Below are 230,686 nucleotides of genomic sequence, written 5' to 3' on the forward strand. Positions count from 1 at the left end.
CCGATACAGCCGCTGGTGGTGGGGGATATCGATAAGCTTGCCAAGGTCAACCGTGAACTAAAGGCCGCGGGCTTCTGGGTGGGAGCGATTAGGCCACCGACCGTGCCTCAGGGAAGTGCCAGGCTCAGGATCACCTTAAATGTGAATCATACCCAGGCAGATATCGAGGCCCTGGCCGATCAGCTGCAGCAAGCCTTGCGAGATTAAGCGGCATTTTATTTTTCCAGAGGAAGTCTGATTCTGTGTGTAGTGAATTAGCCAAAGATGTGCCTACGAATATGTCGAGTAAGATGCCAAGCCCAATGCCCAGTTCATTGCCAAGCCTAATGTCCAATTCAGTGCCAAGCGAAGTGCAGAATGTGCCGGGTAAAGATTGTATGAAAGAGGCGATTAGTGAAGACAAGATAGCGCGGCAGTTCTCCCTGGCGGCTAAGCACTATCAGGAGCATGACAAGGTGCAGCGTCTCAGCGCGCAGAGGCTGAGGGCCAAAGTGGCGCCCGTCGGACGTTTGTTAGATATCGGTTGTGGTCCAGGTACAGATTTTTCCGCGGCGCCAGGTCTTAATGAGGTGCTGGGGCTGGATATCGCCCCCGGTATGCTATCGCAGATGCTCGAAAGTTTTCCTGGCTACAAGGCGCTGTGCGGCGATGCCCAGGCGTTGCCCCTTGCCGATGCCAGCATAGACACCCTTTACTCAAACCTTGCGCTGCAGTGGTGCAGCGATATTAATACGGCCATAGGTGAGCTTGCCAGGGTGCTTAAACCCGGCGGTCGATGTCATCTTGCCATCGTTGTCGATGGTAGCCTTTCTGAGCTCGATGCGCTCGGGCTCAGGGTCAACGCATTCGAGCAAGCCCAGACGGTGCTTGATGGCTTTAGTGATTCCCATTGGCAAATTGAGTACCAGTCGGTAGAACCGCTGCGGGTGCATTTCGACGATCTTAAGACGCTGCTCTATTCCATCAAGGGGGTTGGCGCCTCTGCCGCCATGGGCAGCGCTGTCTCCCAAGGCTCAGATGATACCCATGGCTCAGTAAGTAAGCCGCTACCTAGGCTTCGTGGGCGTCAGGATTGGTTGGCCCTCTGTGAGCGCGCCGAGGCAATGCGTCAGCCAGAGGGACTTCCCTTGACCTATCAAATCTTATTTATTCATGCGAGCCGCAGAGGCTAGTTAAGGAAAGGGTTCATGCGTTATTTCATCGCCGGCACAGATACCGACAGTGGCAAGACCTTGGTGGCTTCCTCACTCCTCTATCTGGCGAGCAAGCAAGGTAGCACCTTGGGGGTAAAGCCCATCGCTTCAGGTTGCGAGCAGACCTTAGAGGGGCTGAGAAACAGCGATGCCCTGGCATTGATGGCCCAGTCTAATGTGAAACTTGCCTATCACAAGGTGAACCCCTTTGCCTTTAAGCCTGCCATCGCGCCCCATATCGCCGCCGAGCAGGTAGGCGTGACCCTTAATGCGGATCTGGTCACGGCTCACCTTGAGACGCTACCATTTGATGAGGTGGATTTTGCCTTGGTTGAGGGGGCGGGTGGCTGGCGTCTGCCGCTTAACCATGCGCTTCGCGTTCAGGGTAAGCTCAATCCACAGGCCTTTCTGTCCACAGTGGCAATCGATCTGCAGCTGCCGGTGATCTTGGTGGTTGGGGTCAAGCTGGGTTGCCTCAACCACGCGCTGTTGACTCAAGAGGCGATTCAGGCCGATGGGGTAAAGATAGCTGGCTGGGTGGCAAACTGCGTCGATCCCGAGATGCAGGTAACAGATGAAAACCTCTCGGCGCTTACTGCCTTGATGGACGCGCCATGTCTCGGTGTCATCCCACATCTTACTGAATGTTCTAGCCAAAACGCCGCGCAATATTTAGAGCTTACCAAGCTGGCGCCCGGTCAAGGTTAGCCAACTCTCGTATCAATAGCGCCTGTTGAATGAGAGCCTTTGATTAACAAAACACCACTCTCTGATTACTGGAGGAATTATTAATAAAGATTAACGGCTTATCCCGCCAAAGCCGATAAATTTAAGATTGGCTTAATATAGGGCTTCTAGACTCCACGCCAAGGTCTACACTTTTTGGCGTGGCTGCGCACTCAATCGTACCCACCAAAAATATTTTTACGTTCAACCCTTGAACTCTGACTTATCGGACATATTATGTCGTTAAGAGAGGCTGATGACACATAGGGTGTCTCATACAGGGCTTATAGGAGCTTACATGAAACGTATTTTCTTATTGATCGCGACAAACATGGCAATCTTGCTGGTCGCTTCAATTGTGATGTCTATTTTAGGGGTTAACACCTCGACCATGGGCGGGCTATTGGTCTTTGCCGCCATCTTCGGTTTCGGCGGCGCCTTTATCAGCTTAGCGATTTCTAAGTGGATGGCGAAGAAGACCATGGGTTGTGAAGTGATCACCACTCCACGCGACAACATGGAGCGCTGGTTGGTTGAAACCGTTGCGCGTCAGGCTGAGCAGGCGGGTATCAAGATGCCTGAGGTGGCCATCTACCAGTCACCTGAGCTAAACGCCTTTGCCACAGGCCCGAGTAAGGACAACTCTCTGGTCGCCGTCAGTAGCGGACTGCTTTACGGCATGACCCAAGATGAGATCGAAGGCGTATTGGCCCATGAGGTGAGCCACGTGGCCAACGGCGACATGGTGACCCTGACTCTGATCCAGGGCGTGGTGAACACCTTCGTGATCTTCGCGGCCCGCGTGGTGGCGAGCATTATCGACAACTTCGTTGCCAGCAACGACGAAGAGGGCGAAGGCCTGGGCATGTTTGCCTACATGGCAGTCGTCTTCGTGTTGGATATGCTGTTTGGTATCCTGGCATCTATGATAGTGGCTTACTTCTCACGTGTTCGTGAGTTCAAGGCCGATGCCGGCGGCGCTCAGTTGGCTGGTAAGCATAAGATGATTGCGGCGCTGGACAGATTGCGTCAAGGCCCTGAAACTGGTGCCATGCCAGCACAGATGGCCGCCTTTGGTATCAATGGTAAGAAGTCGATGGCCGAACTGATGATGAGTCATCCGCCACTGGAAAAGCGTATCGAAGCACTGCGCGCACAATAATCGATTGTCGATTGATAAAACGGGAGCCTAGGCTCCCGTTTTTTATATCCTTTATTTGCAGTTGCGGTTTTGCCTTTTTGAGCGGCAACGAGAAATGCTCATTTGCATAGCCGTAGTGTGATGTGGATCATGTTTATCTGTGAGTATGAGGCTTGCGGCATAGATATTTGATTAAGTGCACATTTTTAACGAGTTGCTATTGTTAGTATGCCCGCAAGAGAAATTTGCCTATTTGCAAAACCTTAGCTATTTTAAGCTAAGTTGTGCAATCAGGAACAAGGCAGGATGGGACATAACAACTACACCCACATCGCCAAACATAAGAGAGGAAATTATCGTGAGCAATAAAATTCTAAGTGCGTTATTTGGTGCTGGTTTGGCGGCGCTAGCCTTGTCTCCAGTGGCAATGGCTGAGCCTCAAGAACTTGCAGAGATGCATGCTGAGATGGAAGGCTGTGAAGCGTGTCACGCCAATGGTGAACCATCTGCCGATGGTGCTCACGAATTTGAGCAGTGCCAAAGCTGTCACGGTACGCTAGCCGAGATGGACGCAGTGCATAAGCCACACGACGGTAATCTGATGTGCGCCGACTGTCACGCGCCACATGATTCAAACGTGGGCGATCGCCCAGCCTGTGATAGCTGCCACGACGATGGTCGCACCGCAGACTCTGTATTGAAGAAATAAGATTTTCATTACAGGATAATCGACAAACACCGGCAACTTGCCGGTGTTTTTATATCTGCCATCTGCAACTTTATCTCTGTTCTATTACTCGTGACTGGAATGTTAGCCAGATTTGCGAGTTCAACTCTCCATTTATCATTAATCAATTCCATTAGCCCATGCCAACGGTGCTCAGTTTCTGCCAAAAGGCGGGTATATGGCTGATAAGCCTTCATTAGCCTGCGGGCTTTATCGCCGCCCTCATCTCTAGATCCAATCTTTTGAGATTTTCCATTAGTAGAAAAGTATTAGGCCTGCTGCCGGAATAGATACTTTGTCTAGCGGGACTTAATACTCTTTGTGGACGTAAGTCCTTCGTCTTAGATAGATAATCTTGGCCATAAAAACAGATAGGTGCGCCACGGATGGAAACAAATTTGATGCAAGCAGTCTTTAAGGCCGGGCATTTTGCCTGGCGTCAGGCAATCAGCCGATTGTTCTTGTTAGCGATGCTTTTTGCTGGCTTGCCTGTGTGGGCAAATGATCTCAGTAGTCTTGATGAGTTGGCCCAGGGGGATAATGCTAGCATCATGCAGCTTGGGGATGCGCTGCAGGCCGATATTACCCAGAGCGGCGACGCGAACCGCGCCTTGTTTACCCAATTTGGGGTGGCCAACAGCGCTGAGTTGCAGCAGCAGGGGATCGGCAATCAGGCGTATCTGCTGCAGCAAGGGGAGGCGATAGAGGCCAGCCTGCTGCAGGTTGGGGTCAACAACAGTCTGATCGCCAGTCAACTTGGAGCGAACCTGTCTCTGGTAGCTGAGCAGCGGGGCAGCGATAACCAGGCCTATGTGCAACAGAGCGGTTATGACAATGAGGTCAGCATCTATCAAAATGGTTCGGGTCATGGGGTGATAGTAACCCAGTGGGGGAATGCACAGCGAGCAAGTGTGACTCAGGGTTATCGTTAGGGAAGGTGCGAACAACTCGTCGCAAAGCCCGACAGGGCGAGGCTTACAGCGGTATTTGCTGCGTTACAGTTCTTGCGAAGGACTAGGGCCATTCGCTGCAAACTGTGCCTTGCATCTATCCACTTTGAGCACACGCAGAGCAAGCACGGGACTTATTCGCACCTTCCTTAGCAGTAAGGCGGTGAAAGATAAGGTGAAGGGATCTCACCTCAAACAGATATTCTGATAGGGCTTGATAAAATTGGCGCAATTAAGATGTTATTTTTAATTCTATAGTTGTTATTATATGTGTCGGTTTAATGGAATACGCTTATAACTAACGACATGGAGTGAGCAGGATGTTCAAAGTGATTAATTGGGTAGTGGTATCGCGATCGCAACTGTTGATAGATCTGTTGGAGACGCGTTGGCCCCAGGAGTTTCTGGTTAAACTGGCTAAGGTCACCCCCGAGAGTGTTGAAGTGACTATGAGTGAAGGGAATTACTCTTTGGTCGTTATCGATCTCGCCACCATAGATGTGCAGCGTGCCTACCAGGTACAAAAGCAGATCGAGAAGCGCCACAGTGCCCGCGTGGTATTCTTGCACTATCCGAAACAGATAGATGCAAGATTCTTAATTTCCCCCATTACCGCCGCCGTCTTTTATGGCGATGCTTCCCTTGAGCATATAGGCAAGGCCTTAGCCAATGTGCTACGCGGCCAGACGGTGATCCCCCATGCTTTGTTGTCGGCTTCTGCGGATCAGGAGCAGCTCGACGGCGCCGATAACCTGACGATTCGTGAGCGAGAGGTGCTGCAGGCATTACTCTCGGGCAGCACCAACGTGGATATCGCTAATCAGTTGTTTGTCAGCGAGAGCACCATCAAGACGCATCTCTATCGTGTGTTTAGAAAGATTGGTGTCTCAAGCCGTGGACAGGCGATTGCCTGGGCACAGACTCATCTGCATGAGGTTCAGCAGTGAAATACCTTGGCCGCTTTCTCCTGTTAGCGGCCTTCTCGGCCCCTGTTTATTGTCAGGGGCCGATGCCGATGAAGACAGCAAGCTGGCGGCGCAAAGCACGAGTGATGTGCCGCCCAGGCTGGAGTCTGATCTCATCGACGGACTGATCCTCAACCGCGCGATGACCCGTGTCGGACACAGATTTTATCGTGAATTTGTCGCCGCCTATCGAGATATCGGCGGCATGACGGAGCACGGTGGACGCCCATTCATACCTTATGCAGGATAGTTATCCTGTTTAGCTTACATGCCTATAAAGCGTACTTTCGGGGTGTTTAAATTAATCTATGACAAAGCTGCTTGAGTCGAAACTGGGTTATACCTTGAACGTGGATGAGAGTCGCTATGGCATCGGCCATCAAAAGTGTCATATATATTGATGGGCTATGGTAACAAGGAAGGTGAGTGGAATTTAGCCGAATAGCCTAGTTAGCTTCATAGTACCTTGTTACAAAAATTTGCTTAAAAGATCATTTTGCGACCAAGAAACGTATATTATTTATACCGCGCTTAATCATTTGTCGTACTTTCGGTTTATTCTTTCGAGATCATGAGTACGACTTTTTGACTGCGATTCTTATTTGCAGTTAGAAAAATGTCAACGCATGGTTAATGTGACTAATCTTATATATTTTAATCAATTATGAGATATTTTTGCTTCTGGCTATTTAGAGATAGCCCATTTTTGTGTACAATTCGTCAAGTTTTTGACTTGCTGAATTAGTACGATGAAGAAGTTAGCATTGTTAGTTGTGTTAGCGCCGCTTTATGCACATGGAATGGCGCCTTTTGGGCTGGACTGGGGCGAGGATGTCAGCCAGTATGGCGAGGTCAAACGTCAGGGAGATGAACTCAGGGTAGAAACCCATGCGTTACCCAAACCCCTTTCTTTAGCCAATGATTACGAGCTGTATGCAGACACGCAACATGGATTGCTGAAAGTGACCATGGTTAGTTACAAGTATGGCTTGTATGATGATAATTTAAATGAAGATTTCAATTTTATTAAGCAATCGCTGATAGATTCGGGTTATCAGACGACAGAGTTTATTGCCAATAAGATGAATTCTTATCAATGTGTGCTTCAGGGGACCTGTTCGGGCAAGCGCTGGTATGGCTACATGGAAGATGGTACCAATGTGTCATTGGAACAGCTGGCCAAGACCCGTCAAGATGCCTATCTCAAGCTGACATTCAAGGCGCCCAAGCTACTGCAGATAGAAGCCGAGCGCGAGGATCTCAAGCAGCTCAAACAGCAAGATAAGATGAACAGCGATAGATTAGCGTTCGATTAAATAGTCGCTAACATCGATGCGGTGAGCGCCTGTGTTCAGGGCAGTGCTGCCAATCACGCCGCCTACTTTCATAGCGCCCACTTGGTTATTCAGGTGGGCTCTTTCTTTCTCCGAGCTAAAAAATCATCACTCGTGGACTGAGTTAACTCCTTTATTTATATGATGGATCACAAACAGCTTATTTGTGAGTATACTGACAGGATTAACGTCATATCGAGGATAGTGCAATGGCCGAAGAGACCATTTTCAGTAAAATTATTAGACGCGAAATTCCCGCCGATATCCTGTACCAAGATGAATTGGTCACCGCCTTTCGTGACATTCAGCCCAAGGCGCCAACCCATATTCTGATCATCCCAAACCATCTGATCCCGACGGTTAACGATGTCAAGGCATCGGATGAGAAGGCCCTGGGTCGTATGATGACGGTAGCGGCCAAGCTGGCCGATGAAGCCGGCATCGCAGAGGATGGGTATCGTCTCATCATGAACTGCAACAAGCATGGCGGTCAGGAAGTCTTCCATATCCATATGCACCTGTTAGGCGGTGATTTCCTGGGGCCGCTAGTGTCGCGTTAATCCCAGATTATTCTTGGACTGTGTAGAGTAATGAAGACAAACCCTGATTTTTTCCCGCTGACCGACTTGGCGACCCGATTTGTCGGTCAGCTAGTGCAGTGTCGCCGACTTGGGCTCAGTGTGCTTGAAGCCAGCGAGCAGCATGTGCTGATCGAGCTGCCCTACAGCAGTGAGCTTATCGGTTACCCAGACACAGGCGTGATACATGGCGGGGTGATCACCACCCTGATGGACACCGCCTGCGGCACTGCCGTGGTCTGCAACATCTTCGATAAGTACAAGTCGCTGGAGTTGTCGCCGACGCTGGATCTGCGGGTCGACTACATGAAACCTGCCGAGCCCAACAAGAGTGTCTATGGCTTTGCCGAGTGTTACAAGCTCTCTTCGAGCGTGGCCTTTACCCGCGCCATCGCCTATCAGGATTCTATTGACGATCCTATCGCCCATGCGGTGGGCTCTTTCATGCGTATCAGCCCCGAAATGGTGGGTGACGCCTTCAGACAGGCCTTGATGGGAGAGGGGAAATGATCATGGTCACGCCAGAAGCCAATCAGGCATTAAATGTTAAAGATATCGTCAAGAAGGCCACGGAGCTTAACGATTTTGGTCACCTGCTGGCGCATGTTCCTTATGCTAAGTTTATCGGCATGCAGGTGGCGCGCTTCGGCGACGAGCTGGTATTTCAGCTACCGAAGAAAGATGAGAATATCGGTAACCCAACCCTGCCGGCCATTCATGGCGGGGTGATCGCAGGATTCATGGAGATGTCGGCGATCGTGCAGCTGATGGTGTTTATGCAAACCACCAAGGTGCCAAAAATCGTCGATTTCTCTATCGATTACCTGAGGGCGGGCCACCATAGAGATAGCTTCGCCGAGTGTAAGATCACCCGTCAGGGACGCCGTGTGGCGAACGTAAACATCAACTGCTGGCAAACCAACCGTAAGGCTTTGATTGCCACCGCCCGTGCCCATTTTCTGATTGAATAGATGTTAAGGCGCAGCGTAAGGAGAATAGTGATGAACAAAGGATTAGTGTTAGGCTGCTTGTTGCTGGGACTGAGCGCCTGTGCGCCTCATACCGGCGGCATCATGACCAGCTCCACTGGTGAGGTTCGGGTCGATAACGGCTCTTTCCACTCAGACGTGGATGTCAGCGCGGTGACCACTCAAGCGGAGGCGGGTTTCCTGCGGGCGCGCGGCACCATTATCAGCAAGTCATCAAAGGATCTGCGCCTGCAATATAAGTTCACCTGGTATGATATCAATGGCGCGACGGTAGAGGATGAGGGGGTGAGTTGGAAGTCCCTTAAGCTTCACGGCAAACAGCAGATGCAGGTGACGGCGCTGTCCCCCAATGCCACCGCGGTGCGTTGTGAACTCTATGTGCGCGAGGCTATCTCCAATTAAAAATCGCTTTCAGGAATGAGTCGAGCGAATGATTTGATGAAAACGTCAGCAATGCTGGCGTTTTTTTATGGATCACGCGCAAATATTGCGTTAAATATGTCAACTCTTTGTATGAGTCATGTATAATCGGCCTCGCCAAGGGGTGTTAACGCCAAGCCATAGCTTAGCGATTGACTGAGATGTCCGCGGGACGAACCCTTAGAACCTGATCCGGCTAATACCGGCGTAGGAATGGGCCACATCACTAGATTTAACACAATCTGTCTGTGCATTCTTTCTCGCTTTCTTAAGTGCCGGATCTCAATATTGATTTGAGGTCCTATGTTTACATTAAAATCTTATTCACCCATCGCCCTTGCCGTTGCGGCGGCGTTAACTCATACCAGCCTGATGGCGAGCGATACGCCGCCAGCCAACGACGAGATGGAAGTGATTGTCGTCACCTCCGATTTTCGCCAGTCTAGCCTGGACAAGATGCCCTCTAGCATCAGCGTCATAGATCAACAGCAAATTGAGGACGAGGGCGCCCAGCACTTTGAAGACGTACTCAACGGCATCGCCAACTTCAACTGGTCAGGCGGCAGCTCGCGGGCGAAATATTTCCAGATCCGTGGCGTGGGCGAGCAGGAGGAGTACCAGGGCGCACCTAACTCTTCGGTTGGCTACATCATAGACGACATCGACATGTCGGGCCTTGGGATGATCTCCAGCATGTATGATCTGCAGCAGGTCGAGGTGCTCCGTGGTCCACAGGGTACACGCTATGGCGCCAACGCCTTAGCCGGTCTCATCTACCTTAAGAGTAACGATCCTACCTCGGTATTCGAGCATGGCGCCGAGGTGCAACTGGGTGACGATAACCTTCGCACTTACAGTGGCTTCAGCTCTGGCCCTCTAAGCGATTCAGGCAAGCTTTTGTATCGCGTATCGCTGCAGCAACATGAGCAGAACGGCTATCGCGACAATCTTTATCTGGGCCGCGACGACACCAACGGCAGAGATGAATTTACCGGCCGCATCAAGCTGCGCTGGTATGCCACAGACGATCTGGTGGCCGATCTCAGCCTGATGCACGCCGACTTTAACAACGGCTACGATGCCTGGACACTGGACAACAACGGCTTCGATACTCTCACAGATGAGCCGGGTGTCGACAAGCAGCGCACCACGGGTGGCTCGCTTAAATTAACCTACTCGGGCGCCGACAGTTTCGAGCTGGTCTCACTAAGCTCAATGGCCCAGAGTGATACTCACCACGGCTACGACGGTGACTGGGCCAACCCTGAGTTTTGGGCGGCCCGCAGCTGTGAGGGTGAACCTTGTCAGTACGACTACACCTGGAACAAGCTGGGTGACAGAACCACGCTGTCTCAGGAGTTTCGTCTAAGCTCCACCGAGGCGGGGCGTATCTTCGATGGCAGCACCGACTGGTTGGTGGGTGTCTATGGTCTGAGACTCACCGAAGACAACGACACGCTCGAAGTATATAACGGCTGGGAAGACAGACTGCTTGCCGAATATGAAGCGACTAATTTGGCAGTTTTCGCTCAGTTAGACAGCGACTTAGGCAATGGCTATGCACTGTCAGTGGGTGCCCGTCTGGAGCGCCGCGAGAGCGATTACAGCGACTCGGACAAAGATGCTTTCGAGCCCTCAGAGAACATGTGGGGCGGTCATGTTGCCCTGAGCAAGACACTTAGCCCAGGTCAACAGGCCTATGTCCGTATCGCCCGTGGCTACAAGGCGGGTGGCTTTAATATGTCATTGCCGACTTCCTTGAGCGATAAGAAGGAGTTCCAGGCCGAGACTCTGTACAACTATGAGCTAGGCCTCAAGTCAGAGTGGCTAGATGGCGACGCGACCACACACTTCTCGCTGTTTTACATGGACAGACGCGATCAGCAGGTCTCTGCCTCACAGCAAAACCCCGACGAGCCACAGAAGTTTATCCTCTACGTCGAAAATGCCGGTAGCTCACACAACTACGGCGCCGAGCTGGAAGCCAACTGGTATGCCACTGATAACCTTAAGTTATACGGCACGTTAGGCTGGCTAGAGACCGCCTACGGCGATTACGCCTACCAGGATAAGTACGGTGGGTTGGTTGATCTCACTGGCCGCGAACTGGCTCACTCACCTAATTTTACCTATAGTGCGGGGGCGACCTATCGCAGCGATCTGGGCTGGTTTGCCAACCTGACCACCAGTGGTAAGAGCGAGTTCTACTACTCAGACAGCAACGACTCTAAGTCAGAGCCCTATACTATCTTCAATGCCCGAGTCGGCTACGAGACAGAGACCTGGTCGGCTTATCTCTGGGGGCGCAACCTGTTTGATGAGAAGTATGGCGTGCGCGGCTTCTATTTCGGTAACGAGCCGGATAACGGCTGGGCCGATAAGCAATATATTCGCTACGGCGATCCTCGCCAGTTAGGCGTCACTGTCAACGTCAAGTTTATGTAATTGGCGCTTTGCTGTTGCCAATCGTTGTAGGGGCGGGCAGGACTCGCCCCCTTAAGGAGTTAAGATGAAATTAACCGCTGAAATCAGCATGTATCCCCTCAAGGATAGCTATATCGATCCCATCAAGTGGTTTATCGGCCGGGTTGACACATATGCCAATATCGAGCGCCGCACCAATGCCATGGCCACTCAGGTGTGCGGCGAATATGGCGAGGTGATGCAGATGTTGGCCACCGAGATGGAAGCCGCTCACGAGAAGTGGGGCAAGGCGGTCTTCGTGGTCAAGTTTATCGGTGGCGAGCTGGACCTGTCCCATCAGGAATAGGGCCTTAAGGCGCAATTAGGGAGCGACACACATCCTATGATAGATTTCTGGTCCGCATTGGTTAGCACCTTGACTCAGGCCTTCGAACAGGCCAATGCCATGACGGCGTGGGAGGCGGTTGCCGTGGTTTTGGCGCTGGCCTATCTGGCGCTGGCGATGCGCGGCAACATCTGGTGCTGGGCGGCGGCCTTTGTCAGCACCGCCATCTACACTCTGCTGTTTTGGGAGGTCTCCCTGCTGATGGAGTCGCTGCTCAACGTTTACTACATGGCGATGGCTGGCTACGGTTTCTGGCTGTGGCGCTATGGCGGCGGTGAAGATCACGGGGTCGAGGTGGTCAGCTGGTCGCTTGGGCGGCATCTCTACCTGATCGTCGCGACAACTGTGGTTTCCTTGGTGGTCGGCCACCTGATGGCGACCCACACTCAGGCATCGTACCCTTATCTCGACGCGGCAACCAGCTGCTTTGCGGTGATGACCACCTATCTGGTGGCGCGCAAGGTACTGGAGAACTGGCTCTACTGGGTGGTTATCGATTTTGTCTCCATCTACCTCTATCTCAACAAGGGACTGATGCTGACCTCTATGCTGTTCATCTTGTATGTGGGCATGGCGATAGGGGGTTATTTCCTATGGCGTACCAGTATGCAGCAGCCAAGTCAGGGCGACTACTCCTATGACTAGGCCGAGTCTTGTCCTACAGTTAGCCGAGGCTGAGATCTGATGTCGGCTTATGGTAGTGCTGGCGTGAATAGCACCTTGCTAGCGCGCCTGAGCGTTAGCCTTCCCGAGGCGGTTAAGGTACGGCTCTCAGAGCTTGGCTGTCCACTGGATGAGAGCACACAGATACAGGTGCTCTCGCGGGGACTGAGCAACCAAAATTATCATCTAAGCCGCGATAACCAGCAGCTGGTGCTGCGGGTCAACAGTCAGGCCAGCAGTCAGATCAGCGCCCGCGACCATGAGGTGGCCAACTGGCGCCTGGCAGAAGAGCAAGGTCTCGCGCCAGCGCTCTTGTATGTGGCGCAGGGCAATAGTTGCTATCTCAGCCGTTTCATCGACACAGGTGAAGATTGGAGCCGTTTGATGACCGCCAATCCCGCCCATCCGCTGCAGGAAGAGTGCGTCAGCCGGCCAGATGCCGAGGGGTTGCTGCTCGACCTACTCAAGGGGCTAGCTCAACTGCCGTTGCCCAAGAATCCCATTTCGGTGACAGAGCAGTGGCAGCGCTACTTTGGCCAGCTAGAGATGATTGCCGAAAGCCTAGATGCGGCGAGCACAGATAACGCAGGTCTTGATGCGGCAGGCAGTAGTGATCTGCCCATATCCTATCTCGAGCCTTGGAAGACGCGATGGCAAGCGCTTAAGAAACACCAGGGGCGGGTCGATGCGGTGCTCGAGCAGCTTAATGCCTGTGAGTTGGCGCCCCAGTATAGTCACAGGGATCTTAATCCCCATAACCTTCTGATGAGCCAGGGGAAGCTCTGGTGTATCGATTATGAATACGCCTGTAGCTCCCACCCCTTGGTGGATCTTGCCAGTGTGCTGGCAACCCACAGGCTCTCTAGTGAGCAGCGCCACCGGCTGCTCCTCGGCTACCTGAATGGCCATCCCAAGCTCAATGACAAGGCGCTCGCGGCCATTCCCAGCGCCCTGGCGCTTTACTGGTATTTCGCCGCCTGCTGGGCACTGCTGATGGCAAGTCAAGGCGAGGGCCTATTGAAGCAGACTGTGCAGAAGACAGTGCTACAGTCAGTGGAGAATGCACAGCCGCAGAAGCAGGGCGAGTCAGATGCCAGCCTGCCACACAGCGTGAGCGACTACCTGCAATGTTTCGATGACTTCATGGTGCTGGTGGGTTAACGCGTCTTTGGTCGTCCGACTCTGTTTCCGACTTGGTCAATCCGATTCTGTAATTCTGACTCTGTTGATCCGTCAGGGCTAACGCAAGGCTTCTTGTTGCGTTTATCTCTTCTTGTTTATTTCATTTCGCAGAGGTCATAGTTTTTCTTACCTTTGTTTATTCTTGCTGAAATTTAAATGATTAGCTAAGGGTCTATTAGGTAATGACAAAATAATGAGAGAGTGAGGTTATGCAGAAACTGTACGCTAAATTTACCCAGGGGATCGCCCAGCTCGACGGCGTCGCCGCCTTGGCACTTAGGCTCTATCTGGCGCCCGTGCTGATGCAGGCGGGTTACAACAAGCTGTCGCACTTTAGCGACACGGCGGCTTGGTTTGGTAACGCCGAGTGGGGCCTGGGTCTGCCCATGCCCGAGGTGATGGTGGCCCTGGCGGCCGGCAGCGAGTTTGTCGGAGGCTTCTTGCTGATTCTGGGCTTGGCCACCCGGTTGATCTCTATTCCCTTGATGGTCACCATGGCGGTGGCAGCCTTTAGCGTGCATTGGAAAAACGGTTGGTTGGCCATCGCCGATCCCAGCTCCTGGCTGGCCAACGAGCAGGTGATGGCCTCGGCGGAGAAGCTCGCGGCGGCCAAGTCGCTCTTGCAGGAACATGGTCACTATGAGTGGCTGACCTCCTCGGGTAACTTTGTGATCCTCAACAACGGCATCGAGTTTGCCATCACCTATCTGTTAATGCTGTTTGCCTTGCTGATCATTGGCGGCGGACGTTACACCAGCCTGGATTATTGGATCGCCCGCAAGTATCAGCCCAAGGCTTAACCCTGCGCCATCGAGTGTAAATCCCACTGTTTTGGTGGGATTTTTTTTGCCAATTTGTTACCCTCGAGGTCGGTATTAATGACAGGATAATCTTTGTGGATGCGATCGAACTTCTGTTGACTCGGCAGTCTTGCCCCAGACTAGTCGCCCCGGCGCCCGATGCGGCGCAGCTTAAACAGATCTTAAACGCCGCGGTGCGAGTGCCGGACCATGCAGGCCTCACCCCGTGGGAATTTATCGTCGCCGAGGGCGATGGCCTAACGCGCCTGGCTGACCATTTTGTAGAGGCGATGGAAAAGGAGGGTGGCGATGAGGCAGCGGTCTCTAAGGCCGCCAACATGCCGATGCGCGCCCCCATGGTGGTCACTGTAGTGGCTAAGGTAACCGAGCACCCTAAGGTGCCGGTACTCGAGCAACATATCGCTGCGGGCTGCGCCTGTATGGCGATGCAGCAGGCCGCCTTCGCTCTTGGACTGGGCGGTATTTGGCGCACCGGCCCCTTGGCCTTTAATCGTCATCTGCATCAGGCCTTGGGTCTGGGCGAGCAAGATCAGATAGTGGGCTTCCTCTACCTGGGCACGCCCGCGGTGAAGGCGCCGTTAAAGCCGCAGAAATCGGCCGACTCTGCGGTGCGTTACCTCTGATAAGGGTGATAGCAAACGAAATTGTGAAGCCAGGTACTATAGCTTCGACTTTGGTCGGGTTTACAGGGCATTAAAAACTGGCAAAGTGATCAGGAGCCTGCATCCTACCTATGCAAGGTTTTCACCCTAAGTGATTGTGTTGCCCGCTTGCTGCGGGCATTTTTTTGTCTGTCAAAAGAGGGGAGCCAGATGTTGCCGCTAACCCCCATCCTGAACGCCATTTCTATACTCTTATCTTACTTTTACCTCTATTCCTATCTATACCCCCACACCCACATTCAGGTTCTCGAACCAGTCGAGGAACTGCTTTACCTGAGGGCCGCGAAAGATCCGACCGTGCTGAGGGCAGAGGTATTGAATATCCAGCTTACGCACCCGCTTTATCCAATCATTCTTGGCACGGTTTGATGGCATCCACCTCTGATGAAAATAGGCCATCTTGGCGCAGTGTTGCTCGAAATCGTCCACATAAATATCGGCCTGGGGATCTTCCAGCGCCGCGCCGATATCGCCGCTCATCAAGACCTTAGTCACAGGGTCATAAACATGAAAGTTACCCGAGGCATGCAGGTAGTGAGCGGGAATAAACTGCAGCTCAACTTGATCTAGGCTCACGCTGCCGCCATTGTCGGCGATGGGCTCGTAGCTGATGTTATTCATGCCGAAATGGCGGATGAACCCCTCCCATAGCCAGGGAGAGTAGAGCTTGGCCTTGGGCAGGGTCTGATCCCACAGGCCGAGTGACGAGATGATGTCCGGATCCTGATGAGAGGCAAACAGATGGGTCAGCTGGCTCAGGGGGATATGCTTGACGATATTGGCCAGCATGGCCGCAAACAGCTCAATGCCACCGGGATCCATCAACAGGGCATGATGGCTACTCACCACCATGTATTGGTTGGTGTCGATGATCTTATCGGGTTTTTCGGGGTCGCGACCGAAGTAGAGCCATTTGTGGGTAGGGGTTTCGATGATCAGCTCACTCTTCATGGTGCGACTCCTTGTCGTTAGCTTTTGGTAAAAGGGGGGATCAGGGGGCTGTGTTGCCAAACAGGGTAATGGCATGGTCAACCCGACGGCGGATCAACTGGGCCACATCATCCACCCGGTTTGCCACGTCGTTGAATATGGTCTGGTTGGCGGTATCGACCCGGCAGGCCTCGATGCGGCAGATGGAGGCCAGTATGTTGGCGGTGCGCAGGTTGCGTTTCAGCTCAAACAGCTGGTTTTCCATCTTGTCGATCAGGCGATCAAACTCCTGTTGTAACTTGCTGTGGTGGGCCTGAGTCGCGGCAACGGCCGGATTGATGGTATCGCCATAGGGCGCGCCATTGGCCTTGAGTTTCGCCAGCTGAAAATGATTGAGTGCGACTGCCGCCCGGGCTGTCTCTGTGGCGAGACGACTGGCCTGGTGGGCCAGTTGATTGATGTCGGTGGCCGCTTTCATGGTGTAGGAGGCCAGATCGTCGATAAAGCCGGTTAACGCCTTGAAACCGAGCGCCGCATTGCCCACCCGCGCCGAGGCTGCCTGGGCATTGCTGGCGGTGAGATTTATCTGTTTGCAGTAGCTAAGTGTCTGATTGAGCTCGGCGGCGACCACTGCCGCAATGACATGATATTGACTGATTTTCGGCGCGTGTTGTGTCATTAGAACCACTTCCTATGTAGAACCAATCACAGTATAGTCGAGATCACCCAATGCGAAAGTGACCTAGGGGCTGTTGACCTTTCCTGTTTGTTTCTGCAGCAGCTTTTAGGTGATTTATACAAGGCGGAGTCAGTGTAGTGTAGTTGTTCTACATAAGCTGACGAGAACGAGGTAGAAATGGCCTACAAATGCTGCCCAACGGGTTCATCTAAACGCATCCTGCTCTTTGTTGTGTGCAATTCACATAGCGCAACTATGCTTCTTTGCCCCACGCCGCGAGCAAAACGCGTTTAGATTGAACAGAAATTAAACCTGAAAGATAAACAGCCCCTAGGAGAATGAATTGCTTACCCTAGAAACAGAGCGTCTCGTCTTACGTGAAATGACAGTAAAAGACGCCCCCTTTATGCTGACCCTGCTCAACAGTCAGGGCTTTCTCGATAACATAGGCGATCGCGGCGTGCGCACCCTGGTCCAGGCGGAAAACCACCTCATCGAGGGGCCGATCAACAGCTATCAGGAACATGGCTATGGCATGTACTGCATCGAGCTCAGGCAAAGTGGCGAGCCCGTCGGCGTGGCCGGGCTGGTGAATCGAGAGCAGCTGCCTGGTATCGACCTTGGCTATGCCCTGTTGCCGGAATTTTTGGGTAAGGGCTATGCGGTCGAGGCCAGCCGCGCCGTGCTTGCCCATGCTAAGGCGCTCGGGCTCAGCAGCCTGCTGGCCATAGTGAAAGAACATAATGGCCCCTCGCGGGCACTGCTTGAGAAGCTCGGCTTCGAGTGTCAGGAGCTTATTGCCTGGGGCGAGGGCGACGAGGTATTACTTTACAAGATAACACTTTAATTAAATTGGCTATTTTGTTAGCGTGTGTATTAGCAATCTCGTGATCTAGCTTGTAAACAAACTCAGAAACTATCTGGTCACAGTCTTGTAAAAGCAGTCTTGTAAAAAGCAGTCTTGTAAAAAGCTGTCTTGTAAAAAGGTCATCGCGAGTAAACAGGGCCGCAGGCTAGACAGGCAATTTCATCTATCGGTCATATGGCTTTGTTATAACAAACCCATTGGAGCATCAACATGAGTCAGGACGCATTGAGAGGCTGTTTAAGTGGTGAGCGTGTGGTGTTAGAGCCGCTGCAGGAGGAGCATATTCCCGCCTTGTCCATCGCGGTAAGCGACGGCGAGCTGTGGAACCTCTGGTACACCTCGGCGCCGCATCCCGATGAGATGAAGACCTATGTCGAGCAGGCCCTGGCCAGCGAGCAGCGCGGTGAGGCCTTGGCCTTTGCCGTCAGAGACAGGCACTCGGGGCAGATTGTTGGCTGTACCCGCCTGATGTCATGGGATCAGACCCACAGACGCATAGAGATAGGCCATACCTGGTATGCCAAGAGCGCCCAGCGCACCGGGGTCAACAGCGAGTGTAAACTCCTGCTGCTCACCTATGCCTTCGAGACCTTAGATGTGATTGCGGTAGAATTTCGTACCCACTGGCACAATCAACGCTCCCGTGAGGCGATCACCCGCCTAGGCGCCAAGCAAGATGGCGTACTGCGCAATCATCGCATTTTGAAAGACGGCACCATAAGGGACACTGTGGTCTACTCCATCATCGCCTCAGAGTGGCCAAGCGTGAAACAAAACCTTAAGTTTCGAATGCGTCAGTATCTAGAAAACCAATAAATTAACCATAATATCAGGGAGGATAAATGTCGGGAGAATTACGCAGGGCTAGTTTGGAAGATGCGGCCGTTGTCGCGGGTCTGTTTAACGAATATCGTCAGTTCTATGGTCAGGCGAGCGATATTGACCTGGCCAACAAGTTTATCAATGCCCGACTGGCTCGCAAGGATGCGGTGATCTTCTTGATGTTAGATGCCCAGGGCAATGGCCTGGGCTTTTGTCAGCTCTATCCCAGTTTCAGCTCTATCCATGCCCGCGCCAACCTTATCCTGAGCGACCTCTATGTCACCCAGCATGCCCGCTGTGTAGGGGTAGGGCGGCGATTGATGACGACCGCCATCGATTATGCCAAGGCCAAGGGGATCGCCTCGATCTTTCTCGAAACCCATAAAGATAACCATCAGGCCCAGGCCCTGTATGAGTCACTCGGCTTCCAGCTGGAGCAAGAATTTTTAGGCTATAACCTTGATATTCAGTGACATCTAAAGTAGAAATGGTTCAAACTCATTGCTCAAGGACAGTATTGATGCGCAAGACTCTTACACTTTCGCTATTCGCCCTCATGGCCAATAGCGCCGTTGCCGCCCCCTCAGAAGCCGAATTGGCATTTAACAAAGAGGTGCTGGAGTGCGCCGCCTATTACCAAATCGCCTCAGAGACCATTTCAGGCATGAATGCGCCGCAGATGAAGCCTGTGGGCGAAAGATTAAAGCAGTCTGGCGCAGATGCCGTGACGCTGGCGAAGAAATATCAGGACGCCGATAAGGTGGAACAGCAGCTAGCGGCCACCGTCGCCGAGCAGAAGGCCAGCCTGCCGAGCAATCACAACCTGGGTAGCCTGATGAACCGCTACAAGGGCCCTTGTCAGAAGCTGATGGCTAACCCACAGGAGCGTCTGGACTACTGGATCATGGCGACCATGTAAGCGCTTCTGTCACAGACCAAATTTCAACAAAAGAGTGCGCTGGCGCACTCTTTTTCGATCATGCATGAAACAGGGAATCGACTAGACTGGTCTAGGTAGGAGTGATCTTTACTCGCCCGTTTTCATGGAGACTCGATGAACATCTATTTTCTCATCGCCGGCATCATTGCCATCTTGACCTGCGTCGGCCATTTTACCCTGGGGAAAAAACGTTTCTTAACCCCTATGCTTGAGGCGGATTTCGATCCCATCGCCAAATCTGTCATGCACTGCGTGTTTCATTACATCTCGGTATTTCTGGTGCTCTCGGCGCTGGTGCTGTTGGCCTGTTCCTTCTCCATGGTCTCAAACATGCAAAGCTATGGCCTGCTGCTGTTTATCGCGCTGAACTTCGTGCTGTTTGCCATCTGGCAGATCTACATAGGATACTTTGCGGAGATAAAGGGCGCATTTCGCTCCCTGTTTCAGTGGATCTTCTTCGCCCTAGTGAGCGCCTTTACCCTGGCGGGAATTTTTCTGGATTGATCCTGACAGTGCATCTGGGAGAGAGCTAAGGTTTAAAACTTGATTTAGAACTGGTGTGCCACTGGCTAAGAACTGGGCTTTAAATCTGGATATGAATCGGGCTTTTAATTCAAAAGCAGACATCTTGGGATGACTCTGGCATGCGCCGCGGGGTGAAAGTGTCGTCCCAAGATGTAATGGCAAGGTGCAAACTTAGCGCGTGTTAGGCTGAGGTTGTTCACCTTAGGTTTGTCGCTTTAAATTCTTAACTTGAGTTTATTCACCCAGTGGCTCACTCGGCTCATAGCAAGAGTTGCTCGCCTGACAATCAGTGACCTGGTTGCTGAGATAGTTAGCATTCAGCGGCGGCTCATCATTTTTAAAGCTGGCCCACTCGCTCTTGATGGTCGACAGCCAGCCATCTTCTTCCTCCGCACCCAAATAGTTTGATACGTCGACAAAGGTCAGCCAGAAGGCATAGGCCACGATGGAATAAATTGTAAAGCGGAACATGATTTTCACCCTGGTGTCACTAAATTAGAAACGCACTATACGCCGCTTTTTTTAGGAAATAAACTGTCAATGTTTTGCCGCTTTCCTGTGTATTGCTCTGCTGTGTAACTATTTGTATTTAATGGTTTAAAATTTATTAAGTGCTTGCTTATGTATGTAAAAATGACGCTGTCATTTTATTAGCAAAGGATCTATTTTTTGACTCTGTTTGAATGGGAAGTGGGGGAGTTGGCATTGTTTTTGATAAGCGGTTTGGGGGCTGAGGTGGGGGTTGAGGTGGTGTTTGTTGGTGGTGAATTAGTGAGCGATTTCGGCGCTCATTTTGTTAATTGTCAGTCCAGCGTATGCCTGCATTCGTGTCTACATGGTGGAGTTGAAGGCCGTATCTTCATGGTAATCAATCGCCTGCCCGTCTGGTGTTGTACATGGAAGCACTAATGTCCTGATCAGAGGGATGTGAACATAGGAATGCGAAAGAGCAGAAGTGTACATATGTTGCAATTTTGTTTTCTTTGGCGGTGAATTCGTGGTATTCAGTTTGCCTGTGCACCAAGGTTACGCGGTCATCCTTGATGAAATCCAAGGAAAACTCTGTATTTCGCACATTTATTTTCAATTAAATTATTGACTTACACTGGGGCTTTTTAGTTAGTCGCACAAAAGGAACTTGGATTGACTCATTTTTTGGCAAAAAAGGCCATTTGTGGAAATGACCAAATCAATCCTTCCTTGCCGATGCTAAATCGTTACAACGCCCAGGAAAAAGGAAGCTCAAGGGGAAACCGAATGTCTTTATCACCAGCTTTTTTAAGCCGGATCCATCGTCTGTACACAGGGTTGAGGAATTTCGCCCATTCATCGAAACCGGCACTCATAGTGCTGGCCTGCTCCATGGGCGCACTGCAGGGCTGTGACGGTAGTGAAAACGGTCCGACTGCGCGACTTACGGCAATGGAATCGTCTAACGTGCCCGGCCGAATGGAACTCGATGGAAGTTTTTCCGTTGCAGGCGGTGAGAGAAAACTGGTTGCTCATACTTACACAGTAAAAAACCTGGATACGGGCGAAACCGTCTATGGGCCGGTTACCATTCAGGGCGGGCCTAACCGGGGGCCGCTCAAAGTCCACCCCTACGCCGATACCGCCTCAACCAATGGTGTCAAAGACGTTTCGGGGAACTACCAGGCGACGCTCACCGTCATGGACGATGTGGGCCAAATGCACACCGCAGTGACAAATTTCGAACTGGGTGGAGCGGTTTCGTACGCTATCGAGGACTGCGATGCAACCTGTTCTCTTGCCCCCGGCAATTCAAACCAGGTGGTTTGCAGCCTAAATACCAGCTGTAATCAAGCGGTTTTCTGGACCAACATTGCAACCCAGGCAAGTCCCCTCAACAGCGCCATAGATGAGAATACAACCTTATGGATACAGGCTATCGGTGCCGGAGGAGGTAACGGCACTAACAATTCAGTAGGTGGCGGGTCGGGAGAAGGCGGTAAAGGAGGCTTTGCACAGATGGTAACCACAGGCACCGAGTATGGAAATATTTTCGGCAACGCGATTTTCTACTACTACTTGGGGCAAGCGGGAAGTCACGATAGCAGCGGAGGGGCCGGAGGCGCTGCCACGATCGTGACAAGCTTTGAGCCGGACGGCTCCCTGCCGCACAATGAGATTGTTCTGATCGCCGGCGGTGGTGGTGGTGGCGGCGAGGGCAGCGCCTTCTACAGCGGATCCATGCAAGGTGGCGGCGGTGGCAACGGTGGCTTCGCGTATTCAAGCCAAGTTGGCAAATCGGCAACCGGCGTAGGCGCAAACGCCTTTTACGATGGCCTGCCATCTTTGGATGGGTCTTGGTTCACCAATACCAACGGCATGGGCGGGGGCGGAACCGATTGCACGGAAGGCGTGGCCTGCGGGGGCGATGGCCATAATGGCGGGTATCAGGGATTCGGCGGAGCGTCGGGAGGTTCGGGTTCTGAAGGATCAAAGGGCTGGATAAACGCTGGTCCCAATCTGGCGGTCAATGCTGGCAAAGGTGGTGAGGGCGGCAACCCGGCCACCTGCGGCGGTGGCGGTGGTGGCGGCGGCTATGGTGGCGGCGGCAGTGGTACCGTATATGGCACGGACGCTTCTGGTGGGGATGATTACCGATGCTATGGCGGAGGCGGGGGCGGTAGTTACGCGATGCCTTCAACCAGGACGGACAGCAAGGCCCCGACTTCCTATGCAGGAAACTCCGGAAACGGTGAAGTGCTTTTCATCTTCAACACCAATCCCTCATAGAAGGTGCCTGATACATGCTGGCTTGAAAAACATCAAGGCTAGCAAGTCGACTAAAGTCGTTTGAGTCATTTGTCAAAAAGCAACTAATAAATAAAGTGTCGCCTAGCCGACACTTTATTTGGCTGCTTAACAAGCCCGTTGCTTTATTAAGTCAATTGCTCGGATGCGCACAGGCAGGAGGGGCGCTCGCCTACTCAAAATCTACTGACAAACCTCCTGGAAGTACCAATGTCGTGATCACAGGGATGTGAAGGAACGACGTATTTGCACCGGGTGTTCTACGTCTCTTTGATTTGGCTTCATTTGATGTGAGTAGGAGGACTAGATGAGTGTTCGGCAGGTTGCCAAACTCTACTCGCTAGACTGCGCATCTATACGGGGATAATGGGATTTTGCAAGAAAGGGCCTCTTTCGCTTCCTACTATGTAATCTTGCGGTTCTCGCTTTGTTTTTTGAAAATTCGTAACTAATTGATTAATTTTAGTAGAAAAATGAGCATCAGCCATTTAATAGGGAGTGGTAGAGGTCTCGCCCTTTCTCTCAAATAAGCCAAGTCTCGCTTTGTTTTCGGCTGCTTATTTCTCCTTGTTATGTAATGCGGTTGTTGATATAAATTTCAGATATTTAAAAAAATTTGTCGCGATGTACATTAGTAGAAAGTGATTTACATAGGCGGCATTCTCGCTAATAAGCGTTATGTGTATTGGGAAAATTGTGAGAATGACTCGATTTTGGGATATCCAATTAGTTTTAGATAGTACGTACACCGAAGAAGAACAAAAAACTGTAATTGTGAATTCTAGATCTATGGTTCATTTCATTGAAAGGCTCTTATACCCACTTAACTTTCGTAGCAAATTTTCAAGACTAGTTATAAATTGCTCTAAGTTACCAGTAGAAACTGAGTTTAGCCTGGGAAAAGATTCTGCGATTGCCTATGCTAATATCTCACAAGATTTAGGATGTTTCATTCACTCAGATGATGAAAAGTATTTAGCTTTCGAGAAAATTCTCAAACATGGTTTTGAGGTTGCTGAAAAATATGTTGAGTTGCCTAAAGCAGAAGTGTTTGATGCCATAGAAAAGTTTAAATCCGCTGGCTTCATAAACGAATGGGTTCATATTGAAAAAACTTGGAAGCGAAAAGGAGTCACTTGCATAATTGAGTGTCATCATAAATTGAATACTTTCCAACTAGCTCAAAAAATTTATAAATGTGACATATTGGTTCAAGACTCGATTATTGCTGAATCTATGCCTAGGGAGTGGTTGTTCAATCAGTTACTGGGAAAAGTCATGCTCAAAGAGGGGGGCAAACTTATTTATTCAGTTAAATCTGAGATTTTATCAATTTTCGATCTTGATACCAATAAATTAGAAATATTTGGTTCAGTTTAAAATACACATAACAAGTGCCTAAACCAAAGGACGCAAAACAGCAGGCTTGCGCTCCTTCGTCGCTAATTATAGCCTGCTATTTTGCGCCGGTTAGGCAAGCGTTATGTGTTTCGTGAATCAGGTGCATAAAACAACCAAATTGAAATGTTGATAAACAAATATAGATAAGGAAATCAGAGTGTTTGGACAAATTTTTGTTTTTATTATTGGGGTGTTCGGTGTAGTTATGGGTTTGATTGAGGGGGATTACCTCTGGGCTTTGGCTGGTCTAGTTATGGTACTTTCTGGTATTCACCTGATATACAAAGTCAAAACAGGTAAAAACATTTGGGACAAAAAAACACATAACAAACGCATTAATGAATGGGCGTTATCTCATAAAAATTTTTATTCGAAACTGACAGGTTAGAGTTAAGGCTTTAACTCGAAAATGTCCAAGGATTTTTTAAAGCTAGGCTGTCCAGTAATGTCAAATCGAAGAGACGATAGATACTGGTGTAAACACATTTGTGACCTTCCGAGGCAAGGCCAAAAATGTTCCCGGCATTTCTTGGCTTTCCCTCCTTCCCTGGAAGTCAGATGTCGAGGTAGAGCTCACATGGAAGTGCTCGTACAACATCCTTGTCTAACGGCCAGTTCGGCATCCATGCCTCTCGTTCGTATGCACGAAGCTAGGCTTCACTCACCGTGTCACAAATGTGTTTGCACATAAGCCTGCCGCAGGCAATTCAAAATCATGGAGGTCAACGCTGCCGTCCGCGAAGGAAAACCTACGCAGGCAAATGATACAAGCCAACAAGCCAATACCTTTATTCGACGGTTTACATATTCTTGTTAAAAATGACTTTAACTATGGTTGAGTTTTATTGCTCAAAATAGTGGAGGCTGGCGGTTTACTGAGGGCGTCGAGTGACTAAGAAGCGAACCTGTCTAAAGCCAGCTAATTAATCATTGAGACTAGTTCGGATGACGCAAGATAGCGCTAGACTCTGGGGAGTCTAACGCTATCTTCACGCTTAGGGTAACGCTTGGTTTAAGAGCGTTTCTTCCACAGCATCACGCCGGCGACGATGATCACCAGGGCGATGATGGGGAGTAGGTCGTTGAGGTGGTGGAACAGACCTATGCCGTTGTGCCCTGGGTGTGCCCAGGCCGCCGCAGGAAGAAGGCTAGCGAGTAACAGTAAGGCTTTTTTCATTGTAATACTCCATTTATGTTTGGTTTTATTCATCGGTTTCCAGCTCTAGTTGCATCAGCAGCAATTCTTCCCCTTCGATGATACGGGTCTCATAGCTGTGACAACTAGGACAAATGACACTTCGTTCCTTGATGGTATGAGTGCTTTGGCAAGCCTGGCACTCGAGCACCAATTCCTGATGTAGAATCTCCAGCTTCGCCTCTCTGGCGCGTCCCTCTAGCTTGAAGGTTTCAAACGCGGTCGCCAATAGGGCGGGTTCGACGCCGCTGAGGACGCCGATCTTTATCACCACCTTAGTGATCCTGCTCGCCTGATTGGCGATGGCATGCTGTTCACACTGTTCCAGCAGGGCGGTGACAATCGAATACTCGTGCATTAACAGATCCTTGGCAGCAGTTCACCCTGGGGCAGATCGAGGTAGCGGCTGCTGCCCCATGGGGTCTTGAGGACCACTTTACCCGGATGAGTCTCTTCCACATGACCTATGATGGCCGCCTGCTGGCAGTGGCCGTAGCGTTGGATGATCTCCAGTGCACCGTCGGCGATTTCACCCGGCACCGCCAGAATAAAGGTGCCTTCGTTGGCCAGGTCGTGGGGCTCGAAGCCATAGAGCTCACATAAGCCTTTTACCTCGTCACACACGGGGATCTTGCTCTCTTCCACATTAATGCCAACGTTTGAGGCGCTGGCCCATTCATTAAGCACAGCAGCCAGGCCACCACGGGTAGCGTCGCGCATGGCGTGTACCTCTATGTTGCAGGCGATCAACTGCTCGACCACGGGCCAGAGGTTGGCGCAGTCGCTGACCAGCTCAGATTCCAGGGTGAGTCCCTCGCGGGCCATCAAGATGGCGGCGCCGTGACGGCCGATATCGCCTGAGACGATAATGGCATCACCGGCTTGCAGATTTTTCACCGAGATCTGCGGCTTCAATACGCGGCCGACCCCGGAGGTGTTGATAAACAGGCCATCGGCGCAGCCCTTAGGCACGACTTTGGTATCGCCGCAGACGATACGGGTGCCGCTCTTGTGTAGCTCCTCGGCCATGCTATCGACGATGGTTTTCAGATCCTTGATGGCAAAGCCTTCTTCTATGATGAAGCTGCAGCTCAGGTATTGGGGTTCGGCTCCCATCATGGCCAGATCGTTGACCGTGCCCGCGATGGCGAGTTTGCCTATGTTGCCACCGGCAAAAAATAGCGGCGAGACGGTGAAGGAGTCTGTGGTGAAGGCGGCTTGACCTTCGAAGTGGAGCAGGGCGGCGTCTTCTTCACTCGCCAAAATCGGGTTGTTGAAGGCCTTGAAGAAGATCGACTTGATCAGCCGGTTCATCTCCTTGCCGCCACCGCCGTGACTGAGTTGTACGGTTTTTTCGTTGTCGGCCATGATTAGACTCCGTTATACCGGTAATAGGCGTTGCAGGCGCCTTCCGAGCTGACCATGCAGCTACCGAGGGGCGTCTCTGGGGTGCAGCCGCGACCGAAGACCTTACAGTCTTTCGGCTTGGCGATGCCTCTTAAGATGTCGCCGCACTGGCAGGCCTTGTGATCGTCGATATCGGCCACGTCCAGCTTGTCGCGATAGATCACCTCGGCGTCGCGGTGGGCATATTCGGGCCTTAGCATCAGCGCCGACTCATTCAGCGGTCCCAGACCGCGCCAGCGAAAATGCGGCCTGACGGTGAGGTACTGATTGACCTTTTGCTGGGCGTGCACGTTGCCTTCCTCGCTCACGGCGCGGCTGTACTGAACGTCGAGTTCGGCGACGCCTTCGACCTTCTGTTTGACGATGCGCAGGATAGATTCCATCACATCCACAGGCTCAAACCCAGATACCACCACTGGGGTGCCGTATTGGGTCTCGGCGGGGCGGTAGAGCTTGGCGCCGGCGATCACGCTCACGTGAGCCGGGCCGATAAAGGCATTCACCTTGGCCTGGGGATCGGCCATCACAGCGTCTATGGCAGGTGGCACCAGCACATGGTTGATATGAAACAGTAGGTTATCTAGCCCTTGTTGCTCGGCCTGCTCGATAAGCACGGCGGTCATGGGGGTTGAGGTCTCAAACCCTATGGCGAAGAAGATCACCTGTTTATCCGGGTTCTCCTTGGCAATGGTCAGGGCGTCCATGGGATCGTAGAGCGGGCGGATATCGCAGCCCTTGGCCCTGAATTCGGCCAGGCTGCCTTTTGAGCCGGGTACGCGGATCATATCCCCGAGGGTCACCAGGATCACACCGGGCTGAGAGGCCAGGATGGCGGCGTGGTCGATGCGCTCTTTCGGCATGACACACACGGGGCAGCCGGGACCGTGAACAAATTCGATGTTGTCTGGCAACAGCTGGTTAAGGCCATATTTCATGATGGTATGGGTATGACCGCCGCACACCTCCATGATGTAGATGTTGCCCTCATGCTTGGCGGCGTGCAGGGCGATCTCCTTAGCCAAGTTGTGTATGGTTTCAGGATCTCTAAAGCCCTGATATAGCTGCTTGAGCGCTATCATGCCTGGGCCTCCTGCTCATTCATCTTGGCGACGATCTCCTGATACAGGGCCAGGCTCTGCTCGGCGTCTGCCTTGTCTATCTTGTTCATCACGAAGCCGATATGGATCAGCACATAGTCGTCGAGGGCCAGTGGCTCCTCCATCAGATGGCTGCTGACCTTGCGCTTCACCCCCAGGGTCTCGACCGTTACGGCCTGCTCCTCGGGGTGGAGTGCTACAATTCTTGAGGGGATGGATAGGCACATGGTTACTGGCTCCTGTGGGTGTTTAGCCAGTCGACCACGGCGCGCATGCTGTCGCCATCCTTGATGGAGGTGGTGATCACTTCGGCCTCTGGGTTAAGGCGTTTCACTTGGGCCTTGGCTTCCTCGACGCTGAAATCGAAGTGGGGCAACAGGTCGGCCTTGGTGATCAATACCAGATCTGCCTTGCGGAACATTACCGGGTATTTCTCTATCTTGTCGTCGCCTTCGGGTACAGACACCAGCACTATGTTGAAGTGGGTGCCCACATCGTAAGAGGCGGGGCAGACCAGGTTGCCGACGTTCTCCACGAAGCAGATATCCAGGGCCGCCAGATCCACATGATGTAGGGCATCGTGCACCATGAAGGCGTCCAGGTGACAGGCGGAGCCGGTTTGGATCTGGAAGGCGGGAATGCCCTTGGCGATGAGGCGGTCGGCGTCACGGGAGGTCTCAAGATCGCCTTCGACCACGCCATAGTTAAGCTCTGTGTACTCCTTGAGATGCTCTAGCAGTGTGGTCTTGCCGCTGCCAGGGCTGCTCATCAGGTTGAAGGCGGTGATATTGTGGGCCTCGAAGTGGGCACGGTTGTGGGCCGCTTCGTGATCGTTTTTATCGAGGATCTTATGGATGACAGACAGTGTCTTCTTGTCGTTGAGCTGGGGATTGCTACGCAGGGTGCCGTGGTCGTGATGATGCCCGTGGCTGTGCTCATGACCGTGCGCGTGGCTATGCTCGTGATCATGTTCATGGCTGTGGTGATGGTCGTGATCATGGTGATCATGATCTCGAGTGATAGAGCAGCCGCAGTCTTTACACATAATGAACTCCAAAAAATCTAAGGCGTTAATGCCATTTTGCGCTAGGGGCCCGGTGACTTCATTGACCCGGGTCAGTTTTAGGCAAAATCCTGTTAATCAAATTGGCTCAAGCGCTTATCGCAGGGCGATTTAGGGCGCGGCTTAAGCCGAGTTAATGTTTGTGTATGGCGTACCAGAGTTGCCCCAGGGCAATGCCGCCATCGTTAACCGGTACCTGGTGCGAATCGAGCACCTTAATCTTAGCCATCTCTAGGCGTTTACGTGTCTCGCTGAGTAGATAGCGGTTTTGAAATACGCCGCCGCAGAGCGCCACATCTAAGCCGCTATGCTTGCTGGCGCAGTCGGTGACCGCCTGGGCCAGCGCGTTCATGAAGCCGCGGGCGATAAGGCTTATGCCTTCGGGTTTGTGCTGCCATTTGAGCAGGGCATCCACCATCTGCGCCCAGAGGGCTTCTAGTTGCCATACGCCGTTTTTCTCACTCAGGCTAAAGGCCAGATCCGCCGCCGCGAGCTCGCTTTCTAACTGGGCCTCGCTGACCTCATTGGCCTTGGCCTCGATCAACATGCCGGCCTGACCCTCAAACTGGGTGGTCTGTATCAGGCCCAGTAGGCAGGCGGTGGCATCAAACAGACGGCCGATGGAGCTGGTCATCTGGGTCGCGACGCCTTTCTGCCACAGGGTATGCAGGTTGCCGATGAGGCTTGCTGGCAGTCCCTCAAGCGATGCCAGTGGCAGCGCCTTAATTTCATCTGGCGAGTAGCGCGCGAACAACAGTGCCAGCATGATGCGGCGGGGATCTTTAATCGCCTGCTCGCTGCCGATCAGCGCCATGGGACTCAGGTGGGCGACGCGCTTGAAACCTGAGATATCGGCTAGCATGGCTTCGCCGCCCCAGAGTTGGCGCTCATCCCCGAGGCCCGTGCCATCGAAGCTGAAGCCCAAAACCTTGTCGACTCTCTGATTGACGGCCATGACGCTGAGGATATGGGCGTAGTGGTGCTGCACCTGAGTGTAGGCGATGGCTTGCGCATCCTTTTGCCGCTGGGCCCAGATGGTCGAGGCGTAATCGGGGTGCTTGTCGCTCACTAGGTGTTTGGGGCTGAACTGGTACAGGCGCTTAAAGGTCGCCAGGGTGTCGATAAAATATTGCTCCGCCTCCAGGCTGAAGAGGTCACCTATGTGCGGGCTGAGCACCAAATTGTGATCGAAGCCGAAGGCGATGCTGTTCTTCTGCTGGGCGCCAACGGCCAGCGTCTCTTGGGGGACTTCCTCGGGCAGCGCCAAGGTTAGCGGCGCATAGCCCCGCGCCAGACGGATCAGCTGCAGCTTGTCATCCACCATCTGCACCACGCTGTCGTCACAGCCGTTAAGGATCTCGCGGTTATGATCCAGCACGGCATCGACCACCTCGCCCAGGCGCTCGAAGATCTGCTCGCCGTGCGTGATGATGGGCTCGCCGCTGCGGTTGGCACTGGTGGCCACGAGCGGGCGGTTTAGCCTGCTGAGCAGCAACTGATGCAGCGGCGTGTAGGGCAGAAACAGCCCGAGTCTGTCGATACCGGGGGCCACGGCCGGACTTAGGGTGTCGCTGCTTAGCGCATCGCGACTGGATTCATCTTTATTGAGCGCCTTTTGCAGCAGGGTGATGGGCCGCTCGGCGCTTTGCAGCAGTTGCCACTCGGCGTCACTGCCGCAGGCCAGTGTCTTGGCCATGTTGAGTGAGGCGCACATCACGGCGAAGGGCTTAGCCGGTCTCTGTTTGCGGGATCTTAGCTGCATTACCGCCTTATCGTTGGTGGCATCGCACACCAGATGAAATCCGCCGAGCCCCTTGATAGCCAGGGTCTTGCCCTGGGCCAGCAGCTCGACGGCCAGGTCCAGCGCGGCGTTACGCTCACCAAGCAGACGCTTATCTTGTGCCAGCAGGCTGAGCTGCGGGCCGCATTTAGGGCAGCTCACCGGCTGGGCGTGGTAGCGCCTGTCCAGCGGATTCTGATAGGCCGCCGCACAGGCATCACACATGACGAACTCGGCCATGGCGGTGTTGGGCCTGTCATAGGGCAGGGCGCGGATCAGGGTATATCTGGGGCCGCAGTTGGTGCAGTTGGTAAAGGGGTACTGGTAGTGACGGTTGCCGGGGTCCATGATCTCATCGAGACACTCCTGGCAACTGCTCTTGTCGCTGGAGACGGCCACCACCGCCTTGGCATCCGCCTGGCTGTGCACTATCTCGAAGCTGTCGCACTCTTCAAGCGGCAGTGCTGTCTGGCTCAGGCTGTCGATGCGGGCAAGTGGCGGCGGCGTCTGGGTCAGGGCCTCGACAAAGGCGTTAATCGCCGCATCGCTGCCCTGCAGCTCCACCGTCACGCCTTTACTGTGGTTGAAGGTCAGGCCCAGCAGACCAAGCTCAGTCGCCCAGCGGTAGACGAAGGGGCGAAAGCCGACCCCCTGAACGATACCCGTTACCGCCAGCCTGACACGCTTGGTCGCCTCGATGGACGCTTGAAGTTTGGCAGACATGCTACAGCCTACGTTTCTTGAGCAGCAGGGCGCCGATAGCATGATTGTTGCCATCGATCTCCAGCAGCTGGTTGTGCTTGAGCGGGAAGTTCTTGCCGACCCGCAGGGCGACCCGCTGACACAGTAGGGGGTTAACCCACTCGCTACCGGCAAGGGCCACCGACTTGACCCCAAGGTTGAGATCCAGATGCTCAATCCAGTTCGCCAGATAGTCGGCGAAGGAGTCGTGCATGCCAAAGGCCAGTTTCTGGCTGTCTCTGTCGTCGGCCAGACGGAAGCTGATCAGGCTGCCCAGCGTCTTACACCAGTTGAGGCTGCGATAGGCTTCGCCGCGGGTGAGCGGATAGTCGATGCGCGGCGAGTTGCTGCCGCGATGGGCCATGGCTGCGGCCATCAGGGCGTCGTTGAGATCGCCAACGCTCAAGGAGCGGCTCTCGAGACCGAGTATCACCGCGCCTACCGCCCACAGGGCGCTTAAACTATGGCGCTCATTGGGGAGCTTAAGGTCCAGCAGCCTGAGATAATCTTCGGGATAACGCTGCTTGAACTTCTCCAGCACCTTGCGCTGAGGGCTCTGCTCCAGCTGATGATAGATCTCATAGCCGTTTTCAGGCAGCTCGGGCAGGGCAAAGAAACGCTCGGCCTCGCACTTGCCATCTAAGGTGTAGATCTGCCCGCCATGGTCACGGCTGAGATAGATGATGGCGCTGTTCTTATCAAGGCCATGCTCGAGATTCACGCTGTGCAGGGCGCACAGGGCCAGGTCATCATCGCCCAAGATAGCAGGCGTCATGGCGCCGTGGCGGCTCTTGACGTCACAGCCTTGTTCCAGCAGGTAGTGGCCGCCCTGTTTATCGCTGTGGCTGGCGTAGTAATAGGTGTCATTGCCCGCCAGCAGCACAGTCTCATGTAGCGGCTGCTTGGGGGAGTCGATGCGCAGGCTGCTTGGCGCATTCGTGTGGATCTCGGCCCATTGACCGTCGATATAGGCAAGCGCCTCGCCTTGGGCAGGATCGGTTAAATAGACCCAATCTGTGCCGTGCTGTCGCAGATGCTCGGCCAGGATCACCAAGAGACGATTGTAGGCGAAGCAGAGATCGTAAAGCGGCTGGGCGAGTTTTGGATGATCTTTGATGGGCCGTACGCAGATGAGAGGCTTCTCTATGCTCGACAGCGCCAACACCTGAGGATCGCTGAGGTGGAACTGGGCATTGAGGGTGTTGGGATTACAGATAAGCAGGCGAGGGCGCTGACTGTTTTTATTGGAACTGCTTTCATCGGGATTGTTGTCAATCGGGCTCAGGCTTAGCCGAATGCCGCCTGCCAGGTCGAGTTCGCCCTGGGTCATCAGGCGCTGATACATGGCCTGAATGTCGCCTGCGGTCAGGCCGCGATAGTCTTGATGAATTCGGCGCTCGCCGTGGCAACAGTCGCAGGCAAGATCCAGCTGGCCAAACTCTGGCGCCTGATTATCACCAAAGTGCGGCGCGCACTGCTGACAAAACTCCTGCACCAGTGGCTGGATCGCCAAAGGGGTCTTGCTGCCGGTCGGCGCGTCGATCAGGGCGATGCGGGAATCGGTGAGCCATACGGAGATCAGAAAATCCTGGGCGATATCATCGGCCAGAGCTTCCAGCTCGCTCTGTTTGCCCTCGGCCTCGATAAAATAGGCGCCGCCCTGGTAACCGACGTGGATATTTAGTTCACCATAATTTAGGTATCGGTTACATAAATGCGCGTAAAGCGGCACCTGCCGTGAGCAGGTAAATTCAAATTTGATTGTCTTCATCTAGGGTTACACCGCGCTTATAAGAATCTGGAATGAGCGTTTCAATAGCCAAGTCGTTGATCCGTTCGATCTCGAATCCGAGGGACTTGAAATGGGTGAGTATTGTCGTTTCCATCAGGGGAACGGCGGCGGCGACACGTGGGGTGAGCCCCAGTGTCATAGGTTCGAGTACGGTTGGCGTGCAGCCAAGTACGAAAGTTTTAGGTCTGTCTCCGACCATCTCCATCATGGTCAATGTTTGTAACATCTCCACCTCGTGTGCGCTTCCTTGCCAATCGATCTCGCTGGGAGCCTTGTCGAAATCGAAAAAATAGACCTCTCCTGGTCCGACGCCGTGGGCGTTGACCGTATCTACCACCACAAGATAGTCGTATTTACAGATAATGGGAATTAGCCCTTGGGCTAAGGTGCCACCATCCATCACATCGAGTTGATGCGACGGATGGCTAAAGCGATAGTTTTCTTGGAGGTAATTGACAAAATGTACGCCGATCCCTTCATCGGCGTACAGCACATTACCAATACCGAGTAACAGTATTTTCATGGCGCCCTTATTTAGTGCTTCTTAGGATGGTAGTCATAGCCAGAGACGATGGAATCTACCGAATTATGTTTAAATCTGATGCCGGTCCAAACCGCCATATAGACGTGGATCACCACAAAGATAATAAACACCCAAGTAAAGTAATGGTGCCAGATCCTCAGCTGGGCCAGGCCGCCCATTGCGCCGGTCAACCAGGCAGCAAAGTCGCCTAACATGCCGCCAAGGCCGAGATGATAGACGTTGGCGTACAGTGCCAAGCCTGTGATGCAGATTAGCGCTGCGATCACTGACACGGCAAAGTAGGTGACAAACTGCAAGGGACCATACACACCTTTCTTGTCCAGGTGTCCCATCCAGAGATAGGACTTAAGCTGCACTATCCAGCTGTTGATGCTGGTGACGTCCTTAAAGGAACGCCGCTCAATGTCGCTCTTGCTGAAGAAGAACAGGTAGGCCCTGGCAAGCGTGATGGCACACAGCACGAAGCCGAAGATCAGGTGGGCAAATCTTATCCACCCTTGTACCAACACATCCGTGCTGCTCGGCGCCACCAAAAACGGCCAGGCAATATAGAAGCCTGTTATGACAAGAACCAGTATGGAGAGCGCTCGCAACCAGTGGAAAATCCTGATCGCGGCGCTGAAGATAAAGGCTCTCTCATAGGGTACATTTGTTGTAGCCATGAGTTGCTCCTTAGTTATTGCCGTTTGGGTCGATACGGAACTCACCCAGATCCTGGCCCTTATAGTCCATCACATGTACCGAACAGGCCATACATGGGTCGAACGAGTGGATGATACGTATCACTTCCAGTGGTTTGGTTGGGTCTTCCAGCTTGAGGCCCAATAGGGACGCCTCATAGGGACCTACCTTACCGGCGGCGTCCACAGGGCCTGCGTTCCAGGTGGTGGGCACCACAGCCTGATAGTTTTCCACCAGACCGTTTTTGATGCGGATCCAGTGGCTGAGCATGCCGCGCGGCGCCTCGATCATGGCGTGACCCACATACTCTTTGCTTGGGTCGATCTCAGGCTTCACATAGGTCGCCTCATCCACAAGCAGGTTGTCGATCAGGGCGTCGAAGGTTTTCAGGCCTTCTTCGGCCACGATAACGGTTTGCAGCATGCGCGCCGCGGTGCGGCCAAGCGTGGTAAACAGGGCTTCAACCGGTAGGCCAGTGGCTTCCAGCAGACCGTTCACCGCATCGACCACCACCTTGTTGCCGCGGGCATAGCTGACCAGCAGGCTAGAGAGTGGACCCACTTCGACTGGCTCGCCCTGATAGCGAGGTGATTTCACCCAGCTGTACTTGCCGTCGCCATCCAGTGTCGGCAGCTTACCGTAGACTGTGTCGCGCTCCACAAAGCCTGTGTAGTTAGGGATTGTGGTGCCTTCATAAGGATGCTGTGGCTCGCTTGCGTCATACCAGGCGTGGCTCACATCTTCCTTGATCAGATCTGGATTGATGTCGGTGACATTGGCCAGATCGCCATTCATGATCACGCCTTGGTCGAACATGTACTGACCGTCGGCGAGGACGAAGTCGTTGGTCGCAAGGAAGTTCTTCACGTTGACGCCGCCGAGCACACTAGGCTCGCCGCCGAAGGCTTCGGCCGCCATGACGATATCCGCCTTATAAGCGCGGTGAATAAAGTCGGTCACGATGGCGTGTTTCTGTTTCCACTCCTGCAGGCGGGCAGGGCTTAACATGTCACGCACCGAGGTGACACCACCGACGACCAGCGACTGAGGATGCGGCTGCTTACCACCGAAGATGGCCAGCATCTCGGCCGCAACGCGCTGTACTTCCAGTGCTTTGAGGTAGTGCGACAGGGCGATCAGGTTTTGCTCTGGGGTGAACTTATAGGTGCCGTTGCCCCAGTAGGCGTTGGCGAAGGGGCCAAGTTTACCGGTTTCGACGAAGCCTTTGACGCGCTCTTGTACGGCGCGCAGCTCACCCTCGCCGGCAGCGATTGGGTTGTGGGTATATTTCAGGGCCACCTGTGCGGCGGCGGCCGGATCGGCACTCAGCGCAGAGACCACATCCACCCAGTCCAGGCCGTGGAGGTGATAGAAGTGCACTATGTGGTCATGCATATAGAGCGAGGTCTGCATGAGCGAGCGCAGGTATTTAGCGTTCAGTGGGATCTTCACCCCTAAGGCGTTCTCAACCGCCTCGGTACCACATCGATAGTGTGAATAGGTACAGACACCACAGATACGTTGAACGATAAGGCCCACATCCATCGGAGTGCGTCCCTTGAGGATCACCTCGATGCCACGCCAAAGGGTGGAGGAGGACCAGGCTTTTTGAACAACATTATTTTCGTCGACTTCGACCTCGATGCGCAGATGGCCTTCGATTCGAGTGATAGGGTCGATAACTACACGTTTGCTCATTGAATTAGTCCTCCTTCGAATTGGCAAATACGCTGGCAACAGCATGAGCGCCGATACCTACAGCTGTGGCACCCAAGATCACTGCGCCGACGGTATCGGCCGTTGCGTCCAGCCCGTGAAGGAGCTGTCTGCCAAGGGGTTTTTCAAAGTCGGCCATGTCGTCCCAGAAGTTAGGCTCGGAGCAGCCCATACATCCGTGACCTGCAAGCACCGGCCAACTGGTGTGGTGATTGAATCTTTCTGTGGGGCAGTTGTTATAGGTATAAGGCCCTTTACATCCCACTTTATAGAGGCAGTAGCCCTCTTTCGCGCCTTCATCGCCAAACTGCTCGACAAATTCGCCCGCATCGAAGCGGCCGCGACGTTCACAGTTATCGTGTACCCGTGCGCCGTAGGCCCACTTAGGACGGTTAAACATGTCCAGCGCAGGCAGTTTGCCGAACATGATGAAATACATCAGGGTGCCAACAATGTTCTTCTCACTTGGTGGGCAGCCACCTAAGTTAACCACTGTCTTATTCACTACCTTATCGACGCCCTTGGCACCGGTTGGGTTAGGAGCGGCGGCCTGCACGCCACCGAAGGAGGCACAGGTACCGACAGAGACGATGGCGGCAGCGCCTTCGGCCGCATGCTTGATGATCTCAAGGCCGGTGTGACCCTTACAGCCAACGGTGAGGAAGGCACCGTTGTTTGCTGTGGGGATACCCCCCTCGACGGCCAGCAGGTAGTTACCCTTGTAGGTTTCCAGTGCGTGTTCCAGGTTTTCTTCGGCTTGCCAACCGGCGGCGGCCATCAGGGTTTCATGGTATTCCAATGAAACATGGTCGAAGATCAGCGAGTCGAGGTTAGGGGTGTCTGCACGCACCAGAGATTCGGAGCAGCCAGTACATTCGGCCATGTGCAACCAGATCAGTGGTACGCGGTCCGCCAACTCGGCGGCTTCAGCGACCAGTGTGCTAAAGGGAAGCGGCAACGCCAGCATAGCGGTGACAGCGGCGCTCCATTTCATAAAGTCTCGGCGGGTGATTCCATGCTCTTCCATCTTGTCTTGCAATGTCTGAGCATGACGAGGCGCCAAGCGACGTAACTCTTCGAGGCGTGCTTGGCCTTGTTGATATAAGGCGGCATGTGTGTCCATGGTTAACCCTTTGTTTTCATTTTGATGCGAAAATGTAGTGGCACGATTCAGTAACTAAGTTTAGGCCTCAAATTCGGCGCGAATGTTGATGTATGTCAACATTTATAAACCTTGTGATCCGCAGGGGCATTCCACCTTCTATAGCTATGAGCTGGATCAAGTTTATTTAAAAATATGGGTCAAAATGTCCCACTTTTTGACGGCACTTGATCCGCTTCAAACTTTACGTCTGTTGCATAAATGTTTGTTTTGTATGCTTATAAATAAAATTGGTTAAAACTTCGGCTTTTTAGACCAACCTTAATTACACTTAAGGTGCGGACACGATTAAGGAGTCAGAATATGGAATCGATGAAAGTCGTTGATTATATGGACCGCCAGCCGGTGTTATTACAGGCAGACATGACACTGGCGGCCGCGGTCGAGAAGCTGCTCTCACAAAAAAAACTAGGCGCAGCCGTGGTCGATGCACAGGGTCATTTAGTGGGGTTTTTGTCGCAACAAGATTGTTTAGCCGTGATGCTTAAGAGTACCTATCACTGCGATCTCACCGCCAACGTGAGTGACTGCATGCGCACCGATGTGCTCACCGTCACCAAGGATGAGCCCATCATCAGTTTGGCGGAGCAGATGCTGTTGCCTAAGCCTAAGATCTATCCTGTGATCGACCAGGGCAGGGTGGTCGGCATCATAGACAGGAATGCCGTACTAAGGGCGATCAACACCTCTATGCAGGAGTGTTATCTTAAACCAGCCTAAGTCAATGCTTATGTTCACCTTTTTATCGACAATACCCTGTGGTGTCTGTCGATAATAAAGGTGAACAAATTCGCCCGTTTGAGGCGATTTTCCATATCAAAATGGTGCGTTCCTTGGTAGGATCCCTGCTTTGTGTTTTGCTATATGGGTTTTTCCTTTGAATTCGCCACGTCACCCCCTGTCTCATGCCTTCCTCAACCAGTGTTTTCAGGCCGATGCCTCTCGCATCAAGCGCCGCCTTCATAGACTGAAAAAACAAGCCGATGGCGAGCAGAAAGATGAGGCGCTGGCCCAGTTAGAAGAGCAGGCCATTGCCGCCGCTGCTAAGGTGGAGAGCCGCAGGCAGAATCGCCCGGCGATCAACTATCCCGACGCCTTGCCCGTGTCGCAAAAGCGCGGCGAGATAGCCGAGGCGATCGCCAATAACCAGGTGGTGATCGTGGCCGGTGAGACAGGCTCGGGTAAGACGACTCAGCTGCCGAAGATCTGTCTCGAGCTTGGCCTGGGCACCCGCGGGCTGATTGGCCACACCCAGCCAAGACGACTGGCCGCCCGCAGCGTGGCGACTCGTGTGGCCGAAGAGTTAAACAGCCCACTGGGCGAAGTGGTAGGCTTTAAGGTGCGTTTCGCCGATGCCATCAAGCCGACCTCTTACATCAAGCTGATGACAGACGGTATCTTGCTGGCGGAGCTGAGTTCAGACAAATACCTGGATCAGTACGACACCATCATTATTGATGAGGCCCACGAGCGAAGCCTGAATATCGACTTCATCCTGGGTTACCTCAAGAGCGTGCTCAAGCGCCGTCCGGATCTCAAGGTGATCATCACTTCGGCCACCATAGACGTGGAGCGTTTCTCTAAGCATTTCAATAATGCGCCTGTGATAGAGGTGTCGGGCCGTACCTATCCGGTGGAGACCCGCTACCGTCCGCTGGTGGGCGAGCAGGATGAAGACTTAGATCTCACCGATGGCATCTTCGCCGCGGTAGAGGAGCTGATGGCCGAGGGGCCGGGGGATATCCTCATCTTCCTCAACGGCGAGCGCGAGATCCGTGACCTGGCAGACCAGCTCAATAAACAGCAGTACCGCGACACCGAAGTGTTACCCCTGTATGCGCGTCTCTCCTATGGTGAGCAATCCAAGGTGTTCAAGAGTCATCGCGGACGCCGTATTGTGCTGGCCACCAACGTGGCGGAAACTTCGTTGACGGTTCCCGGTATCAAGTATGTGATCGACCCGGGTACAGCGCGCATCAGCCGCTACAGCTATCGCACTAAGGTGCAACGCCTGCCGATCGAACCTATCTCCCAGGCGAGTGCCAACCAGCGTCAGGGCCGTTGTGGCCGTGTGGCGCCGGGGATCTGTATTCGTCTCTATGATGAGGCGGACTTTAACAATCGCCCCGAATTTACCGATCCCGAGATCCTAAGAACCAACCTGGCCTCTGTCATTTTGCAGATGCTCTCCATCGGCCTTGGCGACATCGAAGGTTTCCCCTTTATTCAGCCGCCTGATGCCCGCTATATCCGCGACGGTTTCCTGCTGCTGGAAGAGCTGCAGTCGGTGCGCAAACACAAGGGGCAGTTGCAACTCACGCCACTTGGACGTCAATTGGCGAGTATCCCTGTAGATCCGCGCCTGGCGCGCATGGTGGTGCAGGCCAAGGAATATGGCTGCCTGCATGAGACTCTGGTGATCACCGCAGGCTTGTCGATCCAAGATCCCCGCGAGCGCCCAATGGATAAGAAGCAGGCCGCCGATGAGGCCCACAGACGCTTCAACGATAAGGACTCTGACTTTATCGCTTGGGTGAAGCTGTGGGATCACATCAAGGAGCAGCAGAAAGCCCTGTCCGCCAGTCAGTTCCGCAAGCTGTGTAAGCAGGAGTTTCTCGCCTATCTGCGCGTGCGTGAATGGCAGGATCTCTATACTCAGCTTCGACAGGCGGTGCACGACCTCAAGTGGAAGCTCAACAGCGAGCCCGCCGATTATGAGCTGCTGCATAAATCTTTGCTGACCGGTCTGCTGAGTCATATCGGCTTCAAGGATAAGGACAACGAGTATCTGGGGGCGCGCAACCGCAAGTTCTTCGTTTTCCCCGGCTCGCCCTTGGCTAAGAAGGGGCCTAAGTGGATCATGGCCGCCGAGATGACCGAAACTTCGCGTCTGTTTGCCCGCTGCTGCGCCAAGATCCAGCCGGAATGGGTCGAGCCGCTGGCCGGCCATCTGGTGAAGAAAAGCTATGTAGAGCCCCATTTCGAAGCCAAGCAGGGCAGTGTGGTGGCGCTGGAGAACCAGCAGCTCTACGGCCTGACCATAGTTAATCGCCGCCGGGTGCAGTATGGCCCGGTAGAGCCGGTGGAGGCCCGCGAGATCTTCATTCGCAGCGCCCTGGCCGAAGGGGAGCTGCGCACCAAGGAAGCCTTCTTCGTCAACAACCGCGCCCTGATTGACGATATCGAGGCGCTGGAGCACAAGTCCCGCCGCCGCGACATCTTGGTGGACGAGCAGGCGCTGGTGGATTTCTATGAGACGCGCATCCCCGAGGGGATCTACAACGCCCCTAAGCTGCTGACTTGGTGGAAGCAGGAGAAGAAGCGTCAGCCGCATCTGCTGGACTTTGAACGTGAGCAGCTGATGAAGCGCAGCGACGAACATATCTCGGCGCTGGACTTCCCCGACAGCTGGCATCAGGGCAACTTTAACCTGCCGCTGAGTTATCACTTCGAGCCGGCGGATGCAGATGACGGCGTGTCGGTGCATCTCCCCGTCGCGCTGCTTAATCAGATAGAGGCCCAGGGCTTCGACTGGCTGGTGCCTGGCCTGCGTGAAGAGAAGATCACCGCGCTTATCAAGTCCCTGCCTAAGACATTGAGACGTAACTTCGTGCCGGCGCCGGATTATGCCAGGGCCTGCTTGCAGGCGATGGCTAATACTAACAGCAGTAGTGAGATGAGTCTGCTGGATGCCATGTGTAAGCAACTGCTGCGCATGAGCGGCGTGCGTATCTCGGTTGATGATTTCGACCTCTCGCAGCTCGCGCCCCATCTGCTGATCAACTTCAAGGTGGAGGATGACAAGGGTAAGTTGATCGCTCAGGGCAGGGAGCTTGAGCAGCTAAAAGATAAGCTTCAGGGCAGGGTAACCCAGGCGATTCGCAACGTCGCCGAGAGCGGCATAGAGCAGAGTGAACTGACCCAGTGGAGCTTTGGTGACCTGCCAAAACAGTATGAGAAGAAGCGGGGTAACTTCCAGGTGAAGGCTTTCCCTGCGCTGGTGGACAACAAAGACAGCGTGGCCATCAAGCTGTTTGATGACGAGCATGAGGCCGGCCGCTGCCACAAGGCGGGCCTGCAGCGTCTCTTGCTGCTCAACATGCCATCGCCGGTGAAACACCTGCAGAACACCCTGCCCAACAAGGCCAAGTTGGCCATGTACTTCAACCCCTTTGGCCAGGTGCAGTATCTGATCGACGATATCCTGTCGGCGGCGGTGCAGCAGCTGCTGGATGAGAAGGGCTTAGATGTGCGCAGCGCCGAGCAGTTCGAGCAGGCTAAAGATCTGGTGCGTCAGGATCTCAACCCCACGGCGGCCAAGATCGCCCTGCAGGTGGAGGAGATCTTGACCCTGTATCAGAAGGTGAAGAAACGCCTTAAGGGCAAGATCAGCCTGGATATCGCCTTCGCCATGAGCGACATTCAGACCCAGCTGGATAACCTGGTGTTTAAAGGTTTTGTCGAGCAGTGTGGTTGGCAGCGACTTTCTGATTTAATCCGTTATATCAAGGCGATAGATAATCGTTTAGATAAGCTGCCCGTGGATCCTAACCGTGACCGCCTGCACCTGCACAGCATCAATAATGTGCAACAGACCCTGGCGGCTCAGCTGGCCAAGGTGCCCCGCAGTGCGGCCGTGCCCGAGGCGCTGCAGGAGGCTCGCTGGATGATAGAGGAGTATCGTGTCTCTTGTTTCGCCCAGGTGTTAGGTACCGCCTATCCCATCTCGGAGAAGCGTATCCTCAACCGCATCGCCGAAGCCTGATTGTTGTCATAAAGACTGAAGAAGCACCCGCAACGGGTGCTTTTTTTAACCCCACAAAATTCCCCTCTACCCCCATTGATATATTTTTACGATTTAGATCACATTTTGACTTACGAAATCGCCATTTTATGACTATGTTTTAGTTGTTCATGAATAGCTAATTTATTCATTTTGTTGCTTTCTCAATCGAAATACGTGTCTAGGAGAGGTGATCTGGGTTTTATCTGTGACAAAAGGATGATCCAGATCAAACCTGCATGAAATTTACCGATTTAGGGGTATACAGAATGTTAAGAATTTATTGATACCATAAATAACAGGAAGAAAAGTATGGTTATAGCGTTTGATTGCTCTATATCAACCACTGACTAACCAACTTTATCTGCTATGAAAACCGGCATGACCCGTTGGAGGATGCATGAGTTCCACACCTAATGAAGAGAAAAGTTTAGAGCTAAAAATATTTGTGTTTCTAACCGTTTTTCTTGCTCCCCTGCTGTCAGTGTTACTCGTTTCTGGTTTGGGCTTCGCTATCTGGTTTAGTCAGATATTTACCGGCCCGCCAGGTGCAGGTTAACCCACTGTATTCGAACAATTATTAAGAGTGTAAATGTCAATGAGCAATGAACTTCACGTCACCAGTTTAGTGGTTCAGGTTAAGCCTGAGTTTATGTCCAGTGTCAGACAGACAATCATGAAGATGGAAAATGCTGAGTTGTCTGTAAACGATGAGGTCAAGCTGGTCGTTGTGCTGGAAGGCATGACCCAGAAGGGCCTGATGGCTGACATTGAGACGATCAACAAGATTGAGGGCGTGCTGTCCGCAGCCATGGTGTATCACCAGAGTGAAGTGCTTGAAGAGGTTGAAAAATGAAGATGAATCGACGCGAATTTATGAAGGCAAATGCGGCCATGGCCGCTGCCTCAGTGGCTGGTTTGGCCTTGCCTGCAACGGCAAGCAACCTAATTACCAGTTCAGAGCAGACTAAACTTGAGTGGAACAAGGCGCCATGTCGTTTCTGCGGTACAGGTTGTTCGGTCATTGTCGCGACACGCGACGGCAAGGTAGTTGCGACTCACGGCGACGCCGAGAGCGAGGTAAACCGCGGCCTGAACTGTATCAAGGGTTACTTCCTGTCTAAGATCATGTACGGCAAGGACAGACTCCAGACCCCTATGCTACGTATGACCAATGGTAAATACGACAAGCATGGCGAATTTACCCCTGTGAGCTGGGACACTGCCTTCGATACCATGGCAGAGAAGTGGAAAGCCACCATCAAGAAGAAGGGCCCAACCGCAATCGGTATGTTCGGCTCAGGCCAGTGGACAGTATGGGAAGGCTACGCCGCCTCTAAATTGATGAAGGCCGGTTTTGGCTCTAACAACATCGACCCTAACGCCCGTCACTGTATGGCGTCTGCGGTAGGTGGCTTCATGCGTACCTTCGGTATCGATGAGCCTATGGGTTGTTACGATGACATGGAAAACGCCGATGCCTTCGTGCTCTGGGGTTCTAACATGGCCGAGATGCACCCCATCCTCTGGAGCCGTGTTACCGACCGTCGTCTGAGCGCGCCACACGTTAAGGTGTCTGTGCTATCGACCTTTACCCACAGATCTTTCGACCTGGCCGATCTCGGTATCGTCTTCACGCCGCAGACCGACCTGGCCATTCTGAACTTTATCGCCAACTACATCATTCAAAACGATGCGGTAAACTGGGATTTCGTCAACAAGCACGTTAACTTCCGCAAGGGTGAAACCGACATCGGCTATGGCCTGCGTCCAAGCCATCCGCTGCAGCAGAAAGCCAAGAACGTTAAAACAGCCGGCAAGTCTACGCCAATCGAATTTGATGCCTTCAAGGCCTTCGTTGCCGATTATGACGTGGCCTCTGTCAGCAAGCTTTCTGGCGTGCCGGAAGACAAGCTGATTGAACTGGCGAAACTCTACGCCGATCCAAATACCAAGGTGACCTCATTCTGGACCATGGGCTTCAACCAACATACCCGTGGTGTATGGTGTAACAACCTGATTTATAACATTCACCTGCTAACAGGTAAGATCTCGACGCCGGGTAACAGCCCATTCTCGCTGACCGGCCAACCATCTGCCTGTGGTACCGCCCGTGAAGTGGGTACCTTCTCGCATCGTCTGCCTGCAGACCTAGTGGTGAATAATCCTGAGCACAGAAAGATTGCCGAGAAGATCTGGAAGATCCCAGATGGCATCATTCCGCCTAAGCCTGGCTACCACGCGGTAGAGCAGAATCGTCGTCTGAAAGATGGTGATATCAATGCCTACTGGGTACAGGTAAACAACAACATGCAGGCCGGTCCTAACATTAACGAGGAAGGTCTACCTGGCTATCGTAACCCAGAAAACTTCATCGTGGTGTCTGACGCCTACCCAACGGTGACCACACAGGCCGCCGACCTTATTCTGCCAACCGCCATGTGGGTGGAGAAAGAGGGCGCCTATGGTAACGCCGAGCGTCGTACCCAGTTCTGGCATCAGATGGTGAAGGCACCGGGCGAATCTCGCTCAGATCTTTGGCAGTTGATGGAGTTCTCTAAGCGCTTCACCACAGACGAAGTCTGGCCAAAAGAGGTGCTGGCGGCGAACCCTCAGTACAAGGGCAAGACGCTGTTCCAGGTACTCTACCAGAACGGTAACGTAGATAAGTTCCCACTGGAGCAGGCCGATCCTAAGTATATGAACGATGAAGCCAAGCACTTTGGTTACTATGTTCAGAAGGGTCTGTTTGAAGAGTACGCTACCTTCGGTCGCGGCCATGGCCATGACTTGGCTGACTTCGATACCTACCATGAGGTGCACGGTCTGCGCTGGCCTGTGGTTAACGGTAAAGAGACCAAGTGGCGCTTCCGCGAAGGCAGCGATCCTTATGTGAAACCAGGTACAGGCTTCCAGTTCTACGGTAAGCCAGATGGTAAGGCGGTTATCTACGCACTGCCATACGAGCCTGCCGCCGAGTCGCCAGATGAAGAGTTTAACCTCTGGTTATCGACCGGTCGTGTGCTGGAGCACTGGCACTCAGGTTCTATGACCCAGCGTGTGCCTGAGCTGTATCGCGCCTTCCCAGATGCCGTCTGCTTCATGCATCCTGAAGACGCCAAGAAACGCGGCCTGCGTCGCGGTGATGAGGTGAAGGTGGTGTCACGCCGTGGTGAGATCAAGACACGCGTCGAGACCCGTGGTCGTAACAAGCCGCCTGTCGGTCTGGTCTTTGTGCCTTGGTTCGACGCCAGCCAGCTGATTAACAAGGTGACGCTAGATGCGACGGATCCTTTGTCTAAACAGACTGACTTTAAGAAGTGCGCAGTTAAAGTAGTTAAGGCATAAGGAGAATCACCATGAAATCATTGAAACTTGTAACTTTGGCGACTCTGGTGACTCTCTCTGTCGGCGCGACCTTTAGCTGCATGGCTGCCAGCGTGCCCGATGAGAAGGTTGCCACCCTCAGGCAGGCGCCGCTCGACACTAACCCGACGCCGCCTGTGATGCAAAAGGTGCGTAACACAGACGTTAAGCAGGTGCGTAACTATCCGATGCAGCCGCCGGTGATCCCCCATAAGATCGACGGCTATCAGATAGACCTGAAGGTGAATAAGTGTATGTCGTGCCACGCCCGTAAGCGTGTTGGCGACTCACAGGCACCTATGGTGAGTGTGACCCACTACATGGACAGGGAAAACAACTTCTTAGCGGATCTTTCTCCACGTCGCTATTTCTGTACTCAGTGCCATGTGCCACAGCTGGATGCAAAAACCTTGGTAGGTAATGACTTTATCGATATCGACCACTTGATTAAAGCTGAAGCAGCTAAGCACTAGGAGCGGCCGTATGTTAGATAAGTTGAAAAAAATCTGGCAGGTGTTAAGAAAACCCAGCGTGCATTTTAGCTTAGGTTTTCTTACCTTAGGCGGCTTCGTCGCGGGGGTGATCTTCTGGGGGGGATTCAACACCGCCCTGGAAGCCACCAACCAAGAAGCCTTCTGTATCGGCTGTCACGAGATGGAAAATAACGTGTATCAGGAGCTGAAGTCGACGATACACTTTACCAACCGCAGTGGTGTGCGTGCGACCTGTCCGGATTGTCACGTGCCTCATAACTGGACAGATAAGATAGCCCGTAAGATGCAGGCCTCGAAAGAGGTGTGGGGTAAGATATTCGGCACCATCAACACGCGTGATAAGTTTGAGGCCAAGCGCCGTGAACTGGCAGAGCATGAATGGGCACGACTCAAGGCCAACGATTCGCTTGAATGTCGTAACTGCCACAATTTCGACTACATGGACTTTACTCGTCAATCGACACGTGCGGCCAATATGCACTCCACATCATTGGCCAGCGGCGAGAAGACCTGTATCGATTGTCATAAGGGTATTGCTCACCACTTACCTGATATGAAAGGGGTCGAAGGCTTCTAGTTAAGCCTGCTAGTTGGGCATTAGCGCTTTAGACGCCATCTCCAAGTAAAAACGCCAGCATTCATCTCGCTGGCGTTTTTTTATCTTTTTTCTAGCAGCTTAGGACTGCACCGAGTCGATGATCAGCTCCCTGAGCCAGCGATGGCTGGGGTCCAGATCGAAATGTTTATGCCAGAGCAGCACATAGGTGCCGGGTACCATCTGTGTGGGGATCGGCAGTGATACCAGCTTAAACTGCCCCATCATCACCTTGGCGTATTTGGCGGGCGAGCAGAGGATGAGATCGCTCTGCTCGCACAGCTGCATGGCGCTGTTAAAATCGGTGAGGTTGACCGCAATGTCCCGCTTGAGGTGCTTCATCTGCAACACATCATCCAGCAGCCAGTGGGAGATACCGCCGAAGGTGACCTGTATGTGGCGATATTTGAGGAATGTATTGAGGTTCCACTCTTCATCAAGCAGCGGGTGTCCCTCGCGTACCAGACAGAGGGAGTGATCCCGAGTCAGCTCGACGTAGCGCAGGGCGCTCGGCAGATTATTAACATGCTGCAAAGAGCGATCATCCCATTCTCGGCAGGCGATCCCCAGATCGGTATCGCAACGCAGCAACCGCTCCATGCTCTCGTTGTGCCAAGTCTGACTGTCTATGGTGATCTTTGGTGCCTGCTTGAGCAGCTTAGGCATGAAGTGTGGATAGGTCAGCGAGTAAGCGGTCTCTACTAATTCGAGCCGAAAGCGTCTGTGGCTCTTGGAGGGATCGAAGTCGCTGGGTCGGGTGAGGGAGGAGACCTGACTCAAGATCTGACGGATCTCCGGTCCCAGCTGTTTGGCCTTAGGTGTTGGACGCAGGCCGTGAGCGGTCCGCTCGAACAGTTGATCATCGAATGAGTCTCTGAGTTTGTTAAGCTGTTTGCTCACCGCTGATTGGCTTAGGTGCAGGCGTTCGGCGGCGGCCGTGACGCTCTGCTCTTCCAGCAACACCTCCAGCAGGGGAAGCAGGTTAAAGTCGAATGCTTTCAATGGGAATTCCGGTAGAGGATGGCTTTAACTATTGTCATGATAGCCAGCTGGCAGGTTTTTAGGTAGCCCTATCTCAAAGTTTGCCATTGGCTATTTACCTTTAGCCATGGAGTTGGTTATGCTCGGTGATTCCCACGGCGTTTGCCTTTGGCTGTTTATGCCTAACCTGGAATTATTCTAGCGCTGTGGAAATAAGTTGGACGCTGACCTATTGTCGGTCTGGTAATGTTAATGGAAGTGCTAGTGTGAACTAGTGCGCGGCGTGAGGATTCGCTCATGCCAAATCAACGGAATTTGTAAAGATGAAAAAGATACTGCTTGTAGGTTTGACCTCTCTGACTCTATGTTCGCCGCTGGCCTTTGCCAGAGATGATGTCGGCAACTATAACATCGCCTCAGTGCTTAATTCAGATGCGGCCAAGGCCAAGCTGGGCAGTGATGTCAGCTTCTACTTTGGCGAGCAGGCCTATGGTGAGCCGCTGCAGAAACTGGGTGAGCTGAAGACCAACAAGAAGACTAATGCGTTTAATAAGTCAGATCAGGAAGCCTGCGAATGGGTCTTCCTGTCTGCGATGATTGCCCTTAAAAATAGTGCGCTGAAGCAGGGCGGTAACGCAGTGGTGAATATCAAGTCTAACTATAAGAACAACCTGACCTCGAGCGAAGAGACCTTCCAGTGCGGCGCCGGTGCCCTGATGGCGGGTGTGGCGCTGACCGGTGAGGTGGTTAAGCTGGCCGAGGGTGCTAGTTCTGATAGTGCTAATGCCGAAAACGTTAGCCCCGAAACTGTTAAATAACTAGGTTGATAGCCAAGGCCCGTCTTGAGTTATGATTCTTGGTTTAGGGCTATTGGGTTGAGGCTTTTCGTTAAAAATAATAAAAACGCCAGCAGTTGCTGGCGTTTTTTGTGCTTATTGATTAGTCGCTAACGATTAGGTATTCGCTTAGGCGCGCATCGCTTTCTCGCCGCGGCACAGACCGACCACACCTGAGCGAGAGACCTCAATCACCTTAGTCACCTCGCCGATGGCGGCGATGAAGGCATCGAGTTTATCCGAAGTGCCGGCCATTTGAATGGTGTAGAGCTCAGAGGTGACATCCACTATCTGACCGCGGAAGATATCGGCGGTGCGCTTCACCTCCTCACGACCCGCGCCCTTGGCTTTCACCTTGATCAGCGCCAGCTCACGCTCGATATGGCTGGACTCGGTAATGTTGGACACCTTGAGAATGTCGATCAGCTTATGCAGCTGCTTCTCAATCTGTTCCAGCACTGCCTCGTCGGCCACTAGGGTAATGTTGAGTCTGGAGAGGGTGACATCGTCCGTCGGCGCCACCGTCAGGCTCTCGATGTTGTAGCCTCGCTGGGAGAAAAGGCCTACCACGCGGGATAGGGCGCCGGGTTGGTTTTCGAGTAATACAGAAATAATTCGACGCATTAGCTTTTCTCCGTCTTGCTTAGCCACATTTCATTCATCCCGCCACCGCGGATCTGCATTGGGTAGACGTGCTCTGTCTCATCGACGCTGATGTCGACGAAGACCAGCTTGTCCTTCATGGCAAGGGCCTTCTCGAGCCCGGCTTCCAGCTCGGCCGGGTCGCTGATGGTCATGCCTACGTGGCCGTAGGCCTCGGCGATCTTGGCAAAGTTAGGCACTGAGTCCATGTAGGAGTGGGAGTGACGACCCGAGTAGATCATATCCTGCCACTGCTTCACCATACCGAGGAAACGGTTGTTTAAGTTGATAATTTTAACCGGCGTATCGTATTGCAGCGCGGTGGACAACTCCTGGATATTCATCTGGATCGAGCCATCGCCGGTGACGCAGATAACCGTCTCGTCCGGCATGGCCATCTTCACCCCCATGGCGGCCGGCAAGCCAAAGCCCATGGTGCCCAGGCCGCCCGAGTTGATCCAGCGTCTTGGCTTGTTAAATGGGTAGTAGAGGGCGGCGAACATCTGATGCTGACCCACGTCCGAGGCCACATAGGCATCGCCATTGGTCAGCTTGTGCAGGGTCTCGATCACCTGCTGTGGCTTGATGCGCTCGCTGCTCTTGTCATAGGCCAGACTGTTGCGACTGCGCCACTGATTGATCTCGCTCCACCAGTAGTCGATGGCGCCTTCATCGTTTTTCATCGACGGCTCATCGTCCAGCAGGGCCAGCATGTCATCGAGCACGCTATCGGCCGAGCCCACGATGGGGATATCCACCCTGACCGTCTTGGAGATAGAGGAGGGGTCGATATCTATGTGCAATATGGTGGCGTTGGGGCAATATTTTTCCACATTGTTGGTAGTGCGATCGTCGAATCTCACCCCGATGCCGAAGATAAGGTCGGCGTTGTGCATCGCCATGTTGGCCTCATAGCAGCCATGCATACCGAGCATGCCGACGCTGTTGGCGTGGGTGCCGGGAAAGGCGCCCAGCCCCATTAGGGTGCTGACCACCGGCAGGCCGAGTTTGTCTGATAATTTAAGGATCTGCTGGTCTGCGCCCGAGATCACCGCGCCGCCTCCCACATAGAGTACCGGCTTCTTGGCCTTTAACAGGGCCTGCAGGCCTCGGCGGATCTGTCCCTTATGGCCCGTAGTCGTCGGGTTATAGGAACGCATGTTTATCTCATCCGGATATTGGTATTCGTGCAATATCTGTGGGTTGAGACAATCCTTGGGAATGTCTACTACCACAGGGCCGGGGCGACCTGTGGAGGCGATATAGAAGGCCTTCTTGATGATGGCCGGAATATCCTTGGCGTCTGTCACCAGGAAGCTGTGTTTCACCACGGGGCGGGAGATACCTATCATGTCACATTCCTGGAAGGCATCATTACCAATTAAGTTGCTGGGGACCTGTCCCGAGAGCACGACCAGCGGAATAGAGTCCATGTAGGCGGTGGCGATCCCTGTGATGGCATTGGTGGCGCCTGGGCCAGAGGTGACCAGCACCACACCCACCTTGCCGGTGGCGCGGGCATAGCCGTCGGCCATGTGCACGGCCGCCTGTTCGTGGCGCACGAGAATATGTTCTATGCCGGATTTTTGGTGCAGGGCATCGTAAATATCGAGTACCGAGCCACCTGGATAGCCGAAAATGTGTTTAACGCCTTCATCGATTAATGATCGGACGATCATGCTGGCGCCGGAAAGTTTTTCCATTGGTGATCCCTCTTAAGTTACCGCGACGGTATGCAGTATCTTGATACAGCGACGGTAATCGCTCTAAACATAGAGTCTGGAGGGTAATCCAGACTCGCGCTTCACCCAAAAGCGGTCGGCTTGGGGTGACTGTTGCCAATGAACAGAATTTCATCATATTCAATAGATGAATGAATTCAAGCCTTTTATCAGCAAAGTTTGCCAAGTTGAGCAAAACTCACGTTCGAGGTGAGATAAGCATTGGCCGAAGTGGCGGTTTGATGGGATTTGAGCGCCGCCATTAATCTTTAATCGGGCGATGTAGACTTTAGTCTCAGAAGACTATTTTGTGGCATCGCCGCCCAATTGAGTCATCGGGCGGCGGTTATCTTAGTGGCCTAATGGCTAGCTTGATGGTGAATCTAACGTAATCGTGGCGAGTTAATACGGTAATTGACGTATCAGCACCGTTAGCCCTGTCTTTGCTGTGAATGCGCCAGGAACTGGCATAGGCCCACTAGCAGCACGGCGCCTAACATGAGCGCCGAGAAGGGCACAGCAGTGCCTGTGTAGAAGAGCGCCAACAGGGGGCCGGCCAGGGCGCCAAAGCCAAATCTCAGGGTGCCGATCACCGCCGTCGCCGTGCCGGTTTCTTGCTGAAACTTCATCAGCACTATGGCGTCGGCATTGACCGACATCACGCCCAGGAAACCCATGAAGGGGATGAGCGCCGCCACGGTAAAGTGATAGCTAAGCCCCAGCAGGTTAACGCTTAATAAGCCGATACCGGCGACGGCCGCCAGCAGGGTGGCCACTTTTAGCATGCGGCGAGAGCCATACTTGACTACGATGCGGCTGTTGATCACGTTGGCCAGCATCAGGGCGCCGACATTGGTGCTAAAGAGAATGGCAAACAGGCTCTTATCCAGACCAAACACCTCCATGTAGACGAACGGTGAGGCGGTGAGGTAGCAGAAAAAGGCAAACGAGGTCATCACGCCGCTGGCGATATGTAGCTTGACGCCAGGCTTGGTAAACACCACGGCATAGGCGCCGAAGAAGGAACGTTGACTGCGGCCGCTTGTTTGCGCGTCGCTGGGCATTCTTAGCTTGGTCAGTACCAGGATAAGCAGCAAGCTGGCGTAACAGGCCAAGATGAAGAAGATCAGGTGCCACTCGCCCAGCTCGAGGATCAGGCTGCCCATGGTGGGGGCGATGAGCGGCGCCAGCATCATGATCAGGCTGACATAGGACATCCCCTTGGCGGTGTTCTTGCCATAGACCTCCTTGATGTAGCCGGGCACCACCACTGTGGCGGCGGCGCCTATAAAGGCCTGCAGGAATCTCAGCCCGAGAAACACCTCCACGCTAGTGACGAAGGCCAGTGCCAGGCTGATCAAACCAAAGCCGGTTAAGCCAAGCAGCACCAAGGGGCGGCGGCCGATACGGTCGGCGATGGGGCCGAAGGTGAGCATGCCAAGGGCATAACCCGCCAGATAGAGACTGAGGGACTGCTGCACAGTGGTGACGCTGGAGTTGAAGCTGCTGGCCAGGGTCGACATGGCCGGCAGGTACATGTCGATTGCCAGCGGCGTGATGGCGACGATGGCCGATAACATGGGGATCAACAGGGCCAGATTGGGGATGCCCTGGGGTTGGCTAAGCTCAGATGACGGGATCGACGCTTTGTTCACTCATACCTCTTGTGACCGAATTTAAGACAATTTGTGGGGGTGATAACAGGTGATGGGGATGTTATCTGGGAGAAGAACGATTGTACGGGATCTCGCCTCGCGTTGGCCAATGCTTTATTGCGCTTAGGCTAATGCAAGGCGAGCCGATTTGTAACAAAACCTTGCTAGACGGGCAAGGCCCCCTAGTCATCTAACCTGGGTTAAAGCTCTGACTGAAACGGCAGGTCCAGCTTGCGCTGACTCACTCGCTCGTTGCCTATGGCGCTCACCATGTAGTTGCGCTCCACCTTGGTCCAGTGCTCGCTCTGATCCGTTGGCGGCTCCGAGCAGATGATGATGCAGGCCTGCTCACCCTCCTGAACTTCTTCCGTGTGGGGGATAAATTCGATCCCCTCCTGGCATTCGTTAACCTTGCCACGACCGAAGAAGAGTGAGGCGGGTTTAACTCCCTCCAATGTGGCGAAACGGGTCACGACCGTGTGTTTACCATCTGTGACGGCAAAGTTGATGAAGGCGTTGGTGTCGGCGCCCGCAGCCTTACGTAGGCGCATGATGCAGGCGATAGTCGCCTCCATCGCGTTTTCCAGCTGACTCAGGCTGGCTTTCTCGGCAAATTCCAGCATGTCCATGAAGAGGGCGAAGGCATATTCTGAGTCCGTGTTGCCCTTGATCAAGGCAAAGGCGCGATCCGAGAGCTGATTGAGCAGCTGACGACGGAACTTATCGAACTGATCCAGGCGGCCGTTGTGCATCCACAGGTAATGCATGCAGGAGAAGGGGTGGCAGTTGGCCTGGCTGACCGGCATTCCCTTGGAGGCATCGCGCACGTGGGCAAAATAATGCTGAGTCTCTACCTTCTCGGCGATCATCTTAAGGTTGCGGTTACTCCAGGCGGGATCCACGTTGACGAAGGTCGCCGGGATAGGATCATCCTGGGTGGGATACCAGCCCAGGCCAAAACCGTCGGCGTTGGTGGGCACCTTACGTTTCTGGGCGTATTTGCTCTGCATCACCAGCGAGTTGGAGGCCTTAAAGATCAGGGGGGACATCAGCGCCTTGGGGCCGCTATAGGTTAAAAATCTGCACATGGACTCATCTATCCGAAATCATACCGACTCAAAATTTAGCGCGAATCACGCGGGCGACAAAGGGAAATTTACGCACTAGGCTAATTTTCGCGTCGCCTGTCGTTAAACTGTCATCTTCACGTCATGAATTCGTCTTATCTCCGTCTTAGCTTAGCGCAATTTATAGCCTATTTATCCGCCTCTTGGCGGTTCTTACTTAGGCGTACTCAGGGCAAGCAAAAGGATTAGGCAATGAATAACAAGATGAAAAAAACGGCGATAGCTTTGGTCATGGCAACTCTGGGTCTGACGGCCTGCAGCGGCGATGACGGCAAAGATGGTACAAATGGCAGCAATGGCGCAAACGGCGCGAGTAGCCTGGTTGCATTTACCCAGTTGCCAGCGAGTGACCTTGAATGTCCACTCGGTGGACAGATGATACAGACAGGCCTGGACCTCAATGGCAATGGCGTGCTGGATAGCGATGAAGTCAACGCCGAGCAGACTCAATACCTTTGTCGTGAGACGGTGTCTGGGCTTAGCGCCGAGCTGGTGGGGCGTTATGAGTCTGGCGTCTATGGTCAGAGCGCCGCCGAGATCGTCGGTTTTCATGTGGCGAGTAAACGTATCTTCGTGGTAAACGCCCAGAGCGGTAAGGTGGATATCGTCGATGCGGGCAACTTAGCCGCAATCCCGGTAACAGGCAGCGATGCCCTGGTGCTCAATAACCTGCCTAAGCTGGCTGTGCTGGATGTGGCGCAAGATCTTGGCCTGGCTCGTCTTGGCGGCGTCAACAGCCTGGCCATACATGGCGATCTGCTGGCGGTGGCAATAGAGCGCGGCGATGAGGCGGGTAACAGCAAGCAGGGGATGGGCTATGTCGCCTTCTATCGCATCGATAGCGCCGGAGAAGCCAGCCTAATCCATGGTGTCGAGGTCGGTGCGCTGCCAGACAATGTCGTATTTAGCCATGATGGCAAGCAAGTATTGGTGGCCGGCGAAGGTGAGCCGAGTGATGACTACAGCGTCGATCCGCTCGGCACGGTGGCGATAATAGCCGTGACCGATGGTATGCCGGCGACCAGCGCGACCTTACTGGATTTCAGCGACTTTAATTTGGGCGGCGCGCGCGAAGCCGAGTTTTCCAGCGACATCAAGATCAACGGCCCGGGTGCCAGTCGCGCGCAAGACTTGGAGCCTGAATATATCAGCGTATCGCCAGACGATAAGCTCGCCTATGTCAGTCTGCAGGAAAACAACGCCATCGCGGTGATCGATATTCCAAGCAAAGAAGTTAAGGCCATCTGGCCCCTCGGCTTTAAGGATTTTGGTTTAGGGAAGAACGCGATCGATGCCAGCGACAAGGATGACAGGGTCAATATTCAAGCCTATCCGGGGGTGGTTGGCTTGTATCAGCCCGATACGATTGCCAGCTACCAGTGGCATGGCAGCGACTTTGTGGTAACGGCCAACGAGGGGGACTCTCGTGACTATGGCGGTTTCTCCGAAGAGGTGCGCGCTGGCGACCTCACGCTCGATGCTAATCATCCGCAGTTTGCCGCGGCCCAGGACAAGACGCAGCTGGCGCGCCTCAAGGTGACCACCTCAATGGGAGATGAAGATGGTGATGGTGACTTCGACAAGATAGTGGCCTACGGCGGTCGCTCATTCTCTATCTGGGATCAAAACGGTCAGCAGGTGTTCGACAGCGGCAGTGATTTCTCCCGCATCACGGCAGCGTTGCTGGGGATGAACTTCAACAACAATAACGAAGAGAACAAGGGCGACAGCCGCAGCGACGATAAGGGCGCCGAGCCCGAGGCGCTGGCGATTGGCGAGATTGAGGGTAAGCGCTACGCCTTCATCGGCCTGGAGCGCACCTCTGGCTTCATGATCTATGAGATCACCAACCCGTTTGCGGTGAAGTTTGTCGACTATGTGGTCAATCGTGATTTCGAGGTCGGCTTCGAGATCGATGGCAGCGACATCACAGGTTCGCCTGAGGCGGCGGGAGATCTCGGCCCTGAAGGGATGAGCTTCGTGGCCGCGGCCGACAGCCCCAACGGTAAGCCGCTGTTGATCATAGGCAATGAGGTGAGCGGCAGCACCAGCGTGTATCAGTTGTCGCTGCAGTGAAATTCGGAAGAGACAGATAAGGAAGGAAAAAGGCGCCTGAGGGCGCCTTTTTTGTGTGCTCCCGGTTAGTTTTCTAGCAGTGAGAAGCTCTCACCGCTGTCGAGCCAGGTGGGGTATTTCTTCATGATGGCAGTAAAGACTGGGCTATCTATATGATTGGCGAGCCAAGCGCGTACCTTAGGGTAGGGAGCGTGTTGCCACCAGGTATTATCCACGTGGGCAAACTGGCGCACGAAGGGGAAGATGGCATAGTCGGCGAGGGTTGGAAGGTCTGCCATCAGCTGGGCATGTTCGTTCAGCCTGGCTTCCAGCCTGGCGATAAAGTGCTCGCCCTGGGAACGATAGTCTTCTTGCGTCTGCTCTGGATGGCGATCGGCGTACTTATACTTATCCAGCCAGGGCTTAAATTCATTGTCGTTTTCACTAATTAGATCCATGGCCGCTTGTTGCTGGCCAGGCTCATGGCTGAGGAGCAGCGCTTCTGTCTTGTCATCTCCCTCTTTGGCCTTCTTACCGAGCGCCCACAGCATGATCGACAGGCTCTCGTCGATCACGCTGCCATCTTCTAGGATAAGCACAGGCACAGTGCCCTTGGGGCTGGCCGCTAACATGGGCTCAGGCTTATGTTTGAGGACTATCTCTCTGAGCTCCACCTCCTGGCCAGCGAGAAAGAGGCCCAGGCGGGCGCGCATGGCATAGGGGCAGCGACGAAACGAATATAATATGGGGTAGGCCATGGGGTCTCCTTGATTGCTGGCGCTATTCTTCATGGCTTTGCCCTAAATCGCAACCCCGAAAGGCGTTTAGTCGTTTTGAGTAAGCGGCCGTGCAAAGCGTAATAAATACCCTTACTTTTTCTATCTGTTTGTTTAACTGTGATTTAGGTAGAATTCGCCTCCATTTTGCGCGCCATGTCACTTATGGTCATCCTTAGGTTGAAAGCGCGTCTATTCATGCACTGGGGATTAAGCCTCAGCGAGCAGTTTAAGAGGTTGATATGTCTCAGTTTGTAGTATGTGCGTTATATAAGTTTGTCTCCCTGCCGGCCTTCGAAGCCCTGCAGCAGCCATTGCTTAAGGAGATGGAATCTTTAGAGATCAAAGGAACTTTGCTGCTGGCCAGCGAAGGGATTAACGGTACGGTTGCCGGCAGTCAAGCGGGGATCGATAGTCTACTGGCCTGGTTAGACGCCCAGCCAGGACTGGATAACATCGTCTACAAGTTATCATTCGATGATGAGATGCCTTTCTATCGCACTAAGGTCAAGCTGAAGAAAGAGATAGTCACCATGGGAGTCGAAGGCATAGATCCCTGTAAGGTGGTGGGCACCTATGTGAAGCCTAAGGACTGGAACAAGCTGATCTCAGATCCCGAGGTGCTGCTAATCGACACCCGTAACGACTATGAGGTCAACATAGGCACCTTCAAGAATGCGGTCGACCCTAAGACCCAGACCTTCAGGGAGTTTCCCGACTATGTGAAGCAAAATCTGGATCCTAAGCAACACAAGAAGGTCGCCATGTTCTGCACCGGCGGCATTCGCTGCGAGAAATCTACCGCCTACCTCAAAGAGCAGGGGTTCGATGAGGTGTATCACTTAGAAGGCGGGGTGCTTAAGTATCTGGAAGAGGTTAAGCCCGAGGAGAGCCTCTGGGAAGGCGAGTGTTTCGTGTTCGACAATCGCGTGTCGGTCAACCATCAGCTGGAAAAGGGAGTCTACGACCAGTGTAATGCCTGTCGTCTGCCTATTACCGAAGAAGACAAACAAAGCGAGCATTATGTTCAAGGCGTGAGCTGCCCACACTGCATCGACAAGTTGTCTGACAAGCAGCGCAAGCGTTTCGTCGAGCGTGAGCGTCAGGTGCAACTGGCCAAGTCACGCGGCGAGAGCCATATCGGAAGCGATGTGAAGCAGGTGATCGAGGCGCGCCGTCAGGACAAGGTCGAGCGCAAACAGCGCCAGCACCAGGAAGGCTAACTGATCGGCTCTGATTTCTGCACGATTGTTTGGGCGAAAAGCCAGAACAGCTTCTATACTTAAAGGGCTGCTAGAGATGAGTTGCATCGGGCGACCTGTCTGCTTGACGAGCAGTATTGGCGAGGATGTAGATAGCCTTTCAGTTTTTAGAGTCTGAGCCAATGTATTCAGAGTAAGAAGCAAAGGCGAGTGTTGTGTTATGCAATGCTCGCTTTTTTATTGGCTGCGTTGGATTGACTGATTTGGGTGAGTAGAAGAGAAGTCAGTAGCTGCGTTTGAGCTAGTTGCCCTGAACCAAGCGCCGTGCAGGCTAAGACGTTAGGTGCTGATTAAGACGTTAGGTGCTGATTAAGACGTTAGCTGCTGGTGACCATCAGCTTGTTTGTCTTTATAGCTTTGCCCTGTGTCCTTTTCTCTTCGGTGACATATGCCGAGAAACCCGCTATATCCAATAGTTTTCATTGTTTAGACTTCTACCGTCTACCGTCTACCGTCTACCGTCTACCGTCTACCGTCTACCGTCTACCGTCTACCGTCTACCTTCTACCCCTCAGTTTTTCTAATTCGCTTTTCCGTTTTCACTTATTTCCTATTAACTCACCTAAATTCATTATTCTCAGGCATCTGGATGGGCGAGGGCGTCAGGCGACACAGTTCTTGGATGTAATTTATTTTCATCTCACCATTTACTTAGCCTGCTAAACAAATATAATGCTTAGCATGCTAAGTATTATATTTGTTTGCGTCACAATGCCTCGAGGAGGGTCAAGATGGCAGCAGAAAATCGAGATTGGGCCGAATCGTCCAATGCGGAGCGAGTCGCTAGGCTCGCCAGGCTTTGGCGCATGGTCGCCGATGCCGAGCTTGCCCCATTGGGCTTGACCCATAGCCGCTGGAGTGTGCTTTGGAAGCTCTATCGCATGGGCCAGCAGACCAGTCAGAAAGATCTTGCCGAGGCCCTCGAGATAGAGCTGGCGTCTTTGATGCGCACCCTGAGTCAGCTGGAGCAGCAGGCACTTATCGAACGTCACTGCTGCGAGCATGACAAACGCGTGCGGCGCGTCTCCTTAACCCAGGCTGGCCAGGATCTGCTGGCCTTTATTCGTCAGCGCATTATCGATCTGCGCGCCGAGCTTTATCAGGGAGTTAGCCCAGAGCAGCTCGAAGCGTTCGAATTTGTGCTCAACCGTATCAGCGAAAACGCCGTAAAGAAATTACACCCCACCGCCACAGATAAAGAGGAAAAGTAGAAAGCATGACACCGGATCAGCAATTTGCCCGTTTAGTTAAGTTTGCCAGCATCGGCTTCATTCTGCTGTTTGGTTATTTCCTGGTGGCCGACCTTAAGATGCCGCTGACCACCCAGGCGATGGCGACGCGCACCATTACCCAGGTCGCGCCTCAGGTGAGTGGCCGAGTCGTCTCGGTACAGGTCGCCAATAACCAGAAGGTGAACCAGGGCGATCTGCTGTTTAGCCTGGACGCGACCCCATTCCTGCTGGCCCAGGAGCAGGCCGAATTGGCTTTGGAGCAGGCGAGACAAGATAACGCCGAGTTAGATTCAGCCATCGCCGCCGCGACCGCCGAGGTGAGCGCAAAAGAGATCGCCTACGCGCTCAAGCAGCGTGAGGCCAAACGTATTCAATCACTTTATGCCAATCAGAGCGTGTCGCAGCAGATGATCGATCAGGCCCAAACTGAGGTGAAAGCCAGTCGCTCCCAGCTGCTGGCCGCCAAGGCGCAGCTGGCTAAGGTAAAGACCCTGAGGGGATTACCGGGCGAGGATAACCTCAAGCTGCGTCAGGCCAAGAATCGTCTGTCTCAGGCGCGACTTGCCCTGAGTTATACCCAGATCCGCGCAGAACACGATGGTGTGGTCACCAACGTGCAGCTGGCCTCGGGCAACATGGTGAATCAGTCGACGCCCGTCATGGCGCTGCTGCTGGATAATGTGGATGTGATCGCCGATTTTCGTGAGAAGAACCTGCGTCACATAGTCCCGGGCGCGACTGCGCTGGTGGCCTTCGATGGTCGCCCTGGTGAGCTGTTTCAGGCGAGCGTCAGCAGCGTCGATGCCGGTGTGAGTCAGGCCCAGTTCGATGCCAATGGACGTCTGGCGACGCCAACCGAGTCAAACCGTTGGGTGCGAGATGCCCAACGTTTCCGTCTTCACCTGGAGCTGGCACCCGATGTGGCCATATCCCTGCCGGCCGGCGCCAAGGCAACCGTGCAGCTTCAGCCAAGCAATGTTATCTATCAGCTGTTTGCCAAGGTGCAGATCAAGTTTATCAGCCTGCTGCATTACATCTACTAGGGGCGAAGCGTGTTAATTCGTCATCATCCCTTAAGCGCTAACGATCTGCGCCAATGTCTGCGTATCGCGACCGGCGCCACCTTGGGCTTTCTCAGCTGCAAGGTGCTGGAATTTAACTATGGGGTCTTCTTTACCGTTCTGCCCATGTTGATGCTGGGGGTCTTGCCTAAGATGTCGCTGCATGCGGTGCGGCAGGTGATGGCCTCGTCCGCCATCGCCATCATTGAGGTGGCGCTGCTGGCCGAGTATTTGGGCTCGCACCCGATAGTGATGTCCATGGTCGCTTTTTTGCTGTTTCTCTATCGTTTTGCCTGCATGTCCCGCGGCAGCCTGTTTCTGTTTGGCGCCACAGGGGTGATCAGCCTGAGCATCATGCTGCACTTTGCCAGCTACCCGGATACTGATTTGACCGAGCTGGCGATCAATAACTTCATGGGCTGTGGTTTTTCCGTGCTTATTGCCTACCTGATGATGTACCTGTTTCCCGACGTCGATGCACGGGCGCCTATGGCTGCCATGCCTAAGGCGCCCCATCGCATGCGTCACGAGGCGCTGATGGGGGCGACTATCGCCACCATCTCCTTCGCCGTGTTTCAGGTGTTTGATCTGCGTGATTCTCTGGCGGCCCAGGCGACGACATTGTTGTTACTCTTTCCCATGCACTGGAACGGCGCCCTGGGATATGCCAGACGCCGCGCCGTAGGTACCATTCTCGGGGTGGCCTGTGGTCTCTTGATGCAGCTGCTGCTCTATACCTGGGCTCACGAGCTGGTGCTCCTGTTGCCGCTGTTCTGGTTGGTGACCCTGCTGTTCAGTCAGGCTCATGTGACCGAGGCGATGGGCTCTGGGGTGGGATTCGGCGCCATGACCACCATGGGGACCCTTTATGGGCAAAACCTGACGCCGGCTAACGATCTCATCTACAGCAGCCTCTATCGCGGCGCGAGTATCTTAGGCGCCATCGTGCTGACCCTGATGGCCTGTTACTTGGTGCATCTGCTGCTTAACCGCTTCGAGGCGACCCGTTTCGGTCATTAGTCCTCCGTTTTCTTTGCCGGGGTCTCTTCCTGGTCGCTAACCCGGTTTAGCACTCCCTTGAGGAGATCCATCGGCAGAGGGAAGAGGATGGTCGAATTCTTCTCGCCGGCGATCTCTGTCAAGGTCTGCAGGTAACGCAGCAAGATGGCGTTGGGCGACTTTTTAAGGTTCTGCGCCGCTTCTACCAGCTTGGCCGAGGCCTCCATCTCGCCCGAGGCGTGGATCACCTTGGCGCGACGGATCCGCTCCGCCTCTGCCTGTCTGGCGATGGCGCGCACCATGGTCTCGTTGAGATCCACATGTTTTATCTCCACGTTAGAGACCTTGATCCCCCAGCCGTCGGTGCGGCTGTCGAGGATAGACTGAATATCGGTGTTGAGCATGTCGCGATTGGCCAGCATCTCATCCAGCTCATGTTGCCCGAGTACCGAGCGCAGTGTGGTCTGCGCCAGTTGTGAGGTGGCCTGCAGAAAATCCTCCACATTGATTATCGCCTTCTGGGCATCTATCACCCGAAAGTAGATCACCGCATTGACCTGCACGGAGACGTTGTCGCGGCTGATCACATCCTGAGTCGGTACATCCATCACCACGGTGCGCAGATCCACCCGCACCATCTGTTGCACCAGAGGGATCACTATGATGAGGCCTGGGCCCTTGACCCGGTAGAAGCGCCCCAGCATGAAGATCACCCCGCGTTCATATTCCCGCAGGATCTTGAAGGTGCTGATCAGCAACGACACTAGCAGGAAGACGAGGGCGACGAAGAAGAGCTGGGTATTGTAGGCTAAGGCTTCCATATAAACCTCCTAAGGATTGTCTGAATCGGGCAGCGTCGCCGCAGGGGTAACGATAAGGGTAAGTTTGTCGCGCCCAAGTACGACAACCGTCTCGCCCGTCTGGGTCTGGGTATCGGATCTGGCCTGCCAACACTCGCCGCCCAGGGTGACCAGGCCGTACTTTTCGAAGCCTTTCACCACTCGAGCGCTGGCGCCGATGAGCAGATCGTCACCGCTGACGTTGGCGGCCTTACGCGCCTTCCACAGGCTGGAGAGCACCCAGAGAGAGAAGCCCGAGGCGGTGACCGTCACCGCGGCGATAAGCGGCAGCGAGATGGAGAGATCGCCGCCCTCTGCATCGATAAGAAACAGCGAGCCCAGGGCGAAGGCCGCGATACCACCCAGGCCCAAAATGCCGAAGCTGGGCACCATGGACTCGGCGACGATGAGGGCTATACCCAGCAGGATCAGTCCAAGCCCCGCGTAGTTGACCGGCAGCAGCTGAAAGGCGTAGAGGGCGACCAAGAGGGCGATGCCGCCGGTGATGCCGGCGACGCCTATGCCAGGGCTGTAAAACTCCAGCAGCAGACCATAGATACCGATCAACATCAGGATATAGGCGATGTTGGGATCGGTTATGGTGGCGATGACGCGATTGCGCCAGCTCTGCTGATGGGGCGTTAGACGCATCCCGGCCAGGGACAGGCGCTTAGCCTTGCCATCCACCACCACGCTAAACCCTTCGAGCTTGGCAACTAACTCTTGGGGATCGGCTGCCATCAGGTCGATCACATTTTGGGCCAGTGCCTCATCTGAGGTGAGGGTGGCGGCATCGATAACGGCGCGCTCGGCAAACTCGACGTTCCGGCCTCTCAGGTTAGCCAGTGAGCGAATATAGGCCACCGCATCGTTGAGCACCTTGTGGGCCATGGCATCCTTGTTGTCCTTTGGCGTTGACTCGGGAGTAGACTGACCAGCACCATCCTTTTGTGCTGCTCTATCCTGGGAGCCAGATTCTTTGGGATCAGACCCAGAACCCGAACCCGAACCAGAGTCCTGGGGTGACGAGGGCATTCCAAGCTGCACTGGCGTGGCCGCGCCTAGCGTGGTGGCGGGGGCCATGGCGGCGATATGACATGCATAGAGCATATAGGTGCCGGCGCTCATCGCCCTGGCGCCTGGCGGGGCTACCAGACAGGCGATTGGGATCTTGGAGGCGAGGATCGCCTGATTGATGCTTCTGAGACTGGTGACCAGCCCCCCGGGGGTATCTAGCACTATCATGATAAGCTCGGGTCGCTGCTCAATCGGCAGGCGATTGGCGTGGTCTATCTCCTCACTTAGGTATTCGCCTATGGCAGGGCCTATGGCGCCGCTAAATTGCAGCAGGGGGATGGATTGGGGCGTGGTTTGCCGCGCGGACTCACTGTTTTCCTCTGCGGCCGACACGCTCTTACCCAGGCTCAGCGCGATTAGCAAGAGCAGGAGGATAACACTCAGTGAACGTCGGTTTAAACAGTGCATAACGACTCCCAATATCCCTTTAAGTTTAGTCGATTTCCCATGGGCGATATTTGCGTCGGCATTGGCGGGCGCTTTTGTCGGTGCTTGGGTGGTAGGTATTTGAGTCGGCCGCTTGTCTTTTATGCTGAGTGTGTTATTTTGCTCGGCTTTTTCATGGGCGGGAGCGCTTTGCATGTTTGTTGGATTCGATTATGGCAGCGCCAACTGCGCCGTCGGTATTATGGATGGTGAAAGGGTGCAGCTGCTGCCCTTGGCGGGGGATTCTCACTACCTGGTATCGACCCTATATGCTTTCGACCGAGAGTTGATTGCCGAGGCCGTCTATCAGCAGCTAGCTGGTGAATTGAAGGCTGATTATGCCAAGCTACGCTCGGCGCAGTTGAGCCGTGCCCGTCATGCCCGTCAGGCGCTGGATCTCGACGGCGATGAGCAGGCGGTGTTTGTCGGTGAGCAGGCGGTGGCCCATTATCTTGAGATGCCCGAAGAGGGCTTCTATGTGCGCTCGCCCAAGTCTTTCCTGGGCGCAACCGGTCTGCGAGCGGATCAAATAGCCCTGTTTGAAGATATCGTCACCCTGATGATGATGCATATCAAGAGCTTGGCGGATAAGCAGTTGGGGGCTAAGGGAAGAGCCACCCATGCGGTGATCGGTCGCCCGGTCAACTTTCAGGGGATAGGCGGCGAGGAGAGCAACCGTCAGGCCGAAGCCATCCTGGCGCTGGCGGCCAAACGGGCCGGTTTTATCGAGGTAAGTTTCCTGTTCGAGCCCCTGGCGGCGGGTATGGATTTCGAGGCCAGTCTGAGCCAGGACAAGACAGTGTTGGTGGTGGATGTGGGCGGCGGCACCACAGACTGCTCTGTGGTAAAGATGGGGCCCTCTCATATCGCTAAGGCGGATCGCAGCGAGGATTTTCTGGGTCACAGCGGCCAGCGTATTGGCGGTAACGATCTGGATATCGCCTTGGCGATGAAGGCTTTCATGCCTCACCTTGGGCTGGGGTCTCAGATGGTCAATGGCCTGCCTGTGCCAAGCCAACCCTTTTGGAATGCGGTTGCGGTTAACGATATTAGCGCACAGCGTGACTTTGCCAGCCTGACGACCCGCAAGATGATCGAGGAACTGATCAAGGATGCCGAGCGCTCGGATCTGCTGTCGCGCCTGCTCAAGGTGCAGCGTGATCAGCTCGGCTATCGATTGGTCCGCAGCGCCGAGGGGGCGAAAATTGCCCTGTCAGATAATGTGGCCACTCAATCGAGTCTGGACTATGTCGATGCGGCGCTGACAGCCGAAGTCGATCAGCAAGGCTTCGTTGATGCGATCGCTCAGCCTGTGGGCTTGATCCAAGCCTTAATGGCGGAGGCGATGGCTAAGGCAACAGATAAGGCAACAGATAAGGCAACAGATAAGGCAACAGATAAGGCGCAGGCCGATATTATCTATGTCACTGGCGGTACGGCCAAGAGCCCGGCGATTTACCAGAAGATTGCCCAGATGTATCCTGAGACTGAGATAGTGGTCGGTGACCACTTTGGCAGTGTGACCGCCGGACTAACCCGCTGGGCGCAAAAGGTTTTTGGCTAACGCAATAAGGTGTTAGGGCGTTAAGGCAATAAGACCACAAAACAACGAGACAACAAGGCAAAAAGGAATGAAGATGAAAGCTTGGATTGGAATCATGTTTGTCGCAGCAACAAGCCTGCTGGCGGGCTGCGGCGATGATGTAGGCAAGGTGAGCCTGGGGGTCTTTACCACCAAGGATGTGATCATCGAGGCCAGGCAAGATCCTAAGATCCCCGGCGTGACCTGTCATATCAGTCGTATCGAGGCGAATCTGGACTTTGCCGATCCGTCGGATATGGGGATCGCCTGCCGTCAGACCGGACCGATTTTGCCTGCGGATCTCGCCAATATCGACAAGAGCCACGGCGGCGAGGTGGTGTTTAAGGCCTCACTGAGTATCTTGTTCAAATCCCTCAAGGTGAGACGCATCTATGACGCCGACAGCCAGACGCTGATCTATCTCTCATACTCCACCAAGGAGACAGATGGCAGCCATAAGCACAGCCTGTCAACCGTGCCCCTGTATGGTACCCAGGCCTGGCAAGCGCCTGCGACTCACTAGCGTGAATCGGAAAAACCTGCAGGTAATCAAAACAAAGAAAACGCCGTCATCTGACGGCGTTTTTTATGGTTAATCCCCACGCTTATTCAGGCGAGGCGCTAGTCGCTCTGGCCATCCAATACCGCGTTGTAGCGGGCGAAGCCGGCCTCAAGATCTTTGATGAGATCTTCAGGATTTTCCAGGCCCACATGCAGGCGGATCAGCGGCTTGCTGTTGTCCCACTGGGTGGCGGTGCGCAGCTTGTCGATGCCAAATACGCCCAAGATCAGGCTCTCGTAGCCGCCCCAGGAGAAGCCCATCTTGAAGTGATGCATGCCTTCGACGAAGGCAGTGATCGCCTTGATGTTGCCGCGTTTGAGCACGAAGGAGAAGAGGCCGTTAGAGGCGCTGAAATCTCGCTTGAAGAACTCATGCCCGGGGCAGGAGGCAAAGGCGGGGTGGCGCAGATGATCCACCTCTGGGCGTGTGGCCAGCCAGTTGGCGATCTCGAGGCCATTCTTCTCATGCTGGGCCATGCGTACTCCCAGGGTGCGCAGGCCGCGACTGGCGAGATAGATATCATCCGCCGAGGTGCACTGGCCCATGAGGTAGCTGTTTTCTCTGAGCTGGTCCCAATGAGCCTGGTTTGCGGTGGCGGTTCCCAGCATCACATCCGAGTGACCGACGATATATTTGGTCGCCGCCTGGATTGAAATATCCACCCCCAGCTCGAAGGGGCGGCAGTTGATGGGTGAGGCCCAGGTGTTATCCAGCATGACCACCAGGTTGTGGCGATGGGCGATGGCGCTCAGAGTCGGCACGTCCTGCACTTCTAGCGTGATGGAGCCCGGAGATTCGAGAAACAGTACCTTGGTATTGGGGCGGATAAGCGCCTCTATGCCATCACCTATGAGGGGATCATAGTAAGTGGTCTCTATGCCGAAGCCCTTGAGTAGCTTGTCGCACAGATCCCGGGTCGGTTCATAGGCGGTATCGACCATCAGCAGATGATCACCCGCCTTGAGGAAGGAGAGCAGGGCGCCTGAGATGGCCGCCGAACCTGAAGGGTAGAGGGCGGTGCCTACGCCGCCTTCGAGCTCGGCGATGGCCGCCTGGAAGGCAAAGTGGGTTGGGGTGCCTCGGCGACCATAAAACATCTCGCCGTTGGCGCGGTTCTTGGTGGCATGACGCATATCCTCTATGGTGTCGAACACCACGGTGGAGGCGCGAAACACCGGCGGGTTGATCACTCCCTTGCTCCACTTCTTGTCGCGGCCGACGCTGACTATCTTGGTCTCTCTTTTCATCCCATACTCTCGTGTTGGCAACTCAATGCAGCCATCTTAACATCTATACGGCTAAATGAAAGTGAGATTTATTGGAGTGTTTTCCCTTTTAGTGTGGAGGTTACTGCGCCTCCAGCGGCAGACGGATATGGATAACCACGCCGGTGGCCTGACCATCCTGCATCAGGTTTTCGGCGCGTATGCTGCCCTTGTGAAAATCGGTGACCAAGCGGGCGATATAGAGCCCCAGCCCCAAGTGAGGCTTGTCCTGTGCCTTCTGGGCGCGCACAGACACCATGGACTCGAAGATCTGCTCGCCCATGTTGGCGGGCAGCGAAGGCCCCAGGTTACTCACGCTCAGCAGTGCCTGTCGGCCCTTGGCCTTGAGCGACACCTTAATCGGCGTATCACTCTGGCTGAACTCGATGGCGTTGGCGATCAGCTTGTCCATCAGCTGGGCGATATACTCAGGCACCCCGCGCATGGTCATGGGGTCTTTGTCTATCTCCAGCTCAAATACCTGATTGGCATAGGTCATCTGATAGCCCTGCATACAACCTGAGATCACCTTGGAGAGGGGGAAGTTGTCCACCTCGGCGTCGGTCAGCGCCTCTTCGAGACGGGTGGCCTCGCTCATGTTGTTGAGGATCATGTTGAGGCGGCTCACCCCTTCGTGGGCGCGATCTACATACTTCTGGTGTTGCGGCGGCAGATCCTGGCTGTTGAGGTGCTCGAGTGACGAGCGTACCACGGCGACCGGCGTGCGCAGCTCATGACCGAGGCGCGACGACATGTTCTCCAGATAGTGGGTATATTGGCTTAGTCGGCCGACTATGCTGGCGAAACTGCGGCTGAGATCGCCTATCTCGTCGCGCACCTTAGAGCCGACAATCGCCTTTCTGATCCGGCCCTGGCTGTCGATCGCTTGCTCGGCATCGTCCCTTAGCTTACGAATGCGACTGGAGATGCTGGAGGCGAAGAAGAAGAGCGCCAGGGTGCCCATGCTCATCACGGTCAGGATCACGTTAAACAGCTTCTCCAGCGCCTTGTTGCGTAGGGTGCGAATGCCGTGGGTGGTCTCCTCGGCGATCACTACGCCCATCACGGTATCGTCGATCCAGATAGGGCTGGCGGCGGCGAGGATCACCGCCTTGCCATCTGGGCTGAGGCGCCAGGTGGAGCCAAACTGACCGGCCAGGGCCTTACGGATATGGCTACCCTCCAGCACGGTAGAGTCTTTGAGCGAGTCGACGAAATGCTTAGGCGGCGTAGTCAAAATGCGATAGTAGAGCGGGTGCAGGAACTGCTGCTTGAAGCGGCCCCAGAAGGTATCCGGTGTCTGCTCGGTTGCCGTCTGCGCCCATACATTGGTGCTGCTGTAGATGTCGCCGGATTTCGCCAGTACCCGGCCGTGACGATCCACCACCCAGATCCGCGAGCTGTTGTGGCTCATCCCCTTGATGATGCTTTCGATCTCCGGCGAAGGCACCAGAACCGTCCCCAGCTTGGTGACATCATCTGTGGCCGAGGTGCCGACGATCGCCTCGACGTTACGCACTTTTCTGTCGTTAACATCGACGATGGCAAAGCCCAGCTTGCTGCCCACCATCTCAAGCGGCATCCTCAGCTCGATATTGTAGCCTTTATCTGTCTTCAGCCATTTGCCCTGGATGCGCACCTCTGGGGTGACTGGCTGGGACTTGCGGGGATCGGCTGGCAGCTCGAAGGCGCTGATCCAGCCGTCGCGTATGGTGGCGACGATATAACGGCGGAACTGGCCGTCGGGCGCCAGGGTGGCGATGGCCAAGTGATCATTGTTGTCGATGCGCAGGCTGTTGGTGCCGCGGTAGATCACCTTAGGATCTGTCACCTCGAAATAGCCATAGAGGTAGCCGGCATACTTGCCCACCATATGGGTGAAACTGATATTGAGTGGCTTGCCGTCATCGGCCTTGAATAGCTGGTGATCGGCGCCATAGGTCACCGCGCGGTGGCGGTTAGAGGCCCATTCGCCCAGCTTGCCATCCAGATGGATAGGGCCGGTTAGGGGATAGGCGTAGAGATCCCGCCCCTTCTTCACCTGTGACAAGAAGCTCGCCTGCTTGTCGAACAGCTTGGGACGTTCATGCAGGGCGGTGGCCAGGGCCTGGGTGGTGCCTTCCAGGGTCTTTTCCTGGCCGTGGCGCAGGTATTTCTCCATCTCCCACACATATTGATAGCCAAGCCAGGGCAGGCAGAGCAGGAACAGCGAGAGTACGGCGACCTTAGTGCGCAGGCCGATGGGCAGATTAAACATGCTTAGTCTTGGGTATCCCAGCGGTAGCCCATGCCGTAGACGGTATCTATGCAATCGAATTCTGGGTCTTGGCTGATAAATTTCTTACGGATCCGCTTCACGTGGGAGGTGATGGTGCTGTCATCCACATAGATCTTGGCGTCCTGCATCAGCGCCTGGCGACTACGTACATGGCCTGGGCGTTTGGCCAGGGCGTGCACCATCCAAAACTCGGTGACCGTCAGCTCGATAGGCTGCTGCTTCCAGTACACCTGGATGCGGTTGACATCTATGGTCAGGTTGCCGTGTTCTATCATGCCATCTTGTGGGTTGGCACCATTTTGGATGTCCGAGCGTCGAAATAGCGCCGCGAGGCGGGCGATCAGATGGGGGAAGCTGACATCCTTGCTCAGATAGTCGTCGGCGCCCAGCCTCAGGCCGCAGACGGTGTCGAAGTCACTGTCTCTGGCGGTCAGAAAGATGATAGGCAGGGTGTTCGACATGGCTCTGAGTGACTGGCACAGGGTAAAGCCGCCATCTATCTCATCTTCCAGGCCGATGTCGATGATTGCTAAGTCAGGCAGACGCGTGTTGAAGGCCTCCATGGCGCTGGGGCGGTTGGCGTACGCCTGCACAAAGTAGCCTTGCTGCTGCAGCACCTCTTTGTAGTTTTCGCGGATAGCCGCCTCATCTTCAACTATTGCAATACGCTTCATGATCCATCCATTACAGCTTAGGGTTTCTGGAGTGTGACTATACAGCAAAATATTCGGGAGAAAAGTGGCTCGGGGTAAAAGCCATTTTCTTGCCACATTTGGTCTGCGCATCGTCATTTTTGCACCCCGGACTTGCCATTTCACTCAGGTTTAATGACCTCATCGACAGGAACCACAGGGTTCTTATTCACCAATCCATGTCAACTTGAGGATTTTCCCATGAAGAAGCAGATCATTGCCGCATTAATCAGTGTTTCGTTATTTGGCAGCTCAATGGCTTTCGCTGCCCCCGCAACTCAAGCGACTCAAAGTACAAGTAACAGCTCGGCCGATGAAGAGGCGCTTATCGGTGTGGGCTCTGGCATAGTGCTGGGCGCCGTGGTTGCCGGCCCTGTGGGGGCGATTATCGGCGCCTTCACCGGCGGCATGATAGGCCAGACGGTAGCCAACGACAGCGAGATCAAACAGCAGCAGGCCACGTTAGCCGAACAGGAGAGCCGTATGATGGCGCTCAAGCAGCAAAATGAAGCGCTGCTGACGGTGCAGCAGGAGTATCAAGAGGCCAAGGTGGAACTGGCACAGCTTAGACAGCATCAAGGGACCCGTTTGGAAGAGCTGGCCTTGGGGCTCAACGTCCAGTTTAAGACGGGATCATCTACCGTCGAGCCACACTTTCAGAGCCTGCTCAACGAGGTGGCCGATGCCATGGCGATCTCGCCGCAACTGAAATTAGATCTCACCGGCTACGCCGATCGCCGCGGCGACAGTAGCTACAACCAGGCCCTGTCCGAGCAGCGCGTAGCCGAGGTGAGAAGCTACCTGGTATCCAGAGGCGTAGATGAGGCCCGTCTGGATGCCAAGGCCTATGGTGCCAGCGCGCCGGTGAAGGATGAACAGAGCTTCGAAAATGACTTCTTCGATCGCCGCGTCACCATCAAGTTGCTGCCTGGCGATACCGCCCTGGCATCTAACTAGATCCCGCACCATGAAGCAACGCGTAAAAGGAGAAGTAAGATGTTGCCACGCCCGCGTCTCAGGATGAACCAGACTGACCTTTGCCCCCCGAGGGGGGCGCTTTTTTCTCGCCAGCGTCTGGTGCTCGCCGCCTTGGTGTTCAGCGTTAGCGCGATTGGTTCGACTGCTCCCGCCTTCGCGCTTATGGGGCAACCGGCCGGTGTCAATGTGACGGCTGCGAAATATGGTGAGCAGCTGCACCATTTCGATCTGCCCGCCGCCGATGAGCCCATTTTAGGCCAGGGGCTGATCGAGTATCGCTTAGATGGCGTTCAGCTAACGAGCGAGGTGCCCGCCACGGCCCTTGCCGTGGATACCCAGGTGCAGATGAATATCTCTGGTTGGATCAATCGGGTGTCGGTAAAGCAGGTGTTTGTGAACGACAGCGAGCATTGGCTCAATGGCCGCTATCAATTTCCGCTGCCTCACGATGCGGCGGTCGACAGCCTCAAGCTGCATATCGGCCAGCGGGTGATAATCGGTGAGATCCAGCCCAAGGCTGTAGCGAGGCAAACCTTCGAACAGGCAAAGGCCAGCGGCAAGAAGGCCAGCCTGGTGAGTCAGCAAAGACCCAATATTTTCACCTCAGAGGTGGCGAATCTGGGCCCGGGCGAGGCACTGGTGGTGGAGATTGCCTATCAGCAGCAGGTGCGTTATCAAGATGGCGAGTTCAGCCTGCGTTTTCCAACGGCCATCACCCCGAGATACTTTCCCAAGGGGCAGGCTCTAGACTTAGAACAAGCATCAGTTGACGATGCACAAGGACTTAACGCCCTTAATGAGGGGGCACAGAGCGATGAGCAGAAGCTCTATCTGGATGTGGTACTGGATGCTGGCATGGCCATCAGCCGACTGGAGACCCCCTATCATCAGATGCGCCAAACCCAGCTTGGCGGTACTAAGATAGGGCTCAATCTCACAGCCAACCTGCGACCCGATCGCGACTTTCTGCTTAAGTGGCGCCCGCTGCTTGCCGAGCAGCCAAGCGCCGTGATGTTTGCTCAGCTAGGCAAGACTCACGAACTCAAGAATCACGAATTCAAGAACCAGGAATCCCATGCACCTTCACCGGCAGGCAATGATGAGGCGGTGAGCGAAGCGAAAGCGAATCAAGCGGCAGAGGCGCAAGCGAGTGATAAAGAGGCGAAGGACAGTTACGCCCTGGTAATGCTGATGCCGCCCCAGGATAAGGCGAGGGTGCGCCTGCCAAGAGAGCTGACCCTGGTGATCGACACCTCGGGCTCAATGACGGGAGATTCGATCGCCCAGGCCAAGTCGGCCATCTTAAATGCCTTAGCCGGTCTTGGCAGTCAGGATACCTTCAATGTGATCGCCTTCGATAGCAGCGTGCGCAGCCTGTCGCCGGTAGCCTTGTCAGCCACGGCCGCCAACCTGGGCAAGGCCAATCTGTTCGTGCAGAGTCTGGAGGCCGATGGCGGCACCGAGATGGCCCCGGCGCTGCTGCGGGCCTTGAGTCAGCCAGAATCCCGCGTGTCGCCCATCTCATCGGCAGAGCGTTTGAAGCAGGTGGTATTTATCACAGACGGCGCCGTGGGCAATGAGGCCTCACTGTTTGCGCTGATCGCCGCCAATATCGGCCGCCAGCGGCTGTTTACCGTGGGCATAGGCGCGGCGCCCAATGGCTACTTTATGGAGCGCGCGGCCAGGGCGGGGCGGGGCACTTACACCTATGTGGGTAAGATAAGCGAGGTGGATGCCAAGATAGGTGAGCTGCTGGAGAAGATTGAATCGCCGCAGATCAGCGATGTGACTCTGACGCTGGACGATGGTTCGATTCCCGATTATTGGCCGGTGCAGATAGGCGATCTCTATGCCCATGAGCCCATCATGGTGGCACTGCGACTCACGCCCGCGCAGCGGGCGCGCAGCGATGCCCTGATCATCTCGGGCGATCTCGATGGCAAGAACTGGCAGCACCGCCTTGCCTTGACGGGGGGCGATAAGCCCAGAGGGATAGATCTTATCTGGGCGCGTAACCAGATAGCCAGCCTGCAGCTGAGTAAAAACGCCAAGAATCAAGGGGCGATAAAAGAGAGCGTGACCCGATTGGCGATGGATTATCACCTGGTTAGCCCTTACACCAGCCTGGTGGCTGTGGATAGGACGCCATCACGCCCCGAGGCGATGGATGCCATGGAGCTGTTTAAACCAGCCCCTATGCCGATGCAAAATCAGTGGCCGCAGACCGCCACCGAGAGTCGTCTCTACTTGGCACTGGGCGCCATGATGCTACTGCTGATCGGCGCCTATTGGGTGAGTTATCTGCCCTGTCTGCGCGGGCTTTGGCGCAGACGCTTGGAGGCCTGATGATGAATCGTCGTAGACGCCTGGGACTCAGGCATGTTTTGCTTCTGACCGCCTTGATGGCGGCGATGACACTGATCTTTAAAGGAGGCTATATGCAAGCCAAGGCACATTTTGCCCAGTTCCTGATTGAGCGGGCATGGGACAGAACCTTAGCGGATCGCAAGGCCCATAAGCCCTGGAGCTGGGCCGATACCTACCCGATCGCCAAGCTGCACTTTGAGGACGAGCAGGGGCGGCGTCGCGGCGCGCCGCTGTATGTGCTGGCGGGTGCCTCCGGGCGCAATCTGGCCTTCGGACCCGCCGCCATCCTGGCGGATAATCAGATCAATCATTGGGGCAACACGGTTATCGCCGGTCACAGGGACACTCATTTCGCCAGACTCGAGGGGATCTATCCGGGTCAGGTGATCGCCCTGCAGGATGCCTCGGCAGAGACCATAAGTTATCGGGTGCTGGGGACTAAGGTGGTGGATGAGCAAGACACCGCGCTGCTTGCCCAAGAAGATGCGCTGCGTCTGACCTTAGTCACCTGTTATCCCTTCGACAGCCTGGGCGGCCAGAGTCGTCAGCGCTTCGTGGTGATCGCCGAGCCCATGCGTAGTGAGGGTGCGGGAGAAAAGGCGGGAGAGAAGACAGGGGATAAGGCGGGAGAGCAGGCGCTGGCAACGCGTCTGCCCGCATCGCCGGAAGCGCCGATTATCTCTGAGGAAACTGAGTTATCTAATTTACCTCAGTCGCCCCAGCGATATCAGTCAGCTCAGTTACGTCAGCAATCGGGGCGACTGCAATCCTAGTGACTAACGTTCACAGATTAGCCTTTAGCGCTCTCAGATTAGGGATTGGCACTCTCAGATTAGCGATCAGTGCTCATCGAATCGGGATCAGAGCGGCATCACCCGATTTCGCCCCAGGCGTTTGGCGTCATAGAGGAAGCTATCTGTGCGCTCGATGAGCGACTCGAAGGTGTCTTTCGCCTGCCATTCGCTCACCCCAAACGAGGCGCTGACCTTATCGATTGTCTGATGTTTGCGTCTGTCCTTGAGGGAGATCTTCTCAAGCGTTCGACGCATGGCGTCGGCCAGATGGCGCGCCTTGCGTTGATGGCTGTTTGGCACGATTAAGGCAAACTCTTCGCCGCCATAGCGGTAGAGCTTGACCCCGTCGCGGCAAGACTCGTTGAGGCGCTTAGCTACCGCCTTTAACACATTGTCGCCTAGATGATGGCCATAGGTGTCGTTAAAACTCTTGAAGTGATCCACATCGGCCAAGATGAGGCAGGTGCCTTCGGGGGACTGAGCCAGCAGGCCCTTGAGATCTTGGTCGAAGGCGCGGCGGTTGAGGGCACCTGTGAGGGCGTCATGATAGACGTCCTGCTCTGAGCGTTTCAGCGCTTCTCTAAGCGCCGCGATCTCTTCCTGAGCCTTGTCGAGGCGGCCGGTAAAATACTCTGTACTCTGGCGAATGTCGTCTGACTCCTTCACCAGATCCCGCACCAGCCCCAATACCTTCTCCAAGCTCAGCCCCTCTTCCTCGATGCGATTGAGGCGGTTGAAGTTACTGTCGACCCGCTGTTGAAAGACGGTGGCATCCTGGTTGGTATCCTTGATCGATTGCGACAGCTCTATGGTCATGGCCTCGAGATTCTGGCGCATGTTGAGCACGTTGACCTCGTTGGGATCGGCAATATGTTCGCGGTAAAGCAGCTCGGCAGTGACCGGCGGACAGGTGTTGTACTCATTGACTATCCTGTCCATCTTGGTGATGAGTTCGGGATTTTGCTGACCTACGTAAGCGTACCAGAGGGCATAGTTGGTGGGTGTCGTCGGGATCTGATGCTTTAACATCAAGGGGACGGCTCTCTTGAGATTGATTGCGGCTTCGCGCAGCAAATCTTTGCTCATATCGACTCCTGGGTAAGCTGGTCTGGATGGCGGCTCGCAAATCTGGTGGCTACTAATAGCATAGCCACCAAAGTGACGCCTTGTCTCTCAATAATAGAGAGGCCTAGTTAGGACTTTGTTGATTTGGCGCCCATTTTAGCCAAGTGGGATCCAGTTTGCTCTGCAGGCTAAAGACCTGATGCTGGCCGATACGGTTATTGGCTGTGGTGGGGGATTGAGTCGCCACGCCTATACCGCCGGCGATAATGGTCTCAAGGGAGCCGGTTTCTATCTGCGCGCCGGAGAAGAGGCCGAGATCTACCTTGATGCCGGAGAGATCCCAGAACTTGCTGCTTTGGTTGACCAGGTGGCTATAGCCCTTGGCAATCTGCGCCGTCATCTCTACCTGAGTGCCCGTAGCCGAGAGTTGCACCTGTTTGACTTCGCCAATCTTAATGCCGCGGAAGATGATAGGCGTGCCTATCTTGACCGAGCCCAGATTGTCATCCACCAGGGTGAAGGTGAGCGCTTCCTGATTCAACAAGGTGGGCGATTCGACGCTGCCCATAAAGTCATGCACCTGATTGCCACTCTGGCCTGGTAGCACGGACACATAGGGGCCAGTGATCAGGGTTTCGGCGGCGGAGACGCCGGAAAGCGAGATGTTGGCATCGACGATAAAATACTGGGCATCGTCTGCCAGGAAAGGCGCGGCGTAGTCGCCATAGAGGTAGGCTTCCACACTGACGCTGTGTAAGTCCTGTGACAGCTTGACCCGCTCCACTTCGCCAATCTGGTGCCCCTGATAGCGGATAGGTGCGTGACTGCTCAGTCGGGTGCTGGCATCGAACTCTATGCTAATGGGAGTTGCCTTGGCGCGGGCCAAGGTCTCTGAGCCATAGAGGTGGCTCTGATTGCCGATATCATCTTGTTCCAGCAGTCCAAGGGAGACGCTACCCTTTAATGCGCCTTCCAGCGGCGCCACGTCAACCTTAACGCCATTGAGGCTGGCATCGACGCTTAGCGCGCTGTTACGCCAGAAGATGGTGCTTGGCTTAACCAGAGAGGCGAACTGCTTGTCGATACCCAGCTCGATGGCAAAGTCTTCGCTGCTGCCGCGCCAGTTGACTCCCTGCACCTCACCGATCTGCATCTTCTTGTAGTAGATGGGGGAGTGGGCGGCGAGACCGGCACCATCTGGGCTACTCAGCACTATCTTGAGGCGATTCTGCTTGGCGAGATAGCTCTCGGCCTGCTTAGCGTTGGCAAATAGCGGGAGATTTGCCTTAGGGTTAACCGTCTTCTTGCTGCGGCCCTGTACCAGGCTGATGGCGCCCTTGGTGAGTGTGGTCAGATCCCTTGTGTTTACGCTCACGCCATCAAGCGAAGCATCGATGGCCAGGGCCGATTCAGCAACGAAGTAGCTCCCCTGATGGATAAGCTTGGCAAACTCGGGCCAGATCTGGATGCGGTAGGCGAGACCCGAATAGTCAGGTTTGAACTCGACACTATCTACCTGACCTATGGGCAGCTGTTTATAGCGCACTTCGGCGCCGGCGCTGATCCCCGGGTTCTCCTCGGCGTTTAGGCTGAGCATGAGTGGCGATTGCGAGTGTTGCGGTGCCTTGGCCAGCAGTGGATAGCTGGTCTGGTGCTCGCCGCTGCCCGGTAGGAAGGCTACCACATTGCCAGTCACCAGGCGGCTGGCATGCTTGATGCCGCTGAGGGAAAGTTCGGCGCCTTCGAGCCAGAATTGGCTGTCTGTGCCTAACAGCTCGGCGTATTGGGTGGCGATGCTGGCATCGAAGCGCACACCCGAGTCGGTTAGATGAGTCTGGGTGATCTGGCCGATACTGATGCCGCGATAGACGATGTCGGCGCCCGTGCTTAGGCTATCGGCATCGTCGGCCGTGAGGCTAAAGGTGATGCCACCGAGGGCATGTTCCTTATCTTCGAAGATGGTGAAAGTCTGATTGACGCTAGCCTGTTCGCTGCTGCCCTGGGATGAGAAGCTGACGCCGCCGGCGAGGATAGCCGACAGGCTCTCTGTTTTGACCTTGATGCCTGAGAGCGAGGCGTCCAGCGCTAGGCCCGAGACGTTCCAGAAGCGTGAGTCTTGCTTCACCAGATGGGCATATTTTTTCTCTATATAGGCATTGAAGAGGATGCTGTCGTCGTTCACCAGGCGGTAGCTGACTATTTTGCCAACCGGGATCTGACGATAAAACACCTGGGAGCCCACATCTAAGGAGCCAAGCGATGCGCTGGTGAGTTCTATCATCAAGCCGTCTGAGCCTGGCGCCACAGGCGGGGCCTGATCTTCGGCGGTAAATTCGTTTTTGTAATCCCCTTCGCCAGGTTGAATGGCGATATAATTGCCCGAGAAGAGGGCGTCTAGCCCCTCGACGCCGGTGATCGAGGCCTTTGGGGTTACCAACCAAAACTTGGTCTCATCGCGCAGGAAAGGTGTTGAGCGGTAATCCATCAGCAGATCTACGTAAACGCCCTGAAGCTGGTCGTCGATACTGATATCAACAACCTTACCCACGGTGAGGCCCTGATACCTGACCAGTGTCTTACCCACATCTATCCCCGTGGCGCTGGGGAAATGAATGCGCACCTCGACGCCGGATTCGCGAATACTCTTGATACCCAGCCAGGCCCCCAACGCCAAGGCGATCAGGGGAAGTAGCCAGATGGGAGAGAAGAGTTTTTTCTTAACGACTTTTGGTGTTTCAATTTGTGTCATCTTTCGATTCCAATCGGTCCCAGAGTAAACGCGTGTCTAATACTTTTGCGGCCAGTTGTGTCAGCAGGATCACCAAGGCAAAGGCGGTGGCTGCCGGCGCCGGTTTAGCATCCCAAATCTGTCCCATGTTAATGAGCGCCGCGGTAATGGAGATCACAAACAGATCCAGCATGGACCAGCGGCCTATCCATTCGATGATATGAAAGCCGGCCATGAGTGTCCTTTTTGAGATCGGCAGGCGATAGCTGATCGCTGTAAGATAGAGCGCCAGACCAAAAATCTTCAACATGGGTACTAAGATACTGGCGGTAAACAGAATAATGGCAATAGGTAATAGGTCTAGATGCACCAGATGGTTGATGCCGCTGAAGATGGTGTCCTGGCGTACCTGCCCCTGACTGGTCATGATGGTGATGGGGTAGAGGTTGGCCGGAAACAGCAAGATGGCGGCGGTGATCAGCAGCGCCCAGCTTTTCTGTACGCTGGTGCGATCCCGGCTCTGCACCGCCTGTCCGCAGCGCGGGCAGTTACCCTGTTCCAGATGGCAGAGGAACTTGCAGGTGGGGCAGTTGGTTAGCCCCAATGATTCGCCCTGGGGAGGCCTGCTGAGCTTACTCATCCAGCACACTCCACATATGTTCTATGTCATATTCCCGCTGCATGAAGATCACCATGATAAACAGCATGGTGAAACAGAAGGTGCCGATACCGAAATAGAGGTCGGTGTAATCGGAGAGCTGAAATACCGAGACGAAGATGCTGATCATATAGATCTCCAGCATGGAGAGCTGGGCCAATAAGCTGTGCTGTTTCAGTAGCTTCTTATAGATGTTGCGAAAGAAGGGTACCTTGAGTCGGTATTTGACAATAAGTACTTGGGTCAGAATCGATAGAATAAGCAGGCCGGGGGCAATCACCGCTGCAACTAATACGGCGATGCCCACCACCCAATAGCCCTGGGAGGCAACGGCCATGGCGCCGCCGGCTATGGTAGTGGTACGAATACTGCCCAGGAAGTGCATCTCCAGCACTGGGAAAAAGTTAGCGGGAAAATAGAGCACCAGCGCCGTGATACACAGGGCCAACATGCCGTTGATGGAGCAGTAAGGGGTATCATAGAGGTTAGTGTGGCAGCGAGGGCAGAGGGCCCGCACACCCGTTGGCAAAGCGCGTTTTCTCACGACCAGATCGCAAGCACGGCAGAGAACGATACTCTTATCTAACACCTCTGTTTTCATATCTGTTCTGGGGCGCTTCCTGTCATCTAAGGCCATAGCAAGAGTGCAAATTTCTTGATATAGACCAGTAATCTATTGCCTATAAGATATTACTATAGTCAATCTATTGAAATACCTAGGGCCTATTGATCTTTGCTGTTTGTTTTTGCAGCAATTTGTAGGTGGTTTATACAAGGCAGAGCCTGTGTTGTGTAGTATTCTACACCAACGGGCGATAACGCAGTAGAAATGGCCTACAAAAGCTGCCCAACGGGTTCATCTAAACGCGCGCTGCACTTTGTTGCTCGCCATTCACATAGAGTAACTATGCTTCATGACTCTCGCCTCGCGCAAAACGCGTTTAGATTGAACAAAAATTAAACTTGAAAGATCAACAGGCCCTAATAAGGTGGCTCCCAAATCCGGAGCCAATAGTTGCGCAGATTCTAACAGATAAAGTTTGAGACTTGCATAAGAAGTTGTATTTATGAGATTCTACAACTGTATATAAAAACAGTGTGAGGGCGGATATGGCAGTTATAACGAAATTTGTCGTAGTCAGAGAAGGGGTGGAGAAGATGACATTCACATCTAAGAAGGAGGCGGATGCCTACGATAAGATGCTCGATATCGCGGATAATCTTCTTCCTTTTATCGAGCAAGTTGATTTAGGCTTAGATGAAAATGCATTGGAACAACTCTGTTTCTACATGGCAGAACATAAAGATCAGCTCATGGGACTCTTAAAAGGTGGCGCAGTGACAAAGGCTGCACCGGCTAAGAAACCTGCGAAAAAAGCAGAATCAAAAGCTGAAACGAAAACATAAATTGTTAGGAAATTTGTATGAGTACACCTTGTTATACGACGCTTACCCGTCAAGTTGAAGCCCTGTTTAGCGGCGAAGACAATCTCGTTACCGCGATGGCGAACTTCTCGGCGCTGCTTAACGAGCATCTGGATGATATTAACTGGGTCGGCTTCTATATGCTGCAAGGTGAACAACTGGTTTTGGGCCCCTTCCAGGGGAAAGTGGCCTGTACCCGTATTCCTATGGGTAAAGGGGTTTGCGGCACTGCGGCCCAGAGTAACACCACCCAACGCATCGCAGATGTCCATGCCTTCGACGGCCACATCGCCTGTGATGCCGCTAGTAACTCGGAAATTGTCATCCCGCTGCGCCGCGACGGTCAGGTGATCGGCGTGCTCGATATCGATAGCCCTTCATTCTCTCGTTTCGACGAGGCGGATCAATTGGGGCTAGAGTCCTGCGTAAAAAGTCTGGAAAAGGCTTTATTTGCTTAAACTACAACCAATTTTGCACAATTGATGGTCGCTTTCGTCTGGCGCGCCCTTATAATAGGCCGCTTGATGAATTCAAAAACACGCCGTGACATTTTTCATTAGTTGAAATGAATACATGGCGTTTATTGACTGTAATTGATAAGGTATGTTGGATTGTGTGGTCGCCGCCCTGAGGCAAATAAGCGACCCGATGTCTAACCAATATGAACGACACGCCAGTGCCGACGTTAACCCGGCGAGGTGGTAGTCCCTTTTAAACTGTGGAAGTAATGATGGAATCAACAGAAAAGTTGACCGACACCAACGCAATTCTTGCGTATTTATATGAAACATTTCCTTTATGCTTTATCGCTGAAGGTGAAACTAAGCCTCTAAAAATAGGATTGTTTCAAGACTTGGCTGAAAGGTTAGCTGATGATTCTAAAGTCAGTAAAACGCAATTAAGAATCGCCTTACGCCGTTACACCAGTAGCTGGCGTTACCTGAAAGGGGTTAAGGCTGGGGCACAGCGTGTCGATCTCGACGGCAACGAGTGTGGCGAGCTGGAGCAAGAGCATATCGACCATGCACAGGCTACACTGAAGGAGAGCCAAGAGAAGGCTAAGGCAAAGCGTGCGGCGAAAGCGGCAGCAGAGAAGACAGATAAGTCTGGTCCTAAGCCAGAGAAGAAAGCCTTCAAGAAGCCACTGCCTAAGCGTAGTAACAAACCAGCGCCAAAAGCGGCTAAGCCACAGGTTGAGGCAAAGGATTTAACCCCGGCAACACTGACTGAGTTGAAACCAAATCAACGCGTGAGTGTCAAACTAGGTAAATCGCCTGTTGCAGGTGTTGTCCTGGACATCAAGAAAGAAGATGTTCAAGTACAGTTAGATTCAGGATTAACGGTAAAAGTCCCGGTAGAGCATATCCTGTTATAACTGTTCATCGTTTAAAAGGAGTAACTTGTTGATGCGAAAACTCACTCTGGCAGCATCCATTGCCAGCATCTTTGTAGGATTCTCGGCATGGGCACTGACGCCCAGTATTCCATCTAGCGAGTTGCCCTCTCTAACGCAAGAGCCGCAACATAAAGTAGCGAGTAAGCGAGTGACGGGTCTGTTCACTCGCGCCCATTATCATAGATTCGATCTGGACGACGCCTTCTCTGAGCAGGTGTTCGACCGCTATCTTAAGCAGCTTGATTATCGCCGTAATGTCTTGCTTCAGAGTGATATCGACAGTTTCAAGCCTTATGCGACTCAATTCGACGACATGTTGAAAAGCGGCGATCTCACTGCCGCCTACAAGATGTTTGATCTGATACAGCAGCGTCGCTACGACCGTTTTGCCTACGCCTTATCCTTGCTCGACAAGGAGATGGACTTTAACGTCCCCGGCGATAGCTATCAATACGACAGAGAAGATGCCGCCTGGCCAAAAGATGAGGCTGAACTCAATGAGCTGTGGCGTCAACGGGTCAAGTACGATGCCCTTAACCTTAAGCTGACCGGCAAGAACTGGGATGAGATTGTTAAGGTGCTCGAGAAGCGCTACAACAATGCCATTAAGCGTTTGAGTCAGACCAAGAGTGAAGATGTCTTCCAAGGTGTGATGAACGCCTTCTCTCGCAGCGTCGAGCCGCACACCAGCTACCTGTCACCGCGCAACGCCGAGCGTTTCCAGATGGAGATGAACTTGAGCCTGGAGGGCATAGGTGCCGTGTTGCAGATGGATGATGACTACACAGTGATCAAGAGCCTGGTTGCTGGCGGTCCTGCGGCCAACAGCGAAAAGCTGGCGCCGGAAGATCGCATCGTGGGTGTCGGCCAGGAAGGTAAAGAGATCGTCGATGTGATCGGATGGCGACTGGATGATGTGGTCGAGCTGATCAAGGGGCCTAAGGGCAGTAAGGTCGTGCTGCAGATCCTGCCTAAGAAGGGCGGCTCTTCTGCCAAGCCAATCGATGTGACCATAGTGCGTGACAAGATCCGCCTAGAGGATCGCGCCGCGACGTCTGAGGTGATCGAGCCGGAAACCGGAGATTACGCCGGCCGCAAGGTTGGGGTGATTAAGATCCCTGGTTTCTACATGAACCTGTCTCAAGATGTCACCAAAGAGCTGGTTAAGCTAAAAGAGGCCAAGGTTGAAGGTGTGGTTATCGACCTTAGGGGTAATGGTGGCGGCGCATTAACCGAAGCGACACTGCTTACCGGCCTGTTTATCGAGCAAGGCCCAGTGGTACAGATCCGCGATGCTAACGGTAAGGTGTCGCAAAACCGCGATAACGACGGCCGTGTGACCTATTCTGGACCGCTCACCGTGATGGTGGATCGTTACAGCGCCTCGGCATCTGAGATCTTCGCCGCCGCACTGCAAGACTATGATCGCGCGCTTATCGTAGGTGAGTCGACCTTTGGTAAGGGCACAGTGCAGCAGCATAAGAGCCTGGGCCGTATCTATGATATGTACGATAAACCTATCGGCCATGTGCAGTACACCATCGCCAAGTTCTACCGCATCAATGGCGGCAGCACTCAGCTTAAGGGCGTGACGCCGGATATTCCATTCCCGAGTGCACTCGAGCCGGGTGAATACGGCGAAGCCGAGGAAGCCAACGCACTGCCTTGGGATAAGGTGCCAGTGGCTCAGTACGGTACGCTTGGGGATATCACTCCAGAGCTAGTGACTAATCTGGACTCGCGTCACCAGCAACGTATCAAGAAAGACGTTGAATTTGGTTATATCGATCAAGATATTGCCGAGTTTAAGAAGAGCCACAAAGAAACCAGCGTGTCTTTGGTTGAGAAAGAGCGCATAGCCGAGCGTGAAACCAACGATGAGAAGCAACTTGCACGTCTCAACGAGCGGCGCGCCGTGGATGGGCTCGAAGCGCTTAAGTCTTTGGATGACGCCGAAGATGATGTGAAGGCGCCGGATGCATTTCTGGACGAGACTGTCTATATCACACTGGATCTAGTGGATATGGAAAGAGTGGCTAAAAACCAGGCGAAATAATATTGAGCCAAATTTTTTAAAAACGCGCTATTGGCGCGTTTTTTTATAATCTTTTCAGATGAGGGAATCTTAATGGCACAGGTTAAGGCCAAATATTTAAAAGACTATCGCGCACCAGATTTCACTATTACTCAGGTGGACCTCTCCTTTGTGCTCGATGGTGCCAATACTCAGGTGACTGCGGTCAGCCAAGTAAAGCGTCTAAACGATGCTGCACACACCCTTGAGCTGGACGGTGAAGGCTTAAGCGTTAGCCAGCTGTTGGTCGATGGTAAGCGTCATGATTATCGCGTCACCGAGGGGCAGCTGTGTATTGAAACAGACTTAGCGGACTTTGAACTCACCATAGTGACCAAGCTGGATCCCGAGGCCAACCTGGCGCTGGAAGGCCTATACATGTCAGATGGCGCCTACTGCACTCAGTGTGAGGCGGAAGGGTTTAGACGCATCACCTATTTCCTCGATCGCCCCGATGTGCTGGCGATTTACAAGGTGCGCATCGAAGCCGACAAGGCGGCGTTTCCTTACCTTCTGAGCAATGGTAACCGTGTCGATTCGGGCGAACTTGAAGGCGGACGTCACTTCGTCTGTTGGGAAGACCCTTTCCCGAAACCTGCTTATCTGTTTGCCTTAGTAGCGGGTGATTTCGATCTGCTGGACGATAGCTTTACCACTAAAAGCGGCCGTGAGGTTGCGCTGCAGGTCTTCGTCGACAAGGGCAACCTGCACAAGGCACACCACGCCATGGCATCGCTGAAGAAGTCGATGGCCTGGGATGAGAGCCGCTTCGATCTCGAATATGATCTCGATATCTACATGATAGTCGCCGTGGATTTCTTCAACATGGGGGCCATGGAGAACAAGGGCCTTAACGTGTTTAACACTAAATATGTGTTGGCAGATAAAGACTCGGCGACTGATGAAGATTATCACGGCATCGAGTCTGTAGTGGGCCACGAGTATTTCCATAACTGGACGGGTAACCGCGTGACCTGCCGCGACTGGTTCCAGCTGAGTCTGAAAGAGGGCCTGACGGTGTTTCGCGATCAGGAATTCAGCTCAGATGTGGGCTCGCGAGCGGTCAACCGTATTCATGCCATCAAGGTGATCAAAAACCAGCAGTTCGCCGAAGACAGTGGCCCAATGGCCCATGCCATTCGTCCCGAGTCTGTGATCGAGATGAATAACTTCTATACCGTAACCGTCTACAACAAGGGCGCAGAAGTGATCCGCATGATGCACACCCTGCTCGGTGAGCAGGGTTTCCAGGCGGGAATGAAATGTTATTTCGAGCGTCATGATGGTCAGGCCGTGACTTGTGATGATTTCGTCGCGGCGATGGAAGATGCCAGCGGCGTGGAGCTGACTCAGTTCAGACGTTGGTATAGCCAGTCGGGTACCCCTGAGCTTTCGGTCGCCGAGCGCTATGACGCCGAAAAACAAGAATATCGTCTGAGCCTGCGTCAGCATACGCCGCCGACGCCGGAGCAGAGTGAGAAATTGCCGCTGCATATCCCACTCGATCTAGAGCTGCTTGGCAGCGACGGACGCTCGCTACTCAGTCAGGTCTTTAGCATCACCGAGGCAGAGCAAGAGTTGGTGTTTAGCGGCATGAGCGAGCAGCCAGTGCCTTCGCTGCTGCAAAATTTCTCGGCGCCGGTGAGACTTAACTTCGACTATAGCGTAGAGCAACTTATCCACCTGATGCGTTATGCCAGCAGCGAGGTGGCCAAGTGGGAGGCCTCGGCCGCACTCTTTAGTCAGGCGGTTTGGCAAAATGTGGCCCACCTTAAGGCGCAGAAGGCGATGTATGTCGATCCGCGCTTGGTCGATGGGGTGAAAGGCTTACTGCTCGATGAGCAGCTAGATCAGGCATTGCTTGCAGAGGTTCTTAGGTTCCCAAGCCTGAATACCCTGGTAGAGCAGGTGACTAGTGTCGATCTCGACGCCCTGGCTGCGGCCCGCGAGTTTATGCTCGAAGAGATCGCCGCTGGCTGTGAAGATGAGCTACTTGCGCGTTATCGTGAGCTGAGTCTGTTAGATGATGCCGGGGCGAGAGCCCTGAAAAATGCCTGCCTCGGTTTACTGCTGCACACTTCGGATGCTCATCAAGGCCTGGCCCAGTGCCAATATGAACAGGCTGGCAACATGACAGATAGCCTGGGTGCTCTGGCTGCGCTTAACCTTGAGCAGTCTGAGCTGCGCGCCAGTCTACTGCAAGACTTCCAACAGAAGTGGGCCGATACGCCGTTGGTGATGGATAAATGGCTGACGCTGGAGGCATGCTGTCCGGGTGAAGATCGCTGTGATGCACTGCGAGAGCTGACCCAGCATAGCGCCTTTAGCTTTGCCAACCCTAACAGGGTACGCTCCTTAATCGGCGCGTTCGCGGCGGCAAACCCAGAGGTGTTCCATCGTATTGACGGTAGTGGTTATCGCTTTCTGACTGAAGCTATCATTAAACTCAATACCTTAAACCCACAGGTGGCTGCACGTATCATTACGCCGCTGATCCAATTTAAGAAGTTTGATGAAAAGCGCCAGCAATTGATGCGTAGTGCTCTGCAGCAGATTTTGGCCTTGCCGGATCTGTCGAAAGACCTTTATGAGAAGGTCTCTAAGGCCCTGGCTTAGGTGTTGGCCCGGTTTCTGGTTTAGTTATTGGTTTAGCCGTTAGCGAATCGTTAGGCTGAGTTACCTTAAACAGATAGTCTAAGAGAGTAGGGCGAGGTGCTTGGCATCTCGCCCCATTTTAGAAAGCAAATTATGATGATATTTACCTTTCCCATGCAGGTGAGTTACCAAGAGTTTCTTAATTATTATCAAGGTAGTATCGATAAGATTGAGGTGAAAGACAGCTCAGGTAAGACCCTCTGGATCCACGCCCGCCACTTCAGACCCTTTCTGACCACCTCAGGCATCAGGGGTTACTTTCGTCTGCAACTCGATGATGAAGGTAAACTGGTTTCTCTGACCCAACTTTAAGATTTTTAGAGTATATACTTCAAACGGGCGATTTCGATTCATCAAAGGCTTAGCTTGCGATGACATAAGTTTAATTGCCTGTTTATGCTTGCTTTTTCAACGGGCGTTTTTCATCTGGTACGACTTGTTAGAATAGATTTAAATCGTGTGTTTGAATTTATGTAAGCCCTTTAGCTTAAGTGTACAAATCTCAAGGTAATTTTCTGTTTTTTCGCCTTGCTCATCACCCCTAAATGCTGTAACAATGGTGTTACCTGTACGCTAACAAGATGTTGGCCACCATTCCTATAACAAAGAATCCAGCAGGTTACGGAGAAGAGCTAAAATGAAAAACGTTAAAAATGGCTTTAACAAGTCAGCGCTAGCTTTGGGGATCGTCGCAGCGTTGAGTATTGGAGCGACTACGGGCGTGCAAGCCGTGTCGTTCGATTGGGGAGAAGTTCAAGGTTCGTTCGATTCAACATTCAGTGCCGGTGCAAGCTGGCGTGTTGAGGAGCGGGACTGGAATAATCAGATCGGTAAGGTGAATCACCCGCGCTTTGACTGGTCAAACTATACCGCATTCGGTAACACCAAATATACTTCGGCCGAGATTTGGGCTCAGCCGGGTTCCTACTCGAGTAATGGTGACTTGAGTAACATGCTCTACTCTCAGGGTGACGTAACCTCTATGGTGTTCAAGGGATTGCATGAACTATCACTCAAGTATAAGAATTTCGGCCTGTTTGCCCGTGGCATGTATTTCTACGACCAGAAGGCCAATAACGGCAGCTATGGTTATAGCGATCCGATAACCGGCAAAGAGTATGACCCTTGTGCCGACTCCGAGGCCTCTAAGGTACAGTGTAAAGATGTGCGCCTGTTGGATGCTTTCATCTATGGTGATTTCGACTTTAACGACGGTGCCAACCCACTTAGCGTTCGTATCGGTAACCAGGTGGTCTCTTGGGGTGAAAGCACCCTGATCCCGCACGGTATCGGTGTCATCAACCCGGTGGATCTTAACATTCTCAATGCGCCGGGCGCCGAGCTTAAAGAAGCCTTCAGACCTCAGGGGATGATCTGGGCGTCACTGGGGGTGACCGAATCGCTGTCGGTAGAAGCCTTCTATCAATATGATTGGGAACCCGTTTGGGTGCCGACTCCTGGCTCTTACTTCTCGACAAATGATTTCGCCGGTTACGGCGGTTATTCGCAAAATGCGCAGCTGGGCTTCAACGCCAACCCGGATATCAATCTCGACTTCTTGATTGGCGAGTATCAGAAGCTGGCGGCTATGGTGGCATCGGGTCAATATGATGCGGCGACACTGGGTTCATTGGCACTGGCTTATCCGACTAAGGTGACCCTGATGCAAGATCAGGCGAGCGCCAGCGACTCGGGCCAGTACGGTATCAAGCTAGGTTACTATGCCCCTGAACTGGGTGAGACTGAGTTTGGTTTCTACTATATGAACTATCATAGTCGTCGTCCGCTGATCAGCGGCACCGCGGCTAACTTTACCCAGGAAGCGATTGGTAAAGACTTAGCTACCCTGGCAGCCCTTGGGGCAACTGGTGGTACGGTCGATCGTCAGACACTGCTGGGTCTAGAGACCTTCTCTAAGGCACAGATCGAATACCCAGAAGATATCAAGCTCTATGGCTTTAGCTTCAACACCCTGATTGGCGACACTTCTGTGGCCGGTGAGATAGCTCACCGTCAAGATGAGCCACTACAGATAGATGACGTTGAACTCCTGTTTGCCGCCATGCCACAGCAGCTGGCCAATGCAGGATTACGTCCAGAATTTGATGGCATCTCTCAGGTGAAAGGAATTGGTTCTGGTGAAGCCGCCGAAGGTTATATCCGTCGTGATACGACTCAGGCACAGGTGACCTTCACCCATCTATTTGGTCCAACCCTGGGTACCGATAACCTAGTCATGTTGGCCGAGGTTGGTGGTGTGTGGATCCACGATATGCCAGGCTTCGATGAGCTTCGTCTCAATGGCCCTGGCACTGCGCGCTCTGGCGGCAACCCAAATATGCCTGGCATCATAGAGGCAGTACACAATGGTCCTGAGACTAACCCGTTCCCAACAGATTTTGCCTGGGGTTATCGTCTAGTGGCCAAGGCCGAATACAACAACCTGTTTGCCGGGGTCAACATGGCGCCGCGCATCATCTTCTCGCATGATGTTGACGGGATCACACCCGATCCTATGTTCCTGTTCACCGAGGGTAAGAAGTCCGTCGCTATCGGCGTGAATTTCGATTATCAGAGTCGTTGGGGCGCAGATTTCTCCTACAACTCCTTCTTCGGTGGTGTTGGCACCACTAATCTGATGTCAGATCGTGATTACGTGTCGTTCAACATCAAGTATTCAATCTAATTCACAAGGACAATAAGAATGAAAAAACTAACACTATTGTCGGCAGCTGTGATCGTCGCATTGACCGCGCCAACAGCCTTTGCAAAAGTATCAGAGGCCGAGGCGGCCAAGCTTGGCACCGAACTTACGCCGCTCGGCGGTGAAAAGGCGGGTAACGCAGATGGCTCTATTCCTGCCTGGGATGGCGGCATTACCAAACCTGTTGCGGGTTACGAGAAGGGGATGCATCATCCAGATCCTTTCCCGGGCGATAAGATTGAATTTACCATCACTAATGCCAACAAGGCGCAGTACAAGGATAATCTGACCGAAGGCCAGCTCAAGCTGTTCGATCTCTATCCCGATACCTTCAAGATGAATGTTTATCAGACACGCCGCACAGCCTCTGTGCCGCAGTTTGTCTACGACGCCACTAAGGCCAACGCTTCGCGCGCCGAGTTAGTGGCCGACGGTAATGGTATCTCTGGCGCCTCAATAGGCGTGCCTTTCCCGATCCCACAGAACGGTCTCGAGGCTATCTGGAACCACGTGCTGCGTTTTCGTGGCGTAGATGTGGAAACCGCCCGTAGCCAGGCGGCACCAACCGCATCTGGTAGCTATACCTTGGTGGAAACTGCCGAAGAGATCCGCTTTGAGTACTCTCGTCCCGAGATGACTCTGGATAAGCTAAAGGAGTCGAACACCCTGTTCTACTTTAAGCAGGTGGTGACACAGCCGGCGCGTCTGGCGGGTACCGCACTGTTGGTGAAGGAGACCATGGACCAGGAGGCGCTCCCGCGTCAGGCCTGGACCTATAACACAGGGCAGCGCCGCGTACGCAAGGCGCCAAACGTCGCCTTCGATACACCGGGTACTGTGTCTGATGGTCTGCGCACAACAGACGATTTCGATATGTTTAACGGCTCGCCAGTGCGTTATAACTGGGAACTGTTAGGCAAGAAAGAGATCTACATTCCTTACAACGACTACAAGCTGCACTCAGATAAGCTCAAGTATGAGCAGATCCTGAAACCTGGCCACATCAACCCAGATTATGTGCGTTGGGAGAAACACCGCGTATGGGTGGTCAAGGCTCAGCTGAAGGAAGGGATGCGTCATATTTACAAGACTCGCGTCTTCTACCTAGATGAGGATTCTTGGCAAGTGTCTATGGCGGATATGTACGACAACCGCGATGAGCTTTATCGCGTCGCCGTGGCACACGCCATCAACTACTACGAAGTGCCGACTCACTGGACCACACTCGAAGTGATCCACGATCTACAATCTCGTCGTTACCTGGCGATGGGTCTGGATAACGAGGGTCGTATGTATAATTTCGATGCCAAGTTGAGCGAAGCGAACTTTACCCCAGCGGCATTGAGACGCGCTGGTATTCGTTAAGCGCTTATACCTAGGCACTTATTATATTTAAGTATTTAAGTATTTAAGTATTTAAGCCTAGGTACTTGTGTATTAAGGACTAGTTCATTAAAGAGTTAGCGTAGAGGGGCCTGTTGGCCCCTCATTTCACGAAAGGAAGTTTGTATGTGGTTTAGCATGCTTCGGCTTGTCGCTTTATCTTCACTCTGTTTTGTCACCCTAGGCGGGGCCCAAGCGGCAACCGAGGTGACAGGCTCCGATATTCAGCCGCTGGCGACGCACTCCCTGGTATTGGATATCGCCAAGCAGGGCGAGACCATGATTGCCGTAGGCGATCGCGGTCATCTGTTCCGTTTCACTGATGGCTGGCAGCAGGTGAGTTCACCGAGCCGTGCCTTGCTGACCAAGGCGACCCTTTTAACGCCAGAGCTTGGCTGGGCTGTGGGCCATGATGCCACCATCTTGCATACCCAAGACGGCGGTAACAACTGGGTAGAGCAGATGCGCTCTCCCGAAATTGAAAAGCCGTTTTTGGATGTGCTCTTCTTCGATACCGACCACGGCATCGCCATTGGCGCCTATGGTCTCTTCTACCGCACCCAGGATGGCGGTAAGCAGTGGCAGCAAGAGTTTCACACCGAGCTTTTGTATGAAGAAGATCAGGCGTATCTGGATGAGTTAAAGGCGGAAGATGAAAGCCTTTACTTGAAAGAGCGCAGCACCTTACTGCCTCACTTTAATCGCGTGGTGCGCCTAGCCGATGATCGCCTCTTAATGGTGGGCGAACTCGGTTTAGCGGCCCAGTCACAAGATCAGGGCCTCACCTGGCAGCGCATCGAATTCCCCTACGAGGGCTCGCTGTTTAACATTTTAGTGGCTAAACAGGGGATCTATGTGCTCGGGCTTCGCGGTCACCTGTTTAAGAGCGAAGGGGATCTCGAGCAGTGGCAAGAGATTGAGCTGACCACTAAATCGACCCTCAATGGCGGAGTGGTGCTGAGTGACGACAAGGTCAGGCTGGTCGGCAACGGCGGCGTGGTGATCGACGTGGCCAGCGATGATAGCGTGACTATGGTAACGCAGCGTCAGGGGGAAAACCTGGTGGCTATCGGTCAGGATAAAACGGGTACACTGTGGATTGCCGGTACCAAAGGCTTAGTTGCATTACAACAAGAATAATAAGGCCCAGGCATGTTAGATAAATTAGTTAATGGATTAGAATCCTTCCTGTTTCGGCAACGGGCCTATGTGATATTCGCCTTCTTGCTAGCAACACTGTTTCTTGGCTTCCAGGCCAGCCATCTGAAGATGGATGCGGCGTTCGTTAAGAACATTCCGCTCAATCATAGCTATATGCAGACCTACCTGAAGCATCAGAAGCAGTTTGGTGGCGCCAACAGCATCATGGTGGCGGTAGAAGACACCAGTGGCAACATCTTCAACCCCAACTTTTTCGATACCCTAAAGCAGGTACACGATCAGTTGTTCTTTATCCCTGGCGTCGATCGTGCCCAGGTGAAGTCGCTCTATTCACCCTCGACCCGCTTTACTGAGGTGGTGGAAGATGGTTTTGCCGGCGGTCCTGTGATCCCGGCGGATTTCTCGACTACCCCTGCCGGGCTTGAGGTAGTGCGCAGCAATATAGAGAAGGCCGGTATCGTTGGGCGTCTGATCGCCGAAGATTATTCTGCGGCCATGGTGACCGCGCAGCTGATGGACTTCGACCCTCAGACTGGCGAGCCACTCGATACCCTGGCCTTTGCCAGTCAGCTCGAGAAGGAGCTGCGCGGCCAATATGAAAACGACAAGATAAAGATCCATATCATTGGATTTGCCAAGATGGCCGGCGATGTGGCCGAGGGTGCCAAGGGCGTGGTGCTCTTCTTCGCCATCGCCATCTTAGTAACTGCCGTGATGGTGTATCTCTTCTCCCACTCGGTCAAGCTAACCCTGCTGCCGCTGGTGTGTAGCCTGGTAGCAGTGGTTTGGCAGCTGGGTCTGCTTACTGTGGTGGGCTTTGGCTTGGATCCTATGTCGATTCTCATTCCCTTCCTGGTATTTGCCATCGGGGTGAGCCACGGGGTGCAGATGATCAATGCCGTCAGGCGCCGTGTGGGTGAGGGGGAAACCACTAAGGCCGCTGCCGCGCTGGCATTTCGTAGCCTGCTTATCCCAGGCGGGGTAGCGCTGCTCTCCGATACCGTGGGCTTCATGACTCTGCTGGCTATCGATATCGGTATCATTCGCGAGCTGGCCATCTCGGCCTCCTTGGGTGTGGCGGTGATCATCCTGACCAACCTGGTGTTGCTGCCACTACTGATCTCCTTTACCGAGGTCAAGGCGCTGCCGACCAAGTCTAACGGTAAGGTGGATGCGCTCTGGCGTAAGCTCTCTAATTTCGCGACGCCCAAGTATGCGGTTATCGTGTTGCTGGCCACCGTCGCCCTTTATGGTGTGGGCCTGCAGCAGGCAAGTAAAATGAAAATCGGCGACCTGCAAGGCGGCGCGCCGGCGCTGCATTTTGACAGCCGCTACAATCAGGACACCTTCTATATTACCGATCACTTCTCTATTACCACAGATGTGATGACGGTGATCGTCGAGGCGTTTCCCGAGGCCTGTACCTACCATGATGTGCTAACCCAGATAGATGAGTTTGAGTGGTTGGTGGCTAATACTCCGGGGGTTGAGTCGACCGCGAGTCTAGCCTCTATCGCCAAGCGGGTTAATGCAGGGTTTAACGAGGGTAATCCTAAGTGGCAGGTGCTGCCTCGCACCACGGCGAGTCTGGTCCAGGCGGTAGGGCAGATCCCGACCACTTCTGGCCTACTGGATGGTAACTGCTCTGTGATGCCTGTGTATCTGTTCCTTAAAGATCATAAGGCGGAGACCATAGAGCAGGTGATCGACAAGGTCAAGACACTGTCGGCCAAGATGGACAACGATAAGCTTAAATTTAAGCTGGCTTCAGGCCCGGTTGGTGTGATGGCGGCGACCAATGAGGCGGTGGCCGAGGCGCAACTGCCTATGATGCTCTATGTTTATGGCGCTGTGTTTGTGCTCTGTCTGATAAGCTTTAGATCGATTCGTGCGACGGTGGCGGTGATCCTACCGCTCTATGTGGTATCGACCCTGGCGCAGGCGCTGATGACGCAGCTCGATATCGGTCTGGCGGTGAGTACACTGCCGGTGATCGCCCTAGGTGTAGGGATAGGTGTGGATTATGGTATCTACATCTTGTCGACCATGGCGGTCAAACTCAGAGATGGCATGCCAGTGCAAACCGCCTATCATCAGGCGCTTATTGAGCGGGGCAGCGCGGTGATCTTCACCGGTCTGACACTGGCGATTGGCGTGAGCACCTGGTTCTTCTCGGCACTTAAGTTCCAAATGGACATGGGGATCCTGTTAACTTTCATGTTTTTAGTGAATATGTTGGGGGCAATAATTATTTTGCCCGCGATAGGCGCGGTTTTCTGGCGTAAGCCGCGATAGTGAGCTGAAAGAGAGAGCATTAGCTCTCTCTTTTTTTGCATAGTTACGCTCACTTTACGATTGTTTTTTCATCATGCACATCAATAGGGCCGCAAAACCCCGGGGGATGAGGATCTACCACTAAAATAGTTCTCGAAAATTGGCACATTTAGTAATAAACTTCGCGCTATGACTTAGGTCACATAATTAGATTTGGCCTGTCATATGCTCAAGCATCCATAAAATTACAAAAACGCTGCCATAGACCCTAAAGGAAACAGCAACATGGCCTTGAAAGATGCAATGCCTTCAGTACTACTCGAGAACGTAGTCAGCCTAATTCATTCGAAAGTTCCCAATACACAAGCCAAACAAGTTGAACAGTTCGCAACTTGTATTTATGCCCACATGTCGAAAGATGACTTGCAACACCGCAATGACAGTGATCTTTACGGCGCCGTCCTCAGCCTTTGGAATGCCGCGAACAAGACGCCAGTTGGCGAGACCCATATTCGCGTGTTTAACCCGAGTCAATCTAAGCATGGTTGGAAATCATCCCACTCAATTATCGAGGTGATTCAACCGGATATGCCTTTCCTTGTTGACTCTGTAGGCATGGCGCTTAACCGCATGGGCATCACTACCCACATGATGCTGCACACGCCGTTGACCGTGAAGCGTGACCAAGGTGTGATCACAGGTGTTAGCTACAATGACGACAAGGACGAGAGCAACGACAAGGTTGCCGTATTCCTGATCGAAGTCGACAGACTGAGCAGCGACGCCGATATCAAGAGCCTGGAAAAAGAGATTCAATCTGTATTGGGTGACGTGGCTGCATCGGTCAACGACTGGCAGGCGATGTCGAACAAGCTGAGCGAGACCATCGCCGAGCTGCCCAGCCGTCCGTTCCCGGGTGAGAAGCGTGAGCTCGATGAGGCCATCAACTTCCTGACCTATCTGAACAACCATCATTTCACCCTGCTGGGTTACCGCCGTTACGACCTGCACAAGGTTGAGGGCGATCTCGAGCTGTTGCCGGTCAACGAGACCAGCTTAGGCCTGATGAACGTACCGGGTAAGCCTAAGAGTTCTAAGGGACTCATGCTTTCTAGCCTGTCAGATACCGCACGTAAAGAAGCACTCGACAGCAGTCTGCTGATCCTGACCAAGAGCACAGAGAAGAGCCGTGTTCACCGCCCAGCTTATGTCGACTATATCGGCATCAAACGTTTCGACGAGCAGGGTAACGTTATTGGTGAAGACAGATTCATCGGCCTGTACGCCTCAAACCTGTATAACCGTAGCCCACGTGAGATCCCGCTACTGGCAGAGAAGATCCAGCGCGTACTGGACGACTCTGGCCTGACGCAACATTCTCATGACTACAAGGCTCTGATGCATATTCTGGAAACCTTGCCGCGTGACGAGATCGTTCAGGCACGGGAATCTGAACTGGCTAGCATGGCCCACGGTGTACTCGAGATGCAAGATCGCGACAAGCTTAAGCTGTTTGTGCGCAAGGATGGCTTTGGTCGTTTCCTCTCTTGCCTGGTTTACGTCTCAAAAGACAGATACAACACTAAGCTGCGTGAAGATACTCAACGTATTCTGGCGCAGCACTTCAACACTAAAGAAGATGTTGAATTTACAACTTATTTCTCTGAGTCTACGCTTGCGCGTACTCACTATATAGTCAAAGTCGATAATAATATTACGGATGTAGATGTGGCTGCCATCGAAAACAATCTAATTGAAGCTGCGCGTTCATGGGAAGACAAGTTAAACACAGCGCTGATCACTGCCCAAGGCGAAGAGTCTGGCAACCGTTTGGTCAAACGTTATGTGAACGCGTTCCCACGCAGCTACAAAGAAGATGTGTTGCCTAGCTCTGCCGTGGTGGATATTGAGCACTTAGAAGCGCTTGATGATGATCACAAGCTTGGCATGCTCTTCTATCAGCCACAGGAAACCGCGCTTAAAGACAACAAGGTTCGCCTGAAACTCTTCCATAAAGATGAGCCAATCCATCTGTCTGATGTATTGCCTATGCTGGAAAATTTCGGTCTGCGTGTGATCAACGAGCGTCCATATGAAGTGATGACCGCCGATGGTTCTACCTTCTGGATCCTTGACTTCTTGATGACGGTACAAGGCGCGGCGGTTGATAACCTGGCAGATAGCCAAGATAGATTCCAGACAGCTTTGTCACAGGTATGGCGTAAAGAGCTGGAAGATGACGGCTTTAACCGTCTGGTATTGGCGACGGGTCTGTCTGGCCGCGAAGTGTCAGTGCTACGTGCCTATGCTAAATATATGCGTCAGATCGATGCCACCTTCAGTCAGGCCTACATCGAAGAGACCTTTAGCTGCTACCCACAGATCGCCGATCTGCTGGTGAAGATGTTTATCCGTAAGTTTAACCCTAAGCTGAAGACTCGTACTCTGGCTAAGTTTGTTGAACAGATCGATATGCGTCTGGAAGATGTGTCTAGCCTGGATGACGACCGTATCATTCGTCGTTACCTGGATCTGATCAACGCCACGCTGCGTACCAACTTCTATCAAGTGCTGCCAGACGGTAGCAACAAGCCATACGTGTCATTTAAGTTCTCGGCAGAAGAGATCCCTGAGATGCCACGTCCGCTGCCTAAGTTTGAGATCTTCGTCTACTCACCAAGGGTAGAGGGTGTTCACCTGCGTGGTGGCAAGGTTGCCCGTGGTGGTCTGCGCTGGTCTGATCGTCGTGAAGACTTCCGTACCGAGGTACTGGGTCTGGTGAAAGCACAGCAGGTGAAGAACACAGTTATCGTACCTGTGGGCGCCAAGGGTGGTTTCGTCTGTAAGCAACTGCCGACCGAAGGTGGCCGCGATGCCTTCTTCACCGAAGGCCAAGAGTGTTACCGCCTGTTTATCCGCGGTCTGCTGGATATCTCTGACAACATCGTCGAAGGCGAAATCGTTCCGCCGGCAAACGTGGTTCGTCACGATGAAGACGATCCATATCTGGTTGTGGCGGCCGACAAAGGTACCGCGACTTTCTCAGATATCGCTAACGCTATCTCTGAAGAGTATGGCTTCTGGCTAGGCGACGCCTTCGCATCGGGTGGTAGTAACGGTTACGACCACAAGAAGATGGGTATCACGGCGCGCGGCGCGTGGGAATCGGTTAAGCGTCACTTCCGTGAGATCGGCATCGATTGCCAGACCACAGATTTCACCTGTTTGGCTATTGGTGATATGGCCGGTGACGTATTCGGTAACGGTATGCTGCTCTCTGAGCACACTCGTCTGGTGACGGCATTTAACCACATGCATATCTTCATCGACCCGAATCCGGATGCGGCCAGCAGTTATAAAGAGCGTGCACGTCTGTTCGAAATGCCACGTTCAAGCTGGGAAGATTACAATAAAGACTTGATCTCTAAGGGCGGTGGCATATTCCTGCGCTCGGCCAAGTCGATCACCCTGACGCCAGAAATGAAGAAGATGCTGGATACCAAGAAAGCATCTATGACACCAAACGAGCTGCTTAAAGAGCTGCTGAAGATGAAGGTGGATCTGATCTGGAACGGTGGTATCGGTACCTACATCAAGGCGACCAGCGAGACGCACGCCGAAGTGGGTGACCGCGCCAACGACGCGCTGCGCGTCAACGGTAACGAGGTTCAGGCCCGTATCATAGGCGAGGGTGGTAACTTAGGTTGTACCCAGCTGGGTCGCATCGAATACGCCGCCAACGGTGGCCGCATGAACACCGACTTCGTGGATAACGTGGGTGGTGTGGATTGTTCTGACAACGAAGTTAACATCAAGATCTTGCTGAACGCCATGGTGGCCGAAGGTGAGATGACGGTGAAACAGCGTAACCGTCTGCTGGTTGAGATGACTGACGAAGTCAGCCGCATCGTACTGCAAGACTGTAAGGATCAGACCCGTACCATCTCTGTGACTCAGGTGCGTGGCGCCGAGCAGTTGAAAGAGCAGATCCGCTTCATCCATTACCTGGAGAAGGAAGACAAGCTAGACAGAGCGCTCGAGTTCCTGCCAAGTGATGACGAGCTGGCAGAGCGCCTTGCGAACGGTAAGTCACTGACTCGCCCAGAGCTGTCGGTACTGGTGGCCTACGCCAAGATGGTATTGAAAGAGCAACTGCTCACGCCGGAAATTACCGACGATTCATTCTTGAGCCAGCTGCTTATCGAATATTTCCCTCGTCAGCTACAGGAGAAGTACAGCGAGCGTATGGTTACCCATCCGCTGCGTGCCGAAATCATTGCCACCTCTTTGGCCAACGAGTTGGTTAACGATATGGGCTTGAATTTCGTTCAGCGTATGCAAGATGAGACAGGTGCCTCAGTCGCCGAAGCCGCTATCTGCTACACTATGGCTCGTGAAGTATTTGGTTTAGCTGAATTAACTAAATCGATCACGGCGCTAAACGGTGTGGTACCTGCTGTGGTTCAGGGTGAGATGCTGCATCAGTTGCGTCGTAATCTACGCCGCGCGTGTCGTTGGTTCTTACGTCATCGTAACCGTAACCAAAGCATCGAGCAGGTTGTGGCCTTCTTTAGCCCAGTGTTCCAGGAACTTCGTCAGAACGTTCATCAGTATCTGGTGGAAGATGAAGTTAACGGCATCCGCGCCGAGATTGCAGCGCTGGTGAAAGAAGGAGTTCCAGAGCAGGTGGCGACCGATGTCGTCAACATGAGCACGCTCTTCTCTGCACTGGACATCTCACAAATTGCCGAGCTGGAAGACAAGCCAGTTGCCTTGGTTGCCGAGACCTACTACAAGTTAGGTGCTCGTATCGACCTGCACTGGTTCCTCGAGCAGATAAGTGCCCAGCCTGTGGCTAACCACTGGCAGGCGCTTGCGAGAGCGGCATTTAGGGAAGAACTCGATTGGCAACAACGTTCACTGAGTTCAGCGGTGTTACGTACTTGCCCATCGGTTTGCGACGCTGACGCCATTATCGATCAGTGGGTCGAATCCAATCAGGGCTTATTGGAGAGATGGTTCCACATGCTTGCAGACTTTAAGACCTCGCAGACCCATGAGTTTGCGAAGTTCTCAGTCGCCCTACGTGAGCTGAATCTGTTGATCCTTCATTGCGAAGGTCAATCGTAAAAAATAAAAATTAGTCATGAGCCCTGGCAATCGCCGGGGCTTTTTTCGGTCTAGGAGAATGCATGTTTTACAAAATCGCACAGAAAGTGATGTTTCAGATGGATCCAGAGAAGGCCCATAACCTTGCTATAGGCAGTCTGAAATCAACTGCGAATTCGCCATTAAACTGCTTTTATGCACAGAAGCTGCAAGCGGCCCCTGTCGAGTTTATGGGATTGACCTTTCCAAATCCTGTCGGCTTGGCTGCCGGTATGGACAAGGATGGTGAATGTATCGATGCGTTCCACGCCATGGGATTTGGCCATGTGGAAGTGGGCACGGTGACTCCGCGTCCACAGCCTGGTAATGATCAGCCGCGCCTGTTTCGTTTAAAGCCGGCCAAGGCGATTATCAATCGCATGGGCTTTAACAATAAGGGTGTCGATAATCTGGTCGCTAACCTTAAGGCAGCCAAGTCTGGCGCCATGGTTGGGGTGAATATCGGTAAGAACAAGGATACGCCGGTAGAGCAGGGCAAAGAGGATTACCTTATCTGTATGGAGAAGGTTTACCCCTATGCAGCCTATATTGCGGTCAATATCTCATCGCCAAACACACCAGGCCTGCGCAGTTTGCAGTATGGTGATCTGCTTGATGATCTATTGGGATCACTAAAAGCTAAGCAGAAAGATCTTGCCGAGCGTCATGGAAAGTATGTGCCGATCGCGCTGAAAATTGCGCCGGATCTTGAGCCTGACGAGATTGAGAAGATTGCCGAATCGCTCATTCGCAACGAGTTCGATGGTGCTATCGCCACCAACACCACGCTTACGCGCGATGGGGTGAGCGGCTTGGTGAATTCTAACGAAGCCGGTGGACTAAGCGGTAAGCCTTTGAATTCATTATCAACAAAAGTAATTAAGCAGTTGGCTGATTGCCTGAAAGGTCAGGTGCCCATCATAGGGGTTGGCGGTATTAACAGTGCTGCCGACGCGTTAGATAAACTTGATGCGGGTGCAACCATGGTACAAATTTATTCTGGTTTTATTTATCGCGGACCAGAATTAATTAAAGAGATCGTCGATGCTTATCGCGTAAAAAGTAAATAAGATCTTATTTTAGATCTTAAAACGATCGCGCGATCTTATTTGGATCGCGTTTGATCGCGATAACGTGTTGTAATCTATATCATATTTATAATATTTTTTTTGATATTGGATGAAATATCATCTATTATCGAGCTGTATTAAAGTATATAGGTACACGTTATGTTATTAATGCCACAAAGGGATTGGCAATGGATATATAACGATTCGTATGGGGTTTTAAGCGTTTCGTTAGGTTCGGATATGGAATTTCTGACTCCCTATAAAACGAAAGCACTTATTCCTGACGCCTTGGCCACCACGGAATTTAATGTCGAGCACGCCAAATTCTATATAGAGTTTATTGAGCGTATTGGTAAGTCATTAAATATAGCCGACGCGGTGAAGGTACAGCTGGCGCTTAACGCCACGGCGGCCCATTTTCTATTAAAACCTCAGATGCCTAAGTCGTGGTTTTTTGAGGCATCTGCCGTCTGTGTATACAGTGAGCTGGGCAAGGTGTTTCAGTTGAAATGCCAAGGCGAGGTGGTGCAAGTACTAGTGGTCGAGTCTAACATTCAGGCATCCCTGGTTATGTTGTTATCGCCTGAATTGCACCTGAGCGACAGTAAGGCGATGCGCCAATTCGATTGCATTAAGGTGATGAACGATAGATTGCATCCGCTAAAGGCCAATCGTCAGATAGCCGCGGCTTAATAACGCTAAAAGCGAGAATAGATTCATTGAATGGGGAGCGACTGCTCCCCATTTTTATGTCCGCTGTTTGATCTATTTATTTTATTGCGATGACCGAATCTAAATCATTTCTTCGATCTATGATGTTTTTTCATCTCTTTTTCTTTATTTTCCCCGTCTTTGATTAAGCTGCTATGTGCTCATCAAATAGGCACTCTTGATTTTATTCATCTGCACAAAACAATGGAGAGAATGAATACTCGCTAAGCAATAATGCTTTTCTGTCTGTTTTTTGATCACACCTTTAGATTAGAGCATTGGGTAGAGGTCTAAAAGAGAGTCATATTAAAGCTTGTGAATATTAGGGGGATAATTACAACTGCAGCGTGTTTATTGACTTGGATTTTGATAAAGGTTTCTTTAAAGCGTGGTGAAGTAGGTCAGAGGTCTTTGTTGATTACTGAATGCTGATCACCGATTACTGATTGTATAGAGAGTTCAATCTGACGAGTAGCCAAACTGCTTTTTTGCATTGATTAAGTTAGGAAAGAGGGGAATTGTTTACGTAAGAATTTGGATACGGGAGCCGGATTGGAACTGGGCGGCATGCTGTCGACGACCTTGGAAGCTAATATCGCGAGTTGAGCCAGGCGAGCTACGCTTGAGTATGTATAAAAGGGTTTAAATCTGAAATTGGTTGCGGGAGCCGGATTTAAACCGTGGACCTTCGCTGCTTGTATAGAGAGTTGAGCCCGACGAGCCGTTTTTCTCTTGGTTAGGGAGCTAATGATAATGGAGAGTTTTTACATAAGAAATTGGTTGCGGGAGCCGGATTTGAACCGTGGACCTTCGCTGCTTGTATAGAGAGTTGAGCCCGACGAGCCGTTTTTCTCTTGGTTAGGGAGCTAATGATAATGGAGAGTTTTTACATAAGAAATTGGTTGCGGGAGCCGGATTTGAACCGACGACCTTCGGGTTATGAGCCCGACGAGCTACCAAACTGCTCCATCCCGCGTCCGTAAGAAACGCTGTAGTTGTTTTGATTCTTGCTACGAAAGAAATTGGTTGCGGGAGCCGGATTTGAACCGACGACCTTCGGGTTATGAGCCCGACGAGCTACCAAGCTGCTCCATCCCGCGTCCGGATGTTTACTCTAACCCCTGTTGCGCCAACAGCTCAGTTGCTGTGTAGTACTCAGTGCGTCAAAGCGGGGCGAACTATATCGACATGGCGGAGCCAATGCAAGTAACGATTACAATTTTCGCATCAAGCGTTTATTAATCCGACAATGTGCTGGCTTATCGATCAAGCCGGGAAATTTTAAACCTTCATTTGGCAGAACTTTTTATCATTTAATCTGAGGACAAGGTATAATGACGGATTGATTTTTGAAGTGTGTCTATCTATCCATGTTGAATTTTTTTGCCGCAGCCCCAAGAGGCTATGAGTACGCCCTGTCGTTGGAACTGGCAGAGCTTGGCGCCGCCGAGATAAAGGAAAGCGTTGCCGGCGTCTATTTCTCTGCTCCCCTTAATCTGGCTTACCGTATAACCCTATGGTCGCGACTCGCCAGCCGTATCATTCTGGTGATCTACAAGGGGCCCTGTGAGAATCCCGAGCAGCTCTATAATGCGGCCTACTGCATCGATTGGCAGACCCATTTCTCCAATAAGAGCAGCTTCAGCATAGATTTTCATGGTGTGGGTGGCTTTATTAAGAACTCACAGTTTGGCGCGCTTAAGATAAAAGATGCGGTCGTTGACCGTTTTCGTGACGATGGCTCTCCACGTCCCGATGTGGCCCGTGTCGATGCCGACTTTAAGATAGATGCTCATTATCGCCGTGGCCAAATTACCCTGGGGATTAATTTCTCGGGGCCTGCGTTGCATCAGCGCGGTTATCGCTCCACCACGGGGGAGGCACCGCTAAAAGAAAATCTAGCGGCAAACATGCTGGTGCGTAGCGGCTGGCAACAGGCGCCTAAAGATCTGCTCGACCCTTTCTGCGGTAGTGGCACCATTTTAATTGAGGCAGCCATGATGGCCTGCGATATAGCCCCAGCGTTGCAGCGTCGTCGTTTCGGTTTCGAGCACTGGCTACGCCATCAAGAGGCCGACTGGCAGGAGCTGCTCGCTGAGGCCAAGACCCGCGCCTCTATTGGTACCAAGCGCTGTGAGATCAAGTTTTATGGCTCGGATATCGATTCGCGTCTGGTGGCGCTGGCAAAACGTAACGCGCAAAACGCTGGTGTAGCCGAGCTTATTGAGTTTTCGGTATCTAACGCCCTCAATGTGACGCCGCCGGTGGAGCAGGGCTATCTGATCACCAACCCGCCTTATGGTGAGCGTTTGGGCAATGTCACTTCTCTGTTGCAGCTCTACTATCAACTGGGTGATAAACTCAAGGCCGAATTTGGCGGCTGGCAGGTGGCTGTGCTCAACAGCGATATCGAACTCCTCTCGGCCCTTAAGCTGAAAGCCGACAAGCAGATGAAGATGTATAATGGCGCGCTCGAGTGTGCCTTTAACCTCTATACTCTGCATGCCAACAGCACCCGTCGTCTCGACCCTAGCCAGGTGTTGAGCCAGGGCGGTGAGGTGAGTGAGGTCGCCACGGCCTTTAGTAACCGTATCAAGAAAAATCATAAGCAGCTGAGCAAATGGGCTCAGCGTGAGGGGATAGACAGCTATCGCCTCTACGACGCCGATATTCCCGAGTACAATGTGGCGGTAGATATCTATCTGGATCATGTGGTGATCCAGGAGTATTCGGCGCCCAAGTCGATTCCCGAGGCGGTGACTAAGCGTCGTCTGACCGACGTCTTACTTGTACTGCCCCAAGCCATCGGCGTTAACCCCGATAAGATTATTCTAAAGACCCGTGAGCGTCAGAAGGGCACCAACCAATACCAGAAGCTGGATACCACAAAGCTCGAGCTGGTTACCACTGAGTACGGCGCCAAGTTTAAGCTTAACTTGAAGGACTACCTGGATACAGGTCTTTTCTTAGATCACAGACTGACCCGTAAGCTAGTGGGCGAGAAGTCGAAAGACAGAGACGTGCTTAACCTGTTTGCCTATACCGGCAGCGCCTCGGTGCACGCCGCCCTGGGCGGAGCCAAGTCGGTGACTACGGTCGATATGTCTAACACCTATCTCAACTGGGCGCAGGACAACTTCGAGCTGAATGGCCTTAAAGGCAAGCAGTATCAGTTTATTCAGGGCGATTGCCTGCAGTGGATAGATGATTGTGACCAACAGTATGACCTGATCTTCATCGATCCACCGACCTTTTCTAACTCCAAGCGCATGGAAGATTCTTTCGATGTGCAGCGCGACCACGTCAAGCTGTTGAGCGCACTGGTGAAGCTGCTGCGTCCGGGCGGGGAGATACTGTTCTCCAACAACAAGCGAAAATTTAAGATGGATAGCGAGGCGCTCAGCGCCCTTGGTTTATCGATCACTAACCTGGATAAGCAGACGCTGCCACTGGATTACAAGCGTAATCCGCATATTCATAATACCTGGTTGATTCAGCATGCCTAAGACCAGCGGCTATATTCTTTTTCATACCGATGCCTGCCACCTGTGTGAGCAGGCCCAGGCGCTTATCACGGCGCTGAATATCGATTTTGTCTTGCAGGATATCTGCGATGACGAGCAACTGGCGCAGCGCTATGGCGTGCGTATTCCAGTGCTGCTGCGTAGGGCCGATGACGCCGAGTTAGGCTGGCCTTTCGACAGCGAGCAGTTGCAACAATTTACAGGAGCATAAATTGAGTCTGGTTCGTATTAATAACGGCTCATTGGCCTATGGCTACACCCCCTTATTGCAAAACGCCGACTTTACCATAGAGCCGGGCGAGCGCGTCTGTATCGTGGGCCGTAACGGCGCCGGCAAATCGAGCCTGATGAAGGTGATTGGCGGTGAGGTGTTACTCGACGATGGCGAGTTTAACATTGCGACCGACGTTAAGGTTAGCAGACTGCAACAGGACCCACCTAAGGCTGAGCAGGGCACGGTTTACGCCTTTATCTCGGCAGGTTTACAGGAGGTGGGCGAGAAGCTCGAGCGTTACCATCAGCTGTCTCACGATGTTGCCCACGTTGACGCCCAGGAGATGGAGCGCCTGCTTAAGCAGATGGAACGTCTTCAATCGGATCTCGATCATCTCAACGGCTGGCAGCTTGATACCCGCATCAATCAGACCTGTGAACTACTGGGACTGGACGCCGATGCGAGCCTGGCTAGCCTGTCTGGCGGTTGGCAGCGCAAGGTGGCACTGGCGCGCGCACTGGTGAGCGAGCCGGATCTGCTGCTGCTTGACGAGCCGACCAACCACCTGGATATCGATACTATCGAATGGCTGGAAGAGTTTCTGCTTAACTATCGTGGCGCCATCGTCTTTATCAGTCACGACCGAGGCTTCATTCAGCGTATGGCGACCCGTATCGTGGATCTCGACCGCGGTGTGGTGACCTCCTGGCCCGGTGATTATCAGACCTACCTCGATGGCAAGGCAGAATGGCTCAGGGTAGAAGAGGAGAAGAACGCTCAGTTCGATAAGAAGCTGGCAGAAGAGGAAGCCTGGATCCGCCAAGGGATCAAGGCGCGCCGTACCCGTAACGAAGGCCGCGTGCGCGCGCTTAAAGCGCTGCGTATGGAGCGTATGGAACGTATCAATCGTCAGGGCGGCGCTAAGATGGCTGTGGCCGATACCGAGCGCTCGGGTAAGCTGGTATTTGATATCAAAGATCTCAACTACAACCTGCCAGATAAAAATCTGGTGAAGAATTTCACCACCTCTGTGATGCGCGGCGATCGTATCGCCCTCATCGGCCCTAACGGCTGTGGTAAGTCGACCCTGATCAAGCTGTTGATTGGTCAGCTTGCGCCTCAATCCGGCGAGGTGAAGGTGGGCACTAAGTTAGAAGTGGCCTATTTTGACCAATACCGTGAGGCGCTTGATCCGGAAAAAACCGTTGAAGACAACGTAGGTGAAGGCAAGAAGACGGTGACCATCAATGGTCAGGACAGGCATATCCTCAGCTACCTGCAGGACTTCCTGTTTTCACCCATGCGCGCCCGCACGCCGGTGAAGGCACTTTCCGGTGGGGAGAAGAATCGATTATTGCTGGCGCGTCTACTGCTAAGGCCGGCAAACCTGATCATTCTCGATGAACCGACAAACGATCTTGATATCGAGACCTTAGAGTTGCTAGAGTCGCTGTTGACCGATTATCAAGGCACCCTGTTATTGGTGAGTCACGATCGTGCCTTTATTGATAACACGGTTACCAGCTCTTGGTGGTTTACCGGTAACGGCGGCTGGAGCGAATATGTCGGCGGCTACCAAGATGCCGTGGCCCAGGGGGCAAAATTTTATTCTGAGGAACCAGTTGCCAAGGACGCTGTCCAACCCAAGGTTGCCGAACCGGTTAAGCGCGAAACCAAGGTGGCTACTAAAGCAGAGAAGAAACTTTCTTATAAATTACAGAGAGAACTCGATGCCTTGCCTGCCAAGATGGAGCAACTCGAAGTGGAGATCGAAAGCTTGCAGGCAGTTATTAATGAGTCCGATTTTTATACTCAAGCACAAGATCTGGTCAGCAGCCGATTAAATGAATTGGCTGAGCTGGAGCAGGAATTAGAAGTGTGTTTCGAACGTTGGGAAGAGCTAGAAGCCCTCAAATAGACGATAGAATAATAGGAAAAGTACATGAAGTTGAAGTTTGATAGAGCCATCTCTTTAGTCGCCGCCGGAGTGATCACCGCGCTGCAGACGGCTCATGCTGCACCTGTCTATGAGATCCAGAATATCGAAGACTATGATCTTAATGGTACCTTAGAGTCGACCATCAACGGCTACGGCATGTTCGTTAATCAGCAAGATAAGATGGTGGGGATCTCTAAGGGTAAGAAGAAGCTTGAGGTTGACGACGAGACTGGTGGCGCCATCGATATCGAAGATGGTATTCCGCCCGAGCAGCTTGTGACTTACTCAATAAATAAACCTATTATTGCCAACAATTTCACTTTTAACGCCGATGGCAATGGCGCCAGCGGCAGCTGGATCCCAACCTTCGATTCGGTTTTTGGCACTACCCATCCGAAAGATACCGATGAAGACCAGCCGGAGACCATTAACTCGATCAATGCCTACTACTATGGCATTAACAATAATGGGATCAAGGTAGGTGCCTATACCGCGCCAGAGCAGAAAACCGAGTTTACTGGCGAGCGCAACGACAATAACCAAGATCAGGAATATTGGTACTACCGTGAATTTGAGGAGCGTGGATTCCTTAAGACTGCCGAAGGGGCAGATATCGCCCTGGTACCACCCTATACCGTTTACAGCAAAGACGATACCGATGTGGTTGTAGGCGGGGTCTCTGTGGCGGCAGCCATCAATGACAATAACCTGATCACAGGTTATGCGACCACTGATCTGGCCAAGACGAGTCAAACCCGTGTCGATAACTGTATTACCGGTGAAGATTATCCTATCGATGTCTGCGTACAAAACGATCAATATCCAGACAGAAATAATGTGCGTCGTATTGTTTATCAGACACGCGCCTTTGTGTGGCTGTTCGATGGTACGGACGTGACACCGACAGAGTTGCCTTTAGGGCTTGAATCGACTTCTGATAGTGCCTTTACAGCTCAAGGCCTTGGTATCAACAGCGAGGGGCTAGTTGCTGGCCGCTCTCATGTTTATCGTAACAATAACAAGGATAAGCTGGCGTTCGATGCCGCCTATTGGAAGAAAGATGCCCAGGGTGATTATCAATATCACTGGGTGAAGATGACCAACGATCAGCTGTCATCTGTTGCCTATGACATCAACGACAATGGCATTCTGGTGGGCAGCTACCGCCGCTATATCGAAGGTTATCAGCGTGATAAGTTCTTCTATCTGGACACCAACGCTGAAGACCCAACCTTCGTGACGCCGAATGATTTCTATACCGTGATGTCTGATCGCAGTTCGCGTCCACGAGACATCAACAATAAAGATCAGGTCGTGGGTTTCGTCGAGGTTACCAGCGAGAAAGAGAAGCCACGTATGAAGGGCGCCTTCCTATATGATAAGGCGAGCGACGAGTTTAACGTTATCGACGATCTCCTGGTGTGTGAATCAAAGGGCTATGTTAAAGACGATGCCGGCAAGTGGACTCGTAACCAAGTTGAGGTAGTCGACGGTGATGGTAAGACCCTTTACTACGATAGTGAGATCCGCATCGTAGAAGCCAACAGCATTAACGATGATGGCACCATAGTAGGCACAGCCTTCATTCGTAAGCCTTCTTATCAATATGATGAGGAAGGCAATCTAATAATTGGTGAGAACGGTAAGCCACTGTTTTCACTCAATGCCAACGGCCAGCCGGTAACCGCTTATCTGCCACGTATGGTCGTGCTTAAGCCGACCACATCGGGCACGGCGTGTGAAGTGGAAGAGACAGATAACTCGGGTAACGGTAGTTATAAGCGTAAAGGCGCCGCCAGTTTTGCCTGGTTGTTGCTGCTGCCGCTGGTCTGGTTGAGACGTCGTGTTCAGGCCTAAGGATTGTTAGAACTTATCGAACTAAAAATCGGGGCTTATGCCCCGATTTTTTATTAATAAGGAACTCATGCGTTTAAAAGATAACCATCTCTAAAGGCGAATTTTTGATTGATCTCATGATAAAAAAGTTCTATTTCTATGGATGAGGCTTCGGCCTTTAGGATTTGAGAACAGAGGATGCTTGCATGAAAAGACAAAAAAGAGATCGTCTCGATAGAGCTTTTTCAAAGGGATTCCAGGCCGGGATAGGTGGCCGCTCGAAGGATAACTGTCCTTATTCTACTTTAGACTCTAAATCACACTGGCTTGGAGGGTGGCGCGAAGGCGTCGATGGCCGTCTCAGCGGCCTGTTCAACAAGTGATTTAGCTGTTTGCCCTCTGTTAAGAGGGCATTTTCGTAAATGAGCTATCGCAAATCGCTTAGAAGCTAGAGGTATCGGTAAAGATACCGACTTTTAAATCCGTCGCCGAATAGATCTCACGGCCGTCGACTTCCATTACCGCATCGGCAATACCCATCACCAGCTTTCTGTAGACCTTACGCTTGATGGTCAGCTTGTAGGTAACCTTCTTAGCATCGGGTAGTACCTGGCCGGTAAATTTCACTTCACCAACGCCCAGCGCGCGGCCCTTACCTTCGGCGCCTTCCCAGCCGAGGAAGAAACCGACCAGCTGCCACATGGCGTCTAGGCCCAGACAACCAGGCATCACGGGATCTGTCTCGAAGTGACAGCCGAAGAACCAGAGTGATGGATCGATATCCAGCTCAGCAACAATTTCACCCTTACCAAACTCACCGCCGTCATCGTTGATCTTAGTGATGCGGTCTATCATCAACATGTTGTCGATAGGCAGGCGAGGCGAGTTGGCGCCAAATAGGTTACCGTGCCCGCAGGCGACTAATTCTTCTTTACTGAAACTGTTTGCTTTATTCATTGTTAACTTCACTCTAGCAATTTGAGTCGCCAAGGTTAGCTAACACGTGTACGCCAAACAACTCCGATCAGCTAGAAAGTTTCAATTTATGGAGCAAGTTGGCAAAAAAGGATCGCTCTTCATCTGGATAGCCGGCGAGTCCCTCTAATCGCGCCTGTACCATGCCATACAGGCTTTCCTCGGGGAATTGACCATTATCGTCGCGGCTGCCGGCTGGCTTGTTCATCAAGATGGCTACCGCCTGATCCGTATGTTCGACCTGGTACAGGTGAAACTCTTTTGCCTTGACGGCGTTTATTACGGCTGGCGCCAGGTTGAGTTGCTGCACGTTAGAGGCTGGGATGATCACTCCCTGAGTGCCCGTGAGTCCTCTACGTTGACACAGGTCGAAGAAGCCTTCGATCTTCTCGTTAACGCCGCCAATGGCCTGTACCTGGCCAAACTGATCTATGGCGCCGGTGGCGGCGATACCTTGCTCTATTGGCTGCTCGGCAATGGCCGACATCAGGGCGCAATATTCTGCCAGTGAGGCGCTGTCACCATCGATCTCCTGGTACGACTGTTCGAATACTATGTTGGCATTAAGATGCAACGGCGCATCCTTACCGAAGATACGGTAGAGACAAGAAGTGAGGATCATCAGACCCTTGGCGTGTATGTTGCCGCCAAGTTCCGATTTACGTTCAATATCGGCCACCTCGCCGTCGCCATAGTGCACGGCGGCAGTGATCCGTGCTGGCTCACCATAGGTGTATTCGACGGCATCCAATACGGTTAGGCCGTTGATTTGGCCTATCATGGCACCTTGGGTCGGCAGGTTGATGAAGTTGTCATCAAAGCTCTGGGCTGACAGGCTCTGAGAGGCGTTGTGGCGCGTCTGGTGACGGGCGAGGGCTAGGGCTATATTCTCACCGTTAATTTGCTTGCTCTTGCTGTAGAGGCTGGCCTGTACCATGAGCTGACTGATCCCCAGCGTCTCCAGACTTAGGTGGCGCTGATGATCTGCCAGGCGGGCACTGTAATTAAACAAAGGCGCGAGCGCCGATTGTTCCAGCGTGAGCTGGTTGGCATCCGCCAGTTCGACTAAATAGTTGCCATAGTCGAGTTCGCTAAATTCATTGAGATCTATCTCATCCACCAACTCACCGAGCAGGGGGAACGCCGCGGGAAAGTTACGTTCTTCCAGATAACTGATGCTATATAAGGTGCTGCTGCCTACCAGGATAATCTTGCTGTGCAGGGGAATTGCCGGCCAGCCTGAGTGCAGTTGATATTCACCGCGATGGGCAGCCTCCATTACCAGTTCCCACAGGGCTTCACGCTTCCACAGCGACTCGGCGCAGATAAACAGGTAATCACAGTCGGCCATGGCGCCCGGATGATAGACATTAGGGTTATGGGCATCGAGATGGCCTATGAGATCCCTGCGTCTAATGGCGCCGCTCAGATAGCGATAGGGTTTACTCGCGCTGCATAGGCACTCATCACCCGCCTCGGTTTGCCATGCCAGGCTGGCGTCTGGCGCCAAACGGTTAAGATAGTGTGTCGCTCTGTGTCCCTGATAGTCGACCAGGGCTGAAATGAGGGCGAGCCTATCGATACCGCTCTGATCGGCCAGATACATATGCTGGCCGCAGGCCTTGGCTAACAGGTTGAAGGCGTCAAGTGTGCGTTCCTGGCCAAGGAGTCGACTGTGTAAGTTAGGCTTAAGTTGGTCGACTTGGGGTAAGTTAAATTGGGGCGATAAAGCGGCGGCGTCGATGGAATGTGCGATCATTTCTGGGGTGAATTATTGAAACATGGGCTGATGTTAGCACAGTTTGGCGACGGCTCGACTTACTTTCGCGTTAGTTTCGCGCGAGTTTCACTTTCGTATAACCAAATGCGGCTGTTTATCTGTCCGCATTCTTGTGGGTATAAGTGTGGGTGTAAGTGTGGCCGTATGCGCAGGCGAATGTGCAGGTTTGGCTTGGAATTCGACTCCCATAGAGGTTAATGATTTCCGCTTATAAAACATTTTGTCGACAATCAGGCTGTTTAAGTAGCATTTTTAGTTTTTCTTTAAACAGAGGCCTAAGTCACATCTTTTAGGCATTAAGAACGCGATTCACAACAGCGATTAGCCCTCTTTATTCAAATCGAATTGCCTGTTTAATGACCGCTTGCTCGTTGGGTTTTATCAGTCGATCAAATGCAAGGCGTTAAGACTTTAGTCGAAACAGACCTCTTTTTGTCGACAATTTTCCGGTTTTAGCTTGAGAAAGTCGATTGTGACGGCTATATTGTCGACAACTAATTGTTTGACGGCGATCACATTCACCATGACCCGATACAGCCAAACCCCCGTGACAACGGCAGATAAAACCTTTTATCAACTCAGGCAAGACATTGTCGAAGGGGTCATTGCTGCGGGTGCCAAGCTAAGTGAGACAGAATTGTCGACAACTTATGGTGTCAGCCGAGCAGTGATCCGCGAGGCGATCAATCGTCTCGAGTCTTGTCATATCGTCGAGCGTCGGGCTAACGTTGGCGCGAGGGTGGTGGCGCTCAGTGAAGAGGGGCTACTGGCCTTGTATGAGATCCGCGAATCCCTCGAGGGAATGGCCGCACGTCTGGCGGCGAAGAACATGAGCGATGAAGAGGTAGCGGAGCTCGAAGCCCTGCTGGTCAGCCATTTTCAAGACGTCAAACAGGGTGAATCCTATTACCAAGAGGCCGGCGATGTGGACTTTCATTACCGCATCATATTGGGCAGCAAGAATAAGCACCTTATCTCTATGTTGTTCGACGGCATCTATCATCTGGTGCGTATGTACCGTGTTCAGCTCGGCATGGCGGGGCCTAGAGTTACCACCGCCTATGACGAACACAGGCATATAGTGCAGGCCATTGCCAATCGCGATCAGGAGCTGGCCGAGATGCTGATGCGCAGACATATCACCTATTCAAGAAACAACATCAGAAACAAACTCTCATCAATTCAGTCATAAGAGGAAGCGAGCATGAGCGCAGGAAAGAAATTCCGTCAGGCCTTGGCCGACAACAAGCCATTGCAGATCGTCGGAACCATTAATGCTTACACGGCCATGATGGCCAAGCAGATCGGTCACAAGGCGATCTATCTCTCTGGTGGTGGGGTAGCCAACGCCTCTTATGGTCTGCCGGATCTGGGGATGACCTCGCTAAACGATGTGATCGTCGACGTGCAGCGCATCACCTCTGCCTGTGATCTGCCGCTGCTGGTTGACATAGACACAGGTTGGGGCGGGGCATTTAACATCGCCAAGACTATCAAAGATATGGAGAAGGCGGGCGCCGCGGCCGTGCACATGGAAGACCAGGTCGCTCAGAAGCGTTGTGGGCACCGTCCTAACAAGGAGATCGTCTCTGTTGAGGAGATGGTGGATCGTATCAAGGCGGCGGTCGATGCGCGCACGGATCCTGACTTCTTCATCATGGCCCGTACCGATGCCTTCGCCCAGGAAGGACTGGAAGCTGCCATCGAACGTGCCAAGGCCTATGTGGCTGCTGGTGCCGATGGCATTTTCGCCGAGGCAGTAAAGACAGAAGAGCATTACCGCGCTTTTGCCGAAGCCTTAGATGTGCCTATTCTGGCCAATATCACAGAATTTGGTCAGACGGAGCTGTGGAATCGCGAGCAATTAGGTCAGTGGGGCGCGGCCATGGTGCTCTATCCATTGAGCGCCTTCAGAGCCATGAATAAGGCGGCAGAGAATGTATATCAAACCATTCTGCGCGATGGCGACCAGAAGGCGGTACTCGATATTATGCAGACCCGCATGGAGCTCTATGACTATCTTGGTTATCACGCCTACGAGCAGAAGCTCGACAGCCTGTTTGCCGAAGGTAAGAACAAGTAATACAGCATGGCCCGCCAAGGGCGGGCCAGATTGACAGCATACCCCCTACAACCTAGATGATGCAGTACTAGGGATAGACAAAAATATAATAGGAAGACGTTATGGTAGATAAAAAATTAGGCGGCGCCGGATTACGTGGACAGAGTGCTGGCGAAACGGCGTTATGTACAGTGGGCAAATCAGGCTCAGGTTTAACCTATTGTGGTTACGATGTGTCGGATCTGGCCGATAATGCCACCTTCGAAGAGGTTGCTTACCTGCTATTTAATGGCGAGTTGCCCAATGCGGCGCAGCTGGATGCCTACAAGAGCGAGCTGATGTCGATGCGCGACCTGCCGCAGACCCTCAAAGAGGTGCTGCAGCGCATTCCTGCCGATGCCCATCCTATGGATGTGATGCGTACCGGTTGCTCTTTCCTGGGTAACCTTGAGCCAGAGACAGATTTCAGCCAGCAGAACAAGGCGGCTAACCGTCTGCTAGCGGCGTTCCCTGCCATCATGTGCTATTGGTACCGTTTCAGCCATGACGGCGTCGAGATCGATTGCGTGACAGACGAAGACTCGCTAGGCGGTCACTTCCTTAAGCTGCTAAATGGCAAGACGCCATCGGATCAACATCGCCGCGTGATGGACGTATCGCTGATCCTCTATGCAGAGCACGAATTCAACGCCTCGACTTTCACCGCGCGCGTCTGTGCATCGACCCTGTCTGACATGTTCTCTTGTATCACAGGTGCTATCGGTTCGCTGCGCGGCCCACTGCATGGCGGTGCCAACGAGGCAGCGATGGAGATGATCCAAAAGTTTAGCTCGCCAGAAGATGCCAAGGTGCAGATGGCTGGCATGCTGGAGCGGAAAGAGAAGATCATGGGCTTTGGTCACGCCATCTACCGAGAGTCGGATCCGCGCAACGTGATCATCAAGGCATGGTCTGAGAAGCTGGCGAAAGAGTTTGGCGATACCTCACTCTACGATATCTCTGTGGCCTGTGAAGAGTATATGTGGGACACCAAGAAGCTGTTCTGTAACGCCGACTTCTTCCATGCGTCAGCCTATCACTTCATGGGGATCCCAACTAAGTTGTTCACTCCTATCTTCGTCTGCTCACGCCTAACCGGCTGGGCGGCTCATGTGATGGAGCAGCGCGCCAACAACCGCATCATCAGACCGAGCGCGGACTATATCGGCTCTGCGCCGCGTAAAGTGGTGCCAATCAGCGAAAGATAAGCCTAGATACCAGCCCCTCTGACTTTAAAGGCTCAGGGGCTGTTATGGTTTGCTTGCTTCAACTCTTAAATCGTTTGGATGATTTTATGAACTCTCTACATCGTAAACCGCTTCCCGGCAGCGCGCTCGATTATTTTGATACCCGCAGCGCCGTCGAGGCCTTAAGCGCAGGCGCCTATGACAAACTGCCCTATACCGCTAAGGTGCTGGCAGAAAACCTGGTAAGACGCTGCGACCCCGAACTGCTTAACGACGCCCTCAGTCAGCTCATCGATCGTAAGCGCGATCTCGACTTCCCTTGGTACCCGGCGCGCGTGGTGTGTCACGATATTCTCGGCCAGACGGCTCTGGTTGACTTGGCAGGCCTGCGTGATGCCATCGCCGAGAAGGGCGGGGATCCGTCCAAGGTTAACCCTGTGGTGCCGACTCAGTTGATCGTGGATCACTCGCTGGCGGTTGAACATGCGGGCTTCGAAAAAGATGCCTTCGAGAAGAACCGCGCGATTGAAGATCGCCGTAACGAAGACAGATTCCACTTCATCAACTGGACCAAGACGGCCTTTAAGAATGTCGATGTGATCCAGCCCGGCAACGGCATCATGCATCAGATCAACCTGGAGAAGATGTCGCCGGTGATCCAGGCCCGTGACGGCGTGGCCTTCCCCGATACGCTGGTGGGTACCGACAGCCATACGCCTCACGTGGATGCGTTGGGCGTTATCGCCATAGGCGTGGGCGGTCTCGAAGCCGAGAACGTCATGCTGGGTCGCCCATCCTACATGCGTCTGCCGGACATCGTCGGTGTCGAGCTGACGGGTAAGCGTCAGAGCGGCATCACGGCCACGGATATCGTGCTGGCACTGACTGAGTTTTTACGCCAAGAGAAGGTGGTTTCAGCCTATCTTGAGTTCTTCGGTGAAGGGGCTGCGGACCTCACCCTTGGGGATCGCGCTACCATCTCCAACATGACGCCTGAATTTGGCGCCTCGGCGGGTATGTTCTATATCGATCAGCAAACTATCGACTATCTCACCATCACGGGTCGTGATAGCGAGCAGGTCAAGCTGGTGGAAAACTACGCCAAGACCACGGGTCTGTGGGCCGACAGCCTGAAAGACGCAGAGTATGAGCGGGTGCTGACCTTCGATCTCTCCAGCGTTGTGCGTAATATCGCCGGTCCTTCTAACCCGCATCGCCGCGTGGCAACCAGCGAGCTGGCCAGTCAAGGCATCGCCGGTGTGGTTGAGCAGGACGAGAAGCTGATGCCGGATGGCGCTGTGATCATCGCCGCCATCACCAGCTGTACCAACACAAGTAACCCAAGAAACGTAATAGCAGCGGGCTTGCTCGCCAAGAAGGCCAATGAGCTTGGCTTAGTGCGTAAGCCCTGGGTGAAAACCTCTTTCGCGCCTGGCTCTAAGGTGGCCGAGCTTTACTTAAAAGATGCGGGGCTTCTGCCTGAGCTGGAGCAACTAGGCTTTGGTATCGTAGGTTTTGCCTGCACCACCTGTAACGGCATGAGCGGGGCACTTGACCCTGTGATCCAGCAAGAAGTGATCGACAGAGACTTGTACGCTACCGCCGTATTGTCGGGCAACCGTAACTTCGACGGTCGTATCCACCCCTATGCCAAGCAGGCGTTTCTGGCCTCGCCGCCATTGGTGGTGGCCTATGCTATCGCGGGTACCATCAGATTCGATATTGAGAAAGATATCTTAGGTCAAGATGACAAGGGCGAGCCGATTCGCCTCAAAGATATCTGGCCGAGCGATGAAGAGATCGATGCCATCGTCAAGGCGAGCGTTAAGCCGCAGCAGTTTAGGGATATCTACACCCCTATGTTCGACCTGGCGGTGGACTATGGAGAGGATGTGAACCCTCTGTATGATTGGCGTCCACAGAGTACCTATATTCGTCGTCCTCCCTACTGGGAAGGCGCGCTTGCCGGTGAGCGTACCCTGAAGGGCATGCGTCCGCTGGCGGTACTTGGGGATAACATCACCACAGATCATCTCTCGCCTTCAAACGCCATCTTGGCTAGCAGCGCCGCCGGCGAATACCTGGCGAAGATGGGCCTACCCGAGGTGGACTTTAACTCTTATGCGACCCATAGGGGCGACCACCTGACGGCCCAGCGTGCGACCTTTGCCAACCCTAAGCTGATCAACGAGATGGCGTTGGTGGACGGTGAAGTCAAGCAAGGCTCACTGACTCGCCTCGAGCCAGAAGGTGAGGTGATGCGTATGTGGGAGGCGATCGAGACCTATATGGATCGTAAGCAGCCGCTGATCATCATCGCCGGCGCCGACTATGGTCAGGGTTCGTCCCGCGACTGGGCGGCCAAAGGGGTGAGACTGGCTGGGGTTGAGGCGATTGTCGCCGAAGGCTTCGAGCGTATTCACCGTACTAACCTGGTGGGTATGGGCGTACTACCGCTGGAGTTCAAGGCCGGTGAAAACCGTCACACCTATGGCATCGACGGTAGTGAAACCTTCGATGTGATTGGCTCGCCGACACCTAGGGCAGATCTGACGCTGGTGATCACCCGTCAAAACGGTGAGCGTGTCGAGGTGCCTGTGACCTGTCGCTTAGACACTGCCGATGAGGTACTTGTCTATCAGGCAGGCGGTGTGTTGCAGCGCTTCGCGCAGGATTTCCTCGAAGCGAACGCCTAAGGGCAGTCAATAGTGGGTAGGGCGATTATGCCTTGCCCGCTTTTTAAAGGGTAAGCCAATGAAACAGATGAAAATTCCGGCAACTTATATGCGCGGTGGCACCAGCAAGGGTGTCTTTTTTGCGTTAAAGGATCTGCCTTTAAATGCCCAGCAGCCGGGCCCGGCCCGTGATGCTTTATTGCTTCGGGTGATCGGCAGTCCAGATCCCTACGGCAAGCACACGGACGGCATGGGCGGTGCCACATCTAGTACCAGTAAGACGGTGATTCTGGATAAGAGTCAACGCGATGATCATGACGTGGATTACCTCTTCGGTCAGGTGGCCATAGACAAGCCGTTCGTCGATTGGAGTGGTAACTGCGGTAACCTGACCGCGGCGGTGGGCGCCTTTGCCATCACCCAGGGTTTGGTGGATAGCGCTAAGATCCCAGACAACGGCACAGCCGTGGTGAAGATCTGGCAGGCCAATATCAACAAGACCATCATCGCCCATGTGCCTATGGTCGATGGTGAGGTGCAGGAGCTTGGGGAATTCGAGCTCGACGGTGTGACTTTCCCGGCGGCAGAGGTGCTGGTGGAGTTTGTCGACCCCGCCGATGGCGAGGGTGATATGTTCCCTACGGGCAATCTGGTTGATAAGCTGGAGGTACCGGGCGAACCTGTCTTCGATGCCACCTTTATCAATGCCGGTATCCCTACCATCTTCCTTAAGGCGGAGCAGCTGGGTTACCAGGGCACTGAGTTGCAGGAGGCGATCAACGGTGATGCGGCCGCGCTTGAGCGCTTTGAAACCATACGCGCCCACGGCGCCCTGCAGATGGGGCTGATTCAGTCTCTCGAGGAGGCTGCTGGTCGTCAACACACGCCCAAGATCGCGTTTGTTGCTCCGGCTAAGGCCTATACCTCCTCTAGCGGTAAGCAGATCGCTGCAGATGAGATAGACCTGCACGTGCGCGCGCTGTCTATGGGCAAGCTGCATCACGCCATGATGGGAACAGCGGCGGTGGCCATTGGCACGGCGGCATCGATTCCCGGCACCTTAGTCAATCAGGCGGCGGGCGGGCAGGCCCGTGAGAGTGTGCGTTTCGGTCATCCCTCAGGGACCCTCAAGGTGGGCGCCAAGGCAAGCGAGCAAGATGGTCGCTGGCAGGTCGAAAAAGTCAGCATGAGCCGCAGCGCGCGCGTGCTGATGCAAGGCTGGGTCTGTGTGCCCGAATCCTTGGGGTAAGACAATATTCACTCAATAAAAGGATGCCCCGGCATCCTTTTTCGTTTTCAGATGATAGTGCTTTAGTATGAAGGGCAGCTAGGACTTAAGGTTGAGTGCTATAATTGTTCCTTAAGCTTCGCGGCGAATAAAAATAGTTCACTTATAATTCATATGCTTAGTTGCACTTAATTTCCGCTTTCTTCTTAACCCCATTTGGGATAAATTACAATCTGTTGCCGACATGCCGTCTATGTGGGCCGAGTATTAGCTGAAGGGTAGATTGAAGTTGATTTCTGTATTTTTAGTTGATGACCATGAGTTAGTAAGAACAGGAATCCGCCGCATCCTAGAGGATGAGCGCGGTATCAAGGTTGTCGGCGAAGCAGGTGATGGTGAATCTGCCGTGCAGTGGTGCCGTAATAACGAGGCTGACGTGATCCTGATGGACATGAATATGCCTGGCATTGGCGGACTCGAGGCGACACGCAAGATCTTGCGCTATCAGTCCCATGCCAAGATCATCGTCTTGACCATACATACAGAAGATCCTTTCCCGACCAAGGTAATGCAGGCGGGCGCCTCCGGCTATCTGACCAAGGGCGCGACGCCTCCCGAGGTGATACAGGCAATTCGTCAGGTGGCTCATGGCCAGCGTTATCTCTCGCCGGAGATTGCCCAGCAGATGGCTTTGAGTCAGTTCAATCAGTCGGAAGATAACCCGTTTAAGTCCTTGTCTGAGCGCGAATTGCAGATCATGATGATGATCACCAATGGTGAGCGGGTTAGCGATATCTCTGAGCAGCTCAATCTGAGCCCTAAGACGGTCAACAGCTATCGTTATCGCTTATTTGCCAAGCTTGGGATCAGCGGTGATGTCGAGCTGACCCGATTGGCGATCCGCTACAAGATGTTGGATACCGGCCAGTTCTAGTGTTAACCCGCGTGACTTTTATGGCCTCGATGTGACAGATAGCTTTAATGCGACCCAGTTTTTAAAAACCGTTTCCTCCTCTGCCGGCGTTTATCGCATGTACGATGCACAGGGGGTCGTCATCTATGTGGGCAAGGCCAAAGATCTCAAGAAGCGCCTCAGCTCCTATTTCAGGCGTAATCTGCCTAATGTCAAGACTCAGGCATTGGTGTCTCACATTGCCAATATCGATGTGACTCTGACCCCCAGCGAAACCGACGCGCTGATCCTGGAAAACGATTACATCAAGCAGTACATGCCCAGATACAATGTGCTGCTTAGAGACGATAAGTCTTACCCCTATATTTTTCTGAGTGGCCACCGTCATCCAAGGCTTGCTTATCACCGCGGGCCTCAGCGGGAGAAGGGGCACTATTTCGGTCCCTATCCCAACGGCGGCGCGGTGCGCGAAAGCCTGCATCTGATGCAGAAGCTATTTCCTATCCGTCAGTGTGACGATCTCTACTATAAGGCGCGCTCCCGCCCCTGTTTGCAATATCAGATCGCCCGCTGCAGCGCCCCCTGTGTGGGTAAGATAAGCGATGAAGATTATGCCGAGCAGGTAAAACTCGCGAGCCTGTTCCTGCGAGGCAAGGATCAACAGGTGATCGCTACCCTGGTGGGCAAGATGGAGCAGGCGGCTATGGACCTTAATTACGAGGAGGCTGCCCGCTATCGCGATCAGATCAGTGCGCTTCGCCGCGTCGCCGAGCAGCAGGAGGTGTCCAACGATTCTGGTGACATGGATGTGATTGGCGCCTACTACGCCTCTGGCATCGCCTGTTTCCATCTGCTGTTTATTCGTAACGGTAAGATCTTCGGCAGTCGCAGCTATTATCCTAGCGTGCCGGACGAGACTGAGGTCAGTGAGGTGCTGCGCGCCTTCATGTTGCAGTTTTATCTGAATGTCGACAGTCAGCGCACGCTGCCGAGGGAGATAGTGGTCAGCCATGAATTTGAAGATATCAATGAGCTGGAGGAGGCAATTGCTCAGGCCTCCAATAGACGCCTGCTGATCAAGACCAAGGTGCGCAGCGAGCGCGCCAGTTTCCTGCGTATCGCCGATGCTAACGCCAAGAATGCGGTAGAGACTCGTCTGTCTCACCAAAATACCGTCGAGGAGCGTTTCTTACTGCTGGAAGAGGCGCTGGAGCAGAGTCAGGCGATCAATCGCATGGAATGCTTCGATATCAGCCATACCATGGGGGAGAGCACTGTGGCTTCCTGTGTGGTGTTTAATCGCGAAGGACCGAGCAAGGGAGAATATCGCCGCTATAATATTTCAGGGATCACCCCTGGAGACGATTACGCGGCGATGAAACAGGCGATCGGTCGACGGTTCGATAAGATAGAGGCAGACGGCAAGATCCCCGACATCCTCTTTATCGACGGCGGCATGGGACAGCTGAGGATCGCCCAGAAGGTGGTAAATGAAAAGTTTGCTCACCTGGATGTGGCACCGACGCTCATCGGTGTGGCAAAGGGGGAGGGGCGTAAACCCGGACTCGAGACCCTCATCTATGGCGAGAACGAGGTGGCCTTTAGTCTACCGGCTGATTCCGGCGCGCTGCATCTGATCCAACATATTCGCGACGAGTCACACCGCTTCGCGATAACCGGCCACCGTAACAAACGCCAGAAGACCCGCAATACCTCGACGCTCGAGTCTATCCCTGGGGTGGGACCTAAGCGTCGCAAGGCGTTGTTGCAATACTTAGGTGGTTTACAGCAGGTTAAGGGGGCCAGCGTAGCGCAATTGTCTAAAGTGCCGGGCATTAGCCTAGAAATGGCACAAACAATACATGATGCGTTGCGAGGGTGAGAAAATTAAGGCAAGATTGGCGCTGCTTATAGATAATTGGTTTTCACATGCCGTTTAATGTACCGATAGCTCTCACATTTTTTAGATTAATATTACTACCTGTTTTTGTAGTGCTTTTTTATGTGCCTTACACCTGGTCACCCTTTGCGGCTGCGTTCGTATTTTGGCTGGCGGCGGTGACCGATGCACTAGATGGCTATGCGGCGCGAAAATTACAGCAATCGACCCGTTTCGGTGCATTCTTAGATCCTGTTGCCGACAAGATCATGGTGACCACGGCGCTGGTGCTCTTGGTGGCCGAATATAAGAGTATCTGGCTGACCCTGCCGGCGCTGTTTATGATTGGTCGTGAGATAGTGATCTCAGCGCTGCGTGAATGGATGGCCGAGATTGGCAAGCGCGGTGCGGTTGCCGTGTCTTGGATAGGCAAGTATAAGACGGCGGCGCAGATGGTGGCGATCATAGGCCTTATCTGGAAGCCTAATGAGTTTCTGACTTATACGGCGATGGCACTGTTTTACGTGGCGGCTATTCTGACGTTTTGGTCCATGGTGAGCTACATTATGGCCGCCTGGGCGGATCTCACAGACGAATCGAACAATTAAAATGCAATGCGATCACTTAGTGTCCAAACAGTGCATTAAGGTGAAATAGGGCGTTGACACTTGAGGGTAAATCGGTAGAATGCCAATCCGCAGTCAGGGGAAAGCTCGTTAAGACTCTGACGCGGAATAAGATGAAGTAAGCGACATTAGCTCAGTTGGTAGAGCGATACCTTGCCAAGGTATAGGTCATCGGTTCGAACCCGATATGTCGCTCCAATCTTAACCTAAGGCGCGATGGCAGAATGGCTATGCTGCGGATTGCAAATCCGTCGATCTCGGTTCGACTCCGGGTCGCGCCTCCACTTTATGTTTTAGTGCAAATATGCGGTAAAACACACTTTGCCCGAGTGGTGGAATTGGTAGACACAAGGGATTTAAAATCCCTCGCTGGTAACAGCGTGCCGGTTCAAGTCCGGCCTCGGGTACCATCAATTGATGACAAAAAGGCCTCAACGTAAGTTGGGGCCTTTTTGTTTGTTCACTAAAAAACTTCTATTTAATTAATAAAAATCATGCACCTATCGCATTTTGCACTTTTGCCTGCTGGGATTTTGCTAAAGGCGTAATACAATTATTTGAAGAATCGTTTTACAGCATTCTTTTAATGCATTGCTTATTAAGGTCTTGAATCGAAATGCGTAGAGTAAGCGGATTTACCCTGATTGAGTTAGTGGTGGTAATTGTCGTGTTGGCGATACTGGCCGTGGTTGCCTTGCCGAGGTTTATTTCGGTCGGCCAGGATGCCCACGACAGCGCGGCGAAGGGAACGTTTGCCGCCTTTACCTCGGGTGTGTCCCTCTATCACAGCTGCTGGGCGGCTGCGGGGGCGAGTGGTCATGTGGTGGATCTTGCCTGCTTTGGTGATGGTACTATCGATTCGACCACAACAGGCTACCCGCTGGGGCAGACAACCCAGGCAGATGGTAACAATGGTACCTTGCTGCAAGGGGAGTTCTGCCGTCAACTTTGGGAGGGCTTGTTAGATAATAATGACTACCAGTTGGCGCAACATGGTGATGCGGCGTTTGGCGGCGGTAACGATATCGTCTATTGGTTCTCTGGTGGCGAGATCAGTAATAGCAACACCTATTGTTACTTTAACTATATTCGCGACAACAGAGCAAAAGGCAGTGAAAACTGGCAGTTAAGGTACTATCCTGGCACGGGCAAAACCTTAATCACACGTTCGACCCTCAGCTAGTTCGCGTCCTAGCCTTCTTTTTCAAAATGCCTGGTTTGTTAGGACCGGGCATTAGCTTATAAAAAATCCGTCTTTAGTCGCCTAGGTTGCCCTGTCAACTATGAGCCATAATTATCCAAGGAGGTTTTTATGGCTTTGAGACGCATTTTCATATTGCTTCTGCTGTGTTGGTCATGCTTAGGCGTTGCCGATGAGCGTCTCGCTGCGGCAAATCAGGCACTGCTTGATCAGGTGGAAGTGATCCACCTTGCCAGTGCCTCCAGCGAGTTTGAGCGCTACCGTGAGCAGCTTAGCGCGGAAGGAGCTCTGTCCCCTGCAAGGCTCTATACCATAGCCCAGGCCGCCGCTCAGTTTTGGCAGCGCCAAGGCATAGCGACCGGCGACTTTCCTTTGGCGCCTGACGATCCCTATACCAGCGTTATCGCCAGCGAGCCTCAGGTAGCCGATTATCTGATGATGAGTAATCGCGTGCGCTATCTTCTTTGGTTGGCACGCTATGAGTCCTGGTTGCCACTCGAGCCCCAGGGCTGGCTAAAGCCCGGTGACAGTCATAGAGTCATCCCCGATATAAGAGTGCGACTGCAGGCCTTGGGGGACTATCCCCAGGGGGATACCAGTGGCCTCTATTTCGATGAGACGTTAAAAGCGGCCATGATCAAATTTCAGACCCGCCATGGCCTCAAGCCTGATGCCATCATAGGCCCCGCAACCCTGAGTTGGCTCAACCGCACTCCCAGAGAGCGTGCTCAGCTCTTGGCGGTTAACTTTATCCGCCGGGCCGAGTATCTGGCTGACATAGGCAAGCGCTATCTGCTAATTAATATCCCCGCCTATGAGATGTGGTTGGTGGATGATAACCAAGTGGCGCTCAGGTCTAAGGTGATCGTCGGTAAGCCCTATCGCCAGACGCCTATCATCAGCGGCGAGATAAAGAATCTGGTGCTTAATCCCAGCTGGCGGGTGCCGCGCCGCTTGTTGACCCATGATCTCCTGCCCAAGGTGAGAGAGGATGGCAGCTACATCAGCAGCCGCAACTTCGAGGTGTTTGACTATCAGGGAGAGCGGGTCATCAAAAGTGATGATGAATGGCGCGACATCGCCAAGGGTAAGTTTCCCTATCGTCTGGTGCAAAAGCCTGGGGTAGGAAATACCCTGGGACGCTACAAGTTCTTCTTTCCTAACGAGTACAGTGTCTATCTACACGATACCTCAGACAAGGCGCTGTTCCAGCGCAGCGACAGGGCGCTCTCATCGGGTTGTATTCGGATCGAAAAAGTTGAACAGTTAGCCAACTGGATGGCTTCGCATCTGGTGCGTGACAAGCAGACCTGGGTACGTATGCAAATCGAGCGAGATAAGACTCAGTGGTTTGCCTTCGATGCGGGCCTACCTATACATCTAGTGTATTGGACCTCCTGGCTGGATGACGACAATATTGCCCAGTTTAGAGACGACATATACAAAAAGAATCAAAATATTAGTCTGAGTCTGCACGCTGCCAAATAGCCGCTAGCCCAGTGTTTATCTGGCCTCTGTCAGAAAGTAACACTTGATCTCCCCCTAAATTAAGGTTAACTTGTCCGCTGTTTTGGTTAAAAAGTAAACGGTGGTGTTGATGTGACGATAGTTTGTCCTGCGCGTAGGCAGTTGTTATTAGGCCTAGGTGGTGTAGCAATGTTTTCTATGGTGCCGTCTAAAGCGCGAGCGAGTCGCTCGACACAAGGAGTAAGATCCCTAGGGTTTTACAATAGGCATACAGGAGAACGGGGGCAGGGAAGCTATTGGATCGATGGTGATTATCAAACAAATACCTTGAATGATTTTAATCACCTGTTGCGGGATCATCGTCAAAACGAGACGGCGCCCATGGATAAGCGCCTATTCGATCTGCTTTTTTCGCTGAAGCAGACCCTACAGGTCGACGAAGATTTTCATGTGATCTCAGGATATCGTTCGTCTAAGACTAATCAGATGCTGGCCAATCGCAGCTCTGGGGTGGCGAAGAAGAGTTATCATATGAAGGGGATGGCGATGGATATCGCACTGCCTGACGTCAACCTTAAAGATCTGCGTGATGCGGCGATCTCTCTAAAACTCGGCGGTGTTGGTTATTACCCAAGCTCAGGCTTTGTGCACGTCGATACCGGCCCCATCCGTACCTGGTAAGCTAAATACCGGCTTTGACTCACTTAAGGTTTGTTAAAGCCGGATCACTGTGCTAGTATTCGCTCGCTTTAAATGAGGTCATTGTTGGTCGAAAGCGATGACCACCTATATTACTATTGATTTAAGTGAGTAAATTATGTCTTACACAATTACCGCACAAACCCGCACTGAAATTGGGAAAGGTTCGAGCCGCCGCCTACGTCATGCTGGTAAAGTTCCTGCAGTTATCTATGGTGCGGGCAAAGAAGCCGTTTCTATCGAATTCGAACACCGTTCAATCATCAACATCCAAACTAACGATGATTTCTACAACAGCGACATCACTATCGTTCTAGACGGTAAAGAAGTTAAAGTTCGTGTTCAAGCTATGCAACGTCACGCGTTCAAGCCTATGATCGAGCACGTGGATTTCAAATTTGCTTAATAGCGGATCTGAAATGAGAAAAGCGCCTTAGTGGCGCTTTTTTTATGCCCTTATTTCCCCGTATCCATTCACCCATTCCCTTTTTTTCTATCCCCCTAAGAAGCAGGATCAGATTCCGAGAGCTTTTCCGGGCAGCTGGCAATCACGATAGGCTCGCCCTGATCGTTAATCTCTTCCAAGGTGACATTAAAGCCCCATAGTCTGTGCAGGTGTTTGACCACCTGCTGGCAGCTCTTATCCAGTGGAATACGATTGATGGGTATATAGCGCAGCGTCAACGAGCGATCGCCTGAGATGGCAACGCTTTGCACTTGGATGTTAGGTTCAAGGTTAGACAGGTTGTACTGCTGGGACAGTGTCTGGCGGATCTCCTGGTAACCCAGGTCATCATGGATCGCCGAAATACTGAGATAGTTTTTCTTGTCATCGTCTAAGATACTGAAAAACTTGAACTGGCGAATGATGTTAGGTGACATATATTGGCTGATAAAGCTCTCGTCTTTAAAGTTTTCCATGGCGAAGTGCAGGGTATCGAGCCAGTTGCTGCCGGCGATATCGGGAAACCAACGTTTATCCTCGTCGGTGGGCGACTCGCAGATGCGGCGGATGTCGACAAACATGTTAAAGCCCAGTGCATAGGGGTTGATGCCTGAATAGTAGGGGCTGTTATAGCTCGGCTGGGCTATCACATTGGTGTGGTTTTTCAAAAACTCTATCATGAAGCGGTCGGAGACCAGCCCCTCGTCGTAGAGGTGGTTGAGGATCGTGTAGTGCCAAAAGGTGGCCCAGCCTTCATTCATCACCTGGGTCTGCCTCTGAGGATAGAAATACTGTCCCATCTTACGCACGATCCGCACTATCTCCCGCTGCCAGGGCTCGAGCAGTGGGGCATTTTTCTCGATGAAGTAGAGAATATTCTCTTGGGGCTCGGCAGGAAAATTAGGCGCGCTCTGCTGCTTTTGGGTGTCCTGCGTCAGGGGGATGGTGCGCCAAAGATCGTTCACCTGGCTCTGCAGGTAGGCCTCACGTTCTTTCTGGCGTACCTTTTCCTCTTTGAGTGAGATCTCGCTGGGACGCTTATAGCGGTCGACGCCGTAGTTCATCAGGGCGTGGCAAGAGTCTAACACTAACTCTACCTGATCCTCACCATAGCGCTCCTCACACTCCCTGACATAGTTTTTGGCAAACACCAGATAATCGATAATAGAGCTGGCGTCGGTCCAGGTTTTAAACAGATAGTTGCTCTTAAAAAAGCTGTTGTGGCCGAAACAGGCGTGCGCCATCACCAGCGCCTGCATGGTAATGGTGTTCTCCTCCATCAGGTAGGCGATACAGGGATCGGAATTGATCACTATCTCGTAGGCCAGCCCCATCTGGCCACGCTTATAGCCTTGCTCGGTTTCGATAAACTTCTTACCAAAGGACCAATGGGTGTAGCCAATGGGCATGCCGATCCCCGCATAGGCATCCATCATCTGCTCGGCGGTGATCACCTCTATCTGATTTTTATAAGTATCCAGACGGTAGTGATCCGCCACCCGTTCGATCTCGGTGAGATAAGATTCCAGCAGCTCGAAGGTCCAGTCCGGGCCGTCATCTAATACAGTGCGCTTCTTTTTTGAACTCATAAGGCCCCCTAAACAGCTTGTTTCTTAAACAGTTCTCTAAATACAGGGTAGATGTCCTCGGCCTGTTTAATGTGCTGAACTGCAATATTATCGTGAGTCTTCTGTAGTCCTTCGTATTCACGCCACAGGGTTTGATGGGCGCGGTTGGTGATCTCGATATAGCTAAAGTAACGCACCACAGGTAGCAACTTACGCTCGAGGATCTGGCGGCAGGTAGGGGAGTCATCGGCCCAGTTGTCGCCATCCGATGCCTGCGCTGCATAAATGTTCCATTCGCTCTCTGGATAACGCTCACGCTGGATCTCATGCATCAGCTTGAGCGCACTGGAGACTATGGTGCCGCCGGTTTCCTGGGAGTAGAAAAACTCGTGTTCATCCACCTCTTTTGCCTGGGTGTGGTGCCGTATGTAGACCACCTCCAGATTCTTATAGGTACGGGTGAGAAACAGATAGAGCAGGATATAGAAGCGTTTGGCCATATCTTTGGTGGCTTGATCCATAGAGCCAGAGACATCCATGAGACAGAACATCACTGCCTGGCTCGAGGGCACCTCGCGTTTGGCGAAATTGTTGTATCTGAGATCGAAGGTGTCGATAAAGGGTACCTTGGCAATCTTGGCCTCAAGCTCCGCTATCTGCTCCTTCAAGGCGATGATCTTCTCCGCCTCCGAACCGGGTGTCTGCTCTAGGGCCTCCAGCTCTGCTTTTAGCTCTTTCAGCAGCGCCTTCTTCGAGGAGGACATGGCGATCCGCCGTGCCAGGGATGAGCGCAGCGAGCGAATGATGTTGATGTTGGCGGGCACGCCATCATTGGTAAAACCGGCGCGATAGGTTTGATACTCCACCAGTTTATTGAGGCGATTGCGCTGCAGGTTGGGGAGTTCGAGATCTTCAAACAGCAACTCCAAATATTCATCTTTGGAGATCTGAAAAACGAAATCGTCCTGGCCTTCACCTGAATTTGACGCATCCCCTTGGCCGCTGCCTTGTCCACCGCCCTGGGGCGGACGCTCCACCTTATCGCCGCGGGAGAACTGATCATTACCCGGATGCACCCGCTCGCGCATGCCCCCTTGTCCCTGATGAAAGGTGGGCTCGCTGATATCCCGGGTGGGGATGCTGATCTTCTCGCCTTTATCTATGTCGGTCACGCTGCGTCGGGTCACGGCGTCACTGACGGCCTTCTTGATCTGTTGCTTATAGCGGTTGATGAAACGTTGACGATTGACTGTACTCTTTCCCTTAGTATTCAATCTTCTATCGATAAAATTAGCCATGCGCACCTCCCAAGACTAGCGGGGAGCAAGCTCCCCGTGTACGGGTATCAAGATGATTTACGAACCCGTAAATACCACTCAGACAGGAGTCTGACCTGTTTCTTGGTGTAGCCTTTCTCCATCATACGATTGACGAAATCGTCGTGCTTACGCTGATCGTCTGTGGAGGTCTTGGTATTGAATGAGATAACCGGCAGCAGATCTTCTGTGTTGGAGAACATCTTCTTCTCGATGACGGTACGCAGTTTCTCGTAGCTGGTCCACAGCGGGTTAGAGCCTTCGTTGTTGGCCCTGGCGCGCAGCACGAAGTTGACGATCTCGTTGCGGAAGTCTTTCGGGTTACTGATCCCCGCAGGTTTTTCTATCTTCTCAAGCTCTGCATTGAGGGCGGCGCGATCGAACAGCTGGCCTGTCTCTGGGTCCCGGTACTCCTGATCCTGGATCCAAAAATCGGCGTAGGTGACATAGCGGTCGAAGATGTTCTGGCCATATTCAGAATAGGATTCCAGGTAGGCGGTCTGGATCTCTTTACCGATGAACTCGATATATTTAGGGGTGAGATAGCCTTTTAGAAACTCCATGTAGCGCTCTGCCGTCTCGGCGGGGAACTGTTCCTGTTCAATTTGGCGTTCCAGCACATAGAAGAGGTGCACAGGGTTGGCGGCGATCTCGCTGTGATCGAAGTTAAACACCTTAGAGAGGATCTTAAAGGCGAAGCGGGTAGAGAGCCCCTGCATCCCTTCATCCACGCCGGCATAGTCGCGATACTCCTGATAAGACTTGGCCTTAGGATCGGTATCTTTTAGGCTCTCGCCATCATAGACCCGCATCTTAGAGTAGATGGAGGAGTTTTCCGGCGCCTTGATGCGTGACAGCACGCTAAATTGGGCCAGCGTCTCTAGGGTATACGGCGCACAGGGCGCCTGAGCCAGCTCTGAGTTGGTGAGCAGTTTCTCGTAGATCTGGATCTCTTCTGACACCCTGAGACAATAGGGCACCTTGACTATGTAGACCCTATCTAAGAAGGCCTCGTTGGTCTTGTTGTTTCTAAATGTGGTCCATTCCGACTCGTTAGAGTGCGCCAGAATGATGCCGTTGAAGGGTAGGGCCGACAGGCCTTCGGTGCCGTTGTAGTTACCCTCCTGGGTGGCGGTCAGCAAGGGGTGCAGCACCTTGATCGGCGCCTTAAACATCTCAACGAATTCCATCAGGCCTTGGTTGGCACGGCACAAGGCGCCCGAGTAGGAGTAGGCATCGGCGTCATGCTGGGCGTAGTGCTCCAGCTGACGGATATCCACCTTACCGACGAGCGATGAGATATCCTGGTTGTTCTCATCGCCTGGCTCTGTCTTGGCTATCCCAATCTGATCCAGGATGGCGGGGAAGACCTTGACCACCTTGAACTGGGAGATGTCGCCGCCAAACTCATGCAGGCGCTTCACCGCCCAGGGTGACATTATGGTCTTGAGGTAGCGCTCGGGTATGTTGTATTCGTTCTTAAGCAGCTCCCCATCCTCCTCCGGATTGAACAGACAGAAGGGGTGGTCGTTGACTGGGCTGCGTTGGCCATTGGCGCTCAGCACATAGATGGGCACTTTCTGCATCAATGACTTGAGTTTCTCGGCCAGGGAGGACTTACCGCCGCCCACAGGCCCGAGGAGATAGAGGATCTGTTTCGACTCTTCCAGTCCCTGGGCCGAGTGTTTGAGGTAGGCGACGATCTGCTCGATAGAATCTTCCATGCCGTAAAAATCTTTAAAGGCGGGATAGCGAGAGATTAGCCTGTTGGAGAAGATGCGGCTAAGGATCGGATCTTTAGAGGTGTCTATGACCTCCGGCTTACCTATGGCCGTAAGCAGTCGCTCGGCCGCCGATGCGTAGGCGATCCTGTCTTCTTTACAGATAGCCAGAAACTCTTGTAGTGAATACTCTTCATCTAATTTTTTTTCATAGCGCTGTTGATAATGCTCGAAAATGCCCATGTTCCACCCCCTGAAAAGCCAACGGTATGTCTTAAGGGACAACTGAAAATCAGTGACCTACTACTAATAATAGTCCTTAAACGAGATCTAGGTATCAAAAAAGACAATAAAAACAATGACAAACAGTTGCAAATGCAATTATTGCAACTGTAGTGACTTGTCTAGGATAGTTTGCTTAAGGAGCTTTGGGGCTGCTTTGTTATGGAGGAATGGGGAGTAAGATCGGTGATGAGGCATCGAATTTGAAAGATCATTATCTACAGAAGTTGAGTGTGTATTTGAGTGAGTTCTTGAGGGGGAATATGCGAGCGGAATCGGCTACTTAGCAATGAACTTAACTTGTGCAAGTAGCTCGAAATGCGTTGCTAGTCTGAGTTAGCGTAAGGGGCTAAGGTTTTTGGCAGGCAATAAAAAAAGGAGCCGGGAGGCTCCTTTTCAAATCTGGTCGAATTAGATTAAGCAGCGAAGTTGCTGTTAACGAATTCCCAGTTAACCAGGTTCCAGAATGCCGCCATGTAATCAGGACGTACGTTACGGTAATCGATGTAGTAAGCATGCTCCCAAACGTCAACAGTCAGAAGGGGTGTAACACCTTCGTCAGTCAGTGGGGTAGCAGCGTTGCTAGTGTTAACGATGGCCAGGCTACCGTCAGCTTTCTTCACTAACCAAGTCCAAGCGCTACCGAAGTTGTTAACGGCTGCGTCGGTGAACTGGGCCTTGAATGCATCGAAAGAACCGAAGGCTGCGTCGATAGCTGCGGCGATGTCGCCAGTTGCTGCGCCGCCAGCGTTAGGTGCTAGACAGTTCCAGTAGAAAGTGTGGTTCCAGATTTGAGCTGCGTTGTTGAAGATGCCGCCAGTAGAAGTTTTAACGATCTCTTCTAGGCTCTTTTCGGCAAGTTCAGTACCTTCAACAAGACCATTTAGTTTCACTACATAGGTGTTGTGATGCTTACCATAGTGATACTCGATGGTTTCCTGGGAAATATGGGGCTCGAGTGCGTTCTTCGCATAAGGCAGTGCTGGTAATTCAAAAGCCATGTTTTTTCTCCATTGACATTCAATTGTCTTTTTAGGTTTGCTCACAGAGGCACATTCTACCTGATAAAGTTGTGATGTGAATCATTGTTTGTTTGATTTTTTAGATTAATTCAATCGATAACCTAACTCAGTGAATAACCCTGAAAAAAGTAGGTTTTCGTTATCTGTGAACCTAGCGTACAATAGGCTAAATTTGTTGACGTAGCTTTGCTGCAAAATTTAGGAAAGAAGATGGACATAAACGAAACTGTAGAAAAAATCAAACAGCAAATCGCTGAAAATCCTATCATCGTTTACATGAAAGGGTCTCCTAAGCTTCCTAGCTGTGGATTTTCTTCGCAAGTGGCGCAGATCATGATTAACTGCGGTGCTCAATTTGCCTATGTTGATATTTTGCAGCATCCCGATATCCGTGCCGAGCTGCCTAAATACGCGAACTGGCCAACCTTTCCACAGCTTTGGGTAGAAGGTGAGCTGATTGGTGGTTGCGACATCCTGACCGAGATGTATCAGAAGGGTGAACTACAGACTCTGATCGCCGATACGGCGGCCAAATATGCTGATCAAGAGGGTGAGGCTTAATCTTAATTGAGCCAAGCAGAAGGTTAATCCTTCCTCTCCGATAAGAAAAGCCCTTCAAATGAAGGGCTTTTTTGTGTCTATAAACCATGCAGTCAGCATGTTGACTGTCCGGAGATCCTTAGGCGACTTCTTGCTCCTGACGGGCGTGTGCCTCGGGCAGCAGGAGGTTCATGGTGATGGCCACGATACCGCAAAGGCTGATCCCCGTGAGGCTGAATGAGCCGATACCAAATGCCATGCCGCCGATACCAAAGACCAGAGTAACGCCGACGATGCAGAGGTTTCTTGGCTCGCTGAGATCCACATGATTCTTGATCAGTGAGTTCAGACCGACGGCGGCGATTGAGCCGAACAGCAAACACATGATGCCGCCCATCACAGGTACGGGGATGGTCTGCATAAGCGCGCCGAGCTTGCCGATAAAGGCCAGCAGAATGGCGGTGATGGCGGTCCAGGTCATGATGGCCGGGTTGAAGGCCTTGGTTAGCGTCACCGCGCCAGTCACCTCAGAGTAGGTGGTGTTTGGTGGGCCGCCAAGTACCGATGCCGCTATGGTCGCGATGCCGTCGCCGCTCAGGGTGCGGTGTAGGCCAGGCTTCTTCATATAGTCTTTACCAGTCACGTTTGAGATCGCTAGTATGTCGCCAATATGCTCGACCGCCGGGGCGATGGCCACGGGGATCATGAAGGCGATGGCATGCCAGTTAAATTCAGGTGCCACAAAGTTAGGCATGGCTAACCAGCTCGCCTGGGCGACCGGGGCAAAATCGACTACGCCGAAGAAGAGGCTGAGGCCGTAACCCACGATGATGCCAGCCAAGATTGGCATCAGCTTGACGATTCCCTTGGCAAAGATAGCCACGGCTATGGTGGTCAGCAGCGAGGCGAGGGAGATGATCAAGGCGTGCTCTGGGTCGACCAGAACCAGGCCACCATCGCCGCTCTTACCGAGCGCCATGTTAACGGCAACCGGCGCAAGGCCCAGACCGATCACGATAATCACAGGGCCGACAACAACCGGAGGTAGCAGTCTTTTGATGAAAGCATCACCTCTGAATTTCACCAGGGTGGCCAGCACCAGATACACGCATCCTGCCGCCATCAGGCCGCCCATGGTTGCGGGAATGCCCCAGGTTTGTACACCGTAGAGGATGGGGGCGATAAAGGCGAAGGAGGAGGCGAGGAAGATGGGGACTTGGCGTTTGGTCACGAGCTGGAAGAGCAAGGTGCCAATGCCGGCGGTAAAGAGGGCGACGTTGGTATCGAGCCCGGTTAACAGCGGCATCAATACTAAGGCGCCAAAGGCGACAAACAGCATTTGCGCGCCCTGTAGGGGGATTGCTAAACGTTTCATTGTTATTCTCTTTTTATGGCTAAACCGCACAATGTTAACGTCTTGCTAGCATATTTGCACTTATCTTGATCACATTCTCCGGCTTGCCTCATTAAAGCCTTAGAAAAAAGCTAATTTGACGGCGTTTGCAGACAGGCATGGTCAAGGCTTATGTGTTACACTGCCGCCATTGTATTCGTGAATAGATATAGATACGGATGTTTAAGAGTCTTTTTTCTGTGGTGCTTGCAGGTACGTTTTGCGCCGCGAGTCTGAATGTTGCCGCCGTCGAGGTGACCGAGCTGGACAGAAGTGCGATTAAGATCGCCGATCGCAGCCAGCAGGTAAAGAATCAGGCGCTAAGCCAGGCGATGCAAGAGGTGGTATTGAAAAATACCGGCGATCGCGCCGCCCTTAGCGCGCCATTGGTGGCTCAGGCCATTGCCGAACCTACCGCTTATATACGTCAGTTTGGCTACCAGGAGCAGGGCGGTGAGCAGTTCCTGCAGGCTTCATTCGACCACACCAAGATCATCAGCCTACTGCGTCAGGCTCAGCTGCCCGTTTGGGGCAAGCAGCGTCCACTGACGCTGTTGTGGCTAGCTCAGGATAATGAGGGTAAGCGTGAGCTACTCAACGACTCCTCTGTGCTGGAGAGCCGTAGCCTGATCGCCAAGATGTCGCAGACGCGCGGGGTGCCCATGCTACTGCCTATGATGGATCTCGATGATTCCATGGCCATCAGCGTCACCGACGTGCGTGGTATGTTTGCCGATACCGTGGCTAAGGCCAGTCAGCGTTATGGCAGTGACTACTTTGCCATGGTGTCGCTGGACAATCAGCCAGATGGTCAGGTGAGCTATCAGTTGTCCCTCTACCCGGCGAATAGCGAACAGCCGCTGTTTAATCCACTGACCACTCAGTCGGCTCAGGTTGCCGATATGGACGCCGCGGTAAAGGCGATCTTCGAGACGATCAGTCAATACTATGTGGCGCGCTACGCCATTGCCGATAGCGGTGAGGCGAACAGTACTCAGCTGACTTTTGTCGAGATAACCGACCGTCAGCAGCTGCTGGATATTGAGAAATACCTGCATCAACTCAGTGCGGTTAAGTCTGTGTCGCTGACTAAGTTGCAGGGGATCTCCGCTGAGTTTTCCTTGCAACTCTTTGGCAGCGAAGAAGATCTGTATCGTTTGATCAGCCTGGAGCCTAAGATCCGCAGCCTGGAGCAGTCAAATAGCCCGGATCAGCTCAACATGCAGTCGGGATTGGGGGTCGATGAGATGATGGATCCGTTATCATCGTCACAGACTCCGCGCCGCGAGTATATTTGGCAAGGACGTTAAGGTAAGCTGGGCGCCTAATGGTAATATGCTGAGTGCTAAATTAGGCCGCCCAGGCAATACAGTCACAAGATAAGATCGAGATCCCTATACGTGTCACCCCATTCACCGGTACAACTTTCTTTACCCGTTTATCTGCCCGATGATGAGACCTTTAACAGTTATTATCCCGCGGCCGGTAACGACGAGCTGATCCAGAGTCTGCAGGCATGTGCCGAAGGGCGGGCCAACAAGGCCGTGTACCTGTGGGGGCCGGTCAAGGCGGGGCGTACTCACCTGATGCACGCCACCTGTGCCAGAGCCAACGAGCTCAATCGCAGCAGCTTCTACCTACCGCTTGGCATACATGCCAGTATCTCTACCGAACTGTTAGAGGGGCTAGAGCAGTTAGATCTCGTCTGTATCGATGATATCGATGCCATTGCGGGGCATCCTCTATGGGAGGAGGCGCTGTTCGATCTCTACAACCGGGTGGCGGAACATAAGCGCTGCGCCCTGGTGGTGAGTGCCAGTGCAACGGCCAGCGATGCGGGATTTGCCCTGCCGGATCTGGTGTCTCGTATGCAGTGGGGGCTGACCTATCAGCTACAACCTATGGCCGATGAGGAAAAGCTGGCGGCGCTGCAACGCCGTGCGGCGATGCGCGGATTACAGCTGCCGGAAGATGTTGGGCGCTTTTTGCTCAATCGTCTGGCGCGGGATCTGCGTACCCTGTTCGATGTGCTCGATCGCCTGGACAAGGCATCACTGGTACATCAGCGTAAGCTGACTATTCCCTTCGTAAAAGAGATGCTGCGCCTGTAGCGTCTGTCTTAATCGCGCGAGTCTCCTAGCGCTGTTAACGGTCAGTATTTTAGCTATCAGGATATCAAGTCGTTAACGACTCACCATAAAAAAGGCACCTAATTGGTGCCTTTTAAGTTAGATGCTTGTTTATCGAGCCATCTATTTCTTGCGCTTCTTCAGTCCCAAGCCCAATTCGCGACCGCGGATGCGCGCGTAGAAGGGCAAGGTGACCATCAAGAGGCTCAGCAATGCCACCTCGCAGATGGCGAATACCAGTGCCGTCTCGGTGACATAGAGCAGGGTCAGGCCATGCAACATATAGAGGCAGATAATGAAACTTGCCCAGGCATAAGTGTAGGGCTGACCGGTTAAGATCCCCTTAAGCGGCGCCAGCAGGGGCAAGATCCACAGCAGGCTGAAGATCAGCGAATATTGTCCGGTCAATCCTTGATTGCCAAACCAGGCGGTCATCAACAGCAGCAGCGTCACATAGGCGGCGCGGCTAATTTGAAACAGTGTCTTTGAGCTCATTTCGACTCTCAGCCTTACAGGATGGCCAGTACGTTTTCTGGGGGTCTACCAATGGCCGCCTTACCATTTGCCAGCACGATAGGACGCTCGATCAGCTTAGGAGTATCGACCATGGCCTGGATAAGCGCCTCGTCGTCGGTGACGTCGGCCAGGTTCATCGCCTTGTATTCCTCTTCCTTGGTGCGCATCAGCTCACGTGGCGCTAGGCCGAGCTTATCTAAGATGCTGCGGATCTCCACCTTGGTCAGTGGTGTCTTGAGGTATTCGATCACTTGGATATCGCAGGCTTTCTCTTCCAGCAGCGCCAGGGTTTGGCGGCTTTTAGAGCAACGGGGGTTATGAATTATGCTTACTTGCGTCATGGCAGTTCTATCCATATCTAGAAATTTGCCGCCATTCTACTGCAAAAGGTGAGTCGAGTCACAGGGTCCCGGCTCACCTTATGCTGCTAAAGCAGTTCGAGTTGTTTCTTCGACTGTTTGAACTGACGGATCCTGGCCTCTATCTTCGCCAGCTGCAGCGGATTTTTCTCCGACAGCCGGTAAGCAAAGTTGAGCTGATCTATGGCGCCATCATAGTCCGCCGCCAGAGCCATGGTTTCGGCCTTGACAAAATGCTCCATGGCGCGGTTGCCTGTCTGCTTGTAGGCATCGCTCAGCAGCTGTAGCGGCAATTGATTCTGCTTATCGAGGAAGATCATATCTTCCAGCAGGGGAATGGCCTGTTTGGCCTTACCATTTTCGATAAGCGCGTTGGCCAGGTTGATGTTGATCACCTGAGAGGTGGGCTTAAGCTTACGCTCACGGGTCAGCAGATCGATAGCCTGTTGATGTTCATGGCGCTCCAGTAGGAGATCAGTCTTGGTATCGATATAGAAGAGGTTATTGGGATCTTTGGCGAGCAGCTTGTCTATGATGACCTCAGATTCCTTGGCCTTCTCGGCGCGCAGTAGGGCAAGCGCCTTACCGTACAGGGCCGCCTCTTCAAATTGGTAGCTGTTCTTTCTTATCTGGTCGTTAAATAGCGCCAGCGCCGCCTCTTCGCTATAGCTAGAGAAGCGCACCTGAATACGCGCCTTGGCTAGCTGAAAATCCAGATTATCGGCCACATACCTGTGGGGATATTGCGCCGCCCGGTTTCTCGCCTCGGCAATTCGCGATTCGGGCAAGGGGTGCGTCAGCAACATCTGCGGCGGCTTAGTGGTAAAGCGGTAGCGTGTGGCCAGCTTAGAGAAAAAGTCCGCCGCGCCGTTAGGATCGAAGCCGGCGTCGACCAAGATCTGCATGCCGATACGGTCTGCCTCTTTCTCATGCAGGCGGGTGTAGTTGATCTGCGCCTGAGTCGCTAAGGCCTGAGTCGTCGCCATGGCTGCCATGCCCACCTGAGGCACCGCAATGGTGAGCAAGATAGCGCCGAGCAGACCCGCTATGGTCGCCGGAGAGCTCTTCTGCTGCGCCTCGAGCGAACGCGCCAGGTGCCGCTGGGTCACGTGGGTGATCTCGTGGCCTAATACCGAGGCCAGCTGGCTCTCGTTATCGGCGTTTAGGAACAAGCCGGTATGAACCCCCACATGGCCGCCGAAGAAGGCGAAGGCGTTGATTTCATCGTTTCTAAGCAGGAAGAAATAGAAGGGAGTCTTTACCCCCGTCGCGTGGGCCACCAGACGGTTACCCAGCTCGGTCAGGTATTGATTGAGTACGGGATCGTTAAGCATGGGCGCCGAAGAGCGGATCACCCGCATATAGGCGTCGCCGTAGCTGTTTTCTTTCTCCAGGCTGAAGGTGTTCACCGCCGCGGTGCCAAGATCCGGCAGATCGTTGTTGGCAAAGCCTAAGGGGGCGATAGAGAACAGGGCCATCGACAAGGCGCCGGCAACCAGGGATTTTGCTTTGTTAACTTTACTCAAACTTATCCTTAGCGTTTATAGATAACTGGGTCTGCTTTGTTGGAACCAAATCGAGACAATTAGTTCAGTTTGTCTGGCCCCTGAGGCGAGTGGTTCGCCATCATTGTTCGCTTGTGGTTTCACTGGAGACTTAGGATAATAGCCCGAGTTTGCCTTTAGCAAGATCATTATGACTTTTATTGACTTAACCCACTACCGATGTCCCCTGGCCTTAGTTAAGCTAAAGATGGCGCTCAAGCAGTTGCCCTGTGGTGACGTGCTGCGGGTACAGCTTAAAGACAGTGGTTCGCGCCAGGATGTGCCCAGGTTTCTTGAGAAGGCCAACTGGCAATATGTTGAAATACAAAACGATGCTGAGATCTTGGTGTTGTCGATAACTCGAGGCGACTAAATTTTATCCTGGTGGAGTTGTAGATTTCGACTCTAACGCGCCTTTAGATAGAAATGATTCTTTAGCTTCAGAGGCGCCGATTAATTATTTTTCATGATGCTCGATGTTGCAGACCTAAACGCTTAATTTACAGAGCGGCGGGTCTTGGTTTCTAAATAGGAAGAGTAGATGTTTTCAATCATTACCAATTGGTATAAAGAGAGATTTAGTGATCCCCAAGCGGTGACCTTGATGCTGATTTTGCTTGGGATCGCCCTGATCATCTATTTCGCCGGCGGGCTCCTGGGGCCCTTGCTGGTCGCTCTGGTGCTGGCATTTTTGCTTGAATGGCCAGTGGCGCAGATGGTCAAAATAGGCATCAACCGCACCACGGGGGCATCACTGGTGCTGGTGCTGTTTGTTGGCGTAATGCTGCTGATCACCTTCGGCCTGGTGCCCAGCATCTGGCGTCAGGGGGTGGCTCTGGTGACGGATCTGCCCACCATGCTGGATAAAGGTTTCATCACCCTTAAGGGCTTGGTCGAGCAGTATCCGCAGTTTTTAAGTGTCGAGCAACTCGACGCCTCGGTGGGTGAGCTCAAGAAGCTGCTGGATACTCAACATATACTGGATCTGGGTAAACAGTTGATTGGCTACTCGGCATCACTTTTGGTGCTCATGGTGTACGCCATCTTAGTGCCGCTGCTGGTGTTCTTCTTCCTCAAGGATAAAGATGAGCTGGTTCGCGGCAGCAAGCGTTTTATCCCCGCCAATCGTGACTTGGCCCGTAAGGTATGGCTGGAGATGAATCAGCAGATCTTTAACTACATTCGGGGCAAGGTGATCGAGATAGTCATCATAGGCGCCGCAAGTTATATCTTCTTCGCCATCATGGATCTGCGGTACGCCGCGCTGCTCGGGGTATTGACCGGCTTCTCCGTGTTGATCCCCTATGTGGGCGCGACCCTGGTGACCCTGCCGATCGCCCTGGTGGCCTTCTTCCAGTGGGGCATAAGCCCGGAGTTTGGCTATCTGATGTTAGGCTACGGCATCATTCAGGCGCTCGATGGTAACTTGCTGGTGCCCATACTGTTCTCAGATGCGGTGGATCTCCATCCCGTTTTTATTATCGCGGCCGTGCTGGTCTTCGGTGGACTCTGGGGCGTCTGGGGGGTCTTCTTCGCCATTCCGCTCGCCTCTCTGGTGAAGGCGGTGGTGAATGCCTGGCCTAAGGCTGATAAGTCCAAGGCCGATGAGCCAAAGACAGAGGCGGAGCAGGGCAACGTCTGATCTGCATTTAAACGTTAAAGGAGCCGAGAGGCTCCTTTTTTATGGCTAGTGTTTTAAGGCCAGTATTTTATTGAACGTATTTAATTGAACGTGCTTTCTCGAAAGTACTTGGGTCGCTACCTCAACGCCTGCTTGGCCGTCGCGGCTAAGGCGCGGTAGACCAGGGTTGTCTGCTTGGCTTTGATGTTCCAGTGTTGCCAATAGAGGGGCACCTTCATGGTGCAATCTGGAGCAACTAGTTTTAACGCGCCGCTTTGCAGCAATGGCTCGGCCTGAAGATGGCCGACAAGGCCGTAACCCATGCCCAGCAATATCGCCTCCAGAAAGCTCTCAGAGGAGGGGATCTGATGCTCCCGCCATTGCTCAGGCTCAATGCCAAAATGCTCGCCTAAAAACTTTTCATGCAGCTTATCTTTGGTGGAGAACACCACGGCCGGCGCCTGACGCAGACGGCTGGGTGTCACACTATCGGCGAAATATTCCTGAATAAAGTCCTGGGTGGCGACGCATAGGTACTCCATCTGGCCAAGGTATTCGCTGGAGCAGCCTGTCAGTGGCGCCTCTGTGGTGGTCACGCAGCCTACAGCCTCGCCGCTTTTAAGCAGATGGTGAGTGTAAGACTCATCGTCGACAATCAACTCTAGCAGCCAGCGGTGGCGCTTAAACAGCTCGGCGAGGGCGGGCAGAAACCAGGTGGCCAGGCTGTCGGCATTGACGGCTATCTTCACCACTGTGGGCAGCGAAGGATCGTCGGCGTCAATCTCGGCACTGAGTTCGCTCTCCAGCAGGCTCACCTGGGCGTAATGCCTGAGCAGACGCTTGCCCATGGGCGTTGCCTGCACAGGATTGCTGCGAATAAGCAGAGTCTGGCCGACTCTCTCCTCCAGCGCCTTGATGCGTTGAGACACGGCTGATTGGGTGATAAACAGTGCCTTGGCAGCGCGCTCGAAGCCGCCTTCGGCGATCACCACGCTCAAGGCTTTCAGGTGGGCGTAATCCAGCATCGAAAAATCCAAACCATCACTATAAGTTTGGCTAATGATACATTAAATTTATTAGCTGGGTTTATTTTAATAAGCTCGCTATGCTTGCGGCCTGAAATTAGTCGTGGTTCTTTTTGGAGTTTTCTCGTGCAAGCATTCATTCAGGGGATAGGTGTTGGTGGCAGCCTGATCATCGCCGTTGGGGCGCAAAACGCCTTTGTGTTAAAGCAGGGGTTAAGGCGCGCCCATTCATTGCCTATCGCCGCCCTGTGTTCTTTTATCGATGCCGTGATGATCACCGCGGGCGTGGCGGGCCTCGGCCATCTGATCCTGGCATTCCCCTTAATCAAGGATATCGCCAGTCTAGGGGGAGCGGCCTTCTTGCTCATCTATGGCGCTCAGGCTCTGCGCGCGTCCTTTAACGCCCAGGGGCTGGATACCGAGTCGACCCAGGGGGCGGACACCCTGCGAGCGGCGCTGCTCACGACCCTGGGAATTAGCCTGCTTAACCCCCATCTGTATCTGGATACTGTGGTCTTGCTGGGCAGCATCAGTACTCAGTTCGAGCAACAAGACAGGCATATGTTTGGCGCCGGCGCCGTGCTCGCCTCTTTCGTGTGGTTCTTCGCCTTGAGCCTGGGTGCCAGGTATCTGAGTCCACTGTTTAAAAAACCAAAGGCCTGGTGCTACTTAGACAGATTCATCTTCGTGACTATGTGGAGTATCGCGGCGGCGCTGCTTTGGCCCTATGTTAAAGCCATGATGGGCTAGTAGTTGACGAATCTTTAGATAATAAAAAAGCCGGAATTTCCGGCTTTTTTGTATAATGCTAGTTAGCATTAGCTGTTTTCTTGAATATATTTCAAGACAACTTCGTGGTGATCTTTGGTCTTGAACTTGTTGAAGATATGTTCGATGTTGCCGCTTTCATCAATGAGGAAAGAGGTGCGTACCACGCCCATGTTTTCACGGCCCATGAATTTTTTGAGTTGCCAAACACCATAAGCTTCGCATACGGCATGCTCTTCGTCCGCGAGTAAGGTGAAGTTCAACTCCTGTTTGTTTGTGAAGTTTGTGAGCTTCTTCGGTGTATCAGGGCTAATTCCAATAATCACAACGTTTAGTTTATCAAGCTCTGATTTAGTGTCCCTTAGCCCACAAGCTTGAACAGTACAACCAGGTGTAGAGGCTCTTGGGTAAAAGTAAACGAGAACTTTCTTGCCTTTAAAATCGGCAAGGGAAACTGATTCATCATTTTGGTTTTGTAGGGTAAAGTCGGGGGCCTTGTCGCCCTGGGTTAAGGTTTTCATAGATCATCCATAGATTGTGTTTCGATACCCTGCATACGTTCGATATGGCAGCTTAGGTTCATCTCTTCGGCGAGTGCGGCGATATTTTGTTCGAGTTTTTCGATATCAACTTTCTCAGGCACGTTGATGGTTAGGAAGACATTCTGCACCGGCTCACCGTCTGGGGTTTCCTCGGCATGGGAGCGTACGGCGGCGAGATCCAGTGAACGATCGGCCAGGAACTGGGTGATACGCTTCATGGTGCCGCGCTGGTCTTTACCGTTGAAGGTTACTTCGAGGCGAGACACATAGTTTGGCGGCGTGTGCTGTGAACAGCGCTTCATTACCGTTAGCAGGCCAAGCTCGACACTCAGGGCAGGGAGGCTGGCTTCCATCTTAGTGATCGATGCCCAGGCGCCTGAAATCATCATGATCAAGGTAAACTCACCACCAAAGAGGGCCATACGGCTATCGACGATATCGCAATCGCATTCGCTTGCGAGTCTGGCAAATTTACTGACGATACCGGGACGATCAGAACCCAGTGCGGTAACGACCAGATGATTGGACATGAAATTCCCCCATTGATTGGTAACTCGTTGTACAAATAAGCGACGATTGAATAATGTCGGCGTTTTTTAGGTGGCTTATGCTATCACAAGTTATCAGTTTTGAGATCCCTGTCGTGATAAAGAGTCAAACATTTGACCTATGGGGAGCGGTGTTATCATTCTCTGTGATCTAGGGATACTTATGCTTGTTTTTACCTGTGAGCATCAGTACCATAGCCAGTCCTGAATCCTTGGGGAAATCACATGATAAACGGAAGCATCGTAGCCTTAATCACACCCATGAATCGTGATGGCTCAGTCGATTATGCAAGTCTCGAGAAGTTGGTTGAGTACCATATTGAACAGGGTACTGACGCCATCGTTGCCGTCGGCACGACTGGCGAGTCAGCCACTTTACCTCTTTCAGAACATATTGAAGTGGTTGCCCACACGGTAAAATTTGCCGCCGGACGCGTCCCAGTGATAGGTGGTAATGGTGCAAACGCCACCGCCGAAGCGATCGAGCTGACCAAGGCGCAGGCCAACCTAGGTGTGGCCGCCATGCTAGGTGTAACGCCTTACTACAACAAACCGACACCTAAAGGCTTGGTTGCCCATTACAGCGCCGTTGCGGCCGCAACCGATATCCCACAAATTCTCTACAACGTGCCCGGCCGTACTTCGGTGGACATGTTGCCCGAAACCGTTGCCCAGTTGGTCGAGGTGCCAAACATCATAGGCGTGAAGGAAGCGACCGGCGATCTAAGCCGCGTGGCTAGGCTGCGCGAGCTGTGTGGCGATGACTTCATGCTCTACAGCGGTGATGACGCCACGGCCCGTGAGTTCCTTACTCTGGGCGGGAATGGCGTGATCTCTGTGGCCAACAACATAGTGCCTAAGCAGTTCAAGCTGATGTGCGATGCGGCCCTTAAGGGCGATCTCGAGGGTGCCCTGAAGGCCGAGGCGCCAATGAAAGATCTGTTCAGCGCGCTATTTTGCGAGGCCAATCCGATTCCTGTGAAATGGGCGGCGCATCGTATGGGGCTGATCAGCCAAGGACATATTCGCTTGCCATTAACGGAACTTTCCGAGCAATATCATGGTCTGTTGCTAGAAGCGATGAAGAATGCCGGAATAGAGGTTCAATAATTAGATGCTAAAGCAAGTCACCCCAATCCTACTGGTTGCCGCCGTTACGGCCTGCAGCACGCCTATCGACAGACGCCAGGCTAATGGCGATGACGAATACGCCAATGTGACGTCTCAGCCCAAACTGGTGATCCCAGCTGGATTGAATCAGCCGAAATACAATACCGAATTCGATATTCCTGAGGTCGGCAGTAAGGTCGACAAGACCTTGGTTGGCAAGAAACTCGACATTCGTCCGCCGCTACAGGTACTGCCGATGGCAGAAGGTACCCATGTGGAGGAGTCAAGCGACAGCATCAAGATCGTGGTCGAGTCTATCGATAACGATATCGATCTGCGCAGTGAGCTGTTCGGTATCTTGGATGAATATTTTAGTCAGCACGAGATCAAGATCCTTAAAGAGGATAGAGATACGGGTGTGATAGAAACTGATTGGATTGAAAATCAAGAAGTTATCGATTCATCTCTGTGGGGCTCCGATGAAGTATATTCGGTACGTCAACGCTATCGTTTCAGCGTCAACGTGCGTCCTCACGGCCGCAGCGGTAACCTTGCTATCGAATTGATTGATCACGAAGAGAGCTTCGATGGTAAGGCGCAGGATATTCTGCTTACCGGTGAAGATAAGCGCCGCTACACGGTGGATATGCTCAACAACACCATCGCTTACATGAGCGTCAAGCGCGCTAAGGCGATTAAGGCCAAGCGCCTGCGTGAGAGCCTGGGTATCGATGTGGATCTGGTTAAGGCGCCTGCGGTTGCCGAAAACGAGACGCCAGAGCAAAGCTTCTGGTTGGCGGACGCCAGCTACAGCCGTACCTGGGACCGTCTGCGTATCGTACTGCCTGAGCTGGGCTTTGAGATCGTCGATATGGATAGCAACAAGGGACTCTACTATATCAATGTGAGCGACGATTCGGGCTTCTGGAGTTCATTGTGGAGTGATAAGAAGCTGCCGATGGAAGAGGGCTCGTATCGTCTGCAGATTGAGCAAGACAAGAGCGACACTTCTAAGACTCGTATCTACCTTAAAGATAAGGAAGATAGTCCTGTGAGCAATGAAGTGGTCGAGGCCGTCTACGATGGCATGGCCGAGCTGATGAGCGAAGACCGCAAGGTTAGATAAGCTCAACTCAGTCAGAGAAATGGTTAGATGAAGAAAGAGGCCACTAGGCCTCTTTTTTTGCGCGCATTTATAGCTTCATCGCGCTTGAGTATAGATTTTTTTTTCAGACCGCACCTCTTCCTTGCTTCTCCCTCCTTTAACTACTTAATTTAAAGCACAGGCACCAAACTTAGGTTTGCCAGTTTAGTGTGGCTACTTAAGGGTGGCAGTAGATGGCGTACCTGCCTTCTATGCCATATAGTTAGTCAGATTGTCAGTCATAAGTTTGATGGGGTTAATAGGCCGAGGTAGAGATGCCAGCTAAGGTGCCACTGCAGGATGTAGACGCAAAATATCTAAAGATCATCAGTGAGTTTGCCATCGACATGCTCTCTTTGAGCGGCGTGGATGAGATCCTCTGGCATCTGGCGCAGAATGTGGTCTCCCAGCTGGGGTTCGACGATGTGGTCGTCTATTTGTTGGATCCCGTCCGGGGCGTCTTGGTGCAGAAGGCGAGCTTCGGCGACAAGAATCCTAGCGGCCATGAGATCCTCGCGCCCATAGAACTTAAGCTGGGGGAAGGGGTGGTCGGTACCGTGGCCAAGACTAAGCAACCCTTAAATGTTGCCGACACCCGGCTGTTCCCCAACTATATCGTCGATGATGCCCCAAGGCTCTCCGAGCTCGCCGTGCCCATACTGATGGAGGGGGAGGTGATTGGGGTGATAGATACCGAACATCCAAAGAAGAATTTCTATACGCCCCAGCATGAGCGGATCTTGTTCGCACTGGCCTCTATCGCGGCGCTGAAGATCCACAGGGCCAATAATCTGGTGACGCTGCAAAAGCGGGTAGCCGAGCTGGAATATGCCAGCAAGATCCAAGATACCCTGTTTGCCATCGCCGAGATCATCTTCGAGACCGACTCGATCAAGGCGTTCTACCAAAAGCTGCACACCTGTATCGCTCGCCTGCTTAAGGCTGACAACTTCTATGTGGCGCTGCTCAGTGATGATGGCCAAATCCTGCACTTTCCCTATCATGTCGATCAGTACGATCAGCTTGAAGAAGACGCCCAGTTGCCCCTATTACCGACACGTCTTGGGATCACTGGCTATGCACTGCTTAAGAATCGGCCGCTGTTGGCCGGTGAGGCGCAGATTAAGGCGCTGGTGGATCAGGGGGAGATAGTCATCAATGGCGCGATGCCGACGGCCTGGCTCGGCGTCCCATTTGGCGACGAGGCGTTTCGCGGCATCGTTGTGGTGCAGAGTTATCACGGTGATTATCGTTATAGCGAAGCCGATCAACAGCTGCTGGTGTTTACCGCCAAGCATATACGTAACGCCATCAGTCGCATGAAGTTCAAGGCTAATCTCACCGAGATGGCCCTCTATGATGGCTTAACTGGCCTGCCCAATCGCACTCTGTTTATTGACCGGCTCAATCAGGCCATCGCCAAGCTGAACGACGCGTGTATCGACGAGACCTCTTCTAAAGGGCTTGGTTTGGTGTTGCTGGACATAGATCATTTTAAGGCGGTTAACGATACCTATGGTCACCATCTGGGTGATGAGCTACTTAAGGTGTTTGCCGAGCGCATCCATGCCGCAATAGCGAGCCAGGATACCTTCTGCCGACTCGGGGGAGATCAGTTTGGCCTGCTGTTGGTGGATATCAATTCTGAGGCGCAGTGCCTCGAGCGGGTAGAGGCGCTGCGAGAGCAGATGCAAGCCATGTTAGATCTCGGCGGGATCTCGCTTAATCTGTCCGTCAGCATGGGGCTGGTGACCTGTTTCTTATCCGGGATGGCGGCGACGGATCTATTGCGCCGGGGCGATCAGACTCTACTTAGGGCCAAGCTGATGGGGCGCCATAGGCTTTGTGTGTTCACAAGTGGCGAGCAGGCAGAACTGCAGGAGACGCAGATATGTCAGGCGTTTCAGCAGGCCGCAGATCAAGGCGAGCTCTATTTCAGTTTTCAACCTCAATACCGGCTCAAGGATGGCAAACTCCTTGGGGCAGAGGCGTTGCTACGTTGGCAGCATCCAAGACTAGGTACCATCTCACCACGACGACTGCTTGCGCCGCTGCGCCGACAAGGCGCCCTCGAGCTGGTGGATGCCGTGGTCGCTAAGCTTATCCTGGCTCATCTTAAGCGTTATCATGGCGCCTATCCCGAGGAGTTTCGCCTCAGCGTGAACATCGCCAGTGACGGCTGCGCCTTGTTTGATGAGCTGCAGAGAATGGCTGGGGAGGGCATTGAGCTGGCATCTTATCTTGGCATAGAGATCCCTGAATCCAGCCTAGGCGCCTCGTTTGAGGCGGTAGTTAGCTGTATCGCACGGGCAAAATCCCTCGGTGTGCTGGTGAGCCTGGATGATGTAGGTGCCAGCCACGCTACTTTTAAATATCTGCAGGAGTTCAGGTTCAATCGCCTCAAGATAGCCCAAGGGCTCATCAGCCCCATGGAGATGGCTTATGACAACCAGGTTATTTTGGAGACCATCATCAATCTCGCCAGTACGCTGAATATCGATACTCTGGCGCAGGGGATTGAAACCCGTGAGCAGTATCAGACGATGCAGGCCCTGGGTTGCGACTATGGTCAGGGGGAATTTATGAATCCCTCCGTCAGCGAGGAAAAGCTACTGCTTATGCTGTCAGAGTCCCACCTATATAGATGATCCAACGTGTCATTTTGTGATTGAAACCATACTCTTTTGTCGCTCACGTCGGGCGAGAATGTAAATGGTGTGTTAAGTTTGTAAGCAAAGGTAAAACGCCTTGAAGCACTTATATTCCTAGGTAAACTACCGATAACATAACGCGCATTCTTTCGGAAGATTGATGAAAAAAACGATAATAATCTCAATGCTTTTAGCGGCGGGCGCCGCCACCTACTATTTCACTCAGCAAACCGAAACGCCTAAGGGGCCCCGCGGGCGGCCTACGCCTAACGTGGTAGTAGCAAAGGCCGAAATGCAGCCGATTCGTGACGAGGTCGAGGCCCTGGGAACCGGCAAGGCCAACGAATCTATCACTGTGACCCCAAAGGTCACCGACATGGTGACCGAGATTAATTTCAACGACGGTCAGATGGTCGACAAGGGCCAGCTTCTGGTGCGTTTGCAAGACAGAGAGCAGATCGCTCGCGTGACTGTGGCCCGGGTGAAGATGAAAGATCATGAGCGTGAACTGGCGCGTATCAGCTCACTGGTCACCAGTCAGACGGTGGCGGCACTGGAGCGCGACAGGCTGCAGACCCTTATCGATACCGCCAAGGCCGAGCTGGAGCAGGCAGAATCTTCCCTCAAGGACAGACGTATTCTGGCGCCATTTTCAGGACGCCTGGGCCTGCGTCAGGTGAGTCAGGGCAGCCTAGTAACTCCAGGTACAGTGATCACCACCTTAGATGATATCTCCACCATCAAACTGGATTTCTCCGTGCCTGAGCGCTTCCTGCAGTCTCTGGCGATAGGTAAGTCGGTCGAGGCCAGCGCCGTGGCCTTCGAAGGCGAGCTCTTCACAGGTAAGGTGGTCTCTGTCGATAGCCGCATCAACCCAACCACCCGCGCGGTGACGGTGCGGGCCGAGATCCCCAACAAGGGAATGCGTCTGCTACCTGGTATGTTGATGAAGGTGAAGCTTATCAAGCAGAGCCGCGAAGCACTCATCATCCCTGAGGCGGCCATTATCCCAATTCAGAAAGATCACTTCGTCTATCTGGTGAATGATGAAAACGTGGTCGAGCGTCGTCAGGTGCAACTTGGTCTGCGTAAACGCGGCTGGGTGGAGATAGTGGGCGGTGTCGATGTCGGCGAGCAGGTGATGGTGCGCGGCATTCTCAAGGTGCGCCCAGGCGATACCGTCAAGGTGCAGTACAGCGAACATTTCAGTTTCAACCAACAAGCTAAGGTGGAGCCGCTAGCATGATCTTGACGGATTTGTCGGTAAAACGACCGGTTTTTGCGTCCGTCATCAGCATGTTATTAATCGCCTTCGGTCTGGTCTCCTTCGAAAAACTCCCCCTGAGGGAGTATCCTAATATCGATCCGCCGATCGTCTCGGTGCAAACCAACTATCGCGGTGCCAGTGCCGCCGTGGTGGAGAGTCGCATCACCCAGCTTGTGGAAGACAGGATCAGCGGCGTCGAAGGGATCCGCAACATCAACTCCTCCAGCAGCGATGGTCGCTCTTCCGTGACCCTGGAATTCGACGTCGGTCGTGATATCGAGGCGGCGGCCAACGATGTCCGCGATCGCATCTCGGGTCTACTCAACAACCTGCCGGAAGAGGCCGATCCCCCAGAGGTGCAGAAGGCCAATGGCGGTGATGAGGTGATCATGTGGCTTAACCTGGTCTCGGATCAGATGAACACCTTGCAGCTCACCGACTATGCCCGCCGTTACCTGGTCGATCGCTTCTCGGTGATCGATGGTGTGGCAAATATTCGTATCGGTGGCGGTAAGGTGTACGCCATGCGGGTGTGGATCGACAGACAGGCCCTGGCGGCCCGTAACCTGACAGTTTCGGATATCGAATCTGTGCTGCGCTCGGAGAACGTCGAGCTGCCGGCTGGTTCGGTGGAGTCTCAGGACAGACACTTTACAGTACGTTTGGAGCGTACCTTCAAGACGGCGGAAGATTTTAATAATTTGGTACTGGCCGAAGGGGAAGATGGTTACCTCATTAAGCTGGGTGATGTGGCCAGGGTGGAGATTGGCTCGGAAGAGGAGCGTATTACCTTCCGTGGTAACCGCGAGGCCATGATAGGCCTTGGGATCTCCAAGCAATCGACCTCCAACACCCTGGAAGTGGCCCGCGCCGCCAACGCCCTGGTGGATAAGATCAATCCGACACTGCCTGCCGGCATGGAGATCAAACGCTCCTACGACAGCTCAGTGTTTATCGAAGCCTCTATCAAGGAGGTGTATCAGACCCTGTTTATCGCCATGTTTCTGGTGATTGTGGTGATCTATCTCTTCCTGGGCAGCGTGCGCGCCATGTTAATCCCGGCGCTGACGGTACCAGTCTCCCTGATGGCGACCTTTATCGTGCTTTACGCCCTGGGTTACACCATTAACCTGCTGACCCTGCTGGCGATGATTCTGGCTATCGGCATGGTGGTGGATGATGCCATCGTGGTACTGGAGAACATCCACAGACGCATCGAGGAGGGTGATTCGCCGCTCAAGGCGGCCTTCCTGGGCTCTCGTGAGGTGGCCTTTGCCGTGGTGGCGACCACCCTGGTATTGGTGGCCGTGTTTATGCCGATCACCTTCCTTGAGGGAGATCTGGGTAAGCTGTTTAAGGAGTTTGCGGTGGCCATGAGCGCCGCGGTGATCTTCTCGAGCCTGGTGGCCCTGACTCTTAGCCCTATGATGTGCTCTAAGCTGCTTAAGCCTGCCGGACAAGATCCTTGGCTGGTACGCAAGATAGATGCGGGCATGAACTGGCTGTCGGCCGGTTACCGTGGCACGCTCAAGCGCGCCATGGTCCACCCCTTTATCGTCAGCTCGCTGGTGGTTATTGCCTTAGGCCTTAGCGGCTATCTGATGACTAAGGTGCCGCAGGAGTTTGCGCCTCAGGAGGATAGGGGCTCGATGTTCCTGATCGTCAACGGACCTCAGGGGGCAAGCTTCGAGTATATCAGCCCCTACATGGATGAAATTGAAAATCGCCTGATGCCGCTGGTGGACAGCGGTGACATTAAGCGTCTGCTTATTCGTGCGCCACGCGGCTTTGGTCGCAGTGCCAACTTCTCTAACGGCATGGCGATCATAGTTCTGGAAGACTGGGCGGACCGTCGCAGCGCCTTTGAGATCATAGGTGACATTCGTGCCCGTCTGTCGGATCTCGCCGGTGTGCGCGCCTTCCCCGTAATGCGTCAGGCTTTCGGTCGCGGCGTAGGTAAGCCGGTGCAGTTTGTGCTGGGAGGCCCAAGCTATGAAGAACTCGCTAAGTGGCGTGACATCTTGTTGGAGAAGGCCAAGGAGAATCCTAACCTTGTCGGCTTAGATCACGACTATCAGGAGACTAAGCCTCAACTTAGGGTGGTGATCGACAAAGACAGGGCGGCGGACCTTGGGGTCTCTATCTCGCACATAGGGCGCACGCTGGAGTCTATGCTGGGCTCGCGTCTGGTGACCACCTTCATGCGCGACGGCGAAGAGTATGACGTGATCATCGAGGGGAACCGTGATAATCAGAATACCGCCAGCGATCTGAGCAACATCTATGTGCGCTCGGACCGCAGCCGTGAGCTGATCCCGCTGGCGAACTTAGTGTCGGTGGAGGAGTTTGCCGACGCCAGTCAGCTAAACCGCTACAACCGTATGCGCGCCATTACCATAGAGGCCAACCTGGCCGATGGTTATAGCCTGGGTGAGGCGCTGGAATACCTCAACAACCTGGCTTACACCTATCTGCCGGCCGAGGCGGTGATCAGCTACAAGGGTCAGTCTCTGGACTATCAGGAGTCTGGCAGCTCGATGTATTTCGTCTTCCTGCTGGCCCTGGGTATCGTCTTCTTGGTACTTGCGGCTCAGTTCGAAAGCTATATTCACCCTATGGTGATCATGCTGACCGTACCTCTGGCCACCCTGGGGGCCCTAATCGGCCTCTGGCTGACGGGCCAGAGCCTGAACATCTATAGCCAGATAGGTATCATCATGCTGGTGGGGCTGGCGGCCAAGAATGGTATCTTGATCGTCGAATTTGCCAACCAGCTGCGGGATAAAGGGATCGCATTCGAAACAGCGATTATCCAGGCGGCAAGCCAGCGTCTTCGTCCTATCCTGATGACAGGGATCACCACCGCGGCCGGGGCTATTCCGCTGGTATTGGCCCAGGGCGCTGGCGCCGAGACCCGCTTCGTGATCGGTGTGGTTGTCCTATCGGGCATCATACTGGCGACCTTCTTTACCCTGTTGGTGATCCCTGTGGCCTATGGCCTGATCGCCAGAAATACCGGTTCGCCGGAGGAGATCAGTCAGCGACTGGAGGCCGAACTTGCACAAGATCAGCATCATGAGTCAGGCTTAAGAAATGCCGACTAGATAAGTTAAAAGGCCAATCACAAGATTGGCCTTTTTTGTATCAGTAAGACACTTATCTGTTTTTTAGATAAAGAGGTGGCAGAGGTTTTGGACCTGTATTGTTAGCTTGACAGGTTCTTAAAAACTAAAGCAAAAAACTTAATTCAAAATACCTAAATAATAGGATTTGACCACTAACGTCTCATTAACAAGTGGCGGCGAATATAGTAGAGTGAAATCAGAACTTGGTTGCAACAGGGAGAATGCAGATGACATTATCAATCGAGACTAAGCAGCATCAACCCAAGTCGGCGCCTGCAACACTGCAGAAAAACGCCATTCGAGTCGATGGACGCCTCAGCATGAGTCGAGAAGCGCTCGACTTCAAATCTTTTAGCTCAGATTGCCTCTATGGCCCATACCACCTGCCACTCAAAGAGATCGTCAAGGTCGAGACTTGTTGGGGCAAGGGCGCTGGGATCTTACCAATCACGCCAGATGGGATCCAGGTGAGCCTCAGCAATGGGGATCGCTATCAGTTTATCGTCGCCGATCCCGAGGCCTGGGTGAAGAGTCTCTCTTCATAATCAGGTGTAATAGCTATTTATTGGTCGCCAGCTCGTTTAAAGGTCTGACTTTAAAGTTTGATTTTTAAGATCAAATTTTAAGGCCTGATTTTTACGTTAAGTGCATAAGGCGATAGCGACTAATACGTCACGCTAATATCTGGACCTTGTGCATTCATTAGCACTAACTAAAAGGCGAGTCCTGTCTGGGCTGGCCTTTTTTGTTTTTGATTTACTACTTAGCTTAGGTATCCACTGTTTTCCTGGCTGTTTCTTTGCTTTGCTATTTTTTACTTTATGGCTTAGTTACAATTCAGATAGGCAAGTCCAGAGCACTTGCCGACATGGCACTAGACATAGCTAAAGCCAAGCATGCACAGCGCATTCACTCCTTTTCAGTCTATTACCCAGGTTGACATTTCTTGACGCAAAAAGTTTGTCATAGGTAAGGCCTTTGTAATTATTCTGTTAAGGAAATTTATGTTAATTAAACAACGCAATTGGAAATTGGCTCTGCTGGCTGGGGTGGCTGTGATGATCGCTGCCTGTGACTCGGATGAGACTAGCAGTGATGCCGCGGCCTACATTCAGTTCTATAACGCCTCGCCCAACAGTGTAGCGACCCACTTGGTGCTGGATGAGCATGCCTATACCGCGGTGGAGTTCAGTGATGCCTTGCCTCGCTATCAGTATGCGCTAGGAGAGGCCGAGGCCAGTATTCGCGGCTATGATGCAGGTGGTGATACGGTCGAGTTGCATGAATTCTCGTTGGATCTCAAAGATGGCGACAATCACCTGTTTGTTCTTATCGGCGACTATGAGAGTAGCGAATACTTAGACATACGTTATGAGCGCAGCGAGATGGATGAGATCAACGATGACGCCGACAGCGACGAGAGCAAGATGCAGATCTTGGCGGTGCACGGGGCCATGGACGAGGGGGCCTATGATCTGTACCTGGCCAAGGTCGGTTCGAGCTTCAGTGAGGCTGAGTTACTGGGCAGCCTCAGCTACAAAGAGAACACAGAGGCTGTGATGCTGGATACCGGGGAGTATGTGCTCTATCTGACTGAGCCGGGTGAGAGTCAGCCGGTATTTCACACCAGTACCATGGTGTTAACCAGCGAGACGGTCAATAAGCTGGTGCTGCATAACAGCTTTGGTCCGGGTGAGCCTAAGTTAGTTGTGGATAATGTCGACTCGACCGGCACGCCTGTGGGGTATGTCAATCAAGATGCCGACGCCGAGTTCAGGGTCTACAACGCCATGAACCAGGCGCGATCGCTCGATCTACAGCTGAGCAGCGATGCCCAGAATATTAACCTGGAGGCGCTTTCGCCCCATACCCTGAGTGATTTCAGCGCGATAGATTACAACGACTATGGCGTTAGCGTGTTCAATGCAGGTTCTGCTGATCTGCTGGCCAATAACCTGCTGGTGACCTTCAACCAGGATGAGAGTAAGACCTTAGTTATCTATGATAATAAGGCGGGGGAAACCCTGGGCATGACCATCGCCCACGATCACAGGCCGAACGCCTTCGAGCATACCTTGACGGTAGCCAATCTTATCGACACTTACGACAGCCTGGATCTCTACTTAGTGCGCGATGGGGAGACCATAGATACGGCGGCCTATAAGCTGACTTACTTGAACTTCACCGAGCTGGCGCAGATCAACCTGCCGACAGGCGATTATGATATCAGCCTGGTACACAAGGAGGATAACGGCACCCTGACCTTAGTGTATCAGTCGGATGCGCAGGCTATTGATCAGACGGGCAATTACACCTTAGTGCTGAGCCGGGACGAAACCCAGCCATTGGGGCACAGGGCTATGCTGTTCCAATAGGAAAGTGAAATGTTTGAGCTGACGAAATAAGGCTCAGAAATTAAGGGCAATAAAAAAGGCTTACCTGGGTAAGCCTTTTCTGTAGCGATGCGAAATCGTTGAGTCTAGTGACTATTTTCATCTGCGCTGGTTTTATCTGCGCTAGCTTTATCTGCGATAGCTTTGTCTGGGCTGGCTTTATCTGAGTCAGCTTTGTTTAGGCTATCTTTGCCATGTTTGTCATTAGCGCCTTGGTTTTTTACCTCAGGCTTATGATGGGGCTTGCCAAATTGCGTCATCTTAAACTTGTTGCTGTATTTGAGCACCGCCAGGTTACTGGCGATCACCCCAAGCACTAAGATGATGATGAGCCAGACTTCGAGACTCGACATGGCTATTTCCCTCTCCTGATTCAGTAACGGCTAGTCTACCGCAAGGCGTGCTTCGCAGATGCGAATATCTTCTGGGGTATCGACCTCGGGCGAGTCGAAGGCGCTGATGGCAACCTTGATCCTGTGGCCATGTTCCAGTGCGCGCAGCTGCTCAAGCTTCTCGAGATCTTCTAAACGGCCAAGTGGCAGCTTATTGAAGGTTCTGACAAACTCGCGCGTGTAGGCATACACGCCCAGGTGTTTGTAAACCGGGTAGTCGTCTGTGTCACGGCCGAAGGGGATACGGGCGCGAGAGAAATAGAGGGCGTTATATTGATTGTCGAACACCATCTTGACGTGCTTGGGATCGTCAAGCTCATGCTCTTCGGTGATCTCATAGCCTAGGGTCGCCATGCCGAACTCCCCAGGGTGACGTTCAAACAGTGTGATGATCTGCTCGATGGAGATAGGGTCGATCAGTGGCTGATCGCCCTGCAGGTTGATCACCAGATCATCGTCCGCCAAGCCAAGCTGGGTGATGGCATCCTCGATTCTGTCGGTGCCGGAGGCTGCATTGGCATCTGTCATGACTACCTTACCGCCAAAGGCTTCAACGGCCTCCTTGATGCGCTGGTCGTCGGTGGCCACATAGATGGCAGTTAGGCCTTTTGCCAGTGCCGCACGCTCGTAAACGTGCTGGATCATCGGCTTACCGTTAATCGGCGCCAATGGCTTACCCGGAAAACGGCTTGAACCATAGCGTGCTGGGATTAACAGAGTCACATTCATTTGGATATACCTATCAGTTACAGTGTGCGGCAGTGCATAAGAGAAGGGGCTCACTAGGAGCCCCTTACACCTTGAGCTTACAGGTTAGATTCGACGGAACAGTTTAGTCAACATCTCGTCGGTAACTTTCTCTTCCCAACCTTCGCCATAGACGTTGGCCCATAGTGGTCCCATGCTCTTGGTGACGGCAACCATCTTAGCGATGGTTTCATCTGGCAGATCTTTACAGATGTTCTTAGGCAGGGTGATGTTGTGCTTGTCCATCATCTGACGGAACTCGGCCACACCCTCTGGGTAGAACTCTTCCAGCACGTCGAACGCCAGACAGTTACCGATACCATGGTGGTAACCCAGTACATAGCCAAGGCCGTATGAAACGGCGTGACAGGCACCAACCTGGCTGTAGGCGATGCTCATGCCGCCCATGTAAGAGGCCATCATCAGCTTGTCATCCTTCTCTGGGTGATCGTCCAGGAAGACTTCACGGCAAAGATCCATAGACTTCTCGGCGAAGGCCTTGGCAAATTCGTTCAAGAAGGTGCCTTGTAGCGACTCGACACAGTGGATGTAGCAATCCATACCCGTGTAGAACCACTGATCTGTCGGCACGCCGTCGATCAGCTCAGAGTCCATGATGATCTGGTCGAATACTGTGTAGTCAGAGTTCAGACCTAGCTTACGAACAGGGCCACATAGTACCGCGGTGCGAGAGGCCTCGGCGCCGGTACCAGAAACCGTTGGGATACCGATATGGTGCACCGCAGGGTTCTTGATCAGATCCCAACCCTGGTACATGGCGCTGCCACCTGGGTTAGTCAACATGAGTGATACTGCCTTGGCCAGATCCATGGTGGAACCGCCACCCAGACCGATAACGCTGACAGGTAGCTTGCTGTTGAAGGCTTGCACCTGCTCGGTGAGCTTGTCTACCTGCTCTGTGGTTGGCTCGTCGTCAACATTCACGTAGATCACAAGATCCTGTGGTTTAGCAGGTACGCGCTGGGCGAGGGGCTTGTCCTGATGCACATCATCGATCAGGAAGACCACGAAATCGTCGCCTTGCTTACGCTCTTCCTCGAGCACTGTATCCAGTTGCGCGAAAGAACCACGACCAAAGATCATTTTCGGTACGCATTTGAAATTTTTAAAACTCATTACAGCATTCTCCATTGAGACATCTAGTGTAAAAAGTAACGTCGCAGAGCCGAGTTGGCCGCTGCGACAGGGAATTTGAGAGACGCTAATTAAGCGGCGAAGGCGCGCTTGATGTTCTCGATGCGCTGGGCGATCTCTTCTTCAGTCCAAGAGAGCTTGATCAACATCGAAATGGTGCGGCTCATGATGGCATCAGACTTAGGCACAGACACCTGAGTATAGTCAGGTTTGTCGGCGATTAATGTGATCGGCAGAGCGGCTGGTGATTTAAGCTCTTGAATGTGTTTCCAGTTTGACAGGTAGTGCCAGTTGTTCACATACCAGTAGAAGCAGCCGTCAACGCCATTTTCGGCCAGTTTCTTGCTGATCTCTTGGGTGCGGGCCTCGGTAGGCAGCATGAAGCTTAGGAAACCTGCTGAGTCACCTTCAGGATCCGGGATCTCGCGGAAGCTCACCTCTGGCAGTTCGGCCATGGCATCTTTAAGCAGCTTCTTGTTCTTGCGCTGGATGTCGATGATGGTGTCTAGCTTACGCAGCTGCGCAAGGCCAAGCGCCGAGTTCATCTCAGAGATGCGGAAGTTCAGACCCATGATAGGGTGACTCTCTGCGCCGCGATCGTTACCGACATGGTCGTGGCCATGGTCAGAGAACATATGGGCGTGGTTATAGATGGTCTCATCATTAGTGATCACCGCGCCGCCTTCACCACAGGTGATGGTCTTAACAGAGTCAAATGAGTAGCAGCCTACATGGCCGATAGTGCCCAGTGCCTGACCCTTGTAGCTACCGCCGATCGCCTGACAGGCATCTTCCAGCAGCACTAGGTTGTGCTTCTCACAGATAGCCTTGATCTCATCCATCTTCGCCATAGAGCCACACATGTGAACCAGGTTTACTGCCTTGGTGCGTGGGGTAATAGCGGCTTCAATGCCTTCTGGTGACAGACACAGGGTCTCGTCGATCTCGGCAAATACGGGGACGGCGCCGGCCATGAATACGGCTTCGACAGAGGCCACGAAGGTAAATGGAGGAACGATCACTTCATCGCCTGCGCCGATACCTGCGGCGGCCAGTGCCGTCTGCAGGGCAGCGGTACCGCTCGAAAGCAGGTGGGCGTGTTTGACATTCATCTTTTCGCAGAGCAGTTGCTCCATCTCACGCGTCTTCCAGCGGTCATTACGCATGTGATCAAAGTTGTAACGGAAGGTAAAACCGTTTTCCATTACGTCAGCAACTTCCTGCTTCTCTTCAGGACCAAATAATTCAAAACCAGGCATGGAATAGTTCCTTAGCATTCGCTGCGCCCGCGGCGCGAAAAATAAATCAAAGCGAATTATAAACGCGATGGGTGCAAAACTGCGATGTTTATTAAGGAATATTTACTGAAATAAGCGGCTTTTTTTGGCTTTTAGGCGAGGGGGCTTAGCGATAGCGCATGATTTGACCATCATGCGCTGGGATTGCCAGTTCTGAATGGGGTGCAGACCTGTCCAACAGGGGGAGCTGGCCTGTATCTGATGGAGAATTTAGCCTAGCGGCGGGCGAAGGTTTCGTTGTCTACCGTGACGTCGAGATCCGACAGCAGGCCGTTTTCGACGCTGTAGATCCAGCCGTGTACTGCCACCTTCTGACCGCGCTCCCAGGCGTCTTGCACTATGGTGGTGCTGGCGACATTGCCGACCTGCTCGATGACGTTGAGCTCACACAGGCGATCGAAGCGGGTCTTCTCATCAAGCTCGGCTAGCTCCTTGGCGTGCAGGCGATGGATATCGCGGATATGACCCAGCCAGTTGTCAATGAGTCCCAATCTGTCATTGCCCATGGAGGCCTTGATGCCGCCGCAGCCGTAGTGGCCGACCACCATGATATGTTTGACCTGGAGCACCTCGACGGCATATTGCAGCACCGAGAGGCAGTTGAGATCCGTATGGATCACCATGTTGGCGATGTTTCTGTGAACGAACACCTCGCCCGGCATGAGGTCGATGATCTGGTTCGACGGTACCCGACTGTCCGAGCAGCCAATCCACAGATATTCGGGATTTTGCTGTTGGGCCAGTTGTTCAAAGAACTTAGGATTCTCTTCCAGGATGCGGTTGGCCCAGCGGCGGTTGTTGTCGAACAAAGGTTTAAGTAGTTTCATTTAGTTAAAATCATGTCTATGAAGAAGATTTTGCAGGGCAGCATTCTAACATCAAATAGTTACCCTGCTGGTCTACTCAGTCTAGATGCTATCCCTAAACTAGGGCTAATCTGGATAGCCGTCGACCTGAATGTTCGCCTTATCTTAAGTGCTTTCCGAAAAAGTCACTCAGGTGCTGATTGATCCACTCACTCTGTTCCAGTGTCGAGATATGTCCCGCCTCCGGGATATGCAAAAATTCGCTGCCGTCGATGGCATCGTGCATCAGATAGACTTCCAGCACGGGTCTGGGCTTATCCTGGGTGCCCGTCATGATAAGGGTCGGCAGGGTCAGCTGTTCGATATCTTCCATGATGTCGCGGCGACCGAAGATGATGCGGCCGAGGCGTGATATGCTGTCGAGTCGCGCGGGCGGCAGGCTAGCGAGGGACGCCTTGAAGGAAGCGATAAGCTCGGGCTGTGTCTGCTCGACATTATCACTAAAGAATAGCGGCGCTATCTGCTCAATCAGCGGCGCAGCTAGTTGGCCTGCGGCGGTCATGGCATCGAGCATGGCGTAATACTTGGCGCGGCTGACTTCAGGTTCGAAGCCGAGGAAACATCCCATCATCACCAGGGTCTTTACCCGGCGCGGCGCCATCAGGGTCAACTCGGCGCCCCACATGCCGCCAACTGACAAGCCAAGAATGGAAAACTCATCGATCTCCAGGCTGTCCATCAGCGCCAGGTAATGCTCGGCCAGATGTTTGAGTGAGCGGCAATCGTTTGGAAGCAGATCTGAATGACCATGCGCCCAGAGATCGGGCACGATACAGCGGTAGTGCTGGCTCAGGTGGGCGATCTGCGGCGCCCACATGGCGCTATCCCAAAGGTAGCTGTGCCCCAGCAGGAGTACCGGACCCTGTCCGATATCCAGATAGCTCATCTGCTGGCCGTTTAGATTGAAACTGTGACGAAAACTGTCGAGGTTCATGTGAAATCACTTCTTGATAATGGGGTTAACCGGCCCGTTTGGTGAGGGCGCGACGAAATGGACGTAGCGCGAAACCAGCGTATCCAGACGGGTGAGAATAGGGGCTTTAAGCTCAATATTCGCCTGCTCCAGCCGCGCCTTAAGCTTATCTGTATCGAAGGCAACCAGATATGTATCAGCGAGGGGATAATAGCTCAGGTGCCAAGGCTCTGGGCTAACGCCACTTAGCCCTAACTGATAGGGAAAATAGAAGCCGAAATCGGCGGCATTTGCCATTAACCACAGATGCAGCTGATGACAGGGGCCGCCCGGGTGATATTCGCTTTCGATGAGCTGTAACGATTCACGGCTGATGTTTATAGCATCAAACAGGTCGAGATCTGTGCCCCAGTGATGGCGCGACATGCCGGGCAGGGCCGACCAGAGTAAGATGGCATCCAGCAGCTGATTGTCGTCTAGGCTATGGATATCTATGGGGCGAGAGGCCTTGTCTAGAACAGGCCTTTTGCCACTCGCCTTGGCATTCCAGATCCCGAGCTGGCGATCAAAATCGCGGTAGCTAGAGCAGATGGCTATCTCTATGCCGTCAATGGCGGCGGCTGTCTGCATCTTGATGAACTGGGCGGCGCACTCGGCGGCCAATCTGTGCCCCTGACAATCCATCAGGGGCAAGTTGCCATCGCCGTATAGATCCAGGCCGCTTTGGTTTTGCTCGCTAGTGCTAGCTGGGGCTTCGGCGGCCTTACGGCTATTGGCGTCTGGGGTTAGCAAAGCAGTTTTTCCAGGATACGTTCATACACCTTGGCCAACTGTTCGATATCCTCGACCTTGACGCATTCATTGACCTTGTGAATGGTGGCGTTAACCGGGCCAAGCTCGATCACCTGAGCGCCCGTGGGGGCGATGAAGCGCCCATCTGAGGTGCCGCCCGAGGTCTGGGGATCGGTCTCTGTGCCCGTGATCTCATAGATGGCTTCGCGGGTGGCGTCCAGTAGTGGGCCCGCGTCGGTGAGAAACGGCAGGCCGTTGAAGATCCAGCTGATCTCATAGTCCAGTCCATGGGCATCTAAGATGTTGAGCACCCGTTGGATCAAGATCTCCGCGGTAACTTCGGTGGAGTAGCGGAAGTTAAACATCACCTCCAGGCTACCTGGGATCACGTTAGAGGCGCCGGTGCCGCCATTGATGTTGGCTATCTGGAAGCTGGTGGGCGGGAAAAACTCGTTGCCGTTGTCCCACTTCATGCGCGCCAACTCATCCAGGGCGGGAGCCGCCTTGTGAATGGGGTTGTCGGCCAGATGGGGATAGGCGACATGGCCTTGAACGCCCTTGACCGTCAGGTTACCCGTGAGGCTGCCGCGACGGCCATTCTTGACGATATCCCCCAGCTTATGGGTAGATGATGGCTCGCCAACAAGAGACCAGGTGATCTTCTCGTTGCGGGCCTCCAGGGTGTCGATCACCCGCGTAGTGCCATTGATGAAGGGGCCTTCCTCGTCGCTGGTGATCAGAAAGGCGATGGAGCCTTTGTGATCCGGGTGCTTGTCGACGAAACGCTCGGTGGCGACCACCATGGCGGCCAGTGAGCCTTTCATGTCGGCAGCGCCGCGTCCGTGAAGGTAGCCGTCGATCACCACGGGCTCGAAGGGGGGCGTGTGCCAGCGATTAAGATCGCCCACAGGCACCACATCCGTATGACCGGCAAAGCAAAATAGCGGGCCCCCATCGCCGCGTCGGGCCCACATATTGGTGGTGTCTTCAAACACCATAGGCTCGATATTAAACCCCTTGGCCGCGAGGCGATTGGCCATCAGTGGCTGACAACCTTCGTCTAGCGGGGTGACCGAGGCTCTGGCAATCAGATCCTGTGCCAGCGTAAGGACATCCTGGCTCATCGGCTGAAGATCTCCTCATATTGTGCCGGCTTGAAACCGACGCTGAGCTCTCCCTGATGTTCCAGCACCGGACGCTTGATCAGGGTCGGATAGGTGAGCATGAGGGCAACGGCTTTGGCTTGATCTATGTCGGCCTTCTCGGCGTCGCTCAGGTTACGGAAACTGGTGCTGCGTTTGTTGAACAGGCTCTCCCAGCCGATCTGCTCGACCCAGGTGTTAAGCTGCGCTTCGGTGAGGCCATCGACGCGAAAATCGTGAAAGGTGACGGCTTGTTGGTTGGCATCGAGCCATTTGAGGGCTTTCTTAACTGTGTCGCAATTCTTAATACCGTATAGGGTCAAAATCTGATTCTCCGTATGAAGTAACGTCTGACCAGAAACGTTGTGATGTCTTATTCGTGTCAGTTACTTTGGCCAGCTTAGCTGGCAAGTGCTGTTACTTGCTGGTCAGTTTTTTTGGTTATTGTGGCACCGAGTCGCGTCTGCCTCAAGGGGTAAGCAGAGCACAAGTGTCTGTTTGAAAAAAAATCACCCAGGTTTAGGTGAGAAGCCGCTGCCCGGCGCTAACGCACCGGGGAAAGCGATAGGTATATCAATCGGAGAGTGATCCGTTAATTGTAAGGATAGGGATTAAAGCTGAACCGAGAAGATCACATCTTTACCGGCTTCGATACTGCCGTGACGCTTGTCCAGTCCCTGAATATCTTCCATGTTCGCCAGCACCACAGGGGTGAGCAGGCTCTCGACATGGGCCTTGAGGTAGTCGAGATCGAATTCGAGTATGGGATCGCCAGCCTTAACCTGCTGACCCTCTTCGGCCAGACGGGTAAAGCCGTTGCCCCTGAGTTCTACCGTGCCGACGCCGAAATGCACGAACAGCTCGAGTCCCTGGGGTGACTCAATACTGAAGGCGTGATTGGTTTCGAAAATCTTACCTATGGTGCCATCTACCGGCGCCACTATCTGCTTGCCCTTGGGCGCGATGGCGATGCCATCGCCGACTATCTTCTCGGCAAAGACCACATCAGGCACTTTCTCGATAGCCACTATCTCGCCCGACACTGGCGCGTACACGTCGATGCCGCCCGTGATGGGTGGTTGACCAGAAATTAAACGTCTTATGCGGCTCAAAAATCCCATTAACTTGCCCCTGTGTTAGCACGCGGTAGTGTCGTGATAAATTATGCCTAGCATACTCAAAAATTATCAAGAGTGACAGTGTGTTAATAATTGATTTAACGCATCGATGCGCGAAATTTGCAAGGCCTTGTGCGCAAGTTCGACACAATCTGGGTAAGACCAACGACTGAGGGCCTGTTTAACCTCCAGTAGCGAGGCCAGGTTGACGCTAAACTCCTCGAGCCCAAGGCCGATCAGGAGCGCCGTAGCGCTGGGGTTACTGGCCAGCTCGCCACACATGGAGACCCGCACCTTGGCGGCCTTGGCTTGTTCGATAATCTGGGCGATCAGGCGGATGATCACCGGCGAGAGCACCGGATATTGGTCGATCAGTAGCGGATTGGCCCTATCGGCGGCCATAGTATATTGGGTGAGATCGTTGGTGCCTATGCTGACAAAATCCAGCAGCGGGAGCATGGAGGCAAGATTAAACACCGCCGCCGGGGTTTCCACCACTATGCCAAGCTCGAGTTCACCAAAGCCTTTCTCCGCCTCCACAAGCTCCTGTTTGCACTGCTCCAGCAGCGCAAGTACCGCTTCGAGTTCCTCTACTTGATTGACCATAGGAAACATGAGGCGGATAGGCCCATGGTTGGCGGCCCTGAGGATCGCCCTGAGCTGGGCACTGAACAGCTTAGGATGGGCGAGCGTGTACCTGACGCCTCTGAGGCCCAATGCCGGATTCTCCTCGCTGTCCATGGCGAGGGCGGGCACTTCCTTGTCGGCGCCCAGATCCATGCTGCGAATGGTCAGCGGCTTGCCGTCGAGCAGCTGCAAAGCGTCACAGTAGAGCTGATACTGGCGGTTCTCATCCGGCAGTTCATGGTTGTTCATAAACAGAAATTCGGTGCGAAACAGGCCAACCCCCTCGGCGCCCACATCGGCCAGGTGATTGATCTCGCTGATACAGCCGACATTTGCTAGTAGGGGAATGGAGCGGCCATCCTTAGTCTGAGTGACAGTGCCTTTTAAGGCCAGTAGCGCCGACTTGCGCTCGTCCGCCTGCTGTTTCTGGGCGTTGAGATCGCTTATCTGCGTCTCGTCGGGCTCCACATAGAGCTCGCCATTGATGGCATCCACCGCCAGCGTCATGCCATCCGTCACCTCTAGCGTCTGCCAGGGGCAGCTCATCAGGGTGGGAATGCCGGCGCTGCGGGCCAGGATCGCGGTATGGCTGGTGACGCCGCCGGTCTGCAGTACCAGGGCGCTGATGCGCTCCAGTGGCAGGGTGGCGAACTCGGCCGGGGTAATATCTTTGGCTAGGACGATAGCATTTTCCGGCAGGCGGCTGAGATTGTCGCAGTGTCCGGTAAGCAGGGTGCGGATCAGGCGCTGACCCAGACTCAGCACATCTTCGGCGCGCCTTGCGAGATAGGGGGAGTCTGCCTCTTGCATCGCCTGGGCCTGTTTGGCGAAGCTGTGCTCCACCGCCAGTGCCGCTGAAAACTGGCGCTTGCCTATGGTGTCGCTGAGCTCGGTCAGCAGTTCCTCATCCTCTAACAGCAGGAGATCGGCTTCGATCAGCTGGTAGTTGTCCGATTCGGGATCTAGTTTGGCGGCGCAGGCCTGGCTTTGTTTGATGAGGGTCTTGAGGGCGCGATTGAGTCTTTGCTGCTCGCGGGCGAGCTGGGAGGGAGGCAAGAGGTGATAGTCGAGTTTGCTTTCATAGGTGCGTAGCACCTTTGCCTGCCCGAAGGCGATGCCCGCCGATACCGCTATGCCTCTCATCGTCATCCTGACTCCTGTTAACTTAAGGTGATGAGCAGTTCGGCAACGGTATCAACCGCCGGCTTTGCCTGCTCGCCATCGGCGCTGACCTTGACCTCGACGCCCTTATAAAGGCCCAGGGTCTGCAGTTTAAACAGGCTCTTGGCGCTGGCCTGCTTGCCCTGGCATTCCACTATGATGTCACAATCATAGGCCTTAGCAGCTTTCACGAGCAGGGCGGCTGGCCGGGTATGAATGCCGTGCTCGGCCATGATGGTGACTGTTTTTTGGTACATAAACTCGCTCTTTGGAAATGACGCGCGGCGCTTAGGCCTGGTAATGAATAATCTGATAGTTGGTCTTCTTCAGCGCCTGTATCGCCTGTTGCAGCTTGTCCTTCTTTACCAGAATATAATCGGTATCGAAGGTAGAGATGGCAAAGATGCTGATCTTGGCTTCTGCCAAGGTGCCTGAGACGCTGGCGAGGATCCCCGTCATGGAGAAACCCAGCGGCCCGACTACCTCGAGGCAGCGCCAGTCGCTCTCCTCTTCGAGGCTGTCGAGTTGCAGCTCGGCGGGAACCACCACTGAGAGTTCATCTTTGGTCTTGCCGATGAAAAACATGGGCTGACGAAACACCTCGGGCACTAACTCACTGTCTGGGCTGAAGCTGTGAATACTGTATAGCTGAGGATGTACCGCTAACGTCATTCGAGCCATGGTTATGTGATCCCATCGATGCTGAAAAATGTGATGTCGTTAAGCTTATCACAGATTTAACGCCCGCTGTCGAGCTTTGAGCTGGGATTTTTAGTGCCTGTATTCAAGCCGGGACGATAAACTACTTTTCGCCTTTGTGGCAAAACAAAAGGGAGCCATCTGGCTCCCTTCTTTATCTCTAATTTGGCTCACAGTGTCCAATTAAGAGATTAGTTTTAAACCTTGAACTGACCCAAGATCTTGGCGCTGGTCTGGCTGATCTGACGCAGAGACTCTGCCGCCATGCGATTGCTCTCGTTGGCCTTGACCGATACCTCAGACAGCTCAGTGATGCTGCAGATGTTGCGGTTGATCTCCTCGGTCACCAGTGACTGCTCCTCGGTGGCACTGGCCAGTTGGGTGTTCATGTCGCTGATATGGGCGATCAGCTCCAGGATGGTGTTGAGGGATTCACCCACGGCCTGGGCTTGCTGCTGCAGCTCGACCGATTGGGTCTGCGTATCGCTGTTGCTGTGCATCACGTTGGCGACGCCATTTTGAATGTCAGTGATGATCTTCTGGATCTCGTTGGTGGAGTCCTGGGTGCGATTGGCCAGAGCGCGCACCTCATCGGCTACCACGGCGAAGCCGCGGCCATGGGCGCCGGCGCGGGCGGCCTCGATGGCGGCGTTTAGCGCCAACAGGTTGGTTTGATCGGCGATACCGCGGATCACATCCAATATGCTGCCGATCTGCTCGGAAGACACCCCAAGGTGCTGGGTGATGCCTTCGGCATTCTTCAGCTCCTGAACCAACTTATGGGTATTCTCTACCGTGCCGTCCATCTGCTGCTTACTGTCCTGAGCTTGCTGCTTGACGCTATTGGCGGCATCGGCTGCCTGCTGGGTGCTGCTGGCCATCTCATGGGTGGTGGAGAGCATCTGATTGATGGCGGTGGCGACGCTACTGGTCTCCTGATGCAGATGATCGACACTGGCGTTGGACTCGGCAACGGCATTGAATAAACGGTCGGCGTCCTGGTTGAGATCGTGTCCCACCGGCTGGAGATCGGCAACCATCTTGTTGATCTTACGTACAAAGCTGTTGAAGGCGATGGCCAGAGCCACCACTTCATCTTTGCCTTGGGTGGGCAGGCGCTTGGTCAGATCGCCTTCACCCTCGGCAATATCTTTCATCGCATCGATCGCCTGATTCAGCGGTGAGCTAATGGAGTGATTGAGGATCAGGAAGAAGGCAAATATAGGCACAGAGATCAGCAACATTATCCCCAGATAGTTGTACATCACGCTGATGGTGGTGTCGTTGACATCGCTCATGTAAGAGGTTGTCACCAGTGTCCACTGCCATGCGGGGAAGGTGCGGGCCTCCATTAGGGCTTCTTCCTGCTCGCCTGTGATGGGGTTTCTCATCTCCATGCTGGCCTTGGCGATGCCCGAGGCCATGGCCTTGTCCAGTAACTTATCTAAAGCCTTGCCGCCCATCTGGCTGGTGAGCTTTGATGCCTTGATGCCGAGCTGGTCAGGCGATGCGCCATTGGCCAGCAGGGTATGATCTGCATCGAACAGCAGGAAATAGCCGCTCTCGCCATATTGGATCTGATTGACCTGATTCGCCGCCTCTCGCTGGGCGTCTTCTGGCGTCAGGATATTTTGCTGGCTCTGGCGGTAGTGAGTGTCGATCACACTCAGGAGCGTGGATAGCTGCGCGTCGTTTTGCAGCCATTTCTGTTTAATCAGGTTGTTGCGCTGCTCGTTGATCGAAAAGCTGGCGAAGACAAAGGTGCCTATGGCGGCAAGCACCAGCATTAAGATGAGGCGCTGTAGAATGGTGAACCTTCTGAGGATCGCAAGCATGTTATGTCCTATCAATAGCCCGGTTAAATGTTGCTAATATACAGGCTAACGAAAGGGTTGAGAATGCGGTGGCAACGAATAGTCAATCGATTGACTGTTTATTGTTAATTAATTGAACTGGCTCACGTTGACTCTGGATCTTTTTGGCATTTTTACGCAACCGAACAATGTGTGTTACATCCTTTGTGAGGCAGTTAACGGCGTTTTTTAAAGGCCTTTGATAGGGAGTGAGTGGGGAAGCGCCGGGTAAGATGTCACGATTTTACGAACCGCAGATCTGGTTGTTATTTCGCCGCTGAATGAGAATTAACTAATCCCCTGTTTTGATTTTGATTTTTATCGTAATAGCGCGCAGAATGGAGTATGACTCTTTTTTGACATGTGATGAGACTATGACCTCGCAAGTGATCAGTTCCGACGATATTTTGTTAAAACTCTGCCATTCGGTGTGTCGTGTGCTAACCAGTACCACGGGCAGCCAGGTGAGCCATGCCGCCATGGTGCAGAGCATCACTAAGACCTGCCTCAAGCCAGATCTTGGCTGCTTCTCCATCTTCGACGGTGGATTCTCAGGCCTTGTGGTGATCAACTTTTCGGCCCCGGCGGCGGTGGAGATCTACCAAGCCTATATGAAGCAGATGGGGATGCCCGAATCTGAGCTGGCCTTCTCCCATACCTCGGATGAGGTGGGGGATGTGATGGGCGAGTTGATGAACCAGATCCTGGGCGACTTTATCGTCAAGGTAAACAAGGAGCTGCAGACCTCGATCAATCAGAGTCAGCCTAAGATGCTGACCATTAACAAAGAACTGACCATCTCCATCGACACCAACCTGGATGAGGCGGTGGCGCGCCGCGTCGCCTTCAAGACCGCCAGAAACCATATCTTCTATCTGGAATACGCCATGGATAAGACTGAATTTATCAAGCTGGCAGATTTCGAGCATGAGGAAGACGATCCCGATGCCTTGCTGGCCCAGCACGGCCAGGGCAGTCAGGCAGCAGACCCTTCCTGGTCGGCGGCAGTTAATAGTGCCGTTGTGGTCGACGATTCTGATGATCTGATGAAGGAGCTTGGGATATAATCGAGCTTCTTAAGGGGCGGGCGCTTGCTCGCCCTGTTTGTGTATAACAAGGTCGCCCATAATTATGACAACGAAAGCTACCTCTATCGATATCGCTTACCGCGCCGGGGTGTCACAATCCACGGTATCGCGGGCATTGCGAAACAGTCCGCTCGTCAATGAAGAGACGCGCTTGAGAGTACAGGCCATTGCCAAGGAACTTAATTACAAGGTCGACAAGAACGCCAGCAACCTGCGCACCCAAAGCAGTCTGACCCTGGCGCTGTTATTGTGTGAAGATCCCACCAACGACGATTCGCTGATCAATCCATTCTTCCTCTCCATGTTGGGTTCTATCACCCGGGCAACGGCGCAGCAGGGCTATGATCTCCTGGTCTCCTTTCAGCAGCTTAGCAGCGATTGGCACGCCGACTACGAAGACAGCAATAAGGCCGATGGCATTATTCTGCTCGGTTACGGCGACTACATGGATTACGAGGAAAAGCTCAATAAGCTGGCGGCGCAGAATACCCACCTAGTGATTTGGGGACCGGCGCAGCATAAGTCCTCCGTGCTCTCCATTGGCTGTGATAACCGTCAAGGGGGCGTGTTGGCCACCGAGCATCTGCTGGCAAAGGGGCGGCGTAATATCGCCTTCATTGGCGATGCCTCAAGCCATAGCCCTGAATTTCAGGCGCGCTACCTAGGCCATCAACAGGCGCTCAAGGCGGCAGGTGTGCCGCTACAGAAAAACCTGCAGGTGGATGCCATCAGCACGGAAAGCTCAGGCTTCGAGGCGGCCAATCAACTGCTGGCACAGAAACGATCCTTCGATGCCATCTTCGCCGCCAGCGATCTCATCGCCATTGGCGCCATGCGGGCGCTGAAAGAGCAGGGGCTGAGGGTGCCTGAGGATGTGTCTGTCGTGGGTTATGACGATATTCCTGTGGCGAGCTTCGCCAATCCGCCGCTGACCACCATTAAGCAGAACACTAAGCTCGCCGGCGAGATCTTGGTTGAGAGCCTGCTGAAGCAGATTAAGGGGCAGGAGGTGAGCAATCAGTTGATCCCCACCAGCCTGATTGAGCGCGAGTCTTGTGGCGAAAAGCGTTAGCCTGAATAGGCTCGCATAAACTTCTCTAGCTGATGCTTAGGCTGACGTTGCAGCTTAAGCATCAATTCAAAACTGGGTGCAGGGCATGCCCATCTCTGTGATACCGCATCGCTCAGCGCCAGCCATAAGGCGCCGGTGACCTCGGCGTCGTTCAGCGCGCGGTGAAACACGCCATCGTTGGCAATACCTAAATAATTCACTAAGGTGCCTAGCTGATGGTTAGGCGCCGCTTGAAACAGGCGTCTTGCCAGCAGCAGCGAACAGGCAAAGGGCTGGGATTGCTCCAGGTTGATGCGCGCAAATTCCGCCGCTAAAAACTTCTGATCAAAACTGGCGTTGTGAGCCACCAGATGACAGCCCTGGATGAAGTCGGCAAAGTCAGCCATGACGGTCTCGCAACTTGGCGCATCACTTAGCATCGCATTGGTGATCCCTGTGTAATCGGCGATGAAACTACTGACGGCAAAGCCGGGATTCATCAGCTGCTGAAATCTATCGACTACCACACCTTGCTGCAATTTAACCGCCCCTATCTCGATGGCGCGATCGCCCTGTAAGGGGGAGAGGCCTGTGGTTTCAAAATCCAATACCACTATGGCATCTTGGGACATAAGGGCTCCTGTAAGGGAAAAGACACAAAAGAAAAAACCCTAACAACATACATTGTTAGGGTTTTTAGTAAAGAAACTTCAGTTAAGGAGTAAGATTACTTCTTAGCTTCTCTTTCTTTAACTTCAGCGATAACTTTTTCAGATACGCTGTTAGGACATGGTGAGTAGTGTGAAAACTCCATAGAGAACTGACCACGACCAGAGGTCATTGTACGTAGAGAACCGATGTAACCGAACATTTCTGAAAGCGGTACGTCAGCCTTGATACGAACACCAGTCACACCAGCTTGCTGATCTTTGATCATGCCGCGACGACGGTTAAGGTCACCAATTACGTCACCTACGTTGTCTTCTGGGCTGAATACGTCAACTTTCATGATAGGCTCAAGCAGTTGCGCGCCAGCTTTTGGCATAGATTGACGGAATGCGCCTTTAGCAGCGATTTCGAACGCGATAGCTGATGAGTCAACTGCGTGGAAAGCACCGTCAGTCAGTTCTAGTTCAACGTCTAGTACTGGGAAGCCAGCAACGGTACCAGTCTGCATCATGCTCTCGAAACCTTTCTCAACAGCAGGCCAGTATTCTTTAGGTACGTTACCACCAACAACAGAAGACTTGAATGTGAAGCCAGTGTTTGCTTCGCCTGGACGGATAACGTAGTCGATCTTACCGAACTGACCAGAACCACCAGATTGCTTCTTGTGAGTGTAGCTATCAGCAACTTCTTGAGTGATAGTTTCACGGTATGCCACTTGTGGCTCACCTACAATCAGCTCAACGCCGTAAGTACGCTTCAGGATGTCTACCTTAATGTCTAGGTGAAGTTCACCCATACCCTTAAGGATGGTTTCGCCTGAATCTTCGTCAGTTTCAACGCGGAATGATGGATCTTCTGCGATCATCTTACCGATAGCGATACCCATCTTCTCGCTGCCGCCCTTGTCTTTAGGGGCTACTGCGATAGAGATTACTGGCTCTGGGAACACCATGGCTTCAAGAGTACATGGGTGCTTAACATCACACAGAGTGTGACCAGTCTGAACGTTCTTCATACCCACGATAGCGATGATGTCACCAGCTTGTGCGGTTTCAAGTTCGTTACGCTCGTCAGCCTGCATTTCACACATACGACCGATACGCTCAGTCTTACCTGTTGCAGAGTTAAGGATGGTGTCACCCTTGTTGATACGGCCTGAGTAGATACGTACGAAGGTCAGGGCACCGAAACGGTCATCCATGATCTTGAACGCAAGTGCTTTCAGAGGTGCATCAGCGTCAACGATAGCGTGTTCGCCAGTCTCGTTACCTTCTTCGTCAGTCAGAGGCTGTGGATCAACTTCTTGTGGAGCAGGTAGGTAATCAACTACCGCGTCTAGTAGAAGCTGCATACCTTTGTTCTTGAACGCAGAACCACAGTATGTTGGGAAGAAGTGCATGGTACGAGTACCTTCACGGATACAACGCTTGATGTCTTCCATAGCTGGCTCTTCGCCTTCCATGTAAGCTTCCATCAGATCGTCGTCCATCTCAACGGCAGACTCGATCAGTTGCTCACGGTATTCTTCTACCAGGTCAACCATGTCAGCAGGTACATCTTCGATGCTGTAGTTTTCAGCTTGTCCAGATTCGTCCCAAACCCATGCTTTACGGGTTAGTAGATCGACAACACCCTTGAACTCATCTTCGATACCGATAGGCAGTACCATTACGAGTGGGTTAGCCGCAAGAACGTCTTTAGTTTGCTTAACAACGCGCAAGAAGTCGGCACCCATACGGTCCAACTTGTTTACGAAGATGATACGCGCAACTTCAGATTCGTTTGCATAACGCCAGTTGGTTTCTGATTGTGGCTCAACACCACCAGAACCACAGAATACACCGATACCACCGTCTAGTACTTTTAGAGAACGATAAACTTCAACTGTGAAGTCAACGTGGCCAGGGGTGTCGATGACGTTGAAACGGTGATCGTTCCAGAAGCAACTTACAGCAGCAGACTGAATGGTAATACCACGCTCAGCTTCCTGTTCCATGAAGTCGGTTGTCGATTCACCATCATGAACTTCACCGATCTTATGAATCTTACCGGTTAGCTTTAGGATACGCTCTGTTGTGGTGGTCTTACCCGCATCAACGTGAGCGAAGATACCAATGTTTCTGTACTTTGATAAATCAGTCATTTTTCTACTCTATTGGAGTTACGTTCTAAAATTCGGGGGGAAGTATATCAATACTTTTCAAATTTTTTTATTCATTTTTATCAATTTTGCTGAAATATCATCTTTATCGGGAGAAATTACCCACTCTAACTTCCTCCGTATTAGGGGCAAACCCATAGCCGGTGCGGATTTCGCTCATAAAAAGAACATGATGTTATAACCCGAAATTTCGTTATATCTTTTTATATGGGGATGTGGTGGGGTATCACAGCAAGGTTACAGCCTTTATGGAAGAGGGGGATTTTAGGGGGAACTCGGGCGAAATAGATTAACGTTGAAAAGCGCCTTTGTAAGCGGCCTCTTTAGACTTGGATCGGCCAGGTTAAATTATGCTGGGTTAGGGTAGGCAAGCGTGTAAAAGTGCACCTTGGGCTGGGGCTTATCGTGATGCATCTAGCGCCAGCACGATAGGGCAAAGAAAAGCCAGTCGCGTGGACTGGCTTTGGAAATAGCTTCTATTTAATTGTTAAGCCTGAGCCTTAATGTTTGCTTAGTTGTTAAGTGCCTTGGCCACATCCTCATAGTGGTCCCACACCTTAGCCTCTGTAATGGAGCGCACCATCTTCACATATTCGGCGTGGGTCCAGGCAAGCGGGGTGGCCGAGTTAGTGCCTTGGCCATGCTGATAGTTAAAGCGGGTCTTGTCGCCAACACCATCCCAAACCTGCTCGGGTAGCATCAGTCCCTCGTTGGCAAAAGCCTCCATTCCCTTGACATAGGTCTGTACCAGCTGCGCCTTGCTTGCATCATTGAGCGTGCCATCGGCGATCGCCTTGGCCAGCTCGAAGTGGGCGCGCTCGCCGGTGAAGAACGGCCAGACTCTGCCGCGTTGCCCAGGAGTGTTGCTGCCATTCTCGGCATAGTTGGCGCCTGTGGCGGTGTCTTCGCCATAGCCGTCGTTGCCGTAGCGTCTGAAGCCGGGGAACGTGCTGCCATCTTTGGCGGTAAATTCATACCTGACCCTGAGATTATCCTCGAGCGCCGTGTTATCGATAAGCTTGAGGGTGTCGTTGATGGTTTTGTCGTTGGCGCTCTTCACGCCGTAACGCACCAGCTCTAGGAAGCCGCCGTCTAACACCTCACGCTGATCTAAGCCTGCGCGGCCATTGTTGTCGGCGAGCTTATCTGCACTGTCTGGCGTACCGTTGGGCGCAAGGCGCAGATAGTAAGGTGCCTTTGTGCCATCCTCTGCGCTTAGCAGGCCTTGCTGGGTCACTACCAAGGAGTCGAGTTTTTTGGCCATTGATTTGGCACTGGCGAGATATTTCTCGCTTGAGTCCAAATCGCCTGCCTGCTTGGCGATATCGCTGGCGGTAATAAGGCCCGTGATCACCGCCGCTGCGGTAGAGGGGGAGTAGCCTTGCTGCTCTTCCCAGCGCTCCTGCTGTGTCTTAAGCGGTGTGATCTGGGTGTGGTTCCAGTCGAGGTTGACCTCGCCGCCGCTTATCAAAAAATCGGCCGCCGGCTTCAACATGATCCGGTACCAGCTGGCGATCTCATCGTCGCTCAGCACGCCCGCCTGCCAGAGCTTCCAACCGAGCATGATAGGCATGGCGGTCTGATCCAGCTGCACGCCGACCCATTCTATCTGACCATCCACATGGGTCTTCTGTAGGAACCAGCCGGGCACGCCGCTATAGCCGGGTGTCGTAGCCGTAACCTGAACCTTCTTTAGATACTCGAAGGCCACCTTAGGGGTTTGGGTATCGCCCATGGCCAGAAACGCCATGGCGCATTGATAGAAGTCCCTTGGCCAGACGGCCTTGTAGCCTGTCGAGCCGGTGACGGCCGAGACGCTGTCGCCCCAAGGATTAGAGAGTGAGGCGATAAGGGCGCCTGCATGGGTCTTATCTTCCTGGGCCTTGAGCACCATGGCGCTGGTATAGAGTAGCTTACCTTCATCGGCGGTATTGGCCGTCATGGCATTTAGACTTGAGAGCGACTGCAGATAGTCCTGCCAGCCGATGGCATCACCTTCACCGTTATAGGCGGCAAGCACCTTGTCATAACCATCTTTAAGAGTGTCTTTGGCATTTTGCTCGCTGCTGGCCTTATCTGCGCCGAAGCCAAACACTAAGGTAGTGCTAAGACTTGGACGCTTAGCATCGCCAACTTCCAGAGTAGGCAGCGCTGCCGTCATGGCGACATTACCTAGGCTTTGCTTATCAGCGCTGGTGCTGGCGTAATGCCAGTTCAACTCGCCGTTGGCCTTAAGATCGGTCAGGCCATCAGACTCGCCGACAAAGCCCACGCTACTTGCTGTAAAGGGAATGTCACCGCGCACGGTCAGCACGCTGGAATCTTTATCGCCCGTGTAGGCGTAGAGGCTGTTGCCATCTTGGCTCACGCTGGCGATATCGTTGGCGCCGCTGTTGTCGATATGGGGATTGACGTAGAGATAGGGGGTGATCCCCGGCTCGAAGGCGGTAAAGAACACCTGCATCACCAGGCTGTCGCGATCGGGATCGGTAAAGAAGTGCTTCTCTATCTGATATTTGCCCTCGATATCTTTGTTTATCACCTTATAGGCGAGGGACAATGGCCGTCCAGCTTCATCTTTATGTAGGTAATCTATGCTGGTGAGGGTATTGTCTTTTTCGGTATCGACGAAGCCATTGCCACTGATGATGAACTCCGCCTCTTTGAGCTGGGCGTTATGGATAAGCCCATACATGGTCTCGGTGAGGATCCCCTGCGCCAGGGAAAACCATACCCGGCTAACGGGATTGGCCTGGCTGCTCAGGTATTGATCGGCGCCTTGCGCATTGGTCACATAGGGCTCGAACGAGGTGCCAATCCCTGTCTTGCCGGAAAAGGCCCAGGTAGGGGAAGCGCCGGGCGCGCCCGGTGCAACTGAAATTGTCTCAGATACGCTGGCACTTGGTGCAGGTGCGGCGTCGATATCACTCTTGGCGCCGCCACAGGCGCTAAGCAGGGCGCCTAGGGAGAGGGCGATCAGTGTGCGCGTAAAAGGTACTGGCTTAGACGTCATATTCAGGGTCTCGTTTATTATGTTTATATTTTGGTTAAGTCAGTTAAGTCGTTTAAGTCGTGTAAGTCTGTGTGTTTGTGAAGCCTCAAGCTTTACGCATTAGCGCTCGGCTTTGCTCGCTTCGCTGCTGACAAACAGCACGCTAATTCCAGCCAGGATCATGAAGCTGCCACCTAGGATCAGGGCGAAGATCGGTTTGCCATCGAAGAAGGCATTGAGCAGTACGCCGAGCACGCTGGCGGCCAGCAGCTGAGGGATCACGATGAAGAAGTTAAAGATCCCCATGTAGACCCCCATCTTGGCGGCGGGCAGTGCGTTGGACAGCAGGGCATAAGGGATAGAGAGGATAGAGGCCCAGGCGATACCCACACCTATCATGGGCAGCCATAACAGGTTTGGGCCTTGAATAAAGTAGAAGCTAATCAAGCCAATTCCGCCACAGCAGAGGTTGATCAGATGAGTGACCTTGAGGCCAACCGCCATGGCGAGCAGCGGGATGAAGATGGCGGCTACGGCGGCAAAGCCGTTGTAAGAGGCGAACAGCATGCCCACCCAGTCGGCGCCATCGTTGTAGGCCTTAGACAGCACATCCTGGGTGCCATAGTGATGATCCGTTACCGCCGCCGTGGTGTAGATCCACATAGAGAAGAGGGCGAACCAGGAGAAAAACTGCACCACTGCCAGCTGGCGCATCGCCTTCGGCATATGGAACAGGGCATCGACCACACTAAACACCATGCCTTGCTGGTGGCGCTCTTCGCCCTTGATATGTTTCAGGGTGTTAGCGCAGAACCACTGCAGCGGGCCGAAGGCGAAGATCCCAAGGGCAAGCAAATAAAGCTGTTTATCGAGAGACTGCAAGAAGATGACGGCGGTTAAGATGGCGCCCACCAGGCTCCAGAGCATGGCGCCTTTCTGATAGGCCTGCCAGCTGCGATCGTGATGCAGGGTGACCTGCTCGCCGGTTTCCTGTTCGAAGCGGGCCAACTCCTCGGGTGAGTACTCTTTGGTGGTAAACACAGTCCAGCTGACGGCTAACAGCAGCACGGCGCCGCCGAAATAGAAGGCGTAGCGCACCGAGTCGGCGATCTCACCCTCGGGCGCCGTGTTAGCCACATCGAAGTAGTTGGTCAGCAGGTAAGGCAGGGCCGAGGCCACCACGGCGCCGATGCCGATGAAGAAACTCTGCATGGCGTAGCCAAGGGGACGTTGTTTGCTGGGCAGGTTGTCGCCCACGAAGGCGCGAAACGGCTCCATGGCGATGTTGATCGAGGCGTCCATGATCCACAGCATGCCCGCGGCAACCCAGAGCACGGGCGAGTGGGGCATGATGAAGATGGCTAAGGTGGTGAAGATGGCGCCGATCAAAAAATAAGGGCGGCGACGGCCCAGGCGGCCCCAGGTGTTGTCACTCATATAGCCGATGATCGGCTGCACCAAAAGCCCTGTGAGCGGCGCGGCTATCCAGAGAATAGGGATGTCATCAATCGCCGCACCGAGCGTCTGAAAGATACGGCTGACGTTAGCATTTTGCAGCGCGAAGCCAAACTGGATCCCCAGGAAACCGAAACACATGTTGAAGATCTGCCAGAAGCTGAGTGCAGGTTTAACGGTGGGCGTGCCTTGGGCTGATAGGGTGTTTTGTGACATCCGATGCTTCTCTTTATTATTCATTATTGATCTGCACAGCGCCTAAGGGCGTGCAATCTGTATTTTATGGAAGTCGGTCGAGTGAAAAAAGAGGCGAATACACGCTTCCCTCAAACGGGTATTCGCCAAAAGCTAGGGTTCTACTTCTCTAGGCTTATTCACTGGGTTTAAGCCTTGATGAGTAGATAGAGACTCTAGCGCCCGCCTCTCATGCCTTCAGTGCCTGATGAGGTGAGCGTCGACCTGGCCAATTTCATAGGAAGTTACACATGAAATTAAACACCAAGGCATGTTAACCCTGAGCCGAAACGACCGACAACCGATTACATACGTATTCATCATCAGGCATTAACCTTTACGTAGCCTGTTGTTAACCTGGTAATGCCTGGGGCTGGCTAAGGATACCCATTTAAAAACAGTTGGTTAAAGTGGATGTGGCAAGCCAGCCGCTTTACATGGGTTGGGGTTTGTAACAATGGGCAACATGGCCAAACTCGTATCGATAATGACGCAAAAAGCAGGAGAAAACGGCATTGTGAAAAGCTAGCAAGATTAGGCGTTCTAACCTAATATTGGTGCTCAATAAAGTAAAAATCAATTTTGCGGTGAAAACTTTTGCTTTTAGGTGTAAGTGTAGTTGTTGTCAAATTGACTGAACTGACGAGCCCCTTTAAATCCCATAATATTAATTGGTTTAAGCTTTGGTCTGTCAATTTTTATTGGATAAAAACAGGCCGCGTTCGCGACCTATTTTTAGCTTAGTTTAAATTAGGCTCAAAATTTTAGATGCATTATTTTGAGCCTTTGGCGAATCCATTTCACGCATTCAGTTTACGAATGCATTTTACAAATTCATTTTACGAATTCATTAGTTCGATTTTGCCGTATTTGAATCTACATCTGTTGCCGGGCGGAAGAAGGCACCTGCCGCGCCGGGGAACACCACAGGGCTGGTGTTACCGTTAAAGCCCACGGCGGCAACGCCATACAGGTAGTTGTCGATCACCATGTTGCTCAGTGTGAAACTGTTTACCTTGCCCACATAGCGGCTATGGCTCCATTCTGCCTCTGTGGTTTTGCGCCAATAGATACGATAACCGGCAACCTCGGCGGTGGCATCCGCCTGCCAGCTAAGCTGGGTATCGGCCGAGACCTGTCCCGAGATGCTCACCTGTATTGGCGGCGCGGGTGCCCAGGCCATAGACGCCAGGCTGATAGCGTTGAGGGCGGTAAGCTTGGCGGCGAAGGCTTCATCTACCCCCTCAATCACGTCGCCATAGGCGATGCCGTTCTCCGTGCGTATGTCCTGATGCTGGCGGTTGTAGTTCTCGTTGGTTTCCATCACGCGCACCGCGGGGAAACCCGCCTTGTTAAAGGGTAGGTGATGGCCGCCGCGACCGAAGCGATCGAGTCGATAGATGAGCTGCACATCCAGGTTAGTCATGTACTGGTCGGCCAGCTCCTTGATATGACGGGCAAGGTTACGCGAGGCGGAGTCGTTCTCGCCGCCGCTGAAGTAACGCTCCTTGGCCTCGGCCTGAGTTTCTGCGATACGCACGCCCTCTGAAAACACCCGTACTGTATGGTTGCTCACCACACCGTTGATCCCCTCGATGTTACCTATCATGTCGTTGTTGAGCACGGCCTCGACCTGCCAGCCCTGCTTCTTGGCAAAGTCGGCCAGGCCAGCGCCGCCATACAGGCCTTGCTCTTCGCCCGATAGCGCCGCGTAGACTATGGTGCCACCAAACTGATACTGGCTGAGGACGCGAGCGGCCTCTAGGGCACCGGCGACCCCCGAGGCGTTATCGTTGGCGCCGGGTGAGAAGGAGGTGGCGTTCATCACGTCGCTGACCCGTGAGTCGATATCGCCGCTCATCATCACCACGCGGTTAGGATCTAAGGTGCCACGTTGAATGGCGATGATATTCACCACCCGTGTCGGCTCGGGAATGCGTTTGCCTGAAACCGTGTCGCCCACCTCTATCACCTCAAGGCAGTGATCGCAGGCGGCGGAGATGCGTTCAAACTCGGCCTTGATCCAGTTTCTGGCCGCGCCTATGCCGCGCTCTTTATCCGTTTGGCTCGATAGGGTATGGCGGGTGCCAAAATCTACTAAGGTTTGTATATCTTGCAGTATGCGTTCAGGCTGCGGCGCACCGGCAATCTCATACAGGCGCAGATCTTCCTGGGAGGGTGCCGCATAAGGACTCTGGCCCAATGCGTTCTGGTTAAGTGCGTTTTGATTTAGTGTGCTCTGGTTAAGAGTGCTTTGGCTTAGTGCGTTTTGGCTTAGTGCCGAGTGGCTGCTTGCTGCATGATGCAGTGGTGTGGCCGGAGGGGCTGCTTGGGCGGTGCCAGCGCAGATGGCGGTGAATACTAGGGTCTTCCTGATAGATGCCTTGATTGTCATGTTCTGCTCTTCATTCTTGTTATTTTTTAGATGCTTTATATGCACTCAACTTGTTTTGCACTCAACTTACTATGCATTGAACTGGCTATGCACTCAGCTAGGCTAGTCGGACAGTGACCAACGTTGGCTCGCTCTGCGTGGGCTAGGAGTGCACAAACCACCTTAGCAGAATAACGCTAGCGCTTGGATGAGGGATCGCGGCTTTAGTCGTAGAAATGTGGGGGGAATCGCCGGAAAAAGGTAAACAAATGTTGCAGATGATTGGCCTTGGCCCGATATGGCAGACAAACGCAGGAGAGGGCGAAGGGCATTGCCAAAATAGAAAAGAGGATGCAAGCCTGCCTAAACAGACTTGCATCCTCTAAAGTGATTTCAGCGGTAGATGTCTAGTGCAGGCATCAGAGTGTTAGAGCGCCTTGAAGCGAATGGCGACGCCGCCGCTGCTGGCAAGTTTTAACGTCAGCTGCTGCTTGCTATTCACCTTTTGGGTCTCAATCACATAGTCATAGGGATTGGTGCGCCAATCGGCCTTGTCGCCGTCTCGGTAGATCTGCGCCTCATAATTCAGTGCCGGGTCGAGGAAATCGAGCTTGATGTCGATCTCACGTGCATCATCGTCGGTGATCGCGCCCAGATACCAATCTTTGCCCTGACTCTTGCCACCACGCTCCTGGCGGGCAAAGGCCACATATTCACCTACCTCACCGGCCAGGGCGATACTCTGGGCCCAGTCGGTGGGTACATCCTTAATAAACTTAAAGGCATCGGGATGCTGCTTGTAGTTGCGGGGCAGATCGGCGGCCATCTGGATCGGGCTGTAGAGCACCACATAGAGGGCCAACTGCTTGGTCAGTGTAGTTTGCACCCGGTTAACTGCATCCAGGCCTTTAGGGGCAAGGTCGAAGATCCCCGGGGTGAAGTCCATTGGGCCTGCCAACATGCGGGTGTAGGCCAGGGTGGTGGTGTGCGACGGATTATTAGGCGGCGTGCCCCAGGCATTAAATTCCTGACCGCGGGCGCCTTCGCGGGCGATCCAGTTTGGATAGGTGCGGCGCAGGCCGGTATCTTTAATCGGCTCATGGGTATTGATGCTGATGTGGCGCTTGGCCGCCTCGGTGACGCTATGCAGGTATTCGTTGACCATAAACTGGCCATCATGCCATTCGTGGCGCACTATGCCTTGCTCGTCGACCCGCTTGATATCACCGCCATCGGCCACATAGCCGGTCTTCACCTGAGTGACGCCATATTGCTGATAGAGATCATAGGCATCGCTCATCTGCTTGCGGTAGTTGGTGACCGAGCCAGAGGTCTCGTGGTGACCTATTAGGCGAACGCCCTTGCTGGCACCATAGGCAGAGATCTCGGGGAGATCGAAGTCTGGGTAGGCCTGAGTGAAGCTGAATACGTCGCCGTTGTGGAACCAGCTGCCATCCCAACCTATGTTCCAGCCTTCCACCAATACGCCCGCGAAGCCGTTCTCGGCGGCAAAATCCATGTAGCGTTTGGTCTCGGAGGTGGTGGCGCCGTGTTTGTCGCCTGAACCCCAGGTGTTCTCGTTGAGGTGCATGCCCCACCAGATCCCCACGTATTTGCCGGGCTCGACCCAATCCACATCCCCAAGCTTATTTGGTTCGTTGAGATTGAGGATAAGATCTGAGTTCAGCAGGCCGGTGGCCTTGTCGGCTATCTGTATGGTGCGCCAAGGCGTACTAAAGCCCGCCTGGGTCTTGACGCGAATGCCATCTGACCAAGGGGTGAGATCGGCGCGTAAGGTGCCGTCTCTGCGCTGATCCAGCGTCATGGCAGCGTAGTCCACCAGCGCCGCCTCGTGGATGCTCATGTGCACCCCATCGCCCAGGGTGAAGGTGAAGGGGGTATGAACCCTATCGACCTGTTTGAGTGGCGTCTGCTGATATAGATACTCGTAGCGGTTCCAGCCACGTGCCGGTATCCACCAGGCGGTGACTTTCTCCGGTTGTGGCAGGGTAAATTCGGTGAGCTCCGAAGTGATGTTGAGCTTGTCTAAATCGCCTTGCTTCGGCATCTGGTAGCGAAAGCCGATGCCATCATCGAACACCTTAAACTCGACGTCAAAGCGGTATTGACCATTGCTCAGGGTGGCTGTCAGGCCATTGTGTTTATCGACAACCCATTCACGTTCGCCCCAAGGCTGTTGCCAGCGCTCATCGGCCTTGCTGCGCTTGACCTCTTGAATGCTAAAGTCAGTGCCAAACTCCCCAAGAGATTCAAATACCATTCCAAGCTTGGAGGGTTCGATCACCTTCTTGCCATGGAAGCTGACGCTGTAGCGCGGCGTTTGATCATCATCGCTCAGGCTGACCACTATCTGCTTGTCAGGCGAGGTCAGGGAGACAGTCTTGGCCAGGCCAGTGCTTGGCAGCATGATGCCGGTCGCTGCTATGGCAAGGGTGAGTGCCGATAGGCTTGTAGTTGGGCGAAACGGCGATCTGGGCTGGGATCTGGGCTGGGAGCTGGATTGGGGGCTCGTTTGGTGGTTTTTGAAGTGAGTCGAGGTGCAAGTCATTCCGTGTACCTTTTTATTGTCGTTTTTAGGGTTAGGGTTATTGCTTGTCATGACTGCAGGTAAGATTGCCTGCTATGAATGAAAGTCATTAGTGATAGTCATTAGTGATAGCCATGATTGATAGCCATGTTAGAAGGGAAGACTCGAGGGGAGCAATGCGCTGCATACGTATTCACCTGCCAGGCTGTTAGTTCGTGGCAATCTCCGCGATAAGCCAGCAAGTGACTGCGGGGATGCTCTCTCAATGAGGGCGCCTCATTCACTTAATACTCAGTGCTCGGTTTACAGGGCATAAATATGTGAAAAGGTAGGGCAGTCAGTAGTTGCAAAAACAATAGCAAAAGATAAATCCAACGCTCTGCCACATTTAGTTACGGAATTTAGGGGCTTAGCGTAGAGATTTATACTGATCTGACGTCGCAAGTTGTGGCAGCATAGGGACCGATTACAATTGTGCAGTCGATTTATTGCAGTTATTTTTCGTTGTCACTTACAGCCGGATCGGGAAAGCCATGTATCAAGGAAGTTGTCTATGCGGTGGCATTAAAGTCGCCATCAGCGGACCCATAAGTCATATCATTCATTGCCACTGTTCCCTGTGTCGTAAATCTAGCGGCACGGCATTCGCCACCAATGGTTTCGTCGAATTGGTGGACTTCAATCTATCGGATAAGGCCGATTTCCTCACAAGTTTTGAGTTTGCTCCTGGAAAGCGACGCTATTTTTGCCGTCGCTGCGCGTCACCCATCTACAGCGCCAACGATCAGGATAGTAAGCGTATTCGCCTTAGACTCGGCATATTGGACTCGCCAATCAGCGAACGCCCCATATCTCATAACTTCGTCACCTCCAAGGCTAATTGGGAGGAGATGGATGCCAAGTTACCCTGGTATGAGGGTCACGAGCCTGGCAGGTAGTTTCTCAGGAGCCAGTTACTAGGTATTAGCTACTAGGAATTAGCTACTAGGAATTCGCTACTAGTTGATAGCTGTCAGCATAGCAATGCGATCATGCAGAACATGAAGCTCGAGTCGATTCACTAAGGATGGGGTATGAATAGAATAAAATTCAAGGCGTTGCTGGGTACAGAGCTGCCTATTATTCAGGCGCCGATGGCTGGGGTACAAGACAGCAGGCTCGCCATCGCCGTGGCTAATGCCGGTGGGCTTGGGTCAATCCCCTGCGGCATGTTGAGCTCGGCGCAGATAGTCGATGAAATTAAACGTTTTCGGGCGGCAACCAGCGCGCCACTAAACCTTAATTTCTTCTGCCATGAGTTGCCGCCGTTCGACAATCGAGCCCAAGCGCGCTGGCATGAGCTATTAGCGCCATATTTTGATGAACTTGAGATAGCGGCCGATCTCGGCCAAGGCGGCGCGAGTCGTATGCCTTTTAATCATGAGATCGCTGATGCCATAGAAGCCTTTAAGCCAGAGGTGATTAGCTTTCATTTCGGCCTGCCACAAGAGGATCTGCTTAAGCGGGTGAGATCTTGGGGAAGCAAGGTGATCTCGAGTGCCACCACAGTAGCCGAGGCCGAGTACCTGGCGGCGCGAGGCGTGGATGGCATTATCGTTCAGGGCGTCGAGGCGGGTGGTCATCGCGGCATGTTTCTCAGCGACGATGTGAGCACTCAGGTGAAATTGGAACCCCTGCTGACTGAGATCGCCTCGCGAGTCGATGCGCCGCTGATCGCCGCTGGCGGCATAGGCGATGGGCACGGGGTAAAAGCCGCCTTGGCAATGGGCACCAGCGCCGTGCAGGTGGGCAGCGCCTATCTCTTGTGTGATGAGGCCAATACCTCAAGCCTGCATAGAGCGGCCATAGAGAATGCTATTAAGGTTGAAGGGAGTACGGTTAGGGCTGAAGGCTGTACTGCGCTAACCAATCTCTTTTCAGGTAGACCGGCAAGGGGCCTGGTTAACCGCGCCATGTCAGAGCTTGGGGCAATAAACGACTCGGCCCCGGCCTTTCCCTATGCGACTAACTTGATGGCGCAGCTACGCAAGGCGAGTGAGGCTCGCGGCATGAGTGATTTCTCGCCCCTCTGGTGCGGGCAAAATGTCGGCAGCTGCAAAAAGATCTCCGCAGGCGAGATGACCCTGGCGCTAATGCAGCTAGTAAAGTAAGCGTAGTAATTGCGGTAACAAATTAAAAATAATAACGAATAGAGCAGATGCAGATGAAAGGAGATCCCGTGATTGAGAAACCTGAGACAGAAAAACAGGCGCTTGAATCTAAGCTAGGTATCACAGTCAGCCAGCTTGAGGGTGAAAACAGCGAACTGGTCGATGCCTTGGTCGATGGTGTGCGCCAGTATAACTGCGCCAAGATGGGCAAGGAGACGTCTGCGCCCTTGACTGTATTGGCGCACGACAAAACCGGTAAGCTGATTGGCGGCGTCTATGGTCGCACCATCTATAAAAACTTTCTCATCCATGTGGTCTGGGTGGATGAATCGGCCCGCGGCACAGGACTCGGACGCGACTTGATGCTAGAGGCGGAGCGCGTGGCAATTAGCCGCGGTTGCCAGCAGGCTCAGGTGGATACCTTAGATTTTCAGGCGCCGGATTTTTACCAAAAACTGGGTTTTAGCCTTGCGGGGGAAATCCCTGCGTTTGATGCCAGTCCGGCCCGCTATTTTCTGTTCAAGCGCTATTGAGTGTATCAAAGCATGTTCAAATAAAGGTGGCTTGGACTTAAGTGCTTGCGCCTTATCACTAAATTAATGGGTAAGTTAAGAATAGCAAGTTAATGATAGCTAGTAAGGAAATCAGGCTATGAATAGATTCTACCGTGGGCTGTTACTCATCATCTTGTCGTTCGCCGTTAGTTTGCCACTCCTGGCCGATGACGGCTTGCTGGGCCAGGCGTTTGAGCAAAGGCAGAGTGGCGTTCAGATCCTGGGGGAAGGCGAGGTGATTCGCCTGCTCAGTGATGATACCAAGGGCAGTCGGCATCAGCGTTTTATTTTGCGCCTGGCCAGTGGTCAGACACTGCTGGTGGCCCACAATATCGAGCTGGCGCCGCGCATTGCCGATCTCAAGGTCGGTGACAGTGTGGGCTTCTTTGGCGAATATGAGTGGAACGATCGCGGCGGTGTGATCCACTGGACACACCATGATCCAAGAGGGCGTCACCCGGCGGGTTGGTTAAGCCATGGCGGTCGCAAATATCAGTAGGCTACTGGCTGGTTTCCAGTTCAGATTTGCTCACGACGGCGACCTGGCCCCTGAGTGGCTGTTTGGATGGCCGCTCGAACAAAGACGCCTTCGATAGCAGTTCGAACCTGTGATTGATGGCGATAAAGCTCTCGACCAGCTTAGGGTCGAAATGGGTGCCCTTATCCTGATGGATTAATTCCAGCGCCTCTTGATGACTAAAGGGGCGTTTGTAGCAGCGCGGCGAGGTCAGGGCGTCATACACATCTACCAGGGCGACGATACGGGCCGAGAGGGGAATTGCTTCCCCCTTGAGCCCAGCCGGATAGCCGCTGCCGTCCCACCACTCATGGTGCCCACTGGCGATATCACGCCCCATCTTTATGTAAGGACACTCTGGCGCGTAACTAAGTAGACTGGCTAATACCTGAGCGCCAATAACCGGGTGCGCCTTGATCTGCTCAAACTCCTCCGCTGTCAGCCGTCCGGGCTTGAGCAATATGGCATCGGCGATCCCCACCTTGCCGATATCATGCAAAATCGAAGAGAGGGTGATCTCCTGAATAAAATCGTCGGTTAACTCTGCAGGTGCATCAATGTCGGTTTGTCGCTGGGTAGCCAGCATCTTGGCGTAGTGCTGCATACGGATCAGGTGCGCGCCGGTCTCGTTGTCACGGTATTCGGCAAGTTTTGCCAGCCCCATCACGGTTGCGCGCCGCGATGCTATGGTCGAGCGCAGCGACTGGGTCAGTTTACCCAGCAGGAAGGCTGCGGACTGAGTGACTATGGCATTGGTGACAATGAAGTTTATCGCCACTACAAACCAGATGAAGCTGCTATAGCCCTGGGTCTCCGGCCATTGAAAGCCTTGTGTATGATAGACCAAGCCTATGGCTAGCAGGGCCGCAGCGTTAAGCAGCAGGGCACAGAGGCTGGCGCGTTTGCCAATTAATATGCTGGTGAGCGGGGGGAAGATAAACAGCCAGAAGAACCCGGCGCCCGTTGGGCCTATGGTGATAAGGAAGGCCACGCCGATGGCGAAGAACATCAAACAGCCTATGCAGTAGCGTAGCGTCTGCCTCAATTCTCTCGCTAGTAAGATGTAGAGCAGTAACAGATAGGCCAAGGTATCGAAGGCGGCCATGCCGACCAGACCCATTTGGATGCAGAGGTAGACACTGGTGATGTAGACGGGCACACATAAGATGGCAAGCAGTCCAAACAGGCGCTTGAAGATCAATTCGCGCCAGATGGGCAAGGTATCGTGAAGTTCGTGCGTGGCCGTTTGGGCAAAATTGGGGGCATCCATAGTCAATCCTTTGCACTGCCAGAGGGATTTCAATACCGGCGCAGCCTCTCTGGCGAGATCCTAACTGCTGCGCTTCTAGCTAAATAAGCTTTATAAACTAGCTATGTGAACCGCACTCGACAGCTAATGACGCTGTAAGGGTGAAACTTACTGCGTCGAGTTCTTACTGCGTGGATTATTAGTTGCCGCGCCTTGGTTTATCCCTTCATTATTACTCATAACGCCGCTGACGGGCTAATTTACCTTTCTCTAAACTGTTTCTTTTGTATGAAAATGTGACCAAGACAGTATGGAAAGGCCTTGGCTTGGCCTTATCCTGAGCTCGCAGTTCAGCACTGCGTCTTAATAAAGCTCTGCCGGGATATCGTCTGGCGGCGTCAGCTCGTCGATGATCTCTCTGTCGATTTCGCGTTCTATGATGCGATCTTCTATGTCTCGGCGGATCAGCTCATCTTCCAGGCGCTGACAGTGAAAGTCACAAAAGCCGCCTGTGTTGTGTATGGTGTGGGTCGAGCCAGGATCGCTGCTCGCACAGGCGCTTAACAGTAAGATCGCGGCAAGGGTGTATAGTGTTTTCATAATCGCTCCTTTTATCGCTGATGTTTATCGCGTCACAGGCCAGTTTTAACGTCATCCTTAACTGGGCCATCTGTGAGTGCTAGTAGTGCTTTATCTGTGGCTGCTTAGGCGGCTAACACATCGTTAGGGCCATAGTGACTCGATACGCGCGATAGGTTAAGTTAGTTTCCATTATGAAATCGGATAGGTGACCAGGCCCAGCAAAAAGCGGGCTATGGTAGCTGGTAGAGATAGCTAACAGTGATTGGCTGAGAGGCGCTAAGGCTATTTATGCCAGATCACTAAAGCTTCCTATATTATTGGTTTACTTTGGGTAAACTGGGCTAGTCTTAGCAAACGGCTCTGTTATACTAGCGCGCCTCAAATACCAGCCGCTCGATTGGCTGACGATTTTTGCCCTTGCGACCCTGAGAGAGAATCCATGACCTTTGCAAACCTTGGCCTGCCAAACGCTGTGCTCACTAACCTTGAGCAACTTGGCTACAGCCAGCCAACGCCTATTCAGCAAGAAGCCATTCCCCTGGCGCTCAAGGGTAAAAACCTGATCGCGGCGGCGCAAACCGGCAGTGGTAAGACGGCGACTTTCGTGTTGCCTATGCTCACGACCCTGATGCAGGGGCAGACACAGCGCAAGAAGCGGGCGCGGGCAATCATCTTGGCGCCGACACGCGAGTTAGTGCTACAGGTAAACGAGCGCATTGGCGAATATGGTAAAGGCTTAGGGCTGGTATCCATGGCCGTTTATGGCGGCGTCGACGTGCAGGCGCAGAAGCAGCAGTTGATCGAGGGCGTCGATATCGTGGTGGCCACCCCGGGGCGTCTGCGGGATCTCTACACCCAGAGAGCGATCCGCTTCGACGAGGTGGAACTCCTGGTGCTCGATGAAGCCGATCGCATGTTGGATATGGGTTTTATCGAGGATATCACCAAGATCTTAGATACTTTGCCAGAGGAGAGGCAAAACCTGCTGTTCTCCGCCACCCTGTCTCGCCCGGTGCGAGAGCTGGCAAAACAGGCGGTACCTAAGGCGATCCATCTGTCGGTCACTAAGAATCAAGACAGCCAGCCAGATATCGAGCAGTGGATCACCACGGTCGATAAGGATAAGAAGTCGGCGCTGCTCAGTCAGCTGATTAAAGATAATGCCTGGCCCCAGGCGCTTATTTTTATCGAGACCAAACATGGTGCCGCCAAGTTGGTGAGCCAACTGGAGAAGCGGGGCATTCAGGCCGAGTGTATTCACAGCGGCCGAACTCAGGCGGTACGAGAGCAGATCCTGGCGGACTTTAAGGCGGGTAAGATTGCTTACCTTATCTCAACCGGCATCTCGGCGCGCGGGATCGATATCGATAACCTCCCGCTGGTGATCAACTATGATCTGCCGTTTCCGGCCGATGAATACGTGCATCGCATCGGGCGTACCGGCCGAGCAGGTGCCAAAGGGGAAGCGATCTCCCTGGTGTCTAAGGATGATTTTAAGAACCTCTGCATGATCGAGAGCCGCCTTGATCATCTACTTGAGCGCCGAGAGATAGAAGGTTTTGCGCCGAGAAAGCCTGTTCCTATCTCTATCCTCAACTATGTGCCTAAAGCAAAGCGTGAGCAGGCTCAAAGCGAGAAGGGTAGCGAAGCAGCGGCTAGCCAAGGTGAGAAGGGCCCTAAGGGAGCTAAGGATAAGCGTAGAGAAGATAAGCCTAGAGGACAATCCAAGCCTCAAGCTAATGCATCAGCTTATAAAGGTAATTCTACAGACAAGAAGGCTAGGCCTGCTAAAGCTAAGCCAAGGAGCAATGAGACAGGAACTGGATCGACTGGTGATCGCGGTGGCAAAGATCAAAGCTCGGAGCGTAAAACTGAACAAAAGCCAGCCTTTAATCCCTGGGCCGAAAGTCGGCCGGGTAAGAAATAGGATTTAAAGGTAGAAGAGTTAGTAGCCCTCAGAGTGAGGGCTTTTTTGTGGCTGGTGGTTTTGTTCTTTTGGTGTTCGAGGATTCTCGATTTTCAGCTTGTGGTGTTTGCCCGATTGCTTGTTGGGAAATGTTTGAAGGTCGTACCTTCATGGCAACCTATCACCTGCGGTGGGCTTATGTGCAGATACGCCTGTGACACGCTTGCGTCTTCTGACCTGAATGGATGTTGGGGAGGCAATTGAAGGTCATACCTTCATTGCAACCTAACGCCTGCCCGGCGGGGGAATGTGCAAGCACGCTTTTGGCACGCCGACTTTTTGTCAAAGAGAGTTATCCCTGGAGGCTTCACGGCGGCACTGACCTACATGGATGTAGGGAATGCCAAAAGATGTAGGGAACATATTTGGCCATGCCGCCGAGAGCCAAAAGTGTGCTTACACCCGTATCTCAACGCTTCTTCGATTGGAACTGATCTGGTTTGAATAGATTCTTTTAGAGAGAAATATTTGATTAAATGTGACCTGGCATGTTGTATAGCCCCGACAAGATAGATTAAATTATCACCAATTAAGGACAGAGCTAGGCCAACTCGAATCAAACATCGACTACGCCATTCAGGGAATGAAAAAGCCAACCACATGCGCCAATCACCTCCTTTAGAAGATTACTCTGACCTCACTTATTTACATGCTTGGTCTCCTACCTTACAAGGTAGCGTACCTTGCAAGGTCTCACTAATAAGTTGTTATGTGTTTTAAGGAGTAGACAGATTGGCTGAATTATTAGGAGTTTTATTTCCGTCCTTGGTCGCGCTATACCTGATTGTTAATACGCAACTTGATACTTACCGGAAAAGAATTCGCTTTTTGGAAGTTAAAGTAGACGCTCTTATCAAACATACGGGTATTGAATTTGACGATAGCCCCCTAGTTCCGATTGAAGTTCATTCTGCGGTAAAAGCTGGTCATAGGTTAAAAGCAATCAAGCTGTATCGCAAAATTACAGGTGCTGGTTTAAAAGAGGCATCAGAGGTAGTAGATGGTTTGGTTAAAAACACGTAACAAGGCGCATCACTCGCAGCCTGCGACTGCTGTGACGTCAAACGCTATCGCGTTTTTCCGCCCGTGTGCTTAGCGTTATATGCAAATGGAAATAGCATGTGGTTCATACGACGAATACTTTACTTTCTTTACCTTGTGATTTTTCTGTTCTCAGGTTTATTCATAGCAGGATTTCTTGCTTATTATTTGAATGACGGCACTCTATCGGGCCCTGAGACCGCAGATAGAATGCTAGAGTTATTTGGTTGGTGGCCTCTACCTATTTCACTAATAGTTTTTGCTGCATTTTCACTTAAAGGTTGGTTACCTTTTGTCTATAAAAAGCAGGAAAAACCTAACGGTTGAGTAGTCTGCAAATAACAAGGCCTGTCAGCATTAGCCACGCGAAGACACGCGTGGCTGGGACGCCCAACACTCCGGTTGCTTTGTGTTGTCGCTCCACGCCAAACTAACACAAAGTAACTTACGTATTGGTCGCCTCTGCTGGCGGCGTTATGTTTATGGAGGTTGTTTTGACGGATTACATCAATCTAGTAGAAAAACTAGATGCGGATTTAGAAGAATTGGGCAAGTTCCTGTTTGAAAATCGAGGTAACTCTGCTCTTGAAAGTGCCTATATCAGAACGTTTTTCTCTACCGTCGAGGGCTTCCTTTTTGCATTTAGGCAAGAAGTATTGGCGCGTGAAAACTTCGAAGAGCTATTTGACCTAGCTGAACAAGCCAAGCTAAAAGAAGTTAAATTTGATCGCATTAGGCAAACTCTCACAAAAAAGCCGCAGTTCCTAGGATTCAAAGAAACTCTAAAATTCTCGTGTAAAAGTATTGCTAAAGCTCGTGGAGTAAATCCTAAGAGCTTGGGGTTTCAAGGTGTTGAGTGGGACAATTTTCTAGCTGCAAACAAGATTAGAGACCAAATCACTCACCCTAAGACACTAGACGATCTACAAATAGGTAATGACAAACTAGAAATCGTCATTAGGGCTAAAGTTTGGCTAAAAAATGAAGTTTTGCAGCAGTTGGTAAAATAAACATAACAAGTGACTGTGGTGTTTAGTCAATATATTTATCCGTTTTTTACGCACCACAGCTCCTTGCTCTTAAGCATGGTATTCAAGATCACGATGAGCTTTCGCATGCAGGCGATCAGTGCTACTTTCGGCAGTTTGCCAGCCGCTTTGAGACGCTGGTAATAGCCCTTAAAAACAGGATTGCACTGTATGGCTGACATCATCGCCATAAATATGACTGTGCGTATTCTGTGGCGACCACCACGGATCCTGCATTTACCCTTGTAAGAGCCACTTTCACGGTTCATTTAATAGGACAAAAAGAAGTTGGCTTTTGCTCCTTGTCGCTAATTTTAGCCAATCATTTATGCGCCTCTTAGTAAGGCGGTAAATCTGACAGGATGAGTCGAAATTAAAAGCGAGTAGGCTGAGTGTGGTGCTTGGTACTCGTTCTACTCGCTTTGATATCTTGAACTGATGAGCCTGTAGGCTTATTTCTCTCCTACGACGAGCACCTTTGACTCAAGAGGTGCTAAATCTAGTGTGACTTGGCCTCCCTTCGTCGTTAGGGTCAATGGTGCTGTTGGCTCTTTATCACTCAACATCTCTTTAAGCGGGTAGGTGCCTGGTGCGAGTTGCCAGCGTTTAACTAAGGCTGGTGGTAGCTCTAGGGTGAGTTGCTTTGCCTTGTCTTTAGAGAAGTTGCTGACGATGATGAGCTTTTGTTTGTCGTCGAAGCGGCTGAAGGCAAATAGGTCTGCATCATAGCCCTTGCCGTGATCGATATTCGCCCTGTGTAGATCGCCATATTCACCGCTTAGGGCGCTGAGGCTGTGGCTGAGGTTTAACAGCTTGGCGTAGTAAGCTCGCAGACTCAGCTCCTCTTTTGATGACTGACCGCCGTCGAATTTACCCATGTTCATAAAGCGCTGGTGGGCCGGTACGCCGATATAGTCGAAGATGCTGGTGCGGCTGGGTTTGCCAAAGCCCGCGTCTTCGCTGCCATCTTCGCCGACCTCCTGGCCGAAATAAAGCAGGGTGGGCGCCTGACTTAGAGTGGTGGAGATCACCATGGCGGGCAGGGCAATTAGGGGATCTCCGGCAAATTCAGGACTGGCGATCCGCTGCTCATCGTGATTCTCGAGAAAATGCAGCATATGCTCGGCGATATCTTCGACGCTGTTGCGATCGCGCTCGATCGCCTGGGTGCCAGCCTTGCCCTGGATGATCGCCTTGAGGCTGTCGTAGAGTCCTACCTTGTCATAGAGGTAGTCCATCTTGCCAAGGTGAATATAGTCGCGGTAACGACTCGGGGCATAGACCTCGGCGAGCAGCAGGGCATCGGGATTGGTGTGCTTGATGTGGCTGTTTAGATAGCTCCAGAAGGCAACCGGCACCATCTCGGCCATGTCATAGCGAAATCCGTCTACGCCCTTGGCGAGCCAATATTGGGCGATCTCGTTGAACTTAAGCCAGGAGCTGGGGATGCTTTCTTTTGGCACCCGTTGCCAGAAGGCGTAATGCTCGACGGCTGACTTATCGCTATAGCTCTCAGGTAGCTGAGGAAAATCCTCGCTGCCATCTGGCGTGACGCCATAGTTTATCTTAACGGTTTCATACCAGTCGTTTTGATCTGGCCTGGCCGCGCGGGCGCCATTGCCGGTCCACTTGGCGGGAAACTCGTCAAACTTGCTATCGACTAGCGGATGTGGCTCGCCGCCGAGGGGCTTTAAATCTGGGCTTAGGCTTGGCACCTCGAAAGGCGTGCCCACTACATAGTAGAAGTTGTTGTCTCTGGCGTAACTGACCTGGGTGTTGTCACTTGCGCCGAAGTCTGTGACGCCTTTCGGGGCCGACAGCGAGTGATAGCCGCGCGCCACATGGTTGGGCACTATGTCGATGATCACTTGCATGCCAGCTTCGTGGGTGCGGGCGATCAATGCCTCGAACTCCTCAAGGCGTTTGGCGGGGTTGTCTGCCAGATCCGGATTGACGTTATAGTAATCTTTCACCGCATAGGGGGAGCCAGCGCGGCCCTTGACCACATCGGGATCGTCTGTGCTTATACCGTACTGGCTATAGTCGCCGACCAAGGCATGGTGGGGGATCCCCGTATACCAGATATGGCTGACCCCCAGAGATTTGATGCTCTCTAGCGCCTTGGGGGTAAAGTCACTCATCTTGCCTACGCCGTTTTGCGCCTTGGTGCCCCAGGGGATGTTGGCGGTCTGGGTATTGCCGAAGAGTCGGGTGAATACCTGATAGATGACTGGCTTGGTCACCCGCTCGCAGCTTGTAGACTGAGCGTCACTTGATTGGACACTAGCAGTTTTTGCATTGGTTGCTGCCTCCATCTGGGGCAGGGCGATGGCCTGGGCTGAGATCATCAGCGCGGCGCTGCACAGGGCAGCACTTAACTTATTTAAGGGAATGTTTAAAGTAATGTTCAAGGGCTTGTTCAAGAGCCTATTCAAATCGGGACGCGCCTTAGTCATTATTTGGCTTCCTCGATGGCTAACAGGGTAACGCCTTGTCCCTTGATCGAGAGGGTCTTATCCAGCGTGACGGTATCACCGCTGATCACATCTTGAGCCGTGCGGGCACTGCCCAGCAGATCACGGTAGCGAGCGAGAGGCATTTCGACCGCCTTATCCAACTTGTTGTAGATCACCATGAGGCGCGCCTTGTCGCTGCAATCTTGTTTGGCGCAGCGCATCTGCACATATACGCCATCCTGAGGCACATAGTGGCGCAGGCCACCGTTGTGGATGAAGTCTGCCTGTTTGCGGAAGTTAAGCAGGGCGCGGGTGAAGTTCAGCATGGACGCTTGATCGTCACTCAGCCCTTTGTTATCAAAAACTGAGATAGCATCTCCGTGCCAGCCACCGGGGAAATCTGAGCGCGTGATACCATCATTACGATCTTTGGTCGGGCTTTTCATCAAAATTTCTGAACCATAGAAGATCTGCGGAATGCGGTTGCTGGTGAGCACGTAGGCCAGTGCCATCTTGGTCAGGGCTAAGTTATCACCCAGCAGGCTGTAGAGGCGGTTGGTGTCGTGGTTGCCTTCGAACAGTACAAGTTGCGTCGGGTCGGCATAGACCACATCGTTGGCGAGAAACTCATACAGGCGCATCATGCCTTCGCTCCAGCCTTCCTCTTCGCTCAGCGCCTTGATAAGGGTTTCATAGAGGGGGAAGTCCATCAGGCTCGGCAATTCTGACTGGTAGCCATCTTGATTGACCTTGCCCTTCTGCCAGTAGGAAACGGTTATTGGGTTGCCCGTCCACTCTTCGCCGACGATGTTGAACTTGGGATACTCAGTCATGATGGCGCGGGTCCAATCGACCAGAAAATCCTTATCGGCGTAGGAGTAGGTGTCTTCGCGTATGCCGCTCAGATGAGCGTATTCTACCCACCAGATGCTGTTTTGGATCAGGTAGTTGGCAAGCTGTGGCTGCTCTTGGTTAAGGTCCGGCATGGACTCGACAAACCAGCCGTGGCTAAAGTCGCGCTTGTCTTTGGCAACCGCGTAGGGGTCTTGCAGTGTGGTACGTCTGTGGGTGGTGAAATCGATGGCCGAGGAATCTTGATCTACAGCGGCCTCAGGACGGTTGACCCAATCCTGGCTGGGCAGATCATCCATCCACCAGTGGTTAGCGCCGATATGATTGACCACCACATCGGCGATGATACCTATGCCTTTCTGTTTCGCCTTGATGGCTAGTTGGCGGTAGTCGTCATTGCTGCCAAACCTTGGATCGATACGGTAGTGGTCGGTGACCGAGTAGCCGTGATAGGAGTATTCGGCCATATTATTTTCGGTAAGCGGGTTGATCCACAGCTGAGTGACACCAAGATCTGCCAGATAGTCCAGGCTATTGATGATCCCCTGAATGTCGCCGCCGTGACGGCCACCCGGATTGCTGCGATCGGCTTGCTCTATCATGTCCGCCTGGTTGTCATTGGCGGGATCGCCGTTGGCGAAGCGATCCGGCGTGATGAGATAGATAACGTCTTTGTTGCTAAAGCCCTGGCGAGCCGCGCTGCCTTGGTCGCGCTTGAGCAGCTCGTAGGCCACGCTAATTTGTGGCTGGCCCGGTTGTTCAAATGTCAGCTCAAAAGTCTGCGCCTTGGCGTCTTGGGTATCTAAGTTAACAAACAGATAGTTGGGGTTCTCTGTGGTCTCAACGCCTTTAAGGGTTACGCCATCGGCCTTAACGGTTACCTTGGCCTTAGCGATGTTTTCGCCGTGCACCATCAGCTGCAGCTGACTATGTTGCATGCCTGCCCACCAATTGAGGGGCTCGATACGCAGCGCCTGTTCGTCTGCGCTGGACGTAAATGGGAATGTGATGGCGCCAACTGTGGCTAATGCACCTAAGGTGATACAGCGGGAGAGGTGAGAAAGTTTCATCTAGGTATCCTTTTTATTACTCAGACTGTGCGGCGCAGTGTTGTTTGAGGTAGTCGTCGTGACTCGCCATGGCGTCGGTCGTCTTGGTGATGATTCTGTTTAGATTATGGAGTAGCTCAGCCGTTTGTTCATGGGTGAGGGCGCCTGCCAGCGGATGCGCGCTAGTTGGCATCAGACCCTGTCCTAGCATCACCTGGGTCCAGGCGTTTTCGCTAAAGAGTGTCTCTTGAGGGCAATTGATAACACCCGAAGCGGAAAAAAGCGCCATCTTGGTGGTTAAGGTCTCGGGTACGGACATCTCGCGACAATGTCGCCAGAATGAGTCATCATCCCTTTGATTAAGCTTGTAATGCAAAATAATAAAATCGCGGATCTGCTCAAACTCTTCTGCCGATTGACGGTTAAATTCAGCCCTTAAGGCATCTAGATTCATTTGGTTAGGAAAGAGTTTTATTAGTCGAATGATCCCGCTTTGAATAAGATGCAAACTGGTGGACTCCAGCGGCTCTAAGAAACCGCTGGCCAAGCCAAGTGACACACAGTTGTTATGCCATTGTCTGGCGACGCGCCCTGGGGTGAACTGAATGGTATTTGGATCGCCTATTGGCGCGGTATCAACATGGCGCTTGAGTATAGATAGCGCCTCATCATCGCTCATGTATTGACTCGAATAGACGATGCCGTTCCCGGTTCTGTGTTGCAAGGGGATCTGCCAGCACCAACCGGCCTTGTGCGCTGTGGCGCGGGTATAGGGGCGCCTAGGTTGACTGGCTTCTGTCGGCATGGCGATGGCGCGATCGCACAGTAGCCATTGGCTGTAATCTTGATACTCAACCTTGAGCGCCTGTTTGATCAGCAGTCCGCGAAATCCCGAACAATCGAGATAGAGATCGCCGCGCACTCGCTGCCCGTCTGCCAGGTCGAGATAGTCTATGTTGCCGCTTTCTTTATCCAACACCACCTGAGTTATCTTGCCTTCGATGCGTCTTACGCCGCGTTGTTGGCTGTATTTTGATAGCAGCTTGCCATAGAGGCCGGCATCGAAATGGTAGGCATGTGTAACGCCCGGCAGATCTGTACCAGGCAGTTGAGCCAGAGGCTGAAACTTATTGGCCTTAGCGGCCTGGAAATTTAGCGAGTAACGCCAGTAGTCGTTTGTTGACTCAGGATTTGAATTTAACCAGAGATGACGAAAGGGGGTGAGGGCAAGATCTTTTCCTTGTGCACCGAAGGCGTGCATATAGGACTGACTTTCGGTGAGCCAATGCTCAAATTCGATCCCTAGTTTATAGGTACCCAGAGTCGCCCTGAGAAAGTCGTGTTCCTTGATCCCTAAGGCGCGATTAAAGATCTGCAATGGCGGAATGCTGGCTTCGCCGACGCCAACGGTGGCGATTTGATCCGATTCAATCAGAGTAATGTCGAGCTGCTTACCCATCATACGCGTCAGCATGGCCGCAGCCATCCAACCTGCGCTGCCGCCGCCGACGATAACCAGATGTTTTATTGCTGTCGTCATCTTTAGCTCCTTAAAAGCATGATCTTTAAAACATGTGCCTTAAAAACCTGCGGTTTAAAAAAAAGCCCCCGTAACTGGGTTACAGAGGCTATTTTGAAGCTTTGTTAGCTTAGAACTTGTAGTTCAGACCTAACATATAGTTACGGCCATAGTTTTGGAAGTCACGCACTTCGCGCTTATCATCCCCAAAGTAAGAGGTGAAAGGCTCGTTGGTCAGGTTGTTCACCTGGAAGAGTACTGACAGACCGTATAGGGCGTCGATACCACTCTCAGAGAAGTCATAACCAATCTGTGCGTCCACTACGGTTTCAGCCTTGATGTTGACGTTGGTACGTTTCAAGCTGATCTCTGTTACTTCACCCAGGAAGTCGCTACGGTAGCGTGAACTGATGCGAGCGCTAAAGCCTGCGTTTTCATAGTAAACCGTGGCGTTAAAGGTCTTCTCAGACAGACCAGGTAGCGTGGTTGGATCGCTATCTGGGGTCTCTTTCACTTCACTGTCGTTGTAGGTACCGCTCAGGATAGTACCTAAGCCTTCCAGGCTGTCAGCAAACAGCCCGAAGTCCAGTGACAATGACGCCTCGATACCCCGCACGTAACCGCCTTGACCATTTTGGGGTTGAGTTACCCTACCGACAGGGTTACCAGGTTGCTCAGGGAACAGCTCACCAAAGTTGAAGTCGGATTTTTGGTCATAGACGTAGTTCTCTAAGTCTTTGTAGAACACGGCCAGCGCGAAGTAGCCTTGATCGCTAAAGTAGTTCTCGTAGCTGATATCGTATTGGCGTGCTAGCCAAGGACGCAGACTAGGGTTACCTGCACCGCCCGTCCAGTTTGGATTGCCTTGGGTTGGGTTCTCTTCGTAGCTGAAGTTCACGTTGGCGTTCATCTTGTCCATGCGGGCACGGGTAAGTGTACGTGCCGCTGCCACACGAATCATCTGATTTTCAGCAACTTCGAAGCCAAGGTTGATGCTCGGTAGCCATTCGGTGTAAGTATCACCTGCAGTGATAGGAGTCTTGACTACTGTGCCACTGTCTATGGTTGCTACCGTGCCGTTAGAGCTCTGGTCTGTATAGACCGCCTGCAGGCCAACATTACCCGTAACTGGGATATCATAGAGTTCAGTCTCAAGGTTTACCTTAACAAAGGCAGTGGTTACCTCTTCACTGACATCCCATGAGTTGGTGGCACGACCCAGATCGACCGAGTCGGCGTTGGTTTCGATGTAGTTACCATCGTTATAGAAGGCCAGTGAGTCGTAGCTCAACATGTCACCCATGCCGAAGAAGTCCAGCGAGGTTGGATCCAGCAAGTACTTGTCTGGCACTGTGAGCATATCTGGATAGCCCTTCAGTGTCAGGTAGTAACCGTTGTCACGCTTGCTCTTCTCGCGGTCGGTACGATTCACACCAAACTGAATGCTTCTCACGGCACCATCGTCGAAGATATATTCTGCGGCCAGGCGTAGCGATTTCAGTTCATCATCAATCTCTGGTTTGTTGATGAAGCCATCCTGACTGCTAGGGCCCATAGGATCGCCCCAGCTGAATGCTCCGCCTAGTTTGATCAGATCGGGATCTGAGTAATCCAGATTATGAGTAAAGTCGTATCCACCTTTACCGTCATATTCGAAACCTAGCGTATCGGTGGCACCGTTGTTGTTACCACGGCCTGTACCCGCATAGCTTTCCATACCTAAGTCGGTACGGCTCGCCTTGGAGAGGGCAATATCGGCTTCGACGTTCCAGTTATCGTTGATGATGTATTTGTTGTTCCAGCCGATTGACAATGATTCGGCGTCACGTACGTTGATGTCGTTACGCACGATCACGGCGGCGTCGTTGATCACCCCTTTAGTGACCAGTCCATCTTGAGTTTCGAGAGCTGAAATACCCGCGTTGCCCCAGTCATTACCCCATTGACCAGGGATCTCGATACCGCGAAGGCGCTGCTCATCTTTGAATTTGGTGTAATAGACATCGACAACAGACTTGAAGCTGTCGTTAGGTTGATATTCGAGTACGGCCAACACGCCGTCACGCTCCAGTTCGCTTGAGCGAACGAAAGGCTTGGCACCACCGAGTACCTTGTTGCCATCAAGTTCCGGGTAACCCCAGGCTTGCCAACGCTCTTCCTGGTTAGGCGACTGCATGCGGGCATAGCCCAGTGCGATACCTATGGTGTCATCGGCAAATTGGTCGATGTAAGAGATGCTGCTGCGATAACCTTTGTCGGTAGAGTCGCTGTTGAGCGCGCCGAGATCGTTCATCTCACCTCGCAGTGAAACCGCAACTGTCTGTTCACCATGAATGAGTGGGCTGATGGTTTGCATATCGACGGTACCGCCAATCGCTTGGGCCATCACTGAGGCGTCTGGCGTCTTGTAAACCACGACGCGGTTTAGCAGCTCAGAAGGGTATTGGTCGAATTCGACACCGCGGTTATCGTTGACCGAGGCCTGCTCGCGACCATTTAAGGTGGCAGTGGTAAAGTCCGGGCCCAGACCACGAATCGAGATAACGTTCGCACGGCCATCTAGACGCTGCGCGGCAACACCCGGCAGTCGAGCTAAAGACTCGGCGATACTCACATCTGGCAATTTACCAATATCTTCGGCCGAAATGGCTTCGACCACAGATGATGATGACATCTTGAGTGATTGAGACTCTTGCAAGCTGCGACGAATCCCGGTGACTTCAATCACTTCGATCGATTGTTCGGCTTGCGCTTGGTTTTCTGTCTCTACCGCGTCGGCTGCAAAACCTTGCACACTGACACCGGCAGTAAGCAGGGCTAGCGTGAGTAGGTTAGGTTTAAATTGAAACATCCATCTTCCCCTTTTTTCACTCTATTCATTCTGTATTACTTCTTATGTGTGAAATAAGGGGGGACCCTTGTTCACAGCTATATAGGTGAATGAGAGTGCTTGTTATTGTACTTGTTTCTAAGTTGTTATGTAGCAGCACCGATACTACTCTCGCACTCGTCGCGGTCACAATATTATGCATACGTATTCAAAAGTGACCTCGGCCTCAAAAAGGGTGTCTATCGGGGTGCGTCAGCTCACAAAACGGCCTGCAAAATTCATTCTAACCCCATGTTTATATTTGTTTTTGTTCTAGGTGATCAGAAGGTGCTTTAAGCCTGTCTGTTTTGCATACGTATGCAGTGGTGTTGAACCCGATTTCCCGGATGACGTATGCTCGTTTCATTCTAATAACAATTGTTCGTCGACAACGATCGGGTAACAGGTATGCAACCCAGGGGCAGGCACCTGCCTTTAATATAGTCGTTGGTGACCTAGGGGCGATAATGAACCAACTCTCCTGGTGGCGCGGCGCCGTCATCTATCAGATCTATCCTCGCAGCTTAATGGATTCCAATGGCGACGGTGTAGGTGATCTACAAGGCATCATAAGTAAACTCGACTACATTGCGAGTCTTAACGTGGATGCCATCTGGATCTCGCCTTTCTTCAAGTCGCCGATGAAAGACTTCGGTTACGACATCAGCGACTACCGCGCCATCGATCCTTTGTTTGGTACCATGGCAGATTTCGACGAGCTGATCGACAAGGCGCACGGACTCGGCATCAAGGTGATTATCGATCAGGTGCTCAGTCACACCTCAGATCAACACGCCTGGTTTAGCGAGAGTCGCCAGAACCGGGACAACGCCAAGCAGGACTGGTATGTGTGGGCCGATCCTAAGCCAGATGGCACCGCACCTAACAACTGGCTGGCGATCTTCGGTGGCTGCGCCTGGGAGTGGGAGCCACGTCGTCAGCAATATTATCTGCATAACTTCCTGACCAGCCAGCCGGATTTGAACTTCCATAACCCTGATGTGCGCCATGCTGTGCTGAATAATGTTAAGTTCTGGCTCGATAAGGGTGTCGATGGTTTCCGCCTAGATGCGATCACCTTCTGTTATCACGATGAACAGCTAAGAGACAATCCGCCCAAGCCTGAAGACAAGCGTCAGGGCAGGGGCTTTAGCGAAGATAATCCTTACGCCTATCAATATCACTACTATAACAACACCCGCCCGCAGACTGTTGGTTTCATCGAAGAGCTGCGCGCGCTGATCAACCAATATCCTGGCGTGGTCACCCTGGGCGAAGTCTCTTCTGAAGACTCGCTGGCGACCATGGCCGAATATACTCAGGGCGAGGATCGCCTGCATATGGCCTACAGTTTCGAGCTGCTGACCGACGACTTTAGCCCTGCCTATATCCGTCACACGGTAGAGGCGCTGGAGCAGAGCATTGGCGATGGCTGGCCCTGCTGGGCGATAGGCAATCACGACGTGCAGCGGGTCGCGACACGTTGGGGCAGAGACGTCTTCAATAGCGATATGGCCAAGATGCTTAACGCCATGCTCTGTTCGCTACGGGGCAGTGTCTGTAGCTACCAAGGTGAGGAGCTGGGCCTTGGCGAGGTAGAGATTGCCTATGAACAGCTACAAGATCCGTTCGGTATCACCTTCTGGCCTATGTTCAAGGGCCGGGACGGTTGTCGCACGCCTATGCCTTGGCGCCATGACGCCAACCATGCAGGCTTCAGTGACAATACGCCTTGGTTGCCGGTACCGGCCGATCACAAAGCCGTGGCGGTCGATGTGCAGGAAGCTAACCCTGAGTCGATACTGAACCATTATCGTCACATGCTGGCCTGGCGTAAACAGCACCCGATACTCGTCACGGGTGATATCAAATTTATTGAATCAACTGATGCGCTATTGCTGTTTGAGCGTCGTCTAGGCGAGCAGACCCTGCTGGTTGCCTTTAACCTGAGTGGTCAGCCGCAGAGCTATAGCCTGGCAGGTCCGGGCGAGCAAGGTCTGACGCCGCTGGAAGGCCATGGTCTGCCTAAGGCCGAGCTGAAAGGCGATATCATTCAGTTCGACGGTTTCGGTTGTTTCTATGCCTGGAAATAGACGGCTTGGAAATAAAGGGCCTGGAAATAAACGGTTTGGAAATAGCTAATCGCAAGTAGCTGGCTCTCGTTAGCCAGCTATTTGCGTGAAAAGATTTAACAGCACAAACAAGATATACAATAACAAAAGAGAACTACACCATGGCAATGATGCAACAAAGTAGCACGGCTACCGGGGTTGGCGGTGAGCAGGAGAACTATCGTTTTGCGTTAGTCTCCCTGACCTCGCTATTTTTCATGTGGGGATTTATCACCTGTCTGAACGACATCTTGATCCCCCATCTCAAGGCGGCGTTTTCGCTCAACTATGCCGAGGCGATGCTGATCCAGTTCTGCTTCTTCGGCGCCTACTTCCTGGTTTCTATGCCGGCCGGTAAACTGGTTAAGGCCCTCGGCTATCAGAAAGGGATAGTGACAGGTCTGCTGATCGCGGCACTGGGCTGCGCGCTCTTCTATCCTGCGGCGGCGCTGGCCACCTACGGGCTCTTCCTCGGCGCCTTGTTCGTTTTGGCCTCAGGGATCACTATTTTGCAGGTGGCGGCGAACCCCTATGTGAATGCATTGGGTAGCGTAGAGACCGCCTCAAGTCGTCTTAACCTGACTCAGGCCTTCAACGCTTTGGGTACCACGGTTGCGCCATATTTTGGCGCCGTGTTGATCCTCTCTGTCGCCGTTGAAGCCAGCGAGACCCTGACTCAGGCACAAGCCGAGGCGGAAGTGGTTAAATTGCCTTATCTGATCCTGGCTACTGCATTAGGCGTCCTGGCGCTGGTATTTGCCAAACTGGATCTGCCGCAGATCAAAGAGCATTGTCAGAGCGGCGAGCAGGGCGAGGTGGTGCATAATGGCAAGACCAGCGCACTGCAATCACTGCACCTGGTGCTCGGCGCCGTGGGGATCTTCGTTTACGTGGGTGCTGAAGTGTCTATCGGCAGCTTCCTGGTTAACTTCCTGGCCCAGGATGACATTGCTGGGCTAAGTGAGGCCAGCGCCGCGAGTTACATCACCTATTACTGGGGCGGGGCCATGGTCGGGCGTTTCATCGGTAGTGCCGTGATGCAGAAGGTGCCGGCCGGTACCGTGCTCGGTTTCAACGCCTTGATGGCGGCTCTACTGGTTGCATTGGCGATGACCAGCACCGGCACCGTTGCCATGTGGGCGATTCTGGCGGTTGGCCTGTTCAACTCCATCATGTTCCCGACCATCTTCAGCCTGGCGCTGCGGGATCTCGGCCCTCACACCTCACAAGGTTCGGGTGTACTCTGCTTGGCCATCGTCGGCGGCGCGATCCTACCTCTGCTGCAGGGTGTACTGGCGGATAACATAGGTATTCAGCATGCCTTCTTCCTGCCGATCATCTGTTATCTGTTTATTATGTTCTATGGTGTGAAGGGGTCTAAGCTCTAAGGGCTATGCTCTAAGGCTTGGGTCTTTAAACCTATAATTCAGAGGCAAGCAGCAATGCTTGCCTTTTTTATTGCCATAATGGCCGCTAGCGCTTGCCTATTAGGGGCTTAACTCCTATGATCGCCAGCGATTTTTATTATCTAGGCTCTATCATGTTAAATGCGTCGCTATCTCCAAGTTCAACCGAATTAGTTATCAATGTGCTGGCCATGGTGCTCGAAGAGGGCAAACCGCTGGACAGAGCCTATTCACATCACTTCTCTGGACTCAAGTTAGCGCCGTCAGAGCAGGCGCGTATCACCTATGTCACCGGCGATCTGCTGCGCCGCCTCAACTTCTACTGCTATCTGGCAGATATCTCAACCGATGAGATTGCCCGCATGGGGTCACGCCTGCTCAATGCCTGGCACATGGCGAATGAGCTGCCGATCCCTAAGTTGCAGTACACCTTGGCGATCGAAGAAGATGATTTTAATCAGCGCCTGGAAGCGGCCAAGCAGCAAGCGGCACTGTTCGATGGTTGTCCCGAGTGGCTCGATACCTTAGGCCAGGAGCAGTTAGGCGATGATTGGGCCAAGGAGCGGGCCGCGCTGGCACAGGCGCCAAAGCGTTACCTGCGCGTTAACCCGCTTAAGACAAATAGCGAAGATCTCGCCAAACGCCTTGCCAAGGAAGGGGTCGAGACCCGTGAGGTGCCAGGCGTGCCAAGCGCGCTTGAGGTGATCTCAGATGCGGCGCTGTTTCGTACCGAGTGCTTCAAGCTGGGGCTATTTGAGCAGCAAGACGCCGGTTCTCAGCACGTGGCCGCTGCCGTCGGCGCAGAGCCAGGCATGCGAGTGATCGATGCCTGCGCCGGTGCAGGCGGAAAGACGCTGGCCATCGCCGCACAGATGCAGGGCAAGGGTCGTTTGCTGGCCATGGATGTGGAGCAGTGGAAACTGGATAACCTTAAGCAGCGAGCGCGCCGCGCCGGTGCCCACAATGTCGAGACCCGTATCATCGCCAGTAGCAAGACCATTAAGCGCCTTAAGCTGAGTGCCGACCGGGTACTTCTGGACGTGCCTTGTTCTGGCCTTGGGGTCCTCAAACGTAATCCTGACGCCAAGTGGCGCGATACGCCGGATCGTCTGCCTGTGTTGGTCGAGCTGCAAAAGGAGATCCTGCAGAGCTACAGCCGTATGGTGAAGGTCGATGGCATCTTGATCTATGCCACTTGCTCTATCATGCCTCAGGAAAACCGCCAGCAGGTCGATGCCTTCCTGGCCGCCAACCCGCACTTTAGTTTTATCGACGATGAAACCGTGAGCGTGGCCGATACCGGCTTCGATGGCTTCTATCTGGCGCGTATGACGCGTACCGCCGAGTCCGCATAATTTTTTTGTGATCTAAAATTTTTGATCTCAGTCACAGGTGTCGGTTTAGGGCGTGGGTAACTGCGCAGTAAGCCGACACTTGACCTTAGTAGGCTACAACAAGCCTGACAAATAGTGATATCATCTCTCCTTTCAATCGCTGATCTTGGTCTATCTGCTTTTTTCTCGGACGATGTTATTACAAACGGCTGTACAAGAGTTTTCACATCAAGAAAGGTTTTCCGCGCTGCAAGTGTTATTGGGCGGTCGGCTGCTGGAGTGTCAGCGCCAGGCCCATATCATCCGCGGCGTCTTTGCCGGTGAGCCTAAAATAACCTGCCAGGTCTCACTCAACGATCAGGGTAAGATAAGCGGTCGCTGCGACTGTGGTCAGCCTCGTTGTGCCCATCAGGCGGCGTTAGTGATCGAGCAGGCTGCGCTTCGCGCCCTCGATGAGCAGGGGCGTTCCAGACGCTCAGATACGGCCATTCGCCTGTTTAGAAGCGATCTCAAGGAGCGTTTCGATCCTTTCCCCACCATGGCGCGCCACCGCATCCTCTACCTGATAGTGCCGAGCGGGACAGGCTTGCAGCTTAAGGTATTAAAGGGCTATCTGAATAAGAACGGTCGCTACCAGCTCAAGGGACCACTAGGATTCGAGCTGCTGCAGAGCCAGCCTGTGCCCAAGTATGTCAGTCAGACAGATCTCAAGTTGCTGCACACACTCAGGGCGTTTGCCGCTGACTTTAGCAGTCACAATATCGGTGAACTCAGCAATGCTCTTGGCAGTAGCACTGAAGACAGTAGTAGCGGCGGCGAAAGCAGCAGTGAAAAGACAGGCCAGGCCCAGTTGCCCGAGTATTTAACCTCTGTTGCATCCGGCCTGGAGGCTCAAACGGCGCAGCAAGATCTGTTACCGGCCGAAGCATCGAGTGAGCAGGCGATCATTATCGATCTCGATTGCGCCTTTGCCGAAACCAATAGCGATACAGATAACACCAATGACAGTTCGGCGCAGCTTGGCACCGATTTTTATCGCCTGCTGGTTGCCAGTGGTCGCTGTTTCTTTGGCAAGGTGGCCGGAGAGCCGGTGCGGCTTTCTACCCACTATGATGAAGACTACCTGGATGAAAGCTTCATGCTGCCCCTTTGCCCCGGTGTTTGGCTGGATACCTGCTCGGGTACAGGGATCATCGATAAACGCCGTGACGTGCGGGTGAATCAAACCCTGTTAGAAGGCGTGGATCTCGACGGCGACTGGTTGCCAAGGCTAGAGATCGCCCGCGAGAGCCTAGATCAAAACTGGCTTGAACCTATGCTGGCGCCAATCGACGTGGCCAAATTTTCCATGGTGCACCGCGGCCAGCGTTATGACTTCGAATCACTCAGTTATCTTGGTGCGGGCCATAAGGCCTTCATGGCGCAATTTGCCAAGTGTCAGCTGCTGCTCAACCCCTTGCCGCTACTCACCAGTCAATTCGAGCCAGCCGTGACTGAATCACTCGGCGAGGGCTTGCGTCTGGTACCGGGTGAGGCGAGCGAGCATGTGGTTCTGTTGCGCACGCTCTCGCTCAAGGGCTGGCAGGTTGAACTGGTGGCCAAGCAACGTTTCGTTCAGGTGGCGGCCAACGCCTGGTATGGCGAGGTGAACAGCGCCGACAAGGATTGGTTCGAGCTGAGCCTTGGAGTTGAGGTCGAAGGAAAGCGGGTTAACCTGCTGCCATTGCTGGTCAACCTCATTCGTCAAGGCAAGCTCAGCCGAGATTTCAATCAGGTAACGAGCGCCGATCAATCTGACGCAACCCATAGTGAGACTCAGCCGCAGGAGGTGGCACTGGAGCTGGAATCTGGTGCCATACTAACCCTGCCGGCAGCGCGTATTCAGCGCATACTTGCGGTGCTCGACGAGCTCTTTACTCAACAGCCGCTCAACGATCAGGAAAAGCTGGTGCTGGCCCGCCATCACCTCGGGCGCATTCCGCTGCTCGACGATGCCTTGAGTCAATCCGAGCAGGCGCTGACCTGGTCGGGTGAAGCCAAGCTGAGGCAACATGCCAAGGCGCTCGGCCGTTATCTTAATGAGCAGCAGAGCAGGCGCGCAGATAGGCTGGGCACCATAGACTTTGTTACCCCAGATGGGCTCAACGCCGAGCTGCGCCCTTATCAGGTAGAGGGGGTCGCCTGGCTACAATTTATCAAGCGACACGGCTTCGGCGCCATACTGGCCGATGATATGGGGCTGGGTAAGACGCTGCAGACCCTGTGCAGCATCTTGCTGGATAAACAGGCCGGGGTGACTAAGGCGCCCGTGTTGGTTATCGCGCCCACAAGTTTGCTCAGCAACTGGCAGCGGGAGATCGCCCAGTTTACCCCAAGCCTGAGTAGTTTCGTCTGGAGCGGCCGCGCCCGTCATGATAACGAGCAGGCGCTAACGGATGTTGATGTGCTGATCACCAGCTATGGGATCCTGGCCCAAGACGCCGAGCGGCTGACCAAGCTCATTTGGCACCAGGTGATTCTGGATGAGGCCCAAACCATTAAGAACAGTCGTAGCCGCATCACTAAGTTGGTGAACCGGCTACAGACTCAGCATCGTCTCTGTCTCACCGGCACGCCGATGGAAAACCATCTTGGAGAGCTCTGGTCGCTGTTCCATTTCCTGATGCCGGGCTTTCTCGGCACGGCCACTCAATTTCAACGCCAATTTAAACAGCCGATAGAGAAAGATCATTGCGATGCCAGTCGTCAGCGGCTGGCTCAGCGCCTGGCCCCTTTCATGTTAAGGCGCACCAAGAGTCAAGTGGCAACCGAATTGCCGACCAAGACGGTGATCAATACCCTGATCGAGCTCAGCCAAAGCCAGTCGGATCTCTACGAGACCATACGTCTCACCGTGGCCGAGCAGGTGCAGTTGGCCCTGAGACAAACCGGCGCCAAGGCCAACCGCCTGATGATCAGCAATGCGCTGCTTAAGCTGCGTCAGGTGTGTTGTCATCCAGCAATGTTAAACCTGGGTCAGCTGGGGCAGGTTGGCGAGACAGAGAATTCAAAAGTGGCGATGTCTCCCGAGATTAACTCTCGCCAAGGTGTAACGGGGTTCGATGGCGCACCGGACGAGCTTAACGCCGAGTCGTCCAAGCTTGCCTGGCTGGAGAACAAGTTGCCGAGCATGATAGAAGATGGCCGCAACATACTGATCTTCTCGTCATTTACTAGCATGCTGGATTTGATCGCCGAGCAGCTGGACCGCCAGCAGATAGGCTATGAGATGCTCACCGGGCGCAGTCGCCATAGGGATCGCATCATAGAACGTTTTTGTCGCGGCGAGGTTAATGTGTTCCTCATCAGTCTCAAAGCTGGAGGCTCTGGACTAAATCTTACCGAGGCTGATGTGGTGATCCATGTGGATCCCTGGTGGAATCCGGCTGCCGAAGAGCAGGCCAGTGACAGGGCCTATCGTATCGGCCAGGATAAACCGGTATTTGTCTATAAGCTTATCTGTCAGAACACGGTTGAGGAGCGGATTCAGCAGCTGCAGCAGAGTAAGCAGGCGCTGGCCCAAAGCATGTATCAGACAGAGAGTCTCACGGCCGCCGAGATGGACAGAGATGATTGGCTGGCCCTCTTACAGCCCATTACTGAGCAGCCTGTCTAAGCGCAATCAAACTAAGCGCAGCCAATCCCCCGAACCGCCAGTTACAGATGGGTAGTGGCTATTCGCCCTGAATGGTGAGTATTAAGGTGCGGCCACTGGCGCGGTTGCGGGCCTCACACAGGTAGACCCCTTGCCAGGTACCCAGATTAAACTCGCCGTCGGTGATCGGCAGGGTAAGCTCGCAGCCCAGCAGGGATGATTTGAGATGCGCCGGCATGTCATCATCACCCTCATAGGTATGGGTGTAGTAGGGCTCATTCTCCGGCACCAGACGGTTAAAGAAGCGCTCGAAGTCCTCCCGCACGCTGGGGTCGGCATTTTCGTTGAGGGTGAGTCCCGCCGAGGTGTGTTGTAACAGGAGATGGGCAAGACCTATCTTAATCTCGCTAAGCTGGGGAGCGGCGCGATAGATCTCTTCGGTGATCAGATGATAACCGCGCTGTCTCGGGGCTAGATTTATCTCGACTTGAATCCACATGATCAATTTTCCTGCGCTATTTTTATCGCCAAATTGCGGCACTTTTTGTTATTTTGCTAAGAGTGCTTCAACTTCTCATGCTTGTAAATAGGCTTTTAAGTACGCGAGTAAATAGGCTTGTAGAGGCTGTTATAAAAGGAATCACCACTAAGAGTATAATCGCTGCTTAGGGGATGATGAATTGACCAAGACGAGCGACCAAGACGAGCGTTCAAGACAGAGCGCCCAAGGCAACGCGATCAAGATAGAGAGACCTAAACCTCAATGACGCAGCGAGAGAACGAAAAGCCAGTAGGGGTTAAGAAACCGGTAAGGATAAGTGTAGAAGCGTCAAGTACGGCGAAGGTCCTTCCGACCTATTATTACCTCAGCAATTTTCAGCTAATGCTTGAGGGCGTCGCCCGTCGCTATGGCGATCTCCTCGATGAGGTTGAGCTTGGCTTCATCGATACCTTCTCAGCCTTGACCCCTGATGCCCAGTGTCTGCTGGTTAGGCTTATCTCCCGCAAGGGCCCCTGGTTCTGTGAGGCTCAGCTCAATTACAGTGAGATAGAAGCGATCCCAGAGGCCATCTCCGATCTTTGTGATCACAGTCTTATCTGCTACGAGCAGCCCGATGAGTCCTGGCTGCTGCACAAGAGCACTAAGGCGGAGCTGAGCCAGGCCTTAGTTGAGATAAGCCGAGCCTTGGATAAGGATATCAAGCGGTTAAAGAAGAGTGAGCTTATCCAGTATGCCCAAGATGCAGGCTTGTTAGCACATCTGCTTGGGCGTTTGGCACCAGCACAGCATTGGTTCCGCCTTAGCCCTCAGGCCGTCTATCGCCGCTTCGAATTACTCTATTTTGAGCGCATGAGTCAGTCCTTGAGTCAGTTTATCTTGGCCGATCTTGGTATTCATAATTTCGAAGCTTACTCCACCAGCATCGCCAGCCGCAGCTTTAATACGCGAGGCGAGATAGAGGGGTTGTATAGCTTATCTAGCCGATACCAAGAGTTTGAAGAGGGTGGGCTGAGCGGTAAGCCCAGTGAAATTGATATCAAAAATTTTGATTTATTTTGTCAAAGACTCACCGAGCTGCCCGGTTTCACCAAAGAGGCTGGGAATGAAAAGCTGAACCGCATGACCCAAGGGCTCTGGCTAATGGCGGCGCGCCAATTGGAGCGTTTGGGTCATTTTGAGCGCGCCTTAGCCCTTTACGCTAACACAGAGAAACCGCCGAGCCAGGAGCGCCAGGCTCGCTGCCTGAATAAGCTTGGCCGTGATGATGAGGCGTTAGGCTTAGTTGAGTTGATGTTAGCGTCTCCAATGGAGGAGAGTGAGCGTCTGGTTGCCAGGCGTTTGCAGAAAAGCCTTCATCGCCGCCTGGGACGGGGGGCGCCCAAGCCTTGGCAAGGGGAGTTTGATACCTTCAAACTTGAGTGTCAGCGCAGTGCGGCTGATGAGAGTCTGAAGAATGGGGGAGCAAACGCCGAGGATGCCGAGCGCGTCGAGCAATGCGCCGCCAGACACTTGAGCACTATGCAGGGTGAGCATTTGCGGCTTTGTGTTGAGGTAGAGAACCGCCTCTTCTGTAGCCTGTTTGGCCTGGCTTTCTGGGACATCATCTTCGCCGACGTTAGCGGCGCTTTTGCGAATCCCTATCAGAGTAGGCCGAGCGACATGTACCAGAGCGAGTTTTACCCACGGCGTAAAATCGCTATCGAGGAACGTCTCGCGGCATTGGCCTCGGGTGATACCCAGATGATCATGGATCATTTCCATCAAAAACGCGGCATCACCAACGACTGGGTACACTGGCCATTGTTTGAGGACTTAAGCTTTGATGACTTAGGGTTTGAATCAGCCCAAAGCCGAGACAAGGATCAGAGCCCCCTGTTACTGCAGCTGGCGCTGACAGCATTTAGCGGTGCTTTTCTGGCAGACCTATTTCGTCAGATGCTATTCGATCTGCGCTATTACCGTGCTGGCTTTCCCGATCTCATCTGTTTCCATCTAGCTAACGAGCATCAAGCAACCGGTGACCGGGCTCCGAGCCTGGCTTATAACATAGTCACAGCCGAGCTTATCGAGGTGAAGGGGCCGGGAGATGCCCTAAGAGATAATCAGACAATCTGGCTGGACTGGTTTAACCGAAACGGCGTTAAGGCCAGCGTCTGCTATCTCTCTTGGCTCGACTAACGTTGAATAACCTTGACTAAGAAAGGGTGTTCGTTCAGGCGTTTTCATAACGCATACTCTTTCTTGCGAAGTGGTATAACTATATCTTTCGCTGTCCTAATGCCATGATTTTTTGCTAACCTCGTTAATAAGATACGAGACTTTTGTTAGTAAAGTCCGCCCCGCGCAAGCTATAAAGAAAGTGTTTAACCAGCAGTGAAGGAGCAATGATGTCACGAGAACAGAAGATGCAAGGCGTTCTGCCGTCGGTAGAGGGGAGAATGAGATCCCCCATGATGGCCAAGCTTCTTTGGCTGTCGATGGCAATGCTCGTTTGTCTGTCTATGGTGCTGCCGAGTCACGCTGCACCGCGTCTGGATTTGAGCGCCAAGACACAAAGCGGCGAGCTGGTGTCTCTAGCGTCCTATAAGGGCAAGGTGGTCTATGTGGATTTCTGGGCTTCCTGGTGCGCTCCCTGTCGCGACTCCTTTCCTTGGATGGAGCTGATGCATCAGCGTTATGGCGATAAGGGGCTGGCGATCGTAGCGATCAATCTTGATGAAGAGAGTGAGATGGCAGGGCCCTTTCTGGCCGACTTCAATACGAGCTTCGATATTCTCTACGATTCCAAGGGTGAGGTGGCGAGCCACTTTAATCTGCAGGGGATGCCCAGCAGTTATCTGTTTGATGCCGAGGGAAATCTGGTCAGCGAGCATCTGGGGTTCTTCAAGTCCAAGCAAGTTGCCGTCGAGCAGGAGATACAATCTTTGTTGAAGAAGAGGTCAGCCGATGCGAACTGATTTAACGCTGCTGATCATATTGGTAGCACTGCTGTCTGGCTGCGCCAATCTCGGCGTAAAGCCCTGGGAGCGGGGGCAGTTTGCCCGCGAGGATATGCAGCTAGAGGTCGATGAGCTGGATATGGCGATAGAAGATCATATCTATTTCAGTAAGGAGGGCGCCAGCGGCGGCCGTACCCTTGCCGGCGGTGGTTGTGGTTGTAACTAGGTTGTTTTAAGAGATAACAGGGAAAAGGAAGATCGCTTGAGCGACATGAAGGACAGGCCGACACCAAATCAATTCGGGACAGTAGAAAGCGCTTCGCTAAAAAGTGAATCGCTAGAAAGCGCCCCGGTAAAAAGTGAATCGCTAAAAAGCGCCTCGATAACAAGAGCCTCGCTAGAAAGCGAGTCTGTGATGGCATCTCTGCTGATGGCCAGCAGCCTGTTTCTCGGTGTCGGCGCGGCGGTAACCAGTAACAATGCGCTTGCAGGCGAACAAGCCGCCGAGACGCGCGATAATGCCGCAGAAGAGGAACAAGCGAGCGATCCGCTCTCCGGCGCCACCATAGATGCGGCCCTGGTCTACTATCAGGAGCAGGACAGGGTCACGGCGGCAGAAGGGATCATCAACTATCGTCAGGCGCTGGATGACGCCAATGTTATTCGCGGTAAGATAGCGCTGGACGCCCTAACTGGCGCCTCGGCTAATGGCGCCGTGATTCAGGCAAACCCTCAAAGCTTTACACGGCCTTCGGGTACCGGTGTCTATCAGGCGAGAGCCGGAGAACTGCCGCTGGATGACACCTTCAAAGACACCCGCTTGCAGCTCAGCGCCAACTGGCAGCATCTCTTCTCTGCCAAGTGGCAGGCCAGTCTCGGTGGGTATCTTTCGCGCGAATATGACTATACCTCACTGGGGGTGAACGCTGGTGTCGAGCACTCCTTTAATCAGAGCAATACTCAGGTGTTTGGTGGCGCGGCCTACTATTTCGATATCGTCAATCCAGTGGGCGGGCGGCCCGTGGGGATGAGTGAGATGGTGTTTCGTAAAGACTTTGCCAGCGAGGCTGAGTTTAGGCAGGCATTCGATGCCACCCGTTTCTATGACAGCGCCCTTAAGCGCACCATAGATCTCAATGTGGGCATCACCCAAACCCTGAATCGTCGTTGGCAGGCGCAGCTGAGTTATGGCCTCTCAGCCGTCAATGGTTATCTTAATGATGCCTACAAGGTGGTTAGCCGGGTCGATAGTAGAGGGCAGGCCCTTGGCTATCACTATGAGCAGCGCCCCGACGAGCGACTAAAACACAACCTTTATCTCATGACCAAGGGCGCCTTGGATAGCGGCACGCTGACCTTTTCCTATCGCTACAGTAATGATGACTGGTCGCTGCAGGCCCATACCTTTGATGCCCGTTATCGCTACAACCTCAGCGGCGCCGCCTATTGGCAATGGCAGTTTAGGGTTTATCTGCAGGACGCGGCAGAGTTTTATCACCTCTATCTCACTGAGGGTGAGGCCTTGCCCGAGTTCGCCTCGGCGGATCATCGTCTGGGTAAGATGCAGACCTATACGATAGGCGTCAAATATGGCCAGAGGCTAGAGCAGGGGATGCAGGTCAGTGTGCGTCTGGCCTACTATCAGCAGCGCCCGCAAAACCCAGGTGTCGAGCTGCCAGGTGAGCTCGCCAGTTTCGATCAGTTCCCGCGCCTCGATGCCTTAGTGCTTCAATTTGGAATGCGATTTTGATCTCAACTAGTGAAGGTCTCAAATTTTCGTCGCTTGCTGATCTAGACAATCAGCTGGCGGTGATCTCGGATGAAAGCCAATACGGTCACTATAACCTTAAGGGTCTCAAGGGCGAGTTCATGGCCATGGCCAGTCGCTGCGAATTCCTAGCGCGTCCTAAGCAAGCTGCTAGCAAAGCGCAAGGTGACAAGACTGGCCGAGAGCGAATAACTCAGGCCTTTGGCAGCGCCATGGCCGAGGTTAAGCGCATCGAGGCTAAGTACAACCGTTATAGCGAGAGTAGCGTATTAACTCAAATCAATCGCGGCGCAGGAGACTGGCAAGCGATCGACGAGGAAACCCTTGGGCTACTCAGGTTTGCCGAGCATTGTTACCGGTTAAGCCAAGGCTGTTTTGATGTGACCGCAGAGCCCGTATTGGCCCTCTGGCCATTCGGCGCTGGGGAAAATGCAACCCCACCGAGTAACAGCCAGGTAGAGGCGGCGCTTGAATGCGTCGGCTTCGAGCGGCTGATTATCGAGGAGCGGTGCCTCTTTCTACCCTATGGCATGGGAATCGATCTCGGCGGGATCGCCAAAGAGTACGCCGCCGACAGGGCCATAGAGGTGCTGCGACGTGAGCTGCCCGAATATGATCTCTTAGTGAATCTTGGCGGCGATATGATTGCCTCCCCAGGCTGCGAGCGGCCCTGGCAGATAGGCATAGAAGATCCTCACAAGCTAGATACCCCCACCCGCGTGGTAACACTGAAATCTGGCGCTCTGGCCACCAGTGGTCATTCGCGCCGTTATCTGTTGCACCAAGGAAAGCGCTATGGCCACATCATCGACCCTGGTACTGGGTATCCGATAATTGGCGCGCCGCTGTCGGTCAGCGTGTTTGCCCCTCAGTGTGTGGTCGCCGGCATGCTGGCGACCCTGGCCATGTTACAGGGGGAGGAGGCCGAGACCTTTCTCACCAAACAGGGGGCCGTGCACCATATCATCCGTGACTAGCTTTCATGACCAGCTTTTCATGGCTAATTTTTATGACTAGCTTTTCACGATTAGCCTTCAGGTATTAAGTCGAGGCACCGAGTTAATATTAATGCGCACTTTGCCCATTCTGGTGTTCGTTTATCCGGCATGACTCTGGTGCTCGTTTATCCGACAGGACTTTGCTAGAGTGGTTATAAATCAATGGCTTTAGTTTAGTAAGTCATCAATAATAGCTTTATTAAATATGCATGCGCGTTTTGCCAAATAGATGTGGATGCGCACAAATAAAAAGTTATGCATAAATAGGAGTAAGGATGCCTGAAGGAATATTCTTTGTAGTTTTCTTTGCTGTACTCACTTGGGTGTTTTTTGTGTTTTTCACAAAAAAGGGTAAGGGGATTATGTTTGGTGGAAAAATCATCAAAACCTACGATGGTGTTTCTGCTAAAAGGAAAATATTCTCAAATAAAGTAAAGGTGCATGCTGTTGATGGTGGAAAAGTTAGGTTTGTTGGTCTAGAAATTTCGGCATCATCTATTGGAAGCTATCAAATGATACCGGTAACCTTTCCTGCCAATGAGGCCCGTCAATTAGCTGCATTACTCATCGAAGCAGCTGAGTATAAAGAAAATGCATAACAAGGTTGTCAAGTTCACTCCGGCCGCCAAAAGTTCGGCTTGAGTGGGACAGCCTACGCTGCGCTTCAGCTGTCCCTTACCTGTTATGTGAATAGGTGAAGCTATGAGATATAACATGGAAAAAGAGGGATGATCATGTTCAGAGTTTATCTGATTATTGTCGCTGTTCTTTTGATCCCAGGTTGCACCAGCTGGAAGTATAAAGTTGACGACAAAGTAACGTTTGAAATTGGATCTTGGAATCACGATCCCATCATAAAAACGGTGGAGAATGCCGATCCTGAGACGTTTAGTCAGCTAGGCGAAGGATTTGGTAAAGATAGATATAGAGTCTTTTATAAAGGTAATGAAATTCCTGGAGCGGACCCTTCAACATTTGAGCAAATGAAATGGGCGTTTTCTAAAGACACAAAAGGGGTTTACCTATTTACATGCCAATTGGAAGGCGCAAATCCAGCCACACTTCAGTTGTTAGACGGTTCGTGGAGCAAGGATGAACAATATATTTACCATGGGTATCAGAGAGTTAAAGCTGATGCTGCTACATTTCGGTTTATCGGTGACAACTGGGCACTGGACAATTCAAACGCATATCATGCATTAACGTGGGTTTCACTTGGGTGCGCAAATAACGGACATCTTCAGGTAAAAGTCTTTGAAGATATTGACCAGGAAACATTCAGAGTGATCGATGCATTCAAAGCAAAAGACAAGAATGGCATATACAATGCGCTTTCATCACCTAACTAGGGCATCAATTAGGGCGCTCGCAAGCTCGCGCCTATTACCCGGCTGTTAGTCCATAGAAATTGCTATCTGAAACCTGTGCCCATAAAAAAACGCCCCGTAGGGCGTTTTTTACAGAACTTGCTAAGAACTTAGTCGGCTTTAGAAGTTTGCAGACTTAGGTGCGCGTGGGAATGGGATCACGTCGCGGATGTTCGATACGCCGGTCACGTAAGAGACCAGACGCTCGAAGCCCAGACCGAAGCCTGAGTGTGGCACTGTGCCGTAACGGCGCAGGTCACGATACCACCAGTAATCTTCCTTGCTCAGCCCCATCTCGTCCAGACGGGTATCTAGCACGTCCAGACGCTCTTCACGCTGGGCACCACCGATGATCTCACCGATGCCAGGAGCCAGTACGTCCATGGCAGCAACCGTCTTGCCATCTTCGTTGAGACGCATGTAGAAGGCCTTGATATCTTTTGGATAGTTCTTCACGACCACTGGTGCCTTGAAGTGTTCTTCCGCCAGGTAGCGTTCGTGTTCAGACTGCAGGTCGATACCCCACTCGACATCGAACTCGAACTTCTTGCCGCATGACTTGAGGATCTCGATGGCGTCTGTGTAATCCACCTGAGCGAAATCGCTGTTGACGAAGTTTTCAAGGCGCTCGATGACTGTCTTGTCGACGCGCTGGGCGAAGAACTCGAGATCGTCACGGCGCTCGTTAAGCACGGCGCGGAAACAGTACTTCAGCATACGCTCGGCAAGACCGGCAACATCGTTCAGATCGGCGAAGGCCACTTCCGGCTCAACCATCCAGAACTCCGCCAGGTGACGGCTGGTGTTTGAGTTTTCGGCGCGGAATGTTGGGCCGAAGGTATAGATCTTAGACAAGGCACAGGCGTAGGTTTCGCCGTTCAGCTGACCCGATACCGTCAGGAAAGATTCCTTACCGAAGAAGTCTTCGCTGAAATCGACCTTGCCATCGTCGGTGCGTGGCAGGTTTTCCAGATCCAGTGTCGACACGCGGAACATCTCACCGGCACCTTCACAGTCAGAAGCCGTGATCAGTGGGGTAGATACCCAGATGAAGCCTTCTTCGTTGTAGAAGTTGTGGATCGCGTGAGACAGACAGTTACGCACGCGGGCCACGGCGCCAATGATGTTGGTGCGTGGACGCAGGTGAGCCAGTTCGCGCAGATACTCGATAGAGTGACGCTTGGCCGCCATTGGATAGGTATCAGGATCCTCAACCCAACCCGTAACCTCAACCTTAGTCACCTGCATCTCAAATGCCTGACCTTTACCTGGGCTTTCAACCAGTTCACCCGTCATCACGACTGAGCAACCGGCCGTGAGGCGTAAGATTTCGTCGTTATAATTGTCTAAGCTATTTGGCACAACGCCCTGAATGGGATCAAAACAGGAACCATCATATACGGCAAGAAAAGAGATGCCGGCCTTGGAATCTCGGCGAGTTCTTACCCAACCGCGTACGGTAACTTGCGAACCAACCGCAAAATCACCCTTAAATACAGAAGCGACAGATGCAATGCTCATTGTTGCTTAGTTCTCCAACGAAACGTTTTATTAAAAATTTTGGAGGTTTATATTACCTTGCTGGTGGCTTTTCTCAAGGGAAAAACAGCAGATAGATTGGCCTAAAGGCAAATAAAATGGGCATTTCAGCCAAGGCAGGCGTAAGCGCCATAAAAAAGCGGCCTTAATCTGCGGTTTATCCGTGAATGGTGTTAGGCTGGAAAGCTTGTTATGCTTAAAATATGGCCAGTTAATTCAGTGGGCTAAATGAAAAAAGTCAAAATTTTCCAGATTTTTTTAGGCACCTTGTCGATCTTAGGTTGGTCCTTGGCCGTGTACGCATTACTGCTCTTTGGTGAGGCCAGACCGGATCGCGCTGTGGGCTACTTTCTCAGTAAAGGAGCCAGCGTGCGTCTCACCTGGGATCCCACCATCACCCTGAGGCTGGAGTATGTGATCTGGAGCTGCGCCGCCATCAGTTTGATCAACCTAGCCTTTAACTTCTATGTGGCCCACCACAGCCGCATGGGCTACTGGTTCAATATTCCACTGCTCTTGTTAACCTCTACCGCCGCGGGTCTCTATCTTAAGTTTTTTGTCTAGTTCTTTGTCTAGGGCTTCAGCACATTTACTTTCACTGTATTCACTGTTTGCTGGCGCATATACGCCGTAAGGCTTTCGTAGGGTGGGCTAGCTAGGGCTTAGTTCTTATTTGGAGTGGGCTTAGCTTTTGTTTGAAGCGGGTTTAGATCGGTTGTTCATTGCCTATTTGGCGGCAGAGCCTGTCTATCATGGCCGCGGTCGCGCCCCAGATAAAATAGTCGCCATAGGGGATAAAGTAGACGGGGTAATTCACGCCGCGGCGGGAAAACTGCTTCTGAATGCGATTGGCGGGATTTAACAGGAAACTCAGGGGCACGCTGAATAGCTCATCGACCTCGCCGGGATCTAGCACAGGCTCGAAGGCTTCTCTTACCACACCTATGATGGGGGCGATGGCAAAGCCGGTGAAGGTGTTAAACATGGGGTATTGGCCCAGTACCTCGACATTGTCTCGCGGCAGGGCGATCTCCTCAAACGCCTCACGCAGGGCGGTGTCGGCGTAACTGGCATCACTCTCTTCGACCTTGCCGCCGGGAAAGCTTATCTGCCCCGGATGGGCCCTTAGGTGGGTGGGCCGGCGAGTCAGCAGCAGCTCCAGCTCGCCACTAGCTTCCATCAGGGGAACGAGCACGGCGGCCTGTCGCAATGTGCGATGGATCTGCGGCCCTGTGTCTGTGGGCAGTTGGTGCAGAGCGTAGCGCCGTTTAAACTCGTCCAGTGTCATAATTGCCTAATTACTTGTCAGTTACTCAGCACGGGGAGGATCTTACTCACCTTATCATAACTCTCCTGATATTCGGCATCGACCTGCGAGTCGGCTACTATGCCGCCACCCGCCCAGCAGTAGAGGCGAGGGGGCTCGGCCACCAGGGTGCGTATGGTGATGCTGGTATCCATCTGTCTGTCCTGGCTGATATAGCCGATGGAGCCACAGTAGAGGCTGCGACGCGACGGCTCCAGCTCTTCGATGATCTCCATGGCGCGGATCTTAGGCGCGCCCGTAATGGAGCCTCCAGGAAAAGCGGCCCTTAATAGATCGCAGGGGCTGTTGGGGGCTGCCAGCTTGGCAGTCACTGTGCTCACCAGATGGTGCACCGCCGGGAAGCTTTCGATGGCAAACAGATGGGGCACCCGTACGCTGCCAGGGCTTGCCACCTTGCCGATATCGTTTCGCAGCAGATCCACGATCATCAGGTTTTCGGCGCGATCCTTCTCCGATGCCGCCAGGGCTTCGGCGGCGGCCTTATCGGCCTCGGCGTCAATGGATCGCGCCATGGTGCCCTTGATGGGCTTGGTCTCTATGGTATCGCCCTTAAGCTTGATGAAGCGCTCCGGCGAGATGGAGAGGATGGCGTGTTTATCCAGGCGGATAAAGGCAGAGAAGGGCGCCTTGTTGCTGGCCCTGAGTTTCAGGTAGGCCTGCCACTCATCGCCGTGATATTCGGCTTCGAAACGCTGTGTGAGGTTGATCTGATAACAATCGCCGCTGTGTAGATAATCCTGCACCCGATCAAACTTGTCTCTGTATTCGTCCTTAGTGATCTGTGGCTGCCAGTCACGGCTCAGGGCAAACTTCTCACCATTGGCTGCATCGTTCGACCGCGAACTTAACCTAGCCTCTATGTCGGCTAGACGCTCTTTAAGCGCCGTTTCACCTAGATAGTGCACCAGAGACCATGTCTGACTCTGGTAGCAAAACACTAGCGCCCAGTCATAGAGGCCGACATTCATCTCGGGAAGCGCGATATCCTTGGCCGCGGTGGCAGGGAGCTTCTCGATGCGTCTGCCCAGATCATAGCTAAAGGTGCCCAGGGCGCCGCCGCTGAAGGGCAGCTCACAGGCGTGCTGAATTGGGAAATAGTCGGCTATCGCATTTTGCAAAATTGAAAAGGGATCGTCCTGGCTAGTTTCATCACTGTTTTTAGAGTTCCCAGTAGCGGTCGCCGCAGTTGGACGCAGATGCCTGGTTTGGGTCACGCCATCCTGGCTGGTGATGGTGGCCAGAGGATCGAAGCTGATGATGTCGTACCGGGCGTCAATATGATCGCTGTCGGCAGAGTCCAGCAGTATGGCCCAAGGCAGGTGAGCGAAGCAGTCAAATACCTCAATGGTGGAGAGTTTCCAGTCTAACTTTTGCAGTGCAACGCCTTGAGTCGACGAAAAATCCATCGATAACCCTTATCTAAAATGTGATGTTCCCCTAAAAGTCGCGAAAGAGTATCATATTGTGAACGGATTCAAAAAAAATACGCGACCCTGCAAAAGGGCGGTGAATAACCAAAACGTGAGTAAGGAAATGTCTGTGACTATAGAACAGCCCATCATCAAGCAAGCGGACCTCATCGAGAGTGTCGCCGACGCACTACAATATATCTCCTATTACCACCCTAAAGATTTCGTTGATGCCATGGCAGAGGCCTATGAGCGTGAAGAGAGTGCGGCGGCAAAAGATGCTATCGCGCAGATCTTGATCAACTCTCGTATGTCCGCCGAAGGCAAGCGCCCGCTGTGCCAAGACACAGGTATTGTGACCTGTTTCGTTAAGATCGGCATGGGCGTCAAGTGGGACAAGACAGACATGACAGTGCAGCAGATGGTGGATGAAGGGGTAAGACGCGCCTACACTAACCCAGATAACCCGCTGCGTGCCTCTATCGTTGCCGACCCTGCCGGTGGCCGTAAGAACACCAAAGACAACACCCCATCTGTGGTACACGTCGAGATGGTGCCGGGTAACCATGTTGAAGTCGCCATCGCCGCTAAGGGCGGTGGATCGGAAAACAAATCTAAGATGGTGATGCTTAACCCATCAGATGATATCGCCGAGTGGGTCGAGAAGACACTACCGACTATGGGCGCTGGCTGGTGTCCACCAGGCATGTTGGGCATAGGCATTGGCGGCACCGCCGAGAAAGCGGCCGTGATGGCCAAAGAGGCCCTGATGGATCCTGTAGATATTCACGAACTGCAAGCCAAGGGCGCCGAAACCGCCGAAGAAAAGCTGCGTCTGGATATCTTCGAGCGCGCCAACAAGCTAGGCATAGGTGCCCAGGGCCTTGGCGGCCTGACTACCGTGCTGGATATCAAGATCAAATCGGCGCCAACTCACGCAGCTTCTAAGCCTGTGGTGATGATCCCTAACTGCGCCGCGACTCGCCACGTACACTTCCACCTAGATGGTTCAGGCCCAGCCGAGCTGGAAACGCCTAAGCTGGAAGATTGGCCAGAGATCACCCGTGAAGCGGGCGAGGGCGTACGCCGCGTGGATCTTAATACCGTTACCCAAGCTGATATCGAGCAGTGGAAGAGCGGTGACGTGCTGCTGCTAAACGGTAAGATGTTGACCGGTCGTGACGCGGCGCACAAGCGCATTCAAACCCTTATCGAGAGCGGTGAAGGCCTGCCAGAAGGCGTCGATTTCACCGGTAAGTTTATCTACTATGTTGGCCCAGTTGATCCTGTGGGTGACGAAGTGGTTGGCCCAGCGGGCCCAACGACGGCGACCCGTATGGATAAGTTCACCGATCTGATGCTGGATAAGACAGGTCTGATGGGGATGATAGGTAAGGCTGAGCGTGGCCCGGCTACCGTGGAGTCTATCAAGAAGCATAAGGCGGTTTACCTGATGGCCGTCGGCGGCGCCGCTTACCTGGTGTCTAAGGCGATCAAGAAGTCACGCGTAGTGGCCTTCGAAGACCTAGGTATGGAAGCCATCTACGAGTTCGACGTGACCGATATGCCGGTGACCGTTGCCGTAGACAGCGAAGGGGTCAATGCCCACGAAACAGGTCCTGCCACCTGGCGCGTCAAACTTGCCTAACGCAGCGTAAAGCATGAAGAAGTGGGCGGGATTAGGTGAGTCAGGCGACTTGCTTAACCCCCCATTTTTGTTTAGTGTCTGTTGCGTATTTTGGCGACACTTTTTGGCTTTAGGCGCCTTTTCTTAGCATTAAGCATTGTCGCCTTGCCGTTCAACCATAAAGATGACTATAACAATGAAAAAAACTGCAATCATACTTGCCTTGGCGACAGCCGGTCTAGTGTCTGGCGCTCACGCCGCCGCACCCGAGCCTTTCAAGGTACAGCATCTCGTTAAAATGAATAAGCTGCATTCAAGTGCACTGTCTAATGACGGCACTAAAATCGTTTATGCAGTTAAAAAATTTGATGATAAGGGTGAGGCACAATCTGACCTTTATCTTCAGTCGCTGACCGATGGCAAGGTAAAACGCCTGACCTCGGCCAAAGGTACTGAGCATAGCGTTGCCTTTAGCGCAGACGATAAGAAGATCTACTTCCTGGCGGCGCGCGATGGCAGCTCACAGCTGTATGAGCTGGCACTCGATGGCGGCGAAGCGGTTAAGATCTCTAATCTGCCGCTGGACGTGGAAGGCTTTAAGCTGTCTCAAGATGGCGCTCAGGTCGTGATGAACATGCGTGTCTACCCTGAGTGTGACACCTTGAAGTGCACCGCCGACAAGCGTGAGCAGGAAGCCGAGCGCAAATCTACCGGCCGCGAATACAAGCAGCTGATGGTGCGCCACTGGGATACCTGGGGCGATCACAGCCGCAGCCACCTGTTTGTGGCAAAACTTGACGGCAAGATGATCGACACTGCCGTGGATGTGACTAAAGGCCTGGATACCGAAACTCCGCCGCTGCCATTTTCAGGCATGGAAGAGGTGACCTTTACCCCAGACGGTAAGTATGTGGTCTACAGCGCCAAGGCGCCGAGCAAGTCACAGGCTTGGGAAACCAACTACGACCTGTGGCAGGTCTCAGTGCTTGGCGGTGAGGCGAAAAACCTGACCGAGAGCAACAAGGCGTGGGATGCCCAGCCAACCTTCTCGGCGGATGGCCGCTACCTGGCTTATCTTGCCATGAGCAAGCCTGGTTTCGAGGCGGATCGTTACCGCGTCATGCTGCGTGACACTGTGACCGGACAAGAGAAAGAAGTGGCGCCGCTGTGGGATCGCAGCCCAAGCTCGCTGACCTTCGGCGCAGATAACCGCACACTTTATGTGACGGCGCAGGACCTGGGTCAGGTGAGCATCTTCGAGGTCAACACTCAATTTGGTGACGTGAAGACGCTGCACAACGATGGCAGCAACAGCATCCTGGGTGTGACTGGTGACAAGATCGTCTTCAACCACAAGAGTCTGGTTGAGCCGGGCGATCTCTATACCATGTCTCTCGACGGTCAGAATGTAAATCGCCTGACCGAGGTGAACAAAGACAACCTGGCTAAGATCAAGTTTGGCGAGTTTGAACAGTTCAGCTTCAAGGGCTGGAACAACGAAGAGGTCTATGGTTACTGGATCAAGCCTGCTAACTACAAGCAAGGTAAGAAGTATCCCGTTGCCTTCCTAGTACACGGTGGCCCACAAGGCTCATTCGGCAACTCATTCAGCAGCCGCTGGAACGCTCAGCTATGGGCGGGTGCCGGTTACGGTGTGGTGATGATCGATTTCCACGGCTCTACCGGTTATGGTCAGGCCTTCACCGACTCTATCTCTAAGGATTGGGGCGGCAAGCCGCTGGAAGATCTGCAGAAAGGTTTGGCTGCGGTGACGGCTCAGCAGAAGTGGCTAGATGGCGATCGCGCCTGCGCCCTGGGTGGTTCATACGGCGGCTACATGATGAACTGGATCCAAGGCAACTGGAACGACGGCTTCAAGTGTCTGGTTAACCACGCGGGTCTGTTCGACATGCGCTCTATGTACTATGTGACCGAAGAGCTGTGGTTCCCTGAATATGAGTTCGGTGGCACTTACCAGGACAACAAGGAACTGTTCGAGAAGTTTAACCCGGTTAACTATGTCGACAACTGGCAGACGCCTATGCTGGTGATCCATGGTGAGAAGGACTTCCGTGTGCCTTACGGACAGGGCCTGGCGGCGTTTAGCTTCATGCAGCGCAAAGGGATCCCATCTGAGCTGCTTGTCTACCCAGATGAGAACCACTGGATCCTTAACCCAGATAACCTAGAGCAATGGTACGCCAACGTATTGGGCTGGATGGATCGCTGGACCAAGAAGTAAGCCGAGTTTAAGACTCGCAAGATGCGGGTGATAATTTAGTCACCCGATCATAGAAAATAAAAAGCCAGAACTCAGTTCTGGCTTTTTTGTGGGCGTTTTTTGTATGCGATTAGCTTGCCCGAGTCTAGTTCACATGCGCTTCCAATGATAATCGGGCAGGGTGAGCTATCGTTTGCCTATATAGCGCTCTCATTCGACAAATTTGCACATGCCAAGTCCAAGAGGTTCCCCTGTTCTGGGGCTGTAGCCAAATTGAGAGTAAAACGCTTCCTTACCGCAGGCGGCCAACAGCCCAATGGTGGCGCCGGGCATGGCGTTGTCTGCAACAAAACTCTCTATCTCCTTCATAATAGATCTGCCTACACCTTGGTTTTGATACTCGGGTGAGATCACTATGTCTTGCAGATAAAAATACATAGCGCCGTCGCCCACAATACGGCCGTAACCCACAAGCTTCGAATCGATATGGGCGCAAACGTGAAAAAGCGAGTTATTCAGGCTTTGTTGAACCAGTCCAGGCTTGGGGTTTGTCCAGCCAACTGCAGTTCGCAAAGTCATGAACTCTTCGAGATCTGGTGCCCGGTTGCTTATTCTCACTTCCATCTTTCTCCTTGTGGTGTTTCCTAATCTTGCTAAAGATTTATCTCGTTGATTCATTTTATGATATTTTTTCTAACGCATTTGTAATGGGTATTTAATAGACTTAGCCCCACGGCAACTAATAGCCAGTGAACATCCAATTTTCAAATACAGTCGCGTATGATGCAGATATATACATCACCTGGGAGGCGAATAGCTTTTGCGTGTTCCATTCGAACAATCAAAACTATGGGTCTGCAGATTTCTTTAATTAGCACACCTAGTGTCAGGAGAGTCAGTCAAGATGAAAGGTAAATGTCTGTGTGGAGATGTCGAGTTTTACATAAGCGGATCTCTTCCTCACTTTTATCAGTGCCATTGTTCTTTATGTCGAAAGTTGTCTGCTTCTTCGTCAGATACCGCCACATTTCTTAATAAAGCGCAATTTACATGGATTAAGGGGGAGTCCCTTGTTAATTCATACATCAGTGAAACCGGTTATCGTTCTGATTTCTGTAGCAAGTGCGGCAGTACAGTACCTCACCTGATGAGTAATAAAAAACAGTATTGGATCCCTGCTGGATTACTCGATGATGCTAAAGATAGCCGTGTCGTTGCGCATCTGTTTGTTGAGTCTAAAGCCAATTGGGACATTATTGGTGACAGCGGAGCACAATTTGAAGAGATGCCCGACATGGAAACCCTTAATAACGCATTGCAAAGATCAAATCGACGATCACTTTAGGCTCATCATTTCTCAGGAAGACCCTATCAATTTAAGCGTGTTATCTGCCTTAGCGGCAACTTGTGATGAGGCCTGAAAAACCTATGTCGCTTTCCAAAGCGGTCGGTCGAGATATGCGGCCAACTTTTTAGCGCTGGCTTCGATTTTTAACTCGCTGCCGTGATCCATTACATTGGCTCGCTCACCATTGCGAAAGACCAGATTAAGCTCATAGCTGCGATAGGAGCGATTGTTAGAGCGTATAGACTCACTGATGATTTGTAATGCGTAGATATCGCTGAGTCGTCCCTGACGACTGGCATCACCTCTTTGAGAGCCATCGTAGTTTTTGCCGCAAAAATAGGTGCCTAAGGTTTTATCGAAGGTCATGTGCTTCTTGCTGGACAGCATCAAGAGACTAACGCCTATGAATAGGGCGCCGAGTATCGCCATGGCGCTGCCACCACCAGATTCCCCCTCGAGGAATAGAGTGGGACTGACGATGAAAAATATTCCTAAACCGGGTAGCAAAAACATCGAATATAAAATAATAGCCGTCACGGAGTGCTTAATAACAATCCGGCCTTGGGTCTCGACCATATCTTGTGTTTTAAAGTTTGCGCCGCCAGATTTCAGCGGATCCCAGCTGGTCTTTTCGGCAACGGGGTCATCCGTGTCAGCTAATTTTAGTTCGAACTTGTTGATTCTTATGTCCTTAATGGCGCTCATGGGCGTTTCCTTCTATGGCATTACTCCATAAGGGAAAGAGTGTAATGCTATGGGAGTATTGAGTTTGAATCTCAATGACGGCGTCAGTTATGACTTGTCATCTTCTATGCGGTTAGCGGTTTCTCAAGTGGTAGTCATCACAAGCAACAAGCATCACACTCATAGCGAGTAAGCAAAGGATCCTTTTCATATAGCATTCCCTATCATCTATCACCTCCTAAGAAGTGCGCACCTTGCTCGGCTGACCTAGCTAGCTTTGTTAGCAATTTTTAGTGGGGATAATTCATTTTTACAATAACTTAGCACTGTATTTGGCTGGTTGCCAATAGGTTGACATGGGGAGAAGATGGGAGAATTGCTGAGCGAGACTGCTGATTGGTCGCTAGCTGTGTGATTCACCGCGAGCTCGGATATTGCTGAGCTCGCAAATGCCTAAGGGAGTTCTGGGGACTTGTTTTCGATACTGCGACGCTTAGTGCCCTGGCATGCCGTCGTTGATGCGGTACCAAGAGGTTAGGCTGTATCTGTCGTGGTGGGACAGGGAGACCTCGTGGGGAAAGAGTTCGCTTAAGAAGATCACCATGGTACCGAACCTAGGCTCAACGACTTGGAATGGGGTGGTTTCGTCGCCTTCGTACATCAGCAGCTCACCGCCGTGGCTGGGTTGCCAGTCTGGGTTGAGATAGAGGATGCTGGTGAGCTTGCGATTGGTCTGGCCCCTAAAGGCGTCGAGATGACGTTTATAGAAGGCTCCTGGGGCGTAGTAGGCCAGCATGGCTTCTTGATCGAACAGGCCCAGATAGAGATAGCGGTTGACGGCGAGGCGCAGCTCTTCTGACCAATCGAAGTAGTCTTTTGCAAACTCTACCGACTCGTTTAACCAGCAGATCTTATCCCGGCGAATCGACTCGACGACCTGTTGGTCTTGCTGACGACCTATAGCGGCGGCCTTAAAGTCTTCCTCGGCCAGTCCCGTGATGCCATCCAGCAGTTGTTGCAACATAGGCTGTGCAAAAATGTTGTGCAGCACGACATAGCCGTGGGTAGCGAGCCGATCGCAGATGTCGGCAAACAGGATATCTTTGAGTTCAGAATCTGAAGGTGAGTCTAAATGTGCTGTCAATGGCTTAGGATCCTAACATGGGGTGAAGCCTTATAGCCTTAAGCTGACAGTCTTGCTAACTAATAATTTTTGTGGTCAAGGTAAAAAGCTTTTTCTTTATTTATTGATTCGTAAAAACAATTGGATATCGCTATTCAGGAGTAGGGCTTGGGGCTGTAAGAGAAACATAAAAAAGGTGCTCTATGAGCACCTCTTGCTTAGTTAATGAGTAAGACTGGTCGCGACGCTAGGGCTCGCGCGAGTCCCTCAAGCGATTAGACGGCGTCTTGATACTTCTTACCGTAGAAGCTGGCGGTGAGGATCGCCTTGAGCTCAGCAATCAATGGGTATCTTGGGTTTGCCCCGGTACATTGATCGTCGAAGGCGTCTTCGGCAAGCTCGTCGAGTTTAGCGAAGAAGTCGGCTTCGTTGATGCCTGCTTCTTGGATCGAAGCCGGAATGCCAATCGTCTTCTTGAGTTCATCGATTTTTTCGAGCAACGCTTCCACTTTTTCTTCATCGCTAATGCCTTCGCCTGTCGCGCCTTTTAATTTGAGATGTTCGGCAATCTTTGCGTAACGACAAAGGGCCTTGGGTCGATCGTACTGGCTGAATGCGGCCTGCTTGGTTGGTAGATCGGTCGCATTAAAGCGGATCACGTTGCTGATCAGCAGGGCGTTTGCTAAACCGTGTGCCAGGTGGAACTCGGCGCCCAGCTTGTGCGCCATAGAGTGACAGATCCCCAGGAAGGCGTTAGCGAAGGCGATGCCGGCAATGGTGGCGCCATTATGCACCTTCTCGCGGGCCACCGGAGCCTTGGCGCCCAAGGCGTAGGCGTCTGGCAGGTGTTTTACCAGCAGATCCAGTGCCTGCAGCGCCTGACCGTCGCTGTACTCGTTGGCCATCACGCTGACATAGGCTTCCAGCGCGTGGGTGATGGCGTCGATACCCCCGAAGGCGGTAAGCGACTTTGGCATATCCATCACCAGGTTAGGGTCGACGATCGCCATGTTGGGCGTCAGCTCATAGTCGGCAATCGGATACTTCATGCCGGTCTGCTCATCGGTGACCACCGCGAATGGTGTCACCTCTGAACCTGTGCCTGAGGTGGTAGGGATCGCTACCATCTTGGCCTTCTTGCCCAATTTCGGGAACTTGTAGATGCGCTTACGAATGTCCATGAAGCGCAGCGCCAGATCGGCAAAGTCGACTTCAGGATGTTCATACATGACCCAGATGATCTTGGCTGCATCCATCGGTGAGCCACCGCCAAGGGCGATGATCACATCGGGCTGGAAGCTCTTGGCCACACTGGCACCTTGGTTAACGATGGCCAGGGTTGGGTCGGCCTCTACTTCGTAGAAGACTTCGGTTTCCAGGCCCTGAGACTTCAAGATCTTGATGGTCTCGTCACAGTAGCCGTTATTAAACAGATACTTGTCTGTCACGATCAGCGCGCGTTTCTTATCGCTTAACTCTTCGAGGGCGATAGGCAAGCTGCCGCGGCGGAAATAGATAGAGGAGGGGAGTTTATGCCACAACATATTTTCGGCTCGCTTGGCGACAGTTTTCTTGTTGATCAGGTGGCTAGGACCTACGTTTTCTGAGATGGAGTTACCGCCCCATGAGCCACAGCCAAGAGTAAGCGATGGCGCCAACTTGAAGTTGTAGAGATCGCCGATGCCACCTTGCGAGGCCGGGGTATTGATCAGAATACGCGCAGTTTTCATGCGGTAGCCGAAGGTTTTTACCCGCTCTGTCTGAGTATCTTGATCGGTATAGAGACCCGATGTGTGGCCTATGCCGCCCAGTGTCACTAAGGCTTCGGCCTTGTTGAGCGCATCGTCGAAATCGCTGGCGCGGTACATGGCCAATAGCGGAGAGAGCTTCTCATGAGCGAAGGCCTCGCTTTCGCTGATCTCGGTTGCCTGACCAATCAGCACCTTAGTGCTGGCGGGCACCTTGATGTTGGCCATTGCCGCTATGGTTGCCGCGCTTTGGCCTACGATGTCGGCATTGAGCGCACCATTTTTAAGGATCACCTTCTGCATCGCCTTGGCTTCTTTGCTCGAGAGCATGTAGCCGCCATGGCTGGCGAAACGCTCTTTGACCGCGTCATAGACGGCGTCAACCACGACCACGGCCTGCTCTGATGCACACACCACGCCGTTATCGAAGGTCTTGGACATCAGGATAGAGCTGACCGCGCGCTTGATGTCGGCGGTCTCGTCGATAACGATAGGCGTGTTACCTGCGCCGACACCGATTGCTGGCTTGCCTGAAGAGTAGGCGGCCTTCACCATGCCAGGGCCACCAGTGGCCAGGATCAGGTTGATCTTGTCGTGGGTCATTAACTGGTTAGACAGGGCCACGCTGGGCTCATCGATCCAGCCGATGATATCTTTCGGCGCGCCGGCTTCGACCGCCGCCTCGAGCACCAGGCGGGCGGCGGTAGTTGTCGATACCTTGGCTCTAGGGTGTGGCGAGAAGATGATGCCGTTACGGGTCTTGAGGCTGATCAGCGCCTTGAAGATGGCAGTAGACGTTGGGTTGGTTGTCGGCACTATGCCGCAGATGAGGCCCACTGGCTCGGCGATGGTGATGGTGCCGAAGGTTGGGTCTTCCTCAAGGATGCCACAGGTCTTGTCATCCTTATACTTGTTGTAGATGTATTCGGAGGCGAAGTGGTTCTTGATCACCTTATCTTCCAGTACACCCATACCGGTTTCGTTGGCCGCCATCTTGGCCAGGGAGATACGGGCATCGGCCGCGGCCAGGGCGGCGGCGCGGAAGATTTTATCGACCTGCTCCTGGCTAAAGTTGGCAAATTGTGCCTGGGCCTTGGCGACCCGTTCGACCAGTTGGTCGAGTTCCTGTTGGTTGCTAACAGTCATAATAAGATCCTTGGAAAAAAATTTAGCGAAAATTGGTTTTGGCTAAATTCTCTTTGTGGAGGAAAATTACACCTTTGACGGGGTGGTAACCGTGATCGGCGCCGCAAAACCGCCTGTTAATGTAATAAAATGACATTGTGAGCACAATGTGACGGCTTTCACTGGGTTAATTTTAGTCGGGTAAAAATAGAATATTTAAGTCAAAGTTGTGAATTGTGATAGAAAATCTCGTTTTTCCACGGAAGAGACATACTGTACAGTAAGCGTTTTTCAACCATACTGCTTTTTAACCGACTATAACGTCACTTGAGGAGATGACATTGGATTTAACACTTTATGTTAAATTTTTTCTTGGCTTGGTAGCGATAATTAACCCCATAGGTTTGCTGCCCGTGTTTGTGAGTCTGACCAGTCACCAGACGGAAGCGGAGCGCAACCATACCGGAAAGGTCGCCAACTTTGCCGTGGTGGTGATCCTTTTGGTGACCATCATCGCCGGCCAGCATATCCTCAACATGTTTAGTATCTCGCTGTCGGCGTTCAGAATTGCCGGCGGCACCCTGATCGCCATCATCGCCATGTCCATGCTGCAAGGTAAGCTGGGTGAGGTGAAGCGTAACCAGGAAGAAGACAGGGAGGCGTCGGGCATGGAGTCGGTTGCCGTAGTCCCTCTGGCCTTGCCGCTGATGGCCGGCCCTGGTGCGATCAGTTCGGTGATCGTCTCGGCGGCGCAGCACAACACCTTTAGCGACCTTATTGGCATGTCGATCACTGTAGTGATCTTCGGCCTCACCAGTTTCACCCTGTTCCGCATGGCGCCGGTGATCTTCAAGCTGCTGGGTAAGACGGGCATCAACGTGATCACCCGTCTCATGGGTCTGCTGATGCTCTCTATCGGTATCGAGGTGATGGCGGCAGGCTTTAAGGGCCTGTTCCCCAGCCTGATAGGCAGCTAGCCAGTTGTTGTAAAGGCTCTGGATAAGAAAAACGCGCCTAGTGCGCGTTTTTTATGCCCTTTTAAGGGACTATGGCGTTGGGCTTATTGCAGATCGATTAGGGAACCCGCCTTGGCACTAAACAGATGTTGGTGCAGACGTGCGGCAAACTCATCTGTCATCCCCGAGATATAGTCGGCGATCACCCGGTTGCAGTTACCTTCTTGCTGGGCCATCTGTTGCCAGCGCTCCTGGGTATTGAGCGGCAACAGACGCTCGGGATCTGAGGCGAAGGCCTCGAACAGCTCCATCACTATCTGCTGCCCCTTGTACTCTAACATCTGGATCTCGGGTTTGCGGATCACCCGCTTGTAGACAAATTGCTTGAGCACATGGAGCGCCTCGTCGAAGGGGGGCTCCAGGCGGGCGTTATATCTGAGTAGCGGCTCGATAAAATTGGGGTTTTCATCGATCAAGATGGCGGTGACGAAACCATTAACCAATGTACCAATGGCGTCCTTACGCAGGTGATTTTCCAGCGCAAACAGCTTATCGCCTATGGTAGCGAACTCCTTGGCAATCCATTCATCGTCGCTGCCCGCTAGCAGGCTGGCCACATCTTGCTGCCACATGGCCTGGGTGACAATTCCCATGACGATGGCATCTTCGAGATCGTGAATGGCATAGGCGGTATCGTCTGCGAGCTCCATGATGGAGCAATCGAGCGACTTATACCGGGTGCGTCTGTGTTGATCTCTTGCTCCGGGCTCAGCCGAGACGAATCGTTCTCTGTCCTGGAGCGATAGCGGCTCGAGTACCCAGTCGAGCACAGGCTTGTCCTCAAAGAAGATCCCTTTAACCGGACGCCACTGGCTTGGCTTAAGTTGACGATAGCTGTCGAC

The 230,686-nt window shown here is 53.0% G+C and carries 192 protein-coding genes, 5 tRNA genes, 1 pseudogene and 1 riboswitch (2 of these 199 running past the window's edge); of the genes and pseudogenes, 117 read left to right on the plus strand and 81 right to left on the minus strand.

Annotated features, from left to right (window positions below):
- The 19 genes from AYI87_RS01310 to AYI87_RS01400 all read left to right on the plus strand — a co-directional run.
- Positions 1 to 207, plus strand: partial view of an 8-amino-7-oxononanoate synthase gene (locus AYI87_RS01310; RefSeq protein WP_144198932.1) — the end only. The gene continues 942 nt to the left of window position 1, outside the view; only the last 207 of its 1,149 coding nucleotides appear in the window; its start codon lies beyond the left edge, outside the window; its stop codon occupies positions 205 to 207.
- 119 nt (positions 208 to 326) lie between these two features.
- Complete coding sequence (locus AYI87_RS01315) at positions 327 to 1,172, plus strand: methyltransferase domain-containing protein (protein ID WP_260865043.1); 846 nt, start codon at positions 327 to 329, stop codon at positions 1,170 to 1,172.
- A gap of 15 nt (positions 1,173 to 1,187) precedes the next feature.
- Entirely contained in the window at positions 1,188 to 1,901 is a 714-nt protein-coding gene (gene bioD / locus AYI87_RS01320) for a dethiobiotin synthase (RefSeq protein WP_144198934.1), read from the plus strand.
- A 316-nt stretch (positions 1,902 to 2,217) separates the two neighbouring features.
- A complete protein-coding gene (htpX, locus tag AYI87_RS01325; RefSeq protein ID WP_144198936.1) occupies positions 2,218 to 3,081 on the plus strand; it encodes a protease HtpX in 864 nt (287 codons plus the stop codon).
- 337 nt (positions 3,082 to 3,418) lie between these two features.
- Positions 3,419 to 3,769: a tetraheme c-type cytochrome CctA gene (gene cctA / locus AYI87_RS01330; protein WP_144198938.1), complete on the plus strand. Its 351-nt coding sequence runs from the start codon at positions 3,419 to 3,421 to the stop codon at positions 3,767 to 3,769.
- A 419-nt stretch (positions 3,770 to 4,188) separates the two neighbouring features.
- The gene (locus tag AYI87_RS01335; protein ID WP_260865044.1) at positions 4,189 to 4,719 is read left to right on the plus strand and encodes a curlin; all 531 of its coding nucleotides are present in this window, start codon (positions 4,189 to 4,191) and stop codon (positions 4,717 to 4,719) included.
- A 338-nt stretch (positions 4,720 to 5,057) separates the two neighbouring features.
- Complete coding sequence (locus AYI87_RS01340) at positions 5,058 to 5,684, plus strand: LuxR C-terminal-related transcriptional regulator (protein ID WP_144198940.1); 627 nt, start codon at positions 5,058 to 5,060, stop codon at positions 5,682 to 5,684.
- A gap of 49 nt (positions 5,685 to 5,733) precedes the next feature.
- Positions 5,734 to 5,952 carry a curli production assembly/transport protein CsgE gene (locus AYI87_RS01345; protein ID WP_260865045.1) on the plus strand — a complete coding sequence of 73 codons (219 nt, stop codon included), beginning with the start codon at positions 5,734 to 5,736 and terminating at the stop codon, positions 5,950 to 5,952.
- Between the two features lie 550 nt (positions 5,953 to 6,502).
- Complete coding sequence (locus tag AYI87_RS01350; protein ID WP_144198942.1) at positions 6,503 to 7,018, plus strand: hypothetical protein; 516 nt, start codon at positions 6,503 to 6,505, stop codon at positions 7,016 to 7,018.
- A 227-nt stretch (positions 7,019 to 7,245) separates the two neighbouring features.
- Complete coding sequence (hinT, locus tag AYI87_RS01355; protein ID WP_011865530.1) at positions 7,246 to 7,596, plus strand: purine nucleoside phosphoramidase; 351 nt, start codon at positions 7,246 to 7,248, stop codon at positions 7,594 to 7,596.
- Between the two features lie 30 nt (positions 7,597 to 7,626).
- Positions 7,627 to 8,124, plus strand: a complete 498-nt coding sequence (locus tag AYI87_RS01360) for a PaaI family thioesterase (protein WP_011865531.1) — start codon at positions 7,627 to 7,629, stop codon at positions 8,122 to 8,124.
- Positions 8,121 to 8,585: a PaaI family thioesterase gene (locus tag AYI87_RS01365; protein WP_144198944.1), complete on the plus strand. Its 465-nt coding sequence runs from the start codon at positions 8,121 to 8,123 to the stop codon at positions 8,583 to 8,585. Before AYI87_RS01360 ends, AYI87_RS01365 begins: the two co-directional genes overlap by 4 nt.
- Positions 8,586 to 8,615: 30 nt before the next feature.
- On the plus strand, positions 8,616 to 9,005 hold the full coding sequence (locus tag AYI87_RS01370) for a YcfL family protein (protein WP_144198946.1): 390 nt from the start codon (positions 8,616 to 8,618) through the stop codon (positions 9,003 to 9,005).
- Positions 9,006 to 9,133: 128 nt separating this feature from the next.
- Positions 9,134 to 9,254, plus strand: a riboswitch (TPP riboswitch).
- A gap of 72 nt (positions 9,255 to 9,326) precedes the next feature.
- Positions 9,327 to 11,468 carry a TonB-dependent receptor gene (locus AYI87_RS01375; protein WP_144198948.1) on the plus strand — a complete coding sequence of 714 codons (2,142 nt, stop codon included), beginning with the start codon at positions 9,327 to 9,329 and terminating at the stop codon, positions 11,466 to 11,468.
- A 64-nt stretch (positions 11,469 to 11,532) separates the two neighbouring features.
- Positions 11,533 to 11,793: a YkoF family thiamine/hydroxymethylpyrimidine-binding protein gene (locus tag AYI87_RS01380; protein WP_144198950.1), complete on the plus strand. Its 261-nt coding sequence runs from the start codon at positions 11,533 to 11,535 to the stop codon at positions 11,791 to 11,793.
- A gap of 36 nt (positions 11,794 to 11,829) precedes the next feature.
- On the plus strand, positions 11,830 to 12,477 hold the full coding sequence (gene pnuC / locus AYI87_RS01385) for a nicotinamide riboside transporter PnuC (RefSeq protein WP_144198952.1): 648 nt from the start codon (positions 11,830 to 11,832) through the stop codon (positions 12,475 to 12,477).
- 63 nt (positions 12,478 to 12,540) lie between these two features.
- Complete coding sequence (locus tag AYI87_RS01390; RefSeq protein ID WP_186300527.1) at positions 12,541 to 13,656, plus strand: phosphotransferase; 1,116 nt, start codon at positions 12,541 to 12,543, stop codon at positions 13,654 to 13,656.
- Between the two features lie 230 nt (positions 13,657 to 13,886).
- A complete protein-coding gene (locus AYI87_RS01395; RefSeq protein ID WP_144198956.1) occupies positions 13,887 to 14,477 on the plus strand; it encodes a DoxX family protein in 591 nt (196 codons plus the stop codon).
- Positions 14,478 to 14,572: 95 nt separating this feature from the next.
- Positions 14,573 to 15,121, plus strand: a complete 549-nt coding sequence (locus tag AYI87_RS01400) for an NAD(P)H nitroreductase (RefSeq protein ID WP_144198958.1) — start codon at positions 14,573 to 14,575, stop codon at positions 15,119 to 15,121.
- 258 nt (positions 15,122 to 15,379) lie between these two features.
- Here the strand turns inward: AYI87_RS01400 and AYI87_RS01405 are convergent, their stop codons facing one another.
- Together AYI87_RS01405 and AYI87_RS01410 are read right to left on the minus strand one after the other, a co-directional pair.
- Complete coding sequence (locus tag AYI87_RS01405; RefSeq protein ID WP_011865540.1) at positions 15,380 to 16,111, minus strand: MBL fold metallo-hydrolase; 732 nt, start codon at positions 16,109 to 16,111, stop codon at positions 15,380 to 15,382.
- A 40-nt stretch (positions 16,112 to 16,151) separates the two neighbouring features.
- A complete protein-coding gene (locus AYI87_RS01410; RefSeq protein WP_144198960.1) occupies positions 16,152 to 16,769 on the minus strand; it encodes a chemotaxis protein in 618 nt (205 codons plus the stop codon).
- A gap of 343 nt (positions 16,770 to 17,112) precedes the next feature.
- Between AYI87_RS01410 and AYI87_RS01420 the strand changes: the two genes are divergently transcribed.
- The 5 genes from AYI87_RS01420 (at position 17,113) to AYI87_RS01440 (ending at position 19,903) form a co-directional block, all read left to right on the plus strand.
- Complete coding sequence (locus tag AYI87_RS01420) at positions 17,113 to 17,616, plus strand: GNAT family N-acetyltransferase (protein WP_144198962.1); 504 nt, start codon at positions 17,113 to 17,115, stop codon at positions 17,614 to 17,616.
- Between the two features lie 231 nt (positions 17,617 to 17,847).
- Entirely contained in the window at positions 17,848 to 18,453 is a 606-nt protein-coding gene (locus AYI87_RS01425) for a GNAT family N-acetyltransferase (protein ID WP_144198964.1), read from the plus strand.
- Between the two features lie 26 nt (positions 18,454 to 18,479).
- Positions 18,480 to 18,932, plus strand: a complete 453-nt coding sequence (locus tag AYI87_RS01430) for a GNAT family N-acetyltransferase (protein WP_011865544.1) — start codon at positions 18,480 to 18,482, stop codon at positions 18,930 to 18,932.
- 47 nt (positions 18,933 to 18,979) lie between these two features.
- On the plus strand, positions 18,980 to 19,378 hold the full coding sequence (locus AYI87_RS01435; RefSeq protein WP_144198966.1) for a hypothetical protein: 399 nt from the start codon (positions 18,980 to 18,982) through the stop codon (positions 19,376 to 19,378).
- Positions 19,379 to 19,513: 135 nt separating this feature from the next.
- Positions 19,514 to 19,903 (plus strand): hypothetical protein, encoded by a 390-nt coding sequence (locus AYI87_RS01440; protein WP_144198968.1) that lies wholly within the window; start codon positions 19,514 to 19,516, stop codon positions 19,901 to 19,903.
- 255 nt (positions 19,904 to 20,158) lie between these two features.
- Here AYI87_RS01440 and AYI87_RS01445 read toward each other — a convergent pair whose 3' ends face one another.
- Positions 20,159 to 20,395, minus strand: coding sequence for a hypothetical protein (locus tag AYI87_RS01445; RefSeq protein WP_144198970.1), 237 nt, complete (start codon positions 20,393 to 20,395; stop codon positions 20,159 to 20,161).
- A 198-nt stretch (positions 20,396 to 20,593) separates the two neighbouring features.
- Between AYI87_RS01445 and AYI87_RS01450 the strand changes: the two genes are divergently transcribed.
- The 4 genes from AYI87_RS01450 (at position 20,594) to AYI87_RS01465 (ending at position 24,491) form a co-directional block, all read left to right on the plus strand.
- On the plus strand, positions 20,594 to 20,833 hold the full coding sequence (locus AYI87_RS01450) for a hypothetical protein (RefSeq protein ID WP_144198972.1): 240 nt from the start codon (positions 20,594 to 20,596) through the stop codon (positions 20,831 to 20,833).
- Positions 20,834 to 21,067: 234 nt separating this feature from the next.
- Positions 21,068 to 22,684, plus strand: coding sequence for a hypothetical protein (locus tag AYI87_RS01455; protein WP_144198974.1), 1,617 nt, complete (start codon positions 21,068 to 21,070; stop codon positions 22,682 to 22,684).
- A 720-nt stretch (positions 22,685 to 23,404) separates the two neighbouring features.
- Entirely contained in the window at positions 23,405 to 24,082 is a 678-nt protein-coding gene (locus AYI87_RS01460; protein WP_144198976.1) for a hypothetical protein, read from the plus strand.
- 178 nt (positions 24,083 to 24,260) lie between these two features.
- Positions 24,261 to 24,491, plus strand: a complete 231-nt coding sequence (locus AYI87_RS01465; RefSeq protein ID WP_144198978.1) for a hypothetical protein — start codon at positions 24,261 to 24,263, stop codon at positions 24,489 to 24,491.
- 624 nt (positions 24,492 to 25,115) lie between these two features.
- Here the strand turns inward: AYI87_RS01465 and AYI87_RS21165 are convergent.
- The 12 genes from AYI87_RS21165 to hyaA all read right to left on the minus strand — a co-directional run bounded on the left by AYI87_RS21165 (position 25,116) and on the right by hyaA (position 37,242).
- Positions 25,116 to 25,280: a hypothetical protein gene (locus tag AYI87_RS21165; RefSeq protein ID WP_011865552.1), complete on the minus strand. Its 165-nt coding sequence runs from the start codon at positions 25,278 to 25,280 to the stop codon at positions 25,116 to 25,118.
- 25 nt (positions 25,281 to 25,305) lie between these two features.
- Entirely contained in the window at positions 25,306 to 25,656 is a 351-nt protein-coding gene (gene hypA / locus AYI87_RS01470; protein WP_144198980.1) for a hydrogenase maturation nickel metallochaperone HypA, read from the minus strand.
- Entirely contained in the window at positions 25,656 to 26,666 is a 1,011-nt protein-coding gene (gene hypE, locus AYI87_RS01475; RefSeq protein WP_144198982.1) for a hydrogenase expression/formation protein HypE, read from the minus strand. The genes hypA and hypE overlap by 1 nt, the downstream gene beginning before the upstream one ends.
- Positions 26,667 to 26,668: 2 nt before the next feature.
- Complete coding sequence (hypD, locus tag AYI87_RS01480) at positions 26,669 to 27,784, minus strand: hydrogenase formation protein HypD (RefSeq protein ID WP_144198984.1); 1,116 nt, start codon at positions 27,782 to 27,784, stop codon at positions 26,669 to 26,671.
- Positions 27,781 to 28,029, minus strand: coding sequence for a HypC/HybG/HupF family hydrogenase formation chaperone (locus AYI87_RS01485; protein ID WP_144198986.1), 249 nt, complete (start codon positions 28,027 to 28,029; stop codon positions 27,781 to 27,783). The genes hypD and AYI87_RS01485 overlap by 4 nt, the downstream gene beginning before the upstream one ends.
- 2 nt (positions 28,030 to 28,031) lie before the next feature.
- Complete coding sequence (gene hypB, locus AYI87_RS01490) at positions 28,032 to 28,847, minus strand: hydrogenase nickel incorporation protein HypB (RefSeq protein WP_144198988.1); 816 nt, start codon at positions 28,845 to 28,847, stop codon at positions 28,032 to 28,034.
- A 151-nt stretch (positions 28,848 to 28,998) separates the two neighbouring features.
- On the minus strand, positions 28,999 to 31,368 hold the full coding sequence (hypF, locus tag AYI87_RS01495) for a carbamoyltransferase HypF (RefSeq protein ID WP_186300528.1): 2,370 nt from the start codon (positions 31,366 to 31,368) through the stop codon (positions 28,999 to 29,001).
- Between the two features lies 1 nt (position 31,369).
- Positions 31,370 to 33,157 (minus strand): NiFe hydrogenase, encoded by a 1,788-nt coding sequence (locus tag AYI87_RS01500; protein WP_144198990.1) that lies wholly within the window; start codon positions 33,155 to 33,157, stop codon positions 31,370 to 31,372.
- Complete coding sequence (locus AYI87_RS01505; protein WP_144198992.1) at positions 33,138 to 33,701, minus strand: HyaD/HybD family hydrogenase maturation endopeptidase; 564 nt, start codon at positions 33,699 to 33,701, stop codon at positions 33,138 to 33,140. Before AYI87_RS01505 ends, AYI87_RS01500 begins: the two co-directional genes overlap by 20 nt.
- 11 nt (positions 33,702 to 33,712) lie before the next feature.
- Complete coding sequence (gene cybH, locus AYI87_RS01510) at positions 33,713 to 34,384, minus strand: Ni/Fe-hydrogenase, b-type cytochrome subunit (RefSeq protein ID WP_144198994.1); 672 nt, start codon at positions 34,382 to 34,384, stop codon at positions 33,713 to 33,715.
- A 10-nt stretch (positions 34,385 to 34,394) separates the two neighbouring features.
- A complete protein-coding gene (gene hyaB / locus AYI87_RS01515) occupies positions 34,395 to 36,101 on the minus strand; it encodes a nickel-dependent hydrogenase large subunit (RefSeq protein ID WP_144198996.1) in 1,707 nt (568 codons plus the stop codon).
- Between the two features lie 4 nt (positions 36,102 to 36,105).
- On the minus strand, positions 36,106 to 37,242 hold the full coding sequence (gene hyaA, locus AYI87_RS01520; RefSeq protein ID WP_144198998.1) for a nickel-dependent hydrogenase small subunit: 1,137 nt from the start codon (positions 37,240 to 37,242) through the stop codon (positions 36,106 to 36,108).
- Positions 37,243 to 37,584: 342 nt separating this feature from the next.
- Between hyaA and AYI87_RS01525 the strand changes: the two genes are divergently transcribed.
- From AYI87_RS01525 to AYI87_RS01555, 7 genes are all read left to right on the plus strand, one after another.
- Positions 37,585 to 38,001 carry a CBS domain-containing protein gene (locus tag AYI87_RS01525; RefSeq protein ID WP_144199000.1) on the plus strand — a complete coding sequence of 139 codons (417 nt, stop codon included), beginning with the start codon at positions 37,585 to 37,587 and terminating at the stop codon, positions 37,999 to 38,001.
- Positions 38,002 to 38,158: 157 nt separating this feature from the next.
- On the plus strand, positions 38,159 to 42,046 hold the full coding sequence (gene hrpA / locus AYI87_RS01530) for an ATP-dependent RNA helicase HrpA (RefSeq protein ID WP_144199001.1): 3,888 nt from the start codon (positions 38,159 to 38,161) through the stop codon (positions 42,044 to 42,046).
- A gap of 418 nt (positions 42,047 to 42,464) precedes the next feature.
- Positions 42,465 to 42,623 carry a nitrate reductase gene (locus AYI87_RS01535; RefSeq protein ID WP_011865566.1) on the plus strand — a complete coding sequence of 53 codons (159 nt, stop codon included), beginning with the start codon at positions 42,465 to 42,467 and terminating at the stop codon, positions 42,621 to 42,623.
- A 39-nt stretch (positions 42,624 to 42,662) separates the two neighbouring features.
- Entirely contained in the window at positions 42,663 to 42,920 is a 258-nt protein-coding gene (locus AYI87_RS01540) for a chaperone NapD (protein WP_144199404.1), read from the plus strand.
- A 2-nt stretch (positions 42,921 to 42,922) separates the two neighbouring features.
- Entirely contained in the window at positions 42,923 to 45,412 is a 2,490-nt protein-coding gene (napA, locus tag AYI87_RS01545; RefSeq protein WP_144199406.1) for a nitrate reductase catalytic subunit NapA, read from the plus strand.
- 11 nt (positions 45,413 to 45,423) lie between these two features.
- Complete coding sequence (locus AYI87_RS01550) at positions 45,424 to 45,903, plus strand: nitrate reductase cytochrome c-type subunit (RefSeq protein ID WP_144199003.1); 480 nt, start codon at positions 45,424 to 45,426, stop codon at positions 45,901 to 45,903.
- Positions 45,904 to 45,913: 10 nt separating this feature from the next.
- Positions 45,914 to 46,501 carry a cytochrome c3 family protein gene (locus AYI87_RS01555; protein WP_041511447.1) on the plus strand — a complete coding sequence of 196 codons (588 nt, stop codon included), beginning with the start codon at positions 45,914 to 45,916 and terminating at the stop codon, positions 46,499 to 46,501.
- 99 nt (positions 46,502 to 46,600) lie between these two features.
- Here AYI87_RS01555 and AYI87_RS01560 read toward each other — a convergent pair whose 3' ends face one another.
- Positions 46,601 to 47,521, minus strand: coding sequence for a LysR family transcriptional regulator (locus tag AYI87_RS01560; protein ID WP_144199005.1), 921 nt, complete (start codon positions 47,519 to 47,521; stop codon positions 46,601 to 46,603).
- Positions 47,522 to 47,823: 302 nt separating this feature from the next.
- On the opposite strand from AYI87_RS01560, the gene AYI87_RS01565 reads away from it, so the two are divergent.
- Entirely contained in the window at positions 47,824 to 48,318 is a 495-nt protein-coding gene (locus tag AYI87_RS01565; protein WP_144199007.1) for an excinuclease, read from the plus strand.
- A 147-nt stretch (positions 48,319 to 48,465) separates the two neighbouring features.
- Here AYI87_RS01565 and ilvN read toward each other — a convergent pair whose 3' ends face one another.
- The 4 genes from ilvN to AYI87_RS01585 form a co-directional block, all read right to left on the minus strand.
- Positions 48,466 to 48,960, minus strand: coding sequence for an acetolactate synthase small subunit (ilvN, locus tag AYI87_RS01570; protein ID WP_011865573.1), 495 nt, complete (start codon positions 48,958 to 48,960; stop codon positions 48,466 to 48,468).
- Complete coding sequence (locus tag AYI87_RS01575) at positions 48,960 to 50,681, minus strand: acetolactate synthase 3 large subunit (protein WP_144199009.1); 1,722 nt, start codon at positions 50,679 to 50,681, stop codon at positions 48,960 to 48,962. The genes ilvN and AYI87_RS01575 overlap by 1 nt, the downstream gene beginning before the upstream one ends.
- A gap of 449 nt (positions 50,682 to 51,130) precedes the next feature.
- Positions 51,131 to 52,354: a multidrug effflux MFS transporter gene (locus tag AYI87_RS01580; protein ID WP_186300529.1), complete on the minus strand. Its 1,224-nt coding sequence runs from the start codon at positions 52,352 to 52,354 to the stop codon at positions 51,131 to 51,133.
- A 200-nt stretch (positions 52,355 to 52,554) separates the two neighbouring features.
- A complete protein-coding gene (locus AYI87_RS01585) occupies positions 52,555 to 53,442 on the minus strand; it encodes a class II glutamine amidotransferase (RefSeq protein ID WP_144199011.1) in 888 nt (295 codons plus the stop codon).
- Positions 53,443 to 53,673: 231 nt separating this feature from the next.
- Between AYI87_RS01585 and AYI87_RS01590 the strand changes: the two genes are divergently transcribed.
- Positions 53,674 to 55,557 (plus strand): choice-of-anchor I family protein, encoded by a 1,884-nt coding sequence (locus AYI87_RS01590; protein ID WP_144199013.1) that lies wholly within the window; start codon positions 53,674 to 53,676, stop codon positions 55,555 to 55,557.
- A gap of 65 nt (positions 55,558 to 55,622) precedes the next feature.
- Here the strand turns inward: AYI87_RS01590 and AYI87_RS01595 are convergent, their stop codons facing one another.
- A complete protein-coding gene (locus AYI87_RS01595; RefSeq protein ID WP_144199410.1) occupies positions 55,623 to 56,294 on the minus strand; it encodes a glutathione S-transferase in 672 nt (223 codons plus the stop codon).
- A 260-nt stretch (positions 56,295 to 56,554) separates the two neighbouring features.
- Here AYI87_RS01595 and AYI87_RS01600 point away from each other — a divergent pair, with 260 nt between their 5' ends.
- From AYI87_RS01600 to AYI87_RS01615, 4 genes are all read left to right on the plus strand, one after another.
- Complete coding sequence (locus AYI87_RS01600; RefSeq protein ID WP_144199015.1) at positions 56,555 to 57,535, plus strand: rhodanese-related sulfurtransferase; 981 nt, start codon at positions 56,555 to 56,557, stop codon at positions 57,533 to 57,535.
- 770 nt (positions 57,536 to 58,305) lie between these two features.
- Positions 58,306 to 58,785: a transcriptional regulator SlyA gene (gene slyA, locus AYI87_RS01605; RefSeq protein WP_144199017.1), complete on the plus strand. Its 480-nt coding sequence runs from the start codon at positions 58,306 to 58,308 to the stop codon at positions 58,783 to 58,785.
- Positions 58,786 to 58,790: 5 nt separating this feature from the next.
- Positions 58,791 to 59,849, plus strand: coding sequence for an HlyD family secretion protein (locus tag AYI87_RS01610; protein WP_144199019.1), 1,059 nt, complete (start codon positions 58,791 to 58,793; stop codon positions 59,847 to 59,849).
- 9 nt (positions 59,850 to 59,858) lie between these two features.
- On the plus strand, positions 59,859 to 60,887 hold the full coding sequence (locus AYI87_RS01615; protein ID WP_144199021.1) for a DUF2955 domain-containing protein: 1,029 nt from the start codon (positions 59,859 to 59,861) through the stop codon (positions 60,885 to 60,887).
- On the opposite strand, the gene AYI87_RS01620 is transcribed toward AYI87_RS01615, so the two are convergent.
- Both AYI87_RS01620 and AYI87_RS01625 read right to left on the minus strand, forming a co-directional pair.
- On the minus strand, positions 60,884 to 61,687 hold the full coding sequence (locus AYI87_RS01620; RefSeq protein WP_144199023.1) for a slipin family protein: 804 nt from the start codon (positions 61,685 to 61,687) through the stop codon (positions 60,884 to 60,886). The two genes, AYI87_RS01615 and AYI87_RS01620, sit on opposite strands and share 4 nt — an antisense overlap.
- A gap of 9 nt (positions 61,688 to 61,696) precedes the next feature.
- A complete protein-coding gene (locus AYI87_RS01625; protein WP_144199026.1) occupies positions 61,697 to 63,190 on the minus strand; it encodes an NfeD family protein in 1,494 nt (497 codons plus the stop codon).
- A 172-nt stretch (positions 63,191 to 63,362) separates the two neighbouring features.
- Between AYI87_RS01625 and yegD the strand changes: the two genes are divergently transcribed.
- Both yegD and AYI87_RS01635 read left to right on the plus strand, forming a co-directional pair.
- The gene (gene yegD / locus AYI87_RS01630; protein WP_144199027.1) at positions 63,363 to 64,772 is read left to right on the plus strand and encodes a molecular chaperone; all 1,410 of its coding nucleotides are present in this window, start codon (positions 63,363 to 63,365) and stop codon (positions 64,770 to 64,772) included.
- A gap of 67 nt (positions 64,773 to 64,839) precedes the next feature.
- On the plus strand, positions 64,840 to 65,313 hold the full coding sequence (locus AYI87_RS01635) for a CreA family protein (protein WP_186300530.1): 474 nt from the start codon (positions 64,840 to 64,842) through the stop codon (positions 65,311 to 65,313).
- 98 nt (positions 65,314 to 65,411) lie between these two features.
- Here the strand turns inward: AYI87_RS01635 and AYI87_RS01640 are convergent, their stop codons facing one another.
- From AYI87_RS01640 to pdsR, 3 genes are all read right to left on the minus strand, one after another.
- Positions 65,412 to 66,599 carry a cystathionine beta-lyase gene (locus AYI87_RS01640; RefSeq protein ID WP_144199031.1) on the minus strand — a complete coding sequence of 396 codons (1,188 nt, stop codon included), beginning with the start codon at positions 66,597 to 66,599 and terminating at the stop codon, positions 65,412 to 65,414.
- A 100-nt stretch (positions 66,600 to 66,699) separates the two neighbouring features.
- On the minus strand, positions 66,700 to 68,874 hold the full coding sequence (gene pdsS, locus AYI87_RS01645) for a proteobacterial dedicated sortase system histidine kinase (protein WP_144199033.1): 2,175 nt from the start codon (positions 68,872 to 68,874) through the stop codon (positions 66,700 to 66,702).
- Between the two features lie 2 nt (positions 68,875 to 68,876).
- Positions 68,877 to 69,569 carry a proteobacterial dedicated sortase system response regulator gene (gene pdsR, locus AYI87_RS01650; protein WP_011865589.1) on the minus strand — a complete coding sequence of 231 codons (693 nt, stop codon included), beginning with the start codon at positions 69,567 to 69,569 and terminating at the stop codon, positions 68,877 to 68,879.
- 219 nt (positions 69,570 to 69,788) lie between these two features.
- On the opposite strand from pdsR, the gene pdsO reads away from it, so the two are divergent.
- Genes pdsO through AYI87_RS01665 form a run of 3 tightly spaced genes read left to right on the plus strand, consistent with a single transcriptional unit; the run spans position 69,789 to position 73,705 of the window.
- The gene (gene pdsO / locus AYI87_RS01655; RefSeq protein ID WP_144199035.1) at positions 69,789 to 70,544 is read left to right on the plus strand and encodes a sortase-associated OmpA-like protein PdsO; all 756 of its coding nucleotides are present in this window, start codon (positions 69,789 to 69,791) and stop codon (positions 70,542 to 70,544) included.
- 39 nt (positions 70,545 to 70,583) lie between these two features.
- Complete coding sequence (locus AYI87_RS01660) at positions 70,584 to 72,911, plus strand: marine proteobacterial sortase target protein (protein WP_144199037.1); 2,328 nt, start codon at positions 70,584 to 70,586, stop codon at positions 72,909 to 72,911.
- A complete protein-coding gene (locus tag AYI87_RS01665) occupies positions 72,911 to 73,705 on the plus strand; it encodes a class GN sortase (protein ID WP_260865046.1) in 795 nt (264 codons plus the stop codon). Before AYI87_RS01660 ends, AYI87_RS01665 begins: the two co-directional genes overlap by 1 nt.
- An 87-nt stretch (positions 73,706 to 73,792) precedes the next feature.
- On the opposite strand, the gene AYI87_RS01670 is transcribed toward AYI87_RS01665, so the two are convergent.
- The 4 genes from AYI87_RS01670 to AYI87_RS01685 form a co-directional block, all read right to left on the minus strand.
- Positions 73,793 to 74,812: a GGDEF domain-containing protein gene (locus tag AYI87_RS01670; protein WP_144199039.1), complete on the minus strand. Its 1,020-nt coding sequence runs from the start codon at positions 74,810 to 74,812 to the stop codon at positions 73,793 to 73,795.
- A gap of 103 nt (positions 74,813 to 74,915) precedes the next feature.
- On the minus strand, positions 74,916 to 77,540 hold the full coding sequence (locus AYI87_RS01675) for a PqiB family protein (RefSeq protein WP_144199041.1): 2,625 nt from the start codon (positions 77,538 to 77,540) through the stop codon (positions 74,916 to 74,918).
- Entirely contained in the window at positions 77,527 to 78,159 is a 633-nt protein-coding gene (locus AYI87_RS01680; RefSeq protein ID WP_144199043.1) for a paraquat-inducible protein A, read from the minus strand. The genes AYI87_RS01675 and AYI87_RS01680 overlap by 14 nt, the downstream gene beginning before the upstream one ends.
- Positions 78,152 to 78,778: a paraquat-inducible protein A gene (locus tag AYI87_RS01685; protein WP_186300531.1), complete on the minus strand. Its 627-nt coding sequence runs from the start codon at positions 78,776 to 78,778 to the stop codon at positions 78,152 to 78,154. Before AYI87_RS01685 ends, AYI87_RS01680 begins: the two co-directional genes overlap by 8 nt.
- A 509-nt stretch (positions 78,779 to 79,287) precedes the next feature.
- On the opposite strand from AYI87_RS01685, the gene AYI87_RS01695 reads away from it, so the two are divergent.
- From AYI87_RS01695 to AYI87_RS01755, 13 genes are all read left to right on the plus strand, one after another.
- On the plus strand, positions 79,288 to 79,584 hold the full coding sequence (locus AYI87_RS01695; RefSeq protein WP_011865597.1) for a YebG family protein: 297 nt from the start codon (positions 79,288 to 79,290) through the stop codon (positions 79,582 to 79,584).
- A gap of 17 nt (positions 79,585 to 79,601) precedes the next feature.
- Positions 79,602 to 80,060, plus strand: coding sequence for a GAF domain-containing protein (locus AYI87_RS01700; RefSeq protein ID WP_011865598.1), 459 nt, complete (start codon positions 79,602 to 79,604; stop codon positions 80,058 to 80,060).
- A 272-nt stretch (positions 80,061 to 80,332) separates the two neighbouring features.
- The gene (gene proQ, locus AYI87_RS01705; RefSeq protein ID WP_144199413.1) at positions 80,333 to 80,977 is read left to right on the plus strand and encodes an RNA chaperone ProQ; all 645 of its coding nucleotides are present in this window, start codon (positions 80,333 to 80,335) and stop codon (positions 80,975 to 80,977) included.
- Between the two features lie 31 nt (positions 80,978 to 81,008).
- Positions 81,009 to 83,054 carry a carboxy terminal-processing peptidase gene (prc, locus tag AYI87_RS01710; protein ID WP_144199047.1) on the plus strand — a complete coding sequence of 682 codons (2,046 nt, stop codon included), beginning with the start codon at positions 81,009 to 81,011 and terminating at the stop codon, positions 83,052 to 83,054.
- 72 nt (positions 83,055 to 83,126) lie between these two features.
- Complete coding sequence (gene pepN / locus AYI87_RS01715; RefSeq protein WP_144199049.1) at positions 83,127 to 85,688, plus strand: aminopeptidase N; 2,562 nt, start codon at positions 83,127 to 83,129, stop codon at positions 85,686 to 85,688.
- A gap of 132 nt (positions 85,689 to 85,820) precedes the next feature.
- On the plus strand, positions 85,821 to 86,039 hold the full coding sequence (locus AYI87_RS01720) for a DUF2835 domain-containing protein (RefSeq protein ID WP_409928953.1): 219 nt from the start codon (positions 85,821 to 85,823) through the stop codon (positions 86,037 to 86,039).
- A 325-nt stretch (positions 86,040 to 86,364) separates the two neighbouring features.
- Positions 86,365 to 88,413: a DUF1302 domain-containing protein gene (locus tag AYI87_RS01725; protein WP_144199053.1), complete on the plus strand. Its 2,049-nt coding sequence runs from the start codon at positions 86,365 to 86,367 to the stop codon at positions 88,411 to 88,413.
- An 18-nt stretch (positions 88,414 to 88,431) separates the two neighbouring features.
- Positions 88,432 to 89,796, plus strand: coding sequence for a DUF1329 domain-containing protein (locus AYI87_RS01730; protein WP_011865604.1), 1,365 nt, complete (start codon positions 88,432 to 88,434; stop codon positions 89,794 to 89,796).
- A gap of 144 nt (positions 89,797 to 89,940) precedes the next feature.
- Positions 89,941 to 90,954, plus strand: coding sequence for a WD40/YVTN/BNR-like repeat-containing protein (locus AYI87_RS01735; protein ID WP_144199055.1), 1,014 nt, complete (start codon positions 89,941 to 89,943; stop codon positions 90,952 to 90,954).
- A 12-nt stretch (positions 90,955 to 90,966) separates the two neighbouring features.
- On the plus strand, positions 90,967 to 93,270 hold the full coding sequence (locus AYI87_RS01740) for an efflux RND transporter permease subunit (RefSeq protein WP_144199057.1): 2,304 nt from the start codon (positions 90,967 to 90,969) through the stop codon (positions 93,268 to 93,270).
- Positions 93,271 to 93,534: 264 nt separating this feature from the next.
- Positions 93,535 to 98,379, plus strand: coding sequence for an NAD-glutamate dehydrogenase (locus AYI87_RS01745; protein WP_144199059.1), 4,845 nt, complete (start codon positions 93,535 to 93,537; stop codon positions 98,377 to 98,379).
- 62 nt (positions 98,380 to 98,441) lie between these two features.
- A complete protein-coding gene (gene pyrD, locus AYI87_RS01750) occupies positions 98,442 to 99,467 on the plus strand; it encodes a quinone-dependent dihydroorotate dehydrogenase (RefSeq protein ID WP_011865608.1) in 1,026 nt (341 codons plus the stop codon).
- 159 nt (positions 99,468 to 99,626) lie between these two features.
- Positions 99,627 to 100,160: a cell division protein ZapC gene (locus AYI87_RS01755; protein ID WP_144199061.1), complete on the plus strand. Its 534-nt coding sequence runs from the start codon at positions 99,627 to 99,629 to the stop codon at positions 100,158 to 100,160.
- A gap of 917 nt (positions 100,161 to 101,077) precedes the next feature.
- Here the strand turns inward: AYI87_RS01755 and AYI87_RS01760 are convergent.
- Together AYI87_RS01760 and AYI87_RS01765 are read right to left on the minus strand one after the other, a co-directional pair.
- A tRNA-Met gene (locus tag AYI87_RS01760) sits at positions 101,078 to 101,154 on the minus strand.
- 47 nt (positions 101,155 to 101,201) lie between these two features.
- Positions 101,202 to 101,278 (minus strand) — tRNA-Met (locus AYI87_RS01765).
- A 270-nt stretch (positions 101,279 to 101,548) separates the two neighbouring features.
- Here AYI87_RS01765 and rlmKL point away from each other — a divergent pair.
- The 5 genes from rlmKL to rmf all read left to right on the plus strand — a co-directional run bounded on the left by rlmKL (position 101,549) and on the right by rmf (position 108,074).
- Positions 101,549 to 103,684: a bifunctional 23S rRNA (guanine(2069)-N(7))-methyltransferase RlmK/23S rRNA (guanine(2445)-N(2))-methyltransferase RlmL gene (rlmKL, locus tag AYI87_RS01770; RefSeq protein WP_144199063.1), complete on the plus strand. Its 2,136-nt coding sequence runs from the start codon at positions 101,549 to 101,551 to the stop codon at positions 103,682 to 103,684.
- Positions 103,677 to 103,913 (plus strand): glutaredoxin family protein, encoded by a 237-nt coding sequence (locus tag AYI87_RS01775; RefSeq protein ID WP_144199065.1) that lies wholly within the window; start codon positions 103,677 to 103,679, stop codon positions 103,911 to 103,913. The genes rlmKL and AYI87_RS01775 overlap by 8 nt, the downstream gene beginning before the upstream one ends.
- A 1-nt stretch (position 103,914) precedes the next feature.
- A complete protein-coding gene (locus tag AYI87_RS01780; RefSeq protein ID WP_144199067.1) occupies positions 103,915 to 105,834 on the plus strand; it encodes an ABC transporter ATP-binding protein in 1,920 nt (639 codons plus the stop codon).
- Between the two features lie 24 nt (positions 105,835 to 105,858).
- Positions 105,859 to 107,712 carry a DUF3466 family protein gene (locus AYI87_RS01785; protein ID WP_144199069.1) on the plus strand — a complete coding sequence of 618 codons (1,854 nt, stop codon included), beginning with the start codon at positions 105,859 to 105,861 and terminating at the stop codon, positions 107,710 to 107,712.
- A gap of 185 nt (positions 107,713 to 107,897) precedes the next feature.
- Positions 107,898 to 108,074 (plus strand): ribosome modulation factor, encoded by a 177-nt coding sequence (rmf, locus tag AYI87_RS01790; RefSeq protein WP_011865614.1) that lies wholly within the window; start codon positions 107,898 to 107,900, stop codon positions 108,072 to 108,074.
- Between the two features lie 58 nt (positions 108,075 to 108,132).
- On the opposite strand, the gene fabA is transcribed toward rmf, so the two are convergent.
- Both fabA and AYI87_RS01800 read right to left on the minus strand, forming a co-directional pair.
- A complete protein-coding gene (gene fabA, locus AYI87_RS01795) occupies positions 108,133 to 108,648 on the minus strand; it encodes a bifunctional 3-hydroxydecanoyl-ACP dehydratase/trans-2-decenoyl-ACP isomerase (protein WP_144199071.1) in 516 nt (171 codons plus the stop codon).
- Between the two features lie 67 nt (positions 108,649 to 108,715).
- Positions 108,716 to 110,425 carry a S16 family serine protease gene (locus AYI87_RS01800; protein ID WP_144199073.1) on the minus strand — a complete coding sequence of 570 codons (1,710 nt, stop codon included), beginning with the start codon at positions 110,423 to 110,425 and terminating at the stop codon, positions 108,716 to 108,718.
- A gap of 544 nt (positions 110,426 to 110,969) precedes the next feature.
- Here AYI87_RS01800 and AYI87_RS01805 point away from each other — a divergent pair.
- From AYI87_RS01805 to rplY, 15 genes are all read left to right on the plus strand, one after another.
- Positions 110,970 to 111,638, plus strand: a complete 669-nt coding sequence (locus tag AYI87_RS01805) for a GntR family transcriptional regulator (RefSeq protein WP_011865617.1) — start codon at positions 110,970 to 110,972, stop codon at positions 111,636 to 111,638.
- A gap of 12 nt (positions 111,639 to 111,650) precedes the next feature.
- Complete coding sequence (prpB, locus tag AYI87_RS01810) at positions 111,651 to 112,529, plus strand: methylisocitrate lyase (protein WP_144199075.1); 879 nt, start codon at positions 111,651 to 111,653, stop codon at positions 112,527 to 112,529.
- Positions 112,530 to 112,630: 101 nt separating this feature from the next.
- The gene (prpC, locus tag AYI87_RS01815; protein WP_011865619.1) at positions 112,631 to 113,755 is read left to right on the plus strand and encodes a 2-methylcitrate synthase; all 1,125 of its coding nucleotides are present in this window, start codon (positions 112,631 to 112,633) and stop codon (positions 113,753 to 113,755) included.
- Positions 113,756 to 113,841: 86 nt separating this feature from the next.
- A complete protein-coding gene (acnD, locus tag AYI87_RS01820) occupies positions 113,842 to 116,430 on the plus strand; it encodes a Fe/S-dependent 2-methylisocitrate dehydratase AcnD (protein ID WP_144199077.1) in 2,589 nt (862 codons plus the stop codon).
- A 58-nt stretch (positions 116,431 to 116,488) separates the two neighbouring features.
- A complete protein-coding gene (gene prpF / locus AYI87_RS01825) occupies positions 116,489 to 117,658 on the plus strand; it encodes a 2-methylaconitate cis-trans isomerase PrpF (RefSeq protein WP_144199079.1) in 1,170 nt (389 codons plus the stop codon).
- Between the two features lie 268 nt (positions 117,659 to 117,926).
- A complete protein-coding gene (gene uvrY / locus AYI87_RS01830; protein ID WP_041407121.1) occupies positions 117,927 to 118,571 on the plus strand; it encodes a UvrY/SirA/GacA family response regulator transcription factor in 645 nt (214 codons plus the stop codon).
- A 31-nt stretch (positions 118,572 to 118,602) separates the two neighbouring features.
- Positions 118,603 to 120,432 carry an excinuclease ABC subunit UvrC gene (gene uvrC, locus AYI87_RS01835; RefSeq protein ID WP_144199081.1) on the plus strand — a complete coding sequence of 610 codons (1,830 nt, stop codon included), beginning with the start codon at positions 118,603 to 118,605 and terminating at the stop codon, positions 120,430 to 120,432.
- A gap of 47 nt (positions 120,433 to 120,479) precedes the next feature.
- Entirely contained in the window at positions 120,480 to 121,037 is a 558-nt protein-coding gene (pgsA, locus tag AYI87_RS01840) for a CDP-diacylglycerol--glycerol-3-phosphate 3-phosphatidyltransferase (protein ID WP_011865624.1), read from the plus strand.
- 140 nt (positions 121,038 to 121,177) lie between these two features.
- Positions 121,178 to 121,253 (plus strand) — tRNA-Gly (locus AYI87_RS01845).
- A gap of 12 nt (positions 121,254 to 121,265) precedes the next feature.
- Positions 121,266 to 121,339, plus strand: a tRNA-Cys gene (locus AYI87_RS01850).
- Between the two features lie 39 nt (positions 121,340 to 121,378).
- Positions 121,379 to 121,465: transfer RNA gene (locus tag AYI87_RS01855), tRNA-Leu, on the plus strand.
- 206 nt (positions 121,466 to 121,671) lie between these two features.
- A complete protein-coding gene (locus tag AYI87_RS01860; RefSeq protein WP_144199083.1) occupies positions 121,672 to 122,238 on the plus strand; it encodes a prepilin-type N-terminal cleavage/methylation domain-containing protein in 567 nt (188 codons plus the stop codon).
- A 129-nt stretch (positions 122,239 to 122,367) separates the two neighbouring features.
- A complete protein-coding gene (locus tag AYI87_RS01865; RefSeq protein ID WP_144199085.1) occupies positions 122,368 to 123,744 on the plus strand; it encodes a murein L,D-transpeptidase in 1,377 nt (458 codons plus the stop codon).
- Positions 123,745 to 123,855: 111 nt separating this feature from the next.
- On the plus strand, positions 123,856 to 124,404 hold the full coding sequence (locus AYI87_RS01870) for a DUF882 domain-containing protein (RefSeq protein ID WP_144199087.1): 549 nt from the start codon (positions 123,856 to 123,858) through the stop codon (positions 124,402 to 124,404).
- Between the two features lie 136 nt (positions 124,405 to 124,540).
- A complete protein-coding gene (gene rplY, locus AYI87_RS01875; protein WP_011865628.1) occupies positions 124,541 to 124,828 on the plus strand; it encodes a 50S ribosomal protein L25 in 288 nt (95 codons plus the stop codon).
- 95 nt (positions 124,829 to 124,923) lie between these two features.
- Here rplY and AYI87_RS01880 read toward each other — a convergent pair whose 3' ends face one another.
- The 4 genes from AYI87_RS01880 to sodB form a co-directional block, all read right to left on the minus strand.
- Complete coding sequence (locus AYI87_RS01880) at positions 124,924 to 126,456, minus strand: SpoVR family protein (RefSeq protein WP_144199089.1); 1,533 nt, start codon at positions 126,454 to 126,456, stop codon at positions 124,924 to 124,926.
- Between the two features lie 8 nt (positions 126,457 to 126,464).
- Positions 126,465 to 127,733 carry a YeaH/YhbH family protein gene (locus tag AYI87_RS01885; RefSeq protein ID WP_144199091.1) on the minus strand — a complete coding sequence of 423 codons (1,269 nt, stop codon included), beginning with the start codon at positions 127,731 to 127,733 and terminating at the stop codon, positions 126,465 to 126,467.
- Between the two features lie 47 nt (positions 127,734 to 127,780).
- Entirely contained in the window at positions 127,781 to 129,715 is a 1,935-nt protein-coding gene (locus AYI87_RS01890; RefSeq protein WP_144199093.1) for a PrkA family serine protein kinase, read from the minus strand.
- A 455-nt stretch (positions 129,716 to 130,170) separates the two neighbouring features.
- Positions 130,171 to 130,755, minus strand: a complete 585-nt coding sequence (gene sodB, locus AYI87_RS01895; RefSeq protein WP_011865632.1) for a superoxide dismutase [Fe] — start codon at positions 130,753 to 130,755, stop codon at positions 130,171 to 130,173.
- A 231-nt stretch (positions 130,756 to 130,986) separates the two neighbouring features.
- On the opposite strand from sodB, the gene AYI87_RS01900 reads away from it, so the two are divergent.
- Positions 130,987 to 131,337 (plus strand): Grx4 family monothiol glutaredoxin, encoded by a 351-nt coding sequence (locus AYI87_RS01900; RefSeq protein ID WP_144199095.1) that lies wholly within the window; start codon positions 130,987 to 130,989, stop codon positions 131,335 to 131,337.
- Between the two features lie 118 nt (positions 131,338 to 131,455).
- Here the strand turns inward: AYI87_RS01900 and AYI87_RS01905 are convergent, their stop codons facing one another.
- Positions 131,456 to 132,691 (minus strand): uracil-xanthine permease family protein, encoded by a 1,236-nt coding sequence (locus tag AYI87_RS01905; RefSeq protein ID WP_144199097.1) that lies wholly within the window; start codon positions 132,689 to 132,691, stop codon positions 131,456 to 131,458.
- 197 nt (positions 132,692 to 132,888) lie between these two features.
- On the opposite strand from AYI87_RS01905, the gene AYI87_RS01910 reads away from it, so the two are divergent.
- A complete protein-coding gene (locus AYI87_RS01910) occupies positions 132,889 to 134,019 on the plus strand; it encodes a DUF2066 domain-containing protein (RefSeq protein ID WP_144199099.1) in 1,131 nt (376 codons plus the stop codon).
- Positions 134,020 to 134,109: 90 nt separating this feature from the next.
- Positions 134,110 to 134,820, plus strand: a complete 711-nt coding sequence (hda, locus tag AYI87_RS01915; RefSeq protein WP_144199100.1) for a DnaA inactivator Hda — start codon at positions 134,110 to 134,112, stop codon at positions 134,818 to 134,820.
- 141 nt (positions 134,821 to 134,961) lie between these two features.
- Here the strand turns inward: hda and AYI87_RS01920 are convergent, their stop codons facing one another.
- The 3 genes from AYI87_RS01920 to AYI87_RS01930 all read right to left on the minus strand — a co-directional run bounded on the left by AYI87_RS01920 (position 134,962) and on the right by AYI87_RS01930 (position 137,191).
- On the minus strand, positions 134,962 to 135,333 hold the full coding sequence (locus tag AYI87_RS01920; protein ID WP_144199102.1) for a DUF2069 domain-containing protein: 372 nt from the start codon (positions 135,331 to 135,333) through the stop codon (positions 134,962 to 134,964).
- Positions 135,334 to 135,347: 14 nt separating this feature from the next.
- Positions 135,348 to 135,695: an arsenate reductase (glutaredoxin) gene (gene arsC / locus AYI87_RS01925; protein WP_144199104.1), complete on the minus strand. Its 348-nt coding sequence runs from the start codon at positions 135,693 to 135,695 to the stop codon at positions 135,348 to 135,350.
- Between the two features lie 86 nt (positions 135,696 to 135,781).
- Positions 135,782 to 137,191, minus strand: a complete 1,410-nt coding sequence (locus tag AYI87_RS01930) for a M48 family metalloprotease (protein ID WP_186300545.1) — start codon at positions 137,189 to 137,191, stop codon at positions 135,782 to 135,784.
- A 217-nt stretch (positions 137,192 to 137,408) separates the two neighbouring features.
- Between AYI87_RS01930 and AYI87_RS01935 the strand changes: the two genes are divergently transcribed.
- On the plus strand, positions 137,409 to 137,630 hold the full coding sequence (locus tag AYI87_RS01935; protein WP_144199108.1) for a sulfurtransferase TusA family protein: 222 nt from the start codon (positions 137,409 to 137,411) through the stop codon (positions 137,628 to 137,630).
- Positions 137,631 to 137,798: 168 nt separating this feature from the next.
- Positions 137,799 to 138,899, plus strand: a complete 1,101-nt coding sequence (locus tag AYI87_RS01940; RefSeq protein ID WP_144199110.1) for an AI-2E family transporter — start codon at positions 137,799 to 137,801, stop codon at positions 138,897 to 138,899.
- Between the two features lie 116 nt (positions 138,900 to 139,015).
- Here the strand turns inward: AYI87_RS01940 and AYI87_RS01945 are convergent, their stop codons facing one another.
- On the minus strand, positions 139,016 to 139,903 hold the full coding sequence (locus AYI87_RS01945) for a LysR family transcriptional regulator ArgP (RefSeq protein WP_144199112.1): 888 nt from the start codon (positions 139,901 to 139,903) through the stop codon (positions 139,016 to 139,018).
- Positions 139,904 to 140,029: 126 nt separating this feature from the next.
- Between AYI87_RS01945 and AYI87_RS01950 the strand changes: the two genes are divergently transcribed.
- The gene (locus tag AYI87_RS01950; protein ID WP_144199114.1) at positions 140,030 to 140,653 is read left to right on the plus strand and encodes a LysE/ArgO family amino acid transporter; all 624 of its coding nucleotides are present in this window, start codon (positions 140,030 to 140,032) and stop codon (positions 140,651 to 140,653) included.
- A gap of 68 nt (positions 140,654 to 140,721) precedes the next feature.
- On the opposite strand, the gene bcp is transcribed toward AYI87_RS01950, so the two are convergent.
- Positions 140,722 to 141,192: a thioredoxin-dependent thiol peroxidase gene (gene bcp, locus AYI87_RS01955; RefSeq protein ID WP_144199116.1), complete on the minus strand. Its 471-nt coding sequence runs from the start codon at positions 141,190 to 141,192 to the stop codon at positions 140,722 to 140,724.
- On the minus strand, positions 141,189 to 141,743 hold the full coding sequence (locus AYI87_RS01960) for a glycine cleavage system protein R (RefSeq protein WP_144199118.1): 555 nt from the start codon (positions 141,741 to 141,743) through the stop codon (positions 141,189 to 141,191). Before AYI87_RS01960 ends, bcp begins: the two co-directional genes overlap by 4 nt.
- A 243-nt stretch (positions 141,744 to 141,986) precedes the next feature.
- Between AYI87_RS01960 and dapA the strand changes: the two genes are divergently transcribed.
- From dapA to AYI87_RS01995, 7 genes are all read left to right on the plus strand, one after another.
- Positions 141,987 to 142,871 (plus strand): 4-hydroxy-tetrahydrodipicolinate synthase, encoded by an 885-nt coding sequence (dapA, locus tag AYI87_RS01965; RefSeq protein WP_144199120.1) that lies wholly within the window; start codon positions 141,987 to 141,989, stop codon positions 142,869 to 142,871.
- Between the two features lie 4 nt (positions 142,872 to 142,875).
- Positions 142,876 to 143,997 carry an outer membrane protein assembly factor BamC gene (gene bamC / locus AYI87_RS01970; RefSeq protein ID WP_144199122.1) on the plus strand — a complete coding sequence of 374 codons (1,122 nt, stop codon included), beginning with the start codon at positions 142,876 to 142,878 and terminating at the stop codon, positions 143,995 to 143,997.
- 293 nt (positions 143,998 to 144,290) lie between these two features.
- Entirely contained in the window at positions 144,291 to 146,663 is a 2,373-nt protein-coding gene (locus AYI87_RS01975) for an EAL domain-containing protein (protein WP_144199124.1), read from the plus strand.
- Positions 146,664 to 146,826: 163 nt separating this feature from the next.
- Positions 146,827 to 147,912, plus strand: a complete 1,086-nt coding sequence (locus AYI87_RS01980) for an efflux RND transporter periplasmic adaptor subunit (RefSeq protein WP_144199126.1) — start codon at positions 146,827 to 146,829, stop codon at positions 147,910 to 147,912.
- A complete protein-coding gene (locus tag AYI87_RS01985; RefSeq protein ID WP_144199128.1) occupies positions 147,909 to 151,037 on the plus strand; it encodes an efflux RND transporter permease subunit in 3,129 nt (1,042 codons plus the stop codon). Before AYI87_RS01980 ends, AYI87_RS01985 begins: the two co-directional genes overlap by 4 nt.
- A gap of 248 nt (positions 151,038 to 151,285) precedes the next feature.
- The gene (locus AYI87_RS01990) at positions 151,286 to 151,603 is read left to right on the plus strand and encodes a hypothetical protein (protein ID WP_144199130.1); all 318 of its coding nucleotides are present in this window, start codon (positions 151,286 to 151,288) and stop codon (positions 151,601 to 151,603) included.
- A gap of 459 nt (positions 151,604 to 152,062) precedes the next feature.
- Positions 152,063 to 153,433, plus strand: a complete 1,371-nt coding sequence (locus AYI87_RS01995; RefSeq protein WP_144199132.1) for a hypothetical protein — start codon at positions 152,063 to 152,065, stop codon at positions 153,431 to 153,433.
- Between the two features lie 104 nt (positions 153,434 to 153,537).
- Here the strand turns inward: AYI87_RS01995 and AYI87_RS02000 are convergent, their stop codons facing one another.
- From AYI87_RS02000 to AYI87_RS02065, 14 genes are all read right to left on the minus strand, one after another.
- Positions 153,538 to 153,804 carry a DUF2897 family protein gene (locus AYI87_RS02000; RefSeq protein WP_011865653.1) on the minus strand — a complete coding sequence of 89 codons (267 nt, stop codon included), beginning with the start codon at positions 153,802 to 153,804 and terminating at the stop codon, positions 153,538 to 153,540.
- 30 nt (positions 153,805 to 153,834) lie between these two features.
- Positions 153,835 to 154,572 (minus strand): 8-amino-3,8-dideoxy-manno-octulosonate cytidylyltransferase KdsB, encoded by a 738-nt coding sequence (kdsB, locus tag AYI87_RS02005; protein WP_144199134.1) that lies wholly within the window; start codon positions 154,570 to 154,572, stop codon positions 153,835 to 153,837.
- An 84-nt stretch (positions 154,573 to 154,656) separates the two neighbouring features.
- Positions 154,657 to 155,727, minus strand: a complete 1,071-nt coding sequence (kdnB, locus tag AYI87_RS02010) for a 3-deoxy-alpha-D-manno-octulosonate 8-oxidase KdnB (protein WP_144199136.1) — start codon at positions 155,725 to 155,727, stop codon at positions 154,657 to 154,659.
- A gap of 89 nt (positions 155,728 to 155,816) precedes the next feature.
- Positions 155,817 to 157,004 carry an 8-amino-3,8-dideoxy-alpha-D-manno-octulosonate transaminase KdnA gene (kdnA, locus tag AYI87_RS02015; protein WP_144199138.1) on the minus strand — a complete coding sequence of 396 codons (1,188 nt, stop codon included), beginning with the start codon at positions 157,002 to 157,004 and terminating at the stop codon, positions 155,817 to 155,819.
- Positions 157,005 to 157,258: 254 nt separating this feature from the next.
- A complete protein-coding gene (gene can / locus AYI87_RS02020) occupies positions 157,259 to 157,870 on the minus strand; it encodes a carbonate dehydratase (protein ID WP_011865657.1) in 612 nt (203 codons plus the stop codon).
- A gap of 139 nt (positions 157,871 to 158,009) precedes the next feature.
- Positions 158,010 to 158,843, minus strand: coding sequence for an alpha/beta fold hydrolase (locus AYI87_RS02025; protein WP_144199140.1), 834 nt, complete (start codon positions 158,841 to 158,843; stop codon positions 158,010 to 158,012).
- A gap of 6 nt (positions 158,844 to 158,849) precedes the next feature.
- On the minus strand, positions 158,850 to 159,614 hold the full coding sequence (locus AYI87_RS02030) for a M15 family metallopeptidase (RefSeq protein WP_144199143.1): 765 nt from the start codon (positions 159,612 to 159,614) through the stop codon (positions 158,850 to 158,852).
- On the minus strand, positions 159,608 to 160,738 hold the full coding sequence (dapE, locus tag AYI87_RS02035; RefSeq protein WP_144199145.1) for a succinyl-diaminopimelate desuccinylase: 1,131 nt from the start codon (positions 160,736 to 160,738) through the stop codon (positions 159,608 to 159,610). The genes AYI87_RS02030 and dapE overlap by 7 nt, the downstream gene beginning before the upstream one ends.
- Positions 160,735 to 161,079, minus strand: coding sequence for an ArsC family reductase (locus AYI87_RS02040; RefSeq protein WP_144199147.1), 345 nt, complete (start codon positions 161,077 to 161,079; stop codon positions 160,735 to 160,737). Before AYI87_RS02040 ends, dapE begins: the two co-directional genes overlap by 4 nt.
- A 288-nt stretch (positions 161,080 to 161,367) precedes the next feature.
- Positions 161,368 to 161,877 carry a PTS glucose transporter subunit IIA gene (crr, locus tag AYI87_RS02045; protein ID WP_011865662.1) on the minus strand — a complete coding sequence of 170 codons (510 nt, stop codon included), beginning with the start codon at positions 161,875 to 161,877 and terminating at the stop codon, positions 161,368 to 161,370.
- 66 nt (positions 161,878 to 161,943) lie between these two features.
- On the minus strand, positions 161,944 to 163,650 hold the full coding sequence (gene ptsP / locus AYI87_RS02050) for a phosphoenolpyruvate--protein phosphotransferase (protein WP_144199149.1): 1,707 nt from the start codon (positions 163,648 to 163,650) through the stop codon (positions 161,944 to 161,946).
- 11 nt (positions 163,651 to 163,661) lie between these two features.
- Complete coding sequence (locus tag AYI87_RS02055; protein WP_011865664.1) at positions 163,662 to 163,919, minus strand: HPr family phosphocarrier protein; 258 nt, start codon at positions 163,917 to 163,919, stop codon at positions 163,662 to 163,664.
- Positions 163,920 to 163,950: 31 nt separating this feature from the next.
- Positions 163,951 to 164,343 carry an ACT domain-containing protein gene (locus tag AYI87_RS02060; protein ID WP_011865665.1) on the minus strand — a complete coding sequence of 131 codons (393 nt, stop codon included), beginning with the start codon at positions 164,341 to 164,343 and terminating at the stop codon, positions 163,951 to 163,953.
- Between the two features lie 215 nt (positions 164,344 to 164,558).
- A complete protein-coding gene (locus AYI87_RS02065; protein ID WP_144199151.1) occupies positions 164,559 to 166,196 on the minus strand; it encodes a methyl-accepting chemotaxis protein in 1,638 nt (545 codons plus the stop codon).
- 392 nt (positions 166,197 to 166,588) lie between these two features.
- Between AYI87_RS02065 and AYI87_RS02070 the strand changes: the two genes are divergently transcribed.
- Positions 166,589 to 167,281, plus strand: coding sequence for a DUF3334 family protein (locus AYI87_RS02070; RefSeq protein ID WP_011865667.1), 693 nt, complete (start codon positions 166,589 to 166,591; stop codon positions 167,279 to 167,281).
- A 64-nt stretch (positions 167,282 to 167,345) separates the two neighbouring features.
- A complete protein-coding gene (locus AYI87_RS02075) occupies positions 167,346 to 168,374 on the plus strand; it encodes a LacI family DNA-binding transcriptional regulator (RefSeq protein ID WP_011865668.1) in 1,029 nt (342 codons plus the stop codon).
- On the opposite strand, the gene AYI87_RS02080 is transcribed toward AYI87_RS02075, so the two are convergent.
- From AYI87_RS02080 to AYI87_RS02105, 6 genes are all read right to left on the minus strand, one after another.
- A complete protein-coding gene (locus AYI87_RS02080; protein WP_144199153.1) occupies positions 168,371 to 168,985 on the minus strand; it encodes a PolC-type DNA polymerase III in 615 nt (204 codons plus the stop codon). The genes AYI87_RS02075 and AYI87_RS02080 overlap by 4 nt on opposite strands.
- A gap of 95 nt (positions 168,986 to 169,080) precedes the next feature.
- Positions 169,081 to 171,165 (minus strand): elongation factor G, encoded by a 2,085-nt coding sequence (gene fusA / locus AYI87_RS02085; RefSeq protein ID WP_144199155.1) that lies wholly within the window; start codon positions 171,163 to 171,165, stop codon positions 169,081 to 169,083.
- A 529-nt stretch (positions 171,166 to 171,694) separates the two neighbouring features.
- A complete protein-coding gene (locus AYI87_RS02090) occupies positions 171,695 to 174,196 on the minus strand; it encodes a glycoside hydrolase family 15 protein (protein ID WP_144199157.1) in 2,502 nt (833 codons plus the stop codon).
- A gap of 99 nt (positions 174,197 to 174,295) precedes the next feature.
- Complete coding sequence (locus tag AYI87_RS02095; protein ID WP_260865047.1) at positions 174,296 to 175,846, minus strand: MFS transporter; 1,551 nt, start codon at positions 175,844 to 175,846, stop codon at positions 174,296 to 174,298.
- 868 nt (positions 175,847 to 176,714) lie between these two features.
- Positions 176,715 to 178,259: a M28 family peptidase gene (locus AYI87_RS02100; protein WP_144199161.1), complete on the minus strand. Its 1,545-nt coding sequence runs from the start codon at positions 178,257 to 178,259 to the stop codon at positions 176,715 to 176,717.
- 406 nt (positions 178,260 to 178,665) lie between these two features.
- Positions 178,666 to 180,666, minus strand: a complete 2,001-nt coding sequence (locus AYI87_RS02105; protein ID WP_260865048.1) for a glycoside hydrolase family 97 protein — start codon at positions 180,664 to 180,666, stop codon at positions 178,666 to 178,668.
- Positions 180,667 to 181,319: 653 nt separating this feature from the next.
- Here AYI87_RS02105 and AYI87_RS02110 point away from each other — a divergent pair.
- The 4 genes from AYI87_RS02110 to AYI87_RS02125 all read left to right on the plus strand — a co-directional run bounded on the left by AYI87_RS02110 (position 181,320) and on the right by AYI87_RS02125 (position 183,989).
- The gene (locus tag AYI87_RS02110) at positions 181,320 to 181,724 is read left to right on the plus strand and encodes a GFA family protein (RefSeq protein WP_144199165.1); all 405 of its coding nucleotides are present in this window, start codon (positions 181,320 to 181,322) and stop codon (positions 181,722 to 181,724) included.
- Between the two features lie 135 nt (positions 181,725 to 181,859).
- On the plus strand, positions 181,860 to 182,936 hold the full coding sequence (locus AYI87_RS02115; RefSeq protein WP_144199167.1) for an NAD(P)H-dependent flavin oxidoreductase: 1,077 nt from the start codon (positions 181,860 to 181,862) through the stop codon (positions 182,934 to 182,936).
- Between the two features lie 119 nt (positions 182,937 to 183,055).
- Positions 183,056 to 183,469, plus strand: coding sequence for a GNAT family N-acetyltransferase (locus tag AYI87_RS02120; protein ID WP_409928954.1), 414 nt, complete (start codon positions 183,056 to 183,058; stop codon positions 183,467 to 183,469).
- A 118-nt stretch (positions 183,470 to 183,587) separates the two neighbouring features.
- Entirely contained in the window at positions 183,588 to 183,989 is a 402-nt protein-coding gene (locus AYI87_RS02125; protein WP_186300532.1) for a DUF3465 domain-containing protein, read from the plus strand.
- A gap of 1 nt (position 183,990) precedes the next feature.
- Here the strand turns inward: AYI87_RS02125 and AYI87_RS02130 are convergent, their stop codons facing one another.
- Positions 183,991 to 185,277 carry an HD-GYP domain-containing protein gene (locus AYI87_RS02130; protein WP_144199171.1) on the minus strand — a complete coding sequence of 429 codons (1,287 nt, stop codon included), beginning with the start codon at positions 185,275 to 185,277 and terminating at the stop codon, positions 183,991 to 183,993.
- Positions 185,278 to 185,619: 342 nt separating this feature from the next.
- Positions 185,620 to 185,856, minus strand: a complete 237-nt coding sequence (locus AYI87_RS02135; protein ID WP_144199173.1) for a hypothetical protein — start codon at positions 185,854 to 185,856, stop codon at positions 185,620 to 185,622.
- 421 nt (positions 185,857 to 186,277) lie between these two features.
- On the opposite strand from AYI87_RS02135, the gene AYI87_RS02140 reads away from it, so the two are divergent.
- The 3 genes from AYI87_RS02140 to AYI87_RS02150 all read left to right on the plus strand — a co-directional run bounded on the left by AYI87_RS02140 (position 186,278) and on the right by AYI87_RS02150 (position 189,855).
- Complete coding sequence (locus AYI87_RS02140; protein WP_144199175.1) at positions 186,278 to 187,765, plus strand: DEAD/DEAH box helicase; 1,488 nt, start codon at positions 186,278 to 186,280, stop codon at positions 187,763 to 187,765.
- A 771-nt stretch (positions 187,766 to 188,536) separates the two neighbouring features.
- The gene (locus AYI87_RS02145) at positions 188,537 to 188,827 is read left to right on the plus strand and encodes a hypothetical protein (protein WP_144199176.1); all 291 of its coding nucleotides are present in this window, start codon (positions 188,537 to 188,539) and stop codon (positions 188,825 to 188,827) included.
- A gap of 512 nt (positions 188,828 to 189,339) precedes the next feature.
- A complete protein-coding gene (locus AYI87_RS02150) occupies positions 189,340 to 189,855 on the plus strand; it encodes a hypothetical protein (RefSeq protein WP_144199177.1) in 516 nt (171 codons plus the stop codon).
- Between the two features lie 35 nt (positions 189,856 to 189,890).
- Here AYI87_RS02150 and AYI87_RS02155 read toward each other — a convergent pair.
- From AYI87_RS02155 to AYI87_RS02175, 5 genes and pseudogenes are all read right to left on the minus strand, one after another.
- Positions 189,891 to 190,142: pseudogene (locus AYI87_RS02155) on the minus strand (transposase); the annotation flags it as partial.
- Between the two features lie 183 nt (positions 190,143 to 190,325).
- Complete coding sequence (locus tag AYI87_RS02160; RefSeq protein ID WP_144199179.1) at positions 190,326 to 192,329, minus strand: alpha-amylase family glycosyl hydrolase; 2,004 nt, start codon at positions 192,327 to 192,329, stop codon at positions 190,326 to 190,328.
- On the minus strand, positions 192,329 to 194,251 hold the full coding sequence (locus tag AYI87_RS02165; RefSeq protein ID WP_260865049.1) for a glycoside hydrolase family 13 protein: 1,923 nt from the start codon (positions 194,249 to 194,251) through the stop codon (positions 192,329 to 192,331). The genes AYI87_RS02160 and AYI87_RS02165 overlap by 1 nt, the downstream gene beginning before the upstream one ends.
- Before the next feature lie 16 nt (positions 194,252 to 194,267).
- Positions 194,268 to 195,770 carry a tryptophan halogenase family protein gene (locus AYI87_RS02170; protein ID WP_144199181.1) on the minus strand — a complete coding sequence of 501 codons (1,503 nt, stop codon included), beginning with the start codon at positions 195,768 to 195,770 and terminating at the stop codon, positions 194,268 to 194,270.
- A gap of 109 nt (positions 195,771 to 195,879) precedes the next feature.
- Positions 195,880 to 198,600, minus strand: coding sequence for a TonB-dependent receptor (locus tag AYI87_RS02175; RefSeq protein ID WP_144199183.1), 2,721 nt, complete (start codon positions 198,598 to 198,600; stop codon positions 195,880 to 195,882).
- 485 nt (positions 198,601 to 199,085) lie between these two features.
- Between AYI87_RS02175 and AYI87_RS02180 the strand changes: the two genes are divergently transcribed.
- From AYI87_RS02180 to AYI87_RS21355, 4 genes are all read left to right on the plus strand, one after another.
- Positions 199,086 to 200,711 carry an alpha-glucosidase family protein gene (locus AYI87_RS02180; RefSeq protein ID WP_144199185.1) on the plus strand — a complete coding sequence of 542 codons (1,626 nt, stop codon included), beginning with the start codon at positions 199,086 to 199,088 and terminating at the stop codon, positions 200,709 to 200,711.
- Between the two features lie 140 nt (positions 200,712 to 200,851).
- A complete protein-coding gene (locus tag AYI87_RS02185) occupies positions 200,852 to 202,117 on the plus strand; it encodes a sugar MFS transporter (RefSeq protein WP_011865688.1) in 1,266 nt (421 codons plus the stop codon).
- A gap of 152 nt (positions 202,118 to 202,269) precedes the next feature.
- Complete coding sequence (locus AYI87_RS02190) at positions 202,270 to 203,490, plus strand: RsmB/NOP family class I SAM-dependent RNA methyltransferase (protein ID WP_144199186.1); 1,221 nt, start codon at positions 202,270 to 202,272, stop codon at positions 203,488 to 203,490.
- 232 nt (positions 203,491 to 203,722) lie between these two features.
- Entirely contained in the window at positions 203,723 to 207,124 is a 3,402-nt protein-coding gene (locus AYI87_RS21355; RefSeq protein ID WP_186300533.1) for a DEAD/DEAH box helicase, read from the plus strand.
- Between the two features lie 58 nt (positions 207,125 to 207,182).
- Here the strand turns inward: AYI87_RS21355 and AYI87_RS02200 are convergent, their stop codons facing one another.
- Positions 207,183 to 207,602 (minus strand): secondary thiamine-phosphate synthase enzyme YjbQ, encoded by a 420-nt coding sequence (locus tag AYI87_RS02200; RefSeq protein WP_011865691.1) that lies wholly within the window; start codon positions 207,600 to 207,602, stop codon positions 207,183 to 207,185.
- 264 nt (positions 207,603 to 207,866) lie between these two features.
- Between AYI87_RS02200 and AYI87_RS02205 the strand changes: the two genes are divergently transcribed.
- The 7 genes from AYI87_RS02205 (at position 207,867) to AYI87_RS02235 (ending at position 214,659) form a co-directional block, all read left to right on the plus strand.
- Entirely contained in the window at positions 207,867 to 209,783 is a 1,917-nt protein-coding gene (locus tag AYI87_RS02205; RefSeq protein ID WP_144199190.1) for a VRR-NUC domain-containing protein, read from the plus strand.
- 206 nt (positions 209,784 to 209,989) lie between these two features.
- Positions 209,990 to 210,562, plus strand: coding sequence for a TlpA disulfide reductase family protein (locus tag AYI87_RS02210; RefSeq protein WP_260865050.1), 573 nt, complete (start codon positions 209,990 to 209,992; stop codon positions 210,560 to 210,562).
- Positions 210,552 to 210,770 carry a DUF4266 domain-containing protein gene (locus AYI87_RS02215; RefSeq protein WP_144199194.1) on the plus strand — a complete coding sequence of 73 codons (219 nt, stop codon included), beginning with the start codon at positions 210,552 to 210,554 and terminating at the stop codon, positions 210,768 to 210,770. Before AYI87_RS02210 ends, AYI87_RS02215 begins: the two co-directional genes overlap by 11 nt.
- 189 nt (positions 210,771 to 210,959) lie before the next feature.
- On the plus strand, positions 210,960 to 212,294 hold the full coding sequence (locus tag AYI87_RS02220) for a DUF3570 domain-containing protein (RefSeq protein WP_260865051.1): 1,335 nt from the start codon (positions 210,960 to 210,962) through the stop codon (positions 212,292 to 212,294).
- Entirely contained in the window at positions 212,291 to 213,289 is a 999-nt protein-coding gene (locus AYI87_RS02225; RefSeq protein ID WP_144199196.1) for an FAD:protein FMN transferase, read from the plus strand. Before AYI87_RS02220 ends, AYI87_RS02225 begins: the two co-directional genes overlap by 4 nt.
- 296 nt (positions 213,290 to 213,585) lie before the next feature.
- On the plus strand, positions 213,586 to 213,909 hold the full coding sequence (locus AYI87_RS02230) for a hypothetical protein (protein WP_144199198.1): 324 nt from the start codon (positions 213,586 to 213,588) through the stop codon (positions 213,907 to 213,909).
- A gap of 135 nt (positions 213,910 to 214,044) precedes the next feature.
- Entirely contained in the window at positions 214,045 to 214,659 is a 615-nt protein-coding gene (locus tag AYI87_RS02235) for a DKNYY domain-containing protein (RefSeq protein ID WP_186300535.1), read from the plus strand.
- Positions 214,660 to 214,797: 138 nt separating this feature from the next.
- Here the strand turns inward: AYI87_RS02235 and asnS are convergent, their stop codons facing one another.
- Positions 214,798 to 216,198: an asparagine--tRNA ligase gene (gene asnS / locus AYI87_RS02240; RefSeq protein ID WP_144199202.1), complete on the minus strand. Its 1,401-nt coding sequence runs from the start codon at positions 216,196 to 216,198 to the stop codon at positions 214,798 to 214,800.
- Positions 216,199 to 216,444: 246 nt separating this feature from the next.
- Between asnS and AYI87_RS02245 the strand changes: the two genes are divergently transcribed.
- Complete coding sequence (locus AYI87_RS02245) at positions 216,445 to 216,780, plus strand: hypothetical protein (protein ID WP_011865699.1); 336 nt, start codon at positions 216,445 to 216,447, stop codon at positions 216,778 to 216,780.
- A 142-nt stretch (positions 216,781 to 216,922) separates the two neighbouring features.
- On the opposite strand, the gene AYI87_RS02250 is transcribed toward AYI87_RS02245, so the two are convergent.
- Both AYI87_RS02250 and pabB read right to left on the minus strand, forming a co-directional pair.
- The gene (locus AYI87_RS02250; protein ID WP_144199204.1) at positions 216,923 to 217,504 is read right to left on the minus strand and encodes a CoA pyrophosphatase; all 582 of its coding nucleotides are present in this window, start codon (positions 217,502 to 217,504) and stop codon (positions 216,923 to 216,925) included.
- Between the two features lie 17 nt (positions 217,505 to 217,521).
- On the minus strand, positions 217,522 to 218,949 hold the full coding sequence (gene pabB, locus AYI87_RS02255; protein ID WP_144199206.1) for an aminodeoxychorismate synthase component I: 1,428 nt from the start codon (positions 218,947 to 218,949) through the stop codon (positions 217,522 to 217,524).
- A gap of 127 nt (positions 218,950 to 219,076) precedes the next feature.
- Between pabB and AYI87_RS02260 the strand changes: the two genes are divergently transcribed.
- Together AYI87_RS02260 and AYI87_RS02265 are read left to right on the plus strand one after the other, a co-directional pair.
- Entirely contained in the window at positions 219,077 to 220,600 is a 1,524-nt protein-coding gene (locus tag AYI87_RS02260) for a fumarate hydratase (protein WP_011865702.1), read from the plus strand.
- Positions 220,601 to 220,775: 175 nt separating this feature from the next.
- Positions 220,776 to 222,821 carry an alpha/beta hydrolase family protein gene (locus tag AYI87_RS02265; RefSeq protein ID WP_186300536.1) on the plus strand — a complete coding sequence of 682 codons (2,046 nt, stop codon included), beginning with the start codon at positions 220,776 to 220,778 and terminating at the stop codon, positions 222,819 to 222,821.
- A gap of 189 nt (positions 222,822 to 223,010) precedes the next feature.
- On the opposite strand, the gene AYI87_RS02270 is transcribed toward AYI87_RS02265, so the two are convergent.
- On the minus strand, positions 223,011 to 223,424 hold the full coding sequence (locus AYI87_RS02270) for a GNAT family N-acetyltransferase (protein WP_144199210.1): 414 nt from the start codon (positions 223,422 to 223,424) through the stop codon (positions 223,011 to 223,013).
- Positions 223,425 to 223,704: 280 nt separating this feature from the next.
- On the opposite strand from AYI87_RS02270, the gene AYI87_RS02275 reads away from it, so the two are divergent.
- Entirely contained in the window at positions 223,705 to 224,145 is a 441-nt protein-coding gene (locus AYI87_RS02275) for a GFA family protein (protein WP_144199212.1), read from the plus strand.
- Between the two features lie 81 nt (positions 224,146 to 224,226).
- Here the strand turns inward: AYI87_RS02275 and AYI87_RS02280 are convergent, their stop codons facing one another.
- From AYI87_RS02280 to adhE, 3 genes are all read right to left on the minus strand, one after another.
- Positions 224,227 to 224,853 (minus strand): hypothetical protein, encoded by a 627-nt coding sequence (locus tag AYI87_RS02280; protein WP_144199214.1) that lies wholly within the window; start codon positions 224,851 to 224,853, stop codon positions 224,227 to 224,229.
- 472 nt (positions 224,854 to 225,325) lie between these two features.
- Positions 225,326 to 225,976, minus strand: a complete 651-nt coding sequence (locus AYI87_RS02285; RefSeq protein WP_144199216.1) for a 2OG-Fe(II) oxygenase — start codon at positions 225,974 to 225,976, stop codon at positions 225,326 to 225,328.
- 254 nt (positions 225,977 to 226,230) lie between these two features.
- Positions 226,231 to 228,849, minus strand: coding sequence for a bifunctional acetaldehyde-CoA/alcohol dehydrogenase (gene adhE / locus AYI87_RS02290; protein WP_144199218.1), 2,619 nt, complete (start codon positions 228,847 to 228,849; stop codon positions 226,231 to 226,233).
- Positions 228,850 to 229,169: 320 nt separating this feature from the next.
- On the opposite strand from adhE, the gene AYI87_RS02295 reads away from it, so the two are divergent.
- The gene (locus AYI87_RS02295) at positions 229,170 to 229,805 is read left to right on the plus strand and encodes a YchE family NAAT transporter (RefSeq protein ID WP_041406624.1); all 636 of its coding nucleotides are present in this window, start codon (positions 229,170 to 229,172) and stop codon (positions 229,803 to 229,805) included.
- Between the two features lie 83 nt (positions 229,806 to 229,888).
- Here AYI87_RS02295 and AYI87_RS02300 read toward each other — a convergent pair whose 3' ends face one another.
- Positions 229,889 to 230,686, minus strand: the 3' portion of a protein-coding gene (locus tag AYI87_RS02300; protein ID WP_144199219.1) for an anti-phage deoxyguanosine triphosphatase. Its footprint extends 528 nt past the window's final position; only the last 798 of its 1,326 coding nucleotides appear in the window; the start codon falls outside the window, past its right edge — the gene reads right to left on this strand; the stop codon is at positions 229,889 to 229,891.

This window comes from Shewanella sp. KCT (assembly GCF_007636505.1).
Lineage (GTDB): Bacteria > Pseudomonadota > Gammaproteobacteria > Enterobacterales > Shewanellaceae > Shewanella > Shewanella halotolerans.

Bases quoted from the DNA above. Each gene is read 5' to 3' on its own strand.
- AYI87_RS02140 (WP_144199175.1), top strand. From the start codon at position 186,278: ATGACCTTTGCAAACCTTGGCCTGCCAAACGCTGTGCTCACTAACCTT.
- rlmKL (WP_144199063.1), top strand. From the start codon at position 101,549: ATGTTGAATTTTTTTGCCGCAGCCCCAAGAGGCTATGAGTACGCCCTG.
- AYI87_RS01945 (WP_144199112.1), bottom strand. From the start codon at position 139,903: ATGCTGGATTACGCCCACCTGAAAGCCTTGAGCGTGGTGATCGCCGAA.
- AYI87_RS01800 (WP_144199073.1), bottom strand. From the start codon at position 110,425: ATGATCGCACATTCCATCGACGCCGCCGCTTTATCGCCCCAATTTAAC.
- hyaA (WP_144198998.1), bottom strand. From the start codon at position 37,242: ATGGACACACATGCCGCCTTATATCAACAAGGCCAAGCACGCCTCGAA.
- AYI87_RS02260 (WP_011865702.1), top strand. From the start codon at position 219,077: ATGTCTGTGACTATAGAACAGCCCATCATCAAGCAAGCGGACCTCATC.
- AYI87_RS01425 (WP_144198964.1), top strand. From the start codon at position 17,848: ATGAGTCAGGACGCATTGAGAGGCTGTTTAAGTGGTGAGCGTGTGGTG.
- AYI87_RS01805 (WP_011865617.1), top strand. From the start codon at position 110,970: ATGACCCGATACAGCCAAACCCCCGTGACAACGGCAGATAAAACCTTT.
- AYI87_RS01445 (WP_144198970.1), bottom strand. From the start codon at position 20,395: ATGTTCCGCTTTACAATTTATTCCATCGTGGCCTATGCCTTCTGGCTG.
- AYI87_RS01995 (WP_144199132.1), top strand. From the start codon at position 152,063: ATGTTAATTAAACAACGCAATTGGAAATTGGCTCTGCTGGCTGGGGTG.
- AYI87_RS01525 (WP_144199000.1), top strand. From the start codon at position 37,585: ATGGAATCGATGAAAGTCGTTGATTATATGGACCGCCAGCCGGTGTTA.
- AYI87_RS02080 (WP_144199153.1), bottom strand. From the start codon at position 168,985: ATGTCCCAAGATGCCATAGTGGTATTGGATTTTGAAACCACAGGCCTC.
- AYI87_RS02105 (WP_260865048.1), bottom strand. From the start codon at position 180,666: ATGCTGCCAAGCACTGGCCTGGCCAAGACTGTCTCCCTGACCTCGCCT.
- AYI87_RS01335 (WP_260865044.1), top strand. From the start codon at position 4,189: ATGCAAGCAGTCTTTAAGGCCGGGCATTTTGCCTGGCGTCAGGCAATC.
- AYI87_RS01380 (WP_144198950.1), top strand. From the start codon at position 11,533: ATGAAATTAACCGCTGAAATCAGCATGTATCCCCTCAAGGATAGCTAT.
- AYI87_RS01685 (WP_186300531.1), bottom strand. From the start codon at position 78,778: ATGAAAACAGAGGTGTTAGATAAGAGTATCGTTCTCTGCCGTGCTTGC.
- hypB (WP_144198988.1), bottom strand. From the start codon at position 28,847: ATGTGTAAAGACTGCGGCTGCTCTATCACTCGAGATCATGATCACCAT.
- AYI87_RS02180 (WP_144199185.1), top strand. From the start codon at position 199,086: ATGAACCAACTCTCCTGGTGGCGCGGCGCCGTCATCTATCAGATCTAT.
- acnD (WP_144199077.1), top strand. From the start codon at position 113,842: ATGAACTCTCTACATCGTAAACCGCTTCCCGGCAGCGCGCTCGATTAT.
- hypD (WP_144198984.1), bottom strand. From the start codon at position 27,784: ATGATAGCGCTCAAGCAGCTATATCAGGGCTTTAGAGATCCTGAAACC.
- AYI87_RS01635 (WP_186300530.1), top strand. From the start codon at position 64,840: ATGAAGATGAAAGCTTGGATTGGAATCATGTTTGTCGCAGCAACAAGC.
- pnuC (WP_144198952.1), top strand. From the start codon at position 11,830: ATGATAGATTTCTGGTCCGCATTGGTTAGCACCTTGACTCAGGCCTTC.
- AYI87_RS01880 (WP_144199089.1), bottom strand. From the start codon at position 126,456: ATGAGTTCAAAAAAGAAGCGCACTGTATTAGATGACGGCCCGGACTGG.
- AYI87_RS01775 (WP_144199065.1), top strand. From the start codon at position 103,677: ATGCCTAAGACCAGCGGCTATATTCTTTTTCATACCGATGCCTGCCAC.
- AYI87_RS02095 (WP_260865047.1), bottom strand. From the start codon at position 175,846: ATGTCACAAAACACCCTATCAGCCCAAGGCACGCCCACCGTTAAACCT.
- AYI87_RS02065 (WP_144199151.1), bottom strand. From the start codon at position 166,196: ATGCTTGCGATCCTCAGAAGGTTCACCATTCTACAGCGCCTCATCTTA.
- pepN (WP_144199049.1), top strand. From the start codon at position 83,127: ATGGCACAGGTTAAGGCCAAATATTTAAAAGACTATCGCGCACCAGAT.
- AYI87_RS02135 (WP_144199173.1), bottom strand. From the start codon at position 185,856: ATGAAAACACTATACACCCTTGCCGCGATCTTACTGTTAAGCGCCTGT.
- AYI87_RS01675 (WP_144199041.1), bottom strand. From the start codon at position 77,540: ATGACACAAATTGAAACACCAAAAGTCGTTAAGAAAAAACTCTTCTCT.
- AYI87_RS01755 (WP_144199061.1), top strand. From the start codon at position 99,627: ATGTTATTAATGCCACAAAGGGATTGGCAATGGATATATAACGATTCG.
- AYI87_RS01535 (WP_011865566.1), top strand. From the start codon at position 42,465: ATGAGTTCCACACCTAATGAAGAGAAAAGTTTAGAGCTAAAAATATTT.
- prc (WP_144199047.1), top strand. From the start codon at position 81,009: ATGCGAAAACTCACTCTGGCAGCATCCATTGCCAGCATCTTTGTAGGA.
- fabA (WP_144199071.1), bottom strand. From the start codon at position 108,648: ATGAATAAAGCAAACAGTTTCAGTAAAGAAGAATTAGTCGCCTGCGGG.
- pdsO (WP_144199035.1), top strand. From the start codon at position 69,789: ATGAAGAAGCAGATCATTGCCGCATTAATCAGTGTTTCGTTATTTGGC.
- hinT (WP_011865530.1), top strand. From the start codon at position 7,246: ATGGCCGAAGAGACCATTTTCAGTAAAATTATTAGACGCGAAATTCCC.
- AYI87_RS01730 (WP_011865604.1), top strand. From the start codon at position 88,432: ATGAAAAAACTAACACTATTGTCGGCAGCTGTGATCGTCGCATTGACC.
- AYI87_RS01990 (WP_144199130.1), top strand. From the start codon at position 151,286: ATGACATTATCAATCGAGACTAAGCAGCATCAACCCAAGTCGGCGCCT.
- AYI87_RS02270 (WP_144199210.1), bottom strand. From the start codon at position 223,424: ATGGAAGTGAGAATAAGCAACCGGGCACCAGATCTCGAAGAGTTCATG.
- kdnA (WP_144199138.1), bottom strand. From the start codon at position 157,004: ATGCCTGGTTTTGAATTATTTGGTCCTGAAGAGAAGCAGGAAGTTGCT.
- AYI87_RS02115 (WP_144199167.1), top strand. From the start codon at position 181,860: ATGAATAGAATAAAATTCAAGGCGTTGCTGGGTACAGAGCTGCCTATT.
- AYI87_RS01440 (WP_144198968.1), top strand. From the start codon at position 19,514: ATGAACATCTATTTTCTCATCGCCGGCATCATTGCCATCTTGACCTGC.
- AYI87_RS02170 (WP_144199181.1), bottom strand. From the start codon at position 195,770: ATGACGACAGCAATAAAACATCTGGTTATCGTCGGCGGCGGCAGCGCA.
- AYI87_RS02060 (WP_011865665.1), bottom strand. From the start codon at position 164,343: ATGGCTCGAATGACGTTAGCGGTACATCCTCAGCTATACAGTATTCAC.
- AYI87_RS02025 (WP_144199140.1), bottom strand. From the start codon at position 158,843: ATGAACCTCGACAGTTTTCGTCACAGTTTCAATCTAAACGGCCAGCAG.
- AYI87_RS02230 (WP_144199198.1), top strand. From the start codon at position 213,586: ATGCCTGAAGGAATATTCTTTGTAGTTTTCTTTGCTGTACTCACTTGG.
- AYI87_RS01700 (WP_011865598.1), top strand. From the start codon at position 79,602: ATGAGTACACCTTGTTATACGACGCTTACCCGTCAAGTTGAAGCCCTG.
- AYI87_RS01485 (WP_144198986.1), bottom strand. From the start codon at position 28,029: ATGTGCCTATCCATCCCCTCAAGAATTGTAGCACTCCACCCCGAGGAG.
- AYI87_RS01740 (WP_144199057.1), top strand. From the start codon at position 90,967: ATGTTAGATAAATTAGTTAATGGATTAGAATCCTTCCTGTTTCGGCAA.
- rplY (WP_011865628.1), top strand. From the start codon at position 124,541: ATGTCTTACACAATTACCGCACAAACCCGCACTGAAATTGGGAAAGGT.
- AYI87_RS02110 (WP_144199165.1), top strand. From the start codon at position 181,320: ATGTATCAAGGAAGTTGTCTATGCGGTGGCATTAAAGTCGCCATCAGC.
- AYI87_RS01405 (WP_011865540.1), bottom strand. From the start codon at position 16,111: ATGAAGAGTGAGCTGATCATCGAAACCCCTACCCACAAATGGCTCTAC.
- AYI87_RS02215 (WP_144199194.1), top strand. From the start codon at position 210,552: ATGCGAACTGATTTAACGCTGCTGATCATATTGGTAGCACTGCTGTCT.
- AYI87_RS01920 (WP_144199102.1), bottom strand. From the start codon at position 135,333: ATGAGCTCAAAGACACTGTTTCAAATTAGCCGCGCCGCCTATGTGACG.
- AYI87_RS02185 (WP_011865688.1), top strand. From the start codon at position 200,852: ATGGCAATGATGCAACAAAGTAGCACGGCTACCGGGGTTGGCGGTGAG.
- pdsR (WP_011865589.1), bottom strand. From the start codon at position 69,569: ATGAAGCGTATTGCAATAGTTGAAGATGAGGCGGCTATCCGCGAAAAC.
- AYI87_RS02000 (WP_011865653.1), bottom strand. From the start codon at position 153,804: ATGTCGAGTCTCGAAGTCTGGCTCATCATCATCTTAGTGCTTGGGGTG.
- pabB (WP_144199206.1), bottom strand. From the start codon at position 218,949: ATGGATTTTTCGTCGACTCAAGGCGTTGCACTGCAAAAGTTAGACTGG.
- AYI87_RS01595 (WP_144199410.1), bottom strand. From the start codon at position 56,294: ATGGCCTACCCCATATTATATTCGTTTCGTCGCTGCCCCTATGCCATG.
- AYI87_RS01585 (WP_144199011.1), bottom strand. From the start codon at position 53,442: ATGTGCAGATTTTTAACCTATAGCGGCCCCAAGGCGCTGATGTCCCCC.
- kdsB (WP_144199134.1), bottom strand. From the start codon at position 154,572: ATGAATGTGACTCTGTTAATCCCAGCACGCTATGGTTCAAGCCGTTTT.
- AYI87_RS01935 (WP_144199108.1), top strand. From the start codon at position 137,409: ATGACTTTTATTGACTTAACCCACTACCGATGTCCCCTGGCCTTAGTT.
- pyrD (WP_011865608.1), top strand. From the start codon at position 98,442: ATGTTTTACAAAATCGCACAGAAAGTGATGTTTCAGATGGATCCAGAG.
- crr (WP_011865662.1), bottom strand. From the start codon at position 161,877: ATGGGATTTTTGAGCCGCATAAGACGTTTAATTTCTGGTCAACCACCC.
- slyA (WP_144199017.1), top strand. From the start codon at position 58,306: ATGGCAGCAGAAAATCGAGATTGGGCCGAATCGTCCAATGCGGAGCGA.
- proQ (WP_144199413.1), top strand. From the start codon at position 80,333: ATGGAATCAACAGAAAAGTTGACCGACACCAACGCAATTCTTGCGTAT.
- AYI87_RS01885 (WP_144199091.1), bottom strand. From the start codon at position 127,733: ATGGCTAATTTTATCGATAGAAGATTGAATACTAAGGGAAAGAGTACA.
- AYI87_RS01725 (WP_144199053.1), top strand. From the start codon at position 86,365: ATGAAAAACGTTAAAAATGGCTTTAACAAGTCAGCGCTAGCTTTGGGG.
- AYI87_RS01980 (WP_144199126.1), top strand. From the start codon at position 146,827: ATGAAAAAAACGATAATAATCTCAATGCTTTTAGCGGCGGGCGCCGCC.
- prpB (WP_144199075.1), top strand. From the start codon at position 111,651: ATGAGCGCAGGAAAGAAATTCCGTCAGGCCTTGGCCGACAACAAGCCA.
- AYI87_RS01555 (WP_041511447.1), top strand. From the start codon at position 45,914: ATGTTAGATAAGTTGAAAAAAATCTGGCAGGTGTTAAGAAAACCCAGC.
- adhE (WP_144199218.1), bottom strand. From the start codon at position 228,849: ATGACTGTTAGCAACCAACAGGAACTCGACCAACTGGTCGAACGGGTC.
- AYI87_RS02165 (WP_260865049.1), bottom strand. From the start codon at position 194,251: ATGAAACTTTCTCACCTCTCCCGCTGTATCACCTTAGGTGCATTAGCC.
- AYI87_RS01350 (WP_144198942.1), top strand. From the start codon at position 6,503: ATGGCGCCTTTTGGGCTGGACTGGGGCGAGGATGTCAGCCAGTATGGC.
- AYI87_RS01940 (WP_144199110.1), top strand. From the start codon at position 137,799: ATGTTTTCAATCATTACCAATTGGTATAAAGAGAGATTTAGTGATCCC.
- AYI87_RS02275 (WP_144199212.1), top strand. From the start codon at position 223,705: ATGAAAGGTAAATGTCTGTGTGGAGATGTCGAGTTTTACATAAGCGGA.
- AYI87_RS01620 (WP_144199023.1), bottom strand. From the start codon at position 61,687: ATGGAAGCCTTAGCCTACAATACCCAGCTCTTCTTCGTCGCCCTCGTC.
- AYI87_RS01900 (WP_144199095.1), top strand. From the start codon at position 130,987: ATGGACATAAACGAAACTGTAGAAAAAATCAAACAGCAAATCGCTGAA.
- dapE (WP_144199145.1), bottom strand. From the start codon at position 160,738: ATGAGCCAGGATGTCCTTACGCTGGCACAGGATCTGATTGCCAGAGCC.
- AYI87_RS01930 (WP_186300545.1), bottom strand. From the start codon at position 137,191: ATGGCCCTGTTCTCTATCGCCCCCTTAGGCTTTGCCAACAACGATCTG.
- asnS (WP_144199202.1), bottom strand. From the start codon at position 216,198: ATGAGCATTGCATCTGTCGCTTCTGTATTTAAGGGTGATTTTGCGGTT.
- dapA (WP_144199120.1), top strand. From the start codon at position 141,987: ATGATAAACGGAAGCATCGTAGCCTTAATCACACCCATGAATCGTGAT.
- AYI87_RS01985 (WP_144199128.1), top strand. From the start codon at position 147,909: ATGATCTTGACGGATTTGTCGGTAAAACGACCGGTTTTTGCGTCCGTC.
- AYI87_RS01505 (WP_144198992.1), bottom strand. From the start codon at position 33,701: ATGAAAATACTGTTACTCGGTATTGGTAATGTGCTGTACGCCGATGAA.
- AYI87_RS01395 (WP_144198956.1), top strand. From the start codon at position 13,887: ATGCAGAAACTGTACGCTAAATTTACCCAGGGGATCGCCCAGCTCGAC.
- AYI87_RS02205 (WP_144199190.1), top strand. From the start codon at position 207,867: ATGACGCAGCGAGAGAACGAAAAGCCAGTAGGGGTTAAGAAACCGGTA.
- AYI87_RS01590 (WP_144199013.1), top strand. From the start codon at position 53,674: ATGAATAACAAGATGAAAAAAACGGCGATAGCTTTGGTCATGGCAACT.
- AYI87_RS02090 (WP_144199157.1), bottom strand. From the start codon at position 174,196: ATGACGTCTAAGCCAGTACCTTTTACGCGCACACTGATCGCCCTCTCC.
- AYI87_RS02235 (WP_186300535.1), top strand. From the start codon at position 214,045: ATGTTCAGAGTTTATCTGATTATTGTCGCTGTTCTTTTGATCCCAGGT.
- AYI87_RS02265 (WP_186300536.1), top strand. From the start codon at position 220,776: ATGAAAAAAACTGCAATCATACTTGCCTTGGCGACAGCCGGTCTAGTG.
- AYI87_RS01785 (WP_144199069.1), top strand. From the start codon at position 105,859: ATGAAGTTGAAGTTTGATAGAGCCATCTCTTTAGTCGCCGCCGGAGTG.
- AYI87_RS01745 (WP_144199059.1), top strand. From the start codon at position 93,535: ATGGCCTTGAAAGATGCAATGCCTTCAGTACTACTCGAGAACGTAGTC.
- AYI87_RS01735 (WP_144199055.1), top strand. From the start codon at position 89,941: ATGTGGTTTAGCATGCTTCGGCTTGTCGCTTTATCTTCACTCTGTTTT.
- AYI87_RS02280 (WP_144199214.1), bottom strand. From the start codon at position 224,853: ATGAGCGCCATTAAGGACATAAGAATCAACAAGTTCGAACTAAAATTA.
- fusA (WP_144199155.1), bottom strand. From the start codon at position 171,165: ATGACTGATTTATCAAAGTACAGAAACATTGGTATCTTCGCTCACGTT.
- AYI87_RS01665 (WP_260865046.1), top strand. From the start codon at position 72,911: ATGATGAATCGTCGTAGACGCCTGGGACTCAGGCATGTTTTGCTTCTG.
- AYI87_RS01865 (WP_144199085.1), top strand. From the start codon at position 122,368: ATGGCTTTGAGACGCATTTTCATATTGCTTCTGCTGTGTTGGTCATGC.
- AYI87_RS01610 (WP_144199019.1), top strand. From the start codon at position 58,791: ATGACACCGGATCAGCAATTTGCCCGTTTAGTTAAGTTTGCCAGCATC.
- arsC (WP_144199104.1), bottom strand. From the start codon at position 135,695: ATGACGCAAGTAAGCATAATTCATAACCCCCGTTGCTCTAAAAGCCGC.
- AYI87_RS01340 (WP_144198940.1), top strand. From the start codon at position 5,058: ATGTTCAAAGTGATTAATTGGGTAGTGGTATCGCGATCGCAACTGTTG.
- prpF (WP_144199079.1), top strand. From the start codon at position 116,489: ATGAAACAGATGAAAATTCCGGCAACTTATATGCGCGGTGGCACCAGC.
- AYI87_RS02220 (WP_260865051.1), top strand. From the start codon at position 210,960: ATGGCATCTCTGCTGATGGCCAGCAGCCTGTTTCTCGGTGTCGGCGCG.
- AYI87_RS02190 (WP_144199186.1), top strand. From the start codon at position 202,270: ATGTTAAATGCGTCGCTATCTCCAAGTTCAACCGAATTAGTTATCAAT.
- AYI87_RS01680 (WP_144199043.1), bottom strand. From the start codon at position 78,159: ATGAGTAAGCTCAGCAGGCCTCCCCAGGGCGAATCATTGGGGCTAACC.
- hypA (WP_144198980.1), bottom strand. From the start codon at position 25,656: ATGCACGAGTATTCGATTGTCACCGCCCTGCTGGAACAGTGTGAACAG.
- ptsP (WP_144199149.1), bottom strand. From the start codon at position 163,650: ATGACGATGAGAGGCATAGCGGTATCGGCGGGCATCGCCTTCGGGCAG.
- kdnB (WP_144199136.1), bottom strand. From the start codon at position 155,727: ATGAGTTTTAAAAATTTCAAATGCGTACCGAAAATGATCTTTGGTCGT.
- AYI87_RS01600 (WP_144199015.1), top strand. From the start codon at position 56,555: ATGTCTCAGTTTGTAGTATGTGCGTTATATAAGTTTGTCTCCCTGCCG.
- hyaB (WP_144198996.1), bottom strand. From the start codon at position 36,101: ATGAGCAAACGTGTAGTTATCGACCCTATCACTCGAATCGAAGGCCAT.
- AYI87_RS02210 (WP_260865050.1), top strand. From the start codon at position 209,990: ATGATGTCACGAGAACAGAAGATGCAAGGCGTTCTGCCGTCGGTAGAG.
- AYI87_RS01550 (WP_144199003.1), top strand. From the start codon at position 45,424: ATGAAATCATTGAAACTTGTAACTTTGGCGACTCTGGTGACTCTCTCT.
- AYI87_RS02200 (WP_011865691.1), bottom strand. From the start codon at position 207,602: ATGTGGATTCAAGTCGAGATAAATCTAGCCCCGAGACAGCGCGGTTAT.
- AYI87_RS02250 (WP_144199204.1), bottom strand. From the start codon at position 217,504: ATGACACTGGACGAGTTTAAACGGCGCTACGCTCTGCACCAACTGCCC.
- AYI87_RS01565 (WP_144199007.1), top strand. From the start codon at position 47,824: ATGAAAAAGATACTGCTTGTAGGTTTGACCTCTCTGACTCTATGTTCG.
- bioD (WP_144198934.1), top strand. From the start codon at position 1,188: ATGCGTTATTTCATCGCCGGCACAGATACCGACAGTGGCAAGACCTTG.
- AYI87_RS01640 (WP_144199031.1), bottom strand. From the start codon at position 66,599: ATGAAAAGAGAGACCAAGATAGTCAGCGTCGGCCGCGACAAGAAGTGG.
- AYI87_RS02075 (WP_011865668.1), top strand. From the start codon at position 167,346: ATGACAACGAAAGCTACCTCTATCGATATCGCTTACCGCGCCGGGGTG.
- AYI87_RS01540 (WP_144199404.1), top strand. From the start codon at position 42,663: ATGAGCAATGAACTTCACGTCACCAGTTTAGTGGTTCAGGTTAAGCCT.
- pgsA (WP_011865624.1), top strand. From the start codon at position 120,480: ATGCCGTTTAATGTACCGATAGCTCTCACATTTTTTAGATTAATATTA.
- AYI87_RS21165 (WP_011865552.1), bottom strand. From the start codon at position 25,280: ATGAAAAAAGCCTTACTGTTACTCGCTAGCCTTCTTCCTGCGGCGGCC.
- AYI87_RS01370 (WP_144198946.1), top strand. From the start codon at position 8,616: ATGAACAAAGGATTAGTGTTAGGCTGCTTGTTGCTGGGACTGAGCGCC.
- AYI87_RS01670 (WP_144199039.1), bottom strand. From the start codon at position 74,812: ATGAGCAAAGATTTGCTGCGCGAAGCCGCAATCAATCTCAAGAGAGCC.
- yegD (WP_144199027.1), top strand. From the start codon at position 63,363: ATGTTTGTTGGATTCGATTATGGCAGCGCCAACTGCGCCGTCGGTATT.
- AYI87_RS01890 (WP_144199093.1), bottom strand. From the start codon at position 129,715: ATGGGCATTTTCGAGCATTATCAACAGCGCTATGAAAAAAAATTAGAT.
- cybH (WP_144198994.1), bottom strand. From the start codon at position 34,384: ATGGCTACAACAAATGTACCCTATGAGAGAGCCTTTATCTTCAGCGCC.
- pdsS (WP_144199033.1), bottom strand. From the start codon at position 68,874: ATGTTTAATCTGCCCATCGGCCTGCGCACTAAGGTCGCCGTACTCTCG.
- rmf (WP_011865614.1), top strand. From the start codon at position 107,898: ATGAAAAGACAAAAAAGAGATCGTCTCGATAGAGCTTTTTCAAAGGGA.
- AYI87_RS01410 (WP_144198960.1), bottom strand. From the start codon at position 16,769: ATGACACAACACGCGCCGAAAATCAGTCAATATCATGTCATTGCGGCA.
- hypE (WP_144198982.1), bottom strand. From the start codon at position 26,666: ATGGCCGACAACGAAAAAACCGTACAACTCAGTCACGGCGGTGGCGGC.
- AYI87_RS01315 (WP_260865043.1), top strand. From the start codon at position 327: ATGTCCAATTCAGTGCCAAGCGAAGTGCAGAATGTGCCGGGTAAAGAT.
- AYI87_RS01860 (WP_144199083.1), top strand. From the start codon at position 121,672: ATGCGTAGAGTAAGCGGATTTACCCTGATTGAGTTAGTGGTGGTAATT.
- AYI87_RS01375 (WP_144198948.1), top strand. From the start codon at position 9,327: ATGTTTACATTAAAATCTTATTCACCCATCGCCCTTGCCGTTGCGGCG.
- AYI87_RS01460 (WP_144198976.1), top strand. From the start codon at position 23,405: ATGACTCGATTTTGGGATATCCAATTAGTTTTAGATAGTACGTACACC.
- AYI87_RS01720 (WP_409928953.1), top strand. From the start codon at position 85,821: ATGATGATATTTACCTTTCCCATGCAGGTGAGTTACCAAGAGTTTCTT.
- AYI87_RS01575 (WP_144199009.1), bottom strand. From the start codon at position 50,681: ATGGAAAAACTTTCCGGCGCCAGCATGATCGTCCGATCATTAATCGAT.
- AYI87_RS02245 (WP_011865699.1), top strand. From the start codon at position 216,445: ATGAAAAAAGTCAAAATTTTCCAGATTTTTTTAGGCACCTTGTCGATC.
- AYI87_RS02070 (WP_011865667.1), top strand. From the start codon at position 166,589: ATGACCTCGCAAGTGATCAGTTCCGACGATATTTTGTTAAAACTCTGC.
- AYI87_RS01975 (WP_144199124.1), top strand. From the start codon at position 144,291: ATGCCAGCTAAGGTGCCACTGCAGGATGTAGACGCAAAATATCTAAAG.
- AYI87_RS02175 (WP_144199183.1), bottom strand. From the start codon at position 198,600: ATGTTTCAATTTAAACCTAACCTACTCACGCTAGCCCTGCTTACTGCC.
- AYI87_RS02100 (WP_144199161.1), bottom strand. From the start codon at position 178,259: ATGACAATCAAGGCATCTATCAGGAAGACCCTAGTATTCACCGCCATC.
- napA (WP_144199406.1), top strand. From the start codon at position 42,923: ATGAATCGACGCGAATTTATGAAGGCAAATGCGGCCATGGCCGCTGCC.
- AYI87_RS01905 (WP_144199097.1), bottom strand. From the start codon at position 132,691: ATGAAACGTTTAGCAATCCCCCTACAGGGCGCGCAAATGCTGTTTGTC.
- AYI87_RS01500 (WP_144198990.1), bottom strand. From the start codon at position 33,157: ATGAAGACAATCAAATTTGAATTTACCTGCTCACGGCAGGTGCCGCTT.
- prpC (WP_011865619.1), top strand. From the start codon at position 112,631: ATGGTAGATAAAAAATTAGGCGGCGCCGGATTACGTGGACAGAGTGCT.
- AYI87_RS01365 (WP_144198944.1), top strand. From the start codon at position 8,121: ATGATCATGGTCACGCCAGAAGCCAATCAGGCATTAAATGTTAAAGAT.
- AYI87_RS02130 (WP_144199171.1), bottom strand. From the start codon at position 185,277: ATGGATGCCCCCAATTTTGCCCAAACGGCCACGCACGAACTTCACGAT.
- AYI87_RS01625 (WP_144199026.1), bottom strand. From the start codon at position 63,190: ATGCACTGTTTAAACCGACGTTCACTGAGTGTTATCCTCCTGCTCTTG.
- sodB (WP_011865632.1), bottom strand. From the start codon at position 130,755: ATGGCTTTTGAATTACCAGCACTGCCTTATGCGAAGAACGCACTCGAG.
- AYI87_RS01910 (WP_144199099.1), top strand. From the start codon at position 132,889: ATGTTTAAGAGTCTTTTTTCTGTGGTGCTTGCAGGTACGTTTTGCGCC.
- AYI87_RS02125 (WP_186300532.1), top strand. From the start codon at position 183,588: ATGAATAGATTCTACCGTGGGCTGTTACTCATCATCTTGTCGTTCGCC.
- AYI87_RS01360 (WP_011865531.1), top strand. From the start codon at position 7,627: ATGAAGACAAACCCTGATTTTTTCCCGCTGACCGACTTGGCGACCCGA.
- AYI87_RS01695 (WP_011865597.1), top strand. From the start codon at position 79,288: ATGGCAGTTATAACGAAATTTGTCGTAGTCAGAGAAGGGGTGGAGAAG.
- AYI87_RS02055 (WP_011865664.1), bottom strand. From the start codon at position 163,919: ATGTACCAAAAAACAGTCACCATCATGGCCGAGCACGGCATTCATACC.
- bcp (WP_144199116.1), bottom strand. From the start codon at position 141,192: ATGAAAACCTTAACCCAGGGCGACAAGGCCCCCGACTTTACCCTACAA.
- ilvN (WP_011865573.1), bottom strand. From the start codon at position 48,960: ATGCGTCGAATTATTTCTGTATTACTCGAAAACCAACCCGGCGCCCTA.
- AYI87_RS01435 (WP_144198966.1), top strand. From the start codon at position 18,980: ATGCGCAAGACTCTTACACTTTCGCTATTCGCCCTCATGGCCAATAGC.
- AYI87_RS01660 (WP_144199037.1), top strand. From the start codon at position 70,584: ATGTTGCCACGCCCGCGTCTCAGGATGAACCAGACTGACCTTTGCCCC.
- hypF (WP_186300528.1), bottom strand. From the start codon at position 31,368: ATGTCTGCCAAACTTCAAGCGTCCATCGAGGCGACCAAGCGTGTCAGG.
- can (WP_011865657.1), bottom strand. From the start codon at position 157,870: ATGAAACTACTTAAACCTTTGTTCGACAACAACCGCCGCTGGGCCAAC.
- AYI87_RS02160 (WP_144199179.1), bottom strand. From the start codon at position 192,329: ATGACTAAGGCGCGTCCCGATTTGAATAGGCTCTTGAACAAGCCCTTG.
- AYI87_RS01430 (WP_011865544.1), top strand. From the start codon at position 18,480: ATGTCGGGAGAATTACGCAGGGCTAGTTTGGAAGATGCGGCCGTTGTC.
- htpX (WP_144198936.1), top strand. From the start codon at position 2,218: ATGAAACGTATTTTCTTATTGATCGCGACAAACATGGCAATCTTGCTG.
- bamC (WP_144199122.1), top strand. From the start codon at position 142,876: ATGCTAAAGCAAGTCACCCCAATCCTACTGGTTGCCGCCGTTACGGCC.
- AYI87_RS01960 (WP_144199118.1), bottom strand. From the start codon at position 141,743: ATGTCCAATCATCTGGTCGTTACCGCACTGGGTTCTGATCGTCCCGGT.